The 223776-nt window shown below is 60.1% G+C and carries 224 protein-coding genes, 5 tRNA genes, 3 pseudogenes and 1 riboswitch (2 of these 233 cut by a window edge); of the genes and pseudogenes, 106 read left to right on the forward strand and 126 right to left on the reverse strand.

Annotation, left to right across the window (positions count from 1 at the left end):
- Positions 1-1478 carry the 5' portion of a terminase ATPase subunit family protein gene (locus J2Y83_RS21275; RefSeq protein WP_253398018.1) on the reverse strand. It extends 280 nt beyond the left edge of the window, so only the first 1478 of its 1758 coding nucleotides appear in the window; the start codon lies at positions 1476-1478; the stop codon falls past the left edge of the window.
- A gap of 155 nt (positions 1479-1633) precedes the next feature.
- Between J2Y83_RS21275 and J2Y83_RS21280 the strand changes: the two genes are divergently transcribed.
- From J2Y83_RS21280 to J2Y83_RS21335, 12 genes and pseudogenes are all read left to right on the forward strand, one after another.
- The gene (locus J2Y83_RS21280; protein ID WP_253398020.1) at positions 1634-2464 is read left to right on the forward strand and encodes a GPO family capsid scaffolding protein; all 831 of its coding nucleotides are present in this window, start codon (positions 1634-1636) and stop codon (positions 2462-2464) included.
- 40 nt (positions 2465-2504) lie between these two features.
- Positions 2505-3512: a phage major capsid protein, P2 family gene (locus J2Y83_RS21285; RefSeq protein ID WP_253398022.1), complete on the forward strand. Its 1008-nt coding sequence runs from the start codon at positions 2505-2507 to the stop codon at positions 3510-3512.
- Positions 3513-3515: 3 nt separating this feature from the next.
- A complete protein-coding gene (locus tag J2Y83_RS21290; protein ID WP_253398031.1) occupies positions 3516-4217 on the forward strand; it encodes a terminase endonuclease subunit in 702 nt (233 codons plus the stop codon).
- 102 nt (positions 4218-4319) lie between these two features.
- On the forward strand, positions 4320-4781 hold the full coding sequence (locus J2Y83_RS21295; RefSeq protein ID WP_253398033.1) for a head completion/stabilization protein: 462 nt from the start codon (positions 4320-4322) through the stop codon (positions 4779-4781).
- Entirely contained in the window at positions 4781-4993 is a 213-nt protein-coding gene (locus J2Y83_RS21300; protein ID WP_253398035.1) for a tail protein X, read from the forward strand. The genes J2Y83_RS21295 and J2Y83_RS21300 overlap by 1 nt, the downstream gene beginning before the upstream one ends.
- 45 nt (positions 4994-5038) lie before the next feature.
- Complete coding sequence (locus J2Y83_RS21305) at positions 5039-5362, forward strand: phage holin, lambda family (protein ID WP_174630454.1); 324 nt, start codon at positions 5039-5041, stop codon at positions 5360-5362.
- Positions 5359-6201 carry an N-acetylmuramidase domain-containing protein gene (locus J2Y83_RS21310; RefSeq protein ID WP_253398037.1) on the forward strand — a complete coding sequence of 281 codons (843 nt, stop codon included), beginning with the start codon at positions 5359-5361 and terminating at the stop codon, positions 6199-6201. Before J2Y83_RS21305 ends, J2Y83_RS21310 begins: the two co-directional genes overlap by 4 nt.
- Positions 6198-6401, forward strand: a complete 204-nt coding sequence (locus J2Y83_RS21315) for a hypothetical protein (protein WP_079443110.1) — start codon at positions 6198-6200, stop codon at positions 6399-6401. The genes J2Y83_RS21310 and J2Y83_RS21315 overlap by 4 nt, the downstream gene beginning before the upstream one ends.
- Positions 6398-6763 (forward strand): annotated as a pseudogene (locus J2Y83_RS21320) (Rz-like lysis system protein LysB); the annotation flags it as partial. The gene J2Y83_RS21315 and the pseudogene J2Y83_RS21320, both read left to right, overlap by 4 nt.
- Positions 6684-6941: an Rz1-like lysis system protein LysC gene (lysC, locus tag J2Y83_RS21325; protein WP_253398039.1), complete on the forward strand. Its 258-nt coding sequence runs from the start codon at positions 6684-6686 to the stop codon at positions 6939-6941. The pseudogene J2Y83_RS21320 and the gene lysC, both read left to right, overlap by 80 nt.
- On the forward strand, positions 6938-7420 hold the full coding sequence (locus J2Y83_RS21330; RefSeq protein ID WP_253398041.1) for a phage tail protein: 483 nt from the start codon (positions 6938-6940) through the stop codon (positions 7418-7420). The genes lysC and J2Y83_RS21330 overlap by 4 nt, the downstream gene beginning before the upstream one ends.
- Positions 7410-7868: a phage virion morphogenesis protein gene (locus J2Y83_RS21335; protein ID WP_253398043.1), complete on the forward strand. Its 459-nt coding sequence runs from the start codon at positions 7410-7412 to the stop codon at positions 7866-7868. The genes J2Y83_RS21330 and J2Y83_RS21335 overlap by 11 nt, the downstream gene beginning before the upstream one ends.
- Here J2Y83_RS21335 and J2Y83_RS21340 read toward each other — a convergent pair.
- The gene (locus J2Y83_RS21340) at positions 7861-8802 is read right to left on the reverse strand and encodes an FRG domain-containing protein (protein WP_253398045.1); all 942 of its coding nucleotides are present in this window, start codon (positions 8800-8802) and stop codon (positions 7861-7863) included. The genes J2Y83_RS21335 and J2Y83_RS21340 overlap by 8 nt on opposite strands.
- Before the next feature lie 96 nt (positions 8803-8898).
- Between J2Y83_RS21340 and J2Y83_RS21345 the strand changes: the two genes are divergently transcribed.
- From J2Y83_RS21345 to J2Y83_RS21410, 14 genes are all read left to right on the forward strand, one after another.
- Positions 8899-9471: a phage baseplate assembly protein V gene (locus J2Y83_RS21345; RefSeq protein ID WP_253398047.1), complete on the forward strand. Its 573-nt coding sequence runs from the start codon at positions 8899-8901 to the stop codon at positions 9469-9471.
- A complete protein-coding gene (locus J2Y83_RS21350; protein ID WP_253398048.1) occupies positions 9468-9812 on the forward strand; it encodes a GPW/gp25 family protein in 345 nt (114 codons plus the stop codon). The genes J2Y83_RS21345 and J2Y83_RS21350 overlap by 4 nt, the downstream gene beginning before the upstream one ends.
- Complete coding sequence (locus J2Y83_RS21355; protein WP_253398050.1) at positions 9809-10720, forward strand: baseplate J/gp47 family protein; 912 nt, start codon at positions 9809-9811, stop codon at positions 10718-10720. The genes J2Y83_RS21350 and J2Y83_RS21355 overlap by 4 nt, the downstream gene beginning before the upstream one ends.
- Positions 10720-11337, forward strand: a complete 618-nt coding sequence (locus tag J2Y83_RS21360; RefSeq protein ID WP_253398052.1) for a phage tail protein I — start codon at positions 10720-10722, stop codon at positions 11335-11337. Before J2Y83_RS21355 ends, J2Y83_RS21360 begins: the two co-directional genes overlap by 1 nt.
- The gene (locus tag J2Y83_RS21365; protein ID WP_253398054.1) at positions 11334-13397 is read left to right on the forward strand and encodes a phage tail protein; all 2064 of its coding nucleotides are present in this window, start codon (positions 11334-11336) and stop codon (positions 13395-13397) included. The genes J2Y83_RS21360 and J2Y83_RS21365 overlap by 4 nt, the downstream gene beginning before the upstream one ends.
- Positions 13394-13759 (forward strand): tail fiber assembly protein, encoded by a 366-nt coding sequence (locus tag J2Y83_RS21370; RefSeq protein WP_253398056.1) that lies wholly within the window; start codon positions 13394-13396, stop codon positions 13757-13759. The genes J2Y83_RS21365 and J2Y83_RS21370 overlap by 4 nt, the downstream gene beginning before the upstream one ends.
- A 107-nt stretch (positions 13760-13866) precedes the next feature.
- The gene (locus J2Y83_RS21375) at positions 13867-15042 is read left to right on the forward strand and encodes a phage tail sheath protein (protein ID WP_253398058.1); all 1176 of its coding nucleotides are present in this window, start codon (positions 13867-13869) and stop codon (positions 15040-15042) included.
- Between the two features lie 57 nt (positions 15043-15099).
- Positions 15100-15615 carry a phage major tail tube protein gene (locus J2Y83_RS21380; protein ID WP_253398059.1) on the forward strand — a complete coding sequence of 172 codons (516 nt, stop codon included), beginning with the start codon at positions 15100-15102 and terminating at the stop codon, positions 15613-15615.
- 50 nt (positions 15616-15665) lie between these two features.
- Entirely contained in the window at positions 15666-16001 is a 336-nt protein-coding gene (locus J2Y83_RS21385) for a phage tail assembly protein (RefSeq protein WP_253398061.1), read from the forward strand.
- A gap of 8 nt (positions 16002-16009) precedes the next feature.
- Complete coding sequence (locus J2Y83_RS21390) at positions 16010-16129, forward strand: GpE family phage tail protein (protein WP_253398063.1); 120 nt, start codon at positions 16010-16012, stop codon at positions 16127-16129.
- Complete coding sequence (locus J2Y83_RS21395) at positions 16119-18794, forward strand: phage tail tape measure protein (RefSeq protein WP_253398065.1); 2676 nt, start codon at positions 16119-16121, stop codon at positions 18792-18794. The genes J2Y83_RS21390 and J2Y83_RS21395 overlap by 11 nt, the downstream gene beginning before the upstream one ends.
- Before the next feature lie 5 nt (positions 18795-18799).
- Positions 18800-19240 carry a phage tail protein gene (locus tag J2Y83_RS21400; RefSeq protein ID WP_253398067.1) on the forward strand — a complete coding sequence of 147 codons (441 nt, stop codon included), beginning with the start codon at positions 18800-18802 and terminating at the stop codon, positions 19238-19240.
- On the forward strand, positions 19237-20496 hold the full coding sequence (locus J2Y83_RS21405) for a phage late control D family protein (RefSeq protein ID WP_253398069.1): 1260 nt from the start codon (positions 19237-19239) through the stop codon (positions 20494-20496). Before J2Y83_RS21400 ends, J2Y83_RS21405 begins: the two co-directional genes overlap by 4 nt.
- A gap of 48 nt (positions 20497-20544) precedes the next feature.
- Positions 20545-21912, forward strand: coding sequence for a hypothetical protein (locus J2Y83_RS21410; protein ID WP_253398071.1), 1368 nt, complete (start codon positions 20545-20547; stop codon positions 21910-21912).
- A gap of 333 nt (positions 21913-22245) precedes the next feature.
- Here the strand turns inward: J2Y83_RS21410 and J2Y83_RS21415 are convergent, their stop codons facing one another.
- Together J2Y83_RS21415 and J2Y83_RS21420 are read right to left on the reverse strand one after the other, a co-directional pair.
- The gene (locus tag J2Y83_RS21415) at positions 22246-22581 is read right to left on the reverse strand and encodes a DUF2511 domain-containing protein (protein ID WP_253398073.1); all 336 of its coding nucleotides are present in this window, start codon (positions 22579-22581) and stop codon (positions 22246-22248) included.
- 21 nt (positions 22582-22602) lie between these two features.
- Positions 22603-23013: an XRE family transcriptional regulator gene (locus tag J2Y83_RS21420; protein WP_253398075.1), complete on the reverse strand. Its 411-nt coding sequence runs from the start codon at positions 23011-23013 to the stop codon at positions 22603-22605.
- Between the two features lie 21 nt (positions 23014-23034).
- Here J2Y83_RS21420 and J2Y83_RS21425 point away from each other — a divergent pair, with 21 nt between their 5' ends.
- The 15 genes from J2Y83_RS21425 to J2Y83_RS21495 all read left to right on the forward strand — a co-directional run bounded on the left by J2Y83_RS21425 (position 23035) and on the right by J2Y83_RS21495 (position 34469).
- Entirely contained in the window at positions 23035-23235 is a 201-nt protein-coding gene (locus J2Y83_RS21425; RefSeq protein WP_127881846.1) for a DNA-binding protein, read from the forward strand.
- 29 nt (positions 23236-23264) lie between these two features.
- A complete protein-coding gene (locus tag J2Y83_RS21430; protein WP_079443091.1) occupies positions 23265-23738 on the forward strand; it encodes a YmfL family putative regulatory protein in 474 nt (157 codons plus the stop codon).
- Positions 23735-24022 carry an ogr/Delta-like zinc finger family protein gene (locus J2Y83_RS21435; protein ID WP_126589585.1) on the forward strand — a complete coding sequence of 96 codons (288 nt, stop codon included), beginning with the start codon at positions 23735-23737 and terminating at the stop codon, positions 24020-24022. Before J2Y83_RS21430 ends, J2Y83_RS21435 begins: the two co-directional genes overlap by 4 nt.
- Positions 24022-24393 (forward strand): hypothetical protein, encoded by a 372-nt coding sequence (locus tag J2Y83_RS21440; protein ID WP_253398077.1) that lies wholly within the window; start codon positions 24022-24024, stop codon positions 24391-24393. Before J2Y83_RS21435 ends, J2Y83_RS21440 begins: the two co-directional genes overlap by 1 nt.
- Positions 24394-24468: 75 nt before the next feature.
- Positions 24469-24702 carry a hypothetical protein gene (locus J2Y83_RS21445; RefSeq protein ID WP_149412925.1) on the forward strand — a complete coding sequence of 78 codons (234 nt, stop codon included), beginning with the start codon at positions 24469-24471 and terminating at the stop codon, positions 24700-24702.
- A 12-nt stretch (positions 24703-24714) separates the two neighbouring features.
- A complete protein-coding gene (locus J2Y83_RS21450; protein WP_253400427.1) occupies positions 24715-27432 on the forward strand; it encodes a toprim domain-containing protein in 2718 nt (905 codons plus the stop codon).
- A gap of 25 nt (positions 27433-27457) precedes the next feature.
- Positions 27458-28285 (forward strand): hypothetical protein, encoded by an 828-nt coding sequence (locus J2Y83_RS21455; protein ID WP_253398079.1) that lies wholly within the window; start codon positions 27458-27460, stop codon positions 28283-28285.
- A 49-nt stretch (positions 28286-28334) separates the two neighbouring features.
- The gene (locus J2Y83_RS21460) at positions 28335-28646 is read left to right on the forward strand and encodes a hypothetical protein (RefSeq protein WP_253398081.1); all 312 of its coding nucleotides are present in this window, start codon (positions 28335-28337) and stop codon (positions 28644-28646) included.
- A 58-nt stretch (positions 28647-28704) separates the two neighbouring features.
- The gene (locus tag J2Y83_RS21465) at positions 28705-28971 is read left to right on the forward strand and encodes a hypothetical protein (protein WP_253398083.1); all 267 of its coding nucleotides are present in this window, start codon (positions 28705-28707) and stop codon (positions 28969-28971) included.
- Positions 28968-30962, forward strand: a complete 1995-nt coding sequence (locus tag J2Y83_RS21470) for a DNA cytosine methyltransferase (RefSeq protein ID WP_253398085.1) — start codon at positions 28968-28970, stop codon at positions 30960-30962. The genes J2Y83_RS21465 and J2Y83_RS21470 overlap by 4 nt, the downstream gene beginning before the upstream one ends.
- On the forward strand, positions 30955-31581 hold the full coding sequence (locus tag J2Y83_RS21475; RefSeq protein WP_253398087.1) for a hypothetical protein: 627 nt from the start codon (positions 30955-30957) through the stop codon (positions 31579-31581). The genes J2Y83_RS21470 and J2Y83_RS21475 overlap by 8 nt, the downstream gene beginning before the upstream one ends.
- On the forward strand, positions 31578-31829 hold the full coding sequence (locus tag J2Y83_RS21480; RefSeq protein WP_253398089.1) for a hypothetical protein: 252 nt from the start codon (positions 31578-31580) through the stop codon (positions 31827-31829). The genes J2Y83_RS21475 and J2Y83_RS21480 overlap by 4 nt, the downstream gene beginning before the upstream one ends.
- Positions 31830-31844: 15 nt before the next feature.
- Positions 31845-32975, forward strand: a complete 1131-nt coding sequence (locus J2Y83_RS21485) for a DNA-methyltransferase (protein ID WP_253400428.1) — start codon at positions 31845-31847, stop codon at positions 32973-32975.
- Positions 32972-33181 carry a hypothetical protein gene (locus J2Y83_RS21490; RefSeq protein ID WP_253398091.1) on the forward strand — a complete coding sequence of 70 codons (210 nt, stop codon included), beginning with the start codon at positions 32972-32974 and terminating at the stop codon, positions 33179-33181. Before J2Y83_RS21485 ends, J2Y83_RS21490 begins: the two co-directional genes overlap by 4 nt.
- A gap of 94 nt (positions 33182-33275) precedes the next feature.
- Positions 33276-34469: an Arm DNA-binding domain-containing protein gene (locus J2Y83_RS21495; RefSeq protein ID WP_253398093.1), complete on the forward strand. Its 1194-nt coding sequence runs from the start codon at positions 33276-33278 to the stop codon at positions 34467-34469.
- A 132-nt stretch (positions 34470-34601) separates the two neighbouring features.
- Here the strand turns inward: J2Y83_RS21495 and J2Y83_RS21500 are convergent.
- Positions 34602-34691: transfer RNA gene (locus tag J2Y83_RS21500), tRNA-Ser, on the reverse strand.
- A gap of 129 nt (positions 34692-34820) precedes the next feature.
- On the opposite strand from J2Y83_RS21500, the gene J2Y83_RS21505 reads away from it, so the two are divergent.
- The 4 genes from J2Y83_RS21505 (at position 34821) to J2Y83_RS21520 (ending at position 37676) form a co-directional block, all read left to right on the forward strand.
- A complete protein-coding gene (locus J2Y83_RS21505) occupies positions 34821-34964 on the forward strand; it encodes a hypothetical protein (RefSeq protein WP_247405376.1) in 144 nt (47 codons plus the stop codon).
- Between the two features lie 46 nt (positions 34965-35010).
- Entirely contained in the window at positions 35011-35703 is a 693-nt protein-coding gene (locus J2Y83_RS21510; protein ID WP_247405379.1) for a crotonase/enoyl-CoA hydratase family protein, read from the forward strand.
- 212 nt (positions 35704-35915) lie between these two features.
- Positions 35916-36662: a lysophospholipid acyltransferase family protein gene (locus tag J2Y83_RS21515; RefSeq protein WP_247405382.1), complete on the forward strand. Its 747-nt coding sequence runs from the start codon at positions 35916-35918 to the stop codon at positions 36660-36662.
- A 42-nt stretch (positions 36663-36704) separates the two neighbouring features.
- On the forward strand, positions 36705-37676 hold the full coding sequence (locus J2Y83_RS21520; RefSeq protein WP_253398095.1) for a magnesium and cobalt transport protein CorA: 972 nt from the start codon (positions 36705-36707) through the stop codon (positions 37674-37676).
- Here the strand turns inward: J2Y83_RS21520 and J2Y83_RS21525 are convergent.
- The 3 genes from J2Y83_RS21525 to J2Y83_RS21535 form a co-directional block, all read right to left on the reverse strand.
- Positions 37673-38398: an amidotransferase gene (locus J2Y83_RS21525; RefSeq protein WP_253398097.1), complete on the reverse strand. Its 726-nt coding sequence runs from the start codon at positions 38396-38398 to the stop codon at positions 37673-37675. The two genes, J2Y83_RS21520 and J2Y83_RS21525, sit on opposite strands and share 4 nt — an antisense overlap.
- Before the next feature lie 118 nt (positions 38399-38516).
- A complete protein-coding gene (locus tag J2Y83_RS21530) occupies positions 38517-40664 on the reverse strand; it encodes a 3-hydroxyacyl-CoA dehydrogenase NAD-binding domain-containing protein (RefSeq protein WP_253398099.1) in 2148 nt (715 codons plus the stop codon).
- Between the two features lie 15 nt (positions 40665-40679).
- Positions 40680-41885 (reverse strand): acetyl-CoA C-acetyltransferase, encoded by a 1206-nt coding sequence (locus J2Y83_RS21535; RefSeq protein ID WP_253398101.1) that lies wholly within the window; start codon positions 41883-41885, stop codon positions 40680-40682.
- 640 nt (positions 41886-42525) lie between these two features.
- Between J2Y83_RS21535 and J2Y83_RS21540 the strand changes: the two genes are divergently transcribed.
- Positions 42526-43332 (forward strand): c-type cytochrome, encoded by an 807-nt coding sequence (locus J2Y83_RS21540; RefSeq protein WP_253398103.1) that lies wholly within the window; start codon positions 42526-42528, stop codon positions 43330-43332.
- Between the two features lies 1 nt (position 43333).
- On the opposite strand, the gene J2Y83_RS21545 is transcribed toward J2Y83_RS21540, so the two are convergent.
- The 14 genes from J2Y83_RS21545 to J2Y83_RS21610 all read right to left on the reverse strand — a co-directional run bounded on the left by J2Y83_RS21545 (position 43334) and on the right by J2Y83_RS21610 (position 54896).
- Complete coding sequence (locus J2Y83_RS21545) at positions 43334-44137, reverse strand: transglutaminase family protein (RefSeq protein ID WP_253398105.1); 804 nt, start codon at positions 44135-44137, stop codon at positions 43334-43336.
- Entirely contained in the window at positions 44134-45084 is a 951-nt protein-coding gene (locus J2Y83_RS21550; protein ID WP_026140215.1) for an alpha-E domain-containing protein, read from the reverse strand. Before J2Y83_RS21550 ends, J2Y83_RS21545 begins: the two co-directional genes overlap by 4 nt.
- Before the next feature lie 4 nt (positions 45085-45088).
- Complete coding sequence (locus tag J2Y83_RS21555; RefSeq protein ID WP_253398107.1) at positions 45089-46498, reverse strand: circularly permuted type 2 ATP-grasp protein; 1410 nt, start codon at positions 46496-46498, stop codon at positions 45089-45091.
- 448 nt (positions 46499-46946) lie between these two features.
- Complete coding sequence (locus tag J2Y83_RS21560) at positions 46947-47288, reverse strand: ribonuclease E inhibitor RraB (protein ID WP_003193463.1); 342 nt, start codon at positions 47286-47288, stop codon at positions 46947-46949.
- A gap of 212 nt (positions 47289-47500) precedes the next feature.
- A complete protein-coding gene (locus tag J2Y83_RS21565; RefSeq protein ID WP_253398109.1) occupies positions 47501-47737 on the reverse strand; it encodes a hypothetical protein in 237 nt (78 codons plus the stop codon).
- A gap of 103 nt (positions 47738-47840) precedes the next feature.
- The gene (locus tag J2Y83_RS21570; protein ID WP_253398111.1) at positions 47841-48446 is read right to left on the reverse strand and encodes an START domain-containing protein; all 606 of its coding nucleotides are present in this window, start codon (positions 48444-48446) and stop codon (positions 47841-47843) included.
- 40 nt (positions 48447-48486) lie between these two features.
- Positions 48487-48741: a YkgJ family cysteine cluster protein gene (locus J2Y83_RS21575; RefSeq protein WP_247402639.1), complete on the reverse strand. Its 255-nt coding sequence runs from the start codon at positions 48739-48741 to the stop codon at positions 48487-48489.
- Between the two features lie 162 nt (positions 48742-48903).
- On the reverse strand, positions 48904-49395 hold the full coding sequence (locus J2Y83_RS21580; RefSeq protein ID WP_253398113.1) for a translation initiation factor 2: 492 nt from the start codon (positions 49393-49395) through the stop codon (positions 48904-48906).
- A gap of 104 nt (positions 49396-49499) precedes the next feature.
- The gene (locus tag J2Y83_RS21585) at positions 49500-50939 is read right to left on the reverse strand and encodes a PLP-dependent aminotransferase family protein (protein WP_005790467.1); all 1440 of its coding nucleotides are present in this window, start codon (positions 50937-50939) and stop codon (positions 49500-49502) included.
- Positions 50940-51143: 204 nt separating this feature from the next.
- The gene (locus tag J2Y83_RS21590) at positions 51144-51959 is read right to left on the reverse strand and encodes an OmpA family protein (protein ID WP_253398115.1); all 816 of its coding nucleotides are present in this window, start codon (positions 51957-51959) and stop codon (positions 51144-51146) included.
- On the reverse strand, positions 51956-52318 hold the full coding sequence (locus J2Y83_RS21595) for a DUF4398 domain-containing protein (protein ID WP_253398117.1): 363 nt from the start codon (positions 52316-52318) through the stop codon (positions 51956-51958). The genes J2Y83_RS21590 and J2Y83_RS21595 overlap by 4 nt, the downstream gene beginning before the upstream one ends.
- A 9-nt stretch (positions 52319-52327) precedes the next feature.
- Positions 52328-53146, reverse strand: a complete 819-nt coding sequence (locus tag J2Y83_RS21600) for a substrate-binding periplasmic protein (protein ID WP_253398119.1) — start codon at positions 53144-53146, stop codon at positions 52328-52330.
- A 68-nt stretch (positions 53147-53214) separates the two neighbouring features.
- Positions 53215-54144, reverse strand: coding sequence for an electron transfer flavoprotein subunit alpha/FixB family protein (locus tag J2Y83_RS21605; RefSeq protein WP_253398121.1), 930 nt, complete (start codon positions 54142-54144; stop codon positions 53215-53217).
- A 2-nt stretch (positions 54145-54146) separates the two neighbouring features.
- Positions 54147-54896 carry an electron transfer flavoprotein subunit beta/FixA family protein gene (locus tag J2Y83_RS21610; protein WP_253398123.1) on the reverse strand — a complete coding sequence of 250 codons (750 nt, stop codon included), beginning with the start codon at positions 54894-54896 and terminating at the stop codon, positions 54147-54149.
- Between the two features lie 531 nt (positions 54897-55427).
- Here J2Y83_RS21610 and J2Y83_RS21615 point away from each other — a divergent pair.
- Positions 55428-57092 (forward strand): electron transfer flavoprotein-ubiquinone oxidoreductase, encoded by a 1665-nt coding sequence (locus tag J2Y83_RS21615; protein ID WP_253398125.1) that lies wholly within the window; start codon positions 55428-55430, stop codon positions 57090-57092.
- A gap of 176 nt (positions 57093-57268) precedes the next feature.
- Here J2Y83_RS21615 and J2Y83_RS21620 read toward each other — a convergent pair whose 3' ends face one another.
- Positions 57269-58162 (reverse strand): AraC family transcriptional regulator, encoded by an 894-nt coding sequence (locus J2Y83_RS21620; RefSeq protein WP_247406485.1) that lies wholly within the window; start codon positions 58160-58162, stop codon positions 57269-57271.
- Positions 58163-58343: 181 nt separating this feature from the next.
- Between J2Y83_RS21620 and J2Y83_RS21625 the strand changes: the two genes are divergently transcribed.
- Positions 58344-59396, forward strand: a complete 1053-nt coding sequence (locus J2Y83_RS21625) for an NAD(P)-dependent alcohol dehydrogenase (RefSeq protein ID WP_253398127.1) — start codon at positions 58344-58346, stop codon at positions 59394-59396.
- Here the strand turns inward: J2Y83_RS21625 and J2Y83_RS21630 are convergent, their stop codons facing one another.
- The 6 genes from J2Y83_RS21630 to J2Y83_RS21655 form a co-directional block, all read right to left on the reverse strand.
- Positions 59397-60200 carry an IclR family transcriptional regulator gene (locus tag J2Y83_RS21630; protein WP_253398130.1) on the reverse strand — a complete coding sequence of 268 codons (804 nt, stop codon included), beginning with the start codon at positions 60198-60200 and terminating at the stop codon, positions 59397-59399.
- 188 nt (positions 60201-60388) lie between these two features.
- Complete coding sequence (gene araH / locus J2Y83_RS21635) at positions 60389-61354, reverse strand: L-arabinose ABC transporter permease AraH (RefSeq protein WP_247408657.1); 966 nt, start codon at positions 61352-61354, stop codon at positions 60389-60391.
- 19 nt (positions 61355-61373) lie between these two features.
- Complete coding sequence (araG, locus tag J2Y83_RS21640; protein ID WP_253400429.1) at positions 61374-62873, reverse strand: L-arabinose ABC transporter ATP-binding protein AraG; 1500 nt, start codon at positions 62871-62873, stop codon at positions 61374-61376.
- A complete protein-coding gene (locus J2Y83_RS21645) occupies positions 62870-63856 on the reverse strand; it encodes a substrate-binding domain-containing protein (protein ID WP_253398132.1) in 987 nt (328 codons plus the stop codon). Before J2Y83_RS21645 ends, araG begins: the two co-directional genes overlap by 4 nt.
- Positions 63857-63894: 38 nt before the next feature.
- Complete coding sequence (locus J2Y83_RS21650) at positions 63895-64716, reverse strand: SDR family oxidoreductase (RefSeq protein ID WP_253398134.1); 822 nt, start codon at positions 64714-64716, stop codon at positions 63895-63897.
- Positions 64717-64869: 153 nt separating this feature from the next.
- Positions 64870-65349, reverse strand: coding sequence for a GNAT family N-acetyltransferase (locus J2Y83_RS21655; protein ID WP_253398135.1), 480 nt, complete (start codon positions 65347-65349; stop codon positions 64870-64872).
- A 199-nt stretch (positions 65350-65548) separates the two neighbouring features.
- Between J2Y83_RS21655 and J2Y83_RS21660 the strand changes: the two genes are divergently transcribed.
- Positions 65549-65893 carry a hypothetical protein gene (locus J2Y83_RS21660; protein ID WP_253398137.1) on the forward strand — a complete coding sequence of 115 codons (345 nt, stop codon included), beginning with the start codon at positions 65549-65551 and terminating at the stop codon, positions 65891-65893.
- Positions 65894-65910: 17 nt separating this feature from the next.
- Here the strand turns inward: J2Y83_RS21660 and J2Y83_RS21665 are convergent, their stop codons facing one another.
- The 20 genes from J2Y83_RS21665 to J2Y83_RS21760 form a co-directional block, all read right to left on the reverse strand.
- On the reverse strand, positions 65911-66828 hold the full coding sequence (locus tag J2Y83_RS21665) for a PfkB family carbohydrate kinase (protein ID WP_253398139.1): 918 nt from the start codon (positions 66826-66828) through the stop codon (positions 65911-65913).
- The gene (locus J2Y83_RS21670; RefSeq protein ID WP_253398141.1) at positions 66821-68287 is read right to left on the reverse strand and encodes a purine-cytosine permease family protein; all 1467 of its coding nucleotides are present in this window, start codon (positions 68285-68287) and stop codon (positions 66821-66823) included. The genes J2Y83_RS21665 and J2Y83_RS21670 overlap by 8 nt, the downstream gene beginning before the upstream one ends.
- A 68-nt stretch (positions 68288-68355) precedes the next feature.
- Positions 68356-69387 carry an ADP-ribosylglycohydrolase family protein gene (locus tag J2Y83_RS21675; protein ID WP_253398143.1) on the reverse strand — a complete coding sequence of 344 codons (1032 nt, stop codon included), beginning with the start codon at positions 69385-69387 and terminating at the stop codon, positions 68356-68358.
- A complete protein-coding gene (locus J2Y83_RS21680; RefSeq protein WP_253398145.1) occupies positions 69384-70097 on the reverse strand; it encodes a GntR family transcriptional regulator in 714 nt (237 codons plus the stop codon). The genes J2Y83_RS21675 and J2Y83_RS21680 overlap by 4 nt, the downstream gene beginning before the upstream one ends.
- A 70-nt stretch (positions 70098-70167) precedes the next feature.
- Positions 70168-70728 carry a DUF1285 domain-containing protein gene (locus tag J2Y83_RS21685; protein ID WP_253398147.1) on the reverse strand — a complete coding sequence of 187 codons (561 nt, stop codon included), beginning with the start codon at positions 70726-70728 and terminating at the stop codon, positions 70168-70170.
- Positions 70729-70744: 16 nt separating this feature from the next.
- Positions 70745-71350 (reverse strand): DUF4823 domain-containing protein, encoded by a 606-nt coding sequence (locus J2Y83_RS21690; RefSeq protein WP_253398148.1) that lies wholly within the window; start codon positions 71348-71350, stop codon positions 70745-70747.
- 183 nt (positions 71351-71533) lie between these two features.
- Complete coding sequence (locus tag J2Y83_RS21695; RefSeq protein WP_046382373.1) at positions 71534-72502, reverse strand: GTP 3',8-cyclase MoaA; 969 nt, start codon at positions 72500-72502, stop codon at positions 71534-71536.
- A 114-nt stretch (positions 72503-72616) separates the two neighbouring features.
- On the reverse strand, positions 72617-73285 hold the full coding sequence (locus J2Y83_RS21700; RefSeq protein ID WP_046382372.1) for a TetR/AcrR family transcriptional regulator: 669 nt from the start codon (positions 73283-73285) through the stop codon (positions 72617-72619).
- Positions 73286-73731: 446 nt separating this feature from the next.
- Complete coding sequence (locus J2Y83_RS21705; protein WP_247405608.1) at positions 73732-74517, reverse strand: TatD family hydrolase; 786 nt, start codon at positions 74515-74517, stop codon at positions 73732-73734.
- Positions 74518-74580: 63 nt separating this feature from the next.
- Positions 74581-75570: a DNA polymerase III subunit delta' gene (locus J2Y83_RS21710; RefSeq protein WP_253398150.1), complete on the reverse strand. Its 990-nt coding sequence runs from the start codon at positions 75568-75570 to the stop codon at positions 74581-74583.
- On the reverse strand, positions 75563-76195 hold the full coding sequence (gene tmk, locus J2Y83_RS21715; protein ID WP_253398153.1) for a dTMP kinase: 633 nt from the start codon (positions 76193-76195) through the stop codon (positions 75563-75565). Before tmk ends, J2Y83_RS21710 begins: the two co-directional genes overlap by 8 nt.
- Before the next feature lie 19 nt (positions 76196-76214).
- Positions 76215-77354, reverse strand: coding sequence for an endolytic transglycosylase MltG (gene mltG / locus J2Y83_RS21720; protein WP_253398155.1), 1140 nt, complete (start codon positions 77352-77354; stop codon positions 76215-76217).
- A gap of 1 nt (position 77355) precedes the next feature.
- Positions 77356-78171 (reverse strand): aminodeoxychorismate lyase, encoded by an 816-nt coding sequence (gene pabC, locus J2Y83_RS21725; protein WP_253398157.1) that lies wholly within the window; start codon positions 78169-78171, stop codon positions 77356-77358.
- Entirely contained in the window at positions 78171-79415 is a 1245-nt protein-coding gene (gene fabF, locus J2Y83_RS21730) for a beta-ketoacyl-ACP synthase II (protein ID WP_253398159.1), read from the reverse strand. Before fabF ends, pabC begins: the two co-directional genes overlap by 1 nt.
- A 125-nt stretch (positions 79416-79540) precedes the next feature.
- Positions 79541-79777 (reverse strand): acyl carrier protein, encoded by a 237-nt coding sequence (acpP, locus tag J2Y83_RS21735; protein ID WP_003442511.1) that lies wholly within the window; start codon positions 79775-79777, stop codon positions 79541-79543.
- A gap of 192 nt (positions 79778-79969) precedes the next feature.
- Complete coding sequence (fabG, locus tag J2Y83_RS21740) at positions 79970-80713, reverse strand: 3-oxoacyl-ACP reductase FabG (RefSeq protein WP_253398161.1); 744 nt, start codon at positions 80711-80713, stop codon at positions 79970-79972.
- Between the two features lie 24 nt (positions 80714-80737).
- Positions 80738-81676 carry an ACP S-malonyltransferase gene (gene fabD / locus J2Y83_RS21745; protein WP_253398163.1) on the reverse strand — a complete coding sequence of 313 codons (939 nt, stop codon included), beginning with the start codon at positions 81674-81676 and terminating at the stop codon, positions 80738-80740.
- Between the two features lie 126 nt (positions 81677-81802).
- Positions 81803-82813, reverse strand: a complete 1011-nt coding sequence (plsX, locus tag J2Y83_RS21750; RefSeq protein WP_253398165.1) for a phosphate acyltransferase PlsX — start codon at positions 82811-82813, stop codon at positions 81803-81805.
- Positions 82814-82817: 4 nt separating this feature from the next.
- Complete coding sequence (rpmF, locus tag J2Y83_RS21755; RefSeq protein WP_008152339.1) at positions 82818-83000, reverse strand: 50S ribosomal protein L32; 183 nt, start codon at positions 82998-83000, stop codon at positions 82818-82820.
- Between the two features lie 13 nt (positions 83001-83013).
- Positions 83014-83544 carry a YceD family protein gene (locus tag J2Y83_RS21760; RefSeq protein ID WP_247405338.1) on the reverse strand — a complete coding sequence of 177 codons (531 nt, stop codon included), beginning with the start codon at positions 83542-83544 and terminating at the stop codon, positions 83014-83016.
- 105 nt (positions 83545-83649) lie between these two features.
- On the opposite strand from J2Y83_RS21760, the gene J2Y83_RS21765 reads away from it, so the two are divergent.
- Positions 83650-84228 carry a Maf family protein gene (locus J2Y83_RS21765; RefSeq protein WP_253398167.1) on the forward strand — a complete coding sequence of 193 codons (579 nt, stop codon included), beginning with the start codon at positions 83650-83652 and terminating at the stop codon, positions 84226-84228.
- 133 nt (positions 84229-84361) lie between these two features.
- Here J2Y83_RS21765 and J2Y83_RS21770 read toward each other — a convergent pair whose 3' ends face one another.
- From J2Y83_RS21770 to rluC, 3 genes are read right to left on the reverse strand one after another with little or no spacing between them, the layout of a single operon-like run.
- A complete protein-coding gene (locus J2Y83_RS21770) occupies positions 84362-85345 on the reverse strand; it encodes a S49 family peptidase (RefSeq protein ID WP_247405331.1) in 984 nt (327 codons plus the stop codon).
- A 19-nt stretch (positions 85346-85364) separates the two neighbouring features.
- A complete protein-coding gene (locus tag J2Y83_RS21775) occupies positions 85365-86027 on the reverse strand; it encodes an HAD-IA family hydrolase (protein WP_247405328.1) in 663 nt (220 codons plus the stop codon).
- A complete protein-coding gene (gene rluC, locus J2Y83_RS21780; protein ID WP_247405324.1) occupies positions 86014-86973 on the reverse strand; it encodes a 23S rRNA pseudouridine(955/2504/2580) synthase RluC in 960 nt (319 codons plus the stop codon). Before rluC ends, J2Y83_RS21775 begins: the two co-directional genes overlap by 14 nt.
- Positions 86974-87741: 768 nt before the next feature.
- Here rluC and rne point away from each other — a divergent pair.
- Entirely contained in the window at positions 87742-90948 is a 3207-nt protein-coding gene (gene rne / locus J2Y83_RS21785; protein ID WP_253398169.1) for a ribonuclease E, read from the forward strand.
- 99 nt (positions 90949-91047) lie between these two features.
- Here the strand turns inward: rne and J2Y83_RS21790 are convergent, their stop codons facing one another.
- The 5 genes from J2Y83_RS21790 to J2Y83_RS21810 all read right to left on the reverse strand — a co-directional run bounded on the left by J2Y83_RS21790 (position 91048) and on the right by J2Y83_RS21810 (position 96989).
- A complete protein-coding gene (locus J2Y83_RS21790) occupies positions 91048-91632 on the reverse strand; it encodes a nucleotidyltransferase family protein (protein ID WP_253398170.1) in 585 nt (194 codons plus the stop codon).
- Complete coding sequence (locus J2Y83_RS21795) at positions 91629-92615, reverse strand: XdhC family protein (protein ID WP_253398173.1); 987 nt, start codon at positions 92613-92615, stop codon at positions 91629-91631. The genes J2Y83_RS21790 and J2Y83_RS21795 overlap by 4 nt, the downstream gene beginning before the upstream one ends.
- Positions 92615-94936, reverse strand: coding sequence for a xanthine dehydrogenase family protein molybdopterin-binding subunit (locus tag J2Y83_RS21800; protein ID WP_253398175.1), 2322 nt, complete (start codon positions 94934-94936; stop codon positions 92615-92617). Before J2Y83_RS21800 ends, J2Y83_RS21795 begins: the two co-directional genes overlap by 1 nt.
- Positions 94933-95403, reverse strand: coding sequence for a (2Fe-2S)-binding protein (locus J2Y83_RS21805; protein ID WP_247395888.1), 471 nt, complete (start codon positions 95401-95403; stop codon positions 94933-94935). The genes J2Y83_RS21800 and J2Y83_RS21805 overlap by 4 nt, the downstream gene beginning before the upstream one ends.
- 254 nt (positions 95404-95657) lie before the next feature.
- Positions 95658-96989 carry a dicarboxylate/amino acid:cation symporter gene (locus J2Y83_RS21810; RefSeq protein ID WP_253398177.1) on the reverse strand — a complete coding sequence of 444 codons (1332 nt, stop codon included), beginning with the start codon at positions 96987-96989 and terminating at the stop codon, positions 95658-95660.
- A gap of 339 nt (positions 96990-97328) precedes the next feature.
- On the opposite strand from J2Y83_RS21810, the gene J2Y83_RS21815 reads away from it, so the two are divergent.
- On the forward strand, positions 97329-98327 hold the full coding sequence (locus J2Y83_RS21815; protein ID WP_253398179.1) for an AraC family transcriptional regulator: 999 nt from the start codon (positions 97329-97331) through the stop codon (positions 98325-98327).
- Between the two features lie 21 nt (positions 98328-98348).
- Here the strand turns inward: J2Y83_RS21815 and J2Y83_RS21820 are convergent, their stop codons facing one another.
- The 3 genes from J2Y83_RS21820 to J2Y83_RS21830 are packed head-to-tail and all read right to left on the reverse strand — an operon-like array spanning position 98349 to position 100696.
- Entirely contained in the window at positions 98349-99695 is a 1347-nt protein-coding gene (locus J2Y83_RS21820) for an ATP-binding protein (protein WP_247395896.1), read from the reverse strand.
- The gene (locus J2Y83_RS21825; protein ID WP_247395898.1) at positions 99692-100369 is read right to left on the reverse strand and encodes a response regulator; all 678 of its coding nucleotides are present in this window, start codon (positions 100367-100369) and stop codon (positions 99692-99694) included. Before J2Y83_RS21825 ends, J2Y83_RS21820 begins: the two co-directional genes overlap by 4 nt.
- A gap of 18 nt (positions 100370-100387) precedes the next feature.
- Positions 100388-100696: a hypothetical protein gene (locus J2Y83_RS21830; RefSeq protein ID WP_247395900.1), complete on the reverse strand. Its 309-nt coding sequence runs from the start codon at positions 100694-100696 to the stop codon at positions 100388-100390.
- A 136-nt stretch (positions 100697-100832) separates the two neighbouring features.
- Here J2Y83_RS21830 and J2Y83_RS21835 point away from each other — a divergent pair, with 136 nt between their 5' ends.
- Positions 100833-101549, forward strand: a complete 717-nt coding sequence (locus J2Y83_RS21835; RefSeq protein WP_253398190.1) for a 4'-phosphopantetheinyl transferase family protein — start codon at positions 100833-100835, stop codon at positions 101547-101549.
- 96 nt (positions 101550-101645) lie between these two features.
- Here the strand turns inward: J2Y83_RS21835 and J2Y83_RS21840 are convergent, their stop codons facing one another.
- Both J2Y83_RS21840 and J2Y83_RS21845 read right to left on the reverse strand, forming a co-directional pair.
- Positions 101646-103256, reverse strand: a complete 1611-nt coding sequence (locus tag J2Y83_RS21840) for an ATP-binding protein (protein WP_253398192.1) — start codon at positions 103254-103256, stop codon at positions 101646-101648.
- Positions 103253-103978 (reverse strand): response regulator, encoded by a 726-nt coding sequence (locus tag J2Y83_RS21845; RefSeq protein ID WP_253398194.1) that lies wholly within the window; start codon positions 103976-103978, stop codon positions 103253-103255. The genes J2Y83_RS21840 and J2Y83_RS21845 overlap by 4 nt, the downstream gene beginning before the upstream one ends.
- Before the next feature lie 785 nt (positions 103979-104763).
- Between J2Y83_RS21845 and J2Y83_RS21850 the strand changes: the two genes are divergently transcribed.
- Positions 104764-107658: a ribonucleoside-diphosphate reductase subunit alpha gene (locus J2Y83_RS21850; RefSeq protein WP_253398206.1), complete on the forward strand. Its 2895-nt coding sequence runs from the start codon at positions 104764-104766 to the stop codon at positions 107656-107658.
- A 101-nt stretch (positions 107659-107759) separates the two neighbouring features.
- Here the strand turns inward: J2Y83_RS21850 and J2Y83_RS29635 are convergent, their stop codons facing one another.
- The 7 genes from J2Y83_RS29635 to J2Y83_RS21885 form a co-directional block, all read right to left on the reverse strand.
- Complete coding sequence (locus tag J2Y83_RS29635; RefSeq protein WP_301295036.1) at positions 107760-108866, reverse strand: hypothetical protein; 1107 nt, start codon at positions 108864-108866, stop codon at positions 107760-107762.
- Positions 108867-109054: 188 nt separating this feature from the next.
- On the reverse strand, positions 109055-110371 hold the full coding sequence (flgE, locus tag J2Y83_RS21860; protein WP_253398208.1) for a flagellar hook protein FlgE: 1317 nt from the start codon (positions 110369-110371) through the stop codon (positions 109055-109057).
- Positions 110372-110402: 31 nt separating this feature from the next.
- Positions 110403-111128 (reverse strand): flagellar hook assembly protein FlgD, encoded by a 726-nt coding sequence (gene flgD / locus J2Y83_RS21865; RefSeq protein WP_253398210.1) that lies wholly within the window; start codon positions 111126-111128, stop codon positions 110403-110405.
- Positions 111129-111144: 16 nt separating this feature from the next.
- Complete coding sequence (gene flgC / locus J2Y83_RS21870) at positions 111145-111588, reverse strand: flagellar basal body rod protein FlgC (protein WP_046382341.1); 444 nt, start codon at positions 111586-111588, stop codon at positions 111145-111147.
- 3 nt (positions 111589-111591) lie between these two features.
- Positions 111592-111999, reverse strand: coding sequence for a flagellar basal body rod protein FlgB (flgB, locus tag J2Y83_RS21875; RefSeq protein ID WP_003175633.1), 408 nt, complete (start codon positions 111997-111999; stop codon positions 111592-111594).
- A gap of 307 nt (positions 112000-112306) precedes the next feature.
- Positions 112307-113134: a CheR family methyltransferase gene (cheR, locus tag J2Y83_RS21880; protein ID WP_247395915.1), complete on the reverse strand. Its 828-nt coding sequence runs from the start codon at positions 113132-113134 to the stop codon at positions 112307-112309.
- 42 nt (positions 113135-113176) lie between these two features.
- On the reverse strand, positions 113177-114109 hold the full coding sequence (locus tag J2Y83_RS21885) for a chemotaxis protein CheV (protein WP_026140310.1): 933 nt from the start codon (positions 114107-114109) through the stop codon (positions 113177-113179).
- 81 nt (positions 114110-114190) lie between these two features.
- Between J2Y83_RS21885 and flgA the strand changes: the two genes are divergently transcribed.
- The 4 genes from flgA (at position 114191) to J2Y83_RS21905 (ending at position 116786) form a co-directional block, all read left to right on the forward strand.
- Complete coding sequence (gene flgA / locus J2Y83_RS21890; RefSeq protein WP_253398212.1) at positions 114191-114955, forward strand: flagellar basal body P-ring formation chaperone FlgA; 765 nt, start codon at positions 114191-114193, stop codon at positions 114953-114955.
- Positions 114956-115097: 142 nt separating this feature from the next.
- The gene (gene flgM / locus J2Y83_RS21895) at positions 115098-115421 is read left to right on the forward strand and encodes a flagellar biosynthesis anti-sigma factor FlgM (RefSeq protein WP_253398222.1); all 324 of its coding nucleotides are present in this window, start codon (positions 115098-115100) and stop codon (positions 115419-115421) included.
- A 48-nt stretch (positions 115422-115469) separates the two neighbouring features.
- Entirely contained in the window at positions 115470-115940 is a 471-nt protein-coding gene (locus J2Y83_RS21900) for a flagella synthesis protein FlgN (RefSeq protein WP_253398224.1), read from the forward strand.
- A 96-nt stretch (positions 115941-116036) separates the two neighbouring features.
- Positions 116037-116786 (forward strand): flagellar brake protein, encoded by a 750-nt coding sequence (locus J2Y83_RS21905; protein ID WP_253398226.1) that lies wholly within the window; start codon positions 116037-116039, stop codon positions 116784-116786.
- Positions 116787-116844: 58 nt separating this feature from the next.
- Here the strand turns inward: J2Y83_RS21905 and J2Y83_RS21910 are convergent, their stop codons facing one another.
- Entirely contained in the window at positions 116845-118224 is a 1380-nt protein-coding gene (locus J2Y83_RS21910; protein ID WP_253398228.1) for an MFS transporter, read from the reverse strand.
- 862 nt (positions 118225-119086) lie between these two features.
- Between J2Y83_RS21910 and J2Y83_RS21915 the strand changes: the two genes are divergently transcribed.
- Both J2Y83_RS21915 and J2Y83_RS21920 read left to right on the forward strand, forming a co-directional pair.
- The gene (locus J2Y83_RS21915) at positions 119087-121483 is read left to right on the forward strand and encodes a membrane-bound PQQ-dependent dehydrogenase, glucose/quinate/shikimate family (RefSeq protein WP_253398229.1); all 2397 of its coding nucleotides are present in this window, start codon (positions 119087-119089) and stop codon (positions 121481-121483) included.
- 139 nt (positions 121484-121622) lie between these two features.
- Entirely contained in the window at positions 121623-122909 is a 1287-nt protein-coding gene (locus tag J2Y83_RS21920) for a carbohydrate porin (RefSeq protein ID WP_253398232.1), read from the forward strand.
- 63 nt (positions 122910-122972) lie between these two features.
- On the opposite strand, the gene J2Y83_RS21925 is transcribed toward J2Y83_RS21920, so the two are convergent.
- Both J2Y83_RS21925 and J2Y83_RS21930 read right to left on the reverse strand, forming a co-directional pair.
- Positions 122973-123845 (reverse strand): NotI family restriction endonuclease, encoded by an 873-nt coding sequence (locus J2Y83_RS21925; RefSeq protein ID WP_253398234.1) that lies wholly within the window; start codon positions 123843-123845, stop codon positions 122973-122975.
- On the reverse strand, positions 123842-124972 hold the full coding sequence (locus tag J2Y83_RS21930) for a DNA-methyltransferase (protein ID WP_126587260.1): 1131 nt from the start codon (positions 124970-124972) through the stop codon (positions 123842-123844). Before J2Y83_RS21930 ends, J2Y83_RS21925 begins: the two co-directional genes overlap by 4 nt.
- Positions 124973-125317: 345 nt before the next feature.
- On the opposite strand from J2Y83_RS21930, the gene J2Y83_RS21935 reads away from it, so the two are divergent.
- From J2Y83_RS21935 to J2Y83_RS21955, 5 genes are all read left to right on the forward strand, one after another.
- Positions 125318-125632 (forward strand): ArsR/SmtB family transcription factor, encoded by a 315-nt coding sequence (locus tag J2Y83_RS21935; protein ID WP_247395934.1) that lies wholly within the window; start codon positions 125318-125320, stop codon positions 125630-125632.
- Positions 125629-126069 carry a YeeE/YedE family protein gene (locus tag J2Y83_RS21940; protein ID WP_253398236.1) on the forward strand — a complete coding sequence of 147 codons (441 nt, stop codon included), beginning with the start codon at positions 125629-125631 and terminating at the stop codon, positions 126067-126069. The genes J2Y83_RS21935 and J2Y83_RS21940 overlap by 4 nt, the downstream gene beginning before the upstream one ends.
- Complete coding sequence (locus J2Y83_RS21945) at positions 126066-126485, forward strand: DUF6691 family protein (protein ID WP_253398238.1); 420 nt, start codon at positions 126066-126068, stop codon at positions 126483-126485. Before J2Y83_RS21940 ends, J2Y83_RS21945 begins: the two co-directional genes overlap by 4 nt.
- 13 nt (positions 126486-126498) lie before the next feature.
- Positions 126499-126687, forward strand: coding sequence for a YgaP family membrane protein (locus J2Y83_RS21950; RefSeq protein ID WP_247395937.1), 189 nt, complete (start codon positions 126499-126501; stop codon positions 126685-126687).
- A gap of 194 nt (positions 126688-126881) precedes the next feature.
- Positions 126882-127247, forward strand: coding sequence for a YidH family protein (locus J2Y83_RS21955; protein ID WP_253398240.1), 366 nt, complete (start codon positions 126882-126884; stop codon positions 127245-127247).
- A gap of 254 nt (positions 127248-127501) precedes the next feature.
- Here the strand turns inward: J2Y83_RS21955 and J2Y83_RS21960 are convergent.
- Positions 127502-127578 (reverse strand) — tRNA-Arg (locus J2Y83_RS21960).
- Positions 127579-127902: 324 nt separating this feature from the next.
- Between J2Y83_RS21960 and J2Y83_RS21965 the strand changes: the two genes are divergently transcribed.
- The 3 genes from J2Y83_RS21965 (at position 127903) to J2Y83_RS21975 (ending at position 129037) form a co-directional block, all read left to right on the forward strand.
- Positions 127903-128130 carry a hypothetical protein gene (locus J2Y83_RS21965; protein WP_253398248.1) on the forward strand — a complete coding sequence of 76 codons (228 nt, stop codon included), beginning with the start codon at positions 127903-127905 and terminating at the stop codon, positions 128128-128130.
- Positions 128131-128141: 11 nt separating this feature from the next.
- Positions 128142-128321, forward strand: a complete 180-nt coding sequence (locus J2Y83_RS21970) for a PA3371 family protein (protein WP_253398250.1) — start codon at positions 128142-128144, stop codon at positions 128319-128321.
- A gap of 389 nt (positions 128322-128710) precedes the next feature.
- On the forward strand, positions 128711-129037 hold the full coding sequence (locus tag J2Y83_RS21975; protein WP_003193592.1) for an Arc family DNA-binding protein: 327 nt from the start codon (positions 128711-128713) through the stop codon (positions 129035-129037).
- A gap of 102 nt (positions 129038-129139) precedes the next feature.
- Here the strand turns inward: J2Y83_RS21975 and mgtE are convergent, their stop codons facing one another.
- The 8 genes from mgtE to ltaE all read right to left on the reverse strand — a co-directional run bounded on the left by mgtE (position 129140) and on the right by ltaE (position 136879).
- Entirely contained in the window at positions 129140-130582 is a 1443-nt protein-coding gene (gene mgtE / locus J2Y83_RS21980) for a magnesium transporter (protein ID WP_253398259.1), read from the reverse strand.
- A 338-nt stretch (positions 130583-130920) separates the two neighbouring features.
- A tRNA-Arg gene (locus tag J2Y83_RS21985) sits at positions 130921-130997 on the reverse strand.
- 72 nt (positions 130998-131069) lie between these two features.
- A tRNA-Arg gene (locus J2Y83_RS21990) sits at positions 131070-131146 on the reverse strand.
- A gap of 110 nt (positions 131147-131256) precedes the next feature.
- A tRNA-Ser gene (locus J2Y83_RS21995) sits at positions 131257-131347 on the reverse strand.
- A gap of 62 nt (positions 131348-131409) precedes the next feature.
- Positions 131410-131598: a carbon storage regulator CsrA gene (gene csrA, locus J2Y83_RS22000; protein ID WP_003175645.1), complete on the reverse strand. Its 189-nt coding sequence runs from the start codon at positions 131596-131598 to the stop codon at positions 131410-131412.
- 172 nt (positions 131599-131770) lie between these two features.
- On the reverse strand, positions 131771-133012 hold the full coding sequence (locus J2Y83_RS22005) for an aspartate kinase (RefSeq protein WP_253398261.1): 1242 nt from the start codon (positions 133010-133012) through the stop codon (positions 131771-131773).
- A gap of 97 nt (positions 133013-133109) precedes the next feature.
- On the reverse strand, positions 133110-135728 hold the full coding sequence (gene alaS, locus J2Y83_RS22010; RefSeq protein ID WP_253398263.1) for an alanine--tRNA ligase: 2619 nt from the start codon (positions 135726-135728) through the stop codon (positions 133110-133112).
- Between the two features lie 146 nt (positions 135729-135874).
- Positions 135875-136879: a low-specificity L-threonine aldolase gene (ltaE, locus tag J2Y83_RS22015; protein WP_253398265.1), complete on the reverse strand. Its 1005-nt coding sequence runs from the start codon at positions 136877-136879 to the stop codon at positions 135875-135877.
- A 192-nt stretch (positions 136880-137071) separates the two neighbouring features.
- Positions 137072-137241: riboswitch (FMN riboswitch) on the forward strand.
- A gap of 113 nt (positions 137242-137354) precedes the next feature.
- Between ltaE and J2Y83_RS22020 the strand changes: the two genes are divergently transcribed.
- Positions 137355-137864, forward strand: a complete 510-nt coding sequence (locus J2Y83_RS22020; protein WP_017849205.1) for a 6,7-dimethyl-8-ribityllumazine synthase — start codon at positions 137355-137357, stop codon at positions 137862-137864.
- A gap of 132 nt (positions 137865-137996) precedes the next feature.
- Here the strand turns inward: J2Y83_RS22020 and astE are convergent, their stop codons facing one another.
- The 7 genes from astE to J2Y83_RS22055 form a co-directional block, all read right to left on the reverse strand.
- The gene (astE, locus tag J2Y83_RS22025) at positions 137997-139001 is read right to left on the reverse strand and encodes a succinylglutamate desuccinylase (protein ID WP_253398266.1); all 1005 of its coding nucleotides are present in this window, start codon (positions 138999-139001) and stop codon (positions 137997-137999) included.
- An 11-nt stretch (positions 139002-139012) separates the two neighbouring features.
- Positions 139013-139303 (reverse strand): topoisomerase II, encoded by a 291-nt coding sequence (locus J2Y83_RS22030; protein WP_253398268.1) that lies wholly within the window; start codon positions 139301-139303, stop codon positions 139013-139015.
- 23 nt (positions 139304-139326) lie between these two features.
- Complete coding sequence (gene astB / locus J2Y83_RS22035) at positions 139327-140673, reverse strand: N-succinylarginine dihydrolase (RefSeq protein ID WP_253398270.1); 1347 nt, start codon at positions 140671-140673, stop codon at positions 139327-139329.
- 150 nt (positions 140674-140823) lie between these two features.
- The gene (astD, locus tag J2Y83_RS22040) at positions 140824-142293 is read right to left on the reverse strand and encodes a succinylglutamate-semialdehyde dehydrogenase (RefSeq protein WP_253400430.1); all 1470 of its coding nucleotides are present in this window, start codon (positions 142291-142293) and stop codon (positions 140824-140826) included.
- Entirely contained in the window at positions 142290-143315 is a 1026-nt protein-coding gene (gene astA / locus J2Y83_RS22045) for an arginine N-succinyltransferase (RefSeq protein WP_247407690.1), read from the reverse strand. The genes astD and astA overlap by 4 nt, the downstream gene beginning before the upstream one ends.
- 50 nt (positions 143316-143365) lie before the next feature.
- On the reverse strand, positions 143366-144385 hold the full coding sequence (gene aruF, locus J2Y83_RS22050; RefSeq protein ID WP_253398272.1) for an arginine/ornithine succinyltransferase subunit alpha: 1020 nt from the start codon (positions 144383-144385) through the stop codon (positions 143366-143368).
- A gap of 204 nt (positions 144386-144589) precedes the next feature.
- Positions 144590-145810, reverse strand: a complete 1221-nt coding sequence (locus J2Y83_RS22055) for an aspartate aminotransferase family protein (RefSeq protein ID WP_253398274.1) — start codon at positions 145808-145810, stop codon at positions 144590-144592.
- 309 nt (positions 145811-146119) lie between these two features.
- On the opposite strand from J2Y83_RS22055, the gene J2Y83_RS22060 reads away from it, so the two are divergent.
- Positions 146120-152041 (forward strand): dermonecrotic toxin domain-containing protein, encoded by a 5922-nt coding sequence (locus J2Y83_RS22060; RefSeq protein ID WP_253398276.1) that lies wholly within the window; start codon positions 146120-146122, stop codon positions 152039-152041.
- Positions 152042-152056: 15 nt separating this feature from the next.
- Here J2Y83_RS22060 and argR read toward each other — a convergent pair whose 3' ends face one another.
- The 7 genes from argR to acs all read right to left on the reverse strand — a co-directional run bounded on the left by argR (position 152057) and on the right by acs (position 159950).
- A complete protein-coding gene (gene argR / locus J2Y83_RS22065) occupies positions 152057-153037 on the reverse strand; it encodes a transcriptional regulator ArgR (protein WP_253398278.1) in 981 nt (326 codons plus the stop codon).
- A 221-nt stretch (positions 153038-153258) separates the two neighbouring features.
- Complete coding sequence (locus J2Y83_RS22070; RefSeq protein WP_247402131.1) at positions 153259-154023, reverse strand: ABC transporter ATP-binding protein; 765 nt, start codon at positions 154021-154023, stop codon at positions 153259-153261.
- 27 nt (positions 154024-154050) lie between these two features.
- Positions 154051-155163 (reverse strand): succinylglutamate desuccinylase/aspartoacylase family protein, encoded by a 1113-nt coding sequence (locus tag J2Y83_RS22075; RefSeq protein ID WP_253398280.1) that lies wholly within the window; start codon positions 155161-155163, stop codon positions 154051-154053.
- A 1-nt stretch (position 155164) separates the two neighbouring features.
- The gene (locus tag J2Y83_RS22080; protein ID WP_247402126.1) at positions 155165-155863 is read right to left on the reverse strand and encodes an ABC transporter permease; all 699 of its coding nucleotides are present in this window, start codon (positions 155861-155863) and stop codon (positions 155165-155167) included.
- Positions 155860-156549 (reverse strand): ABC transporter permease, encoded by a 690-nt coding sequence (locus tag J2Y83_RS22085; protein ID WP_010566615.1) that lies wholly within the window; start codon positions 156547-156549, stop codon positions 155860-155862. The genes J2Y83_RS22080 and J2Y83_RS22085 overlap by 4 nt, the downstream gene beginning before the upstream one ends.
- Before the next feature lie 91 nt (positions 156550-156640).
- On the reverse strand, positions 156641-157426 hold the full coding sequence (locus tag J2Y83_RS22090) for an ABC transporter substrate-binding protein (RefSeq protein WP_247402124.1): 786 nt from the start codon (positions 157424-157426) through the stop codon (positions 156641-156643).
- Between the two features lie 568 nt (positions 157427-157994).
- Positions 157995-159950 carry an acetate--CoA ligase gene (gene acs / locus J2Y83_RS22095; protein ID WP_253398282.1) on the reverse strand — a complete coding sequence of 652 codons (1956 nt, stop codon included), beginning with the start codon at positions 159948-159950 and terminating at the stop codon, positions 157995-157997.
- Between the two features lie 394 nt (positions 159951-160344).
- Between acs and J2Y83_RS22100 the strand changes: the two genes are divergently transcribed.
- The 9 genes and pseudogenes from J2Y83_RS22100 (at position 160345) to J2Y83_RS22140 (ending at position 169902) form a co-directional block, all read left to right on the forward strand.
- Positions 160345-160614, forward strand: a complete 270-nt coding sequence (locus J2Y83_RS22100) for a DUF2790 domain-containing protein (RefSeq protein WP_247402121.1) — start codon at positions 160345-160347, stop codon at positions 160612-160614.
- Between the two features lie 522 nt (positions 160615-161136).
- Complete coding sequence (locus tag J2Y83_RS22105) at positions 161137-162387, forward strand: ribonucleotide-diphosphate reductase subunit beta (protein ID WP_253398284.1); 1251 nt, start codon at positions 161137-161139, stop codon at positions 162385-162387.
- Positions 162388-162615: 228 nt separating this feature from the next.
- Positions 162616-163143, forward strand: a pseudogene (locus tag J2Y83_RS22110) (transposase); the annotation flags it as partial.
- Between the two features lie 579 nt (positions 163144-163722).
- Complete coding sequence (locus J2Y83_RS22115) at positions 163723-165105, forward strand: saccharopine dehydrogenase C-terminal domain-containing protein (RefSeq protein ID WP_253398286.1); 1383 nt, start codon at positions 163723-163725, stop codon at positions 165103-165105.
- A 17-nt stretch (positions 165106-165122) separates the two neighbouring features.
- Positions 165123-165854, forward strand: coding sequence for a hypothetical protein (locus J2Y83_RS22120; protein ID WP_253398288.1), 732 nt, complete (start codon positions 165123-165125; stop codon positions 165852-165854).
- Positions 165851-166762, forward strand: a complete 912-nt coding sequence (locus J2Y83_RS22125) for an EamA family transporter (RefSeq protein ID WP_253398290.1) — start codon at positions 165851-165853, stop codon at positions 166760-166762. The genes J2Y83_RS22120 and J2Y83_RS22125 overlap by 4 nt, the downstream gene beginning before the upstream one ends.
- Before the next feature lie 926 nt (positions 166763-167688).
- Complete coding sequence (locus J2Y83_RS22130) at positions 167689-168333, forward strand: HAD-IB family hydrolase (protein WP_253400431.1); 645 nt, start codon at positions 167689-167691, stop codon at positions 168331-168333.
- An 83-nt stretch (positions 168334-168416) separates the two neighbouring features.
- Positions 168417-169370, forward strand: a complete 954-nt coding sequence (locus J2Y83_RS22135; protein ID WP_253398292.1) for a hypothetical protein — start codon at positions 168417-168419, stop codon at positions 169368-169370.
- A 157-nt stretch (positions 169371-169527) separates the two neighbouring features.
- On the forward strand, positions 169528-169902 hold the full coding sequence (locus J2Y83_RS22140; protein WP_253398294.1) for a helix-turn-helix transcriptional regulator: 375 nt from the start codon (positions 169528-169530) through the stop codon (positions 169900-169902).
- Between the two features lie 64 nt (positions 169903-169966).
- Here J2Y83_RS22140 and J2Y83_RS22145 read toward each other — a convergent pair whose 3' ends face one another.
- From J2Y83_RS22145 to J2Y83_RS22155, 3 genes are all read right to left on the reverse strand, one after another.
- Positions 169967-171472, reverse strand: a complete 1506-nt coding sequence (locus J2Y83_RS22145; RefSeq protein ID WP_253398296.1) for an amidase family protein — start codon at positions 171470-171472, stop codon at positions 169967-169969.
- A gap of 139 nt (positions 171473-171611) precedes the next feature.
- Positions 171612-172151 carry a hypothetical protein gene (locus tag J2Y83_RS22150; protein ID WP_253398298.1) on the reverse strand — a complete coding sequence of 180 codons (540 nt, stop codon included), beginning with the start codon at positions 172149-172151 and terminating at the stop codon, positions 171612-171614.
- A 312-nt stretch (positions 172152-172463) separates the two neighbouring features.
- Positions 172464-173522, reverse strand: a complete 1059-nt coding sequence (locus J2Y83_RS22155) for an MBL fold metallo-hydrolase (RefSeq protein WP_253398300.1) — start codon at positions 173520-173522, stop codon at positions 172464-172466.
- A gap of 124 nt (positions 173523-173646) precedes the next feature.
- Between J2Y83_RS22155 and J2Y83_RS22160 the strand changes: the two genes are divergently transcribed.
- From J2Y83_RS22160 to J2Y83_RS22170, 3 genes are all read left to right on the forward strand, one after another.
- The gene (locus J2Y83_RS22160; RefSeq protein ID WP_253398303.1) at positions 173647-174273 is read left to right on the forward strand and encodes a TetR/AcrR family transcriptional regulator; all 627 of its coding nucleotides are present in this window, start codon (positions 173647-173649) and stop codon (positions 174271-174273) included.
- A 191-nt stretch (positions 174274-174464) separates the two neighbouring features.
- Complete coding sequence (locus J2Y83_RS22165; RefSeq protein ID WP_253398305.1) at positions 174465-175523, forward strand: diguanylate cyclase; 1059 nt, start codon at positions 174465-174467, stop codon at positions 175521-175523.
- Between the two features lie 116 nt (positions 175524-175639).
- Complete coding sequence (locus J2Y83_RS22170) at positions 175640-176164, forward strand: DUF1003 domain-containing protein (RefSeq protein ID WP_253398308.1); 525 nt, start codon at positions 175640-175642, stop codon at positions 176162-176164.
- 28 nt (positions 176165-176192) lie between these two features.
- Here J2Y83_RS22170 and J2Y83_RS22175 read toward each other — a convergent pair whose 3' ends face one another.
- Positions 176193-177074 (reverse strand): LysR family transcriptional regulator, encoded by an 882-nt coding sequence (locus tag J2Y83_RS22175; RefSeq protein WP_253398310.1) that lies wholly within the window; start codon positions 177072-177074, stop codon positions 176193-176195.
- Between the two features lie 80 nt (positions 177075-177154).
- Between J2Y83_RS22175 and J2Y83_RS22180 the strand changes: the two genes are divergently transcribed.
- Both J2Y83_RS22180 and J2Y83_RS22185 read left to right on the forward strand, forming a co-directional pair.
- Entirely contained in the window at positions 177155-177862 is a 708-nt protein-coding gene (locus tag J2Y83_RS22180; RefSeq protein ID WP_253398312.1) for a CTP synthase C-terminal region-related (seleno)protein, read from the forward strand.
- The gene (locus J2Y83_RS22185) at positions 177859-178179 is read left to right on the forward strand and encodes an antibiotic biosynthesis monooxygenase family protein (protein WP_253398314.1); all 321 of its coding nucleotides are present in this window, start codon (positions 177859-177861) and stop codon (positions 178177-178179) included. Before J2Y83_RS22180 ends, J2Y83_RS22185 begins: the two co-directional genes overlap by 4 nt.
- A 58-nt stretch (positions 178180-178237) precedes the next feature.
- Here J2Y83_RS22185 and J2Y83_RS22190 read toward each other — a convergent pair whose 3' ends face one another.
- Complete coding sequence (locus tag J2Y83_RS22190; protein WP_247407529.1) at positions 178238-178561, reverse strand: DUF2025 family protein; 324 nt, start codon at positions 178559-178561, stop codon at positions 178238-178240.
- A 232-nt stretch (positions 178562-178793) separates the two neighbouring features.
- Here J2Y83_RS22190 and J2Y83_RS22195 point away from each other — a divergent pair, with 232 nt between their 5' ends.
- Together J2Y83_RS22195 and J2Y83_RS22200 are read left to right on the forward strand one after the other, a co-directional pair.
- Entirely contained in the window at positions 178794-179945 is a 1152-nt protein-coding gene (locus tag J2Y83_RS22195; RefSeq protein ID WP_253398316.1) for a glycerophosphodiester phosphodiesterase family protein, read from the forward strand.
- Between the two features lie 87 nt (positions 179946-180032).
- Complete coding sequence (locus J2Y83_RS22200) at positions 180033-180341, forward strand: PepSY domain-containing protein (protein ID WP_253398317.1); 309 nt, start codon at positions 180033-180035, stop codon at positions 180339-180341.
- Between the two features lie 57 nt (positions 180342-180398).
- Here J2Y83_RS22200 and J2Y83_RS29915 read toward each other — a convergent pair whose 3' ends face one another.
- Together J2Y83_RS29915 and J2Y83_RS29920 are read right to left on the reverse strand one after the other, a co-directional pair.
- On the reverse strand, positions 180399-181166 hold the full coding sequence (locus J2Y83_RS29915; RefSeq protein WP_425262648.1) for a methyl-accepting chemotaxis protein: 768 nt from the start codon (positions 181164-181166) through the stop codon (positions 180399-180401).
- Positions 181167-181331: 165 nt separating this feature from the next.
- Positions 181332-182027, reverse strand: a pseudogene (locus J2Y83_RS29920) (methyl-accepting chemotaxis protein); the annotation flags it as partial.
- 259 nt (positions 182028-182286) lie between these two features.
- On the opposite strand from J2Y83_RS29920, the gene J2Y83_RS22210 reads away from it, so the two are divergent.
- Positions 182287-183309 (forward strand): transporter, encoded by a 1023-nt coding sequence (locus tag J2Y83_RS22210; protein WP_253398321.1) that lies wholly within the window; start codon positions 182287-182289, stop codon positions 183307-183309.
- A 171-nt stretch (positions 183310-183480) separates the two neighbouring features.
- On the forward strand, positions 183481-185097 hold the full coding sequence (locus J2Y83_RS22215) for an inorganic phosphate transporter (protein ID WP_253398324.1): 1617 nt from the start codon (positions 183481-183483) through the stop codon (positions 185095-185097).
- A 62-nt stretch (positions 185098-185159) separates the two neighbouring features.
- Here J2Y83_RS22215 and J2Y83_RS22220 read toward each other — a convergent pair whose 3' ends face one another.
- Genes J2Y83_RS22220 through J2Y83_RS22230 form a run of 3 tightly spaced genes read right to left on the reverse strand, consistent with a single transcriptional unit; the run spans position 185160 to position 187824 of the window.
- Positions 185160-186134 (reverse strand): biotin-dependent carboxyltransferase family protein, encoded by a 975-nt coding sequence (locus tag J2Y83_RS22220; RefSeq protein ID WP_253398326.1) that lies wholly within the window; start codon positions 186132-186134, stop codon positions 185160-185162.
- Entirely contained in the window at positions 186131-187009 is an 879-nt protein-coding gene (locus J2Y83_RS22225; protein ID WP_253398328.1) for a 5-oxoprolinase subunit B family protein, read from the reverse strand. Before J2Y83_RS22225 ends, J2Y83_RS22220 begins: the two co-directional genes overlap by 4 nt.
- A 56-nt stretch (positions 187010-187065) precedes the next feature.
- Complete coding sequence (locus tag J2Y83_RS22230; RefSeq protein WP_253398330.1) at positions 187066-187824, reverse strand: 5-oxoprolinase subunit PxpA; 759 nt, start codon at positions 187822-187824, stop codon at positions 187066-187068.
- A 104-nt stretch (positions 187825-187928) separates the two neighbouring features.
- On the opposite strand from J2Y83_RS22230, the gene J2Y83_RS22235 reads away from it, so the two are divergent.
- On the forward strand, positions 187929-188846 hold the full coding sequence (locus tag J2Y83_RS22235) for a LysR family transcriptional regulator (RefSeq protein ID WP_253398332.1): 918 nt from the start codon (positions 187929-187931) through the stop codon (positions 188844-188846).
- On the opposite strand, the gene J2Y83_RS22240 is transcribed toward J2Y83_RS22235, so the two are convergent.
- The gene (locus tag J2Y83_RS22240) at positions 188843-189739 is read right to left on the reverse strand and encodes a LysR family transcriptional regulator (protein WP_253398334.1); all 897 of its coding nucleotides are present in this window, start codon (positions 189737-189739) and stop codon (positions 188843-188845) included. The genes J2Y83_RS22235 and J2Y83_RS22240 overlap by 4 nt on opposite strands.
- A gap of 105 nt (positions 189740-189844) precedes the next feature.
- Between J2Y83_RS22240 and J2Y83_RS22245 the strand changes: the two genes are divergently transcribed.
- A complete protein-coding gene (locus J2Y83_RS22245; RefSeq protein WP_253398336.1) occupies positions 189845-190603 on the forward strand; it encodes an SDR family NAD(P)-dependent oxidoreductase in 759 nt (252 codons plus the stop codon).
- Here J2Y83_RS22245 and J2Y83_RS22250 read toward each other — a convergent pair.
- Positions 190502-191014, reverse strand: a complete 513-nt coding sequence (locus tag J2Y83_RS22250; RefSeq protein ID WP_253398338.1) for a multidrug/biocide efflux PACE transporter — start codon at positions 191012-191014, stop codon at positions 190502-190504. The two genes, J2Y83_RS22245 and J2Y83_RS22250, sit on opposite strands and share 102 nt — an antisense overlap.
- An 88-nt stretch (positions 191015-191102) precedes the next feature.
- Here J2Y83_RS22250 and J2Y83_RS22255 point away from each other — a divergent pair, with 88 nt between their 5' ends.
- From J2Y83_RS22255 to J2Y83_RS22270, 4 genes are all read left to right on the forward strand, one after another.
- Entirely contained in the window at positions 191103-191957 is an 855-nt protein-coding gene (locus J2Y83_RS22255) for a LysR family transcriptional regulator (protein WP_253398340.1), read from the forward strand.
- A 201-nt stretch (positions 191958-192158) separates the two neighbouring features.
- Entirely contained in the window at positions 192159-192668 is a 510-nt protein-coding gene (locus J2Y83_RS22260) for a GNAT family N-acetyltransferase (protein WP_253398343.1), read from the forward strand.
- A gap of 48 nt (positions 192669-192716) precedes the next feature.
- Complete coding sequence (locus J2Y83_RS22265) at positions 192717-192971, forward strand: helix-turn-helix domain-containing protein (RefSeq protein WP_253398345.1); 255 nt, start codon at positions 192717-192719, stop codon at positions 192969-192971.
- Complete coding sequence (locus J2Y83_RS22270; protein ID WP_253398347.1) at positions 192964-194172, forward strand: type II toxin-antitoxin system HipA family toxin; 1209 nt, start codon at positions 192964-192966, stop codon at positions 194170-194172. Before J2Y83_RS22265 ends, J2Y83_RS22270 begins: the two co-directional genes overlap by 8 nt.
- Before the next feature lie 83 nt (positions 194173-194255).
- Here the strand turns inward: J2Y83_RS22270 and J2Y83_RS22275 are convergent, their stop codons facing one another.
- Positions 194256-194735, reverse strand: coding sequence for a GyrI-like domain-containing protein (locus J2Y83_RS22275; protein ID WP_253398348.1), 480 nt, complete (start codon positions 194733-194735; stop codon positions 194256-194258).
- A gap of 195 nt (positions 194736-194930) precedes the next feature.
- On the opposite strand from J2Y83_RS22275, the gene alaC reads away from it, so the two are divergent.
- Positions 194931-196148, forward strand: a complete 1218-nt coding sequence (gene alaC / locus J2Y83_RS22280; protein ID WP_253398350.1) for an alanine transaminase — start codon at positions 194931-194933, stop codon at positions 196146-196148.
- A 79-nt stretch (positions 196149-196227) separates the two neighbouring features.
- Here the strand turns inward: alaC and J2Y83_RS22285 are convergent, their stop codons facing one another.
- Together J2Y83_RS22285 and J2Y83_RS22290 are read right to left on the reverse strand one after the other, a co-directional pair.
- Positions 196228-197580 carry a GntP family permease gene (locus J2Y83_RS22285; protein WP_253398352.1) on the reverse strand — a complete coding sequence of 451 codons (1353 nt, stop codon included), beginning with the start codon at positions 197578-197580 and terminating at the stop codon, positions 196228-196230.
- An 84-nt stretch (positions 197581-197664) separates the two neighbouring features.
- Entirely contained in the window at positions 197665-198198 is a 534-nt protein-coding gene (locus tag J2Y83_RS22290; RefSeq protein WP_253398354.1) for a gluconokinase, read from the reverse strand.
- 213 nt (positions 198199-198411) lie between these two features.
- Here J2Y83_RS22290 and J2Y83_RS22295 point away from each other — a divergent pair, with 213 nt between their 5' ends.
- The 5 genes from J2Y83_RS22295 (at position 198412) to J2Y83_RS22315 (ending at position 202295) form a co-directional block, all read left to right on the forward strand.
- On the forward strand, positions 198412-199443 hold the full coding sequence (locus tag J2Y83_RS22295; RefSeq protein ID WP_253400432.1) for a LacI family DNA-binding transcriptional regulator: 1032 nt from the start codon (positions 198412-198414) through the stop codon (positions 199441-199443).
- A 135-nt stretch (positions 199444-199578) separates the two neighbouring features.
- Positions 199579-200211, forward strand: coding sequence for a glutathione S-transferase family protein (locus J2Y83_RS22300; RefSeq protein ID WP_253398356.1), 633 nt, complete (start codon positions 199579-199581; stop codon positions 200209-200211).
- 188 nt (positions 200212-200399) lie between these two features.
- On the forward strand, positions 200400-200828 hold the full coding sequence (locus tag J2Y83_RS22305) for a hypothetical protein (RefSeq protein WP_253398358.1): 429 nt from the start codon (positions 200400-200402) through the stop codon (positions 200826-200828).
- Between the two features lie 223 nt (positions 200829-201051).
- Complete coding sequence (locus tag J2Y83_RS22310) at positions 201052-201555, forward strand: hypothetical protein (protein ID WP_253398360.1); 504 nt, start codon at positions 201052-201054, stop codon at positions 201553-201555.
- A 323-nt stretch (positions 201556-201878) separates the two neighbouring features.
- Complete coding sequence (locus J2Y83_RS22315) at positions 201879-202295, forward strand: GNAT family N-acetyltransferase (RefSeq protein WP_253398362.1); 417 nt, start codon at positions 201879-201881, stop codon at positions 202293-202295.
- A 34-nt stretch (positions 202296-202329) separates the two neighbouring features.
- On the opposite strand, the gene def is transcribed toward J2Y83_RS22315, so the two are convergent.
- From def to J2Y83_RS22330, 3 genes are all read right to left on the reverse strand, one after another.
- Positions 202330-202869, reverse strand: a complete 540-nt coding sequence (gene def, locus J2Y83_RS22320) for a peptide deformylase (RefSeq protein ID WP_253398364.1) — start codon at positions 202867-202869, stop codon at positions 202330-202332.
- A 3-nt stretch (positions 202870-202872) separates the two neighbouring features.
- Positions 202873-203823: a YihY/virulence factor BrkB family protein gene (locus J2Y83_RS22325; RefSeq protein WP_253398366.1), complete on the reverse strand. Its 951-nt coding sequence runs from the start codon at positions 203821-203823 to the stop codon at positions 202873-202875.
- Between the two features lie 181 nt (positions 203824-204004).
- A complete protein-coding gene (locus J2Y83_RS22330) occupies positions 204005-204190 on the reverse strand; it encodes a CsbD family protein (protein WP_253398368.1) in 186 nt (61 codons plus the stop codon).
- A 198-nt stretch (positions 204191-204388) separates the two neighbouring features.
- On the opposite strand from J2Y83_RS22330, the gene J2Y83_RS22335 reads away from it, so the two are divergent.
- Positions 204389-204766 carry a hypothetical protein gene (locus J2Y83_RS22335; RefSeq protein ID WP_247398473.1) on the forward strand — a complete coding sequence of 126 codons (378 nt, stop codon included), beginning with the start codon at positions 204389-204391 and terminating at the stop codon, positions 204764-204766.
- Positions 204767-204820: 54 nt separating this feature from the next.
- On the opposite strand, the gene fadD1 is transcribed toward J2Y83_RS22335, so the two are convergent.
- Complete coding sequence (gene fadD1, locus J2Y83_RS22340) at positions 204821-206512, reverse strand: long-chain-fatty-acid--CoA ligase FadD1 (RefSeq protein ID WP_253398370.1); 1692 nt, start codon at positions 206510-206512, stop codon at positions 204821-204823.
- 384 nt (positions 206513-206896) lie between these two features.
- A complete protein-coding gene (fadD2, locus tag J2Y83_RS22345) occupies positions 206897-208585 on the reverse strand; it encodes a long-chain-fatty-acid--CoA ligase FadD2 (RefSeq protein ID WP_247398466.1) in 1689 nt (562 codons plus the stop codon).
- A 210-nt stretch (positions 208586-208795) separates the two neighbouring features.
- Between fadD2 and J2Y83_RS22350 the strand changes: the two genes are divergently transcribed.
- Together J2Y83_RS22350 and J2Y83_RS22355 are read left to right on the forward strand one after the other, a co-directional pair.
- Complete coding sequence (locus J2Y83_RS22350; RefSeq protein ID WP_253398372.1) at positions 208796-209740, forward strand: alpha/beta hydrolase; 945 nt, start codon at positions 208796-208798, stop codon at positions 209738-209740.
- 57 nt (positions 209741-209797) lie between these two features.
- A complete protein-coding gene (locus J2Y83_RS22355) occupies positions 209798-210268 on the forward strand; it encodes a MaoC family dehydratase (RefSeq protein ID WP_247407665.1) in 471 nt (156 codons plus the stop codon).
- A 54-nt stretch (positions 210269-210322) separates the two neighbouring features.
- Here the strand turns inward: J2Y83_RS22355 and J2Y83_RS22360 are convergent, their stop codons facing one another.
- Positions 210323-210790 carry a ferritin-like domain-containing protein gene (locus tag J2Y83_RS22360; protein ID WP_253398374.1) on the reverse strand — a complete coding sequence of 156 codons (468 nt, stop codon included), beginning with the start codon at positions 210788-210790 and terminating at the stop codon, positions 210323-210325.
- 207 nt (positions 210791-210997) lie between these two features.
- Here J2Y83_RS22360 and J2Y83_RS22365 point away from each other — a divergent pair, with 207 nt between their 5' ends.
- Together J2Y83_RS22365 and J2Y83_RS22370 are read left to right on the forward strand one after the other, a co-directional pair.
- A complete protein-coding gene (locus J2Y83_RS22365) occupies positions 210998-211234 on the forward strand; it encodes a DUF3820 family protein (RefSeq protein ID WP_003213031.1) in 237 nt (78 codons plus the stop codon).
- A gap of 11 nt (positions 211235-211245) precedes the next feature.
- On the forward strand, positions 211246-212421 hold the full coding sequence (locus J2Y83_RS22370; protein WP_253398376.1) for an aminotransferase class V-fold PLP-dependent enzyme: 1176 nt from the start codon (positions 211246-211248) through the stop codon (positions 212419-212421).
- A gap of 456 nt (positions 212422-212877) precedes the next feature.
- On the opposite strand, the gene J2Y83_RS22375 is transcribed toward J2Y83_RS22370, so the two are convergent.
- The 3 genes from J2Y83_RS22375 to zwf are packed head-to-tail and all read right to left on the reverse strand — an operon-like array spanning position 212878 to position 215727.
- Positions 212878-213543, reverse strand: coding sequence for a bifunctional 4-hydroxy-2-oxoglutarate aldolase/2-dehydro-3-deoxy-phosphogluconate aldolase (locus J2Y83_RS22375; RefSeq protein WP_253398378.1), 666 nt, complete (start codon positions 213541-213543; stop codon positions 212878-212880).
- A 17-nt stretch (positions 213544-213560) separates the two neighbouring features.
- Positions 213561-214274, reverse strand: coding sequence for a 6-phosphogluconolactonase (gene pgl / locus J2Y83_RS22380; protein WP_253398380.1), 714 nt, complete (start codon positions 214272-214274; stop codon positions 213561-213563).
- Entirely contained in the window at positions 214261-215727 is a 1467-nt protein-coding gene (zwf, locus tag J2Y83_RS22385) for a glucose-6-phosphate dehydrogenase (RefSeq protein WP_253398382.1), read from the reverse strand. Before zwf ends, pgl begins: the two co-directional genes overlap by 14 nt.
- 219 nt (positions 215728-215946) lie before the next feature.
- Here zwf and J2Y83_RS22390 point away from each other — a divergent pair, with 219 nt between their 5' ends.
- Positions 215947-216807 carry a MurR/RpiR family transcriptional regulator gene (locus tag J2Y83_RS22390; RefSeq protein WP_253400433.1) on the forward strand — a complete coding sequence of 287 codons (861 nt, stop codon included), beginning with the start codon at positions 215947-215949 and terminating at the stop codon, positions 216805-216807.
- Between the two features lie 132 nt (positions 216808-216939).
- Here J2Y83_RS22390 and J2Y83_RS22395 read toward each other — a convergent pair whose 3' ends face one another.
- The 7 genes from J2Y83_RS22395 to J2Y83_RS22425 all read right to left on the reverse strand — a co-directional run.
- On the reverse strand, positions 216940-217785 hold the full coding sequence (locus J2Y83_RS22395; RefSeq protein WP_253398384.1) for a D-hexose-6-phosphate mutarotase: 846 nt from the start codon (positions 217783-217785) through the stop codon (positions 216940-216942).
- 103 nt (positions 217786-217888) lie between these two features.
- Positions 217889-219235, reverse strand: coding sequence for a carbohydrate porin (locus J2Y83_RS22400; RefSeq protein WP_253398386.1), 1347 nt, complete (start codon positions 219233-219235; stop codon positions 217889-217891).
- 84 nt (positions 219236-219319) lie between these two features.
- Positions 219320-220480 carry an ABC transporter ATP-binding protein gene (locus J2Y83_RS22405; RefSeq protein ID WP_253398387.1) on the reverse strand — a complete coding sequence of 387 codons (1161 nt, stop codon included), beginning with the start codon at positions 220478-220480 and terminating at the stop codon, positions 219320-219322.
- Between the two features lie 2 nt (positions 220481-220482).
- Positions 220483-221328, reverse strand: coding sequence for a carbohydrate ABC transporter permease (locus tag J2Y83_RS22410; protein ID WP_017847184.1), 846 nt, complete (start codon positions 221326-221328; stop codon positions 220483-220485).
- On the reverse strand, positions 221321-222229 hold the full coding sequence (locus tag J2Y83_RS22415) for a carbohydrate ABC transporter permease (RefSeq protein WP_003175732.1): 909 nt from the start codon (positions 222227-222229) through the stop codon (positions 221321-221323). Before J2Y83_RS22415 ends, J2Y83_RS22410 begins: the two co-directional genes overlap by 8 nt.
- A 77-nt stretch (positions 222230-222306) precedes the next feature.
- Positions 222307-223593: an ABC transporter substrate-binding protein gene (locus J2Y83_RS22420; protein WP_253398389.1), complete on the reverse strand. Its 1287-nt coding sequence runs from the start codon at positions 223591-223593 to the stop codon at positions 222307-222309.
- A gap of 104 nt (positions 223594-223697) precedes the next feature.
- Positions 223698-223776, reverse strand: partial view of a D-mannose isomerase gene (locus J2Y83_RS22425; RefSeq protein ID WP_253398391.1) — the 3' end only. It continues 1181 nt past the right edge of the window; only the last 79 of its 1260 coding nucleotides appear in the window; the start codon falls outside the window, past its right edge — the gene reads right to left on this strand; the stop codon is at positions 223698-223700.

Consider the following 223776-nt stretch of genomic DNA (forward strand, 5'->3'; position numbering starts at 1 on the left):
AACGTGGTGACATTGGGGAAGAATTGGCGCACCAGCTGCGCCACGCCGCTGCCCAGGCCGGTGACATCGATCCCGATGTACGTCACCCAGTAGCGGTCGCAGACGGCTTTGATCACGCTGGCCTGGGCCGCGAAATCCATGCCACGGAACTGGTGACGCTCCAGCACCCGGAACTTGCCCCCAGGTACCAAAGGCGGTGCGACCACCACCAGACCCGAGCAATCGCCGGTTTCCGCCGGGTCATACCCCACCCACACCTGGCGGTCGCCGAACGGTCGCATCGCAAACGGCTTGTAGTCCTCTGCCCACTCGACCCAGCTGTCGACCATGCAGGGCTGCAACACCGTCAGCGGGAAAATGCTAGCGCCGTCGTCGACGAATTCGCACATGAGCAGGTTGGCGAACGCTTCCGGGCTGTACTCCCGCCGCAGTTCTTCAATGTCGAACAGGTCGCAACCGCCCTGCTCCGCGTCGAGGATGGTGACGATCTGTCGCCACAACCGGTCTTCGCAGAACCTACCCTGCTGGAGCGCCCCGTGGGATACATCGACTTTGGTGTGTTGCGCCGCCGGTTTGCCCTTGTTGAAGCGCTCGCCCGTCCAGAAGGTGTAGGCCTCATGGGCCATGGTCGACGGCGTCGAGAAGTAGGTTTTGCGCCACTTCTTGTGCATCGCCATACCCGACGCAACCTTGTTCAACTCCTCAAACTTGAACGTCCAGAAGAATTCGTCGAAGTAGAAATTGCCGTGGTAGCCCTGGGCGGTGCGCGCGTTGGTGCCGAGGAAAAACAGCTCCGCTCCATTGGGCAGAACGATAGGATCACCTGTCAGCTCGACACCGATAACCTCGCGGGCAAACGCCTGGATGTACCCACGGAACAGGTAGGCCTGGTTCTTCGATGCCGACAGGAAGATCTGATTGCGCCCGGTCTCCAGCGCATCAATGAACGCCTCGCGGGCAAAGTAGTAAGTGGCACCGATCTGACGGCTTTTGAGGATGACGCGGGTTCGCTGATTGCCGGCCCGGTACCAATCTTTTTGGTAGTCGAAGCACCCATCGATAAACGCCTCACGCAGCAGCTCGATCTGGTCTTCGCTGATGTCGTTTTTCGGCGTCTTTTTCTTCGGCCCCTCGTTGCGCTTGGCGAGGTTGGGGTTGAGTTCGGTTTCGGTGCCGCCACCCTGAAAGCGCTGAATGCGGGCCTGGCGCTCCAGCTGTCGGTGCAGCAGGTCAATCTCTTTAAAATCGCCGCCGCTCTTCCCTTCCTTGAGGATCAGTTGCACCAGCCGCGCTTCCAGCGCCCCGCCGATTCGCTCGATATTATCCGCCCGGTCCCACTCGTCACGGGCCTTCCAGCTGTGTAACGTTTTTTCCTTTTCGCCCGTAGCCTCGGCAATCTCACAGATGCGCCAACCCATCCAATACAGAAACTTGGATTGGCGTCGGGGATCGATTGGGAGCAGTTCAGTCGTAGTCATGGCCGCGATGCTGCCGCCCGCGCTTGCGAGTCAGTAGCGCCGCCCCTTGTAGTTCCGCTCTCTACAATCCCGCCCCGTTGCCGCAACTCGCGCGCGTCACGACCATGCCCCTCATTGCAACGCACTTAGCGCCCAACGCATTGAGGATTCCCGGCATGAAGAAATTTCGCAGCAATTGGTTCCGCGTCGCCGTCGAGGGCGCTACCTCCGACAAGCGGACCATCAAACGCAGCTGGCTGGAACAGGCTGCGAAGAACTTCAACCCGTCCACCTATGGCGCCCGTATCTGGCTGGAGCATTTCCGCAGCCTGCTGCCCGACAGCCCGTTCAAAGCCTATGGCGACGTGCTCGCGGTCAAGACCGAAGAAGTGGAAATCAACGGTGCGAAAAAGCTGGCCCTGTTCGTCCAGGTCGAACCGACGCCCGATCTGATCGCCATGAACAAGGCCAAGCAGAAGATTTATACCTCGATAGAAATCGACGACAGCTTCTCGGACACCGGCGAGGCCTACATCGTCGGCCTGGCGGTGACCGACTCCCCGGCCAGCCTGGGCACCGACGTACTGTCTTTCTCTGCGCAGAAGCCCGAATCCAGCCCATTCAAAGACCGCCATTATTCCGCGACGTCGATGTTCACCGAGGCGGTGGAAACCGAGCTGCAGTTTGAGGAAATCGAGGACAAGCCCAGCCTCGGCGCCCAGCTTTTCAGCAAGGTGCAGGCGCTCTTGGGCGGCAAACAAGCGAAGGACGATGCCGAATTCGCTCAGATGGGCCAGGCCGTGGAAGCGATTGCCGACCACGTCAAAGACCTGCCCGACCAACTGGCCGCTGAGAAGAAATTCTCCGGCGAGCTGAATACCAAGGTTGAGCAGCTCAGCAAAGACTTGGTCGATCTGAAAACCACCCTCGGCAAGACCCAAGACCACTCCCAAACCCAGCGCCCACCGGTAACCGGCGGCGGCAAACAAGCCCTGGCTGAGTTCTGACCTGCGGCCTTCACCGCCCAGCCCACTATCGGAGATACCCATGCGTAACGACACTCGAAAACTCTACACCGGCTACCTCAGCCAGGTCGCACAACTCAACGGTGTGGAATCGACCACCGCCACGTTCAGCGTTGACCCAACTATCCAGCAGCGCTTGGAAACCAAGATCCAGGAGTCGAGCGAGTTCCTGACCAAAATTAACGTCATCGGCGTCGACGAGCAGGAAGGCGAAAAAGTCGGCTTGGGCGTGGGCGGCACCGTTGCCAGCCGCACCAACACCAACGTAAAAAAACGCGAGCCGCGCAGCATCGGTACCCTGTCGAGCGACAAGTACAAGGCCGAGCAAACCGACTTCGACACCTTCGTCAGCTACAAACAGCTCGACGCCTGGGCCAAGTTCCCGGACTTCCAAACCCGACTGTCTGGTGCCATTGCGCAACGTCAGGCGCTCGACCGTATCCAGATCGGTTTCTACGGCACCTCGGCGGCCGAGCAAACCGACCGCACGGCGCACCCGTTGTTGGAAGACGTCAACATCGGCTGGCTCCAGCAGTACCGCACCCATGCCCCCGACCGTGTACTGAAGGAAGGCGCTACCCCCGGTAAGATCACCATTGGTAAAACCGGCGACTTCAAAAACATCGACGCCCTGGTCTACGACGCCATCCAGTTGCTGGACCCTTGGTATCGCCGCAACCCCGGTCTGGTTGTGCTGACCGGCCGCGAGCTGGTCCACGACAAGTTCTTGGCCCTGGTCAACAAGGACCAGGACGCGACCAACACCCTGGCAAGCGACCTGATCATCTCGCAACGTCGCGTCGGTGGCCTGCCGCTGTATGAGGTGCCGTACATCCCTGAAGGCACGATCCTCATCACCACTTTCGCCAACCTGTCGGTGTACTGGCAGATCGGCGCCCGTCGCCGTTACCTCAAGGAAGAGCCGGAGTGGAACCGTGTCTCCAACTTCGAATCGTCGAACGAGGCCTATGTGGTTGAGGAATACGGCCTGGGTTGCCTGCTGGAAAACATCACTCCGGTTGAGGGTTAACCCATGGCACTCAGCATCGCCCAAGCCCACCAACGCCGCGCTCGCGCGGCAATGGAAGCGGCCAAAACGGCGCCGCAGCAGTCTATGGCCGGTGCCACCGCCTACGAGCATCAGTTGAATCAGTTGCTGCAGGACCGGCTGCGCTTGAAAGCCATCCAGTCCAACGAAGGCAAGGCCGCGCTCAAGCTGCAACTGCTCCCCGAGTACATCCCGTATGTCGAGGGTGTGCTCGAAGCCGGCAACGGTGCCCAAGACGACGTCATGACCACCGTCATGGTCTGGCGCATTGACGTCGAGGACTACAGCGGCGCCTTGGATATTGCGGACTACGTGCTCAAGCACAAGCTGATCATGCCTGACCGTTTTGAGCGCACCACCGGTTGCCTAGTGGCGGAGGAAATTGCCACCGCCGCGCTGAAAGCCCAGAAGGCCAACGGCAGTTTCGACTTGAGCATCTTGCACCGCACCGTCGAACTGACCGAAGCAGAAGACATGCCCGATCAGGCCCGCGCCAAGCTGTTCCTGGCAACGGGCCGCGCGACCTTGCATGGCATCACCGCCGAAGAGCCAGGCCAGCCCGGGCAGATTCAAGCCGGTATCGATCTGCTCAAACGCGCCATCGAGCTGCACGACGGCTGCGGCGGCAAGAAGGATTTGGACGGCGCCGAACGCCTCCTGAAAAAACAGGCTGCCCCCAGCAGCTAACCGAGCGTCCCCACGCACCCCGCCGGCTCGGGGCGGATCGGCCAGGCCGCTCCTCCTGAACGTGAAGCCCCGACCACCGGCGACCTATTTTCGAGTGCAGTCATGAGTGCATTTGTAGCCAGCGGCACCGTCGACAGCGGCCATATCAACACCGACCCGTTCTGGCCGTCGATTGATCTGGACGGCTTGCGCGCCACCCTGCGCATCGACGGCAGCGTCACCCCAGCCCGCCTGGAAACCGCCGTAATCGCCGCCGCAATCAACCTGAACAACGAACTGAGCGAATGGCGAGTAGCCCAACAGACCGCTGGCTACGCCACCCTGGCGGAGGTGCCGGGTGATCGCATCAAGGACGTGTCGGTAAAGGTCCACCTCTATCGCCGCGCGATCGAGGCCGGAACCGGCGCCGAAGTCTGTGAGCGTTACCGCGACTACAGCGCGACCAATACCGGCATCGACAAAGCGGAAGCCCTCACCCCGAACATCGACGACTACCGCCGCGACCTGCGCTGGGCTGTGCGCGACTTCCTCGGCCGCACCCGCACCACCGTGGAGCTGATCTGATGCCCGTCGCCGTCCGCGCCAATCAAAGCGACACCGTCGACGCACTCTGCTGGCGGCACTACGGCCGCACCGCAGGCGTCACCGAGGCCGTGCTTGAAGCCAACCCCGGCCTGGCAGACCACGGCCCCATCTTGCCGCAAGGCCTTGTCGTCAACATGCCCGAAGCCCAAACCAGCGCGCCCCAGCGGCAGATGGTGAACCTATGGGACTGACACCGCAGCACCAAGCCCTTGAACCCACCAACCCTGGACAACGGAATGAAGCGCATGCCTGAACGTCCCGACACATGGGCCTGGCTCGCCGCCTGGCTCGAACAGAACTGGCCGACTCTTTACGCCGGAGTCCTCGCCTTGATCATCGCTGCCCTGCGGATCATGTACGGCGGCGGCACCCTCCGGCGCATGCTGATCGAGGCCCCGCTGTGCGGCACGCTGGCCTTGGCCGCGAGCCACGGCCTGGCGCTGCTCGGCATCCCGACATCCACAGCGCCGTTCTTCGGCGGTGTAATCGGTCTGCTCGGCGTCGAAGGTACCCGAGCGGCAGCCAAGAGGTTTTTCAACCGTAAGGTGGAGCAGCTATGACCACTCTTCGCCACGGCGACCGCTCGCAAGCGGTACTGATCCTGCAAAAGAACCTCAACCGGCACGGCGCCAACCTCGTGCCGGACGGTGATTACGGCGACACCACTGAAGCCGCCGTCCGCGCCTATCAGGTCAAAGTCGGCCTGGTAGCCGATGGCATCGCCGGGACCAAGACCCAGACCAGCCTGGCCGGTGGCGACTGCGCCGCTCTGTTGCGCAACCACGATCTGGTGGCCGCTGCCGAACGCCTCGGCGTACCGCTTGCGGCCATCTACGCGGTCAACGAAGTGGAATCCAAAGGCAAGGGCTTTCTCGACAACGGCAAGCCGGTGATCCTGTTCGAACGGCACATCATGTACCGCCAGCTCGCCACGGCTCGAAACGCAGGCGATGACCCGGCCGAACTCAAGCGTCATGCCGACCAACTCGCCACCGCCAACCCTGCCTTGGTCAACCCAAAACCCGGCGGATACATCGGCGGTACCGCCGAACACCAGCGCCTGGCAATGGCCCGCTTGATTGACGACACCGCCGCGCTGGAGTCGGCTTCCTGGGGCGCGTTCCAGATCATGGGCTTCCACTGGAAGCGCCTCGGCTATGCCAGTGTGCAGGCGTTCGTGGCAGCGATGAGTGCCGGCGAATCGCAGCAGTTCGACGCCTTCACTCGTTTTATCGAGACCGACACAGCGCTACACAAGGCCCTGAAAGCCCGCAAATGGGCCGAATTCGCCAAGCTCTACAACGGTCCGAACTATCTGCGGAATCTCTACGACACCAAGCTCCAGCGCGCCTACGAGCGGCACGCCGGCTGCGATTGCGGACAAGGGGTGGCGGCATGATCGACTTCGAAGCGTTGCAAAAACTACGGGTGCAGGACGGTGACCTGCTGGTGGTGCCGGAGTCGACCGAACAGGACGACATGCAGCTGTTGGCCGAGGCCATCCAGTTGATGAATGGCGCAAGGGCAGTGATCGTGCGCGGCCCCATCAAGCAGCTCGACTCCGCGGCCATGAACAAACTCGGCTGGTACCGCGCATGAGCACTCTGCGCCAGGCGCTGTATGGCATCGCCCTGCTCGTCGCCCTGGCGCTGCTGATCTGGGGCCAGCAACAGCGCATCGATGTCGCCGAAAGCCAAACCGAGCTGGCAAACGCTACGGCCAAGACCGCCCGCGAAGACGCCGACCGCAACCTGGCAACCGCCAACACCCTCACCGACACCCTAAAACAGGAACGGGCGAACCAATCTGCCCTACATACCCAGCAGGACCTGTTGCGCCAGGGCCTGGCAAAACGCGAGCGAACGATAGAGGAGCTGAAACGTGAAAACACCGAACTACGCGACTGGGCTGCTCAGCCTTTGCCTGACGCTGCTCGCCGGCTGCGCGAACGCCCCGCCGTCACCGGGGCCGCAGCTTATCGTGACTGGCTGTCCGGCCGTGGTGCCGTGCCACCTACCGGCGACCAGCCCCCTCAACAACGGTGACCTACTGACCGACGAAGACCGCGCCGAAGCCGCCTGGGCCGACTGCGCGGCGCAGGTCGACATGGTCTACAAACACCAGCAGGCCAACCCATGAACAAGCCGGAAAGCCTGCGTGCCCACCTTTTAGCTACCGTTGCCGAGTTCAAGCACAACCCCGACCGCCTGCTGATCTTCATCGACAACGGCAAGGTCCGTTGCACCGCTGCCCACACCCTATCGTTTGAATACAGCTTTGACCTGCAGATCATCCTCACCGAGTTCGCCGGCCACCCCGACAGCGTGATCTTGCCGATCCTAGGCTGGCTCAGCGTCAACCAATCCGAGCTGCTGGAGAGCCTCGACAAGGTCAAGAACGGCATCCAGTTCGAAGCCGACATCCTCGACAAGAACAAAGTGGACCTCAGCCTAACCCTGCCGCTGACAGAGCGAGTGGTGGTCGGAAAAGATGACCAGGGCAACACCACCGTGAAGCACCCGAACGAACCACAGTACGTGGCGGGCTACCTCGACCCGAACTGGAAGCCCGGGGCCCAGGGCAATACCAGTGAATGGATAGTGCCTGATGGCAAATAACCTAGAAGCGCTGGAGACGTGGGCGGCGGTGCTACTGGATCGGCTTAAGCCAGGGGAGCGCGGCAAACTTGCCCGGAGCATTGGGCAGGAGCTGCGCCGCAGTCAGCAGAAGCGCGTGATTGCGCAGGAAAACCCGGACGGGAGCAAGTACGCGCCTCGTAAACACAGGGCCCTGCGAGGGAAACAGGGGCGGGTTAAGCGGAAGCTGGCGATGTTTAAGAAGCTGCGGACCGCGTCGTACATGAAGGTCCGTAGTGATAGCAATGCGGTTACGGTGGGGTTCACCGGGCGTATTGCCCGGATTGCAAGGGTTCACCAGTATGGTTTGAAAGATCGTGCAGAGCGCGGTACACCCGATATTCGTTATGAGCAGCGCGAGGTTCTGGGCTTTGCTCCGGCTGATATCGATTTAATACGCGATAGTCTGTTGAGGCATCTAACTATCTGACTGGCTTGAGAAAAGGCCGCTCTCTCATTTCCATTGCAACGCCCTCATATCCGGGAAAGAGCTTGGCAGGTCCGTAACCAAGCCCTCTTAATAACCGTGCCAGTTCGGCCGACTCAGACCCAGGCAAAACCATCTTTTTAAAAACTGTAGACTCTTCATGAATTTCTAATTTAGATAAGTACTTCTTCAATTGAAAATCCAGCGGACACCGATCAACAGTGGGTAGCGGCTCCGTTTTACCGGCGGCTATTTTGAAAAAACCAGGGACGCTATGCGCCCAATGCGTGAACAGTCCACTTTGAGCTGCAAGATTAGGATTACCACTGTAGTGCGGCGTGACCAGTCGTAATGGAAAATCACTTAATAAAGAATCAAGTCGTCCTACAAAACTAATATTTAGTGCCCAAATGCAAATATCCTGATCAACCTTTGCAGGAGGTTTTGACGAAAAAAACGCAGCAACAAAAGGGTCATAGGACCAATCTAGCAACCGAGTGGCGATTCCGTAATGCTGAGCTAAAGCAGCAACTTCGAGCATATCCTCTGGCAGCCACTTGTCTCCATCAACCCACTCAGACATTGAGCGAAAATCAACAGCTTGGTGCAACATCCTGCGCAACCGGTCTGATGTGGGCACATGTAGCCCCCTGGCATCCGCCAACTTATAAAAATCTCTTATCAACTGATACTCAACAAACGCCAAAGAAAAATCGTTATCTACTGTTGAGCCGGCGACTGTCGCATACGCCCTAGAACACTCCCAAATTTTTTCTTTTGATTCAATTCGAATGGATGTAGGGCATAGCAAATACTTTGAGTTTGAATGCCCCCGATATATATATTCGTCAATTTCAAATTCTGAACCCCAAGGTGTAAGCGCATCCAAAAACTCAGATGCCTTAGCGAATCTTTTTTCAGCAATATAGTCCGCCATGTAAAATCACCTCCTTTCTCGTCAATACTTGTAAAAGGTTTCCATACAAACGTCTGTCTCTTACGAGCGCGCACGAAACTCTACACCATCGACGTCATGAACGACTTCGCCGCCCTCTCCCGCATGCTCGAAAACCTCATCCGCTTCGGCGTCATCGCCGCCGTGCAGATGGAGCCCCCGCGCGTGCAGGTAAAAACCGGAACACTGACCACCGCCTGGCTGCCATGGCTGGCCCTGCGCGCCGGGTCTGACCGTGAGTGGGATCCTCCCACCAAAGGCGAACAGGTCATCCTATTCAGCCCATCAGGTCAGCTCGCCAACGGCGTTGTCATCACCGGTTTGCCCAGCGATCACATCCCGCCCAACGGCAAACGCGCCGGCCTGCACCGTCGCACCTACGCCGACGGCGCGGTGGTCGAATACGACAGCGTCGCCCATCACCTGAACGCCACCCTGCCGGACATCGGCACCACCAGCCTCGTGAGCAAGGGCGGGATCAACATCATCGGCCCGATCAATCACCAGGGCGATTACAACCAAACCGGCAACCAGAACGTGGTCGGCCTCGTGACCGTCTCCGAAGACGTGATCGCGGCCAACATCAGCCTGGTCAAGCACCTGCATGGCGGCGTGCTGGTGGGCGGTGCGAAGACGGGGAAACCAGAATGAACCGAGACACCGGCGCAGCCATCGGCACCCTGGACCATATCAGCCAGTGCATCACCGACATCCTCACCACCCGCATCGGCACCCGAGTGATGCGCCGCGAATACGGAAGCCTGCTGCCCGAGCTGGTGGACCATCCGTTCAACGATGCCACGCGCCTGCGTGTGTACGCGGGCACGGTCATGGCGCTGATGCGCTGGGAAACCCGTATCAGCCTAAGCCGCGTGCAGTTCGTCGGCGCAAACCTGCAAGGTCAGTCGGTGCTGGAACTGGAAGGCACCATCGTCGACACCAATGAAGCGCTGAGCCTGAGTCTTCCGCTGCAACTGGGGGGCAGCGTATGAATTCCTTTGCCGCGATTGACCTCAGTCAGCTCCCCGCCCCGCAGATCGTCGAGCAGATCGACTTCGAACTGATCCTGGCGGAGCGCAAGGCCTACATGATCAGCCTCTGGCCGATCGAGGAACAGGCCGAGATTGCCGCCCGCCTCGACATGGATTCGGAGCCCCTGGCCAAGCTGCTGCAGGAGAACGCCTACCGCGAGACCATATGGCGTCAGCGGGTTAATGAAGCCTCCATGGCGAACCTGCTGGCCTTTGCCAAAGGCCCCGATCTGGATCAACTGGCGGGTAACTTCAACGTCCCGCGCCTGGTGGTTCAGGAAGCCAAGCCCATGGCGGTCCCTCCAGTTGCGCGGATCATGGAAGGCGACGACAGTTTGCGCGAACGGGCGCAAATGGCCTGGGAGGGGCTGAGCACCGCCGGTCCGCGCCAGAGCTACATTTTTCATGCTCGTGGGGCCGATGGCCGCGTTGCTGACGCGACAGCTGAAAGCCCATCACCCGCCGTGGCAGTGGTCACCGTGCAGGCGCTGCTCGGCGACGGCACCGCGTCGGCCGATCTGGTCGCCGTCGTCAAAAAGTACCTGAACGACGATGACCGCCGGCCCGTGGCCGACCGCCTGACCGTGAAGCCCGCCGAAATCATCCGCTACCAAGTCAAAGCGAAGTTGTACCTGCTGACCAGTGGCCCAGAGTCGGAGCCGATCCTTGCTGCGGCTGAGCAGAGCTTTTGGGCTTACGTCAACCAACGTCGGCGCCTGGCTATGGAGGTGTCGGAATCAGCCCTGCACGCCGCGCTGTTCGTCGAAGGTGTACGCAAGGTTGTGCTGGAAGACTGGGTCGATATCGTCGCCACCAAAGAACAAGCGCCCTACTGCACCGGCCTCACCATCATGCGAGGTGCCGAGTAATGGGCGCCCAACAGCTGCTACCGAACAACGCCACAACGCTTGAGCGCCAGGCGGCGCAGGCGCTCGTGGAGATTCAGCGCGTGCCGATCCCCCTCCGGCAATTGTGCAACCCGAACACCTGCCCGGTGGCAGTGCTGCCCTACCTGGCCTGGGCCTTCTCCGTCGACCGGTGGGACAGCAACTGGACCGAAGCCACGAAGCGGGCGGCCATCCGTTCATCCCGCTACATCCACGCACACAAAGGCACCATCGGTGCCCTGCGCCGCGTGGTCGAGCCGTTGGGCTACCTGATTGAGGTAATGGAGTGGTGGCAGACCGTGCCGGAAGGCGTGCCCGGCACCTTTGCCTTGAAGGTCGGCGTGCTGGACACCGGCATCACCGAAGAAATGTACCAAGAGCTGACTTGGCTGATCGATGACGCCAAGCCCCTCACCCGCCCACTGACAGGCCTGGCGATCAGTCTGGAAAGCACCGGCACCGTGTTTATCGGAGCCTGCGTGTACGAAGGCGACGAACTCAGCGTTTACCCACCGACTCAACGCGACATCGATGTCAGCGGCGCAGTTCGCATCGGTGGCCGCGAACATCATATCGACACGATGGACATCTACTCATGACCGACCAAAACAGCCAGTTCTTCGCGATTCTAACCGCCGTGGGCGAAGCCAAACAGGCGAACGCTGCGGCGCTCGGTACGGCCTGGACCTTCGCCCAGATGGCCGTGGGGGATGCCAACGGCACGGACCCAATCCCCAGTCGCACGCAAACCAAGCTGATCAACGAGCGCCGCCGCGCGCCGCTGAATCAGGTGAAAGTGGACCCGGCCAACGCCAGCGTGATCATCGCAGAGCAGATTATCCCGGAGAGCATCGGCGGCTGGTGGGTGCGTGAACTTGCGCTGTACGACGCAGATGGCGACATGGTCGCCGTTGCCAACTGCGCGCCGACCTTCAAGCCGCTGCTCGCCCAGGGGTCAGGCCGCACGCAGGTGATTCGGATCAACTTGATCGTCAGCAGCACGGCCAATATTGAGTTGAAGATTGACCCGTCCGTGGTGCTGGCGACCCGCAAGTACGTCGATGACTCCATTGAGGTTGTTCTGCCGGGGAATAAAGTACCTGGCACCTATCGAAAGGTGACAATCAACAAATATGGCATCGTCGTATCGGGCGAGAACCCGACGACGATGGCTGGATACGGCATCACCGATGCGCTTCGAGTGGGCGCGGTAAGTCGTCAGTTGCCCGCGCTCTCTGCACCGCAACCGGGTGGAACCGATGGTTCTGGCGGCGGTGGTGCGCTGCTGATCCGCGAAGCGCAGGAAGTCGAGGCCACCAAGAATGACTTGTCCTATGCACCGCGCATTGTCTTCACCTGGAAAGGTTTCTTTGCCAGGGATATCGCGATGTCAACGATCGGCGACTTGCTCTGGGGCGGATCGAAGGTATGGACGGGGGCAAACCTTAATCCTGATTTGAAGGCCGATAAGGCGACAACACTCGGCGGTTATGGCATCGGCGACGCGTTCACCAAAACCCAGACAACTGCAGCGATTCAAACGGCTATCGCTACGTTGGTTGGCGCTGCGCCGGGTGCCTTGGACCAGCTGGACGAGCTGGCACGCGCGATGGGCAATGATCCGAACTTTGCCACCACCATGATCAACGCATTGGCGCAGAAGGCTGACAAAGCTACAACGTTGGGTGGTTACGGGATTGTTGTTCCGACTCAGTTGCAGGCCGAGGCAGGGACAGACAATTCTCTGCCGATGACGCCTTTGCGTGTGCTTCAGGCGTTCAACAAGCTTCTAGTGCAGGCCACAGAAGCGACACTAGGCGCTGCGAAGGTCGCCAACCAGGCACAAGCCAATGCCGGGCTCGACGACGCCGCGATGATGACGCCGCTAAAAGCCGCCAAGGCCGCCCCCTCGGTTCGTGGCGCAAGCGGAAACTTGAGGGTGTCTACAACGGGTTCAAACGCCGTAGTCTCAATCACCGCAGATCAGTTGGTTCTACAAGGACCGTCAGGCGCAGCATCGACCATAAAGTTGGTCAACCTTGCTGCATCTACAGCCATAGCGGGCGCTGGCGGGCTGGACGCTGGCGTCATTGCTGCGAATACCTGGTACAGCGTTTGGGTGATCTACAACCCGGCCAATGGTGATCTGGCGGCACTCCTATCGACCGGTGCAACACCCCCGACGCAGCCCTGGGCAGGTGACATTCGCTACGCCCGCGTGGGCTGGATCCTGACTGACGCAACGGCCAATAAGTTTCCCCTGGCCATGATTCAGTTTGGAAATCGGGCGCAGTGGAGGCTCGGCACCAACATTCCGTTTACACGCGGGATGGCTTCAGGGGTTCAGGGTGCAGCGAACCACCCTCCCACTTTTGTGACGGTCAACGTGGACCCTTTCATACCGCCAACCGCGCGGGCCATTGCTTGCACGGTGCATATTCAGACAGGGCCAGCGGGTGTTATTGCGGCGCCCAGCAATGCCTATGGGGGCTATGACTCGGCGACCAACTTGGCGCCGCTGTGCGTCACAACACCAGGCAGCACGCCGCTGAATATGAACAGCAGTGCTCTGATCCTGCTGGAGTCGAGGAATATCTATTACGCAAGCGGCAGCTCTTCTGGGCAGCTTGTCGCAACGGGCTGGGAGGACAATCTATGAATGGTTTTGCGGTGCGTAACGATGGAACACCGGGCTGGCGGGCAGTCGCCGGCGATGATGAGCTGAATCCAAACGAGTTTTTCTCTGAGGTAGAGCCCGCGCCCATTGTGCCGCTGCCACCCAGCGAAGAGGACCTCAGTGTCCAAGCCAAAGAAACCCGCGACAAGCTGCTAGCGGTAGCGGCAAACCGTATGGGGCCGCTACAGGACGCGGTTGATACGAATACAGCTACGGCTGAAGAACGTCAAAACCTCGTAGCGTGGAAGCAATACCGGATTGCATTGAACCGAATCGAGCAGCAAGGTGGGTTCCCTCAGTCCATCGTCTGGCCCGTCTCACCCGAAGAAAACGCCACCCTCTGACAACTGGCGCCTGTACCCCAACGCTTTACAACTCGCCGCGCTCGCCCAACCGGCGCGCGCGCGTCAGCCTGTCCACTGTCATTCCATCACAGCGCAGGCAACCACCCATGGCCGGTTCAGACTATCTCCACGGCGTGCGGGTCATCGAACTCAACGACGGCACCCGCCCCATTCGTACCATCCCCACCGCAGTCATCGGCCTGGTTTGCACGGCTGAAGATGCGGACCCGCTCGTATTCCCACTGGACACCCCGGTATTGCTGACCAGCGTGCAAAGCGCTATCGCCAAAGCCGGTGTCAAAGGCACCCTGGCCAGCAGCCTGCAAGCCATCGCGGACCAGACCAAGCCCTACACCATCGTCGTGCGGGTCAAGGAAGGCGCAGACGAAGCCGCTACCACCAGCGCCCTGATCGGCACCACCACCGCCGACGGCAAATACACCGGCATGAAAGCCCTGCTGGCCGCCAAGGCCCGGGTGGGCATGACGCCGCGCATCATCGGTGTGCCTGGTTACGACAGCCAGCCGGTAGCCACCGCCCTCGTTTCGATTCTTCAGGACCTGCGAGCCTTCGGTTATGTGAGCGCCTGGAACTGCAAAACCAAGGAAGAGGTGGTCGCCTACCGCGAAAACTTCGGTGCCCGTGAACTGATGTTGATCTGGCCGGACTTCCTGAACTGGGACACCGTCACCAGCAAGACCGTTACCGCCTATGCCACGGCTCGCGCCCTCGGCCTGCGGGCGAAGATCGACCAGGAAACCGGCTGGCACAAAACCCTCTCCAACGTCGCCGTCAACGGCGTGACCGGTATCAGCGCCGACGTGTTCTGGGATCTGCAAAACCCGGCCACCGACGCCAACTACCTCAACAGCAACGAGGTCACCACCCTGATCAACGAGGGCGGCTTCCGCTTCTGGGGTAGCCGCACCTGCAGCGACGATCCGTTGTTTGCCTTCGAAAACTACACCCGCACCGCGCAGATCCTTGCCGACACGATGGCCGAAGCGCAGATGTGGGCCATGGACAAGCCCATGCACGCATCGCTGGTGCGAGACATCATCGGAGGCATCAACGCCAAGTTCCGCGAGTTGGTTGCGCAGGGCTATCTGATCGGCGGGAGCTGCTGGTACCCGGAAGACATCAACGACAAGGACACCCTCAAGGCCGGCAAGCTGACTATCGACTACGACTACACGCCTGTGCCGCCACTGGAAAACCTCACCCTACGCCAGCGCATCACCGACAGCTACCTGATGCAGTTCGCAACCGCTGTAAACGCTTAAACCGGGCCTCCCCGCAAGGGGAGTTAACCCCGTGCCATAACCCCGGAGAACACCGCCATGGCCCTGCCACACAAACTGAAAAACATGATGCTGTTCAACGACGGCGGCAGCTACAGAGGCAAAGCCAAGACCGTCACCCTGCCCGCCCTGGGCCGCAAGATGGAAGCCTATCGTGCCGCCGGTATGAATGGACCGGTCAAGGCCGATCTGGGCTTCTCCGACGATGGCATCCAACTGGAGTGGAAGCTCGGCGGTCTCGACCTGATCGTGCTTAAGCAGTTCGGTGCGGTAAATGCTTCGGGGGTAGCGCTACGTTTCGCAGGGGCTTACGAACAGGACGACACCGGGGAAGTCAGTGCGGTGGAAGTCACCGTGCGCGGCCGTCACGAAACCATCGAAATGGGTGACGCCACCCCTGGTGAGGACACCGAGCATTCCATCACCACCACCTGCAGCTACTACAAGCTGACCGTCGACAACGAAGACATCATCGAAATCGACTTGCTCAACTTCATCGAGAAGGTCGACGGCGTCGACATGCTGGAGAAACAGCGCTCCGCAATCGGCCTTTGATCCTTATCCTCGATCGCTAAACGTACCCTCACATCAACAGGAGCTTTTCCATGAAAAACGCAGATACCGAACAACCCGAAGTTAAACCCCTGGCCGACGACAACACCGTCATCCTCGACACGCCGATCCGCCGTGGCACCAGCACCATCAACAGCATCACCCTGCGCAAACCCAACGCGGGCGAGCTGCGCGGTGTGAGCCTGGCCGAACTGCTGCAAATCGACGTCAACAGCCTGGTGAAGGTTGTGCCGCGCATCAGTAACCCGACACTCACTGCCGTCGAAGTCACGTCGATGGACCCTGCCGATCTGTTCGCACTCGGCACCAAGGTGTGCGGTTTTTTGCTACAGAAATCGATGAAGACGGACGCATCCCTCGTTGCGTAGACGACGCCATGGCCGACCTGGCCGTGGTTTTTCACTGGACACCGGCTGATATGGATCAGTTGGGCCTGCAAGAGCTGATGGAATGGCGCGAGCGCGCCCGGGTGCGGAGTTCGACCGATGGCAAATGATCTGCGACTACAGGTGCTGCTCAGTACCATCGACAAGGCCACCCGCCCGCTGAAGCACATCAGCGAAGGGGGCATTGAGACCGCGCGCGCCCTCAAGGCCGCTCGCGACCGCCTGAAAGAACTCACCAGCCAACAGAAAGACGTCAGCGCCTGGCGGGCTCAGCGCGCCGCTGCGGAGCAAACGGGCGCCTCGCTTACCGCCGCACGGGACCGAGTCAAATCCCTGAGTCAGGAACTCGCTGCCACAGATGCACCGACCAGGGCAATGACCCGGAGCTTCCAGTCGGCGGTGCGCGAGGCAACACGGCTCAAGCAGCAGCACCAGCAACAGAGCGTGCAGTTGCAGGGGCTACGTTCGAAGCTCTACGACGCTGGCATCAGCACCAAAAACCTTGGCTCCCACGAACGCCAGCTGCGCGAGCAGATCAACGCCACTAATTCCAGCATCAGTACGCAATCAAAGCGCATGGCCGAGCTGAGTGCCCAGCATAAGCGGGCGGCGGCGGCACGTAGCCAGATGGAGAAATCCCAGCGCGCCGCCAGCAATCTGGCAGTGAACGGTGCTGCTGGCTTGGGCGTGGGCTATGCAGCGAGCCGTCCCATTGCCGCTGCAGTGAAGGCCTTTGCGCCCAACGAGGATTCCGCCACACAGCTCAAGGTGTCGATGATGGACGACACCGGCAAGGTCTCGGAGGACTTCCAGAAGATCACCGATCTGGCCACCAAGCTGGGCGACCGCTTGCCAGGCACCACGGCTGACTTCCAGAACATGATGACCATGCTTCGGCGCCAGGGCCTGAGCGCGCAAAGCATCCTCGGCGGCACGGGCGAGGCAGCCGCGTACCTGGGCGTTCAGCTAAAGATGGAGGCCACTGAGGCAGCGGAATTTGCCGCCAAGATGCAGGACGCCACGCGCACCACTGAAAAAGACATGATGGGCCTGATGGACACCATCCAGCGCGGGTTCTATGCCGGTGTTGACCCAGGCAACATGCTCCAGGGCTTCAGCAAAATCGCCCCGGTGATGGACGTCATCAAGAAGTCAGGGATCGATGCAGCCAAGGAACTCGCGCCGCTGTTGATCATGATGGACCAGGCCGGCATGGAGGGCGGTTCCGCCGGCAACGCCTTCCGCAAAATCTTCCAGGCCGGGCTGGACGGGGACCACGTCAATAGCGCCAACAAGATCGCGGCCGGTGGCAATACTGGCGTGTCCTTCAAGTTTACCGACGACAAGGGAAACTTTGCCGGCCTGGAGAACCTGTATGCCCAGGTTGAAAAGCTCAAGGCCTTCAACGACGTCGACCGCAACGCCATCATCAAGAAGCTGTTCGGGGATGACGCTGAAACCCTGACCACGTTGAACACAATGATGAACAAGGGGCTGGCCGGATACCAAGAGGTCCAACAGAAGCTGAAAACTCAGGCCGACCTGCGTACCCGAGTCAACGAACAGCTCAACACCCTGACCAACATCATGGAAGCCGCTGAAGGCAGCTTCACCAACGCCATGGCAGAGTTCGGCGCGGCCGTTGCGCCGGAGCTAAAGGACCTGATCAAAACCCTGGGCGAGATCGCAAACAGCATCGGAGCCTGGGCCCGGGAGAATCCGAAATTGGCCGGCGGCCTGGTCAAGGTCGTGGCCGCGATCGCTGCGCTAGCATTCGTGTTCGGCGGCCTGGCGTTGACCATGGCGAGCATGCTGGGACCGTTCGCCGTGCTGCGCTACGGCATGACCATGTTCGGTCTCCAGGGTGGCGGCATCACCAAAATGCTCGGCCGGTTGCTCCCCACGCTGACCGGTCTGGCTCGCAACGTGTTCCCGATGTTTGCGCAGGGCGTTCGTATGCTCGCCATGACAATGGGCGGCGCCCTGGTCACCGCCCTGCGCACGGTAGGCATCGCGCTGTGGGGCCTGGCAGCAAACCCGATTGTCCTGGTCATTGCCGCCGTCGTTGCGGCGCTGGCTGGCGGCGCCTACCTGATCTACAAAAACTGGGACGCGGTGAAGAACTACTTCGCCAACGCCTGGACAGAAATCAAGGCAGGCTTCGACGGAGGAATCGGCGGCATCATCACCACCTTGGTCAACTTCAGCCCTCTCGGCCTGCTCTACCAGGCCTTTTCCGGTGTGCTGAGTTACCTGGGCATCGAACTCCCCAGCCGCTTTACCGAGTTCGGCAGCATGATCGTGAATGGTCTGGTCAATGGGCTGACAGCCGGTCTCGGCGCCGTCAAAGACACCATCAGCTCGATCGGCGACGCCAGCATCGGTTGGTTCAAGGAAAAGCTCGGCATCCACAGCCCGTCACGGGTGTTCGCGGAGCTGGGCGGGTTCACCATGGCGGGCCTCACCCAAGGCCTGGAAGGTGGACAGAAAGGCCCTCTGAACGCGCTGACCAGCATGAGCAAACAGCTGACCGCCGCCGGCACCTTGGCCCTGGGCGCCACCGCCATGCCGGCGTTTGCCGTGGATAACACGCCCCCCATCAGCAGTGCGCCCGCCGCAGCCGTTTATGACAGCCACGACACCTACGAATTCTCCATCACCGCCGGGCCTGGCACAGACCTGCAAAGCCTGGAAAAGACCGTGCGCGCCATGCTGACCCGCATCGAAAACGAAAAGAAAGCGCGTCAGCGCAGCAAACTTTCTGACCTGGAATAACCACCATGATGATGGCCCTCGGCATGTTCGTGTTCAGCCTCAGAACCGCCGCCTACCAGGAGCTGCAACGCCAAACCGATTGGCGTCACGCCAGCAACAACCGCATCGGCGCCGCTCCCGCGCGGCAATTCGTCGGCCGTGGCGAAGACGCTATCACCCTCCCCGGCATCATCCTGCCGGAGCTGGCCGGCAGCGCTCTCAGCCTCGACGCCCTGCGCCTGATGGCAAACACCGGCAAGGCCTGGCCCATGGTCGAAGGCAGTGGCCGGATCTACGGCCTGTGGGTGATCGAAAGCATGAGCGAGACCAAGACCATCTTTTTCAGCGACGGCACCCCACGGCGCATCGAGTTCACCCTGAGCCTGAAGCGCACCGACGACGACCGCATCGACCTGCTCGGTGCGGCTACCAGCACTGGCGTCAACATCCTGCGAGGCCTGCTGTGATCGAATCGGTCATCTCCAAAGTCACCGGCTACGTGCGCAGCACCGTCGAGCAGTATGTCCGTGACGCGGCCTATCCCGTGCCGGCCTTCAGGCTCACCGTCGACGGCCTGGACATCGCGCAACTGGTCAGCCCGCGCCTGATGAGCCTGGAGCTGACCGACAACCGCGGCGTCGAGGCGGATCAACTCAGCATCACCCTCAGCGACCACGACGGCCTACTCGCTATCCCGCCCAAGGGCGCGGTGTTGCGCTTGTGGCTGGGTTGGAGCGACACCGGCCTGGTAGACAAAGGCACCTATACCGTCGACGAAACCGAACACAGCGGCGCGCCGGATGTGCTGAGCATCCGCGCTCGATCGGCAGACCTGCGCAAGGGCCTAAAAACCAAACGCGAGCGAAGCTGGAGCAACACTACCCTCGGCAAAGTCCTGGGCGATATCGCCATCGGCAATGGCCTCACCGCCACCATTGCCGGCGCACTCGACGGTTTGCCCATCCTGCAGCTCGACCAGGCCAACGAATCCGACGCCAACCTGATCAGCCGCCTGGGCGAAGAATTCGATGCGGTGGCCAGCGTCAAAGCCGGTTGTCTGCTGTGCCTACCGGCCGGCGGAGGCAAAACCGCCAGCGGCCTGGATCTGCCACACATCACCCTCACCCGCGCCGATGGTGACCAGCACCGATACCTGCAGGCCGACCGCGACAGCTACGACGGCGTGCGTGCGTACTACTACGACGTGAACAGCGCCAAGAAACAGGAGGCCATAGCCGGCGGCGGCGACAATCTCAAAGACCTGCGCCATACCTACAGCGACCAGCAGTCAGCCCTGCGCGCTGCCCGGTCTGAGTTCCGACGGCTGCAGCGCGGCAGTGCCACGCTCAGTTACAACCTGGCCATGGGCCGGCCTGATCTGATACCCGAGCTGACGTACACGCTCCAGGGCGTGAAAGCGGAAATCGACGAGATCATCTGGTACGGCGGCAACGTGCAGCACAGTCTAAGTGCGGACGGCGGGTACACGGTCAGCCTGGAGTTGGAGAGCAAGCTGCCGGAGGACAATGTTGAAGACCTGGCAGAAGAGAACAAAGGGGATTACACGGGGATCATCGCGTACTACCGCGACAAAAAAACCGGAAAGGAAAAGACGATTACGGCGGGGGATCAGACGAAGCCGAGGAGGTTACGGTGGCTGTATGCAAGTGAGAAAACTGCAAAAAGGGCCGTGGAGAGAGAGTGGAACAGGATGAAAATATAGCAAGAAGCCATTACTCTGCTAGGGTCTGCTAAATCAAACGGAGCGTGTATGACAGACCAAACACTAGAAGAACTGGAGTCAAAACTAACCGAGTACGAGATGAAGCTTCCCGAACTCAACTCAGTGAATAACGCTCTTTGGAAATCTACCAGTCAATGTCAAACGCTATTAAAAGAGTCTGGTGCTACCACAAAACCCGTAAAAATCACCAGTATTGCAAAGCGTTTTACGCCTGATCGTCCTTTTTTCATAGATTCCATTGACTTCCACGGCGAAAACGCCGCCAAAATGCTGACAAGCTTAACGGTTATAATTAAGCCTCTTGGCAAAGCTCAATATAACTTGCAGTTAAGTATCACAGGGCAAGGTACTAAGTTTTGTTATGGCTTCATCCGTTGCTTTTGCGAATGGTTTGAAATTTACAGTGACTCACTACTAAACAAACCCAAACTTACAAAAATAAATATATTCGGCGTAGATATAGCGCAGCTAATTGAGCACTCGGACGACATAGCCGAAACAATTCGTTCCAAAAGAGACATCGCAAAGTTTAAAGCAGACACGATACAACAACATACCGAACTAACAGAACAGATACACGCATTAAAACTAGAAAAAACCGAGGCAGAATCAGCATACGTTGACATCGCCAATGCTCTAGAACAGGAGAACGCAGCATTAATCGAAGTTTCTGCGGCAGTTTCTGCGGAATCGCTTAAACTCACCGAATTGAAAAAAGAAGCATCCGAAACATCAACTGTGCTTACCCAAACCAAAAATAACATCACACAGTTGAATGAGACAGTTGTCACAAACAACAAAGCCATATCCAAGCTAAATTCCGAATTAAAGAAATTAGCATCCGATAAAAGTCTGATATCTGACGAATATGGCCCTTACGTGAAGGAGGGACGTTCACAAGCGATGATCTACGTGTTTGTCGTAATATTCCCATTGTTGGCTATAATATTTTCCGTGTACGAACTTTACGCAGGTGCCTCAAAGATCTTAACAACAGATTACAAGACAGCAACAGATATTTTAGCTTCATTCACTCTTCGCATACCTTTCGCAGCTGTGTTCGGACTTGCAATTTATTATAGCTGGAAACTCACCTCATCAATAATTCTAAAAATCTTCACCATTCACAGTGATCGATTGACACTTGCAAAACTCTTAGTCCTAGCAAGAGAGGCGGTTCATTCGTCAGCCAGAAATTTAGATTTGTCAAACGAGACCATACTCCAAGAACAGCTAAGACTAAAGATAGAAGTACTTAAAAGCCATCTTTCCAAAGACCTTGGAACCAACTTCGATTACAATCCAGTACAGACAAAAAAACAACAAAAACCAACAGAAGCAGTAAATGACAAAAACATAAATACGAAAGAAAAAACAGAAGAAGAATCAACATAACAAAATAAAGCACAATCCATTTTAATTATGAAAGCCCCTCAAACATCGAGGGGCTATTTATATCAATTCTGAATTTTTGAAAGCACCTCCGCGCAACGAAGAACCCTATCTTGATTCTCAGACTTCAGAAGTCTGAAAAGCAATAACAAAATTTGCTCTCTCGAAGTTAGTACTACATCTTCGCGCGCCAGTTCCGAGTTACCTTCACTCGACTTATCAAGCATGCCGCCATTGCTCCTATCGTCCGTAATATGCATGTCCTCATGCACATATAGACCTTACGGACGGACTGGAAAACGCAACCTTCGACCAAAGGCACTAGCGTGGGTGGATCTATCCAGCGTAGGAAGGGCAGAGTTTCATGGCGCGCACGGTGATCTCGCTGTAATCCATTGTGATGCCAGGCATGCTTGCATTTGGCTTGGTAATCGACTGCCCATCGAGCCAGCCATTCTTTGATGCTCTGGACCGTGCGCTGCCATTCAGCGCGTAGAGTTTCCCGTCTTCTGTTCTCACCAGAGCGGAAGGTGGTCCGTCCTGACAAAGCAGGTCGACCTTTTCGACAGTGAAAGGCCATTTCGCACCGTACTCGGCTTGAGTAATTGTCACGGCCTTTTCGCCACCGCATCCAGCCAGAACCAGCAAGACTGGAATCATCAAACAACGCATCGTTTCCTCCTTGGAATTGATTCATTTCGCTTCGGGTTTAGATACCTGTGCCATCGCGAACGCCAAGTGCGCGAGAGTCGCGCGGTCGGCATCGGACATTTCCCGCATATGCTCCAACACCGTCAGTTCTGTGTCGCTCATGTTGCTGGGGGCTGTGTCGACACGGGAGCCAGTCAGCACGTAATGCACGTCAACCCCAAGCGCATGAAGCCCTGAGAGATAACGCAAATCGGGGGAACTGGACTCAAGCTCATAAGCCTTTTGAGTCCCACGGCTTACACCTGCGGAGGCGCCAAAGTCGGTCTGGTTTTTGCCCAGCCGCTCGCGTTCTTCCCGCAGGCGTTCACCTACCCCTAAAGAAATGAGCATTTTTTTGATCAAAATTATTTGACTTGAGCAGAAATCTGACCAAGAATCCTTTTCGTCGAACACGATTAAACACGGACGAACACTATGCATGCCCTACAGACCCCCGAGCAAGCCCGCGCGGTTCTTGATCGCGAGGGTAAAAGCATTGCCGAATTTAGCCGTCAACATGGCTTGAACAAAAATCTGGTCAGCGACCTGCTAAACGGCCGTAAAAAAGGCCGTCGTGGGGAAGCACATCGAGCGGCGGTATTGCTCGGGATCAAAGACGGCCAGGTCACAAACTAGGGCCTCTGGCTCCAAGGGGAAACCAGAAGATGAAACGCCCAGTTCTAGCGACCAAGCGGCAAGTAATGAGCGCTGTGATCAACGACTACAAAGGTGGTCGTGAATGCGCAGCAGCTCGCCTCGGTTACGAACTCAAGAAGTTCGATAACCACATCTACGAAAACGCCGGTAGCCGGCCTCTGACGGACGAGCAAATTCACTGCCTGGAACAGGATGCGGGAACTACGCACCTGCCGGAGTACATCGCGGCGCTGTATGGCGGCATGTTCGTTCCCCTGGCCAAGCCAGAGAAGCTGGACAACGTCGACCTCTACAGCCGCTCCGTCAATGCGGCTGCCAAGCGGGGCGTCGTCGACCAGATCATCGCCAAGGCGCTGGACGATGGAGTGATTGAGCCAGATGAAGCCGAGGCAATCATCGCAGCCCATAACCGCTATATGTCTGCCCGCCACTCAGAAGTACTTGCCACGATCCAGCTGCACAGCAAGGGGACCGTACAGTGAGCACCTACAAACTTGTCTGCCCCCATTGCCACGGCCGCATGCGTATCCGTACCAGCGAAGGCCAGCACATTTTTTTGCGCATCGCCTACATGCAATGCACCAACGAAGCATGCGGCTGGTCGGTGCGTTCTGAATTTCAAATGACCCACGAACTGAGCCCCAGCGGCATGCCCAACCCAGCTGTAAAGCTGCCGATTGCGGACGTGGTCATTCGTCGCCAGGCAATGAAAACAGCCAACGATCAACCCGATCTGTTGGACCAGTTGGAAATGGAGCGTGCGTGATGAACCTTGATCAACAGACTCATGACTACCGCAGCAGCATGCAACACGCTGCTTTCGCTTACCTGCAACGCCATGAGGCAGAACACCTGGTGGATTCCGATCTGTTGTTTGATCGCTGTATTCGCCACCTGACACTTGCATTGGAAGTGCCCGTATTCATGGCACCAAAACTTGTCCACAACGCCTGGACTGAATTGCAGGTGATCAAGAAGCGCCGTTGGATCGGCATCGACTGGGCCAGTGGGGCTGACAGCACCCGTGTCCACCTGGTGGACGTTCTTGCGGATCAACGCTTCCCGGTTCCAGCTCGCTTTCTGCCACAGAAACTGCTCGACCAGCGCAGCACCGTACACAAGCCACACCCTCAGTAACGCTCCCTTTTAAACCCCGCCCTGCCCCATCCCCAATGGGTTTGGGTGAGCTTTGCCCGCAATCCGAGGTGGACCATGGAAATCGACATCGCCATCACCGCAAAACTGCCCCGCGACCAGGCCGAGGCACTGCTCCAGGACCTGCGCGCGCAGTACGCGTTGCTGTTCAACGAGCATTGGTATGACGACCGTTTTCGCATGATCCCCGAGGGTTTGCGGCACGGCTCGTTGCTGGTGGCCTTCCCCGCATTGGCCGCGCGAAAAAGCCTGATTGGCGCCCTTAAACACAGTCTCGACGAAGCGAAGTAAGCCACGATGGAAATGAAAGAAAGGCTGCGCGCCGACGTCATTCAACGCATTGAGCGGGATTACCAGCTCAAGCACATGCGCGGCACCGACTATATGCGTAAGGGTGTTTGCCCTGCCTGCGGCCAGAAGACCCTCTACACCTTCTACAACTCGCCCTGGACGCTGATCTGCGGACGGCCGGAAAAGTGCGACCACCGCGTCCACGTTAAGGACGTTTACGACGACCTGTTCAACGACTGGAGCAAGACCGCCCCGTCGACACCGGACAATCCCCTCGCCACGGCCCGCGCCTACCTTGAGTTTGCGCGGGGCTTCAAATTTGAGCTGATCGCCGGTTGGTTCACCCAGGACAACTACTGGGATGGCCGGCAGAACATCGGCAGTGCCACGGTGCGTTTTGCCCTGGAGAAAGGTGGGTACTGGGAACGCCTGATCGATCGGCCAGAACGCTTCGGCAAGATGAAAGCCCGCTTCCGCCCTACCGGCGAAGGCTTGACCGGTTACAAGGGCGTCTGGTGGTGCCCACCGAGCGTGGACCTGTTGGAAGTCGACGAACTCTGGATAACAGAGGGCATCTTCGACGCCATCGCACTGCTGCATAACGACGTGTCGGCCGTGTCGATGATGTCTAGTGCCCCCTGCCCGACTGACTCACTCAAGGCCCTGGCCAAACTGCGCCACGACGCCGACAAGCGCTTGCCCGTGTTGGTGTGGGCACTCGATAACGAGCCCGTCGCCAAGGCCAACATGCGCCGCTGGGCGAAGGAGGCACGCGACCTGGGCTTCACCTGCAAGGCCGCTGTGATCCCGCAGCCAACTGGCAAAAAGGTTGATTGGAACGACCTGCACCTGCGCTGGAAACCGATCGAGGGTGACGCCAACCGCGCCGAGCGCATCGAGCAGGATCTCGACGAGGCCCGCCATCACGGCGACTTGCTGCTCGCTGATTCGGCAGAGGAAAAGGGCTTCCTGATCTACCTGCGCGACGAGCGCAAGGAATTCAACTTCACGTTCCGCAAGCGCCTGTACTGGTTTCGGCTGGACCTTGATAAGTACGACCGCGCCATGAGCGATCTGGAGAACTCAAAACGGCACGATGACCAACTGCTTAACGACGACGAGCGTCGTTACAAAGCGTTGCGCCAGGCCGGCTCAGTGACCTGCATCGCCAACTGCAATTTCCAGGCGCTGTACTACATGCGCAACGACCTGACCGACGAGGCCTGGTACTACTTCCGGATCGAGCGCCCGCAGGGGCCTGCCATCAAAAGCACGTTTACGGCCAAGCAGCTGACGTCGGCGCCTGAGTTCGCTAACCGCCTGCTCAACGTCTCCAACGGCGCGATGTTTGAGGGCAGCGCCCAGCAACTGAAACGGATCTTGGCGCCCCAGCTGGACTGCCTGAAAGCCGTCAACACCATCGAATGGATCGGTTACAGCCGCGATCACGGGGCTTATGTCTTCAACGACCTGGCCTTTTTCGGCGGCGCGGCCCAGGCACGCAACAAGGAAGACTTCTTTGACCTGGGCAAGCTGAGCATCAAGTCGCAGAGCCAGTCGCCGGTACTGCACATCAACACCGACCTCAATGCCTACAACGAAGGTTGGTTCGACATCTACTGGCGCTGCTTTGGCGTCCAGGGCCTAGTGGTGTTGGCCTGGTGGCTGGGTGCGTTGCACGCAGAGCAAATCCGCCAGATCCACAAGTCACTAATGTTCCTGGAGCTGGTGGGTGAGGCCGGCTCGGGCAAGACCACCTTGGTGGAGCTGCTGTGGAAGTCGGTCGGACGTACCGATTACGAAGGTTTCGACCCGTCGAAAGCGACCGCTGCAAGCCGTGCGCGCAACTTTTCGCAGGTCAGCAATTTGCCGGTGGTGCTGATCGAATCTGAGCGTGAACAAAAGGAAGGCCAGCCGGTTAAACACTTCGACTGGGATGAACTTAAAACCGCCTACAACGGCCGCAGCGTTCGCTCCACCGGGGTGAAAAACAACGGCAACGACACCCATGAACCACCGTTCCGCGCCGCGTTACTGATCGCGCAAAACAACCCGGTGAACGCCTCGGAACCGATCCTGCAGCGTATCTGTCACGTCCATCTGACACGCGAGCACCACACACCGGAGACCAAGCAGTACGCCGAGCAGTTGGAGCGCATGCCGATGGACAGCATCAGCGGCTTCCTGGTCAAGGCGCTGCAACGCGAAGCCGAAACCATGCGCCTGATGGAGGAAAACACCTCCGGCTACGAACAGGAGCTGCTGGCCCAGCCAGGCGTTCGCACCGTGCGTATCGCCAAGAACCACGCCCAATTGCGCAGCCTGGTGGATGCACTGGCCGGGGTCGTGCCGCTCGGCGAGCGCCGCAAGGCCCTCGCGCACGCCGAAATCAGCCGCATGGCCCTGGAGCGGCAGCAGGCAATCAACGCCGACCACCCAACCGTGCGCGAGTTTTGGGACCTGTACGAATTCCTCAATGGCATGGACGAGAAAGCCGCGCTGAACCATGCGCGTCGCGATGGACTGATCGCCGTGAACCTCAACGAGTTTGTGGAAATGGCCGCCAACAAACGGCAGCAGGTGCCGCCGCTGAGCGACCTGAAACGCCTGCTCAAGACCAGCAAGTCACCCAAATTTCTGGAGTCGAACAAGCCCGTCAACTCGGCGCGCCAGGTCGACGCTTTCGACAAACCTAAAACCATTCGCTGCTGGGTATTCCAGGGCGTGTAACCACCGCAACAACAGGAGCTGCACTATGCAAAACGAACTCAAATCAGCGATTCAATTTGATGACTTTTACACCGTATTTGGCACGAAAGGGGTTGTCGCAATGGCCTGGTGGCTCGGCGCACTGCACGCCGACCGAATCCGCACGGAACATCACAGCTTCCCGTTCCTGCACATCGAAGGCGAAGCAGGCGCCGGCAAAACCTTCTTGACGGGCTATTTGTGGAAACTCGTTGGCGAAGAATCCCCTAGAGTTCACACACCGGAATACTCCACCCAGGCAGGACGTTCGCGCTGGCTTGCCGCCGCAGGAACAATAGGAAAGACAGTCGTGGTTCTGGAGTCGGTGCCTACCGAAAATCCTGCCTTTGACTGGGAGGAACTCCGCGACCTCTACAGCGGCGGAGTCATTCGCCGTGCCCAAACGCAAGGGACAGAAGACGCTTACTTCCATGGCGCGCTAACAATCGTCAGCAGTCAGCCCATCCAGTGCAGTGAAGCCCTCGAAAGTCGCATTGCCCATATGCACCTCGGCATTACTCACACAACAGAAAGCCTGAAAAGTGCCTCTGCCCTGAATCAACTTACCGCCCAACAAGCGGGGGCTTTCGGCCACGCAGTAGCTCAACGTGAAGACCAGCTTGTCAGTACCTTCAACAAGCTCGCGCCTGCCTATACGGCCTCGTTACTCGATGAACATGGCCATCAACTCAGTGTGCGTGCAGCCAAAAACGGTGGGCAGTTGATGGCTCTTGTGGACGCTCTCAGCTTGCTGCTCAACCTCACCAGTGAACAACGCCTCAATTCATTGAGCGCGGTTCGACATGTCGTCGAAACCGACTTCGTTCAATTCTGAATTCCCCGGTTTTGGCGCTGCAACGCCTGCCACCCAAAGGAGAAGCACCATGCACGTACAAGTCATCACCGGTGACGGCCAGAACGGGGAAACAATCCGGCTCAGGCTTCTGAAAAGCCTTAAGGACTGGATTGGCGAGACCGGGAAGATCGTTCACGCGGAAGCCTACGACCCAGCCGGGCTGGTCGCGATCCTGGAGGTTCAAGCGGTTAACAACGAAGAGATCCTGGCGCTGGAGTGCAGCCGGGACCAGATCCAGGCAGTTCTGGAATGGCAGTCAGCGACTGATGAGGTTGTTGAGTTCGAAAATCTGCTGCTGCACCTGGTGCGGAAGCAAAAACCAACCGGCGAAAGCCAGTAAGAAGGTGGTGCCGAAGGGCTGCAACCCCTCGGCACCGACCACCAAAAGGAGAAGCACCATGCAAGTGAATCAACCCAAAGGCGGCACCGCAGAGGCTACCACAACCCCGCTGGCAATCGGCGACACGGTCAGCTACGTCGCAATGACCGGCGGTGGCCGGGAATATCGGCTCAGCGCCCGTACAGGCGTAATCGTAGGGATTGATGGCAACGTTGCCACCTTGCGCGCCGCCAACGGTCGCACCGTTACGCAGCCGCTCGACAAGCTGACACCAGTTGGCCAGCCCAATGCGCTGACGCGCATGCTGATGGAGGCCCGCTCATGATCAAGCGCACCCTCACCCACTTCCACCTCTGCTGTGGCCTTGGCAGCGGCGCCGCTGGCTTCAGCGACTCCAAACCAGTCCTGGGCCCCGTGCAAGCTGAATGGCGCTGCCTGGGCGGCGTCGACGTCGACCCGGCCGGCTTACGCGACTTTCAGATGATGACCGGTGTGCCTGGCACGCTGATGGACCTGTTCACCCGCGAGCAATACACAGCGTTCCACGGCCAGCAGCCGCCCGCCGGCTGGAAGGAAGCCACCGCCGAGGATTTGCGCCGCGCTGCCGGCAACGAAGATCCGGATGCAGTGTTCATCAGCAGTCCCTGCAAGGGCGCCTCGGGCCTTTTGTCCGAGACTATGAGCCAGACGCCCAAGTACCGGGCGCTCAACGAGCTGACGTTGCGCTGTGTGTGGTTGATGCTTGAGGCCTGGAAGCACAACCCGGTGTCATTGATCGTGTTCGAAAACGTCCCGCGCTTAGCTACCCGCGGTCGGTACCTGCTGGACCAGATCACCAAGCTGTTCAGGCACTACAACTATGCAGTGGCGGAGACCACCCACGACTGCGGCGAAATCGGTAACCTGGCCCAAAGTCGGAAGCGCTTCCTGATGGTGGCCAGGCATATCGAGAAGGTGCCGGCGTTCCTGTACGAACCGGAAAAACGCAGCCTGCGCGCAGTCGGTGACGTGCTGAGCCGTATGCCGCTGGCCGGCGATATCGATCAGGCGGGACCGATGCACCGGGTGCCGGCGTTGCAGTGGAAAACGTGGGTACGCCTGGCCCTGGTGGAGGCCGGGAAAGATTGGCGCAGCCTGAGTCGGTTTGCGATCGAGGACGGTCACCTACGTGACTTTGTGATCGTGCCGGAATACCGCGCCGGTTATCTCGGTGTTCATGACTGGCAGGACACCGCCGGCACCGTCGCCGGCCGGTCGAGCCCGACCAACGGCAAATTCTCGGTGGCCGACCCTCGGCCTACGAGCAAATTCGAATACACCCAATACGGTGTGCTGCCCTATGACCGCCACTGCGGCGTCGTCACCGGCCAACGCAGCCCAGGGCAAGGGACGTTCAGCGTTGCAGACCCGCGTACAAGCGGCGAGCGCCACAACAACGTATTCCGCGTGGTGCGCAACAACCAAGCCGCTGGCACTATCACCGCAGGGCACGGCCCAAGCTCCGGTGGGCAGGTAGTGGCCGACCCTCGACAACCGTCCAAGGGCTTCGGCAAGTACCTGGTCACCGACTACAGCAAACCCGCTGGCACCGTGATCGCCGGCAGCACAACCGGGCAAGGCGCTTTCGCCGTGGCAGATCCCGCCTACAAAAACTGGCACCCGAACGCCAGCACTCAAAAGCTGCGGATCACCCCCTGGTGCGAAAGCGCCAAGACCGTGACCGGCTCGCAACAGGTCGCCAGCGGTGCTTTATCGATTGCAGACCCGCGTCCGGGCATGTCACGCAGCAAGGGCGATGCTTACCTGACTGGCGGGCATTACGGTGTGGTCGACTACAACGCCCCGGCCGGCGCCGTTTCTGCCAGTGCCTGCCACGACAATGGCCGGTGGTCGGTAGCCGATCAGCGCATGCCGGCGCCCAACGACCGGCTGACCTGCATGATCACCAGCCTCGACGGCACCTGGCACCGCCCGTTCACCACCCTAGAGCTGGCCGCGCTGCAATCGCTGTTTGATCCAGAGGACTACTGGTCAGCAGATCCGCAGACCGCCCGCGAGATCGAACGAATGCAGCGCGTTCGCAAGATCGAACAGGCCGGAGTCTTCATGCTGGACGGCATCAACGACGGCAACCACCGGGAGCGGATCGGCAACGCGGTACCGCGAGCGGCTGCAAGGGCAATGGCTGATGTGTTCGGCATGACGCTGCTGCTTTCCGAGGCTGGGGAGACCTTCATGCTCAGCAACGTGTCGATTTGGGTGAAGCCGGTAGCGATTGCGCTGAGCGTAGCGCAGCAGGAGGTTAATCATGTCTGACCTCTTCTTCTTGCAGGACAGCCGCAGCAACGTCGGCAGCCGGGCCATGTTCTGGCGTGAGGGGGGCGGCTACACCTCGAACCTGAACGAGGCTGAGCAGTTCAAACGCGAGTCCGCAGTCAAGCAGTACGAATGCCGCGAAACCGACCTGCCCTGGCCAGTGGAGTACGTCCGCACCCTGGCAGAGGTCGGCGTTGACTGCCAGTACCTCACCAAGTCAGAGGCCGAGGCCTACCGCAACGAAGACGGCCGCGTATATGTGGCCTACACACGCGAGTGGGACGGCAATGATCTGGTGTGGCGCGGCGGCAAAGGCCCAACCGGCAACCTCAATGACGCCATCCACCCGGCGGCGGCAGATGCCGCTTGGTACCTGGACCAAGGCTTCGAGCTTTGGCCATGCGGATACATCGTCGAGCTTTCACGTCCGGTGGTCCGGGCCGCGCTGCTCGACCACAAGCAGGCACTGCGCTCAGTCGCCCTCAAGCTGCCCAAGATCAAACGCCCGCGCAACCGCATCTTCAGCGACCGGCTCAACTGCGAAGGCTGCGGGCGTTTTCTCAGCGAGCGTCAGCGCTTCGACGACTGCCCGAACTGCGGCGCGGGGAATGCACCATGACCGTATTCCTTTTGCTTTACCTGTGCGCGGATGCAACCCGGACGGATTGCCAGGTGGTGATGGCGGATAGTTGGAAAGGCACTCACTCCTATGAGCAATGCTCCGCCGCCGTACCAGGCCTGACCGAGGCCCTGACTGCGCCCAACCGGAAGCGGCATCGATTCGTTTGCGAGATCCAGGACGACGTAGCGAAACCTGCAGAACATAAGGCAGAGCCCGAGTTCATTCACCAATCGTTTCGGATGTAAAAAGGGGTGAGCATGTTGGATCAACCACATCAAATTCTCGTGGGTGACTGCATCGAAATGATGCGGGCGCTCCCGAGCGGTTCCGTCAGCACCTGCGTAACCAGTCCACCCTACTTCGGACTGCGTGACTATGGGGTGGATGGTCAGATCGGGATGGAGAAAACGCCGGCGGAGTTCATTGCACGCTTGGTTGAGGTGTTCCGGGAAGTGCGTCGTGTACTCCGCGACGACGGCACGGCCTGGGTGAACATGGGTGACAGCTATGCATCAATCGCCGGAGGCTATGCCCCGGACGGTTCAGCAGGCAAGCACGATATCGTTTCCAAATCCACCAGAGGTGCAGTACGGCGAGGGCATCGGCGTCAGCCGCACAAAGGTTTCAAACAAAAAGACTTGATGGGTATGCCATGGCGCTTGGCCTTCGCTCTGCAGGACGACGGCTGGTATCTGCGTCAGGACATTATCTGGCACAAGCCTAACCCAATGCCGGAATCCACCCGTGACCGTTGCACAAAATCGCACGAATACCTGTTCCTGCTGAGCAAGTCACCTCGATATTACTACGACCAGGATGCGATCAAGGAGCCTGTGGCGCTCAGTTCGATCACGCGATTGGCGCAGGATCTCGAGCAACAGCACGGGAGTGATCGCGTGCCCGGAAAAGCAAATGGGCCAATGAAAGCTGTGCGTAGCAAGCGGGACAGCTTCAAACGCGATGATTCAAAGCGAGAACAAACTATCCCTGGGCAGTCGCTAGGAACGCACCGGCCAGGCCGAGAGGAAAGTGACTGGCCTTTGGATACTCGAAACAAGCGTAGCGTGTGGACCGTTCCAACGAAAGGATTCAAGGGGGCCCACTTCGCGACCTTCCCGCCCGACTTGATCCGTCCATGCATTCTTGCCGGAGCGCCACGCGGTGGCGTAGTCCTAGATCCATTCGGTGGAGCTGGCACAACTGCGGTGGTCGCTATGGAGGAGGGGCGCAGATCGATCTTGTGCGAACTGAACCCTGAATATGCCGAGATGGCTGAACTCCGCATAGCGTCGGCGAAGCTTGATGGGGCAGCCCAAATGGACGTATTCCTTGACGCCCAGGCGGTTAAGTCATGCCCTCCGCTTTCCTGCATTCCGGAGGTTCAACTATGAACAACGGTAAATCCTTCCCCTGGAACCTGGACCTCACGGGAGTCTGTGACCAATGCAACAGATCCCGTGCCCACGGCAACCACCAGAAATGCAGCAAGGCACGCCAGGCAGCCAACGCCAAGCGTCGGGCCGAGGAGGCCCAAGCAGGGGCCACACCGGCACCTAGAAAAAGTGCCGGCCTGTTCTGGTTACTTCGCCAGCAGTGATCGGCAACACTAAAACCGCAATACATCAGGCCCGGCGACGGGCCTTTTTTCATTCTGTTGGAAGAATCTTTCGATACATCGCGTGGGGACGCATATGGCAGATGGCGTAGAGGCCCGTGGCAATTCGGTACGGGTCTATTTTCGTTTCAATGGCGAGCTGTGCCGGGAGCTGGTGCCCGGCGGCAACACACCGGCCAACCGGGAGCATGCCAAGCGCCTGGTGACGGTGATCGAATACGAGATACAGGCCGGCACCTTCGATTACCGCCGGCATTTTCCCGAGTCGACCAAACTGGCAGAGAACAGCTTCGGCCATTACCTGGACCTTTGGCTGACCATCAAAAGCAACAGCGTGGCCGCGACATCTTTCCGAGGGTACAAAAACAAGGCTGAAGTCCATGTGCGGCCGCGCTGGGGTGACGTTCAGATCGATCAGATTGACCACTTGGACCTGCAGGAATGGATTCAAGGGCCGCTGTCGAAACGGCTTAAGAACAAGACCATCCGCGACATCATCAGCAATGTGCGCCAGGTATTCAGGCTCTACCGCACCCGGAAGAAGGTCGCGCACGACCCAACCGAGGGGTTATTCGTGCGCCTGCCCGATCCAGAGGCGCCGGACCCGTTCACCAGGGCGGAAATCAAGCAGATCCTCGACACACACACCAGCCGCACCCAGGAGCTGCTGATGGTGCAGTTCATGATTTGGGCGGGGCCACGGGTGTCGGAGACCATCGCGCTGGCCTGGGAGGACGTCGATCTGAAGCAGGGGACGGTGACTTTTCGCCGATCCAAGGTGCGCGGGGCCTACCGAGTGACCAAAACCCGACGCTCGACGCGTAAGGTGCGCCTGCTGGAGCCCGCGTGGGATGCCCTGCGCAAGCTGGACGCGATCAACCAGCTCAAAACCGTAGACACGGTCGATGTCGTCGAGCGGGACAACAAGACCGTCCGCAAACACAAGCTGCACTTCGTATTCCTGAACACCAAGAGCGGCCTGCCACACGTCAGCGACTTTGTCGTGAGGGACAGGTTCTTCAAAGCGCACTTGAAAGCGGCCGGCGTTCGCTACCGTGGGCCAGGCCAATGCCGCCACACCTACGCCAGCCAGTTGCTGACCACAGGCGTGGCGTCGGTCGACTGGATCGCGGAGCAGATGGGCCATACCAGCGCGAACATGATCCGACAGCACTACGGCATGTGGATCAACGAGGACGGCCCGGACGTCATCGGCATGCTGCAGCACGCCCTAGGCATTCATCCACCAAGTGGTGACGAAGCTCCGTAAACCGGGGTTCGAACGCGGGCAGTCCAGCAGCCCGTGTTCCCATGGATGTTCCCATATGGGCCTTTTTTACCCCCTGAAAACACAAAACCCCTGAAAACTTTAACGTTTTCAGGGGTTTAGTCGTTTCAAATTTGGCGGTGAAGGAGAGATTCGAACTCTCGATACAATTTCTTGTATACACACTTTCCAGGCGTGCTCCTTAAGCCACTCGGACACTTCACCGTATCTCGTCAAACCAGTTCAGTCTGTCGAGGCGCGCTAATGTAGTCGAAAGCCTTTCTGATGGCAAAGGTTTTTTTCAGAATTTTCATGCGGTTAGACCGGTATTCCGTGACGGGCCATGTGAGGGCGATGATTCTGCCATTCTCAGGCATCGACGACACGCGTCTGGAACGGTTGCTGCGCCCTGCCCAGGCGGTTTACCGCCGGGTATCGAGGGAAAGCCTGACCGGCCAGTCAGTCACGGCGCTTTACCAGGGCGGGCGTGGTGGGTAACGTCTGCGCATGCACCTCTATAACAAGTCCTACAAGGAACCGCGTCATGAGTGAGTTGATCTCCTACCACCTGGAAGACGGTATCGCGACCCTGACCTTGAGCAACGGCAAGGTAAATGCCATTTCTCCGGCGGTGGTCAGTGCGTTTAATGAAGCGCTGGATCAGGCCGAGAAGGATCGGGCGGTGGTGATCATCACCGGGACGCCGGGGATTCTGTCGGGTGGCTATGATTTGAAAGTGATGACCGCCGGGCCTAAAGAGGCCATCGGCCTGGTGACGTCGGGCTCGACGCTGGCGCGGCGCCTGTTGGCGCATCCGTTCCCGGTGATCGTCGCGTGCCCAGGGCATGCGGTGGCCAAGGGCGCTTTCCTGCTGTTGTCGGCGGATTATCGGATCGGGGTCGAGGGCCCGTTCAGCATTGGCCTGAATGAAGTGGCAATCGGCATGACCATGCACCACGCCGGTATCGAATTGGCGCGGGATCGTCTGCGCAAGTCGGCGTTTCACCGCTCGGTGATCAATGCCGAGATGTTCGACCCGCAAGGCGCCTTGCAAGCCGGCTTCCTCGATAAGGTGGTGGCGCCGGACGCATTGCACACGGCAGCGCTGGAGGCGGCTCGGCAGTTGAAGAAGCTCAATATGAATGCCCACAAGCAGACCAAACTGAAAGTGCGCAAGGCACTGTTGGAAGCCCTGGATGAGGCAATCATCCAGGACCAGGGCCATATCCTTAGCTAAGCCCCCACACCTGTTGTGTCAGAGCCCGACCTTGAGTCGGGCTTTTTCTTACAAGCAAATCCGAATCCTCCTTAGCCGCTCTAGTCAGCCCCTGCTGGCAATTGTTGAAACATGCACTTAAACATCGCCTATCTCCTACCTCTACCGGGCAATTGCCGAATACAGTGCACATCCGTACACTGCGCCACCTTTTCTCTCGATGGGCCACGTCGATGCTGTTTATGTTGCGTATGTTATTGATGGGCCTGCACTTTATCCTCGCCGGCGGCTTGGGCGTGCTGCTGGGGATCTGTCGGCCGTTCAACCCGGACAACAGCCGTCTGTGCGCGCGTCTGTATGCGTTGCCGGCGATGCGAATACTGGGGCTGCGCGTGAAGGCCGATGTCGATTCGCTGCGCAACAAGCCCGGCAGTTGCCTGATCATCGCCAACCACCAGTCCAACTATGACCTGTTTGTGCTGGGCACCGTGGTGCCGCACCGCACCGTGTGTATCGCCAAGAAAAGCCTGAAATGGGTGCCGTTGTTCGGCCAGTTGTTCTGGCTGGCTGGCAACGTGCTGATCGACCGCGGCAATGCGCACAAGGCTCGCCGCGCAATGCTCACCACCACCCGGACGTTGCAGCATAAGGACACGTCGATCTGGGTCTTCCCGGAAGGCACGCGCAACCTGGGCAAGGGCCTGCTGCCGTTCAAGAAAGGCGCGTTCCACATGGCGATTGCCGCCGGCGTGCCCATCGTGCAGGTGTGTGTAAGCAATTACGTCACGCATATGCGGCTCAATCGCTGGAACAGTGGTGATGTGCTCATACGCTCACTGCCGCCGATTCCTACCACCGGCCTGACGGTGGATGACATCCCGGCGTTGATGCAAGCCTGCTACGCGCAGATGGATGAATGCATCAAGACGATGGACCACCAATTGCAAAGTGCCGTAACAATAGAACTCGCTTCCAGCTAAGCTGCCCAACATCTGTCCCCCTGATAAGAAGTGATCGGCACCATGGGTAGAGTTGTTGCGGCCGCTGTTTATAGCGCCGGAAAGAAAGTTACCGATATAACCCTCGACGAAGGCGCGGCCTGGGCCGCCAAACCCGGGCATTTTGTCTGGATAGGCCTGGAAGAGCCCGACGCCCAAGAACTGGCCAACCTGCAACGCCAGTTCAACCTGCATGAACTGGCCATCGAAGACGCCCTGGAAAAACACAGCCGCCCCAAGCTGGAAACCTTCGGCGACGCGCTGTTTATCGTCACTTATTCACCGGTGCGCGAAAACGGCAAGCTGGTGTTTATCGAGACCCATATCTTTGCCGGCAACGGCTACATCATCACGGCGCGCAACGGGCACTCTGCGTCCTACGGCTTTGTGCGCCAGCGCTGTGAGGCGCGACCATTGTTACTGGAGCATGGGGAAGATTTCGTACTCTATGCGCTGCTGGATTTCGTCACCGGAAATTATCAGCCGGTGAGCGAGGCGATCCACGCCGAGATCGATGAGCTGGAGCGCAACGTGCTGTGCAGCTCACTCAATGAACACGATGTCCAGAACCTCCACGGCCTGCGCCGTGACGTGCTGCGCCTGCGCCGCTATGTGGCCCCGATGGTGGAGATCAGCGAGGAGCTGCAGAAGCTGAGTTTTCCGTTTATCGACAAGAACATGCGCCCGTATTTTCGTGATGTACAAATCCACGTCACACGGCAGATGGAAGACCTGGCCACCCTGCGCGACATCGCCAGCCAGACCATCGAGATCGGTGTGTTGCTGGAGGCCTCGCGCCAGAGCGTGGTGCAGCGCAAGTTCGCCGCGTGGGCGGCGATCCTGGCGTTCCCCACGGCGGTGGCAGGGATTTACGGGATGAACTTCCAGAATATGCCCGAGTTGCAGTGGCATTACGGCTATTTTGCCGTGCTGGGGTTCATCGCCGTAGGGTGCAGCGGGTTGTGGGCCAGCTTCAAGCGTTCGGGCTGGCTTTAAACCTTGGCTTCAGGCTTGTGCGCGACGAAGCGCATCATCCACTCCGCCACGGTCACACCGTGGTGGTCGCGCGCCAGGCTGGCGACGCCATTCTTGTAGACCTTCTCGCCCAAGGTTGTCTGAAGAATCTCCAACAACTCGCGGGAATAGTCGTGGATGAACTCCGGGTGCCCCTGGAAGCACAGCACCTGGTCGCCGATGTGGTACGCCGCAAACGGGCAAAATTCGCTGGAAGCGATGACCGTGGCATTGTCCGGCAAGGTGGTCACCTGGTCCTGGTGGCTGATCAACAACGTCAGCTCCGGCACCTCAGGGCTCATCCACGGCGCCTTGGCATCGACTTTATAGTCGTGGATGCCCATCCCCCAGCCCTGGCCGGCGCGCTCGGTCTTGCCGCCTAGCAGCAGCGCCAGCAATTGGTGGCCGAAACAGATGCCCAACAACTTGTCGCCGCGCTCATAGCGGTCGAGCAGGTAGGTTTTGAGCGTCTGAATCCAAGGGTCGGTGCCAAACGAGTCGGCCTTGCTGCCGGTTACCAGGTACGCGTCAAACACCTCATCATCCGAGGGGTATTCACCCTGCACCACGTTGTACACGACAAACTCGGCGGGGATCGGCTGCTTGGAGAACAGGCGCTTGAACATCTGCCCGTAACCTTGGTACTGATCAATCAAGCCTGGACGCAGGATATCGGTTTCCAGGATGCAGACGCGTAGCGACATAAAAAATACCTGACACGGCGATGGGAATATTGAACACCCACAGAGCCTGCCTTGAAATACCCCCGCAACGCAAGCCCGCGCACAGTGGATCGCTATCGTTCAGTGGGCAGCGTAGTGGTCAGACAAATACTTCACCCTGTGCGGCTTTTCGCAGCAACAACGCCGGCGGCGCGAAGCGTTCGCCATACTGCTCGGCCAGGTAGCGCGCGCGCGCAATAAAGTCATTCAAGCCGTACTGGTTGATAAATTGCAGCGCGCCACCCGTCCACGCAGCAAAGCCGATGCCGAAGATCGAGCCGACGTTGGCATCCGCCGTGGACATCAACACGCCCTCCTCCACGCAGCGCACGGTTTCGATGGCCTGGATAAACAACAAACGGTCGCGCACATCCTGAGCTGAAATGCGTTGGTCAGGGCGCTCGAATCGGCTTTTCAGTTCCGGCCACAAATACTTCTGTCCGCCTGCGGGGTACTCATAGAAGCCGCCCCCCGCCGCCTTGCCCGTGCGTTTGTACTCGTTGACCAATAGATCAATCACCTGCGTCGCCGGATGGATTGGCAGCACTTTACCTTCGGCCTGCAGATCCTTAGCCGTCTGCTGTCGGATATGGCTCATCAGGCTGAGGGACACTTCGTCGGACACCGCCAGCGGCCCCACCGGCATACCGGCCTTGCGCGCCTCGGTCTCGATCATCGGTGCAGCCACGCCTTCGCCGAGCATGGCGATGCCTTCGTTAGTGAATGTGCCGAACACCCGCGAGGTGAAGAAGCCGCGACTGTCGTTGACCACAATCGGGGTTTTGTTGATTTGCAGGACGAAGTCGAAACCACGCGCCAGGGTTTCGTCCGAGGTCTGCGTGCCCTTGATGATTTCCACCAGCGGCATCTTGTCCACCGGGCTGAAGAAGTGCAGGCCGATAAACCTGGCTTGATCCGCCACCGCCGTGGCCAGGCCGCTGATGGGCAAGGTGGAGGTGTTGGAAGCGATCACCGCCTCGGAGCCGACCACGTTTTGCGCGGCGGCAGAGACCCTGGCCTTGAGCTCACGGTCTTCGAACACGGCTTCGATGATCAGGTCGCAGCCGGCCAGGTCGGCGTCAGACTGCGTAGGATAAATACGCGCCAAGGTGGCTTCGCGCTGCTCGGCGGTCAATTGCCCACGGCTGACCTTCTTGTCCAGCAGCGTGGCCGAGTGCGCCTTGCCTTTCTCGGCGGACGCGAGGTCGATGTCCTTGAGCACCACCTCAACACCTGCGCAGGCGCTGACGTAGGCAATCCCCGCGCCCATCATCCCGGCACCAAGCACGCCGACTTTACGCGTGACGTAAGGCGCAAAGCCCTGGGGGCGCGAACGCCCGGCGTTGATGTCATTGAGCTGGAACCAGAAGGTGCCGATCATGTTTTTCGCCACCTGCCCGGTGACCAATTCGGTGAAGTAGCGGGTTTCGATCAGGTGTGCGGTGTCGAAATCCACCTGGGCGCCTTCCACCGCGGCGCAGAGAATTTTCTCCGGCGCCGGGAAGCAGCCATTGGTTTTGCTGCGCAGGATCGATGGCGCGATGGCGAGCATCTGCGCGACTTTCGGGCTAGACGGCGTGCCTCCGGGGATCTGGTAGGCCTTGTTGTCCCAAGGTTGCGCAGCCTCAGGGTGGGCGAGAATCCAGGCGCGGGCCTTGGCCAGCAGTTCGTCGCGATCCGCCGCCAGCGCGTCGATCAAGCCTGCTTGCAGGGCCTGCTGCGGTCGGATTTTTTTACCCTCCAGCAAATAGGGCAGGGCTTTTTCCAAACCCAGCAGGCGCACCATCCGCACCACGCCACCGCCGCCCGGCAACAGGCCCAGGGTGACTTCCGGCAGACCGAGCTGTACCGACTGGTCGTCCAGCGCGACCCGGTAATGACACGCCAGGCAAATCTCCCAGCCGCCGCCGAGGGCTGCGCCATTGATTGCGGCAACCACCGGCTTGCCAAGGGTTTCCAGGCTGCGCAGTTGCGCCTTCAATACCCGCACACTGTCGGAGAATTCCTTGGCGTGAGCCTTGTCGACCTTGATCAATTCATTGAGGTCGCCGCCGGCAAAGAACGTCTTCTTCGCCGAGGTGATGACCACGCCGGCGATCTCGTCCTTTTCCGCTTGCAGACGCGTCACGGTGGCCGCCATGGCCTCGCGGTACACGGCGTTCATGGTGTTGGCGCTCTGGCCAGGCATGTCGAGGGTCAGTACCACGATCTGGTCCTGGCCCTTTTCGTAACGAATGGCTTCGGTCATGACAATTCCTTGGGCTCAGAGGCGTTCGATAATGGTAGCGATGCCCATGCCACCGCCGACACACAGGGTGGCCAGGCCGTAGCGTTGTTGGCGCACTTCCAGTTCGTCGAGCAAGGTGCCGAGGATCGCGCAACCCGTGGCGCCCAGCGGGTGGCCCATGGCGATCGAGCCGCCGTTGACGTTGACCCGGGCGGCGTCGATGCGCATATCCTTGATGAACTTGAGTACCACCGAGGCGAAGGCCTCGTTGACCTCGAACAGGTCGATGTCTTCGACGCGCAGCCCAGCCTTGGCCAACGCCTTGCGTGTGGCCGGTGCGGGGCCGGTGAGCATGATCGTAGGGTCGGTGCTGGTGACCGCCGTGGCGACAATCCGCGCCCGCGGCTGCAGGCCCAACTCGCGGCCCTTGGCTTCCGAGCCGATCAACATCAACGCGGCACCGTCGACAATACCGGAGCTGTTGCCGGGGGTGTGGACATGGTCGATCCGCTCGACATGGCTGTAGACCCGCAGTGCGGTGGCGTCAAAGCCCATCTGCCCGATCATCTCGAAGCTGGGCTTGAGCTTGCCCAGGCCTTCGAGCGTGGAGTCGGCACGGATAAATTCATCGTGGTCCAACAGCACAATGCCGTTCTGGTCCTGCACCGCGATCAGCGACTTATTGAAGGAACCGTCTGAGCGCGCCCTGGCTGCTTTCTGCTGGGAATGCAGGGCGAAGGCGTCGACGTGCTGGCGACTGAAGCCTTCCAAGGTCGCGATCAAATCCGCGCCAATGCCTTGGGGCGTGAAGTGACTGTGCAGATTGGTTTGTGGGTCGAGCACCCAGGCGCCGCCATCGCTGCCCATGGGTACGCGGGACATCGACTCGACGCCACCGACCACCACCAGGTCCTCGAAGCCGGAACGCACTTTCATCGCCCCCAAGTTCACCGCCTCAAGGCCCGAGGCGCAGAAGCGGTTGACCTGGAGACCGGCGACGCTGACGTCCCAGTCCGCCACCAGCGCGGCGGTCTTGGCGATGTCGGCGCCCTGGTCCCCCACGGGGGTGACGCAGCCGAGGACGATGTCATCCACCTGGCGGGTGTCGAGGTCGCTGCGCCGGGCCAGCGCAGTCAGCAAACCCGCCACCAGGTTTACCGGCTTGACGCTGTACAAGGCACCGTCGGCCTTGCCTTTGCCCCGGGGCGTGCGTATCGCATCAAAGATCAAAGCTTGGGTCATGACGTCCTCGAACCGCTGTGCAGGTGTGCCCTTACCTTAGGCCCGATTGACACGGTTTCAATGACGGATGCGCTCATTGCTTTTGACCCCCTCGCTCGGACGAACGGTAGCGGGTGAGTGCAATCCTTTGATTAATCGTTTTAGCGGTCTAGCCAAGGCATTGGCGCCAAGATGGCGATAGGCCTCATACCTATTTAACTAAAATATACGACTGGGTGATACGAAATGGATCTAAGCCAGGCAGAACGAGGGCTCTAAGGTTCACTCAGTAGGAAGTTGCTGCCGGGTTTTGCTGGAGCAACCGTAAGAAAAGTGACACGTCACGTTGCGATACTGAAATAAACCGGCACGCATTTGACGCTCAGGAATAACAACAAAAGGCAGTCAGCCATGTTCAAACATTCGAAAGTACGTCAGGCGGGACTTATTCTGTTCGCCACCACACTGATTCTGATCCTGCCCAACCTGACCAAGGTGCTTGGCTGACGAATCACACACCTCATTCTGTGCATCAGGCTTTCCGTTTTTGGCAGCGCCTGCCGGGACATTGCGAATAGCGGTCCTGTTGCAGGGGCTGCCGTTTTGCCTGGGAAATTTCCGGTATCTTAGGCGCCATTCCCTCTCGCACCGGGCCTCCCTCTTGAAATCGATCCTCGCCCTCCTCGCCGTGTTCCTCGCCCTGCCCGCTGCCGCCGCGCAGTTGACCATTGAGTTGGACCACGCCAGCAAGACCTGGCAGACCGCCGACCTGCTCAAGCACCCCGATGCACAGACGGTGCATATCGTTAATGACGTTTCCTACAAGCGCAACATGACGTATCGCGCAGTCCCGCTGGCGGCACTCTTACCGGGTCTGCAGGCGAAAAACCATCTGCAGGCCGTTGCTCTCGATGGGTTCGCCGCCGAACTGAGCGCCGCGCCTTTGCTGGAAACCCACGGCGCCCGCGCCTGGCTGGCGGTGGAAGACCCCACCCAGCCGTGGCCCGCGCTGGCCGAGGGCAAACCGAGTGCCGGGCCGTTCTACCTGGTGTGGACGAACCCTCAGGCCGGGCACATCAGCCCCGAGCAATGGCCGTTCCAGATCGCCGGGATCAAGCAGTTGCAGACGGTCGCCGAGCGCTTTCCGGCGTTGTTGCCCGACCCGAAGCTGAGTGCGGATGATCCGGTCAACCGAGGCTTTGCGCTGTTCCAGAAAAACTGCATGGCCTGTCACCGCCTCAATGGAGCTGGTGATGCACAGGTGGGGCCGGACCTGAACATTCCCTACAACCCCACCGAATATTTCAGCGGCGATTTCCTCAAGCGCTATATCCGCGACCCGCAAAGCCTGCGCCGCTGGCCCCAGGCGAAAATGCCGGCTTTCGCCGCCGGTGTGTTGCCCGACAGCGAGCTAACGTTGTTGGTGGGGTATTTGAAGCATATGGCCGGACGTAAGCAGCAGCCCTGAGTTATTGCTGCTGCACCAAAACCAGCGGCGTCGGCGCCACAAACACCTTGGCATGCATCTGCTCATGCCCGCCGCCGCGACGCATGCCGCGCACCGGGCAAGCGTCCAGATAATCCAGGCCCACGGCCAGTTTCAGGTGCCGCTCCGGCCGCGCCAGTTGGTTGGTCACGTCAAAGCTGTACCAGGCGTCGTCCAGCCAGGCTTCGGCCCAGGCGTGACTGGCCAGGTGCGTGCTGTCCTCGGTGTACAAATACCCCGACACATACCGCGCCGGAATCCCCAGGCTGCGCGCACAGGCCAGAAACGCGTGGGTGTGGTCCTGGCAGACACCCGCACGCCCCGCGAAGGCCTCGGCGGCGCTGGTGTCGACCTCGGTGGCGCCGGGTGTGTAGACCATCGAGTGGTTGAGCGCATGCATCAGATCGATCAGGGCGCTGCGGTCGCGGCGCTGATGGCAATGCTGCTCGGCAAAGCGACGCAAGGCTTCGTCAGGCTCGGTCAGGCGCGTGCTGCGCAAGAACGGGAAGGCTGACTGGCTCTCGTGCTCAGCCTCGCGCAACTCGTCGATATCCACCTGGCCACGGGCGCCAATGATGATGGCGTCGTGGGGCTCGTCCAAGGTCAATACATGCAGGATATTGCCGAACGGGTCGACCTGGGCGCGCACCGGACGCGGCAGGTCCAGTTGCCAACTGATTACGTGCTGGCGCTCGCTATCGTGGGGCGTAAGACGCAGGTACTGGATGCTTGCGCGCACCTGATCGTCGTAGTGGTAGGTGGTTTCGTGGCTGATGGAGAGTCTCATGCCGCCTCCAGGTAGGAACTGTAGATGGCGTCGCCCAACTGGCGGACCAAGGGAATAAAGTCGGTCAGCCAGGCGTGCAGGCCTTCCTCGAGGATTTCGTCGATCGCGGTAAAGCGCAGGCGTGCGTCCATTTCGGCGGCCAGGCGCTGGGCCGGGCGGCCGTTGAGGCCGGGCAGGCTGGCGAGGATCTGGTCGATCTCTTCGCTGCAGGCCCGCAACGAGCGCGGTACATCGGCACGCAACAGCAACAGCTCCGCCACTTGCCGGGCGCCGGGGGCGTCGCGGTAGATTTCAGTGTAGGCCTCGAACGACGACAACGCGCGCAACAAGGCACTCCACTGGTAGTACGCGTGGGCCGTGCCATCGCTGACCGCTTCGGCCTGGTCGCCGGCCATTTCATAGCGCGCATCCAGCAGGCGCAGGGTGTTGTCGGCGCGCTCGATGAACGTGCCCAGGCGGATAAAGCGGAAGGCATCGTTGCGCATGATGGTGCCGTAGGTCGCCCCACGAAACAGGTGCGAACGCTCCTTGACCCACTCACAGAACCGGCTCATGCCGTAGCGGCTCAAGCCCTGCTGGGCGATATCGCGGATATCCAGCCAGGTGGCGTTGATGTTTTCCCACATGTCGGCGGTGATTCGCCCACGCACGGCATGGGCACTCGCCCGCGCAGCGCCGAGGCAACTGTAGATGCTCGCCGGGTTGGCCGCGTCCAGCGCGAAAAAGTGCAGCAGGCGCTCGGCGTGCAGCTCACCGTGTCGCGCGTGATAGTCGTCCAGCGTGCCGGTGATCAGCAACGGCATGGCCAGTTCATGCAGGCCGTCGCCGCGCCCGTCCTGGGGCATCAGCGACAGCGAATAGCTGACGTCGAGCATGCGCGCGAGGTTTTCCGCACGTTCCAGGTAGCGCGACATCCAGTACAAATCCGAGGCAGTTCTACTCAACATGGCATCAGTCCTCAACCACCCAAGTGTCTTTGGTGCCGCCGCCCTGGGACGAGTTGACCACCAGCGAGCCTTCGCGCAAGGCCACGCGGGTCAGGCCGCCGGGCACCACACGGGTTTCCTTGCCGGACAACACGAACGGGCGCAGGTCGATATGGCGCGGGGCGATACCGTTTTCGACAAAGGTCGGGCAGGTGGATAAACACAGGGTCGGCTGTGCGATATAGGCGTGGGGCTTGGCCTTGATACGGGCGCGGAAGGCTTCGATTTCCGCCGCGCTGGAGGCCGGACCGACGAGCATGCCGTAGCCGCCGGAGCCTTGGGTTTCCTTGACCACCAGGTGCGGCAGGTTAGCCAGTACGTGGGACAGTTCGTCGGGCTTACGGCATTGGAAGGTCGGAACGTTCTTCAGAATCGGTTCTTCATCCAGGTAAAAACGGATCATCTCGGTGACAAAGGGATACACCGACTTGTCATCCGCCACCCCGGTGCCGATCGCGTTGGCCAACACCACGTTGCCCGAACGATAGGCGGCAAGCAGGCCGGGGACGCCGAGCATGGAGTCCGGGTTGAAGGCCAGCGGGTCGAGAAATGCATCGTCGAGGCGCCGATAGATCACATCCACGGCCTTGGGACCGTCGGTGGTGCGCATGAATACGCGGTCATCGCGCACGAACAGGTCGGCGCCCTCCACCAGTTCCACGCCCATTTCCCGGGCGAGGAAGGCATGCTCAAAGAACGCACTGTTGAAACGCCCGGGAGTCAGCACCACCACACTCGGGTTATCCAGGGGGCTCGAGCTTTTCAGGGTGTCGAGCAGCAAATTGGGGTAGTGGTCGATCGGCGCGATACGCTGGGCCGCGAACAGCTCGGGGAACAGGCGCATCATCATCTTGCGGTCTTCGAGCATGTAGCTGACGCCGCTCGGGGTCCGCAGGTTGTCCTCCAGCACGTAGTAGGTGCCGTCGCCATCGCGAACGAGATCGACGCCGGAGACGTGGGAATACAGATCGCGGTGCAGATTCAAGCCCTGCATGGCCAACTGATATTGCTCGTTGGCCAGCACCTGTTCGGCGGGGATGATCCCAGCCTTGATGATGCGTTGTTCATGGTAGAGGTCGGCGAGAAACATGTTCAGCGCCTTGACCCGCTGAATGCAGCCACGTTCGACAATCCGCCATTCACTCGCCGGAATGCTGCGCGGGATGGTGTCGAAGGGAATCAAGCGCTCGGTGCCCTGTTCATCCCCGTAAAGGGTGAAGGTGATCCCGGCGCGGTGAAACAGCAAATCGGCTTCGCGCCGGCGCTGGGCCAGCAATTCAGCAGGGGTTTCAGCCAACCAGCGGGCGAACTCGCGGTAATGGGGGCGAACCTGCCCTGCCCCATCGTACATTTCGTCGTAATAAGTGCGGATCATGCCGTACTCCTTGTCACCCGGACGCGAGAATCATCGCAAGGCCCGTGCCAGCGGCATAAACACTTAAAAATCAGTGAGTTAAATAATAACGGACAGCTAAGCGCACCATCCTGGTGCGCAGAATGCCCAGCGTCCGGCCGCACGCTTCATCACAATGCGGGCTTTGACTATCAACAGCATAGCCAGAGTTGATTTCACTGCCCGGCCACCGTTGCGGATAATCGCCACCATCTGCTGAACAGGACCCGTCCTACAGCCCAATCCATCGCGCAATCGGTACCGTGTGCCCTCGTGTACCGACCGACTCCTCCGGTCTTCCCTTTCGGCCACCCTGCTCGGGTGGCTTTTTTTTGCCTGAAAATACAGCGCAAGTTTCGCCCGCTTTCAGACGCCACAAACAAAATCGGCCGACCCAAAGGTCAGCCGATACGCTGTGTTTCTCATACTGCTACATGGGTAACCCACGCACCTCCTGCTTGACGCCCCATCCTTCGATGATCCCGCCCAGCGGCTCGACCACCGCTTCAAAGTCTTGCTCGAAGTCTCCTATGCCGTCGTAGGTTGCAAACATGATCTTGCTCAGTTCCAAGTACCAGGCGCCATCGTCGCGCGCGCTGACCTGGGCATTCAGGGATTCGCCACGAAATCGACCCGCAGCCCTGCGCGCCCGTTCCTCGTCCGGGAAAATGGCGTAGAACTCGATGGGGTGGAACCGTGAAAAATCGAAGCCGCCCTCTTTCATGCGGCGCAGAACGTTGGTGCTGATGTCTTCTTGATAGGCTGTGCTCATGAAACGTCCTCCTCAAACCGATGGATAGACTTTCCGTGCTTCCCTAGCCGGCGCCGTACTGGCGCGGGGGCTACGACAATGACATCACCGCTGGAAAACAAGCATGTAGCTGACAAGACCAGACCTTAGCGATTCATTCGCTGATCTCACTTGCAGAGTAGCGCGAAGCTATCACCTCCACCAGAGGCGCTTGAATGGCAGACAGGGAATGTTCAGGCGGCGGGAGAGATGTCGAGGATCTGGATACTGTTCTGGTCTTTGAGAATCTTGACCGTCGGCTCGGGTTTGCGGCCGTCCAGATCATTGAGGTCCAGTTCGGCGGCCACCGGCACCAGCTTGTTGCGAATCATGTGTGCCGCATCCTCGAGGCTCGGCTTGCGCTCGCAGGCGAATCGCTCCACGGACTGCACGCCGTGATCATCAACGAAGGTAATCTGCCAATTTTGCATCGGTGCCTCCTCGATAAAGCCCGCGTGTGGGCTTACCTCTATCTGGACCTTGAGGGCTCGCTAAACGTTCCACTCAAGGTCGCAGGCACCGGATCAACCGCGCTTACTTCTCAGCGCGTTCCTTCAGGGCTTTCAAGGTGTTGAACGGGGCGTCCACCACAAACTTGTTGGCCAACCACGAGGGCACGCTGCCGCCTGGCTCGGTGTGTACCTGGTAGGTCACTTCGGTTTCATTGGCACCTTTAGGCACCAGTTTCCAGTAGCCTTCGACCTGGGCAACGCGCACGTAGCCCTTCACTTCCGGCTGATAGGTCGGCACTTCCAGCAGGGTGCGGGTCACGCTGCCATCGGCGGCCTTGGCCGTGGTGATTTCCAGGATCGAATCGCGGTCGGTCACCGGGAACGGTGCCTTGAATTGGGTGTAGGTCCAGCTCTTGACGCCCTCCTGCTTGAGCAGTTTTTGCGACTTGCAGTCATGAATCCAGGCGCAGGCACCGACCGCATCTTCCTGCAAGGCCTCGATCTTGGCCACGGGTGCCTTGATCACTGTCACACCGCGATACGCCTTGTACTTGGAACCGGCGACTTCGCTCAGCGACACCTTGATCCCGTCTTCATCCTTGGCGACTTGCCAATCCTCAGCCTGAGCAGTGGCAGCAAACAACACCGTAAAACCGCACAACACAGCCATTCGTTTCAGCGAACCCATTGTTGTATTCCTTATTGTTGAAGTTCCGATAGTAAAGCCATCAAGCCGCCGTCATCTGCTCCCACCAGCCGATCAACCTGATCGCATCGGCCTGGTCGGTGCCGCAGACCTCGATATCCGCCTTGAAATCACTGCACACCGCCGGCCGTTCCGGTTGCCCGAACAACTGGCATAAGTGTTCGACCGACAGGTGCAGACAGCGTTCGCCCGCGGGTTTGCCCTGGGGCATTCCCGGCAGCGGTGAACTGATGGAGGGGGCGATGCAGCAAGCGCCACAGCCTTCACGGCATTTCATGACCAGCAGGTCCTCGACGGCTCAATAGGGATGGCCGGGCTAGAGTACGCCCTTAAACAGCCGTTTTAAAATGGTCTAACAGGGGTTTTTCGCAGAAAACAAAAGTGACTGACCAGTCTGCGACAGATGGTCGAGTGTCGACGTCACCTGCGTAGGAAAAGTTTATTGCTTGAATTCGAAATCCAGCGCCGCGCCTTCCACGTCTCGCCGTTCTTCGTTGCGCAGTTGCAGCCTCATCTCATTGCTGAGCAGGCGGCCGTTGATCTGGAATGCACTGTTGTCAGACGGCTTCTCGCCAAACATTGGCGGCAACAACGGTACGTTTTTGGGCGCGGGCATGCTGCCGATGGGCTGCAAGTGCCTGACCATGTCGGAGGGCAGGGACAAATCCAACTGTGCCGGTGGCAATTGGGTCTGGGCCACTTCGTGGGCGGACTTGGACTTGCTCGCAATCGGCGCGCGTTTTTTTACCGGCGTGTTTTTTTTGTTCGTGGCCGAGACTTTTTTGGCCGGGGTCGGTTTTTTTGCGGGCGTTTTCTGCTCGGTGCTCGCGGCCGGGGCGGGGTTGACCACAGGCGTTGCCGCCAGCGTGGCGCCGACATTACTCAGGCTGAACAGGCTAATCACTAAAACAGCGCGAAAAATAGAAGTCATATTGCCAACAGCATTAACGGCAGAGGGCCATATGCTCGCTTGTTGAGGGCAGCATGACAAGCGCGGTGATCAGCCAGCTATCAGAGTTGTCTGATTGGCGAACCTCAAAAACCGGCGGCGGTTTCCTGGCATAACTGACTGGCGAGCATCCCCAAGGTCATCAGCGCCCGCTCTGCCTCGCGGTTCCACGGCGTGCCGCAGTTAAGACGAATACAGTGGTTGAACTGTTCCGTATTACTGAAGATCAACCCCGGTGCGATGCTGATGCCCTGTTGCAATGCACGCACATGCAGTTCCTGGGTATTGACCCGCCCCGGCAAACTGACCCACAGGATAAAACCGCCGGTCGGACGGGTCATCTGGGTGCCTTCGGGGAAATACTGCTGAACCGCCAGTTGGAAAGCACTGAGGTTCTTGCGATATTCCTGGCGGATGTAACGCAGGTGCCGATCGTAACCGCCGTTCTCCAGGTACGCGGCGACGCCCATCTGGGTGACGCTGCACGCCGAATGGGTGCTGAACATCTGCAAGCGCTGGATTTCCTGCTGATACTTACCGGCGATCATCCAGCCAATGCGCACGCCGGGTGACAAGGTTTTGGAAAAGCTCGAGCAATAAATCACGCGATCAAGGCGATCGTAGGCTTTCAGGGCTTTGGTGCGACCCAGCTCGAACATCAGTTCGCCGTAGATATCGTCTTCGACGATCTGGATATCGAAATCCGACGCCAGGCGCAGCAATTGTTTCTGCCGTTCCTCGGGCATGGTGCCGCCCAACGGGTTGCTCAGGCGCGTGGTCAACACCAGGGCCTTGATCGACCACTGATTGGCGGCCAATTGCAGGGCTTCAAGGCTCATACCGGTGGCGGGGTCACTGGGGATCTCTATGACCTTGAGGCCCAGCAGGTCCGCCAACTGCAGCAAGCCGTAATAGGTGGGTGACTCGGCGGCGATCAGGTCGCCCGGCCGCGTCAGCACCCGCAGCGACATCTGTAACGCATCGACACAGCCGTGGGTGATCACCACTTCGGAAGGGTCCACCACCACACCGGCATCGCGCATGCGGATCGCCACTTGGCGGCGCAACGGCTCGAAGCCGGGGCTGAACATGTAGCTGAATGCCCGTGGGCTCTGGAAGCGCGTGACCTTGGCCAACTGCTGGTGCAGTGCGCGTACCGGCAAGTAATCCACACTCGGCACGGCCGCGCCCAGCGGGAAGACGCCTTCGCGCCGCGACTCCACCAACACTTGCTGAATGATGCTGCTGCGGGTCACCAACCCCGGGCGCTCGACCCGGGCGATATCCGGCGTCGGTGCTGTCAGCGCCGGTGTCTGGTGTACGTAATACCCGGACTGCGGCCGCGCACGAATCAAGCCCTGATCTTCCAGATTGGCGTAGGCCTGTAACACCGTGGCATGGCTGACGTTGAGCTGGGAGCTCATCTTGCGCACCGAGGGCACGCGTTCGCCCGGTTGATAGACACCGCGCCGGATATCCTCAGCCAGTTGCTGGGCGATACGTTGATAAAGCAACAGATTGGTCATGACGCAGCACTCGATTTCACGGGTATTTTATTTTTGTGTGAAACATACCGGCACAGTTTAGAAGTGTACGGGGACAGTTGCCACAATAGTCGAGCGCGGGCGGCAGTGATAGAAAAAACTGTAAGGGTGGCCTGAGGAGTTTCGGGTACACCCGAAAAAAATGTGGGAGCAAGCCTCCTCCCACATTTTGCTTGCGCCAGGCGCCTAGCGGGCGGCCCCGAGCTGGCCTTTTGCGTCAGAGAACACGATCTCTACCCGCCGGTTCTGCGCGCGGCCGCGCTCGGAGGCGTTGACCTCCACCGGGTACTGGTCGCCATAGCCTTCGACCTGGATGCGTTTTTCGTCGATCCCCAGGTCCACCAGCACATCGGCCACCGATTGCGCGCGGTCGCGGGACAGTTGGAGGTTTTCCTGCTCGCCGCCGGTGCTGTCGGTGTAACCCTCGATACGCACGATGCGTTTGGGGTTCAGTTGCAGAAACTGGACGATTTTCAGCACGGTGCGGTTGGCCGAGTTTTTCAATTCGGCTTCGCCGGTGTCGAACAACACGTCGCCCAGGGTCATCACCAAGCCGCGATCGGTCTGGGTGGTGGCCAGGCTGGCGATCTGTTCTTCGAGCCATTTGCCTTGCTGCTGCACGCTGATCAGCTTGCTTTCACGCAGGGCCAGTTGCAGTCGCTGGCGCTCGAGTTCGAGTTTGGCGCCGTGTTCCTGGTTGAGTGCCTGCTCGGTGTGTTCGCGGGCGATCGCGCTGTAGCGCTGGCTGAGGTAAGCGTAATGCACCACGTCGGCGCCGCTGCCCCAGTAGCTGGACAAGCGATCGGCACGGGCCAGGGACTCTCCGGCGCGGATCACGTCCTTGGGCGCGAAGCGCAGCACATTGGCGTCTTCCTTGACCTTCTGGAAGTCGCTGCCCGCCTGTTGCAGGGCCTGCTCGCCATTCGGGTGGCTGGCGCAACCGCCCAGGGCCGCGCTGCCCAGCAGCACGATACAACTCAAACCACGGATCATCGGGCTCATTGGGCTTCTCCCAACTGCAATTGCTTACGCAGGCGGGTGATACGGGTATTGAGCACGTTCAGTTGTTCCTGGCTCTTGCGGGTCAACACTTGGGCTTCGGCGAGACGTGCATCCAGTTCGGCCTGTTCGGCCTGCATGCGCGCGTCCTTGTAGGACCGGTCGGCCATGTCGGCCTGGGCCTGGGTGAGTTTGCCTTCGGCCAGTTTCAGCTCAGGCGATTCATCGGGGTTGGCACCCACGGCATTGGCTTGTTCCAAGGCTTGCTGGGTGAGGCGTATTTGTTCATTCGGCGCAGGATCGGCTGCACATCCCGCCAGAGCAACGACGGCGAGTGCCGCTAAAAGAGGTCGAAAAGTCACTGAAAATCCCTACTTTGTTGGGGTGCCGACGGGTTGTTGCAATTGCGCTTTCCAGCGCTCCAGATTGCGCTGCAGCGCAGCTTGCGCCACACCAGACCCGGACAATTCTGTCATCTTTTTCGCCAGCTGTCCGCGCAGCCATGGATCATTGCACGCGGAGTTGTGGGAAATCGCCAGGTACAGGCCAGGCTGATCGACGGGTACGTCGTGGGCAATCAGGTCATTGCTCATGCCGAGGGTCTCGGCCATGGCCATGCCGGAGTAACGCCCGGCGAGTACGTAGTCCACTTCCCCGAGCAGCAGTTTCTGGAACGCCGGAGTCAAGGCAGGCAGGCGTTGCAGGGTCAATTGCTGGGCGGCGAAGGTTTCAAAGTCGTGGCTCAACCGCGCCCGTTCGGACACCGCGCCCTTGTGGCCGTGCAGGTCGGTGGCCGTGGTATAGGCCAGCGCCGAATCCTTGCGGGTCCAGACCAGATAATCGGTCTGCACCAGCGCCGGATGGATGTAGTCGAGAGTTTCCAGCTCGCCGAGATTCAACGGCGCATCGGCGAGCAGATCCATGCGCCCGCTGCGCACTTCATCCAAGGCCTGGGAGCGCGTGCCGCCGTAGAGCAGGTCGATTTTCAGCCCAAGGTCCTGGGCCACTTGCTGCAGCATGTCGGCGGTGGCGCCGATCAGGTGCGTGGGGTCCTGGGGGTCGCGCCAGAGCAAAGGCGGCGCATCCGGGCTGCCGGTCACCACCAGGCGCTCGCATTTGCCAGCGGCCAGCGACAAGGTCGGCAGCAACAATGTGAAACCCAGCAGTACGGCCCAGGGGCGCAATTCCATGGCGAGGTGCTCCGATAAATAAAAAGCCCGGTCACAAGACCGGGCTCTTTATAAGTGAAGCGACTGGATTAGACCAGCTTCTCCAACTCAGGTACGGCTTCGAACAAGTCCGCCACCAGGCCGTAATCAGCCACCTGGAAGATCGGTGCTTCTTCGTCCTTGTTGATCGCCACGATCACCTTGGAGTCTTTCATGCCGGCCAAATGCTGGATCGCGCCGGAGATACCGACCGCGATGTACAGCTGTGGCGCAACGATCTTGCCGGTCTGGCCGACCTGCATGTCGTTGGGCACGAAACCGGCGTCGACGGCCGCGCGGGAAGCGCCGACCGCAGCGCCCAGCTTGTCGGCCAGGGCGTACAGGTGCTTGAAGTTGTCACCGTTCTGCATGCCACGCCCGCCCGAAACGACGATCTTGGCAGCGGTCAGCTCAGGACGATCCGACTTGGCCAGCTCTTCGCCAACAAAGCTGGAAAGACCAGCGTCGTGGGCAGCGGAGACGGCTTCAACGGCAGCCGAACCACCTTCGGCGGCAACCGGGTCGAAACCGGTGGCACGCACGGTGATGACCTTGACCGCAGCGCTCGATTGCACGGTGGCAATGGCGTTACCGGCGTAGATCGGGCGCTTGAAGGTGTCAGCGCTTTCGACCGAGATGATCTCGGAGATCTGGTCAACGTCCAGTTGCGCGGCAACGCGCGGCAGGATGTTTTTGCCGTTGGAGGTAGCGGCGGCCAGGATGTGGCTGTAGCCAGCACCCAGCTCTGCTACCAGCGGCGCGACGTTTTCCGGCAGTTGGTGAGCGTAAGCGGCGTTGTCGGCCAGCAGTACTTTGCTCACGCCGGCGATTTTCGCAGCGGCTTCAGCCACGGCGCCAGCGCCCTGACCGGCAACCAGCACGTGGATGTCGCCACCGATTTTCGCAGCGGCAGCCACGGTGTTCAGGGTGGCCGGAGCCAGTACCTTGTTGTCGTGTTCTGCGATTACCAAGATAGTCATGATTAGATTACCTTCGCTTCGTTTTTCAGTTTCTCGACCAGTTCAGCCACCGACTTGACCTTGATGCCCGCGCTGCGTGCAGCCGGCGCTTCGACTTTGACGGTCTTGTTGGTAGAGGCGGTGGAAACGCCCAAAGCGTCCGGAGTCAGCACTTCGAGAGGCTTCTTCTTGGCTTTCATGATGTTTGGCAGAGACGCGTAGCGCGGCTCGTTCAAACGCAGGTCGGTGGTGATGATGGCCGGCAGTTTCAGCGAAACTGTTTGCGCGCCGCCGTCGATTTCGCGGGTCACGGCAACGCTGTCGCCGCTCACTTCGACTTTCGAGGCGAAGGTGCCCTGGCCGTAACCGGTCAGCGCAGCCAGCATCTGGCCAGTCTGGTTGTTGTCGCTGTCGATGGCCTGTTTGCCGAGGATCACCAGCGATGGCTGTTCCTTGTCGACAACGGCTTTGAGCAACTTGGCAACGGCCAGGGAGGTCAGCTCTTCAGCCGACTCAACCAGGATGGCGCGATCAGCGCCCAGTGCCAGGGCGGTACGCAACTGCTCTTGAGCAGTGGTCGGGCCGATGGAAACCACGACGATTTCAGTCACCACGCCTTTCTCTTTCAGGCGTACAGCTTCTTCCACGGCGATTTCGCAGAAAGGGTTCATCGACATCTTGACGTTAGCGAGGTCGACGCCGGAATTGTCCGCCTTGACGCGAACTTTCACGTTGTAATCGACAACGCGTTTGACAGCTACAAGAACCTTCATGGATTCCTCGTTACTCTCCGGTGAAAAGAAAGTCGCCTAGGCGAACCTGGCGGTTGATGCTCATCGGCACACAAGGGCACCTTCAAAACCTTCGGCTAGTGACGCAACGATGGAGAGTGATGACCGTTCGTCAGTGGTGACTGGGAGGTCATTCATGATCGCGACGTGTAAACTGCGCGCCAGCATTGGGCACGCGTCACCCTTTTATCGCCTTCGCCTGTCTTTAAAGGTGCTCTTGAAACCTACAGTCAGCCTACGGCGAGCGCAAAACCGACCGTATCTTGACCGGAACGCCTATTCTGGTCAATACGGCAAAATGGCCAGTCATAAGCCCCGTTGCTTTGATTTACCTAGCTTCCAAGCAATTCAAACAAACGTTTGTATTGGACGCTGAGAGTGGTGTAGATATAATGCGCCACCTAGAGAGAAAGGTGGTCATCCGCCTGCCCAGTGAACGCAGCGATGACGCTTACGACACCCAACCTCCACCCATTAGAAAAAAAGCCTGTGAGCCTGAGTAGGAGATAGCCTGTGGAACGCGAATACATGGAATTCGACGTGGTCATCGTCGGCGCTGGCCCGGCGGGCCTGTCTGCCGCCTGCCGACTGAAGCAGAAGGCCGCCGAAGCCGGTAAGGAAATCAGCGTCTGCGTGGTCGAGAAAGGCTCCGAGGTCGGCGCACATATCCTTTCCGGTGCCGTGTTCGAACCACGCGCCCTGAACGAACTGTTCCCGGACTGGAAAGAACTCGGCGCTCCGCTCAACACCCCGGTGGTGCGCGATGACATCTATGTGCTGCGCAGCGCCGACACCTCGACCAAGGTGCCTGACTTCTTTGTGCCCAAGACCATGCACAACGAAGGCAACTACATTATCTCCCTGGGCAACCTGTGCCGCTGGCTGGCTCAGCAGGCCGAGAACCTCGGCGTGGAAGTCTACCCAGGCTTCGCCGCGCAGGAAGCGCTGTTCGACGAAAACGGCGTGGTGCGCGGGATCATCACCGGCGACCTCGGCGTCGACCGCGAAGGCAAGCCGAAGGAAGGCGTCTACACCCCCGGCATGGAACTGCGCGGCAAGTACACGCTGTTCGCCGAAGGCTGCCGTGGCCATATCGGCAAGCAACTGATCCAGCGCTTCAAGCTGGACAGCGACGCCGACGCCCAGCACTACGGCATCGGCCTGAAGGAAATCTGGGAAATCGACCCGGCCAAGCATCAACCCGGCCTGGTGGTCCACACCGCCGGTTGGCCGCTGGACATCATGAGCAACGAGAACACCGGTGGCTCGTTCCTCTATCACCTGGAAAACAACCAAGTGGTGGTCGGCCTGATCGTCGACCTGTCCTACAGCAACACTTTCCTGTCGCCGTTCGATGAGTTCCAGCGCCTCAAGCATCACCCGGTGCTGGCGCAGTACCTGGAAGGCGGCAAGCGCATCAGCTACGGCGCCCGCGCGCTGGCCAAGGGCGGCATCAACTCGTTGCCGAAGATGGTGTTCAAGGGCGGCGCATTGATCGGCTGTGACCTGGGCACCATGAACGTGGCCAAGATCAAGGGCAGCCACACCGCGATGAAGTCCGGCATGCTCGCCGCCGACGCCGTGGCCGAGCGCCTGTTGGCCGACGCCGAAGGCGGCGACGAGCTGACCAACTACGTCGACGCGTTCAAAGCCAGCTGGCTCTACGAAGAACTGTTCGCCACGCGTAACTTCGGCCCGGCGATGCACAAGTTCGGCCCGATCATCGGTGCCGGCTTCAACTGGTTCGACCAGAACATCCTCGGCGGCAAGATGCCGTTGACCCTGCACGACACCAAGCCGGACTATGCCTGCCTCAAGCTGGCCAAGGACTGCCAGAAGATCGACTACCCCAAACCCGACGGCAAGCTGAGCTTCGACAAACTGAGCTCGGTGTTCATCTCCGGCACCAACCACGAAGAAGAACAGCCGTGCCACTTGAAACTCAAAGACCCGAGCATCCCGATCGGCACCAACCTGCCGCTCTACGATGAACCGGCGCAGCGCTACTGCCCGGCCGGTGTATATGAAGTGGTGACCCAGGAAGACGGCGAGAAGCGCTTCCAGATCAACGCCCAGAACTGCGTACACTGCAAGACCTGTGACATCAAGGACCCTTCGCAGAACATCACCTGGGTGACGCCGGAAGGCGCGGGCGGGCCGACTTACCCGAATATGTAAGTCAGCCGCTTAAAGAAAGGCTCCCGGATGGGGGCCTTTTTTGTGGCTGGCATCAACTCAATGTGGGAGGGGGCTTGCCCCCGATAGCGGTGGAACAGTCAGCACATCGATGGCTGACCCACCGTCATCGGGGGCAAGCCCCCTCCCACATTTGGATTGTGTTTTGCCTGAAATACCTATGCGGCGCGCTCTTCGCCGGGATTGCGCTCAAAGTAGCGCTTATATTCGCGACTGAACTGCGACGTACTCTGATACCCCACGCTATGCGCCGCCTGCGCCACGCCCATGCCTTCCACCAGCAACAACTGCTGCGCCTTGAGCAACCGCAAACGCTTCAGATACTGCACCGGCGACAACAAGGTGCAGCGCTTGAAGTGTTCATGAAAGGTCGACGCACTCATGTGCGCATAACCTGCCAACGTCTCGATATTCAGCGGGTCGGCGTAATGGGCGTGCAGGTGATTCAACGAGGTGGCGATTCGTGAAAACTGCCCCTGCTGTTCCACCAACGCACGCAACACATCCGCCTGGGGCCCACGCAACGCGGTGAACAACAATTCACGCACCCGCGCCGGGCCCATGATCCGGCTTTCCAGCGGATCGTGCAGGCATTGCAACAGCCGCTCGACGCAACCGCGCATGGCGTCATCCAGCACCACCGAACTCATCGACTCCAAGGTCTGCGCGGTCGGCGGCGGCCCGGCCTGCATGCCCATGGCCATCACCAATTCGCCCAGCACCACCCGATCAATCCCCACCGTTACCCCCAACAGCGGTGCGCCGGGCGCCCGGGCGAACGTCTCGCATTCGAATGGCACCGGCATCGCCTGGATCAGGTAGTGCCCCGCGCCATACTCCAGGGTACGCGGGCCCAGGTACGCGACTTTGCTGCCTTGGGCGACGAACATCAGGCTCGGCTCATAGATCTGCGGCCCGCGCGCGACGTCGCAACTGGCGCGCAACACTTGCACACCCGGCAGGTGGGTCGGGGAGAAACCGTCGCGGGGCGTCAGCCTCTCGATCAAGGAAACCAGGGTGGCGTTGGCGTCGAGATGGCGGGTCAACAACATGGCAAAAAACTTCGCTAATAAGGGATGCGAGCATCATCGCAGGTCGAGCGCCCCGTGCATCCAAACCAGAGGCACTCCCGGACGAATAGGCATGAGACTCGGAGCAATCGCCATGGTCGCCTGCGGGGTCGGCGCGGAAAATGGCCCACCTCACTTGTCACTGCTTTTGCGAGGTTTGCCCATGTACACTGCTATCGGTTATGCCGCCCAGTCGGCCACCACTCCCCTCGCCCCCATGTCGTTTCAACGCCGCAGCCCGCGCGCCGATGACGTGGCGATCGAAATTCTGTACTGCGGCGTGTGCCATTCCGACATCCACCAGGCCCGCAACGAATGGGGCATCGCCGTGTACCCGCTGATGCCGGGCCATGAGATTGTCGGCAAAGTCAGCGCCGTCGGCGCCAACGTCACCGCGCATAAAGTCGGCGACCTGGTCGGCGTCGGCTGCATGGTCGACTCGTGCCGCCACTGCGCCGCCTGCCAATCGAACCTTGAGCAATACTGCCTCGAAGGCCCGACCATGACCTATGCCACTCCGGACCGTGTCGATGGCAGCAACACCATGGGCGGCTACTCCGACAGCATCGTGGTCAGCGAGCATTTTGTGCTGAAGATCCCGGCCAAGCTCGACCTGGCCAGCGCCGCACCGATCCTCTGCGCAGGCGTCACCACCTACTCGCCGCTCAAGCACCACGGTGTGAAGGCCGGCGATAAAGTCGGGATTCTCGGCATGGGCGGCCTGGGCCATATGGGCATCAAGTTCGCCAAGGCCATGGGCGCCGAAGTCACGCTGTTCACCCGTTCTGCGAGCAAGGCCGAGGAAGGCCGGCGCCAGGGCGCGGACCATGTGATCGTGTCCACCGACGCCGCGCAAATGAAAGCCGCCGCCGGGCACTTCGACTTCCTGCTGGACACCATCCCGGTGCAGCACGACCTGAACCCCTACCTCGATGTGCTGCGCTTTGACGGCGTGCATATCTTGGTCGGCCTGATCGAGCCGGTGGACCCGCCCGTCAACGCCGCCAAGTTGGTGCTGGGGCGTAAAATGCTCGCCGGTTCGCTGATCGGCGGCATCGCAGAAACCCAGGAAGTCCTGGATTTCTGCGCCGAGCATGGCATCAGTTGCGACATCGAAATGCTCGACATCCGCCAGATCAACGAGGCGTTCTCGCGCATGATCGCCGGCGATGTGAAGTACCGCTTTGTCATCGACATGGCGACCTTGAAGGCCTGATCAGGCCTTCGCGCCCAACTGCGCAGATAGCCGCGCCGCGACCTGTTTGATCACGGGAATCAGCTCGGCCATTTTCTCCAGCGGCATGTAGGGCACGGTACTGGCGATGCTGATGCCGGCGACGATTCGCCGGCTGGCATCGCGCACCGGTGCCGCCACGCAGCGGATCGACGGTTCGTTGTCTTCCAGGTCGAACGCATACCCGCCCAGCACATACTCATGCATGCGCTGCTCGAATTGCGCCCAGGATTGCTCCGGGTGTTGCGGCCACTGCAGGTTTTTCCCTGCCGTCGGCTGGCTGACTTCGTACAGGCGCTGCCACTCATCGACGCTGTCATCCAACAGCAACGCCTTGCCGATGCCGGTCCGCGCCAGCGGCATGCGATGGCCGACCCGCGAGCGCATTTCCGGACCGTTGCGACCGGGATTTTTGTGCAGGTAGAGCACGTCGTCGTCTTCACGAATCGCCAGGTGGATGGTGTCGCCAGTCAGCGCCGACAACTCGTCCAGATACGGCACCGCCAGGGTCACCAACGGCAACTCTTCGCGCGCCTGAAACCCCAGCTCGATCAGCTTCGGCCCCAACAGGTAGCCGACTTGCGGCACCACGCGCAGGTAGCGCTCCTCCACCAGGCAACTGGCCAGGCGGTGCGTGGTGCTGCGGGTGGTGCCGATGCGCCGGGCGATCTCTTTCAGATCCCGCGCACCGGCCGCCACCGCCTGCACCACGCCCAAGCCACGCAGCAAGGTCTGGGTGCCGGTGGGGGCGGCGTCTTTGACGGGGGTGTGGGCGGTTTCCTGCATATCGGGCCTATGTGGTGGTACGAAAACGAGCGGCATTATGGCAAATACCGAACCTCAGTACAGTGGCGATCCCAATGTGGGAGGGGGCTTGCCCCCGATGGCGGTCTATCAGTAACAGATGTGCAGACTGGCACGCCGCCATCGGGGGCAAGCCCCCTCCCACACTTAGATCTTCACATGGCATGAATTCAGCGTTGCTTCATGCGGTCGATGATGACCGCCAGCAACAGGATCGAGCCGCGGATCACGTACTGATAGAACGTGTCGATATTCTTCAGGTTCATCGCATTCTCGATGATCGCCAGAATCAGCACCCCGGCGATCACATGACGGATCATGCCGATGCCGCCACTCAACGACACCCCGCCCAACACGCAGGCGGAAATCACCGTCAGCTCAAAGCCCTGGCCGATCATCGGCTGGCCGGAGGTCATGCGTGACGCGAGGATCACCCCGGCCAATGCGCCGATCAACCCGTGTACGGCAAAGATGATGATCTTGGTGCGGTCGACATTCACCCCGGCGAGCAATGCCGCTTCCTGGTTGCCGCCGATGGCCATGGTGTTGCGCCCGTAGGTGGTGTAATTGAGCAGCCAGCCGAAGAACACAAAGCACAGCACGGTAATGATGATCGGCACCGGCACGCCCAGCAGTTGGCCGTTGCCGAGCACGAAGAAGCGCTCGTCCATCACGCCGACCGCCTTGCCGTTGGAGAAGATGTAGGCCAGGCCGCGCACGATCTGCATGGTCGCCAAGGTGGCGATCAACGCATTGATGCGCAGCTTGGCGATGACGATGCCGTTGATCAGCCCCACCACCAGGCCCATGGCCAAGGCTGCCGACACGCCGAGCAGCACACTGTCGGTGTCACGAATCACGATCCCGGCCACCACGCCGGCGCAGGCGATCACCGAGCCCACCGACAAGTCGAAGTGCCCCGACGCCAGGCAGAACAGCATGGTGCAGGCGGCAATGCCCACCGTGGAAATCGCCAGGCCCAGCCCGCGCATGTTCAGCGGCGAGAGAAAGTTATCGATAAACAGTGCGCTGAGCACAAAGATGCCCAACGCGGCGAGCAGCATCACCCAGTCATCGAGAAACTTGCGCTGGTTGAAACCCGGCCAGAAGCCTTTTGCAGTTTTTACCTGAGACATACCTGTGCCCTCGAATTCTTCAAGCCCGCATCCGCGGGAGCGCCAGTTGCAGCAGCCGTGCTTCATCCGCTTGTTCGCGGCTCAATTCACCGGTCAGGGCGCCTTCGCACAGCACCAGAATACGGTCAGAAATCCCCATCACCTCCATCAGGTCGCTGGACACCACAATCACCGCAATACCGCTGGCCGCGAGGTCATGGATGATCTGGTAGATCTCCGACTTGGCGCCGATGTCGATGCCCCGCGTCGGCTCGTCCAGCAGCAGCACCTTCATCGGCATCGACAGCCAGCGGCCGAGAATGGCCTTCTGCTGATTGCCGCCGGACAGGTACATGATCTTTTGCTCGGCGTTTGGGGTCTTGACCTTCATCGCGCTGATTTGCCGGCCGGCGTTGCCCTGCTCCCAGCCCTCGCGCAGCAGCCAGCCGAACCGGGAATGGGCGCCGCGCGCGCTGATGTTGATGTTCTCGGCCACGCTGGACAGCGGGATGATGCCCTCCTTCTTGCGGTCCTCCGGGCACAGCAGCACGCCGGCGGCGATGGCGTCGCGGGGTGAACGCAGGTTCAGACTTTCGCCGCACAGTTCCAACTGCCCCGCCGTGGCGCGCTGCAAGCCGCTGAGCAGGCGAAACAGCTCGGTACGCCCGGCGCCGACCAAGCCGAACAGGCCGAGGATCTCGCCCTTGCGCACGTCAAAACTGATCGGCTCGCGCAGGCCGGGGCCGAGCAAACCGTCGACCTTGAGCGCCACCTCGCCGTGCTCGCGCGGCCGATAGTCGTAAATGTCCTGGATGTCGCGACCGACCATGCAGGTGACCAACTGGTCGTGGCTCAGCGCGCTCATGTCGTCGAAGGTGCGCACGTAGCGGCCGTCCTTGAACACCGTCACCGCGTCGCAGATGCGGAACACTTCTTCCATGCGGTGGGACACGTACAGCACCACTTTGCCCTCGTCGCGCAGGCGCGTGATGATCGCCATCAGCCGGTCGATCTCGCGGGCCGACAGGCTGCTGGTCGGTTCATCGAAAGCAATCACATGCGCGCCACGCGACAGCGCCTTGGCGATTTCCACCAGTTGGCGCTGGCCCAGGGACAGGCGGCCGAGCTTCTCCTGCGGGTCGATTTCATCGGCCAGACCCTTGAGGCAGGCCAGCGCCTGCTCGCGCAGCCGCCGGCGGTTGACCACGCCGAAGCGCGCCGGCAAATGCCCGAGGAACAGGTTCTCGGCGACGCTCATTTCCGGCACCAGATGCAACTCCTGGTGGATCACCGCGACGCCGCTGGCGATGCTGTCGGCCGCGCATTTGAAGGCCATGGTCTGCGCGCCGATCTGCACGTTGCCGCTGCTCGGGATGTAGGCGCCGCCGAGGATTTTCAGCAGCGTCGACTTGCCCGCGCCGTTCTCGCCCATCAGCGCGTGGACCTGCCCCGGGTGGGCAGTGAAACTGATGCTGTCGAGCGCCTTGACCCCGGGGAAGGTTTTGCCGATGCCGTCAAAGCGCAGTGCCGCTGCGGTCATTTCCACAGCCCGATCTTGGTCAGTTCTTCCTGGAAGTTGGCGCGGGTAATCAGCGTCACTTCGTCCATCGCCGTGTACTTCGGCGGTTCCTTATCGGTGGTGACCCACTCGTACATCATCAGCGCAGTGTTGTAGCCCTCGATGTGCGGGCTGGGCAGCATCGAACCGAAGAAGCCGCTGTTGGCCTTCTTCAACTCACCGATGGCGTCGGTGCCGTTGATACCGATGCCGATCACGTTGGCGGCTTTGAAGCCGGCGCTTTCGGTAGCGCGCACGCCGCCGAGCACGGTGTTGTCGTTCATGCCGCCGATGATCAGGTTCTTCGCGCCGCTGGGCAGCTTGACCAGGGCCGAGTTAGTGGCGTCCATGCTGCCGGGCACGTCGAGGGTCTTGAGCGCGGCGGTGAGGATGTGGTCCTTGGGAATGCCCGCTTCTTCGAGGGATTTGATCGAGCCGTCGGTGCGCTTTTTACCGGTGTCGAGTTCGTTGAAAGTGGTGATCACCGCGTAGGTGTCCTTCCAGTCCCAACCGCGTTTTTTCGCCTCGGCGGCCATCGCCGCGCCTTGCTTCTGGCCGACTTCAAAAGCGGCCATGCCCAGGTACGGCACGTCCTCCATGAAGTTGCCCTTGGCGTCGACGAAACGATCATCCACGGCGATCACTTTCAAGCCGTTGGCTTTGGCCTTGGCGACAATCGCCGGGCCGAGGGACACGTCCGGCGGGCAGATCACAAAACCCTTGGCGCCGTTGGCGGCCAGGCTGTCGATGGCCGAGAGGGTTTTCTCGCCGTCGGGCACGGCGATCTTGATCACGCTGAAACCATGTTCCTTGCCGGCTTTTTCGGCGAAGGCCCATTCGGTCTGGAACCAGGGTTCTTCGGCTTGTTTGACCAAAAAGCCGATTTTTACCTCTTCGGCAACGGCCAGACTGCTGAGGCCGCTTAACGCAATGGCGGCGGTGAGTACGCGTAGGGCTTTTTTCATGAACGACACCTCTTGTTGTTATTGGAGAGTGACAAGTTCTAGTCGTGGTACATCACCGACCGCCCGCCATCGATCATCAGGCAGGTGGCGTTGATAAAGGGCGCCTCATCGGTGGCCAGAAACAGCGCGGTCATCGCCACCTCCACAGGTTGGCCGATGCGCTTGGGCGGGTGCAGGTCGAACGCGCGCTGGCGCTCGGCGTGGGGGTCGGGGAAACCGTTCCAGTAGTCGACGTTGAGCTGGGTTTCGATATAGCCCGGCGCGATGGCGTTCACACGGATGCCCTTGGGCGCGTATTCGATGCCGAGGGCGCGGGTCAGGCCGAGCAGGCCATGTTTGGCGACGGGGTAGGGAAAACAGCCGGGAATGATGTGGCTGGAATGGGTCGAGGCGATGTTGATGATGTTGCCGATGCCCTGCTCGATCATGTGCGGCAACACTGTGCGGCAGCCGTACCAGGCACCGTCGAGGTCGATGGCGAAGCAGCGCCGCCAGTCCTCGTCGGTCATCTGCAACGGGTCGCGGAACACATTGACCCCGGCGCAGTTGACCAGCACATCGACGCGGCCGAAGCGCTCGATGGCCAGATTGACCAGCGCCTGCCATTGCGCCTGGGACGTGATGTCGACCGGCTGCGCGACGATCTCGGCGCCGCGTTCGCGCCAGTGGGCGGCGACTTGCTCGACCTTTTCGGCCTGGATATCCGCGATCACCAACCGCGCCTGCTGGGCCTGGAAGCAGGCAACGATTGCCTCGCCAATGCCTTGGGCGGCGCCGGTGATGATCACCACCTTGTGCTTCAGCCGCTCGCCATAGGTCGGTTCGGGCACAGCGGGGAGTGACAGAGGGTGTGCCTGCATCGCTTCACCTGTTTTATTTTTGGTAGTGAGTGCTGATGCAGCCGACTATAAACCCAGACCTTTAAATATCTCAATATATAAATTTACATCCCACATAGTGAGAATACATATAAAAAAACCGGCGTCGGACGCCGGTTCTCACGGGGCTCTTCATCAGCCCTGGGCGAAATCCCGCAGCGCATCGCCTTCCATGCGGTAGCGCACCCACTCTTCCTGGGGCTGGGCGCCGATGGATTTGTAGAAGGCAATCGCCGGCTCGTTCCAATCCAGCACGCTCCACTCGAAACGCCCGCAGCCGTTGTCGCAGGCGATCTTCGCCAGGTGGCGCAGCAACTTCTTGCCGGCGCCGCCGCCGCGTTGCTCGGGGTTGATGTAGAGGTCTTCGAGGTACAGGCAGTTGCTGCCCAGCCACGTGGAATAGCTGAAAAAGAACACCGCGAACCCGATCGGCAATCCGTCGCGCAGGCAAATCAGCCCATGGGCAGTCGCGCCCTCGCTGAACAGGCTGCGCTCGATGTCCACCACACTGGCGATCACTTCATGACGAGCCCTCTCAAACTCGGCAAGCTCGGTAATGAAAGTCAGGATCTGCGCAGCATCGCTGGGCACGGCGGGGCGAATCTCGATGGTCATGGGCGCGCCTTGGGTAAATTCAAAGGCCACATACTAAGACGGTTTGATGACAGATTGCAGTGCAATTTCGGGGTAGCCAGGGGTGGCCACACAAAATCTTACAGGTGTCCTGAGACCGCTCGTCGGCATCGAGGCACGAACAGCAAATGAGGGCTGACCAATAAAGGGTAAGGACATTAATCCTAATGGAGACACCCTCATGAAGCATTCCAAGTGTGCCGCCCTCGCCTTCACCGCGCTGTTGTCCGCAGCCTCGCTGAGCGCCTTCGCCGCGTCCTCGTCCACCGGCAAGACCGATCCGGTCGACACTCCGCCGAGCCCGGCGACCCAGGAATCCCAGGACTCGATGGGCACCGGCCTCGACACCAATGGTGGCGCGATCATCGACAACGGCGCCGACCCGCGCACCCAAGGCAACGACACCCAGCGCCAGGTGCCAGCGGCCGTCGGCAACGGCAAAATGGGCCCAGGTGTCAATCAGCCCAATATCAACAAGGGCGACGACTCGAATATCCCTGGCGCACCGAAACAGCCTGCGCCTTGATGCATCGAATAGGGGGGTTAGTCGGCCAATAGCGCATCGACTTCGGCGGTGCCGGGAGACGTCGCCGGCCCCCAGCGCGTCACCGCCAAAGCCGCCGCTGCATTGGCACGGCGGGCCGCGTCGAGAGCTTTCAAACCGTTGGCCAAACCGGCGATAAACACGCCCGCGTGCGCATCTCCCGCGCCATTGCTGTCGACCGCCTGCACCTTGAAGCCGGGCACATGCTCGAGCGCATTCGCCCGCCCGACCCAGCAACCCTTCGGTCCATCGCGCACCACCCGTAGCGTTTCGGCGGGCAGGTGCTGGTTGAGCGCCAGCAGCGCCTTGGCAATATCCGCCGCGCCAGTGAACGCCACGGCTTCCGGGCCGTTGCTGGTCCAGATGTCGATACGCGGCAGCAGCGCGCGCATCAACGCCGAATCCGGCGCCTTGACCAGCGGGCCAGGGTCGAAGACCACCGTAATCGCCCGTGGCAGCGCCAGTAGCCAGTCGATCAGCGGCTGGGCCTTGCCGTTGAGGAGCAGGCTGTAGCCACTCACGTACACGTAGTCATCGGCACGCGGCACGACGTTGGCCAAGTCCTCGGCGCTCAGCTCACCCTCGGCGCCCATATGGGAGATGAAGGTGCGCTCGGTGCTGGCTTCGGTCAGCGCCACGCACAGGCCGGTGTCCTTGCCGCCGCTGGCAGGCAGCGCCATTTCGATGCCCTCGGCGTGCATCGCTGCGCGGGCCAGGTCGCCGAAACGCCCAGTGCCATGGCGCCCCAGGTAGACCGCCGGCAGCCCGTTGCGCCGCGCCGCCGCCATCACATTAAAGCCGCCGCCGGCTTCGAAACTGGCCGATTGCGCCAACACATCGCCGCCGCTCGCCGGCAATTGATCGAGGGCCATGACCAGGTCGACGATGACCTGGCCGGTGTGCAACAACCTAGGCATTGGCACGCTCGACTAACGCCGGACGACGGTCAGCGGCGCCGCCCAATGCCGCATACATCCCGCCGGCTACCAGGAAAGTCACGATCCAGCCCAGGCCGTTGTGGCCCAGCCAGGAGTCGGACAACGGCCCGGCGAACCAGATGTTGTCGGCGGTGGTGCCGATGGTGGTGAAACTGAACCCGAGCCCGATCGCCACGGCCCAGGCACCCAACGCACGCCATTCCACGCCGCCGCGATACCAATAGGCGCTGCTTGGGCTGACGTCCAGCAGGTCCTTGGGACTGTAGTAATGACGGTGAATCAGGTCGACCACGAAGATCCCCACCCACGCGGTAATCGGCACCGCCAGTAGCGAGATGAAGGTGATGAACGGGCCGTAGAAACTGTCGGCGATCAGCATGAAGTAGATGGAGCCGGCGAAGATCGCCACGATATCGACGATCACCGCGTACACGCGCTTGACCTTCAAGCCGAGGGTCAGGGTGGTGAGACCGGCCGAATACACCGACAGGTTATTGGACAGCAACAGCCCGCCAAACGCCGTGATCAGGTACGGCACAGCCATCCAGGTGGGCAGCATGTCGCGGATCGCGACGATCGGGTCAGTCGCCGACGCCAGGTCGTTATTGCCCACCGACAGCAGGCCACCGAGGGTGATCAGCAGCACCAACGGAATGCCCGCGCCGAACGCGGCGGATGCCACCAGGCGCACGGCCGTGACGCTGCGGTGCTGGTAGCGCGACATGTCGGCGCCGGCGTTGGCCCAGCCGATACCCGTGCCGGCGGCCATGGTGCCGATGCCGATGAGCATCGCGCTCATGGGCGCCGGGGTGGCGTTGAACACTGCGCTCCAGTCGATAGTGGCGCAGAGGAAGCCGCCGACCAGAATATTCAAGGCGCCGAACACGTAGGTCGCCCACTTCTGAATCGCCAGCAAGGTGGCGTGGCCCAGGCCGGAAACGGCCAGGGTCAGCAGCACGAAAATGGCGATGAACAGCAGGGTCAGCAGCGGCGCACTTTTCGCCGCGACCGGGGTTTGGAACAGGATCGTACACAGCGACAGCAGCACGAAGGCGGCGGTGGTGGTGTTGACGGTTTCCCAACCCAGGCGCGACATCAACGACACCAGCGTCGGCCCGATATTGCCGCGCACGCCGAAAATGGCGCGGGACAGCGTCAGGCTCGGCGCGCGCCCACGACGCCCGGCGATCGAGATGACACCCACCACCGCGAAAGAGCCAGCGGCGCCAAGGATGGCGACGATGACCGCCTGCCAGATGGCCAGGCCGCGAAACGCAACCAGGGTGGCGCCCAGCGGCAGCCCCAGGATGCTGATGTTGGCCGCGAACCACACCCAGAACAGTTGCAGTGGATGGCCGTTGCACTCGCCTTCGGGGACCGGTTCGATGCCGCGTGTTTCCAAGCGCCCGGCGCTTTGGCCGGAAGTGGGCGTACTCATGTGCGGGTGCTCCTGGTGCCGGTATTGTTAGGGTTGTGGCAAATTCGCAAATCGCAATCTTGACGCGGTCAATGTGCGAGCGGGCTGGCCTGTGGCACCTGGCGCAAGGTGAGCAACCCGTCAACCAACGGCTGCAACGCCAACCCGTTGACCTGCTTGACCTGTTCGATCATCGCCGCAGGCCAGCACGGCATCCCCAGGCACGCCCCCAGCATCGCGCCGAGGATCGCGGCGATGGTGTCGGTGTCGCCGCCCAGGCTGGCGGCCAGGCACAAGGCGTCGAAGGCATTCATCGCGCCCACCGCCACTTGCTGCGCGAGGGCGAAGGACACCACCACCGATTCCTGGGAAGCGACGGAGGTGCCGATCAACTCATAGAGCAGGTCGGCGAACAGCGCCTTGTCGCCAGGCGCGACGCTCAAGGTCCGTGCCCAACTGATGCGTGTGGAAATACGGCCGCCGGCCACCCAGTGTCCGTGGCGTTCGGCCTGCTGGGCGATCTGGGTGCCGACGTTCAGCGCCTCACCCAGGTCCGCCCCGTTGATCCCGGCCGAAACCACTGCCGCCACCGCCGCAGCGCTCGAGATACCCAGGCTGGTGTTGTGGGTGACCTGGCACGCCTGGATCACGGCCCGGATGAAAGAAGCAGGCTCGCGAACATCGGCGGCAATCCCCACCGGCGTGATGCGCATCGCTGCGCCGTTGGTGGTGCCGTAGCGCCCGGACTCTTCAGGCGTATGCCCGGAGAGGATCATATCGATGGCACGCTTGGTCGACGGGCCCAGCAGGTCCTGGGAGCCCTTGGCGCGCATCCGCGCTTCCCAGTCGATCAGGCGCCGCGCGAGTACGCTCGGTTCTATCGTGCCCTGGCCTTCCACCAGCAACTCGCCGACGAGGATCGCTTGCTCGGTGTCATCGGTGATGGAGCCGGCGGGCATGTTCGGTGCGATGGGTTGGTCGGCGTCGGCATCTTCCAAGCCAGTGATGGCACCGAAGCGCGCCCTGATCTGTTCGCGGCTCAGGGACTGGGTGGGCATGCCCAGGGCATCGCCCAACGCCAGGCCGTAGAAGGCGCCGAGGGCGCGACTGTGCGCGGTCATTTCGCCGCGCCAAACTGCAGATGCAGACGAAAATGCACAGGGTCGAGCAGACTTTCGACGTACTCCATGAAGCGTTCGCGCCGGTCGTAGGTAGTGCGCGACGCCTTGAGAAACACCGTGCCCGCCGGGCGGCCGAGCAGCTCGGCGTCGTCATCGGTCAGGGGCTCGGCGCCGATCCATTGATCACCTTCGGCGCCGACGTAACCGTAGGCGGCCAGGGTGATGGTCAGGGAGTTGTCGATCAGCCCGACCCGGGGCAGGCCTTCCAGGCCACCCGAGGCCGGCATCAGCGAGCGCTCCAGGGACACGGCGCGGCCATCGGCGGCGCGTCGAAGGCGGTCAAGGGCAATAAATTGGTCGCTGCCGAAACGGCTGAACAGGTCCGGACGGGTCACGGCTTCGAAGCGCAGGACATCGGTGCTCACCAGGGCGCCGGTGTCCGCCAGGGCCTGGGCCCAGCCACTGCGTTGGTCGAGCACCATACCGTCAAAGGTGACGATGGAGCCGACACCGCTCTGGGTGGCGATGTAGTGGCGGCGCTTGAGCTCGGCCAGGGCTTCGCGCAGTGTGCCGCGACTGACCGCAAACTCTTCGGCCAGTTGATACTCACCCGGCAGCAGGAAACCGTCGGCCATCACCCCACCTTCGATACGGCGGATGAGTTCGTCGACGACGCGTTTTTTCTTATCAAATCGGACATGTCTAATCATGTACAAATTGATAACCGAAAGCCGCCGGTTGCAGCAAGCGAATTATTTCAGGGGGAGAAAAAAACCGCCCTCAGGGCTCCAGGCCAATCGGGAAAAACACACCGCCGCTCCACACGCCGAGCCAGTTCTGACCGTTGATCGAGCGGCTCACCGCCAGCTCGACCAATTGGTAGAACACGTTGCGATGCACCAGGGCTTCGAGGTTGGTGCGCACCCGCAGATAGGGCGAAGGCTCCTCGGTGTCGGGGTCGATCACCACCCGCAGCGGGTGTTCGAGGCCAGCCTCAACCTGCTCGTCGACTTGCGTGGTGAAGCGCAACAGCTGGCTTTCGCCCTGCCCTTCGACTTCCAGGGCGATCGCGACAAACGGCGCATCCTCGACGGTGATGCCGACCTTTTCCACCGGGGTGACCAGAAAGTACTCATCGCCATCGCGGCGGATGATGTTGGAGAACAGCTTGACCATCGGCTTGCGCCCGATCGGCGTGCCCTGATAATACCAAGTGCCGTCGCGGGCGATACGCATGTCGATGTGGCCGCAGAAGTCCGGGTTCCACAAATGCACCGGCGCCGGCCCCTTGCCCTTGGGCAGTTGGGCCAATAGATCATTGGCCTTGGCGGAATCGGTCATGGGGTTCTCCTCTGGCTTACTGATCGCTCATGCCCAGCAGGCCTCGGGCGTACTGCGCCAGAGGGCGGGCGATCAGATCTTGGGGCGTATTGTCGTGGAACGTCAGTAAACCGCCACGACTGCGAATCCGTGCAGTATCAATCAAATACTGGGTGCTGGTCTCGATCAACATGATCTGGATAACGCCGCTGTCCAGGCCGACACGGTCGAGGGCCTGCTGATCGGTCCACTCATCGGCGTTGCCGATGCGGTCATCCGCCTTGGCGAAGCGGCAGTACAGCAAGTAGTGAGCGCCGGCCGCACGGGCTTCGGCCATGGCTTGTTCGAGGCCTTCGGGCTGACGGGCGCGGCGCACCATGGGGAAGTATTCGACGAAGCCGTTGAAGGCTTCTTCGGCGACCACGTTCGGTCGCGGATACGCGCTGCCCGGCGGCACGAAGGCGCCCTGGGCGATGAAGATGAAGGAGTCCGGCTGCACGCGAATCGAGGCGGTGCGCCGGGTGTCGCTGTGGTCCAGCAACCCGGCATCGCTCATCTGATAACGGGTGCCTTCGGCCATATCGCTGACGGTCATGCAACCACTCAGCGCCAACGACGCCAGCAACAAAACCAGACTACGCATCCTAATCCTCCAGAAGCCGGTGACGGAAAACCGGCGAATGGGCATGAGATGCAGAATCCGCGCCATTTGGGGAGGGGGCTTGCTCCCGATTGCGGCGAGTCGGTCAGATTATCTGGGACTGACACATTGCAATCGGGGGCAAGCCCCCTCCCACACTGGATTGTGCGTCATCCAGGGGCAGGGTTAGCCGCCGATGATCTTCATGATGGTCGCACCGCCGGAGAACGCCACTTCCTGTTTGTCACCCAGAGCCTTCATCAACAAGCCCTGCAAGGCCGGCAGCGCCTGGTGGCGCGGTTTATCCAGCAGGTCGCCGACATAGTGACGATTGCTCGACGACAGGCAGCCATGCAGCCAACCGGTGGACGACAGCCGCAACCGTGAACAGGTGCGGCAGAACGGCACGCTTTCGTTGGCGATCACCCCAAAGAAACCCTTGCCCGGCACTTCGTAGCGCACCGCCGTGGCGTCCACGGGAGCGTTGGCTTGCAGGTATTCGTGGTGTTCGCCGATCAGGCTCAGCAGTTGCTGAAGGCTGACGAATTGCTGCAGGAACGCATTGGAGTCCTTGGCCAGGTGGCCCATGCGCATCAGTTCGATAAAGCGCAGCTCGTAGCCCCGCTCCAGACAATAGTCGAGCAGCGGCATCACCTGGTCGAGGTTCTGACCGCGCAGCGGCACCATATTGACCTTGATCTTGATCCCGGCCGCACGCGCCTGGTCCATGCCATCGAGCACCGTGGCCAGGTCGCCGCCACGGGCGATGCTGCGGAAGGCCTCGGCGTTCAGCGTGTCGAGGGACACGTTGATGCGCCGAATGCCGGCGTCCACCAGCAGCGGCAGTTTGCGCGCCAGCAGTTGGCCGTTGGTGGTCAGGCTGATCTCACTGAGGCCCATCCCGCCCACGGCGCCCATGAAGGCTTCCAGCTTGGGGCTGACCAACGGTTCGCCGCCGGTGATGCGCAGGCGTTCGATACCGGCGGCTTCGATCAGGTAAGCCACGCCACGGGCCATGGCCTCGGCCGAGAGTTCGTCCTGGGCAGCCACCAACCGCTTGCCGTTAGGCACGCAGTAGGTACACGCGTAATTGCAGGCTGAGGTCAGGCTGATCCGCAAATTGCGAAAACGCCTGCCTTGACGATCAACGATCATGGATCACTCCGGCAGAGGACAATTCAGACGCAGCAAAAGCTGACTCATAAATCAGCTTTTAGCAATAGCCTTACCTGAGTATATTCCTGGGTTACTGCACCTGGCAGCAAATCATTACGCGGCAGGTGTGCCAGCAGGTGCAGCGTCAACGGGTGGCAGCTCGCTGCTGTGCTTGCGCTTGTTGCCCATGCGCACGCCGATGTCCATCAGGAACTGGAAGAAGCCTTCCTGATCTTCCAATACATTGCTCCAGAACGGCGAGTGGTACAGCGCCACGGCGCCATGCACCAACGCCCAGGCGGCGCAGTAGTGGAAATACGGCGGCACGTCTTCCAGCTTGCCTTCGCTGATGCGGCCCTTGATCAGCAGGGTCAGGCGCTCGAAGTTCGAGGCGCGGATCTTGTGCAACTCCTCGACCATTTCCGGCACCTGATGGCCCTTGACCACCTTCTCTTCCAGGCGGTCGAACAGGCGGTAGCGCTGCGGGTCACGCATGCGGAACTCGAAGTAAGCCCGCGACAGAGCTTCCTTGTCCTTGTCCACATCGGCCGAATGCAGCAGCTCGTTCAGGTCGCGCTCGTAGTCGAGCATCAGGCGCAGGTAGATCTCGGCCTTGGACTTGAAGTGCTTGTAGATGGTGCCTTTGCCGATACCTACGGCATCCGCAATCATCTCGACGGTAACGCTGTCTTCACCTTGTTCGAGGAACAACTTGAGGGCGGTATCGAGAATTTCCTGCTCGCGGCGGCGAAACTCACGGACCTTACGGGGTTCTTTTTGCATGAGGAAAAGGTCTGCAGAGGTCGGTATAGGGAGGGTTGCGCAGGGCCAAGGATACGTGGCGGTACGATTTACCCGGTGCGAGGGATTATCCCGACTGAACGATCGTTGGGCAACGCCTATGTGAACCCGTTATACACATTACTTTCAGCGCGCCAACGAATTCATGGCGATCAGTCAGAAATAATACATAACGTCTACGCCTGTACATCCGCGCAATGAGAACTCAAGCGAAGCGCGCGTATTCCAAATCTGTTTAAAAAACGACCAGACGCGACTGGACTGAATCGGATACTGATCAATACTTCAACTGTCGGCGCGACATCTCCCCCAAGTGAAGCGTCGATCTGGGTACCGACGGACTGTGTGCCCTTGTTTTACTCCTAATGGTCTTAACCCGGATTCCCCCCCCCAGAACCCGGGTTTTTTTTGCCTGCGTTTTGGCCGCGTTAAACGGCGACGTGAGCCAGCGGGAACAGGCGCTTGAAGTTCTCGGTGGTCTGCTCGGCAAAGCGCTCGTAGGATTCACCGCGCAGCATCGCCAGATAATCCGCCACATCGCGCACATACTCCGGCAGGTTCGGCTTGCCGCGATGGGGAATCGGCGCCAGGTACGGCGAGTCGGTTTCCACCAGCAGCCGGTCGGCCGGCACTTGTCGCGCCACGTCACGCAGGGCGTCGGCATTGCGGAAGGTGACGATGCCCGACAGGGAAATGTAGAACCCCAAGTCGAGGGCCGCCTTGGCCATGTCCCAGTCTTCGGTGAAGCAATGCAGCACACCGGCCTGGGGCAATGCGGCTTCGCGCAGCAGGCTCAGGGTGTCGGCGCGGGCGCCGCGGGTGTGGACGATGACCGGTTTGCCGGTCTGCTCGGCGGCTTGCAGGTGCAGGCGGAACGACGCCTGCTGCAATTGCGCGGCTTCGGGCTCGTAGTGATAGTCCAGGCCGGTTTCACCAATCGCCACCACCCGTGGGTGGTTGAGTTCGCCGAGCAACCAGTCGAGGGCCGGGGCTTCGCCGGGCTTGAGGTCCAGCGGGTGGATACCCACCGAGCAATCCACGTCCGCATAGCGATCCGCGAGGGCTTTGACGTCGGCCGCATTGTCGGCGCTGACGCCGATACACAGGAAGTGCCCGACCCCACGCTGGCGGGCCGCTTCCAGGGCGGCGTCGAGGGAACCGCCGTGTTGGGCGAGGTCGAGGCGATCAAGGTGGCAATGGGAATCTACGAGCATAGGAAATGACAACTTCAATCACGGGAAGGGTCTGGCCGACGATACACCCGTCGGCCACGGAAATTAACGCCGGCCGAGCAAACCGACCCACTGCACCAGCAGCGCTTCGAGCAACAGCACGCGGTTGAGGTTGGCCTTGCCGAGCACCTTCTGGCGCTGGGCGAGAATCCAGTCCTGGATATTCAGCACCTTGTCCTGCGCGCTTTTCTGCGCGAGGTATTGCACGACCTTGCGCATGTCCGGCAGGCCCAGGCCATTTTCATCCTGGGTCAACTGGTAGCGCAGGATCAAGCTCGACCAGTCGCAGAACCAGTCGAACAGCAGCAGTAAGGGGATGTCCTTCCAGGCGGCTTCGGCCAACTGGCTGGCAGACAGCTCTTGCTTGAGCAGCTTTTTCACCCCGTCCACCACCAGCGCACGTTGCTCGCGCACGCCCTGGGCTTGCAGCTTCACGGCGGCCAGGGGTGAGCCCGCGGCCAGGGTCAGCAACTCGACGCGCTCGGCTGCGGAGCAGTCCGGCAGCGCTTGCTCCAGCCACTGCAGGCTCATCGCTTCGCTGGGCAACGGGCACGCCTGCTGCACGCAACGGCTGCGAATGGTCGGCAACAAGCGGCTGGACTGGTGGCTGACCAGCAACAGCACGGTATCGCCGGAAGGCTCTTCGAGGCTTTTGAGCAAGGCGTTGGCGGCGTTGATGTTCATCGCCTCCACGGGTTCGATCAGTATGACCTTGCGCCCGCCCATCTGCGCGGTCTGCACCACGAAGCTGACGAGATCACGCACCTGGTCGACCTTGATCGCCTTGTCCGCTTCCTCGGGTTCCAGCAGGTAGTTGTCCGGGTGGCTCCCGGCCTTGAGCAGCAGGCAGGATTTGCACGCGCCGCAGGCTTCCAGGTTGACCGGGCGTTGGCACAGCAGGCTGGCCATCAGGCGTTCGGCGAGTGCGCGTTTACCGATACCCGCCGGGCCGTGCAACAAGTAGGCGTGGGCGTGCTGGGCACGGCCGGCCAGTTGCTGCCAGAGACTGTCCTGCCAGGGGTAGGCTTCAGCCACGGGCACGCTCCAGCAATGTGGGTAGCAGCGCATCGATGGCGTGCTGCACCTGGGCCAGCGGCTGGGCCGCGTCCAGCAGGTAGTAACGCGCCGGCTCGGCCTTCGCCCGGGCGAGAAACGCGCTGCGCACGGCGTTGAAAAACGCCTGGCCTTCCAGTTCGAAGCGGTCCAGGCGGCCACGCGCACTGGCGCGGGCCAGGCCGACTTCCACCGGCAGGTCGAACACCAGGGTCAGGTCGGGGCGCAAATCGCCCTGGACGAAGGTTTCCAGGGTGGCAATGCGCGCCTGGGACAGGCCGCGGCCGCCGCCTTGGTAGGCATAGGTGGAATCGGTGAAACGATCACAAATCACCACGGCACCACGGGCCAGGGCCGGACGAATCACTTCGGCCAGATGCTGGGCGCGGGCGGCGAACACCAGCAGCAGCTCGGCGTCCGGATTCATCTGTTCTTCACCCGGGGCCAGCAGCACTTCACGAATGCGCTCGGCCAACGGCGTACCGCCGGGCTCGCGGGTCAGCACCACCTCAATACCCTCGGTGCGCAAACGCTCGGCCAGGTAATCGCGGTTGGTACTTTTGCCGGCGCCTTCCGGGCCTTCCAGGGTAATAAACAAGCCAGTCACAGGCAGTCCTTAGTCAGAGTCATTGCGGGCTTTGCGGTGCGGCGGCGTCCGGCGCAGGCTCGGCGGGGGCGGCGGGTTCGGCAGGTGCGTCGTTCGCCGGCGTGGCGTCTTCCAACGGTTTCACCTGCGGCGCCGGGCTGGAACGGTAATCGGCGCGACGCTTGAGCTGGAACTCACGCACGGCGGCATTATGCGCATCCAGGTCATCCGAGAAAATATGGCTGCCATCGCCCCGTGCAACGAAATACAGGCTGCTGCCCGGCACCGGGTTCAGCGCCGCATGAATCGCCTCGCGGCCGACCATCGCGATGGGTGTCGGCGGGAGCCCGGCAACCATGTAGGTGTTGTAGGGGTTGGCTTCCTTGAGATGGGCGCGCGTCAGCTTGCCGTTGTAGCGCTCGCCCAGGCCGTAGATCACCGTCGGATCGGTCTGCAGCAGCATGCCGATCTTCATGCGTCGCACGAATACCCCGGCGATCTGCCCCCGTTCCTCCGGCACACCGGTCTCTTTCTCCACCAGGGAGGCCATGATCAGGGCTTGGTACGGGTCGGTGTACGGCGCGTCGGCGGCGCGTTTGCTCCACTCCTGGGCGAGTACGTCGTCCAGGCGGTTGTAGGCTTTCTTGAGGAACTCGACATCGGTCATGCCGCGCACAAAGCGATAGGTATCGGGGAAGAACCGGCCCTCGGGGAAAACCCCTGGGTGGCCGAGTTTGTCCATCACTTCGCTGTCACTCAGGCCGGCAAGGCTTTGCACGATCTTTTCATGCTTGGCCAGCGCCGCGCGCACCTGGCGGAAATTCCAGCCTTCCACCAGGGTCAGGCTGTATTGCACCACTTCGCCACGCTGCCACAAGCCGATCAAGCCTTGGGCGGTGAGGCCGGGGGTGAGGCGGTATTCGCCGCTGTGCAACGGCTGGCCTTCGAGGTTGAAGCGCCAGTACAGACGCAACCAGAAGGCGCCGTCGAGCACACCGTCGGCTTCCAGGCGATTGAAGGTGCCGGTCGGCGTGGCGCCGGCCGGGACGTCGAGCAGTTGCTCCTCGGTCAGGTGCAAGGGCTGCTTCAGGGCTGAGTCAAGCTTCCAGGCCGAAACCCCCAATAGCAACGCCGCCGCGAACAGACCGATCAGCAGCAGTAACAACAGTTTTCGTATCAACTCAAATATCCAATAGCGCGCGAACAATGCCCTGCAGTTTACGGGTGAGCGGCCCAACCGGCCAGCTCATCGCAGCGCAGCCGCACACCGGCCAAATGCCATAAACGCTGTTGCAGACAAAAACCTCGTCGGCCGACTGCAACTGCTCAAGGCTGATATCGGCCACGACTACCGGGGTGCCGAGCGCCTGCGCCTGGGCCAGGATCTCGGCACGCATGACCCCGGCCACGCCGCAACGATTCAGATCGGCGGTCAGCAACACGCCGTTGCGCACCAGGAACAGGTTGCTGAACACGCCTTCGATGACGCGCCCGGACATATCCAGCATCAAACCTTCGGCATGCTCGGCATCTTGCCACTCGGCGCGCGCGATCACTTGTTCGAGGCGATTGAGATGTTTGAGACCGGCCAGCAGCGGCTGCTCGGACAAACGGGTGGCGCACGGAAACAGGCGGATACCGTCGGTGCCATGGGCCAGGGGATAAGCAGCAGGCGGACTGCCCTGCAGGATACGGCGCACCGGGGCGCCGGGGTTGATGCCATAACCACGCAGGCTATTGCCACGGGTGAGGATCAACTTGAGTACGCCGTCGCCGAGGGCGGTGGCGTAAGCGAGCACTTCGCTGCGGACCAATGCGTGGTCCGCAACCAATGCCAACCGCCTGCAACCTTCAGCCAGGCGTTGCAGGTGGCGGTCGAGCAACACGGGTTGCCCGGCCTTGACGGCGATGGTTTCGAACAGGCCATCGCCATACGCCAGGCCGCGATCTTTCAGGGGCACGCTGTCCGCTGGCTGACCGTCGACCCAGCTGAGCATTACTCGGCGAACCGGCGGAACACCAGGGAACCGTTGGTACCACCGAAACCGAACGAGTTGGACAACACCACGTCGATCGGCATTTTCTGCGCTTCGTGAGGCACGAAGTTCAAGTCGCAGCCTTCATCCGGCTCATCGAGGTTGATGGTCGGCGGAGCGACCTGATCCTTGATGGCCAGTATGCTGAAGATCGCTTCGACCGCGCCCGCCGCACCCAACAGGTGGCCGGTCATGGACTTGGTGGAGCTGACCGCCAGCTTGTAGGCGTGCTCGCCGAATACCGACTTGACCGCTTCGGCTTCCGCCAGGTCGCCGGTCGCCGTCGAAGTACCGTGGGCGTTGATGTACTGCACCCGGTCCGGACTGATCTTCGCATCGCGCAGGGCGTTGGTAATGCAACGTGCGGCGCCGGCACCGTCGGACGGTGGCGAAGTCATGTGGTAGGCGTCGCCACTCATGCCAAAACCGATCAGCTCGGCGTAGATCGTCGCACCACGTGCCTTGGCGTGTTCCAGCTCTTCCAGCACCAGGGCGCCGGCGCCGTCGGCCAGGACGAAACCGTCACGACCTTTGTCCCACGGACGGCTGGCGCGAGCGGGCTCGTCGTTGCGGGTCGACAGCGCACGTGACGCGCCGAAACCGCCCATGCCCAGGCCACAGGCCGCCATTTCGGCGCCACCGGCGATCATCACGTCCGCTTCGTCATAGGCAATGTTGCGCGCGGCCATGCCGATGCAATGAGTACCTGTGGTGCAAGCGGTGGCAATCGCGTAGTTAGGTCCCTGTGCGCCAAGATGGATGGACAGGAAACCGGAAATCATATTGATGATCGAACCCGGCACGAAGAACGGTGAAATTCGACGGGGACCGGACTCGTGCAACGTGCGGCTGGTCTCTTCGATATTGGTCAAACCACCAATACCCGACCCCATGGCCACGCCGATGCGCTCACGGTTGGCGTCGGTGACTTCCAGGCCAGCGTCACGCACTGCCTGAAAACCGGCTGCCAGGCCGTATTGAATGAACAGGTCGAGTTTGCGGGACTCTTTGATCGAGAGGTATTCCTCGACATTGAACCCCTTTACCGAGCCGCCAAAACGGGTGGAATAGGCAGAAAGGTCCGTGTGTTCGATCAGACCGATACCACTGCGGCCAGCCAGAATGCCCTGCCAACTGCTCGACACATCTGTGCCCAGTGGCGACAACATACCCATACCGGTGACTACGACGCGTCTACGCGACACAGCACTCTCCTTTTTCTAATGACGACACTTTGCTTCAGAATCACTTTTCATCAGAGCTAAAGAAAAAACCGCACGCCTTTACAGCAGTGCGGTTTTCCCTGACAGCAAGCGACGACTACAAACTATTACGCCTGGTGGTTAGTAACGTAGTCGATTGCAGCTTGAACAGTAGTGATTTTTTCAGCTTCTTCGTCCGGGATTTCGGTCTCGAATTCCTCTTCCAGAGCCATCACCAGCTCAACGGTGTCAAGGGAGTCGGCACCCAGGTCTTCAACGAAGGAAGCAGTGTTGACCACTTCTTCTTCTTTAACGCCCAGTTGCTCGGCAACGATTTTCTTGACGCGCTCTTCGATGGTGCTCATACCTTGTTTTCACTCCTAATGGACAAATTCAGGCAGCTGGCCAGTGGGTAAGTGTATAGAAAGCCATTTCAGCTTTTCAACTGAAAGGTTCACCCAGTACCCGGTCGGCCACCCGCCTATAAATTAAGTTGCAGCTTTATAACGGATTTTAGACAGCTCGTATGACATTTTTTTGAAGCGATCCGTCACAATTTAACTCATGTACATCCCGCCGTTAACCGGGATTGTAGCCCCAGTCACGTATGCCGCACCGTCGGATGCCAGGAAAGTGACCACATTCGCGATCTCTTGAGCCTGGCCCAGACGGCCCAGCGGAATCTGCGTCAGCAAGGCTTCACGCTGTGCTTCCGGCAGTTCGCGGGTCATATCGGTGTCGATGAACCCTGGGGCCACCGAGTTGACCGTAATCGACCGCGAGCCGACTTCACGCGCTAATGCGCGGCTGAAACCTTCCAGACCGGCCTTCGCCGCGGCGTAGTTTACTTGGCCTGCGTTGCCCATGGCACCCACTACGGAGCCAATATTGATAATTCGGCCCCAACGCGCCTTGGTCATGCCGCGCAAAACGCCCTTGGACAGGCGAAACAGACTGTTCAGGTTGGTGTCGACCACGTCATGCCACTCGTCGTCTTTCATCCGCATCATCAGGTTATCGCGGGTGATACCGGCGTTATTCACCAGAATCGCCGGCGCGCCGAACTGTGCGGTGATCTCGGCCAGTACGGCAGCCACGGACTCATCACTGGTCACATTCAGCTCAAGGCCGGTGCCTTGCACGCCGTTTTCCTTCAGGGTCGCGGCGATACGCTCGGCGCCCGAGGCGGAAGTGGCAGTGCCGATCACGGTGGCGCCCTGACGGCCCAGCTCCAGGGCAATCGCCTGGCCAATGCCACGACTTGCGCCGGTAACCAGTGCAACTTTACCTTGCAGACTCATGCAGGCTTCTCCTAAGTTTGGGGATCAGGCCAGTGCCGCGCGAGCGGCAGCGAAGGCATCCGGGGTATTGAGGTTGGCGGTCGACACGCCTTCAGCGCAGCGCTTGTTCAGGCCGGCCAGGACTTTGCCCGGGCCGCACTCGACCAGCTCGGTGGCGCCGTTGGCGGCCAGGGTCTGTACCGATTCAACCCAGCGCACCGGCTTGTAGAGCTGCTCCAGCAGGTCGCGCTTGAGGGTGTCGAGATCCGCTGCAACTGCCGCGCTGACGTTCTGCACCAGCGGGATCTGCGGCGCCTGCCAGTTGATGGCCGCGATGGACTCGGCAAAACGCTCGGCCGCCGGGCGCATCAGTTCGCAGTGCGACGGCACGCTCACCGGCAACGGCAAGGCACGCTTGGCGCCACGGGCCTTGCAGCCTTCGATGGCGCGCTCAACAGCGGCCTTGGCACCGGCAATCACCACCTGGCCTGGCGAGTTGAAGTTCACCGCGCTGACCACTTCGCCCTGGGCCGCTTCGGCACAGGCCTCGATCACCACGGCATCATCCAGGCCGAGAATAGCGGCCATACCGCCCTGCCCGGCCGGAACCGCTTCCTGCATCAACTGGCCACGACGCTCGACCAGCTTGACCGCTTCAGCGAGGGTCAGGCTACCGGCGGCGACCAGGGCGCTGTATTCGCCCAGGCTGTGACCGGCCACGAAGGCCGGACGCGCACCACCTTCCGCCAGCCACAAGCGCCACAGGGCAATCGAAGCGGTGAGGATGGCCGGCTGGGTTTTATCGGTTTGATTGAGTTGCTCTTCCGGCCCCTGCTGGGTCAGTGCCCACAGGTCGTAACCCAGGGCATCGGAAGCTTCCTTGAAGGTTTCCAGGATCAGCGGATAGTGCGCGCCCAGCTCGGCCAACATGCCGAGGGACTGCGAACCCTGCCCTGGAAAGACGAATGCGAGGGATGTAGACATGTAACAAGCCCCTAATGATCTGGTCGTCGGATATTGGCGCTCCTACGATGGGAGCGCACGAAACTGACAGATTGGATGGTCAATTGAACCGGCCGGTCACATTTAAGCATTTCCGGGCCGATTCGCCTAAGGCAACAAGTCCTCCAGGCGGCCGTGCAAGCGTTGCGGCAGGTTTTCCTGGATCTCGATCAAGGCCCGGGCAATCGCGCTCTGAAAGCCTTCCACGCCCGCTGAACCATGGCTTTTCACCACGATGCCCTGCAAGCCGAGAAAGCTCGCGCCATTATGCCGCGCCGGTGCCAGGTCCGCCTGCAGGCGGCGCATCAGCGGCAGCGCCAGCGCGCCGACCACACGTGTGGCCAGGTTGCGCTTGAACAAAGTCTCAATCCGCGAGGCAATCATGGTTGCCAGGCCTTCGCTGGATTTAAGCAGGATATTGCCGACAAATCCGTCACACACCACCACATCCGCCTCGCCGCGATACAAACCGTCACCCTCGACAAAGCCGACGTAGTTCAAACCCCGCGCACCTTGCAGCAAAGCGGCGGCGAGCTTGACCTGCTGGTTGCCCTTGATGTCTTCGGTGCCGATATTCAGCAAGGCCACCCGCGGACGGGCCACACCCAGCGCTTCGGCAGCCACCGAACCCATCACCGCGAACTGGAACAGATGCTCGGCGCTGCAATCGACATTCGCGCCCAGGTCCAGCAACTGGCAATAGCCTGCCTGCGTCGGTATCGCTGCGACCATCGCCGGCCGGTCGATCCCCGGCAAGGTCTTGAGCACATGCCGTGACAACGCCATCAGCGCGCCCGTATTGCCGGCGCTGACACAGGCTTGCACCTTGCCATCACGCAACAGCTCAAGGGCGATCCGCATTGAAGAATCAGGCTTGCCACGCAAGGCGGCCGACGGTTTTTCATCCATGCCGATGGCTTCGCTGGCTGGCGTAATCGTCAGGCGCGCGCAATCCACCGCCGGATGGCTGGCAATCAGTTCTTCAAGAAGGGAAGGTTGACCGACGAGGGTCAGGTGTAGCGAGGGCGTGGCAGACAGGCTGGCAATGCAGGCCTGAACAATGCTGCGGGGACCGAAGTCCCCGCCCATTGCGTCAATCGCGATGACTTGAGCAGACAAGTGATTACTCGTCAGCGCCTTTGTCGATCACTTTACGGCCACGGTATACGCCTTCTGGCGATACGTGGTGACGCAGGTGAATTTCACCGGTGGTTTTTTCTACAGACAGAGTGCTCGCCGTCAGGGCGTCGTGCGAACGACGCATGTCACGGGCAGAGCGGGATTTTTTGTTCTGCTGAACAGCCATAATTGATTAACTCCTAAACGTTTGGGTCACGCTTTAACTGCGCCAATACACTGAACGGGTTGGACCGCGTTACCTCGTCCTCGCTCGGTTCGGACTCGTCATCGAGGCCCGCCGGCTGCTGGCATTCTTCCGGATGATGAGCAGGCACAATGGGCAAGGCGAGCAAAAGCTCCTCCTCGATCAGTGCATGCAGATCCAAAGGATCTTCGCCCAGTTCCAGCACGTCATAACCTTTCGGCAACGACTGGGTATTCGCACCCTCCTTTACCACAGCGTAACTGCATTCGCTGTGGATCGGCAGGGTGACCAGCTCAAGACAACGCTGGCAAACCATTTTGACCTCGGTGTCGATAAAGCTGTGAATAACCACAGATTTACGTTCATCTCGTTCAAAAACGAATTTAGCCTGCACCGTACCGACAGTGTCGGAAAGCGGGTCGCAGAGTCTCTTCAAATCGGCCAGCAGCAATTCACCTTGAAGGGAAGTGCCACGATCAGCCAATTTGCGCGGGTCAACGTGAGGTGGAATCGGGTCATTCAACATAGGCGCAGCATTATAGGGATGCCCCCAGCCATGTCAAAGGAAATTCAGCCCTGGGCGTCAGCCGGTCGCCCCGCTAGAATCCCCAGCCGCCCCGAGGAGACGCCCATGCTGCCTTTATTACTCGCATCCAGTTCGATTTATCGCCGGGAATTGCTGGGCCGCCTGCACTTGCCGTTCATCTGCAGCTCGCCAGCCATCGACGAAAGCCACCGCGCAAATGAGTCAGCCGTCGAACTGGTCAAGCGCCTGGCCGAAGAGAAAGCCCGCGCCCTCGCCGCCAGCTATCCAGGGCACCTGATCATCGGCTCTGACCAGGTGGCCGCACTGGAAGGCCGAATCATCGGCAAACCCCACACCTTCGAGAACGCCCGCGAGCAACTGCTGGCAGCCAGCGGCAAGCGTGTCAGCTTCCTCACCGGGCTGGCGCTGCTGAACAGCGAGACCGGGCACTGCCAGGTGGACTGCGTACCGTTTACCGTCCACATGCGCAGGCTGGACGTGGAGCAGGTCGAACGCTACCTGCGGATCGAGCAGCCGTATGACTGCGCGGGCAGCTTCAAGGCCGAAGGGCTGGGTGTGAGCCTGTTTCAAAGCACCGAAGGCCCGGACGCGACCAGCCTGGTGGGCTTGCCGCTGATCCGCCTGGTGGACATGCTGCAGGCCGAAGGCGTGCAAATCCCTTAAATACAGCGCAAAACCAAATGTGGGAGGGGGCTTGCCCCCGATTGCGGCGGGTCAGCTACAGATAAGCTGACTGATCCACTGCTATCGGGGGGGCAAGCCCCCTCCCATATTTATCTACACAGACCTTGAGATTTCAGCGCAGGGCCGGACCCTGGAAGCCCATGTACAGGGCCAACTTCTCAGCCACGCTGGCGCCGAGCTTCTTGGAGAAACGGTCAAACGGCGATTCCTCAACGGTGAAGTCCACCAGCTCTTTCTCACCAATCACGTCCCGCGCCACCGAACTGGCACTGCCCAGGCCATCGATCAAGCCGAGCGGCAAGGCCTGCTCCCCAGACCAAACCAGCCCAGAGAACAGCTCTGGATGATCTTTATCCTTCAGACGATCCCCACGCCCCTGCTTGACGCTGGCGATGAACTGGCGATGAGTGGTGTCGAGCACACCCTGCCAGAACTGGGTTTCATCGGCCTTTTGCGGCTGGAACGGGTCGAGAAACGACTTATGCTCGCCCGAGGTGTAGGTGCGACGCTCCACACCCAGCTTCTCCATCGTGCCGACAAAGCCGTAACCGGCCGCCGTCACACCGATGGAACCGACCAGGCTGGCCTTGTCGGCGTAGATCTGGTCAGCAGCACTGGCAATGTAATACGCACCCGAGGCGCCCAGGTCGGAGATCACCGCGTACAGCTTGGTCTGCGGGTGCAATGCGCGCAGGCGGCGAATCTCGTCATACACGTAGCCCGACTGCACCGGGCTGCCGCCTGGGCTGTTGATGCGCAGGATCACGCCCTTGACCTTGGAGTCTTCAAACGCGGCGCGCAGACTGCTGACGATGTTGTCGGCACTGGCGGATTCCTTATCGGCGATCACCCCGCGCACTTCGATCAGGGCGGTGTAGTTGGGGCCACGGGTCGCGGTTTTTTCCATGTCCATCAGCGGGCTGAACAGCGCCAGCATGCCAAGCAGGTAAACAAAGGTCAGCAGCTTGAAGAAAATCCCCCAGCGCCGCGAACGACGCTGCTCCTGCACGCTGGCCAGGAGGGTCTTCTCCAGCAGCTTCCAACTCTTGTCATCGCCGCTGTCAGCCTTTTCGGGCGCTTTCCACTCATCACTCATGATCTACCCCAGCAAAGACTCAGTGGGCCCGGCCAAGCCAGGCCTGCAATTCAGAAAAATGATCGATCGTCAGCCTGGGCTCGTATTGCTGCAACGCCTCGGCAGCCTGGGCGCCATAGCTGACCGCCACGCTGTCCATGCCAGCGTTGCGAGCCATCATCAGGTCGAAGGAAGCATCGCCCACCATCAGCGCCTGGCGTGGCGACACGCCACAATGGGCGAGTATCTGCTCGAGCATCAGCGGATGGGGCTTGCTGGCGGTTTCATCCGCTGCGCGGGTGATGTCGAAGTAGTCTTCCCAGCCGTGAGCCTTGAGCACCCGATCCAGACCGCGACGGGCCTTGCCGGTGGCGACCGCCAGGTGATAACCCTCGGCACGGAATGTTTCCAGGGACTGCACCACACCGTCAAACAGCGGTGAAGGCTCAGCCTCCAGGGCGATGTAGTGATCGGCGTAATGCTCGCGGAACGCGACCAATTCATCGTCAGCGATTTCCGGGTACAAGGTGCGAATCGCCTCGGGCAACCCCAGGCCGATAATGCCCTTGACTGCCAGGTCGCTGCAGAGCTCATAGCCCGAACGGGTCGAAGCCATGTGCATCGCCTCGACAATCCGGCCAATGGAATCACACAGCGTGCCGTCCCAATCGAAAATCAGCAGCTTGTAGTCAAGGTGCGACACTCAAGCGCTCCACGGTCTTGGCCCACATTTCATCGACCGGCGCCTGCAATTTCAATTCGCCACCATCGGGCAGCGGTACGGTGAGCATGTAGGCGTGCAGGAACAGGCGCTTGCCGCCCAGGTCGCGAATCTCCTTGGAGAACGCCTCGTCGCCGTACTTGGTGTCGCCGGCAATGCAGTGGCCCGCATGCAGGGTGTGGACGCGAATCTGGTGAGTGCGCCCGGTGACCGGCTTGGCCTCGACCAAGGTGGCGAAGTCGCCGAAGCGGCGCAGCACCTTGAACAGGGTCAGGGCTTCTTTGCCTTCTTCGTCCACTTCGACCATGCGTTCGCCGGAGCGCAGATTGCTCTTCTGCAACGGCGCGCGGACGCTCTTGATCGAACTGGCCCAGTTGCCGCGCACCAGCGCCATGTAGCGTTTGTCCACGCCATCGCCGCGCAGGGCGGTGTGCAGGTGGCGCAACATGCTGCGCTTCTTGGCGATCATGAGCAGGCCGGAGGTGTCGCGGTCGAGGCGGTGAACCAGCTCCAGCTCCTTGGCATCCGGACGCAACTGACGAAAGGCTTCGATCACGCCGAAACTCAGGCCGCTGCCGCCGTGAACCGCAATGCCGCAGGGCTTGTTGATCACGATCAGCTTGCTGTCTTCGTAGACAATCGACGCTTCAAGGCGCTGCAACAGGCCCTGGGCCAGCGGCACAGGTTCGTCGCGCTCAGGCACGCGCACCGGCGGCACCCGGACGATATCGCCCGCCTGCAGCTTGTACTCGGGCTTGATGCGACCCTTGTTCACGCGCACTTCGCCTTTACGCAAAATGCGGTAGATCAAGGTCTTGGGCACGCCTTTGAGCCTGGCCAGGAGAAAATTGTCGATGCGTTGGCCGGCATATTCCGGCGAGACCTCGAGCAGCTGGACGCTGGGGGTCTGGGGGGCGGTAGTCGTCATGTCGGCGATGATAACAATTTTTTATGGAATTGAAGCACTTAATCATTACTGCTATAGTCGCGAACGCCGCCAAAAGCGGCCTGGACAGAGGACTTGCGGCAAACTGCCGGCCCTGACCATCGCAATTCATCAGGACGCGAGGCCGTCCTACGGGGCTTTCGTCACCGTGGAAAGCTCGAGATTGTAACAAGCGCAGGTGACATGAGGCCTGAAGCGAGCGCAGAAAGCAGAGTGAATACTCGCATTTTGCGCCGATATTTACGGCCAGTTCACAAAGTGCAGTCAGTCTTGGGACACACCATGGCGAATGCTTCGGAAACAAAGCCTGTTAAGAGCTGAGTGAGAGCGCAGTCGCCCACACTTGGTCTTGTTTAGCCATGAGCGTGTACTCCCCATTGGAGCACACGGTAAATGCCAACCCGCTGCGGATTCTGCGCGCGGCAGCACCCGAATTATCAGGGATACGTGTAGGGTGGAGATGCACAACCGTCGGACCGTGTAGCATTAGGCTTATATATAGACGCTTCATCTCGTCCACAGTCGCCGGTTGATTCCTCCTCCTGACCTTAGCTTTTGTTGAAGTGGTGCTTTTGTCACCACCGCTAACAAGCAGGACGCGTCCGTCGCGATACCAGCCCAATTTGCCGGTTATTGCTGGACACTGGAGTGGCCAACCACTCTTGACGCACCTGACACCGACCGTGAGAAGTCGTGTGTGCCGAACGCCGTTTCCGGCAGCCCGGAAACCGACGGTACAACATGAAAAGAATGCTGATTAACGCAACTCAACCCGAAGAGTTGCGTGTTGCGCTGGTAGATGGCCAACGCCTCTACGACCTGGACATCGAATCCGGTGCACGCGAGCAGAAGAAGGCCAACATCTATAAAGGCCGTATTACTCGCATCGAACCAAGCCTTGAGGCTGCCTTTGTCGATTTCGGCTCCGAGCGCCATGGCTTCCTGCCCCTCAAAGAAATCTCCCGCGAATACTTCAAGAAAGCCCCCGAAGGCCGCGTGAACATCAAGGACGTCCTGAGCGAAGGCCAGGAAGTCATCGTTCAGGTAGAAAAAGAAGAACGTGGCAACAAGGGCGCCGCCCTGACCACCTTCATCAGCCTGGCCGGTCGTTACCTGGTGCTGATGCCGAACAACCCACGTGCCGGCGGCATTTCCCGTCGCATCGAAGGTGAAGAGCGCAACGAACTGCGTGAAGCGCTGAACGGCCTGGTCGCTCCAGCCGACATGGGCCTGATCGTGCGCACTGCCGGCCTGGGCCGCAGCAGCGAAGAAATGCAGTGGGACCTCGACTACCTGCTGCAACTGTGGACCGCTATCAAAGAAGCGTCCCTGGATCGTTCCGCGCCGTTCCTGATCTACCAGGAAAGCAACGTGATCATCCGCGCCATCCGCGATTACCTGCGCCAGGACATCGGCGAAGTGCTGATCGACAGCGTCGAAGCCCAGGACGAAGCCCTGACCTTCATCCGCCAGGTGATGCCGCAGTACGCCAGCAAGATCAAGCTGTACGAAGACAGCGTTCCGCTGTTCAACCGTTTCCAGATCGAAAGCCAGATCGAGACCGCCTTCCAGCGCGTGGTCGAACTGCCTTCCGGCGGCTCCATCGTGATCGACCCGACCGAAGCCCTGGTGTCCATCGACATCAACTCGGCGCGTGCCACGAAAGGTAGCGACATCGAAGAAACCGCCCTGCAGACCAACCTGGAAGCGGCTGAAGAAATCGCCCGCCAGTTGCGCCTGCGTGATATCGGCGGCCTGATCGTGATCGACTTCATCGACATGACCCCCGCCAAGAACCAGCGCGCCGTGGAAGAAAAAGTCCGCGAATGCCTGGAAGCCGACCGTGCCCGTGTGCAAGTCGGCCGCATCTCGCGCTTCGGCCTGCTGGAAATGTCCCGTCAGCGCCTGCGTCCGTCCCTGGGCGAAAGCAGCGGCATTGTTTGCCCACGTTGCAACGGCACCGGCATCATCCGTGACGTTGAATCGCTGTCCCTGGCGATCCTGCGCCTGATCGAAGAAGAAGCCCTGAAAGACCGCACCGCCGAAGTCCGCGCGCAAGTGCCGATCCCGGTTGCCGCGTTCCTGCTCAACGAAAAACGCAACTCGATCACCAAGATCGAACTGCGCACCCGTGCCCGTATCGTCATCCTGCCGAACGATCACCTGGAAACGCCGCACTTCGAAGTGCAGCGCCTGCGTGATGACAGCCCGGAAGCCCACAGCGGCCAGTCCAGCTACGAAATCGCCGCTGCCGCTGCCGAAGTGGAAGAAGTCCAGCCAGCCGCCGCGACCCGCACCCTGGTTCGCCAGGAAGCCGCCGTGAAGACCGCTCCGGCGCGTGCCAACGCACCGGTTCCGGTTGAAGTCGCGGCCCCGGTTGCCGCCCCGGCCGCGCTGCCTGAGCCAAGCCTGTTCAAGGGCCTGGTGAAGTCGCTGGTCAGCCTGTTCGCCAGCAAGGAAGAGCCTGCGGCACCGGTTGTGGTTGAAAAACCTGCCACCGAGCGCCCGGCGCGTAACGAAGAGCGTCGCAACGGTCGCCAGCAGAGCCGTAACCGCAACGGTCGCCGTGACGAAGAGCGCAAGCCGCGCGAAGAACGTGCCCCGCGTGAAGAGCGCGCACCCCGTGAAGAGCGTGCGCCTCGCGAAGCCCGCGAAGAGACCCCGGCCGTAGTAGCCCGTGAAGAACGCGCACCGCGTGAAGAGCGCGCACCGCGCCCACCACGTGCACCGCGTGAAGATCGCAAGCCACGTGGCGAGCGCGAAGAGCGTGTGCGTGAACTGCGCGAGCCGCTGGACGCCGCGCCTGCCGTTGCCGCTGCTACTGCTGCTGCCACCCCAGAAGAACGCCCGGCTCGCCCGCCGCGTGAAGAGCGTGCGCCACGTGAAGAGCGTCAACCACGCGCACCGCGTGAAGAACGTCAACCACGCACCGAGCCGGCGGCTAGCGCCAGCGAAGAAGACGAAGAAGTGCTGACCGGCGAAGAGCAACTGCTCGAAGACGGCCAGGACAACGCCGAAGGCGATCGTCCACGCCGCCGCTCCCGTGGCCAGCGTCGTCGCAGCAACCGTCGTGAGCGTCAACGTGATGCCAACGGCAACGTGATCGAAGGTTCGGAAGAAGCCGGCGAGAACGCAGAAGCCGCCAACAGCGAACCGACTGGCGCCGAACTGGCTGCCGGCCTGGCTGTTACGGCTGCCGTTGCCAGCTCGGTCATCAGCGCACCTGCCGAAGCCCAGGCTCACGAGCAGGCTGAACGCGCCACTGCCGCCGTCGAAGAAACCGTTGCGGTAGAGGCACCAGTCGCCGAGACCCCAGTGGTTGAAGCACCGGTCGTAGAAGCAACTACCCCGATCGAAGCCCCCGTGGTTGCGGAAGTGGAAGTTGCGCCGGTTCGCGAAGCCCAACCAGAAGCCGAAGTAGTTGCTGCGGAGCCTGCCCCGGTGGTTGAGCCACAACCAGTGGTTGAAGCCGTTGTAGAAGCACCGGTTGTCGAAGAAGCCGCCCCAGCCGTGCGTGAAGTTCGCGAAGAACAGACCGCCTTCCAGTGGACAGCCGAACCTGCCACCCCGGTTGAAGCGCCCGCCCCCGCCCCTGTGGTAGAAGCAGCGCCAACCCCGGTAGCCGAAGTGGTTGAAGCCGCTCCGGTAGCGGTTGCCGAGCCTGCGCCAGTGGTTGAAGCACCCGTCGCTGCCGAAGCCGCCGCACCGGTGGTTGAAGCCGCACCGGCCATTGCCCTGACCGAAAACGGCCGTGCGCCGAACGACCCACGTGAAGTGCGCCGTCGTCGCAAGGAAGCCGAAGCTGCCGCCGCTGCTGCCGCTGCCGCACCGGCTGTCGCCGAAGTGGTCGAGCACACTGCCCCAATCGTCGACGAGACCCCGAGTTCCGTTGAAGAAGTGGCAGAGCATCACCCAAAGGCCCTGGAAGAAGAGCACGAGCCTAAACCTCTCGTCTGATTCCATCCGCCACTAAAAAGCCCCGCCTGATCACTCAGGCGGGGCTTTTTTATGCCAACAAAGATTCAATGTGGGAGGGGGCAAGCCCCCTCCCACATTTCAGAGCGGTTTGAAATCCAACAGATGCGGCAGATCCACATCCCAGAGTACGCCAGGATCGCTTACCTGGATCTCACGCACTTCCCCCTGGGCAAATAGTGGCTTGGCCCCGCGATCACCCGTCAACGCCATCAACGCCGGCCCGAACGCTCGTCCAAACGCAACCGGATGCCCATACTGGCCGGCATGCACCGGCACGCTGATACCGTCTATGCGCTCCAACACCCGTTCAATGCTGGACGGCAGAATGAACGGCATATCACCCAGCACCACCAGCCAGCCATCGCTGGAACCACTGGCCGCGACCGCCGCGGCAATGCTGTCGCCCATTCCGGCCGAGCACAGCTGCACTACCTCGCAACCATGGGCCTGCGCCAGACGAATAACTTCAAGCCGATCGGGCGAGGTCACCACCACGCGCTTTACAGCGCACGCCGGCAAATTCACCAACACCTGCTCGATCACCGGCCGCACCACAGCGTCACGGCCCACGCAATCAGCCAGCAACTTATCCTGATCAGCCCCGGCTGCAGCGCGAAAACGACTGCCCTGCCCCGCCGCCAGCACAATCACAGTGACGCTCATTCAACCTGCACCGGCATCGGCTTTTTCTGCAGCGGTGCCACGCCGTTCTTGATCGCGACAATTTCCGCCAGCAACGACAGGGCAATCTCCGCGGGTGTATGGCTGCCGATATGCAAACCGATCGGCCCATGCAGCCGCGCAATCGCCTGCGCAGACAACCCCAGCGCCGCCAGGTTTTCCCGGCGTTTACGGGTGTTGACCCGCGAACCCAGCGCGCCGATATAGAACGCGCTGGAGTTCAATGCCGTCAGCAACGCCATATCGTCCAGGCGCGGATCGTGGGTCAGGCAGACGATAGCCGTGCGTTCGTCGGTCTGGATGTTCAGCACCGCGTCATCAGGCATGCCGGGCACAAAGCGGCCGTGCTGTTCTTCCCAGCCATACACGAACTCGTCACGCGGGTCGCAGATCAGCACTTCGAAATCCAGCAACCGCGCCATTTGCGCCACATAGCGTGACAGCTGCCCGGCGCCGATCAACAGCAGGCGCCAGCGCGGGCCATAGATGGCGCGCAAGCGCTCGCCGTCGAAGGCCACCACGTCGGTCTTGCTCGCAGCGCTCAGGCGCACATTGCCGGTGGCCAGGTCCAACTCGCGAGCGACGATTTCATGGGCTTCACAGCGCGCCAGCAACTCGGCCACCCATTCCCACTCCATCACGCGCTCTTCGGTCAGGCGCAGGGTGCCACCGCACGGCAATCCAAAACGCGCCGCTTCATCGCGCGTCACGCCGTAGGTCACCAACTGCACCGCTGGCCCGTCATCCGCCAACCGACCATCCTGCAAACGCGCAATCAAGTCATCTTCAATGCAGCCGCCGGACACCGAGCCAATCACCACCCCGTCACCGCGCAAGGCGAGCATGGCCCCAGGCGGACGCGGCGCGCTGCCCCAGGTCTGGACCACGCTGTACAACACCACCCGCTGCCCCGCGCGGCGCCATTCGAGCACGCTGCGCAGGACATTCAGATCCACACTGTCCATCAGGCCTTCGTCTCCTGCCAACCCTGCAGTTGGTAGCGCACGGGCAGGCTACGAATGCGCTTGCCGGTGGCGGCAAAAATCGCATTACACAACGCCGGCGCAATCGGCGGCACGCCGGGCTCACCGACACCCCCCAACGGCACCTCGCCCTGTGGCGTGACCAGGTGTACCGCAACGACCTTGGGCGCCAGGGACATGCGCGCCACTTCATACATATGGAAGTTATCCTGCTGGACCTTGCCGTCCTTGAAGCTGATCTCGCCCAATACCGCGTTGCCCAGGCCCATCACGCAGGCGCCTTCGAATTGCGAGCGAATGCGTTCCGGGTTGATCTGCGGGCCGCAGTCCACGGCGATATCCGCCTTGTGTACGATCAGCGTGCCGTCGCCTTTGACTTCGACCTCGATCACCGCCGCCACATAGGTGACGAAACTGTAATGCACCGCCAGCCCCAGGCCTCGGCCCTTGGGCAGCGCGCGCCCCCAGCCGGCGGCCTTGGCGGCGGTTTCCAGCACCCCGCGCAGGCGGGCGGTATCGATCGGGTAGCGCTCCGGGGATTCGCCGTAGTTCCACTCATCGCTCAGGGTTTTCGGATCGATCTGACGATCCGGTCCGAGTAGCTTGAGTTGGTACTGCAACGGGTCCTGACCGGCCTTGTGCGCCAGTTCATCGACAAAGCTCTGAATCGCAAAGCCGTGGGGGATGTTCGACACCGAGCGATACCAGCCAACCCGGGTGTGAGCTGCAGCTTCGGGGTTTTCCAGGCGCACATTGGGAATCGCGTAGGCCATGTTGGTAAAGCCCATGCCCAGCTCGAACGCCGCCTCATGGTTCATGCCCGGCGCAAACAGTGCAGTGATGCTCGGCGCGACGGTGCGGTGCAGCCAGGCAGAAGGCAGGCCGTCCTTGTTCAGGCCAGCCTTGAGGTACTCGGCGGAGACCGTGTGGAAGTAGGAGTTGTGGATATCATCTTCGCGGGTCCACTGCACGCGCACGGCCTTGCCAGGGAACTCCTTGGCGAGGATGGCCGCCTCGACCACGAAGTCCGGCTTGGACTTGCGACCGAAGCCGCCGCCCAGCAGCGTGACATTGATGGTCACGTTATCGAAAGGCAGGCCCAGGCGCTCGGCAACGCGCTCGCGGGTCACCTGCGGCGCCTGGCTTGGCGCCCAGGCGTCGCACTGGCCCTTGTCGAAACGGGCGATGGCAACCATCGGTTCCATCGGCGACTGGGCCAGATGCGGCAGGTAATAAGCGGCTTCGAGGGTGCTGTCGGCATCGCTCATGGCCTGGTCGAGGGTGCCGGTGTTGCGCACCACTTTGCCCGGTTGCTGCGCGGCCGCTTCCAGATCCTTGCGGTAATCGATGGAGTTGTAGCCGGCGTTGACGCCGTCATCCCAGACAATGCTCAGCGCTTCACGGCCCTTGATCGCCGCCCAGGTGTTGCTCGCCACCACGGCCACGCCGCCCAGCGGCTGGAACTCCGAAGGCAGAGGGCGGCTTTCGATTTCGAGGACCTTGATCACCCCCGGCACCTTCAACGCCGCACTGGCATCGAAGGATTTGACCTTACCGCCATAGACCTGCGGCCGTGCAATGGTGGCATAGAGCATGCCGTCGAAATGCACGTCCGCGCCGTAGACTGCGCGACCGTTGACGATATCGGCACCATCGATGGCCTTGACGCCCTCTTTGCCGATGTAGCGGAATTCCGACGGCTGCTTGAGGCGCAGCGTGTCCCGCGCCAGCACCGCCAATGCACCGGCAGCGGCGGCCAATTCGCCATAGCCCAGGGCGCGACCGCTGGGCTGGTGGATGACCTTATGCAACTGCGCACGGCACTCGCCCAACGGGACTTTCCACTGGTCGGCAGCCGCCTGTTCCAGCATCGCACGCACACTCGCGCCGCAACGCCGCATCGGTTCGAACCAGTGGCGCATGCTGCGCGAGCCATCGGTGTCCTGGTTGCCGTAACGCACTTCGTCGCCCGGCGCCTGCTGGACCCGCACATGGGCCCAATCGGCGTCCAACTCATCGGCGACCACCAGGCTCAGGCTGGTACGCACGCCCTGGCCCATTTCCGAACGGTTGCAGATCACCGTCACGGTACCGTCGGTGGCGATGCTGACGTAGACCTTGGGGTCATCGATCAGCCCATGGGGCATGGCATCGCCGCCATATTTCTTGACGGCATCAGCGGCAAACGCCTCGGGCAAGCCCCAACTGGCGGCGATCACCAGCGCGCCGGTGGCGCCGACGCCCTGCAGGAAACCGCGGCGGCTGAGGTTATTGAGGACGAAATCAGCGGGTAAGAGGCTCATGCCTTGGCCCCCTGCAGATGCGTCGAAGCCTGGCGGATCGCGGTCTTGATGCGGTTGTAGGTGCCGCACCGACAGATATTGCCGACCATCGCCTCTTCGATCTGCTCGTCGCTGGGGTTGGGGTTGGTTTTCAGCAGCGCGGTGGCCGACATGATTTGCCCGCCCTGGCAGTAGCCGCACTGGGCCACGGCGCTGTCCAGCCAGGCTTGCTGCACGACCTGGCCGATCGGGTCGGTGTGCAGGTTGTCGATGGTGCTGACGGCCTGGCCCTTGACCGCGCCGATCGGGGTGATGCAACTGCGCGCTGGCGCGCCGTCGATATGAATGGTGCATGCGCCGCACAGGCCCATGCCGCAGCCGAATTTGGTGCCGTTGTAGCCCGCCACATCGCGGATCGCCCACAACAGTGGCATCTCCTCGGTGACGTCCAGTTGATGGTCTTGGCCGTTGAGTTTCAGGGTAATCATTGGGCACGCCCGCCTATTTTCTGCTTTTAGGGGCGAGCCATCTGTCGCGAAAGGTATCGCTGGTTCGGGTGCGCGCAGATTGGCTCAGGCTGAGGAGGCTCTCTTGTGAAGACGAATCTTCACCGGGCCTTTGATGGAGCATGGGCTTAATGTAAACCAAAAATCCGTAAAGTGGCCGAGCAGAAACGCAAACGCCCCGAACCAGTCGGGGCGTTTGCAGATTGCGGTGGGCGTCAGTTCACCCCATCAGCGTCTTACTTGATCACCGGCGCAGGGCCTTCGGCCACGCCCAGGTCATCTTCTTCACGGGTGTCGGAGATACCACGACCACCGGAAGCCAGCTCGACTTGCAGCGTGTCTTCGTCCAGTTCGTTGACCCACTTGGCTACCACCAGGGTCGCCACGGCGTTACCGACCAGGTTGGTCAGCGCACGGGCTTCGGACATGAAGCGGTCGATACCCAGGATCAGCGCCAGGCCGGCAACCGGCAGGTGGCCTACGGCCGACAGGGTCGCGGCGAGGACGATGAAACCACTGCCGGTCACGCCTGCAGCGCCTTTGGAGGACAGCAGCAGCACCAGCAACAACGTGATCTGGTGGGTGATGTCCATGTGCGTGTCAGTCGCCTGGGCGATGAACACGGCAGCCATGGTCAGGTAGATCGACGTACCGTCGAGGTTGAACGAGTAGCCGGTCGGGATCACCAGGCCAACCACGGATTTCTTCGCGCCCAGACGCTCCATCTTGATCAGCATGCGTGGCAGTGCCGATTCAGACGAGGACGTACCCAGAACGATCAGCAGCTCTTCACGGATGTAGCGGATCAGTTTCAGCACGCTGAAACCGTGCGCGCGGCAGATGGCGCCGAGCACCACGACTACGAACAGGACGCAGGTGATGTAGAAGCAGATCATCAACTGGCCCAGTTGCACCAGCGAGCCGACACCGTAGGCACCGATGGTGAACGCCATGGCGCCGAGGGCACCGATTGGCGCGAGCTTCATGATCATGTTGATGATGTTGAACATCACGTGGGCGAAGCGATCGATGAAGTCCAGCACCGGCTTGCCGTAGGCACCCAGGCGATGCAGGGCGAAACCGAAGATCACCGAGAACATCAGCACTTGCAGGATGTCACCGTTAGCGAATGCGCCGACGATGGTGTTCGGGATCACGTTGAGCAGGAAGCCAACGATGCTCTGGTCCGCACCGGCCGTCACGTAGGCCGCGACTTTCGAAGCGTCCAGGGTTGCCACGTCGATGTGCATGCCGGCGCCCGGCTGCACAACGTTCACCACGAACAGGCCGATCAGCAGGGCGATGGAGGACACGACTTCGAAGTACAGCAGCGCGTAGCCGCCGGTTTTGCCGACCGATTTCATGCTCTGCATGCCGGCGATGCCGCTGACAACGGTGCAGAAGATGATCGGGGCGATGACCATTTTGATCAGTTTGATAAACCCGTCACCCAGCGGCTTGAGGGCCACGCCGGTCTGCGGGTAAAAGTGACCGAGCAAAATACCGATAACGATGGCAACGATCACCTGGAAATACAGGGATTTGTACAGTGGCTGACGAGTCGTCATTGTAAAGTTCCTCAATCGTCCCGTGTGGCAAATATCCGCCATTGCCCACGGCACTTGAATTGCGAACCCTCCTGCACTGGAGGGATTTGTTGTTTGCGAGACCTGTAGGACCAAGCCTGCGCTGTAGTACTTATCGCAAACGCCGTGCCACTTTTCTGAAACGGTCTGAAGCCCCTTAGACATAAGGGTTGGAGGGATTAAGCCGTGCCTCACTGCGGCCCGTCAGGCGGCGGATTTCCGCCAACTCATCGAATCTCGTCCTACAATTTGGCGGATATCCGCCTTGTCGCAGTACCGGGCGATGGCTACCATCCGCCCTTCCATGGACGAGGCCCTTGCATGCGTGAACGTACCATCGCCAGTCACTACGCCCGAGCGGCCCTCGGCGGTGCGCGCCGGGCAGGCTACGACTACTCGGGTCTGTTGCAGCAGGTGGGCATCACCCCGGAACTGTTGACCGAACCCCGCGCCCGCATCGCGCCGGAACAATTTACCCGGCTGTTGCAAATGCTCTGGCTCGCGCTGGACGACGAGTACCTGGGCTTTGCCGAAGGGCCGAGCAAGCGCGGCACGTTCGCCATGATGTGCCACGCGCTGATCCATTGCCGCACCCTGGAGAAGGCTCTGGAACGCGGCTTATTGTTTTATAGCCTATTCCCACAAGGTCCGCGTTGGCATCTGACACGGGAAGGCGAAATGGCCCGCTTGAGCCTGGACGACTCACAGCTAGGCGACCCAGATCATTTTCTCAGTGAATGCCTGTTGGTGATCTGGCATCGCCTCGGCAGTTGGTTGATCGGCCAGCGCATCCGTCTGCACCAGGCCACGTTCAGCTACCCGATGCCGGCCCACGCCAGCGAATACGACCTGTTGTTTCCCTGCCCACAGGTGTTTGGCGCACCGAACAGCAGCCTGGTGTTTCCTGCCCGTTACTTGAGCCTGCCGCTGCTGCAGGACGAGCGCACCCTCAAGCATTTCCTGCAGCGCTCCCCCGCCGACTTGCTGTCGCGGCCCGATGAGGGCGACAGTTTGAGCAGCCAGATCCGCCGCCTGCTCAGCCGTGACCGCACGCCCTGGCCGGACCTGGACGCCGTTGCCCAACACCTGCACATCAGCCCGCAGACCCTGCGCCGGCATCTGCGTGAAGAAGGCAGCAGTTTTCAAGCGCTCAAGGATGAGTTGCGGCGGGACATCGCCATCTACCATCTGGGACGCGCGAACTTGTCATTGCAGGAAATTGCCGAGCAGCTCGGGTTTTCCGAGCCATCGGCGTTTCATCGGGCGTTCAAGAAGTGGACGGGGTTGACGCCGGGGGCCTACCGCGCGCAGGAAACCTGATGAGTCACATCAGCCGTAGGGTCACAGGGCCGGAAAGTGAATCTTGAACGCCGCGCCCCCCAACGGTGAGTCCCCCAGGGTCAGGCGTGCGCCGTAGCTTTCAATGATGTCCTTGACCACCGCCAGGCCGATCCCCTGCCCCGGGTGCTGGCGATCCAGCCGCTCGCCCCGTTGCAGAATCCGCGCGCGCTGGTCGGGCGGCACACCGGGGCCGTCATCTTCGATGCACAGCTCAATGCCTTCCAGGCTTTCCACCAGCCTGATGCGCACTTCGCTCAGGCACAGGCGGTAGGCGTTTTCCAGCAGGTTGCCGAGCAGTTCCAGCAAGGCGCCTTTTTCGATGGGCACATCGCACTCGTCCGGCAACTCGAAGGACACCTTCACGCGCTTGTCGCGGTAGACCTTGTCCAGCGTGTCACACAGGCTTTGCAGCACCGGCTGCAGGCGCACCTGATGGCGTACCAAACCGCTTTTACGCAGGCTGGCGCGCTGCAATTGATAGCTGATCTGCTGGCTCATGCGTTCGATCTGCGATTGCAGCACCCAGGCCTGGTCGCGGTCTTCGGGGCGTTGGGCCATGTCTTCGCTCACGCCTTGCAACACCGCCAGCGGGGTTTTCAGGCTGTGGGCCAAGTCGTCGAGGGAATCGCGGTAGCGGGTACGCTGCTCGCGTTCACTGTGCAACAAACGGTTGAGGGACCCGGTGAGGCGCAGCAGTTCGCGGGGGTGTTCTTCGCTGAGGCTTTCGCGGGTGCCGCCTTCGATCTGGTCCAGCTCCTGGCTCAGGCGCCGCAACGCTTGCAGGCCCCAGGTCAGGCCCAGCCAGAGCAAGGTCAGCAACACCAGCAACGCCGCGCCGAAGCCCAGGTAGAGGTTTTCGCGCAGGCCTTCGAGGGTCAGTTGGTATTCGCGCACCGGTTGCAGCGCGACGATGCTGAACGCCGCACTCTTACCGCCGAGCAGCTTGACCTCAACGTCATACACGAAGAATTCCTGGCCATTGCCCTCACGAATCCGCGCAAATTCATTCCCGCGCCCGTCATAGCGCGGCTTGTAGTTGATGTTTTCTTCCCGGGTCGCCCGCGAACGCCATACCAGGTGGCCTTCGCGGTCGTAGATATAGCCGAGCAGGCGGCTATCGGCGAGGTTGAAGCGTTCGTCCGGCAACTGCGCCGGCATCTGCAGGCGGTTGTTTTCGACCCGCGCCGCCGAAATCAAGGTCGTTACGTCCGACGCCAGGCGCTGCTCGATCGAGTCCTGCAAGGCCAGGCTGAACGCCCCCTGCATGGCCGGCAACAAACCCAGCATAAACAGCACGGCCAGGGTGGTGGCCGCCAGCATCAAGCGCACACGTAACGAGCGAATCAACGGCAGCGCTCATTGAACAGATAGCCCAGGCCGCGCACGGTGTCGATCGGCTTGAACCCGGCCGGGCCTTCCAGTTTACGGCGCAGGCGGCCGACCAGCACTTCGATGACATTCGGGTCGCGCTCGTCGTCATCGGGGTAGAGCTGCTCCATCAAGCGGTCCTTGGGCACCACCTGCTGATGGTGACGCATCAGGTACTCGAGAATCCGGTACTCGTAGGCAGTCAGCGCCAGTGGCTGCTCATCCAACGAGGCTTGCTTGCGATTGAGGTCCAGCAGCAAGGGGCCAGCGACGATGGTCGACTGGGTAAAGCCACTGGAACGGCGCAGCAACGCATTCATCCGCGCCTCCAGCTCTTCGAACTGGAACGGCTTGACCACGTAGTCGTCGGCGCCGGCGGCCAGGCCTTCGACCTTGTCCTGCCAGTTGCCGCGAGCGGTGAGGACAAGGATCGGGAAGGTCTTGTCCTGGGCGCGCAGTTGGCGGATCAGGTCAAGGCCACCCATGCCGGGCAGGCCGAGGTCGATGATCGCCAGGTCATGATTGAATTGGCCGGTCTGGTACAAGGCCTCCTCCGCGTTGGCCACGGCTTCGACCACATGCCCGCTGTCGGTCAGGCGGGTATACAGGTGATGACGCAACAGCGCCTCATCTTCCACCACCAGCAATTTCATAAGGCTCTCCAAGGCAAATCAACTGTCCGACAGAGGGATATCATAGCGGCCCTGCAGGTCTTGCGGGCGCAGTTTAATGCCATTGTAGTGGCCACTCAGGTGTTCATAACCGGCACGGTAAGCCGCCTGCGGACTGCTCAAACCCAGCGCCTGGCCCCACGGCGCGACTTGGCTGTGCGCCTCATCGAAGCTCACACGCTGCATCAGTGTGCTGGACTTCTTGGTTTTCTCGCGACCGAATCCCGCAAAGGCGCTATCGCTGGCCTGCACCCCGGCGGTGGCACTGAGCATGGTCAACGCCAACATCAGCTTCTTGATCGCAGTCATGGTACTTACCTCTAGGCGTTTAGGCTGTAGACCCAGACTACGCAAGTGCCCCTGAACTCCCCCTGAACAGGCTCTGAATCTGGCCTGAACCGCTGCGGGCTATCCACTGGCGCGTCAACTCGGCAAAATACCGCCCATGACGCCCCTACCCGCTTGCTGCACCCCGCTCGACGCCCATTGGCCGCTGCCCGATCCCTTGCCGGGCACGGTGCTGCTCAGTACGCGCTTTGATCCGGCCCTATTGATCGCCGATGATTTCCAACGCAGCGCCGTGCCGCCGCCGGCGAGCATCCAGCGCTCGGTGGCCAAGCGCCAGGCGGAGTTTCTCGCCGGCCGGTTATGCGCCCGCGCCGCCTTGCAACAGCTCGATAACCTGGACTGCGTGCCGGCAATCGGCGAAGACCGTGCGCCGGTGTGGCCGCAGCACATCAGCGGCTCTATCACCCACAGCAGCGGGCACGCGGCGGCGATTGTCGGTCACAAGGCGCAATGGCGTGGGCTGGGGATGGACCTGGAAAATGTCCTGAGCCTGGAGCGCGCCGAACGCCTGGCCGGGGAAATCCTCACCGCCGCAGAGTTGCAGCGCATGGCCATGTTGCCGCGTGAGCAACATGCGCTGCTGGTGACACTGACGTTTTCGGCCAAGGAGAGTTTGTTCAAGGCGCTCTACCCGATCGTGCAGAAGCGCTTTTACTTTGAGCATGCCGAGGTGCTGGAATGGTCAGAGAACGGGCAGGTGCGGTTGCGGCTGCTGACGGATTTGTCCGAAGAGTGGTGCTATGGCAAGGAGTTGGTTGGGCAATTTGCGGTGGATGGGGAGCAGTTGTTGAGCCTTGTAGCAATTAGCGTCTGATCCATCGCTATCGGGGGCAAGCCCCCTCCCACACTTGGAATGCATTCAAATGTGGGAGGGGCGGTGCGACGGTTCGACTTGCCCCCGATAGCGGTATCAGGATTTATCCTGGTCCCGTGGCCAACTCAGGCTGAAGCACGCCCCTCCCAGGTTGTTGCTCTTGCTGATCAACGCCCGCCCGCCATGCCAATAAATAATCCGCCGCACAATCGACAAGCCCAGGCCATGCCCGCCCGAGGCGCGGGTGCGGCTGTCGTCCAGGCGCAGGAAGGGCGTGAAGATGCGCTCCCAGGCGCTTTCCGGTACGCCGGGGCCATCGTCTTCCACATCGATGCGGCAGCGCAGTTGGCCGACCTGGTAGCTGATCAGTACCTGGCCCTGGGCATGGCGCATGGCGTTGCTCACCAGATTTTGCAAGGCGCGGTGCAGGTAGCGCGGCTCGGCATCGACCCAGGCATCGTCCCAATGCGCCGATGACAGGCAAATACCACGGGCCACGTTGATCTGCGGACGCAGTGGCGATAATTCGCCGATCACCTGATCGAGCAACGCATTGAGGTCGACCCGCTGGAAATTCAGCTCCGGCGCGCCCTGCTCCAGGCGCGCGTAGGTGAGCATTTCGTCGACCAGGCCGTCGAGGTCCTGGATATCGCTGTCCATGCCTTCGAGGTATTTGCGCCGGGCCTGCGGGGTGGCGGCGTCGCCGATCATCTCCAGGCCGAAACGCAGGCGTGCCACCGGGGTGCGCAGTTCGTGGGACACGGCACGCACCAGTTCGCGCTGGATCGCCAGCAACTGCTGCAGGTGCTCGGCCATGCCATTGAACGCGGCGGCCAGGCGCCCCACCGAGTCGGCCCCGCGCGCCGGCACGCGCACTTCCAGGTTGCCTTTGGCAATACGCGTGGCGGCCGCTTCCAGGCCTTTGAGGCGGCGCTCAAGCTGACGCACCAATAGATAGACGATCAGGCCAATCAGGGTCAGGCCGATCAACGCAATCAGGATCAACCATTGCGCCGGGTACGGGTTCATTTGATACAACGGGCCGATTTCAAGCACCCAGGGCGTGCCGACCATACCGGCAAACACCCGAATCGAATCGCCCCCCTTGCCCAGCGCCATCACCGTATCGCCCTCCGACACGCGGCGGCGCTGGTCGTCATCCATATCGGCCTGGTCGAGGGCCATCAAGTGCATCTCGAAGCCAAAACCCTTGGCTTCTTTTATCGCGGCCAGTCGTTGCGGCTGCTCGGCCACCGGGAAACGCACCAGTTCGTCGGCCAACAGGTAGATCGTCGCGCGCGCCAATTGCTCGCTGATCTGCTGCACTTCACCTTCCAGCACCAATTGATCCGCCTCGCTGACCAACCGCAGCACCCGCGCAGCATGCGGCCCGGTCTGCTGCACCAGCACCTGGCCGCGCTGCAGGCGGGTGCGCTGGCCGAGGTCCAATTGGGCATCGGTGTACGTGCGCAGCGTCAGGGGAATGCCCAACAGGCGTTCCCACACCGCCAGTGCGCGCCGGCGCTCAATCGCGCTCATGGGTTGCAGGTTATCGCCCATCAAGGCAAACGTGCCGTGGGCCAGGCGCTCACGGTACTGCCCGCTGCGCACGTCATTGAGCAAGTGCAACGCCAGCACGCCCAACAGCGCCACCAGGATCAGCGCCGCACACATGCCGCCGTAGATGCGCAGGAAGATCGAGTTCACAGCGGCATGTCGGCGGCGGCTTCGGGGACGAACAAATAGCCTTTGCTGCGCACGGTCTTGATCAGGCGCGGGTGGATCGGGTCGTCGCCGATCTTCGGACGGATACGCGAGATGCGCACGTCAATCGAGCGGTCCTGGCCGTCGTAGCCGATGCCGCGCAGGGCGATGAAGATTTCTTCGCGCGACAGGATGCGCCCGGCATTCGCCACCAGCAGCCACAGCAGGTCGAACTCGGCGCTGGTCAGTTCGATGCCCTCGCCCTGCAGCCAGGCTTCGCGCAGGGCGTTATCCACCAGCAGCGGGCCGAATTGCAGGCGGCGCTGGTTTTGCGCGACGGCCGGTTCCGCCGGCTCGCTGCGGCGCAACAGCGCCTGGATACGCGCCAGCAACAGGCGCGGGCGCACGGGTTTGCACACGTAGTCGTCGGCGCCCATGTCCAGGCCCAGTACCTGGTCCATGTCGTCGGTACGCGCGGTGAGCATGAGGATCACCCCGTCGTAGCGCTCGCGCACCTTGCGGCAGATGCTCAGGCCGTCTTCGCCGGGCAGCATCAGGTCGAGAATCACCAGGTCCGGCTGTTCGGCGATGATCCGCGCCGCAGCCTGGGCGCCATCGCCTTCCACCGACACGCGCAGGCCGTTGCTCTCCAGGTAATCACGGGTCAACTCGGCCAATCGCTCGTCATCCTCGACGATCAGGATTTGCCAGGCTTCATGCTCCACAGGTAATCCTCGTTGTTATTAGGGGATTGGTTGGTCTGCTCGATCAAATGTGGGAGGGGACTTGCGCCCTCCCACCTGTTGATCTTCGCCAGCCACACCTTATTTGTAATGTTGTGAGGGCATAACAATGATCGATTGTAGCCATGCCCCAACCCTCGAACACAAGCCAGGAAATGCATTCGGTGATGCGGTTTTTTTGTGATAGGGTTCGCGCCCTCAAAAATCCAAAGAGCCGTTTTTTTCTTGGAATATTCAGTGACAAACGGCGCGGTCCAGCAGTACTGCGGCCTACACGGGCATTCTACGTTTCATACACATTTTACTCACAGCGTTATCCACAGGCCCTGGATTGCTAAGCCTCCAAAAACGCATTATCTTGTACCTCGGCGCCAAAAAAACCCTACATGTAGGGTTTTGAACTAAAAGACCAAACACAAATCAGACAAGGAACTCAAGCCCTTTCTTGCTCCTGTTTGGTCCAACTCCAGCATTTTTTGAAAGCCCAAACCGCTCATGTGGATGGCAACCGTTTTAGCGCTCCAACAGCGCAAAACGGTACGGGTGTTGCAGTGCTTGAACCGGGCAACTGTCACCCACCAGGAATACGGCGAGGCGCTTTTGAGCGCCAAACCGAAGACTTCGGCATGGAAGCGGCGCGATAAGCCCCCCTTCCTCCTGTCCCGAAGTTGTTATGCCAGGCCAAGGCCTGCTGTAAGTGCTTCAGGACGGAACGGTGGGCACCGAGATGGTGCCCAAATAAATATAGAATGTGGAGACAACACCCCATGCAAACCGACACAACTCGCGAGAACCCGCAGGGCTCCGTGCCGCAGGCCGCTGATTCGAATATGGATCTGTCCGCCACTGCACCTGGCCAATTGCGCGTGATCAAGCGTAACGGCACTGTCGTTCCTTACACCGATGACAAAATCACCGTCGCCATCACCAAAGCGTTTCTTGCAGTTGAAGGCGGCACCGCTGCCGCCTCGTCGCGCATCCATGACACCGTTGCCCGCCTGACCGAACAAGTCACCGCGACCTTCAAGCGTCGCATGCCTTCGGGCGGCACCATCCACATCGAAGAAATCCAGGACCAGGTCGAACTGGCCCTGATGCGTGCCGGCGAGCAGAAAGTCGCCCGCGACTACGTGATCTACCGTGATTCGCGCGCCAAGGAACGTGCCGTTCGCGCCCCGGCCGACGAAGCCGCCGTACAAGCACACCCATCGATCCGCATCACCCTGGCCGACGGCACATTCGCGCCGCTGGACCTGGGCCGCCTGAACACCATCATCACCGAGGCCTGCGAAGGCCTGGAAGAAGTCGACGGTGACCTGATCCAGCGCGAAACCCTGAAGAACCTGTACGACGGCGTGGCCCTGACCGACGTCAACACCGCCCTGGTGATGACCGCCCGTACCCTGGTTGAACGCGAGCCGAACTACTCGTTCGTGACCGCGCGCCTGCTGATGGACACCCTGCGCGCCGAAGGCCTGGGCTTCCTCGGCGTAGCCCCCAGCGCCACCCACCACGAGATGGCCGACCTGTACGCCAAGGCCTTGCCGGCGTACATCACCAAGGGTATCGAATACGAATTGCTGAACCCGGTCCTGGCCACCTTCGACCTGGAAAAACTCGGCAAGGCGATCAACCACGAGCGCGACCAGCAGTTCACTTACCTGGGCCTGCAAACCCTGTACGACCGTTACTTCATCCACAAGGACGGTATCCGCTTCGAACTGCCGCAAGTGTTCTTCATGCGCGTGGCCATGGGCCTGGCGATTGAAGAGAAGCACAAAGAAGACCGCGCCATCGAGTTCTACAACCTGCTGTCGTCCTTCGACTACATGTCGTCGACGCCGACCCTGTTCAACGCCGGCACCCTGCGTCCACAGCTGTCGAGCTGCTACCTGACCACCGTGCCGGATGACCTGTCGGGCATCTACCACGCGATCCACGACAACGCCATGCTGTCCAAATTCGCCGGCGGCCTGGGTAACGACTGGACCCCGGTGCGCGCATTGGGTTCGTACATCAAGGGCACCAACGGCAAGTCCCAGGGCGTTGTACCGTTCCTGAAAGTCGTCAACGACACCGCCGTAGCGGTCAACCAGGGTGGCAAGCGCAAAGGCGCTGTCTGTGCCTACCTGGAAACCTGGCACATGGACATTGAAGAGTTCATCGAGCTGCGCAAGAACACCGGTGATGACCGTCGTCGTACCCACGACATGAACACCGCCAACTGGATCCCTGACCTGTTCATGAAGCGTGTCTTCGACGACGGCAAGTGGACCCTGTTCTCGCCATCCGAAGTACCGGACCTGCATGACCTGACCGGCAAGGCCTTCGAAGAGCGTTACGAGTACTACGAAGCCCTCACCGAGTACCCAGGCAAGGTCAAGCTGTTCAAGACCATCCAGGCCAAAGACCTGTGGCGCAAAATGCTGTCCATGCTCTTCGAAACCGGCCACCCATGGCTGACCTTCAAAGACCCGTGCAACCTGCGCAGCCCGCAGCAGCACGTGGGCGTGGTCCACAGCTCGAACCTGTGCACCGAGATCACCTTGAACACCAACAAGGATGAGATCGCCGTTTGCAACCTGGGCTCGATCAACCTGCCGAACCACATCGTCAACGGCAAGCTGGACACCGTGAAGCTTGCACGCACCGTGAACACCGCCGTTCGCATGCTCGATAACGTTATCGACATCAACTACTACTCGGTGCCACAGGCGCAGAACTCCAACTTCAAGCACCGTCCAGTCGGCCTGGGGATCATGGGCTTCCAGGACGCTTTGTACCTGCAGCACATTCCTTACGGTTCGGATGCAGCGGTCGAGTTCGCCGACAAGTCCATGGAAGCGGTCAGCTACTACGCGATCCAGGCTTCCTGCGACCTGGCCGACGAGCGCGGTGCCTACGAGACGTTCCAGGGTTCGTTGTGGTCCAAAGGCATCCTGCCGCTGGATTCGCAACAGATCCTGATCGCGCAACGTGGCCAGAAATACATCGACGTTGACCTGAACGAATCCCTGGACTGGGCGCCGGTACGTGCCCGTGTACAGAAAGGTATTCGTAACTCCAACATCATGGCCATCGCACCGACCGCAACCATCGCCAACATCACCGGCGTATCGCAGTCGATCGAACCGACCTACCAGAACCTGTATGTGAAATCGAACCTGTCGGGCGAATTCACCGTGATCAACCCATACCTGGTTCGCGACCTGAAAGCCCGCGACCTGTGGGACTCGGTCATGATCAACGACCTGAAGTACTACGACGGTTCGGTGCAGCAGATCGAACGCATCCCGCAAGAACTCAAAGAGCTCTACGCGACCGCCTTCGAAGTGGACACCAAGTGGATCGTTGACGCCGCCAGCCGTCGTCAGAAGTGGATCGACCAGGCGCAGTCGCTGAACCTGTACATCGCCGGCGCTTCGGGCAAGAAGCTGGACGTGACCTACCGCATGGCTTGGTACCGTGGCTTGAAAACCACTTACTACCTCCGTGCCCTGGCCGCGACCAGCACCGAGAAGTCGACCATCAACACCGGCAAGCTGAACGCGGTTTCCAGCGGCAACCACGGTGATGACTCGGTGCTCGCCGCACCTGCCGGCCCGGCGCCAGTGCCGAAAGCCTGTGCGATCGACGAGCCGGATTGCGAAGCGTGCCAATAAGCTGAGCACGTTCCGGGCTTGATGGCCCGGGATTGGAAAACCCCGATAATCCCTTGCTGCAGTTGGGTTTATCGGGTTTTTTTTGCCTGGGCAAAGGCTCGTCAGTCGCCGAACAATATGGTCGCAATCCCCGACCGGGGCACCCCGCCCCGCTTGCCCCACAGTTCAATCCGACCATCGATCACCGCCATCGAATGACCACCATACTCCACCGTCCCCACCTTGCTGCTTCGCAAGTCGGCATCCGTGGCCGGCCGGTAATTTTTGCGCAAGCCCAGACGGTCCAAGCCTTCCCGAGCGTTCTCGCCATCATTGAGGGTACGTATGCCATCCAGAAAGCTGCGCCCGGCAGTGCCGTCGTTGTTTTCCAATTGCGCCCGTTTTGCGCTGACGGCAAACATGAAATTGGCGTTGGTCATCATTTTCGGGTCATCGCCCTGGAAACGTGCATGGGTGGCAGCCAGCCGCACTTCATCCTTGGTCAGGTCAACCTTGACACCATCGCGCATGGTCACAGAGTAGCCATTACCCGTCTCCTTGACCTCTTTGAAGACGTCGGTGGGCTTCTCGCCAAATTGCATCATGGCGGCTTTAATCGCCGAAACCGTCACGCAATTGCCGTCCGGCCCCTGTCTGAAGCCGCTCCAGATATTCTCCGGTTTTTTCCCCGGCTCGCTGTCATCGGGCTTGTAGTCGAAATGCTTCGCGCCTTCGGTAATCGGCTTGTCGCTCATGGACTCGCTGGGGCCGAAACCACCGCCACCGCCACCGCCGCCGCCGCCACCACCGCCTCCACCTCCACCTCCGCCACCACCGCCCGGGGAAGGGGATGGAGACGGTGCGGGTGACGGCGGCGCATCCGGAGACGAACCATCCGGAAATTCTTCCGGGAAGGTTTTCTTCATGAACGCCTGAAAGTCGTCGGACGCGTCTTTCTTCACGTCCTCGAGAATCTCCTTGAACTTCTCTTCGCCGAGCTCCTTTCGCATTTCATTCAGCTTGTTCCGCAGCTCCTGGGCCGTCTGGCTCTTCCCGGTTTTTTCGGCGTCTTCAAGCTCTTTGATCAGCTTTGTGACGCTGTCCTTGACGGCGCCCGTGTCTTGCTTGGTGCCATCAGACTGGCTGGTGGCCTTCAGGTGCTGCCCTGCCCCCCCACTTTCGTAACGCACACCCCCGACCCCTTGGCCAGATACCGATGAACTCCACATATCGCCTCTCCCCAACAATGAGAGAACCCAATGCCTCTCGGCTGGATAGGTGGAAAGACAGGTGTGGCGCGTTCCAACAAAGGCGTGTCATCTCGTAACCGCATCGGTAGTGGGAAAAGGTCTTAATGCCAAATGAAACGCAAAAAAAAGCCCCTCAATCGAGGGGCTTCTTGTGCAGCGCTAACGCATCAGGTCATCTGGATGATGGTCTGCATGATGGTGCTCTGGGTGGAGATGGTCTTGGCGTTCGCCTGGTAGTTGCTCTGGGCCTTGATCAGGTCTACCAGCTCGCTGGTCAGGTTGACGTTGGAGTTCTCCAGGGAGTTGGCCACGATCGAACCGAGGGTACCGGATTGAGGGGCGTCGTATCCCGGTTGGCCCGAGGCGAAGGTTTCTCTCCAAGTGGTGCCGCCAGATGGCTGCAGGCCTTGTTCGTTGTTGAAGCTGGCCAGGGAGATCTGGCCAATGGCCTTGCTCTGCTGATTACTGAAGGTGGCGAACAGTACGCCGCTGCCGTCGATTTTCAGCCCGGTGATCTGGCCGGTAGCATAACCATCGGTGACCGGTGGGTTGCGGTAGCTGGCCGAATTGTACTGGGTGATATCCGCCATGTTGATCGCAATACCGCCCGCATTGGCCGCGGCGCCGTTAGCAGTCCATACACCGTTGGTCACGGTGCCCGGTTTCCAGTTGGAAATGGTCAGGGTGGTGTTGGAGACCGCGCTAGGCGGGGTAACCACACCAGTGAGCTTACCCCCGGTGTCGAACGTCAGGGTCGATGCGACAGGTGCCACCGCGCCTGCGCCACTGATCGGGGTACCATCAGGGTTACGCCCGTCGATCAAGGTGTAGGACTTCCATTGGTTGGAGTCCGTCTTCACCAGGTACTGCACCATCGGGTGAGCGTTGCCTTGGGTGTCGTACAAGGTGGTGCTGTACTGGGTGGTGAAGGTCTTGGTGTCGGTTGGGTTGAATGGCTTGGCCACCTGGTCGATCACCGGCTCCGAGGAGTTCAGGTTACTGCTGGAATCGACGGTGCTGGAGGCTTTTGGCGGCAGGTTCGACAAGTTGAGTTGCAGGTCGACCAAGCCACCCTTGACGATCTTGCCGTTGTCATCCGCCGCGTAGCCCTGCAGGCGCGAAGTACCGGTGTTGTTGGTGATATAGCCGTCTTTGTCCGAACGGAAGGCACCACTACGGGTGTATTCCAGCGAACCGTCGCTGCCCTTCTGTACGAAGAAACCACCGCCCTGGATTGCCATGTCCAGGATGCCGCCACTGTTGTTGACATCACCCTGGGTGAATTGCTGGGACACGGCCGCCAGGTTCACACCGTTACCGATGCTGTTCTGGCCGGTGCCCAGTTTGGACGCCGCGTAGATATCCGAGAATTCCGCACGGGACGATTTGAAGCCAGTGGTCGCGACGTTGGCGATGTTGTTGCCGGTCACGTCCAGTTGTTTGTTGGCCGCATAGAGGCCGCTAAGGCCGATGTTAAAAGACATGTTTCTCTCCCTCTGCCGTATTTAGCCGGCTCTATGTACCGATAGTCTGAATTTGCGACAGCTTGACGCTGCCCATGCCGCCTGCAAGGTTGAGCAGCATTTCGCCGCCGGTCTGGCTCAGGGTCACGCTGTTTACCGTGGCTGGCAGCGAAGTCGCCAGTGCCACCGAGTCGCCCGCGTCATTCTTGGTGGTGGCCGTAAAGGTGTAAGTCCCGGGGGCGGCGACCTCACCAGCGGTGTTCTTGCCATCCCAGATGAAGTCGGAACTCCCTGCGCTCTGAGCACCCATCTCAAGGGTGCGCACCACGACGCCGTCTTTGTCGGTGATCTTGATCGAGACGTTACCCGTTGCCGCCGTCACCGCGACCGAGCCGGTCATGCTCTTGCTGGTATCCACCAGCGCCTTGTCGGTCTGGGTAATAATCGAGCGACCGACCAGCGACGAAGCCTGCAGCGCTTGCGACGAGCTGTAGTTGCTGGAGATGTTGTTTACCGAATCATTCAGATTGTTGATGCCTTCCAGGCTGCTGAACTGCGCCAACTGAGACACGAACGCACCGTTGTCCTGGGGCGACAGCGGGTCCTGGTTTTTCAGCTGGGTCACCAACAGTTGCAAGAACGCATCCTTGCCCATCGACTGGTTGCCCGTTACCGCCTTGGTCGCGGCGCTGATGCTGCTGTTGTCCGTCGCAGTCTTGACCTTGCTGTTGAACAGGTCCTGGACTGCCGTGTTGTTCGTCGTATCAACAATGGCCATTGTTTGGCGCCCCTTATCACTGACCCAGGGTCAGGACCTTCTGCATCATGGTTTTGGCGGTGTTCATCATTTCCGCGTTGGTCTGGAACGAGCGACTGGCAGAGATCATGTCAGCCATTTCCTCGACCACGTTGACGTTCGGGTAGTACACGTAGCCTTTTTCGTTCGCCGCGGGGTGATTAGGCTCATAGCGCGCTTCCAGATTGCTCTGGTCTTCAACCACGCCGAGTACCTGCACGCCTTGCCCGGCAGCGTCCTGATTCTGGAACAGCGAATCGCCGCCGCTGCTCTGGCCGCCCTGAAACATGGTGGCGAACACCGGGTGACGGGCGCGGTAGGTCTGGTCAATGCTCGAAGACACGGTCTCGGCGTTGGCGATGTTACTGGCGACGGTGTTCAAACGCGTGGTCTGCGCGCTCATGCCACTGCCGGCAATATTGAAAACACTGGCTAGGGACATGGCTTACTCTCCACGCAGGGCTGACATCAGCCCTTTGAATTTGCTGTTAAGCAGGGTGAAGCTGGCCTGAAAGTTCACCGAGTTCTCGGCGTAGGCCGATTGCTCCAACTGCGCGTCGACGGTGTTCTGGTCGATCGATGGCTGCATCGGGGTGCGATACAGCAGCGACTCGTCACCACTGCTCAGGCCTTGCGCTTCGATATGACGGCTGTTGGTCATATTCAAGGCGAAGGTGCCGTTCTTGGTCTTGTCCTGCTGTGCGGCGAGCACGGCGGAGAAGTCCAGGTCCCGAGCCTTGTAGTTCGGGGTGTCGGCGTTGGCAATGTTGTTGGCCAGGACTTCGGCACGCTGGGCGCGAAAGCCCAGGGCTTGTTCGTGGATACCGAGCGCTTTATCGAAGCTGATGCTCATGGCGGAAACCTTTAGGCTGACCTGCTGTTCGTTAACAGGGTTATAGCAAGGTGCATGCCAATCTGGTGGAACCCCATATATCAAGGGTTTGCGGGGAGATTGCCGGCGGCAATGCCAGAAAAGCGGCAAGCGGTTTCCGCGTGGCGCCAGTAAAGCGGCAATCGCGGTTGCCGCTATTGGGAAGTTTGCCGCGCAAACAAATGTGGGAGGGGGCTTGCCCCCGATAGCGGTGGTTCAGTCATAGATACTGAGACTGACACACCGCTATCGGGGGCAAGCCCCCTCCCACACTTTGACTGCGTGCGACTTACTTGGCCTGGTAAATGATCCCTGGACTGCACTGCACCATCTGGAAATGATCCGGCAGGCCGTTCAGCGCCTCGGATGCACCGAGGAACAGATAACCACCGCGCTTGAGCGTGCCGTGGATGCGCAGCAGGATGTCTTTCTTCACTTCGGCCGAGAAGTAGATCAGCACGTTGCGGCAGAACACCATGTCGAACTTGCCCAGGCTGGCGTAGCTGTCGAGCAGGTTGAACGAGCGAAACTCCACCCGACTCTTGATCGGCGCCTTGACCGCCCAACGCCCCGCGCCTTTCGGATCGAAGTAACGCTGCAGGCGTTCCGGGGACAAACCGCGGCCCAGCGCCAGGCTGTCGTACTCGCCGGTCTTGCAGTTGGTGAGCATGGTGCCGGACAAATCGGTGGCGACAATTTGCGCACCGGCCTTCAACTGGCCCATGTTGGTCCGCTCGAACTCGTCGATGGCCATCGAAATCGAGTACGGTTCCTGCCCCGAGGAACAGGCTGCCGACCAGATCCGCAAACGCTGACCCGGGCTGGCCTTGATCGCCTCGGGCAACACTTTGCTCTTGAGTACCTCAAAGGGATAGGTGTCGCGAAACCACAGGGTTTCGTTGGTGGTCATGGCATCGACCACCATTTCCTTGAGCCCACTGCGCGGCTGGCTCTGAATCCGTTGGACCAACTCACCGAGGGACTTGATGCCCTGCTGTTCCATCAGTTTGTTGAGACGGCTGGATACCAGGTACTGCTTGTTTTCACCGAGCAATATGCCACAGGCTTTTTCCAGGAAGACCCGGAACTGTTCGAAATCCAAATTACCCGTAGACAATGATACCGCCTCTTAAATCGTGTGACCGCCAGGGAAATCCCCCTAGCCGTGATCTGCTGCCTTGATCCGGTCGACTACCCGGGATGCCAGGTCATCAGGGCGGAATTTAGCCAGGAAGTCGTCAGCACCGACCTTCTTGACCATCGCCTGATTGAATACGCCCGACAACGAAGTATGCAGGATGATATGCAATTTTTGCATGCGTGGATCGTTACGTATCTCAGCCGTAAGGGTGTAACCGTCCATTTCCGGCATCTCGATGTCGGAAATCATCATCAAAAACTCTTCTTCCGGCTTCTTGCCTTCATCCACCAGCTTGCGCAGGTAATCCAGCGCCTGGCGGCCATCATTGAGCGCCACCACCTCAACGCCGATGGTTTGCAGGCAACGGGTTACCTGTTTACGCGCCACCGAGGAGTCGTCCACCGTCAGCACCCGCAGCGAGACCGCCTTGTGCGCCGTTTCGGCGTCGACGACGCCGACCGAGATCGCTTCGGAAGTCGGTGCGACTTCGGCGAGGATTTTCTCCACGTCGATGATTTCCACCAACTGGTTGTCCACCCGCGTCACTGCCGTGAGGTAGTGATCGCGACCGGTGCCCTTGGGCGGTGGATGGATCTCTTCCCAGTTCATGTTGACGATACGTTCCACCGAGCGCACCAGGAAACCCTGGGTCTTGGTGTTGTATTCGGTAATGATCACAAACGGGTTCTCGCGGTCTTGCAGGCCGGCCGAACTCGTGGCCAATGCCAGGTCGAGAATCGGGATGGTCGCACCACGGATGTTGGCTACGCCACACACCACCGGGCTCGACTTGGGCATGATCGTCAGCTTGGGACACTGCAGCACTTCCCGCACCTTGAACACGTTGATGCCATATAGCTGCTTGCCGTCCAGGCGAAAAAGCAACAGTTCGAGGCGATTCTGCCCTACCAGCTGTGTGCGCTGGTTTACTGAATCCATTACACCTGCCATGCCCAGACTCCTACGCTAAAACCTTTGGGGGTACGACGCGCACCCAACACTAAACGGCACGAGCTTTGCTTTTTATTGGCTATGGATATGAAAACGACAGTTTCCCGACGCACCAGCCGCCCACGGTACCGCAGATTACTCTGCGCCTGGATGGCGTTGTTTGCCGTGGGCGCAAGCGCCACTGCCCGCGCCGACAACGTCACCTTGCCTGATCTACTTATCGGCGTCACCCAAGGCTTTCTTGAGTTCACTGTAGAAGATTATCTGGCAACCACTCAGACACCAGGACGTTATGAAATCCAGGTCAACCAACTGGACCCACGCCTGCGCATGCCGATGTGCGACAAGGAATTGACAGCCACCCTGGAAAGCCCGGCCCAACCCATTGGCCGCGTGACGGTCAAGGTCCGCTGTGAAGGTGCCTCGCCCTGGACCGTGTTCGTGCCCGCCCAGGTCAAACTGTTTCGCGATGTGGTCGTGGTGTCGCGGCCGCTCAAACGCAGCGGAATCATCGGTTATGAGGATGTCAGTTTGCGTGAGCGGGACATCAGCCTGATCAATCAGGGTTACCTGACGTCAGTGGACCAGGCTGTCGGGCAACGATTAACCCGACCAATGGTCACCGATCAGGTCATCACCCTGGTCCATCTTGAACAGGCCGAGGTCATTCGCAAGGGCGACCAGGTCGTCATTTCCGCGAGCAGCGGCGGGCTGAACGTGAAGATGCCGGGCGAAGCGCTGTCCAACGGCGGTATGAGCGAACAGATCCGGGTCAAGAACCTCAATTCCAACCGCGTCATCAAGGCACGGGTCACAGCGCCCGGCCAAGTCGAGGTGGCTTTATAGATCACTGGAATAGGACGCCAGCTTTTCCTACACTGTACGCCTGACGTTCGTGCATGCAGGTTTATTGTCAATCGCGCCTAAAGTTTGTCCGGGTATGGCCGAAACCATGGCAAGCGTCCAAATACCCAGAGGTTTTTTTATCATGGTCATCGATTTCAGCCGTTTGAATAACGCCCCGGCTTTGCCAGGCACTACGCGCACCAGCGGCACCAAGGACAGCGTAGAAGCCAAGGCCCAACCTCTGCCCGCCAAGGCAGAACAGGCCAGCGCCAGCCAAAGCGGGGAATCCGTACACCTGAGCAATGAGGCTCAACAGTTGCAGAAGGTCACTGACTCGCTGCGCGATCAACCCGTCGTCAATCAAGCCCGCGTGGCCGAATTGAAACAGGCGATCGCCGATGGCAGCTACAAAGTCGACAGCAACCGTGTAGCCAGCAAGCTGCTTAACTTCGAAGCCGAGCGCTAGGCAAAGGCCTGCGCCAGGCTTTTGGACGCTTAAAACCCAAGGCCAGCCATGCACCACGACGAAAATCTGCTTCAACTGATCATTGATGATCTGGCGCCGACGCAACAATTGCTCGAGCTGCTCAAAGAAGAATCCCTGGCCCTCTACGGCCGGGATATGCCGCTGCTGGAAGAAATCCTGGCGCGCAAACAGTCGCTGATTGTCCTGCTGGAACAGCATGGCAAGAAGCGCAGCCAGATTCTCGTCAGCCTCGGCCTGCCGGCTGATCACGACGGCCTTGCACAGTTGGCCAGTCACTCCTCGGTCGGCGATCAGTTGCTGGCCCAGAGCAAAGAACTCAATCAATTACTCACCCAGTGTCAGGAAGCCAACCTGCTCAACGGTCAGTCGATCCAGCTTCAGCAAGCCACGACCGCCAATCAGTTGCGCATACTCCATGGCGGTGAGCCTCCGGCCCTGTATAACGCCCAAGGCTCTACCTCACGCCTGGTCAAGCCAAGCACCCGCAGCCAAGCCTGACGCCGGTTTAAAGCGCGCCCTATCCAAGGCGCGCGACATACTGGCAAAATGACGGTTATTGCGTGTAGTCGTATTTTGTCTGGAGATGGAAGAACCGTGTTCAACGCCCTTAATGCGGAAGATGCTCCGCAGCCACCCAAGGTGCTCACCACGCCTCTGGAAATCGCCGGCACCTTGCGGATGCTGCAAGAAAGCCATGACCCGCTGATCATCACCTTCCATGAACGCAGCCAGCGCTTTCAAAGCTACCTGGTCGACGTCGACCGGGACAGCAAGACCCTGGCCCTGGACGAAATGATTCCCCGCGATGGCGAACGCCACCTTGAGAATGGCGAACCCTTCCGCATCGAAGGCTTTCACGACGGTGTACGCATCGCCTGGGAAAGCAACGGCACCCTGAACATCAGCGAAAAAGGCGGCCACCGTATCTACACCGGCAGCATGCCGGGCGAGGTGGTCTACCATCAGCGCCGCAATGCGTTCCGTGCCGCGCTGAAGCTGGCACAACTGGTGAACATCGAGCTGGGCGGCGAGAAACTCAAGGCCGCCCCCACCGGCAAACTGCTGGACATCTCCGCCACCGGCTGCAAATTGCGCTTTGAAGGCGATATTTCCGAGCGACTGCAACTGGGCGAGGTCTACGACCGCTTCATCGCCGCCCTGCCCTTCGGCAGCATGACCACCTCGGTCGAACTGCGTTACCTGCACTTCGAAGAGAAGATCAACACCACCTTCGCCGGCGTGCGCTTCCACAACATGAGCGGCCTGGTGCAGCGCCAGGTCGAGCGTTTCGTGTACCAATTGCAACGCGAAGCACGGCGCTTCGACAAAGACGACGATTTTTAAGCACTAAGATGGCGACAAAAAACGGGCAGACCCTTTGGGGATCTGCCCGTTTTTGCATTCAGGGGCGCGCCCTGCTCAGGTCATGGGGGTGCTCATCCGGGCCCAGTGGTTCCGGCGGCCCTTCGAAAGGCGGCTCATCGGGCGGTGGCTCGGAGTCGGTTTCAGGTTCCGCAACAGCCGTCTGCATCTGTTCCTGCACCATCTGCTCATCGACCCGCGGATCAAGTGCAGCCACCAGCGGCGAGCTGGACATGCTGTCAGGCATCGCCACGTGCTGCAGCGGTGCGTCATCGACCTGATGCAGGTTGGTCACCGCTTTAGGACGGATACGCCACACCAGGATCAGCGCGCACAGGCTGAAAAACGCGTACAGCATCTGGCTACCAAACAGCTTCATCACCACACCGGCCAGCAACGGCCCGATACTGGCACCAACGCCGTAGGTCACCAACAACATGGCCGTCAGCGATACCCGCCGATCACCTTCAACGTGGTCATTGGAAAACGCCACGGCCAGCGGGTACAGGCAGAACTGCACCAGCGAACACAGAAACCCGGCCACGAACAGCACTTCCAACGGCACCTTGCTCAGGATGGCCAACGGCAATGCCGCCACCGCCAGGCACAGGGCGAAGCAGCGAATCAACAGCGCACGATCGTAACGATCCGACAGCCAGCCCAACGGCCACTGCACCACCAACCCGGCAAAAATGCAGCTACCCATGAAGAGACCGACCTGCTCGGTGGTCAGCCCCTGCTGGGACGCATAGAGCGGCGCCAGACCGTAGAACGAGCCGACGATCAACCCCGCCCCCAGCACCGTACTCAACGACTGCGGCACCCGCTGGATAAAGAAGCGCGGCTCCATCGGCGCCGGACGCAGGGGCGCCGGGTGAATGCGTCGGGTCATGGCCACCGGCACCAGGCACAGGGCGAAGCACAGCGCCACCAGCATCAGCAACTCGAGGCCGAGCTGGGGATGCATCACCAGGATCAACTGCCCCAGCACCAGGCCAAGGTAGGACGCGATCATATAGCCGCTGAACACCACGCCACGCTGCCGGGCATCCGCCTGCTCGTTAAGCCAGCTTTCGATGACCATGTACTGGCACATCATCCCCAGGCCCACGATGATCCGCAGCACGATCCAGGCCGGCAGCCAATCGATCAGGCCATGGCCCAACACCGCCGCGCCGACGATCCCGGCACAGGTGGCATACGCCCGAATATGCCCGACCCGGGCGATCAGGCGGTGGCCGATCTTGCCGCCCAGCACCAGGCCGGAATAGTTGGCCGCCATCAGCGCACCGACCCACAGGCTGTCGACGTTGTCAGCCGCCAGGCGCAAGGCCAGGTAAGTACTGAGCAGGCCGGAGCCGATCAGCATCATCAAGGAGGCGAAATAAAGGGCTCGAAAAGATTTCCAGATCTGGCGCATCGGCGTTCCGAGCGGCTCCTTGCAGTGAGGGTCAGGGCTACCGGCATGATAGTCCCGGGGGGCGGGTCCGGACAGGCACCAGGCGCTGTTTCCGGGGATTATTTTGTTTTAAAACGATTGACTACAGCTCAGACGCTACCGGGTAACGTACAAGGTACAAGGTTGCGCAAAATACACGTCGCACCTCCTGTGAACCTCGCTAACGCGCAAGGTTCGACCGGATTTTGAAAAGACCGAGCACGCCCCCCAAAAGCCTCCCCCTGCACAGGATTGCCCGGACACCGGCATCGACAATCCGTATCACCGCGCATTGTTACTGTTTCATCAACAATGTTTTCCAGTCTTATGGATTTATCCAAAAAACCAGCGCTATAAACTGGTCTGCGCGTTAATCCACCGCGATTGACCTGCGAATCAGTCGGAGCAAAGCATGTAACCCGATCAAGGCCGACAGAGCCTTCGGGCCTACTCATTACCGACTGAACACATGGATAGTCATTAAGCAGGCGTAATACTGCCGCCCACGTTTTCTTTACCCCTCCTGCCGAAACTCAATCAGCCCCCGGTTAAGCATCAAGTTCGTTATTGAACGGTGCTTTTAGCGTGAAGGGGTTGGGGTGAAAGAGTGCCGGCATTCGGGCCAAGATACGGGGATGGCAAGTTATTACGCTGATTCCATTGCTCACTTGCCGTCAGCAAGACAGCGCAGCGGGATCATGGACCAACCACACCTGGCCAACTAAAGGCCGGACTCAACATTCGGCCAAGTTGCTCGTACACAGTGGGCGCAGCTACGTTTTTCCCCAACTGAGCATATACAAATATGACAGACGATCATCGATCTCACTCTGGAAGATCCTCAATGAGTACTATTGCAAGGGGACTGTTCTCCCTGCTTGTTTTTGCCGTGGCACTGGCGTTGATTTATGGCGGGTTCAAACTGGTAGCACTCGACGGATCGAGTTACTACCTGCTGGCCGGCTTCGCCTATCTGCTGTTGGCAGCACTGTTTGTCTTGCGTAAACCTATCAGCATTGCCCTCTCCGTCGTCATCTTCCTCGCCACGTGTGTGTGGGCGTTCTACGAAGTGGGCCAGTTCAGCTACTGGCAACTGCTGCCACGCCTGGTGGTGCCGGCGATCATCCTGACCCTCAGCCTGTGGGTCGGTGCTGCGTTCCCGGAAACGTCCTTGACCACCCGGCGCACCGCCAACCGATTCGGCTTTGCCGTGTTCCTGGCCCTGATCGCCACCTTTATTGCGGCGTTCTACCCGCACGGCGGGATCTCGAACCCTGTCGCCGCGACTGACTCGCCCAAGGCCACGGAGCCCGCCAGCGGGCCTGCAAACTGGGAGTTCTTCGGGCGCAATGCGTCAGGGACGCGGTTTGCGCCTTACACGCAAATCACGCCGGAAAACGTCAAGGACCTGCAAGTAGCCTGGACCTACCAGACCGGACGCAGGACCACCGGCGCCGGCGCTGGCGTTGACGAAAACACCCCGTTGCAGATCGGCAACGTGCTGTATTCGTGCACCCCGGAAAACCTGATCACCGCGCTGGATGGCGATACAGGCAAGCCGATCTGGAAGTTCGATCCTCACGCCAAAAGCGAAGAGCATGTGACGTGCCGTGGCGTGGGCTATTACGACATTGATAAAGACGACAGCCTGAGCGCAGCGGTCAAAGCCTCGTATAACGATCAGCAGCAATGCCGCCAGCGTATTCTGGTGTCGTCGGTAGATGCCCGTCTGTTTGCACTTGACGCGCATACCGGCGCCCTTTGCCAGAGTTTTGGTGACAACGGTTACGTCGATCTCAAGAAAGGCATGGGCCCGACAGAGAACAGTAAGCGCTATCACCCGACCTCACTGCCAGTGGTCATGGGCCACCTCACGGTGGTGGGCGGCTGGGTACGCGACATTGTGGCTGGCGAACCTTCCGGCGCTGTCCGCGCCTTCGACGTGCTGACCGGTGCGCTGGTGTGGGCATGGGACGTCGGCGCGCCCGAGGGCACGGACTCAACCAAGGCCGATCACCAGTTCACGCTGGAAACACCTAACGTATGGACGATCCCGACCTACGACAAAGAGCTGAACCTGGTCTACTTGCCGACCGGCAACGGCCCGCCCGACTATTGGGGCGGTGATCGCAACGCCGTCAAAGAAAAATTTGGCTCGGCCGTCGTGGCCGTCGATGCATCGACTGGTAAAGCCAAATGGGTCTACCAACTCATTCACCACGATGTATGGGATTACGATCTGCCATCGCAGCCGGTTCTCTATGACATCAAGAATGCCCAGGGCGTGAAAACCCCGGTCTTGATCCAGACCACCAAGACCGGCCAAATCTTTGTGCTGGATCGTCGCACTGGCCAGCCGGTGACAGAAGTACAGGAACGTCCGGTTCCAACCTCTCCGGCAGCAGAAGGCGAACACCTGTCGCCGACACAACCGTACTCGGCCGGCATGCCGGTGATCGGGGCCGACCCCCTGACTGAAAAGTCGATGTGGGGGGTGTCGACATTCGACCAACTGTATTGCCGGATCATGTTCAAAGATTCGGTCTACATGGGGCCGTTCACGCCGCCAAGCGAAAAGCCGTACATCGAATGGCCTGGCTTGCTGGGCGGGATGAACTGGGGTGGCATCTCCATCGATGAGAACACCGGCACGATGTTCGTCAACGACATGCGCATGCCGCTGCGCATGACATTGGTGACCAAGGAAGAAACCAAGAAATTCAAGGTCTCGACCGACGAAGTGCCAGGTTTCATGGGCACCATTCGCCCGCAAGTCGCCGGTATCTATGGTGGCGTGAGAATCGACATTCTCCAGTCGCCACTGGGCGTGCCGTGCAACTCCCCGCCCTTCGGCAGCATGAGTGCGATTGATCTGAATACGCAGAAACTGGTCTGGCAGGTTCCCATGGGCACCGTCCAGGATACCGGCCCGCTGGGGATCAAGACCCACCTGCAGATTCCGCTGGGCATGCCGACGCTTGGCGGTCCGACGTCGACAGCCTCTGGCCTGGTGTTCTTTGCAGGCACCCAGGACTACTACCTGCGCGCACTCGACTCGGCCACCGGTAAAGAAGTCTGGAAAGCCCGTTTGCCGGTTGGTGCGGTTGCGGCCCCGCTGATCTATCAGTCACCCACCACCGGGAAGCAGTACGTGGTCATCTCCGCAGGCGGCATGAGCCATTCGCCTGACGTCGGTGATTACATCATTGCTTATGCATTGCCGGACAACATCAAGCCGTAATGCGTTAGTTGCCACTGCATGAAAATAACCCCCGTTTACGGGGGTTATTTTTCCAAATCAAAAAAGAACAGCGCAACCGATAAACAACGCGCAGCGTTGAGCTATTCCCCCACTTTCTCTGTAACGGAGCACATCCAAAATGTTTTTTTGTTTCCGCGCCATGCTGACCAGCAGCCTGTGCAGCGGTTTGTCGCTATGCCTCTTCGCCCCGTCCCCGGCATTGGCCGACGATCTGATGAACCGCTCCACACTCACTGGCGACTGGGACGGTGAACGCCAAAAGTTGGCCGACGAGGGCATCAAACTGACCGGCGACTACAGTTCCGAAACGATTTCCAACCTGCATGGCGGGATCAAGCGCGGCACCCGCTATTCGCAACAAATACGCATCGGTGCCCAGTTTGATCTGAGCAAGTTGCTCGACAGCCCCGATGCGGGACGCGTGCAACTGCTCGTTAACGACCGTCGCGGCCACAGCGCCACGGAAGATTTGCTTGGAAACCGCCTGTCGTCCCAGGAAAACTACGGCGGCGAATACACCCGGCTGACCGAGTTCAGCTATCAACGCAACCTGTTTTCGCCGGCCCTGTCCACCAAAGTCGGTTTCATGGTGATGGGCACCGATTTTGGTGGCATGCCCATCTTGACCAACTTTGTGAGCGCCGGCTTTTGTGCGCATCCGCTGACCATGTCGAGCGGCAGTGGCTGGGGCAACTACCCGACGGCGCACTGGGGTGGCGAGTTGCGTTACGACGTCAACCCGTCGCTGACGCTGCAAACCGCCGTGTTCCAGGTCAACCCGGAATACAACACGCGCTCTTCCAAAGCGTTCTCCATGCCCAGCAACGGCACCACGGGGGCGATTTTGCCGCTGGAGGCGATCTTCAATAACGACGCCTTCCTGAACGGCCAATACAAAGTCGGTTGGTACTACGACACCTCCAACGCCCCCGAGATCGGCAGTACGCAAAAGAGCAGCAACCGTACCGGCGCCTATGTGTTGATGGACCAAGCCATCTGGCGCAATGAGCAAGACCCGCAAAGCGTGCTGCGCCTCTTCGGCCAGGCAGCCAGCAGCAACGCAGCGACCTCGCCGATGCGCCGCTGGTACTCGGTGGGCCTGGTCAAACAAAAGCCTTTTGCGAGCCGCCCGAACGACTCCATCTCTTTTGGCTATGGGCGCGCCGTGCTCAACTCGCGCACACGGGATGTGCAAGAAGCCAAGGCGACCAACCTCGAAGACGCCGAGATGATCGCCAACCTCGACAACGGCGAGCAAATGCTTGAGCTCAACTACGGCGCACAGGTCACACCGTGGCTGCTGCTGCGCCCCGACCTGCAGTACTACATCGAGCCCGGCGCGTTTTCCGGCAAAAAACGCGACAATGCGTTGGCGGCGGGGTTACAGGTTAAAGCGACGTTTTAAAAGCGTCGTCTGCACAGGGGGCATCCACTCGGTGCCCTCTTGCAATCGCGCACGCAGGCGGTATCACACCAAACTGTCGGGCGTCCCCACTGCCTGGAACAACGTGCGGTCGGATAGCTTGGTCTGCAGCCCAATCAATATTTGCTCAAGTTCTACCCGGGCCTCTGCCTGGAGCCCCAGGCACATACCGATTCCGTCCGCATCCGTACTGAGTCGGGATGACATCGAGATCTTATAGTCGCCAGCACCTGCATTATCCATTTTATAGGCATGAAGATGCATTGAGTCGCCAATCAATGCCGGTGTTTCAAGATGGTCGAATTTAAATTCCTTGGTCATGTAGCTCAACAGCTTGTCCTGGACCACCAACACCAGCTTCTTGTTGAGGTGTTCAAATGTCTGCACTTTGTGGTGCATTTGAACCAAGATGGTTTTTGCGGTCATTTTCCAGTTCATGCCGAAGGTTTTATTGGACGCTTCAGCACTGTCCGACCTGGAAATCCCTAGCGTTTCCAGCATTCTCTGGCGTTCTGGCCAGACCGTTCCGGTCGTATCGAGGGTCTGCAGCTCGATGCCAACGAAGTCCTTCACCTTTCCATCTTTTACCGACACCAAGAAATAATCGACACTTCCCCCCGGGATCGACACTTCGGGGATGATGTGAAGCTCGTTCCCCGGTTCATGGGTCGTCAATAGATGAAAACAGTCGGTAAAAATCTGCCGGCGCTCGATTAGCCGGACAGGACAGATGATTACCGGTTCCTGCACTTTTCCGTACAGCACGCTGCACGTACCGATAGAAATGTCGGGGTTGGACTTCCTGACTTTGTAGCAACGCTTGTTGGTATAGGCGCAGCGTTGAGCGCCAATCACGCCTTGCCAGTCGACGGAGCGATTATGCGTACCCTTCCCGAACAACTCTATTATTTTGCTCATAACAGCGTATTGCACCTGTCTTTGGTCATCTCAAGATACTGCTCGGAGATATCTATCCCGATCGACTTCAAGCCTAAGCGTTGCGCCGCGACCATCGTTGTTCCCGTACCGCAGAAAGGGTCGATTGCAATACCGCCTGGTGGGCAGGTCGCCAATAAAGGTATACGGCACAGGTCGACCGGATAGGGCGCAAAGTGGGTTTCCCGGCCCTGCGAATCTTCCGGGAGAATGTCCCAGACGTCAGACGGTTTACTCCCCTTCGGATGGTATTTAAGAAAGTAATAACCTTTATCCCTGAGTTCCTTCGCTCGTCCCGATACTTTTTCACTGTCGGAGTGCGTCGCTCTTTGCTGGCCACGAATGATCATCCGGAAGTCTGACACTTTACCGCAAGACAAATCTGCGAGGATGCCGGCCAGGGCGGCATGTGCGGATAATTTTTCTGCGTCGCTCAACGAGGTCGACAACTCGATCTGACGCTTGTAACGCACGCCCGAAACGCCCGTGGCGGAAACTATCGAGCCATTCACCACTTTGGATTCTCTGGGCTTGGACCGGACGGCATCAGCATTGTAATAATAGTTTTTTGACTGCTTCACAAAGTGAAACAAGTTCTCATGAACATTGCCAAGCCGGTCTTTGGTGTTGTCCATGCCGCCTTTCAGTTTGTTCCATATGATGCTGTTTCGAAGTATCCAGCCTTGATTGTCGGTAAGCTCGAAAACCACTCGCCAAGGAATCCCGAGCAGCCCCTTACCGCTATAAGAATCACCGAGATTGAGCCAGAACGACCCCGTCGACTTCAGCACGCGCTTGAGTTCCAGAAACACAGCGCAAAGATCTGCTACGAAATCCCGATAGTCTTTTTCCAGGCCTATCCCGCCGTTTTGATATTCCCGCTTCCCCCAGTACGGCGGCGACGTCATTGCAAAATCAACCGACTCGTCCGGCAGCGACTTCAATACGTCGAGGCAATCCCCGTTCAGAAGAAGGGGGCGTGTAGAAGATGACTGGCCGTACTTCAGAAGTGCAGAAGAAAAATCATTCTGGACGATGGTCGAAGGTTCAAACGCGTCTTTCTCCTGCGCAGAAAATAGTGCGGGGTCGTTAAGTTCTGTGTAGGTCATGAGGTGTCCAAACGGGAACGGCGGTAATGGCTACAGGATGGCCTTCTAACGCTGTCCTGATCAGACCCGGATGGTACAGAGCCTGAGGAAAGCCGGGCAAGCCAAACCGTACTGAAGGGACAGGCGTTGAGCCACGGGGTGTCGACTCCCAGGGCTCGGTCAATTCGGTCGCCTTGCGATGGCGCAGAGCGACCTCATCGGATCAGCAAAGCTGCACCACTCACTTTCGCTTCGCCTTTAGCCCCCGACCTCTCCTGCCAGCGACGAACGCAGATCGGTGCTGACACACACTTATTGTTTTTATATACTATTATTTAACAAACTGAACAGTTAGTGATCAATCGTATGCCCGAATCAGATCTCCAGCGGCTTCACGCCAACGCCGATGCCGCCAGCAAGTTCCTTAAGGCTCTGGCCAATCCGGATCGCTTGATCCTGCTCTGCCAGCTATCCCAAGGCGAGCGCAATGTCGGCGATCTGGAGTCGCTGCTCGGGATACAACAACCGACGCTGTCTCAACAGCTGGCTGTGCTGCGCCGCGAAGGACTGGTGGATACCCGTCGAGACGGAAAGCAGGTGTTCTATCGCATCAGCAGTCCTGCGGCATTGGCAGTCATCCAAACCTTGTATCAACAATTTTGCGCTGGAGAAGCCTCATGAATATCGACTGGCTCAACTTCACTCCCTGGTCATCCCTTGCAGGCGGCGCATTGATTGGCTTGGCGGCCAGTCTTTTCGTCGTCGCCAACGGGCGTATCGCCGGCATCAGCGGTCTGATCGGCAGTCTTTTACAGCGGGGAAGCGAGGGAGCTGGGGAGAAGGCGCTTTTTCTCCTGGGCCTGCTCATCGCGCCGCTTCTATGGGGCTTGTTCGCCGCGCTGCCGCAGATTGAATTCCAAAGTGGCGGGTTTGGACTGATCGTCGCCGGTGTATTGGTGGGTATTGGCACACGCTACGGTTCAGGTTGCACCAGTGGCCATGGCGTGTGCGGCATATCGCGCCTTTCGCCGCGATCGATGGTCGCCACCGCCTGTTTCATGTTCAGCGGTTTCATTACCGTATTTGTCCTGCGTCATCTGCTGGGAGGCTGGATATGAACAAACTGACGGCATTCATTGCTGGCCTGCTGTTCGGCTTGGGGCTGCTGCTGGCAGGCATGGCCAACCCGAGCAAAGTCCTGGCGTTCCTGGATTTAGCCGGTGCTTGGGACCCTTCCCTTGCGCTGGTCATGGTCGGGGCCATTGGCATAGCCATTGGCCCGCTGACCTGGGCGCGCCAACAATCCCGCTCGCTGCTGGGAACGCCAATGCAGTTGCCGACCAAGCGTGAATTGGACCCGCGTTTGATCGGCGGCAGCCTGCTATTCGGCATCGGCTGGGGGATAGCAGGCATCTGTCCTGGCCCTGCGGTGGCAATTCTGCTGACAGGACGCTGGCAAGCAATCGTGTTCATGTTGGCCATGCTGGCCGGCATGTTGTTGTTTACTGCGCTGGAGACCCGGCGCAACCACTGATCGGGAGATCGTCATGAAAGCGAACCTTGGAACCATTGACCGTAGCCTGCGCATTGTCGCCGGCCTGGTTCTCATTGGCCTCAGTCTGATGGGCGTGATCGGCTGGTGGGGTTGGATCGGCTTAGTGCCACTGGCTACTGGTCTTTTCCGTTTTTGCCCTGTGTACAGGTTGCTGGGCATCAAAACCTGTAACCGTTGCTGAGCAAAAACCCATAGCGTTCACGTGCATGAGGCCATTGGCGCAGCCGATTTCGTGGCTATGCGCCAAGCACGGGACGCTGCGTTGGGCATGTGCGCGTTGACGCCAACAGCTGGATCTATAAACGTACACACCGAGTATTTTTGTTTAAATCTGCGTGGTGTCGTTTCAAAAGCTGTTTGAACAAGGAAATTTCAATGTCCGACCTGAACGATCCGCGCGTGTTCTTTGCCGCCGAGCGCACATTGCTGGCATGGAACCGAACCAGTCTTTCGCTGATGGCATTTGGCTTTGTGATTGAACGATCCGGGCTACTGCTGCAGATGCTGAAACCGGACGTTCCGGGTTCTCCCGGAAAACACTTTTCGTTCTGGATCGGGCTGGCTTTTCTGATGCTGGGCTCATCGGTTGCCTGCTGGTCATCCTGGCAATACAAAAAGGTGGTCAAGACCCTCAGGCCCGTTGAGATCCCCCTCGGCTACAGCGTTAATACCGGCCCTGGCATTAATGTCATTACTGCAATCCTGGGCGTTTTGCTCATGGTCTATTTGTTCATGATGTGAGCAAGACTGGCCTGCGTGACCTCACTCGACGTCCCCAATGGGCGGTAGACGGGTGCCGTCGAGCATCTCCCGGCGAGTGAACGAGTGTGATCCTGGCTCACCTTTAGACCCTGATTATGTGAGTCGCCCTTCAAAAACAAAAAAGCCCCGCCAGAGCAACGCCCGGCTGGGCTTTTTGTTGGCCTATTGCTGTCACCCTACTGTCATGGGAAAAATGAGCTGGCAGTGGATCGGCGCGAGAGACCTTATTTGTATGGTGTCCCAGGGCCGGTTCGAACGGCCAACCTTCCCCTTAGGAGGGGGATGCTCTATCCAATTGAGCTACTGGGACAAATGACAGCCATCGGGCCAACGGCGCTGCGACGGACGGCGTGCATGTTAACGGCCAAGGTGGGTTTTGTCATGTCGTCCGTAGGCTTTTTGAGTGTAAGCCAATGCTTGCGCCACTGATCCCGGTTTCGCCCCGCAAATCCGGGCACCTGAGGCTATCGTGCAAAATGCATTACACCAAAATGCCAGCATTGCAAATTGCAACCCGAGCGCTGTTTAGATTAAACTCAAACCATTGATTTTATTGAAATAAAACATTGGCACGGCATCTGCAACACTTCTCCCACACATCCATTCGGCTGAACCCGCTGCGGAGAAGATGACGATGAACAGCACCCTTCTGTTAGCCCTCAATACCGTAGCCCTGGCCGCACTGGTGATGTTTCATTTTCAGTCGAGCGTCAGCGATGACGTCGCGCAGATCCGCCAGCCCGTGCCGCATCATCTGCAACAACGCCCGCAATTGGCGGTGATGACGGCCAACCCGCAATCACCTGTGCGCCTTACCCAAAGCACGCAGACCGCGCCCGCCACTGAACACTGGGTTTTCTGAGGAAGCCTTCCATGTCCAAAATCGCCTGGCTGTTTTTGTGCCTGACCGTCGTAACTGCCGTACTGGGTATGTCAACCTCGTCCCAGGACGCTCACGCCACCACCCTCATCGCCAGCGCCGTGTTCGGCAGCCTCCTGTTGTTGACGCTGATCGTCGGCCGCCGAATCAAATTCGACCCCGTGCTGCGCTGATTCTCCGCGGCCCCTGCACCGACCTTATGTCGCCTCGCGCTAGTAAATCGGCAAATTGCCACTAGTCTTAAAAACAAGGGCAAAAGGCCATATTGCGATACGATATGCGACTCCAACCCTTTAGCAGCAACGGCTTGCGGGATGATGGACTGTGGCGATCGCCCGCAAAAAAGTTTTCCAACCAGCCCGCAAAAATGCAAATCAGTACTGGCATAAAGCCTTTAGGCAGTTCAATATTTGTCACAGAATTGACGCCAAGGAACCGGCAAAATTGAGGCATGATGCGGCCTCTTTGCAATTCAGGTTGAACTTTGGTCGTGAGCCTTGTCTTAACACTCATCTTGCGGCCAATTCCAATAACCGCTCCCCTGAACTAACCGGTTAAATATATGCGCCCATTGAAACAGGCAATTTATTCCAGCCGCACGGCTGACAAGTTCGTCGTACGTCTGCCAGACGGAATGCGGGAACGCATTGCCGAGGTGGCTCGCAATCATCACCGCAGCATGAACTCCGAAATCATCGCGCGCCTTGAGCAGAGCCTCATTCAGGAAGGCGCGTTGGGTGAAGAGTTAAGCATGCGCCTGGACAGCCCTGAGCTGTCACTGCACGAACGCGAACTGCTGCAGCGTTTTCGTCAGCTCTCCCACCGCCAGCAAAATGCCCTCGTTTCGCTTATTGCACATGACGTTGAGGCGGCCGCAGAAGCCAATTGATCTGCCCCTGAAAGCCGAAGCCAGCCACGTGCTGGCTTTTTTTTGCGCGTAATTCGGGAAGGCAATACTGGGCGGGGGCTGGGTTGCCCCCGCCGCGAGGGGTCAGAGCAGGAAGATCGTCGCCAGGCCAAGGAAGATGAAGAAGCCGCCACTGTCGGTCATGGCGGTAATCATCACACTGGCACCCATGGCCGGGTCGCGCCCAAGGCGCGCCAGGGTCATGGGGATCAGCACCCCCATCAGGGCCGCCAACAGCAGGTTAAGCGTCATGGCGGCGGTCATGACCACCCCTAGCGACCAGCTGCCATACAGCAAGTAGGCCACGATCCCGATCACGCCGCCCCACACCACACCATTGATCAGCCCCACCGCCAATTCCTTGCGCATCAGGCGCGAGGTGTTGCCGGTATTGACTTGGTCGAGCGCCATGGCGCGCACGATCATGGTAATGGTCTGGTTGCCGGAGTTACCGCCGATCCCGGCGACAATGGGCATCAACGCCGCCAGCGCCACCAGCTTCTCGATCGAGCCTTCAAACAGCCCGATCACCCGCGAAGCGATAAACGCGGTGATCAGGTTTACGGCCAACCACGCCCAGCGGTTACGCAGGGAGCGCCAGACCGACGCAAAAATATCTTCCTCTTCACGCAGACCCGCCATGTTGAGGACTTCGGTTTCACTTTCTTCACGGATCAGGTCGACCATTTCATCGATGGTCAGACGACCGATCAGCTTGCCGTTCTTGTCGACCACCGGGGCCGAGATCAAGTCGTAACGCTCGAATGCCTGGGCGGCATCGTAGGCGTCTTCATCCGGATGGAAACTCACCGGATCGTTGGCCATCACGTCCACAACCTTCTTCTCGGGGTCGTTGACCAGCAGGCGCGTGATCGGCAACACGCCCTTGAGAATACCTTCGTAGTCGACCACGAACAATTTGTCGGTATGCCCTGGCAGCTCTTTCAGGCGACGCAGGTAACGCAGTACCACTTCCAGGCTGACGTCTTCGCGGATGGTGACCATCTCGAAGTCCATCAGCGCGCCGACCTGGTCCTCGTCATAGGACAGCGCGGAGCGCACACGCTCACGCTGCTGGCCATCGAGGGTTTCCATCAGCTCATGGACAACATCACGGGGCAGCTCGGGGGCCAGGTCAGCCAGTTCGTCGGCATCCATCTCCCGGGCCGCGGCCAGGAGCTCGTGATCATCCATGTCGGCGATCAGGGTTTCACGGACGGAGTCGGATACTTCGAGCAGGATGTCGCCGTCGCGGTCGGCCTTGACCAACTGCCAGAGGGTCAGTCGATCATCCAGCGGCAAGGCCTCAAGGATATAAGCGACGTCGGCGGAGTGCAGGTCATCGAGCTTGCGTTGCAACTCGACGAGGTTTTGCCGATGAACCAGGTTTTCGACGCGGTCGTGGTTCGGACCTTCCTGGCGGTGCGTGAGGTCTTCGACCAAGCGCTGGCGCTGCAACAGCTCGATAACTTGAGCCAGACGATCCTGCAGGCTTTCTTGTGTTTTCTTTACTTCTACTTCGGTCATAGGCGAACTCCACTCCCAGCAGCGGGGCACGCCGGAAGGATCAATCAGTCAATTCATGATTGGTAAAACGGGGTACTGAGTAACTACTGGGTAAGTCCATGGAGGTATTCCACAAGCCCCGGCGGGGCTGACGGGCGCAATGATACACCGCCCGCCGCTTTTAACGTCAAAAAACTGGTAAGAACAAGCGCTTGCGAGCCAAAGCTGAGGACTGGCCGCATCTATGAACTGCGACGCCGCCGCGCGAAAGGAAAACACATGAGGTGGGAGAAAAAGGCTAAATCCTACAAAACCCCCAGACGGCAAAAAGCCCGCACTCGGCGGGCTTTTTGTTTGTATGGTGCACTCGACAGGATTCGAACCTGTGACCGCTCGGTTCGTAGCCGAGTACTCTATCCAGCTGAGCTACGAGTGCAGATTGTGTTTTTAGACCAGATCACAACTGGTTGTAACAAAATCACCTGCATTACTGCAACTGACTCTTAAATGGTGCACTCGACAGGATTCGAACCTGTGACCGCTCGGTTCGTAGCCGAGTACTCTATCCAGCTGAGCTACGAGTGCATTTGTTGCAATGCGCATTATAGGCCGTTCAATCTCTATGTAAAGCGATTTTTTCGAGTAATTTCAACAACTTACCGATAAATCCAGATTGCAACGTACTAAGCAAATAATGGCGGAGAACGGGGGATTCGAACCCCCGACACCCTTTTGAGGTGTACTCCCTTAGCAGGGGAGCGCCTTCGGCCACTCGGCCAGCTCTCCGCAACACGGGGCGTATATTAACCACGTTCTTCCCCGTTTGCAAACATAAAAAACGATAAAAATTAAAGGCTTGGTTCTTCGTCCTTCTCTTTCTTGATCCGCAGATAGATTTCCTCGCGATGGACCGCTACCTCTTTCGGAGCGTTAACCCCAATACGCACTTGATTGCCTTTGACGCCGAGCACGGTCACGGTGATTTCGCCATCACCAATAATCAGGCTTTCTGCGCAACGACGGGTCAGAATCAACATACCTTTCACCTCACGCACTTCAGTTCAGGAACAACAGTCTGCAAAAAAAGGCCTTCGACCTACGGCTCAACGGCCATAGCCCTACCGGCTAAGTATTGTCGAGCCCGTGCAAAACACACGCGCCCTACAAAAAAATGAAAGGCGCGGTAAACCGCGCCTTCCTGGCATTGCGTCACTCGCCCTGTCGGGCCGGAGCGTCCAGCTCAAAAGCGGTATGCAGCGCGCGTACAGCCAGTTCCAGGTACTTCTCTTCGATCACCACCGAGACTTTGATTTCCGACGTGGAGATCATCTGGATGTTGATGCTTTCCTTGGCCAGGGCCTCGAACATGCGGCTGGCAACGCCAGCATGGGAACGCATGCCCACGCCCACGATCGACACCTTGGCAATCTTGGTATCGCCGACCACTTCACGCGCGCCAATCCCGCTCGCGGTGTTCTGCAGGATACGCTCGGCCGCTTCGTACTCATTGCGATGAACGGTGAAGGTGAAATCGGTGGTGTTATCGTGCGAAACGTTCTGCACGATCATGTCGACTTCAATGTTCGCGCCGCTGATCGGGCCGAGGATCTTGAACGCAACGCCCGGGGTGTCTGGCACGCCACGGATCGTCAGCTTGGCTTCATCGCGGTTGAAAGCGATGCCGGAAATGATCGGCTGTTCCATGGATTCCTCTTCATCAATAGTAATGAGGGTGCCCGGACCCTCCTTGAAGCTGTGCAATACGCGCAGCGGAACGTTGTACTTGCCGGCGAATTCCACCGCACGGATCTGCAACACCTTGGAACCGAGGCTGGCCATTTCCAGCATCTCTTCGAAGGTAATCTTGTCCAGGCGCTGGGCCACGGACACCACGCGCGGATCAGTGGTGTAGACGCCGTCCACATCGGTATAGATCTGGCATTCGTCAGCCTTGAGCGCGGCCGCCAGGGCCACACCGGTGGTATCCGAACCGCCACGCCCGAGGGTGGTGATATTGCCGTGCTCGTCAACGCCCTGGAAACCGGCGACAACTACCACACGACCAGCCTTCAGATCAGCGCGAATCTTCTGATCATCGATCTGCAGGATACGCGCCTTGGTGTGTGCGCTGTCGGTGAGGATACGCACCTGACTGCCAGTGTAGGACACCGCCGGCACACCGCGCTTGTTCAGCGCCATGGCCAGCAGGCCAATGGTCACCTGCTCACCGGTGGACACGATCACATCCAGCTCACGCGCCAGCGGTTGTTGATCGCCGCTGATGGCCTTGGCCAGTTCGATCAGGCGATTGGTCTCGCCGCTCATGGCCGACAGCACCACCACCAGGTCATCGCCGGCGTCGCGGAATTTCTTAACCTTGTCGGCGACCTGCTCGATTCTTTCGACAGAGCCGACCGAGGTGCCTCCAAATTTCTGTACGATCAAAGCCATTTCTAAGCCGCCTCAGCCCGTAAAGGGGCGCCCAATAAACCAATCTTCCAGCAACCGAGCGAGCCCGTGACTAGACCACGGGCTCATTCACAGCGCCTTAAATGCCTGCCTCGACAAACGGCACGGTCAAGGCCAGGGCCGCGTCCAGGGCACCGGCATCAACACCACCGCCTTGTGCCATGTCCGGACGACCACCGCCCTTCCCGCCCACTGCCGCAGCGGCTTGCTTCATCAAATCACCGGCCTTGAGTTGGCCAGTCAGGTCTTTGGTTACACCGGCAACCAGAACGACCTTATCCTCATGGACACTGCCGAGCAGGATCACTGCGCGGCCGAGCTTGTTCTTCAACTGATCGACCAAGGCCAACAACGCCTTGCCGTCCTGGCCGTCCAGACGCACCGCCAGGACTTTCACGCCCTTGACGTCCTGCGCAGAAGCCGACAGGTCGTCGCCTGCCGCGCTGGCCGCCTTGGCTTGCAACTGTTCCAGCTGTTTCTCCAGCGCACGGTTGCGCTCCAGCACGGCGGACAGTTTGTCGATCAGATTGTCACGGCTACCCTTGACCAGGCTGGCCGCTTCCTTGAGTTGTTCTTCGCCCGCATTGAGGTAGGCCAGGGCCGCAGCGCCGGTCACCGCCTCAATACGACGCACACCGGACGCCACACCGCCTTCGCTGATGATTTTCAGCAGGCCGATGTCGCCGGTACGATTGGCGTGGATACCGCCGCACAGCTCCACCGAGAAGTTGCCGCCCATGCTCAGGACGCGCACGTTGTCGCCGTACTTCTCGCCGAACAGCGCCATGGCGCCTTTGGCCTTGGCGGTCTCGATGTCGGTTTCCTCGGTTTCCACCGCGGTGTTCTTACGCACTTGGGCGTTGACGATGTCTTCCAGGGCCTTGATCTGCGCAGGCTTGATCGCTTCAAAGTGGCTGAAGTCGAAACGCAGGCGCTGGCTGTCAACCAACGACCCCTTCTGCTGGACGTGCTCGCCCAACACCTGGCGCAGTGCCGCGTGCAGCAAGTGGGTGGCCGAGTGGTTCAGCGCAGTGGCGTGGCGCACGTCGGCGTCCACCTGGGCGTCCACCGGCGAACCGACGGTCAGGCTGCCCGACGCCAGCACGCCGTGGTGCAGGAACGCACCGCCGGTCTTGGTGGTATCGCGCACATCAAAACGACCGGAAGAGGCCTTGAGGAAACCGCAGTCGCCAATCTGCCCACCGGATTCGGCGTAGAACGGCGTCTGGTCCAGGACCACCACGCCGTCATCGCCTTCACTCAGGACGTCGACCGACTGGCCGTCTTTATACAGGGCGATCACTTTGGCCGAACCGTGGGTGGCCTTGTAGCCAGTGAACTCGGTGGCCACGTCAACCTTGACCAGGCTGTTGTAGTCCATGCCGAAGGAGCTGGCGGAACGTGCGCGTACACGCTGGGCTTCCATCTCGCGCTCGAAACCTTCCTCGTCGAGGGTCAGGTTGCGCTCACGGGCGATGTCACCGGTCAGGTCCATCGGGAAACCGTAGGTATCGTAGAGTTTGAACACCACGTCGCCCGGCACCACGCTGCCCTGCAGGCCGGCGAGGTCTTGCTCGAGGATCTTCAGGCCCTGTTCCAGGGTCTTGGCGAACTGCTCTTCTTCAGCCTTGAGCACGCGCTCGATGTGCGCCTGGTTCTGGGTGAGTTCCGGGAAGGCTGCGCCCATCTCGGCGACCAGCGCCGCGACGATCTGGTAGAAGAAGCTGCCGTTGGCGCCCAGCTTGTTACCGTGACGGCAGGCGCGACGGATGATACGACGCAGCACGTAGCCACGGCCTTCATTCGACGGCAGCACGCCGTCGGCAATCAGGAAACCGCAGGAACGGATGTGGTCAGCCACCACTTTGAGCGATGCCTGGTCTTCATTGGCGCAACCGATGGCCTTGGCCGCAGCGGCCAGCAGGCTCTGGAACAGGTCGATCTCGTAGTTGGAGTGAACGTGCTGCATCACCGCACTGATCCGCTCCAGGCCCATGCCGGTATCCACCGACGGTGCCGGCAGCGGATGCAGCACGCCATCGGCGGTGCGGTTGAACTGCATGAACACGTTGTTCCAGATCTCGATGTAACGGTCGCCGTCTTCTTCCGGCGAACCCGGTGGGCCGCCCCAGATATCGGCGCCGTGATCGTAGAAAATCTCGGTGCAAGGGCCGCACGGGCCGGTATCGCCCATGGTCCAGAAGTTGTCGGAGGCGTAAGGCGCGCCCTTGTTGTCGCCGATACGCACCATGCGCTCAGGCGGCACGCCGACTTGCTGGGTCCAGATGTCGTAGGCTTCGTCATCGCTGGCGTAGACGGTGACCCAGAGCTTTTCCTTCGGCAGTTTCAGCACGCCAGTGAGGAAGGTCCAGGCGAAGTTGATCGCATCTTGCTTGAAATAGTCGCCAAAGCTGAAGTTGCCGAGCATTTCGAAAAACGTGTGGTGGCGGGCGGTGTAGCCGACGTTTTCCAGGTCGTTGTGCTTGCCACCGGCGCGCACGCATTTCTGGCTGCTGACCGCGCGGGTGTAGGCACGCTTTTCCTGGCCCAGGAAGCAGTCCTTGAACTGGTTCATCCCCGCGTTAGTGAACAGCAGGGTAGGGTCATTGCCTGGGATCAAGGAGCTGGAGGCGACACGGGTGTGACCTTGCTCTTCGAAGAAGCGAAGGAAGGCTTCACGGATTTCTGCGCTTTTCATTAGGTTCTTCCACGGAGTCTGAGGCCAAAGGCCAGTGCGCAACATCATCAGACGGAGCGACGGCAAAGGGCCGCATTATATCGGCCCTTTGCCGGTGGTACAGCGTGTTTATGTGATAGAAACAGTCAATTAGACAGTCTGCACGGTCATTTCCGAGAAAACTCGACGAATGCCTGCACCACTTGCTCAATCTGCGCCCGGCTCACGTCCAGGTGCGTGACCATGCGCAGACGCGGCGCGGCGCTCAACTTGATGCCGCGCTCGGCGGCAAATGCCTTCAAGGCCTGCGCCCGGTCGCCGAGCTGCACATAGACCATATTGGTCTGCACCGGCTCCACCGTATAACCGGCCTGACGCAGTTCATCCCCCAGCCATTGGGCGTTGGCGTGGTCGTCGGCCAGGCGCTGCACCTGATGATCCAGGGCATACAGCCCCGCCGCCGCCAGGGAACCGGCCTGGCGCATGCCGCCGCCGACCATCTTGCGCAGGCGCCGCGCCTTGGCGATCAACGCCGTGGAACCGCACAACACCGAGCCAATTGGCGCGCCCAGGCCCTTGGACAGGCACACCGACACCGAATCGAAATGCCGGGCAATCTCCCGCGCATCCACGTCGAGCTTGACCGCCGCGTTGTAGAGCCGCGCGCCGTCCAGATGCAGGGCCAGGCCATGTTCACGGGTGAACGCACGCGCCCTGGCCAGGTATTCCAGCGGCAACACCTTGCCCTGCATGGTGTTCTCCAACGCCAGCAGGCGGGTGCGGGCGAAGTGGAAATCATCGGGTTTGATCGCTTCGAGCACCTGATCCAGGTCCAGGGAACCGTCCGCCTGCACCTCCAACGGTTGCGGCTGGATCGAACCCAGCACGGCCGCGCCACCGCCTTCGTACTTATAAGTGTGGGCCTGCTGACCGACGATGTATTCCTCGCCACGCTCACAGTGGGCCATCAACGCCAGCAGGTTGCTCATGGTGCCGGTGGGCACGAACAACGCCGCGGCGAACCCCAGGCGCTTGGCCAGTTCGGCCTCCAGGCGGTTGACGCTGGGGTCTTCGCCATACACGTCATCGCCGCTGACGGCGCTGGCCATCGCATCACGCATGCCGGGGGTGGGTTGGGTCACGGTGTCACTGCGCAGGTCTATCACGGTCATTAAACTGGCCTCTGACGGGTTGGGCGTTTTTTTTTGTACTGACGATTACTGCGGGTAAAGCCACGGAATATCAAGCCCTATGCTGCGTCAATCGAATATCAATCAAACAAACCGATATAGGCTATCGATACGGCAATCGTGCAGTTTCTGAAAAACCATGTTAAAAACTCTGCGCCGCCAGGGTTCTGGCGGCAACGTTCTCAGGGCGGGGTGCAATTCCCCACCGGCGGTAATTGCGCGCAATGTGCATAGCCCGCGAGCGCTTGGCGCCTCGAACTGCTCCGGCAGGACGGCGACAAGGTCAGCAGACCCGGTGTGATCCCGGGGCCGACGGTCATAGTCCGGATGAAGAGAGAACGGGATTGGCGCCAAAGGGCCGCGCGCTGAGTTCATGCTTGCATGACCCAGCTGTTCGTACCCTTAAATCCCATTCGATCCATAACGCCCTGTTTTTTTCTTAAACAGGAGTCAGAACATGCAACCCACCGCAATCGATAGCAAAAGCAAAAACCACCACGGCGAGCGCGTCGCGTTTATCCAGGCCTGCTGGCACAAGGATATTGTCGACCAATCGCGCAAAGGCTTCCTCAGCGAAATGATCGCCCTGGGTTACCAGGAATCGGACATCGATTTCTTCGAAGTCGGTGGCGCCTTTGAAATGCCCCTGCACGCCAAGCTGCTGGCCAAGACCGGCCGTTACGCCGGCATCGTTGCCGCGGCCCTGGTGGTGGACGGCGGCATCTACCGTCACGAGTTCGTGGCCCAATCGGTGGTCAGCGGCCTGATGCAGGTGCAGCTGGAAACCGAAGTGCCGGTGTTCTCGGTGTCCCTGACCCCGCACCACTTCCACGCGGGCAGCGAGCACCATGCGTTTTTCCATGATCATTTCGTACACAAAGGCCAGGAAGCGGCACGCACCTGCGCCGACACCTTGCACAAGGTGCGGGCGATCCGCCGCAGCGAGCCGCGTGCGGTAGCAGTTTAAGCAACACCGCAAAACAAAATGTGGGAGGGGGCTTGCCCCCGATGGCGGTGTCTCAGCTACAGATGAGCTGACTGACACTCTGCTATCGGGGGCAAGCCCCCTCCCACATTTGGATCCGGTTAAGGCTGAGATCTACGCCAACCCGGCGTCCGTGGTCGGCACGATCAATATCCCTGCGCGCAAGCCATTCTTCACCTTCGGGTTCGGGAAGATGATGCGCGCGCCCTCCTCCTCGATCACCCAGCGGGTCTTGGCGACGTCCTCGGCGAGCAAGTAACCCTGGGCCAACGGCGAAAAGTTTTCCACGTCCGCCGGCAGGTGCAACAGGAATGCATCGCTGTGCTTGATGACTTCGCGGGACACGGCAAACAGCTGCAGGCCATCCAGGCTGCCGGTGTCCGGCTCGGTGCCTTCGATGATCTGCGTCAGCCGGGTTTCCAGGCGCGACACGTCCACGCCCTGGTTCTGCCCGAATGGCCGTGCCTTGCCCAATTCCAGGGTGAAGGCCTCGGCGTCCAGTTGCTCATAAGTAAAGGCGGAGAAGGTGATCGAGGTTTTGTTCTGCAGCAGCACCGCCTGCATACCGGCGGCGCGCAAGCGCGCCAGTTCGTGGCGTGAATGCTGACGCCCGTCCTTCCACGGGTAGAGCGCAAACTGCTCGACCTTCGAGCCGCGAATGGCGGTGTGCAGGTCGTAATGCAGGCGCGCACGGCCAGGCAGGCTGAAGAAGCTGCGAGCCAATTGTTCCAGCTCGGCGGCGCGCATGGCTTCAGGGCCGATGTTTTTTTCGTGACGGCCGTTGAACAGCCGGTTGACGTCCAGTTCGAGGAAACGCTCGCCGCGACGCATGGCCTCGGGGTTGCCGAACAGGAACAGAATACGGGTGCGGGGTTTGATCTCCCCACGGGCGATGCCATGCAACAGGCGGTCGAGCAGTTCGATCGGCGCGGTTTCGTTGCCATGGATGCCGGACGACAGCAGCACGTCGCTGCCGTTGTCCCGCGCTTGCGGCGGGCGCACTTCGAGCGCGCCTTCGCTGAGCCAGCGCATCTGCACGCCGTCGACAGTCAGTTGAATTTTTTGCGCCGGTTCACGACCGGCGAGCGTCAGTTCAAGGAGTTTGCCGAGGGCGAGCATAAGCAGCTTCCTTAGTGGTTGCAGCCTGGGCCGTGGACGTGATCGTCGTCATCACCCTCAACGTCGGCCGGTTCCATTTCCAGTTGCAGGCTCATCAGGTTGGTGGCCAGTGGGCGCATCAGCAGGTTGGCGTACTCGGCGTCGCCTTCTTCCACATCCACACCGATCAGCAGTTGGCCCCGGCCGTCGTGCTGAATCCAGACTTCCTTGCCCTGCCAGATCACGGCAACGCGGGTGCAGGAGGTTTCCAGTTGGGTGCCGTCGGTGTCTTCAAGGATCAGTTGCAGGGTATCGGTGCTCATAAATAGCTCTCAGCCGTGTGGCGTTAATTGATCTGGAAAGGATATACCGCGCCCAGTTTAAGGATTTGCGTCAGTTCATCCAATGCCGTCCGGCATTCAAGCAGCAATTGCGGGTCAGCCAGGTCGCTTTCGCGCAGGCTGTCGCGGTAGTGCTTGTCGACCCACTGGGTCAGCGTTTCATACAGCGGCGCGGTCATGATAACCCCTGGGTTCACCGCCGCCAGCTCGGTTTCGTTCAACGCCACGCGCAAACGCAGGCACGCCGGGCCGCCGCCGTTCTGCATGCTTTGCTTGAGGTCGAAGACCTTGACCTCGCGGATCAAACCACCAGCAGCGGTGAGGCCCTGCAGATACAGCCAGACGCGCGTGTTGGCGCGGCACTCTTCCGGCACGATCAGCAGCATCGAGCCGTCGGCGCGGGTCAGCAATTGGCTGTTGAACAGGTAGGAACGCACGGCGTCTTCGACGCTGACCTGGGCACGCGGCACACACACCGACTGGAAGTTACCGCCCAGCTTGCCCAACTTGGCCTGCAGCTCGCCAAGCATCTGCTCGGTGTTGAGGAACGCGTCCTCGTGATAGAACAGCACTTCGCCATTGCCCACCGCGATCACGTCGTTATGGAACACGCCGGCATCGATCACCGCCGGGTTCTGCTGGGCGAAGACCACGCCGTCATCATTCAGGCCGTGCAGGCGGGCGACGGCTTGGGACGCTTCGAGGGTCTGGCGCGCCGGGTACTTCTGCGGCGCCGGGTAACGGGTGTCGAACGCGCTGCGGCCGAACACGAAAAACTCGACGCCCGCCTCGCCATAGTCACGGCAGAAACGTGTGTGGTTGGCCGCGCCTTCGTCGCCGAACTGCGCCACCGCCGGCAACGCGGCGTGGTGGGCGAAGTGTTTCGCATCGGCAAACATCGCCCCCAGCACACGGCTGGTGGTCGGGTGTTCGATGCTGCGGTGGTATTTGCAGTTGAGGTTGGCGGCGGTGAAATGCACGCGGCCATCTGCCGTGTCGGCGCTCGGGCTGACGGTGGCGGCGTTGGCCACCCACATGCTCGACGCGGAGCAACTGGCGACCAGCAGCGGCATGGCCTGCTTGGCCGCTTGCTGGATGACCTGGGCATCGCTGCCGCTGAAGCCGAGGTTGCGCAAGGTGGCTACGTCCGGACGTTCTTGCGGTGCGAGCACGCCTTGCACAAAGCCCATGTCCATCAGCGCTTTCATTTTTTGCAAGCCCTGCAACGCCGCTTCCTTCGGGTTGGACGCCTGCTGGCTGTTGCTCTGGGACGCGACGTTGCCGTAGGACAAACCGCCGTAGTTATGGGTCGGCCCCACTAGACCGTCAAAATTGACTTCATAGGATTTCATCGGCGAGGCTCCACGAACATCTGTTTTTATAGGCAATCTTCAACACACCCCGGGTCAAATGTGGGAGGGGGCTTGCCCCCGATAGCAGTCTGCCAGTTGATGAATCAGGCGACTGATCCACCGCTATCGGGGGCAAGCCCCCTCCCACATTTAGATCAGTGTAATGCCGGGGGTGAGTGTGGCTGGAACCACGAGGCTCGGGGTCTCCAGCGACGCCACCGGGTACGCACAATAATCCGCCGCGTAATAGGCGCTGGCGCGATGGTTGCCCGATGCCCCGACACCGCCGAACGGCGCGGTACTGGCGGCGCCGGTCAATTGCTTGTTCCAGTTGACGATCCCAGCGCGGCTTTCCAGCCAGAACTGCTGGTAACGCGCTTCGGAATCCGACAACAAACCGGCGGCCAGGCCGTACTGGGTGTTGTTGGCTTCGGCAATCGCCGCTGCGAAATCAGCGTAGCGGATCACCTGCAACAGCGGGCCGAACAGCTCTTCGTCGGCACGTTCGCTCACCTCGGTGACGTCAATGATGCCCGGCGTCAGCAACGCAGCCTGATCCTGCGGTTGGGTCATTTCCAGCAGCGCCACGGCGCCGTTGGCCAACAGCCATTCCTGGGCGTCCATCAAGGCTTTCGCCGCCGCCAGGGAAATCACCGAACCCATGAACGGCGCCGGTTGTTGGTCGAACGCACCGACGGCAATCGTCGCGCTGACCGCCACCAGCCGCGCCAGCAACGCATCGCCCCAGGCGCCTTCGGGCACCAGCAAGCGACGGGCACAGGTGCAGCGCTGGCCGGCCGAGATAAACGCCGATTGAATGATGGTGTACACCGCCGCATCCACGTCGGCCACTTCATCCACCACCAGCGGGTTGTTGCCGCCCATTTCCAGGGCGAGGATCTTGTCCGGGCGCCCGGAGAACTGCTGGTGCAGGTGGTTGCCAGTGCGGCTGGAGCCGGTGAAGAACAACCCGTCGATACCCGGGTTGGCCGCCAGGGCGATCCCGGTTTCCCGCGCACCTTGCAGCAGGTTCAACACGCCCGCCGGCAGGCCCGCTTCGATCCAGCATTGCACGGTCAACTCGGCGACTTTCGGGGTCAGCTCGCTTGGCTTGAACAACACGGTATTGCCCGCCAGCAACGCCGGGACGATATGGCCGTTAGGCAGGTGGCCGGGAAAGTTGTAAGGGCCAAACACCGCCACCACGCCGTGGGGCTTGTGACGCAACACAGCGGTGGCGTCGCCCAGCGGGCCGCTCTTCTCGCCGGTACGCTCGCGGTAGCTTTGCACCGAGATCGCGATCTTGTTGGCCATGCTGGTGACTTCGGTGGCCGATTCCCACAGTGGCTTGCCGGTTTCTTCACCGATGCAACGGGCGATTTCATCGGCGCGGTTTTTCAAGGCAGTGGCGAAGGCTTCGAGCACGGCGATGCGCTCTTCCAGCGAACACCGGGCCCACGCCGGAAACGCCTGGCGCGCGGCCTGCACGGCGGATTCGACCTGCTCGGCGCTGGCGCCATTACCGGCCCACAGCACGTGCTGGGTCACCGGGTTGCGCGACTCGAACAGTTCACCCTGGCCAGCCAGCCAGCTACCTGCGATATACAGCGAATTCATTATTTCGACTCCCGAGCAGCAGACAACGGTACGGCACGCACTTGATCGCCCACCACCAGTTGCAGGCGTTTGGCGGTCAATGGATCGACCACCAGCGTGCCTGCCGCCAGGCGAGCCGGTGCGGCGGTGATGCGGCACTCTTCGCGCTTGCGGTTATGGATCAGGAACGGCGTGGCGTCGTCCCCCGGCGTGCCGATGGCCAACACCAGCGACTGGCTGTCGCGCACCGCACGAATCTTGCTGGTCTCACATTCCACCGCCGGGCCGGCGTCGAAAATGTCGACATAGCCCTGGTAGCTGAACCCTTCGCTCTTGAGCATGCTCAACGCCGGCTCGGTGTCCGGATGGACCTTGCCGATCACGTTGCGCGCATCCTCGGACAGGAAGCAGCTGTACAGCGGAAATTTCGGCATCAGCTCGGCGATAAAGGCTTTGTTGCCCACGCCGGTGAGGTAGTCGGCCTGGCTGAATTCCATCTTGAAGAAGTGTCGGCCCAGGCTTTCCCAGAACGGCGAACGCCCGGCTTCGTTGGACACACCGCGCATCTCGGCGATGATCTTGTTGCCGAACAACTGCGGAAACTCCGCGATAAACAGCAAGCGCGCCTTGGCCAGCATGCGGCCGTTGAGGCCGTTGCGGTAATCGGCGTGCAGGAACAACGAGCACAGTTCGGAGTTGCCGGTGAGGTCGTTGGCCAGGAACAGCGTCGGGATCTCGCGGTAGATATTCAGCTCCTGGGAGGCGCTGACAGTCAGGCCGACCCGGAAGTTGTACCAGGGCTCGCGCAGACCGACGGCACCAGCGATGGCGGAAATGCCCACCACTTGGCCTTCGTCGTTTTCCAGCACGAACAGGTAGTCGGCATCCCCGCGCCCGGCTTCGCCGCGGAAGGTTTTTTCCGCCCAGCCAACCCGGTGGGCCAGGCGTTCTTCGTTGGCTGGCAAGGTGGTCAGGCCGGTGCCGGTGCTGCGCGCCAGATCAATCAGGGCCGGTAAATCGCTGCTGCGTACGGGACGAACGATCATGCTATCTCCTCAGACGGGCCGCCCGTTCAGGCCACCCGCAAAACTCTGCTTTAAACCGCAACCAAACGCACGCTGGCGCCTTCACCGACGCCCAGGGCTTCGGCCGCTTCCAGGTCCAGGATCACCGGTTTACCGGGCGCGTAGTCCAGCTCCAGCATCACCGCGCGGTAATCCTGCAACTGCGCGTTACTCACCAGGTACTGGCGACCGACACCCTTGACCCGCTCGCCGATCTTCACTGGCACCACACGGCTTTGGGCGATCGAACGAATGCCCGAAATACGCGCGTGCAGCGTCGGGCCGCCGTCGAAGATGTCGATGTAGTGATCGGTCTCGAAGCCTTCGCGCATGAGGATGTCGAAGGTGATCTGCGCACGCGGATGCACCTGGCCCATCGCTTCCTGGGCTTCATCCGGCAGCAGTGGCACATAGATCGGGTAGTGCGGCATCAGCTCGGCGAGGAACGTCCGGCTTTTCAGCCCGCACAGGCGCTCGGCGGCGGCGTAGTTGAGGTCGAAAAAGTTGCGCCCGATGGCGTCCCAGAACGGCGAATCACCGTGCTCGTCGCTGTAGCCGACAATCTCGGTCACCACCGAGTCGGCAAAGCGCTCGGGGTGGCTGGCGACGAACAACAGGCGGCCACGGGAGTTGAGTTCCGACCACGGCGAACCGACCAGCTCCGGCACCACGTAGAAGCTGGTGAGCAGGCTGTTGCCGGTGAGGTCGTGGCACTGGGAAAGCACGTGGATCTTGTTGTGGATCTTCAACTCGCGGGAGGCGTGGACGAAGGTCTCGTTACGGAAGCTGTAGAACGGTTCCGAGTAGCCGGCCGAGGCGACGATAGCCGAGCAGCCTGCGAGCTTGCCGGTCTCGGTGTCTTCGAGCACGAAGAAATAGCTTTCTTCACCGTTGAAACTGACCTCGGCGGCGAAGGACGCTTCGCTCGCGGCGATCTTGTCGCTCAGGCGTTCCACATCATCCGGCAAGGAGGTGACACCAATCGGGCTGTCCGCAGCCAGACGCTGTACCTCGCCCAGATCAGCCATTTGCGCGGGGCGCATCACCAGCATGGTGTCACTCCTTAACTCGAAAAACTCATAGGAAAAAGTACCGGACGGGTCAGGAACAACACATATCCAATGTGGGAGGGGCGGTGCGACGATTCGACTTGCCCCCGATAGCAGTCTGTCAGTTGATACATCTGGTGACTGATACACCGCTATCGGGGGCAAGCCCCCTCCCACATTTGACCCAGTCCGGCAGATAAATGTGTATCAGGCTTGGGTCAGTGTTTTAACAGCACGCTCAAAACGGTCCAGACCTTCATTGATGTCCGCATCCTCCACCACCAGGCTCGGCGCGAAACGCACCACGTCGGGGCCGGCTTGCAGGATCATCAGGTTTTCTTTCTCGGCCGCGTTGAACACGTCCTTGGCCTTGCCTTTCCAGGCGTCGCTCAACACGCAACCGAGCAGCAGGCCCAGGCCACGCACTTCGCTGAAGATCCCGTATTGTTTGCCGATCTGTTCCAGGCGGGCCTTGAACAGGTCATGCTTGGCGTTGACGCCGGCCAGCACTTCAGGCGTGTTGATCACGTCGAACACCGCCCCCGCCACCGCGCACGCCAGCGGGTTGCCGCCGTAGGTGGTGCCGTGGGTGCCGACCACCAGGTGCTTGGCCAGCGCCTCCGTGGTGAGCATGGCGGCAATCGGGAAACCGCCGCCCAGGCTCTTGGCGCTGGTGAGGATGTCCGGCACCACACCGTAGTGCTGGTAGGCGAACAGGTGGCCGCTGCGGCCCATGCCGGTCTGCACTTCGTCGAACACCAGCAGCGCGTCGTGGGCGTCGCACAGTTCGCGGGCGCCTTGCAGGTAGGCCAACTCGGCCGGCAGTACGCCGCCCTCGCCCTGGATCGGTTCCAGCACCACGGCGCAGGTCTTGTCCGACACGGCGGCTTTCAGCGCGGCCAGGTCGTTGAACGGCACGTGGGTGATGCCGGTGATCTTGGGCCCGAAACCGTCGGAGTACTTCGACTGGCCACCGACGTTGACGGTGAACAGGGTGCGGCCGTGGAAGCTGTTCAGTGCCGCGATGATCTCGTATTTCTCGCTGCCGAAGCGGTCGAACGCCACGCGACGGGCCAGCTTGAACGCGGCCTCGTTGGCTTCGGCGCCGGAGTTGCAGAAGAACACACGCTCGGCAAAGGTGGCGTCGATCAGCTTGTGGGCCAGGCGCAGGGCCGGCTCATTGGTGAAGACGTTGGAAACGTGCCACAGCTTGTTGGCCTGTTCGGTCAAGGCACCGACCAGTACCGGGTGGGCATGGCCCAACACGTTGACCGCGATGCCGCCGGCAAAGTCGATCAGCTCGCGACCCGCCTGGTCCCACACGCGCGAACCTGCGCCGCGCACGGGGATGAATGCGGCAGGTGCGTAGTTGGGCACCATGACCTGGTCGAAATCGGCACGTTGCACCGGGGCTTGCTCAACGGACATCGGAGTCTCCTGAAGAGGAACGCCTGCCTGGAACTGGCGGGCGATGCAGGGATTGTAAGGACAGTTTTCAGTGCGGCCTTGCCGCCAAGCGACAACTTCTTATAGCGCCAACCCGCGATTTTGGCGGGTTTACGCCAATGCGACAAATAGCATCGCAATGGCGCAGTTTAAACGCTCGCGGGTCACAGCGGCAGGTGGTCAAGCAGGATAGCCATAACTTGGTTGGCGGCCTGCTATCTATCTACCCCCCGTCGGCCGCCCGATGTTGTTTTGCTGATACGCCTGTTCATCATGCAAAGGCGTTTCCCTGTGACTCAACCCACCCCGCCCATCCAACTCGCAGACCTGTCGACCTACCGCGACCTGCACATGGATATCCTCGAACAAGCCGTACCCGCCTGGCTGCCCACCACCTCCGCCGCCAAGCGCGCCGCACTGAGCAACGTGCAGCCAGCCATCCCGGCCTGGTACAAAAGCGCCTCCGCCCAGGACCACGACACCCTGAAAAACCAGGTCAATAGCGCCTGGCTCGCACAAAACCAGGTCGACCAGGCGATGGCCAACCTGAAATCGCCGCAAGACTTCGGCGCGCCGCTGCTGCAACAGCGGCTCAAGCAACGGTTCGGTATCGAGTTGGATGTCAGGACCACCTATCTGCGGCTCTATATTGCGCAGACCATCCCGTGGTTTCCCGTGCGCACTGGGGCCGCAAGGACGTGGACCGTCTCACTGCTCGAGGCGGCCCTGCACAACTTCGAAGCCAACGAACACTATGAAGCGCACTCCGGCTTCATCACCCCACCCACGAGCAGCGGGCAATTCGAGCCCCTGCGGGCCGTCGACGCGCAGATCAGCATCGCGCAGTTCACCGCGCTGTGCCGCGAACTGGACATCGGCGGCCAATACCAGCGCTACCTTGAGCAGTACTTCGACTTCAACAACCCGGTGGCCGCCGCGCGCCTGCAAGGCAAGCTCAAGCACAGCCAGGCGGCGGACTTGAGCGTCGCGCTACAAATGGCCCGGATGAAAAAGGACCTGCGCGACGATCAGTCCTTCACGCTGCTGCAACGCCTGCTCAACACCGACGACAGCCGCAGCACCTGCTACCCGCTGCTGTGTTATGACCTGACGATCATGTCGAGCACCCTCACCGGCATCGTGCTGTTCGCCGAGAACATCGGCAGCCGCCACCCGGTCGGCGTCATCGCCTACATCCCGGACGACCCCTACGCCCCGCTCAAACAGTACCCCACGCTCGTCGCCTTCATGACCGCCCTCGGGAACAACCTGCGCAGCGCCGAGTACCAGCAGTTCTTCAGCCGCTTCGTCAATCACGCAGAGCGCGGCCCGTTCTTCGCCGACCTCAATCGCAGGCTGTCCAACGTCCGCTGGCACCCGCATACACGCGGCGATCCCTTGCCGTCCTGGCGCGAAACACCGATCGACCAACCGCACCTGGCGTTCCAAGCGACCGCCATCAGCGGCGACCTGTTCAGCCACCTGTTCCAGCGCAAACTCAGCAAGGTATTCAACGATGCCCGCAGCCTCGCCGTGTCCACCGCCAGCGCCGATCAGAAAGCGCGCTGGGAACGCTGGGACATCGTGCGCAAGATCGCCTCGACGCTGCTGCAGATCGCCGCGTTCGTGGCCGCGCCCTTCGTGCCCCCGGTCGGCCTGTTGATGCTCGGCTACAGTGCCTACCAGATGCTCGATGATGCCTTCGAGTGGATCGTCGACTGGGCCGTGGGCGACGTGAGCGAAGCCTTCAAGCACCTATTGTCATTCGTGGAGCAAGGCTTGCAATTGGGCCTGTTCATCGCCGGAGCGCCCCTGGCCAGCGGCGCGCTGCGCGCATTGCTGCCCGCCGAAACACTGCGTTTTTTCGAAAGGCTCAAGCCGGTGACGCTGCCCGATGGCAAGGCGCGCCTGTGGAAGCCCGACCTGACGCCCTACGCCCACGACCTGCAACTGGCGCCGCATGCCTACCCAAACGCAGAGGGCCTGTACGCCCACAATGGCACGCAGATCCTCAAGCTCGCGGACCAACCGTTCGTGGTCCAGACCGATCCCGTCACGCAACAGCCCTACCTGCAGCATCCCACGCGCACCAACGCCTACCGCCCGCCCCTGAGGAGCAACGGCAAGGGCGCCTGGCTGACCGAACTGGACAACCCGCTGAGCTGGGACAGCCTCACCCTGATGAAACGCCAAGGCCCTCACACCCAAGGCCTCAGTAACGATCAGTTGACGACAGCGCAGCGCATCAGCGCCACCGACGACGGCGCGCTACGCAGCCTGTACCTCAACCGCCACACACCGCCGCCGCTGCTGACCGATACGCTGCAACGGTTCAAGATCGACCAGGCCCTGCAAGACTTCGTCGAGCAAATGAACAGCGACGACCCGGCGATCTACGCACGGGCCGATGGGCAGACCCAACTGCACCTGCTCGCCAACCTGGGCCTGTGGCCAAAAACCAAGACGTTGCGCTTTTTGGATGCTCAGGGCCGAACCCTGTGGGAGCTGCCCGGCGAACCCAACGCCAGCGTGGTGCAACTGCACGACGCCCAACTCAGCAACGGCGACTTGCTGAAAACCCTGCTGGAAAGCCTCGACGAGGCGCAACGCAAGACCTTGCTCGGGGAAGCCTTCGGCGACCCGCTCACCTCCCTGCACAATCAGGCGCTCAAACTCAGGAAAAAGCTGGCGGGCCTGGCCCAGGCACATCGGCGCGAACTGTTCGATGCGCGCTATCAAAGGCTCGACAGCCCCACCAACCCTCGGCAGCGGGTCCTGCGCGAGCACACGCCCGGCCTGCCGCTCAGCGCCGCCGATGCCGTGCTGGAACACGCCAACAGCCTGGAACTGCAGGAAGTCGACCAAGGCAAAGTCCCGCCGCGCCTGCACCAGCTGGCTCAAACCCTGCGCGACGAAGCACAGATCACCCAGGCCTACGAAGGGCTGTACCTGAACTCGACGGACACGCTGGGCACCCATCGACTGGCCTTGCATTCCCTGGAGCGCCTGCCGGGGTGGGCCAGGAAAAAGCTACGCATTGAAATCAGAGACGCTAGCGATAACCTGATCGATGCCGTTGGCAAACCGAAGGCGCGCATCAAACGCGTGCTGGTGCGCTCCGCCGAAGGCCGTTACACGCCGCAAGACCGCCAGGGCCCGCTGTCGGCGGAAACCGACCTGTACAGCGCCATCCTGCAGGCGCTGCCCGACACCGAGCGCGATGCCCTGGGCCTGCGCATCGGCCAAGGTCCCGCCCTGCGCCAAGCGCTGCGCAGCCATGCGTTGGAACGCCAAGCCTCGCGCCCGCTGATCAGCGCCCACGCGATCCGCCCGCCCACCGACACACGCACGCACCTGCGCCTGCTCGGCCTGGACAACTATGCAGCGGCACCCGCAGCGCCGGCGGCCGAGCCGGATTTGCATGGGTTGGCCCGCGAGCTGTTTCCGGCGCACACCGACGAACAGATCGGTGAACTGCTGCAAGACCTCGGCAGCCGTCCGGGCGGGGCCTTGCCGATCCTCACCGCGCTGCGCCAGGAGTACCTGCAGCTCGGCCAGGACCTGGCCGCCTGGGAGGCCGCCACGCCAGGGCGCTACCCGCACAGCGAGGTGAATATGAGCCGCCAGGAGTATGTCGATGTGCGGCAAAATCGCCACCTCTTCTCGCGTGAACTCCTACGCTGCTGGCGCCGCGAAACCGAGGCAGACCGCCACTTCGACCCACCCGCCCGCAATGGTCAGAAACTCCGGCTGCCCTTCCCGCTCCATGGTGAGTTGCCGGCACTGCGCGCCAACTTCGAACACATCTCCTTCCTGGAACTGCTCGGCGACCAGCGCGCATTGAATGTCGACGCGTTCCTGGGCAACTTTCCCCGGCTGCGTTACCTGAGCATCAGCTATGCCCAACTCGGCCATCTGCCGCCGGCCGTGAGCAGCCTGCCTCATCTCAACGCCTTGATTCTCAGCGACTGCGGCATCCGCCTGACGCCCGAGGACCTGAATGCCCTGACGACCATGAACCGGCTGCACACCCTGGACCTGTTCAACAACCCGCTGGGGTTCACGCCCAGTGTTGCCAACATGCCACAGCTGCAATACCTGGACCTCTCCCATACCGGCATTTCGACGCTGCCGGACGGCCTGCTCAGCCGCGCGGCGCTGGAGCTGGCGGTGCTGTCCAACAACCGCATCACCGAGCTGCCTGCGGCGCTGTTCGAGCTGCCTGCAGACACCGGCAACCCTCTCGACCTGTCCAGCAACCCTTTGTCGCGAGCGAGCCTGGAGCAGGTCAAAGCCTACTACCAGCGCACGGGTCGCTATTGGGAAGTCGACGCGTCAGACGTCGATACCCAGCGCGTCATAGCGCTGTTCCCGGACTTCAGCGTGAACGAAGTCAACCGCTTCATCTTCGGCCTGCCGGGCAACCTGGAAATGGGCCAGATCGAATTGGCCCGCCTGGAAGCGGACTACGCACAACTGTCCGCCGGACTCGACAGCTGGACGCGCCAGGCCGCGGCGCCCGAGGAGCAAGCGCGGCGCCAAGCATTCAGCCACTCGCTGCAGGCCTGCTGGCGCCGGGAAAGCCCGTTGGATGAGCGCCACCCCCAGGTCATTCCCACGTACACCCTGGAAAACCCGTTACCGTTCACGGGAGAATTCCCCGCGCTCAACAGCGTCTTCAGCCATGTTTCTTCATTGCGTCTGCTCGGCGCAGGGGAACCGTTCCCGTTGCAGTCGTCACTGTTTTTCCGCGGGTTCCCGACACTGAGCCAACTGTCCATCGAACAGTATGGGCTGGGCGATATCCCCGCTGCGGTATTCGACCTGCCGCAACTGTTGACCCTGCGCCTGCCCCACTGCCGAGTCACGCTGTCAGCCGAGAGCGCCGCGTCCCTGGCGATGCTGGACCACCTGGAGCAATTGGACCTGAGCCACAACCCACTGGGGCGGCTGCCGGACTTCGCTTCACTGCCCAGGCTGACCAACATCAACCTGCAAGCCACCAGCCTGACAACCATCCCCGACCGCCTGTTGACCGCCGTCGAGCGCCAGCACGTCAACCTGAGCAACAACCTGATCAGCGAGATTCCCGCCAGTGCGTTCCGTTTACCCAACACCGTCACCGGCGCCTTCGACCTCTCGCGCAACCCGCTTTCGAGGGCGGCGCTGACGCAGATAAAACACTACAGCCAGCACATCGGCGGGCATTTCCAGGCCGACGCGCCGGCCGCCCTGCGAGATCGGATCAAAGCGCTGTACCCCACGTTCACCGACGGCGAAGCCAACCGCTTTTTCTTCGAATTGCCCGGCGACCTGGACGCGGCCGAGCCGGCCCTCAAAGGCCTGGAGGACGAATACACAACACTGTGCGAAGACCTGCGACTGTGGATGCTGGACGTGCCGACCCGCCACCCGATCCTCGATGCGCCGCTGGACGAACAAACGCGCGCGCAGGATCAGCTCAACCGCCTGGCGTTCAAAACCTTCCTGGAAGACGCCTGGCGCCGCGAAAGCGAACTGGACGACGACCACGACAGCCTCGAACCCACCCATAAGCTGGCGTATGAAACCAACATCCTGGGCAACCTGCCGGAACTGCGCGCGCGGTTTGACCACGTGTCGTCCCTGGAAATCGAGGGTGAAGGCAGCATCACCGGGGTCGACGGGTTCCTGCGGTGCTTCCCGAAACTGCGTAGCCTGACGCTTTCCAAATTCAGCCTGGGCACGCTGCCGACCTCACTGTTCAGGCTGTCCGAGTTGACCACCCTGAGCCTGACCGAGGCTGCCGTGCGCTTGACGCCGCAGAGTGTCAGTGCGTTGGCCGAGATGAAGAGCCTGGTGTATCTGGATTTGAGCGAAAACCCGCTGGACCTGCCACCGGACGTCAGTCGCCTGAGCGACCTGGAATCGCTGTACCTGCCCGACACCAACCTGCGCGAAATGCCTCACGGCGTGTTTGCCTTGCCTGAACTGCGCACCCTGGACATGAGCGACAACCTGATCGAGGAACTGCCCGCCGACTTTCTGGAAATGGCCGCGCCCCTCGATGACATATCGGACTTCAGCGGCAACCCCTGGTCGGCGCCAAGCCTCAACTACCTGCGCCAGCACTACCTGCAAACCGGCAATGACCTGGCGGTCGATGAGGCGCGCCTGGATTCAACCGGCACTGTGCTGGTCAGGCCCGACTCGACCGAGCCGATGGAGGAATAACGCGCCAGCCGCCAATCAGCCGCGCTCGGACGGCACCGACGACAGCTCGAACGGGCTGCTGCTGCGCCGCTGGTTGCGGTCTTCGCGAGGGGTGGCGCCAAAGAAATTGCGGTAGGCGCTGGAGAAATGCGGCCCCGAGGAGAAGCCGCAGGACAGGCCGATCTGGATGATCGATTTGCTGGTTTGCATCAGCATCTGGCGGGCCTTGTTCAGGCGCAGTTCCAGGTAATACTGGCTGGGAACGCGATTGAGGTACTGCTTGAAGATGCGCTCCAGTTGTCGTCGCGACACGCAGACGTGCTGGGCGATTTCGTCAGTGGTCAGCGGCTCTTCGATGTTGGCTTCCATCAACAGAACGGCCTGGGTCAGCTTCGGATGGCTGGACCCCAGGCGGTTTTGCAGGGGGATGCGCTGGCGCTCGCCGCCTTCGCGGATGCGTTCCACCACCAGTTCTTCGGACACCGCACCGGCCAGCTCGGCCCCGTGATCACGGGCCAGCACCGCCAGCAACAGGTCGAGTACCGACATGCCGCCACACGCGGTCAGGCGATCGCGGTCCCAGTCAAACAAATGGCTGGTGGCGATAACCTTGGGGAAACGCTCGGCAAAATCGTCCTGCCAGCGCCAATGGACGGCGGCGCGGTAGCCGTCGAGCAAACCGAGCTGGGCCAGCGGGTAGACACCGGCCGACAAACCGCCGACCACGCAACCGGCGCGCACCAGTTGCTTGAGCGCGGCGCTGAGCGGGGAAGCGATCACGGTGGGCGGTTCGTCGGCCACCAGGAACAGCTTCTGGAAACCTTCCAGCTTGCCGGCCCATGGCCCGCCCGGCAGTTGCCAGGCGCCTTCGGTCTGCGGCTCGGCCTGCAGAAACGACAGTTCGTAGACCACCTCCGGATGCACCCGCTGAGCAACGCGCAAGGCCTCCTCAGCCAGCGCAAGCGTCAGGGCTTTTGTGCTGGGCCAAATCAGGAAACCAATTCGATGGGCAGTCATGGAGGGCTATCCGAAGCAAAAACAGTGAAAGAAGCCGTGGGCCAATGCTAGCCCGTAAATGAACACAAATCTCAAAAACGATGAACATCCAATGTGGGAGGGGCGGTGCGACGATTCGACTTGCTCCCGATTGCGCTGTATCAGAATCAGATGTGCTGACTGACACTCAGCTATCGGGGGCAAGCCCCCTCCCACATAAAAGCAGCGCTCACAAGGAGTGGCTACTTCAAGCTGCCGGAAAGGAACTGCTGAAGGCGCTCGGACTGGGGATTGACCAGTACTTCGCGCGGGTTACCGCGCTCTTCGACGATGCCTTTGTGCAGGAACACCAGTTGGTTGGACACTTCACGGGCAAAGCCCATTTCGTGGGTCACCACCACCATGGTGCGGCCTTCCTGCGCCAGGTCCTGCATGACCTTGAGCACTTCGCCGACCAACTCCGGGTCCAGCGCCGAAGTGGGTTCGTCGAACAGCATCACCTCCGGCTCCATCGCCAGTGCTCGGGCAATCGCCACGCGCTGTTGCTCGCCACCGGACATATGGCCCGGGAACGCGTCCTTACGATGGCCCACGCCGACTTTGGCCAGGTAGTGCTCGGCCTTTTCCCGTGCGTCTTTTTTCGACATGCCGAGTACATGCACCGGGGCTTCCATCACGTTTTCCAGTGCGGTCATGTGCGACCACAGGTTGAAATGCTGGAACACCATGGACAGGCGCGAACGCATGCGTTGCAGCTGTTTCGGGTCGGCGGCCCGCAGGGCGCCGTCCTTGTTGGCCACCAGTTTGAGCTCTTCGTTATTGAGCAGGATCTTGCCGGCGTGGGGTTGCTCCAGCAGGTTGATGCAGCGCAAAAAGGTACTTTTGCCCGAACCACTGGAACCGATGATGCTGATCACATCACCGGCCGAGGCGGCCAGGGACACGCCTTTGAGCACTTCATGACTGCCATAGCGTTTATGCAGGTCTTGGACTTCAAGTTTGTACATGCGGTCGGTTCTCACAAAAACAGGTGGTCAGTCGTTGAGCAAGCGCCCGTGACGCAGCGCTTCGCGCCCCGCCACCTTGGCCAGCCAGAAACCCGCTTGGGCATAACGTAGCCGTTCAACGGCAAACAACACCCCCGAAGTGCCGGCGCAGATGATGCTCACGCGGTCTTCCAGAGGGTCAATCACTTCAAAAATCGGTTCGCCGGCGTCCACCCAGTCACCGGCTTTACGCAGGTAACTGATCACACCGGCATGGGGCGCAAACAGCAATTCGGTGCCTTCGAAGGGCACCCCTTCGCAGGGTTCGTACTGTGGCGCCGGCCACTCACCGTGAATCAGGCCCTGTTCGGCGAGGAACGCGAGGATGCCTTCGGCGTGGAAGATCGCTTCATCGCGGCCGGTATCGGCTTGGCCGCCCAGTTCCAGGGTGGTCGCCAGGCATGCCAGCGGAATCTGCGCCTCGGGGAACGCCCGCGACACACGCAGCCAGGGCAGCGAGCAGGCTTCATCGAATGAGCTGCCGCCGGAGTCTTCCGCCAGCAGGCCGACTTTCACATTCAAATGCGCCGACAGCGAACGCCACTGCGGCCAATGCTGGGGCAGCGCGTACATGTGCAGCGCGGCTTCGGCGTCGCAGTGCAGGTCGAGGACGATGTCTGCGCTGCAGGCGTGGCTCAGCAGCACGCGCTGCATGCCTTGCAACTGGCTGGCCGGCGCGGGCAACGCGTCGAGCGTATCGCGCATCGCCTGGCGGATCACGCGCACGTTGGCGTGGGGATCATCGCCGAGCTTGCCGTGCAGTTGCGCGATCAGCGGCTCGCTCAACTCGACGAAATCGCGGTTGAAATTCTTGCCGCTGCCAACCTCGAAACGCCCTTGATGGCTGCCTTGCAGCAGTTGGCCGAGGCCCATCGGGTTGGCCACCGGCACCAGCTCGATCACGCCGTTGAGCGCGCCTTGCTGTTCCAATTCGGCCAGGCGCTTTTTCAGCTCCCACGCGGCACGCATCCCCGGCAGCTCATCGGCGTGGAGGCTGGCCTGGATGTAGGCCTTGCGCTCGCCGCTGCCGAAACGGAACACGCTCAGTTGGCGCTCGCAGCCCAGGTGACCCCAGGGCAACAGGTGATCGATACGTTCCATATCAGTGCTTCCGTGGAGCCAGGTAGCTCAGCCAGCGGCGCTCGGCCAACTTGAACAGGCGCACCAGGATAAAGGTCAGGCACAGGTAGAACGCGCCGGCGGTGATATAGGCTTCGAACGGCAAATAGTACTGGGCGTTCACCGTGCGCGCGGCGCCGGTGATGTCGATCAGGGTGACGATGGATGCAAGGCTGGTGGTCTGCAGCATCATGATCACTTCGTTGCTGTACTGCGGCAGCGCACGGCGCAAGGCCGACGGCAGCAGGATGCGGCGGTACAGCTTGTAGCGCGACATGCCCATGGCCTTGGCCGCTTCGATCTCGCCATGGGGGGTGGCCTTGAGGCTCCCGGCAATGATCTCGGCGGTGTAGGCGCTGGTGTTGATCGCAAAGGCCAGGCACGCGCAGAACGTGGCGCTGGACAACAGCGGCCACAGGAAGCTCTCGCGCACCGCCTGGAACTGGGCCAGGCCGTAGTAGATCAGGAACAGCTGCACCAGCATCGGCGTGCCGCGGATCACATAGGTGTAGAGCCAGGCGATACCGTTGACGACCGGCTGCTTGGACACACGCATCAAGCCCAGCGGCAAGGCGGCGAGCAAGCCGAAAAACAGCGACATGGCCAGCAATTTCAGGGTGGTCAGCAAGCCGCCAAGGTACAGCGGCATGGCCTCCCAGATGACGTTGTAGTCGAAGATCATAGATCAGCCGCCCTTACGCCTACCGAGTAGCGCTTCTCAAGATGACGCAAGGCCAGCAACGACACGCTGGTAATCACCAGGTACATCGCCGCCACTGCGAGGAAGAAGGTAAAAGGCTCGCGGGTGGCATCTGCCGCCTGCTTGGCCTTGAACATCATGTCTTGCAGGCCCACCACCGAAATCAGCGCGGTGGCCTTGGTCAGTACCAGCCAGTTGTTGGTGAAACCGGGGATCGCCAGCCGAATCATCTGCGGCACCATCACCCGGAAAAACACCTGAAAAGGGCTCATGCCATACGCCAGGCCGGCTTCAGCCTGACCCTTGGGGATGGCCATGAAGGCGCCACGGAAGGTTTCCGAGAGGTAGGCACCAAAGATGAAACCCAGGGTGCCGATACCGGCGGCCAAGGGGTTCAAGTCGATATAGTCGTCATAGCCAAGCATCGGCGCGACGCGGTTGAGCAGGTCCTGACCACCGTAGAAAATCAGCAGGATCAGCACCAGGTCGGGAATCCCACGGATCACCGTGGAGTACAAGTCACCCAGCCAGGCCAACCAGCGCACCGGCGACAGGCGTAACGCGACCCCGATCAGACCCAGAACAATGGCCAAGGCCATGGACGACAAGGCGAGCTGAAGCGTCAACCATGCGCCATCGAGGATGACGGCCCCGTAGCCTTTCAACATGATTCAGGTCCTCGAAAAGGGGGATGAAAAAATGGCGCAAACCTCAGGAATTCTGTTGCTTGCGCCATTCTGGACAGACCGCTGCGACGATTTACTTGGCGTCTGGGCCGTAAATATCGAAGTTGAAGTACTTGTCCTGGATTGCCTTGTACTTGCCGTTGGCACGGATCGCAGTGATCGCAGCGTTGATGCGGTCCAGGTTTTCCTTGTCGCCTTTACGTACCGCGATACCGATGCCATCGCCGAAGTATTTGCTATCGGTAAAGGCTGGGCCGGTGAACGCGTAGCCTTTACCGGCAGGCGTATCGAGGAAACCTTCCTGCAACAGGGTGGCGTCAGCCACGGTGCCGTCGAGGCGACCGGCTTCCACGTCCAGGTAGATTTCGTTCTGCGAGCTGTAAGGAACCACCGTGGCACCTTTAGGCGCCAGTACTTCCTTGGCAAAACGGTCGTGGATCGAACCGCGCTGCACGCCGATCTTCTTGCCTTTCAACTCATCCAGGCTGTCGCTGACAGTCGTGCCTTCCTTCAACACCAGGCGCGCCGGGGTCAGGTAGTAGCGGTTGGTGAAGTCCACAGACTTCTTGCGGTCGTCAGTGATGGACATGGACGACAGGATCGCGTCGATCTTGCGCACTTTCAGCGCGGGGATCAGGCCGTCGAACTCTTGCTCGACCCAGGTACACTTGACCTTCATCTCTTCGCACAGAGCGTTGCCGATGTCGTAGTCAAAACCGACGATACTGCCATCCGGCGCCTTCGAGGCAAACGGAGGGTAAGCCGCTTCGATACCAATTTTCAGAGGCTTGCCTTCAGCGAAAGCCTGCATGGACAGCACGGACAGCGCCAGGGCGCCCAACAGCACGAGTTTCTTCATCTTGGGACTCCATCGGTATAGGGCAAAACAGCAGTATGAGCCATGGCCCACGATGCGACTGAGTGAAACCGAATAGCGGTGCTGCGTCCTACGCCGATTCAACAGCGGCGACGACGAGCGAGTGATGGGCATTCTAACGACAGGCCGGAAGCCGATATTTCCTCAATGCGACAACAATTTACAGAAGCACTGAGAAAGCAGTTCCAGCACATTGACAGCCCCTGTTTTTTATGCAGAGACAAAAGATATTAAACCTGTTGATACTGCAAATAGCGGGCCTATTATTCGCAAACCCTTCTAGCACGGCAAGTCTGGCGTTTAATCTAATATCCCGGGGCGTCTAAAACACGGCTTTTCGGGGCAAGCCCGTAGCACTTTGCCTCATGTTAGGGCGAAGGGTTACACATTTGCGCCTATCGGTAACATTCAGAAACGTCCTCTGCGATAAACCGATATTTATTGGACTGCGGGTTGTGTAGACCCATGTGGGATCTTCAGTGGTTTTGAGAGACCACAAAAAAGCCCCACCCGGCTCACGCCGAATGGGGCTCTGTCCCACCAACCCGCCTTATGCGGCGTTCATGGTCTTGTGCGTTTCAATCAAATGCGCCACCACACTCGGGTCGGCCAGGGTGGAGATATCGCCCAAGCCATCGTACTCAGCCGTGGCAATCTTGCGCAGAATCCGCCGCATGATTTTCCCCGACCGCGTCTTCGGCAAGCCCGGCGCCCACTGGATCACATCCGGCGAGGCAATCGGTCCGATTTCCTTACGCACCCAGTTCTTCAGCTCCAGGCGCAGCGCTTCGGTCGGCTCTTCGCCGTTTTTCAGGGTGACATAGACATAGATGCCCTGGCCCTTGATGTCGTGCGGCACACCCACCACCGCCGCTTCCGCGACTTTAGGGTGGGCGACCATGGCACTTTCGATCTCGGCGGTGCCCATACGGTGGCCGGACACGTTCAACACGTCATCCACACGACCAGTGATCCACCAGTAGCCATCTTCATCGCGACGGGCGCCGTCACCGGTGAAGTACATGCCACGGAAGGTCTTGAAGTAGGTATCGACGAAACGGTCATGGTCGCCGTACAGGGTACGGGCCTGGCCTGGCCACGAATCGAGAATCACCAGGTTGCCTTCGGCAGCGCCTTCGATGATGTTGCCCAGGTTGTCCACCAACGCTGGCACCACGCCGAAGAACGGCCGTGCCGCCGAACCCGGCTTGAGCGCATGAGCACCCGGCAGCGGGCTCATCAGGGTGGCACCGGTCTCGGTCTGCCACCAGGTATCGACGATCGGGCAACGGGATTGGCCGACGTTCTTGTAGTACCAGTCCCACGCTTCCGGGTTGATCGGCTCACCCACCGAACCCAGTAGGCGCAAGCTGCTGCCATCAACCCCTTCGCAGGCGGCGGTGCCGGAAGCCATCATCGCGCGGATCGCCGTCGGCGCGGTGTAGAGAACATTGACCTTGTGCTTGTCGACGATCTTGCCCACCCGAGTGATGTCCGGGTAGTTAGGCACGCCTTCGAACATCAGCGTGGTCGCGCCATTGGCCAGTGGCCCGTAGACGATATAGGTGTGGCCGGTGATCCAGCCGACGTCAGCGGTACACCAGAAGATTTCGCCCGGACGGTAGTCGAATACGCGCTCATGGGTCAGGGCCGCGTACAGCAAGTAGCCGCCAGTGGTGTGCTGCACGCCTTTAGGCTTGCCGGTGGAGCCGGAGGTATAAAGGATGAACAGCGCTTCTTCGGCGCCCATCTCTTTCGGCGCGCACACGGTGCCCGCCACTTTCATCAGGTCTTCGTACCAGATGTCGCGATGCTGGTTCCACTTGATGCTGCCACTGGTGCGCTTGCACACGATGACTTTCTGGACGCTGTTGGTTTCCGGGTTGGTCAGAGCGTCGTCGACGTTGGCCTTCAACGGAATCTTCTTACCGGCGCGCACACCTTCGTCGGCGGTGATCACCACTTTCGACTTACAGTCGATGATGCGACCGGCCAAGGCCTCCGGCGAGAAACCGCCAAACACCACCGAGTGGATCGCACCGATGCGGGCACAGGCCAGCATGGCGACCGCAGCTTCGGGGATCATCGGCATATAAATAGTCACCACGTCGCCGCGGTGTATGTCCTGGCCACGCAGGGCGTTGGCGAGTTTGCAGACTTGTTCGTGCAACTCGCGATAGGTGATGGTGCGGCTTTCGGCAGGGTCATCGCCCTCCCAGATGATCGCCGCCTGGTCGCCGCGCTCGGCGAGGTGACGGTCCAGGCAGTTGTAGGAAACGTTCAGGGTGCCATCGGCAAACCACTTGATGTCGACATGGTGATCGTCGAAAGATGTCTGCTTTACCGTGGTGAAAGGTTTGATCCAGTCCAGACGCTTGGCTTGCTCACGCCAGAAACCATCGGGATTGACCACCGACTGCTGGTACATGGCCTTGTAGGTCGCCTCGTCAGTCAGCGTATTGGCTACTGTTTCGGGGCGAACGGGGTACAGGGAAGCCGCACTCATCTTTCTTACCTCGGTGATATAGTTGTTTTTGTATGACCCCAGTTGTAGCCGGGGTGAGCCTATAGAACCATTCGACGATGGTAGTAACAAGACCCTACAAATTGCCCTGATATCCCTTTTACCCCTCTGGCCCGCAGCCTGCAACGCCTGGCGGGCACGTAAAAAACCTTCAGCGAGGGATTGTTACAAAAACCACCAATAGTGTTTATCAAAAGCACGGGTATATGAATATAACCCGCAGGCCTAAAATCGATTTCGCCAACAAGGCAACCTGATTAACACCGTAACAGCCCCCACGAAGGCACGTTAATCCGAACTAAACAACCCTAAGTTACACACGTGGCCTCCAAAAGGCCCCGTGGCCCCTTTCGCCCTGAAGAAGGTAAATAGAGAAATGAAAGCTTTATTAGTTATGGCCCTCAGCAGCTTGTGCGCCACCGCCGCTCTGGCCGAGGAAGCCCCGACTGACGTAGCCGGCCAGAAAGCCCCGATTGTTGAGGACTATACCTACAGCACTCACTTGGACATCGCCAAAGTAGTGTCCATGAGCAGCATTCCAGATGTATGTGAAGTAGTCCCGGCAAAAATGGAATATGAAGATTCCAAAGGTCAGCGCCACATTCTTAACTATCACGTGATGGGTAACGGTTGCTCTAACGGGTAACAACTTCGTTAGCTCACACTGACGGTGATCTTATTTGCCGCAAGAAATTGCTCTTGCGGCCAAGAACCGGCCTCACACCCACCTCACCTTCCCTCCTCTCAAAACCCCCTCGTTTGCCCCTCGCTATAAATAGCCCACCGTCCGTCAAAAAAATCCTCCTGCACCAAACCCCTGTAAACCCTCACGCTGGCTCAAATACCAGGCTTTTTGTCTACGGTCCAAGCGCATGCGCAGCAACACAAAGCCGATTTTTTCCCTATAATGCGCGGGTAAATCGGGCCTGCAATATCCCTTTACATGGGGATGAAGAGCCAGACCTGAGGCCTCCGCAGGAGCATGCATCTATCGCTCCGCCCCTCAGCCTCACGCAGAGCACCCGTTACCCCATTGCGTTTAATGCCTGCGCTAGCTGTTGCAACAAACGATTCCTTAAGATCCACCGCGGCCCGAGGGCCGTGTGAACCCCCAACCATCCGGTTTCACACGGGCACCTTTGAGCCCTCACGCAGGAGACGACACGTCATGCTGAGCTGGGACGAATTCGACAAAGAAGAAGACGGCGAAGTAGCCACCAAAGGCGCCAACGCCGGCCACGCCACCGAAGCCAACATGGACCGCCTCGACGGTGCCGGCGCCGCCGCTGCCATCGAAGCCCGCGCCGTCACCGCCAACGACTCCGCCGCGATCATCCGCGCCAAGGCCGCTCTCGACAAACTCGACATCGCCGAAGGCCTCGCCGAACTCGAAGGCGCCTCCGCCCGTGTCGCCGTTGACGAAAAGCGCATGATCAACTGCCGCGCCGACCTCAACCAACTTGTGCCCTTCAAGTACGACTGGGCCTGGCAGAAATACCTCGACGGCTGCGCCAACCACTGGATGCCGCAAGAGGTCAACATGACCGCCGACATCGCCCTGTGGAAAGACCCCGATGGCCTGACCGACGACGAGCGCCGCATCGTCATGCGCAACCTCGGCTTCTTCTCCACCGCCGACTCGCTGGTCGCCAACAACCTGGTCCTGGCCGTGTACCGCCTGATCACCAACCCGGAGTGCCGCCAGTACATCCTGCGCCAGGCCTTCGAAGAAGCGATCCACACCCACGCCTACCAGTACTGCATCGAATCGCTGGCGATGGATGAAGGCGAGATCTTCAACATGTACCACGAGATCCCATCGGTCGCGAAAAAAGCCGCCTGGGGCCTCAAATACACGCGCTCGATCTCCGATCCGAAATTCGAAACCGGCACCGTCGATACCGACAAAGAACTGCTGCGCAACCTGGTCGCCTACTACTGCGTACTGGAAGGCATCTTCTTCTATTGCGGCTTCACCCAGATCCTGTCCATGGGCCGCCGCAACAAAATGACCGGCGTGGCCGAGCAGTTCCAGTACATCCTGCGCGATGAGTCGATGCACCTGAACTTCGGGATCGACGTGATCAACCAGATCAAAATCGAAAACCCACACCTGTGGGACGCCGAGATGAAGGAAGAAGCGACCCAGATGATCCTGCAAGGGACGCAACTGGAGATCGAATACGCACGCGACACCATGCCACGCGGTGTACTCGGCATGAATGCGGCGATGATGGAGGACTACCTCAAGTTCATCGCTAACCGTCGTCTGTCGCAGATTGGCTTGAAGGAAGAGTATCCAGGGACGACCAACCCGTTCCCGTGGATGAGCGAGATTATGGATTTGAAGAAAGAGAAGAATTTCTTCGAGACTCGTGTGATCGAGTATCAGACTGGCGGTGCGTTGAGCTGGGATTGATTCCTGAGCCCCACTTGTCGCGATGACTTGACACTTTAACTTCCGATTTGGCAAAGCCTGATTTTTTCAGGCTTTCGGATTGCAATAGGGGTCTAATAGAAATAGCCGCAACGCAACGCCGACTCCGGATTAAGTTGCATCAACTATCTGCAGGCCTCTGGTCGGAATGGTAACACCAGCATATTGACACGAAGTCAGAGCGAGCCAGGTGGAGTGTTTGCATTTAAGCAAAACTACAGCGACATCGAGGCCAGTCGTTCACTTGACGTCGGTGAGTCGGCCCTGCGCCGTTGGGTTGACCAGGTTCAGACAGAACGCCAAGGTGTCACCCCGCCAAGCAAAGCGCTGCCCCCGGAACAGCAAAAAATTCAGGCACTTGAGGCCCGGATCGCCCGCCTTGAACGGGAAAATCGATATTAAAAAGCTACCGCGCTCTTGATGTCAGAAGATCACGAGCTTTGATTGAACGCCGAACGCCTGATGTTGAACGGCTTCGATTGCGCAGCCGGGTGAGCGAGTTTTTTCACAAAGTCGCTGCGCTGCCGGCAGCCGTAGCATTCTCTCGTAGATGCGTGACAATGGTAAGCAACACAGTCGATTCAAAGTGCGCAACTTAATGCGTGAGCTTGATCTCGTCAGAAAACAGCCAGGTTCTCATGCCTGTAAACGAGCGGCGGTTGAACAGTTGGATATCCCGAACTCTTGAATCGGGAGTTCGATGTCCCGACACCCAATCAGGTATGGTGCGGCGACATCAATTCAACGGTGGACTGGCGCCAGCTCGAGCAGAAGCGCTTTCCGAGTCGTTCCGGCTGACGGTTGATCTAGCCAGCTACCCGAACGGTCAGATTGGGCGCTCGTGGGATATAGAGGGCATGCCTCTCAAATACCCTTATCAGCAAAGTAGGTTCTGCGTAATGTTCCGTCGCAGCGAGCTATAACCGCCTGATCCATCGGGATTTTTTCTTACATATGTTTGGGTAACCAGGCGTTATCGCCGCTGTCGTAATTTCGGTGTTGACTCACGAAAAAAATTTGGTTAGAAATATTTTGTCGACACAAGGATTTCAGCGCTGCCGCAATTCGAAGCACGTGATGCATGTGTTGAGAAGACTTAGTTTAGTCATAATTAAAAAGCATAAGGAAATGCCATGATTAGCTCTCTCTTGCGTCTCCCCCCTACACATCGCTTAATTACAGGTACACCTGTAGGTAAGTGTTTTCCGCGCTTGCCCCACTAAGCTCTCCGCAAAAATACACTTAGCAACCAGCTTTTAGCCTGGATGCCGAGATATATTCCTGCCCGCTCGTATACACTATCAAGGAAGAAAGTTTATGAACGTTGTGTTGATTGGCTACGGAACCATTGCGTCTGCGCTTATGCCGAACTTGCTCAGCGAGTTCGAGGGAGAGATTAAATGCCTTAAGGTAATAGATCCATATGGGGTCAAGAAGCTCAGCGCAGATTTCGATTGTCCTGTGGTGTGGGTGACGACGAGTGTCACTAAGGAAAACCTTGACTATTTGCTGAGCGAACTCGATTCCGACTCTTTTTTAATAAACTTGTCTGTTGATGTCTCAAGTGTCGATCTGGTTTCATTTTGCCAGAAGAAAGGGGCAAGATATATTGATACATGCATTGAGCCATGGGCCGGCCATTATGTAAATGCAGATGCAGAGCCTGCAGATCGCACCAACTACGCCCTCAGGGAAGCGATGCTGGCATTGAAGGCTGAATGCCAAAATGGCCCTACCGCTATCGTAGCGCACGGCGCGAATCCGGGTCTGGTGTCCCATTTCGCAAAGCAGGCTCTTCTGAACATTCGTGATGATATTTACGGGATAAGCCAGCCTATCCCGCAAACTCGCCAGCAGTGGGCGAAGCTGTCTGCAGATCTGGGTGTGAAAACAATTCATATTGCGGAGCATGATACCCAGGTTGCAAAACTGCCTAAGCGGCCTGGCGAGTTTGTTAATACTTGGTCGATTGATGGATTTATTGGCGAAGGTTGCCAGCCTGCTGAGTTAGGCTGGGGGACTCATGAACTTCGTTTGCCGCCAGAGGGGCAGCGGCATACGACAGGCCGCAATAGCGCGATCTACTTGAATCGTCCGGGAGCCTCGGTCAGATTGAAAACGTGGACTCCTGCTTTTGGCCCTTGCTTAGGTTTTTTGATCACACACAATGAAGCAGTTTCTCTTTCGGACTATCTAACCTGCTTTGAAGGTGAACAGGTCACTTATCGGCCTACGGTCAACTACGCTTACCATCCTTGCAGTGACGCTATACTTTCCATCCACGAACTAAGTGGCTGTTCATGGCATTCACAGCCACACAAGAGAATTTTGCAGGGACGAAATATCACCTCGGGAGGGGATTATCTTGGCGTGCTTCTGATGGGGCATGAGAAAAATGCATATTGGTTCGGTTCTTATCTAGAGAACTCGGCTGCTCAAAAGCTCAACCCTGAAAGTTCCGCTACCTCCTTGCAAGTCGTGGCCGGCGTGATTTCAGGTATGAAATGGGCAATTGCCAATCCTTGTTGCGGGATCGTTGAGGCAGAAGAAATGGATTTTAGGTTCGTTCTCGACAATGCAAGGCCCTACCTAGGTGAAATGCTGGGGGAGTACACCGATTGGAGTCCAGTAGAAGAAGATAAAGGTCTATTTTCCATCGCCTCATCAGATAAGTGGCAGTTTGAGAATTTCATGGAATAATTGCAGGGAGCGCAATCGTGAGCTATTTGAAATCGTCTATCGGTTTAAAAAGTTATGACTGGTCTTCAGTTGATTTACTCAAACATTTGACCCCTGAAAGCATCACCGGCTCCAGGGAGGTCATTAAATCACGACAAGAACACTTCTGGCATGACATGAGTTCTGAGTTCGACTCTAAGCACTTCTTAATATACCTTATGAATCGAAGTGATTTGGACTTAAGCGATGAGTTTTTGGAGTTCGTATGTCTCTGGCATCTGGATGAACAGAATCACTACAGAGGCCTTCGAAAGATTAATAGTGTTTTGTATGGATTCAGAGAAGAAGATATCGATAAAGAGATTAAGTCCAGGCAGCCAGAGTTTGAATTGATTTCATCGTTCATGGTTGATGAGTTCACCATATTGGTATCCATTGCATTTGATGAGGTTACCAGCACTCGGGCGTATAAACAGGACTTTAAACTTTTTGATAGTCTTGGGCCTGATTGTCTGTCCGTATGGATTCGTAATGCTGCTAAAGATGAAGCGGCGCACTACGGAAATGCAATGAAACTTTTGAAGAAAAACCACTCATCCCGATTTGAAGAGCTTCCAGAACTTCTTGACAAAATAGTCAGCTTCGAAACTTCTGATGGCTTCGGGTATAACAATACGTTTATTTTTGATCACGATACTGATGATTTCTCGAATGAGCTATTGATCGATAGCAAAAACACGATTCTTGAGGTTCTCGGGAGAGAGCAATGACCTGGTTATATTTTGCCCTTTTGGCGCCGCTGTTTTGGAGCCTTTCAAATATTGTTGATAAGTTCGCCATCAATAATATTACCTCCAATTGCATTTCGTTCATTTTCTTGCTGAGCATCGGTAATATTTTTTTTGCGGCGGCCATTTATGCCTATTTTCAGCCTGCTGATCTAGACTTATATATGGTTGCAATAAATATCTGCTCTGGCCTCGCAATATTTTTGCAATACTTTGCTTACAGCTACTCCTTGGAGGATATGGATGTATCGGTTGTGATTCCGATCCACCAATCTGAACCAATATTTGTATTGGCAGCATCAGTGTTGATTTTTCATGCTATCCCGACATCTTGGCAAGTGACTGGCTTTGCTTTGATAGTCGTTGGCATTCTAATACTCTGCATGTCTAGGCGAACGATTAGAGGGCTGGGCCATCCCAGACACGTAGTGGTCTTGTTGATTTCTGCTTTTTTTGGGGCCGTTTCAACCGTGATTTCAGACGAGATATTGCAAGTCAAAAGCTTGGACTCGGTACTGATTTTTAACTTTGCCGGCTATGCCCTTGGTGGGATGTTTCTTTTATTGGTACCAACGTGGAGAAAGCTCATTATTGATGATCTGAAAGTCTTGAATTATAAGCAATTTGGCATTTTTGGGGTGACGAACATCTTTGATGTTGGGGGCTATGTGTTCTTCATGGCCGCTCTGGCTGCGGGAGGAGGTGCAGCCTTGGTTTCGGTAGTCGTCAGTATCCACCCGCTATTCGTTTTGGCTTTTGGGTTCCTGGCAACGAAGCTGTTTCCAAAATTTATCGCCGAGGATATTGCACCGGGAGGCGTAGTAAGAAAATTTTTCTCGATCATCGTGATCGTGGTCGGAGTAGCAGTGATATCACTCCAGGACATGTAAGGCCGCCCCCCCCCAAAAGCATCACTTGTCAAACAAACCATTGGCCCAGCGAACCTGTTGGGCCAATGGCTTTTTAGCTATATGGTTAGTGTCCCCCCGCTGCCACTTACCTCTGTCTGTCCGACGCTTACGCGGGCATGCAGGCGAGATACCGGTTCCGCTGTGGGGTTAGCCACGGCGACTGGTGTGTATATCCGCAAGGGTTCCTGGTGCCCGCACAGTGCGGTTGCTGCTAGAGTTATCGTTTGGCGGATGGGCTGGAGTGTAAGCGGTCGGGCATCCAGTCTTGCTTAATGATCAGCGTTTGTCTGGAAGCAAGAAGTCTACCTCGTAGATACCCCGCGCCGCACGGATGAATAGGCGGACATCATCGCCCTTAAAAAGCCCTGAGCAGCTCAGGGCTTTTTTATATTTGAATAAAGTATGCTTTAAATCCCTGTCGACGGTTCGTCCGGTGATACCCAGACGAACCGTTCAAAACCACCCTCTCAACTCCTTTTCCACAGGAAAAGCACGTGCATGGATAAATGCAGAAAATGGCGATATCGCTGATAAAAGGATAATCCGCTATCAAATCCGGTCTGAACCCCAGTATCGGAAATTCGCGCAGTTTAACGATCCGCCCGCATCAGCAGCCTTTGTACCCGGCCCCATTCGTGTGTAACTGCGAACGTAATCAATCGTCCGAACTGTCTGCGTTCACTCAAGAATTGGCTCGCTGGAGTCTCAGAAATCCCAATCCAGGCTCTGGAGTAGTAAACTCCTACGGCCATGAAAGGGTGAAATTCCCTCACGCAGAAATACAGAGCGCAGGCCCTGACCCGCCGTGATCGGACAGAACCATTAACCTGAACCCGACAGGCAGGCGCCAGTCAGAACGCTATGAACCCGCTCCACCTGATCAAGGACCACCCGTGACCCCAGACATGCTCGAAGCCGGCCCCGTGGATGCCAAAGTACTTTCCGTCTTTGATTTCGACGGCACCCTGACCCATCACGACAGTTTCGTGCCGTTCCTCAAGTTTGCCTTTGGCCCCGGCGAGTTCTATGGCCGGATGGTCAAGCTGGCACTGCCAGGGCTGCGGTTTCTGGTGCGGCAGATCAGCCGCGACGAGTTGAAGGCGCAGTTGATCCGCACCTTTATGACCGGGGTGGAGAAGGCGTGGGTGCAGCAAAAGGCCGAGGAGTACTGCCAGCGCAATTGGGCGCGGTTGATGCGGCCGGCGGGGGTGTTGTCGGTGGAGCAGGAGCTGGGCTCGGGGGCGGTGGTGACGTTGTGTTCGGCGTCGCCGGCGTTGGTGTTGCAACCGTTTGCCGATCGGCTCGGGATCAAGTTGATCGGGACCGAGCTTGAGGTGCTCGACGGGGTATTGACCGGCAGGCTCACCGGGAACAACTGCCGGTGCGAGAACAAGGTGCTGCGGCTTGAAGCGGTGTATGGCGACCTGGGGGAGTATCGGCTCAGGGCCTGGGGCGATACGCGCGGGGATCGGGAGTTGCTGGCGGCGGCGCAGGATGCGCATTTTCGGCATTTTCATGGGAAGAAGCAGCAGGCCAGGTTGCAGCGCTGATGCGGGCGGCGGGTTGCGGTTTCCTAGCGACATCTGCGTAATATCCGGCTATCAATAGCCAAACCTCTCACGGACCCGAGCCCATGAAATTCGACACGGCCTACAGCCTGAGTCTCGACGACAAGCTGTCGATCTACGACGTGCGAGAGTTGAATTTCGACGAAACCGACGCCTACGACTCCGACACGGACCGTTTCCTCTGCCCCAACGATGAATGCCGCGCGGCCTTCGAAGCAGGCAATGTGCTGAGCACGTTCAACGCGAAAAATGTCAATTACCGGCGCACCCCGCATTTCAAAAACACCCCAGGCACCCGGCACATCGAGGGTTGCCGTTACGCCAGCAGCCACAAGCCTGCCACAGGCGACAGTGAGGACGAGCGCGAGGAACACTTCCCATCGGAATTTGTCCTGAGCCGACGCACCTACCCGCGCAAAACCCCGCTGGCGGGCACTGAAGGGCAAGCGCCACAAGACCCGGCGAATTCCCCTTCAACCCGCACTAGCGTGTCTGTCGGTTCCAACGACACTACCCCGGATAAAACCAGCGTGTTCGCCCACCCGGTGGAATGCTATGTGTCGAACCTCGACGACAAAGACAAGCTCAAGGCGATGCCCTTGAAGATCGGCGAGCATACCGCGACGTACTGGACGTTTTTCAAGAAGATCGAGTACCTGCAGGACAATCAGGGCCTGATCTACTGGGGCCGGATCAAAGCGATCAAGGACTACACCAGCAGCTTTCGCATCGACTTCGAAAAGAAGGTATGGCTCGACAAGAAGCCCTACTCGGTCAACGTCTACCTGAGCAAAAAACTCATCGAGAGTTACCGCAAGCGCACAGCGTTCCTCGAGCAGATCAAGGCTGCAGCCAGCAGCGAACGGCCGTTATATTGCTTCTTTTACGGGGTGACGCCGGCACTTAGACAGGTGCCCAGCAAGAAAAACCCCGAGCAGACGTTCGGGGTGTTCAGTGCGGATATCGAGAATCTGGATCATTTGATTATTCGCGAAGTGCCGGCGGCGCAGGCGAGTTAGCCGAGACCGTACTCGACCTCGAACACGAATACCATCGTGCAAGCCTCAAAATAGAACGGTGTCGGCGCTGGAGAAAATTCCAGTTGATGAGCGGTCAAAACAACTGTACAAAAACACAGTATAGTTTGCCCTCCCCGTCGAACCCTGGAGACACCCCATGTCCTCTCTGGCAATGAGCTCTTTCGTAGAACAGCAGATCGTCCTGCATCAATTCACCGCCAAGCACAGCGTGCAGGCCCGCGTCATGCTCGGCTGGAGCCGCGAAGAGTTGTCGCGCCAGGCCGGGGTGACGGTGGATGCGATTCAACGGTTTGAAACCCAGGGCGCCGTGGAAGACGACGTGCGCCTGACCCTGGCGTTCCGCCTGGAGGCCGAAGGGTTGGTGTTTTTCCCAGGGTTTGCGCCTGGCTGGGGGATGCGTGCGCGCAAGTTGAATGCCCCCTGCGCGGAACCTGCTGCACAAAACATCCTGTCTCGATTGATGGGTTCAACAGCGGCGTCAGTTGATTCACCCACCCCGCAGGCGCAGTAACGCGATGGCACTGAGTGTGAACCCCGGCATTGGCTACGCCAGGGTGTGAACATTGCCTGACGGCTTAAAGGCTGGGCTTGGCGACCTTCTTTGCTGCCTGCTCATAGCCATGGCCCACTGCAAGCAGTGTGGGTTCAGACCCACGGGCGCCGAAGAAGTATGCACTGGTCGGCACACCGTCCTCATTCTTCCCGGACGGCACGCTGATCCCTGGGTAGCCGGCCACCGCAACCGCAAAGTAGCTGTTCGTATCAAAGTCCGACACCATGGCGTCGAGGTTTTCCCGCTCGATCAGTTCATCCACCGTGCCACGAAAGTCCTCGATCATTGCGTCCCATAGCGGCTGGCGCTCGTCGGCGGTGAGGGTGGACGCGTCGATCTCCTTGAGTGTCGGTTGGTGATCGGTGTCGGTGCCATCGCGTTTTTCGTTGAACGCGATCAACTCGGACACCGACTTGACCGGCAAGCCCTCGCGCTTGGCCAGGTAGTCGTTCAACTCGTCCTTCACGTCGGCGTACAAGAGTTCGCCATAGCGTGAAGCGTCGGCCAAGCGCATATCGACCGGCACCAGCACCGCGCCTTGCGCACGAAGCACTTCAAGGGTTTGGCGAAATTGCGGGCTGTTGTCCACCGGCAGGCTTTCGCCATTCGCGGAAAAAGTCACGGGATAACCGATACGCTTGTCCTGCAGGGCACCGGGCTTGAGCAACGCGGTGTAATCAATCCCGTGGGGGGCGTCCACACTCGCGGGATCAAGAGGGTCGCGGCCCGACATCGCGTTAAGCATCAACGCAGCATCGAACACCGAGCGCGTCATCGGACCTGGCGTGTCCTGTCGATGGCTGGCTGGAATGATGCCGCTGCGGCTCAGCAAACCCACGCCAGGCTTGAAACCAACCACCCCGTTGAACGCCGCCGGCACGATGATCGAGCCATTGGTCTCGGTGCCCACCGCCAAGGGCGCGAAGCCTGCGGCGACCGCGGCGGCCGACCCAGAACTTGAACCGCCCACCTCTGCGCCCGCTTGATGCGGGTTACGCGTCTGCCCGCCCCGCGCACTCGAACCATCGGGACCACCGCGAAAGCCCGCCAGTTCAGTCAAGTTGGTTTTACCCAGGATCACGGCACCCTGCTCGCGCAGACGCTCGACGATGAAGGCATCCTTGGGCGCCGCACTGCCCACCAAGCCAAAGGCGCCGGCACTGGTTTGCTGGGTATCCCCCGTCTCGATAGTGTCCTTGAGTAACACCGGAATGCCATGCAGCGGGCCACGCACCTTGCCATTGGCGCGCTCCAGATCGAGCTCGCGGGCAATCTGCAAGGCCTCGGGGTTCAGTTCAATGATCGAGCTTAATTGCGGGTCCAGCTTACGAATGCGCTCTTGCAGGTAACTGACCAGATCGACCGAAGTGAATCCACCCGGCCGGGCCATTTGCTCGCCGAGTTCGCGAACACTGGCGTATTCCGTTCCCGGGGGAACCGGCGCTGAAGCCCCCGGTGAAGGCTGCACAGGCAGCAACCGCTGCACCTGGTTGACAAACACCCCCACGCCATAACCAATACCCAACATGAAGCACCTCCCGGAGGGGTAAGAAATGATGAAGGACCAACCTTGATCCGTACACCAGTCTAAAAACCCCGCTCCACCGAAGCTGCGCGACGCAGGTCTTTCAACCTGTGGGATTGTTCAACGCCGTTGGTAGCTTTGCCTACCCCATAGCCAGGCCACGGGCGTTGCGATAGCCCTGCACCAGCACCCTCAGCGAGTCTTTCGACCACTGCGCGCCATAAAACCACAGCGTCGCCCCGTCCCCCAGCGGCTCCCCCAGGCTCGGGTAGCCGCTCCAGCACGCGGCATGGAACGCGGCGCTATGGCTCTCGGACACCAGCGCATCCAGCCGATATTCGCTCACACGCTCATCGATTTCATTGCGCGAATGCAGGGTGAAGCACAGGGTGTCATCAGCTCGCTCCGCCGGCACCGCCACCAGTTGGGCACCGGCCTGACGCAGGAAGCCCAACGCTTCCAGGAAGGATGCGCTGTGTTCAATCGGCTCCTGATCATTGCCCCGCACAAGGCGGTCGGCGAACCCCACGCGAGTGCCCGCCAACGTGTAGGGGACGGCGCAATTGCTGGAGTGTTGCACCAAGGCAGCTTCCACCTTGCCCGATTCAGTGGGCTCGACACCACTCAAGGCGATCAATGACAGCGCGGGGTCGCGCATGGGTTTCAGAGGCAGGGCCGGCACGTTATAGCCAGGGATTACAACGCCAGCACCAAGATGTGCATCGGGGACGTAGCCGATACCCAGTGCCGTCGTGGTCCCCGTTTCGATGTGAGCGTTGGAGGGCGCCTGCGCCAAACAAACCGGTTCCGCAGAGGGGGGTAAAAACGCTTCCCGCCGACAAGACATAGGCGATAGCAAAGACTTCCCACATTTATTGTCCATCAGAGCCGACTCCCGGAAATTGACGTTCCCAAGATCATCGCACTCTCATCTGGCGTTTGTCGTAGACCTGCAACACCTTGAAAATTCCTTTTTTTCCGATCTCCCCGAGCGTCAGTTCACAAGCGCGTCTTCGCCGCCCAGAACCTCCACCTCCAACCACCACGCAAAGCCTCGCGCGGGCTGGCTCAAACTGAACGCCTGCCCCATGGCCGGCGTGGCAATCGACACGTTGCGCTCCCACGCCAACGCCATGATGCGGTCGAACGGCTCGTGCCAGGCGTGGAAGGCCAGGTCGAAGGTGCCATTGTGAATCGGCAACAGCCAGCGGCCCTTGAGGTCGATGTGCGCCTGTAAGGTTTGCTCCGGTTGCATGTGTACATGAGGCCAGTCGACGTTGTAAGCACCTGTTTCCATCAGGGTCAGATCAAACGGCCCGTACTGTTCGCCGATGCGTTTGAAACCGTCGAAATAGCCGGTGTCGCCGCTGAAAAACACGCGACGCGCGCCGTCGATCATCACCCAGGAACACCACAGCGTCTGGTTGCTGTCGAACAAGCCGCGCCCGGAAAAATGCTGTGCAGGGGTGGCGACAAAATGAATGCCATCGACTTCGCTGCCCTGCCACCAATCCAGTTGCCGCACCTGGCTGGCATCCACGCCCCACTTCACCAGGATGTCGCCCACACCCAGCGGCGCGAGGAAGTAACGGGTCTTGTCGGCCAGTTGGATGACGGCCTTGCGGTCGAGGTGGTCGTAATGGTTGTGGGAAAGAATCACCGCCTCCAAGGGCGGCAGGTCTTCGAGGCTGATCGGCGGTGCATGGAATCGCTTGGGGCCGGCCCAACTGAACGGCGAAGCGCGTTCGGCGAAGACCGGGTCGGTCAGCCAGAATTTACCGCGCATTTTCAGCAGCACGGTGGAATGCCCCAGGCGGAACACACTATGGTCGGGGGCGGCCGACAGCTGTTCGCGGGTCAGCGAATGTACCGGAATCTCCCCGACCGGCCGCGTGCTGCGCGGCTTGTGAAACAGCATCTTCCAGAAAATACGCAAGGTTTTGCCGAAGCCGGCACGCTGTACGGGAGCATGGTTACTGAAGGTGCCTTGCTCCTGTTCGGCAGGCTTGCGCACCACAGGCGAGGGATCGAGACGGGTTGAAATCGTGGCCATTACCAGGTAACTCCTACGGACCGCTCATGAAATTACACTACACAGTGTAGTTTCAAGATTGCAACAAAACCCGGAGCAAGTAAACTACCGAGTGTAATTTTCCTCTTAGAGTCGATCCCTGTCCATGTCTGTCCCTCAACGCCTCACCGACCGCAAGCGCGAAGCCATCCTGGCCGCCGCTATCGCCGAGTTTCGGGTCAACGGGTTCGAGGTCACCAGCATGGACAAGATCGCCGCCACCGCCGGCGTTTCCAAGCGCACGGTGTACAACCACTTCCCCAGCAAAGAAGAGTTGTTCGCCGAAATTCTCAACCAACTCTGGGCCAGCAGCGTCGCGCAACTCGACGTGAACTACGCCAGCGATCGCCCGCTGCGTGAACAACTGCGCGGCTTGCTGCAAGCCAAGATGAAGATGATGTCGGACGCTAACTTCCTCGACCTGGCCCGGGTCGCCATCGCCGCCACCATTCACTCGCCAGAACGCGCCCAGGACATGGTCAACCGCTTGAGCATGCGCGAAGAAGGTTTCACTCAATGGGTGCGCGCCGCCCAGGAAGACGGCCGGCTCACATGTACCGACCCGGCCTTCGCCGCGCACCAGATTCAAAGCCTGCTCAAGGCGTTCGCCTTCTGGCCGCAGATCACCCTCGGCCAACCCACCCTCGACGCCGCCGACCAAGCCCGCGTGATCGAGTCGGCAATCGATATGTTCCTGGCCGGCTACGAAGCAGGCGCTCGCCGCTCGCAGTAAACAACCGTTGCATATGCGACATCCCTGGTCGTTTTTGGCCTATTTGCCCTCTGTTTTGCGCGAATGGCCTGGAAGGCCACTGATTATTCCTACGCAAATAACTGACAATATTCACAAGTATTATCCGATCAACGGTTCTCCCTGCACGCGCGCGCGGCCGAATCTGCGAAAAAAAGCTGACCCGGAAATCTATGGAAAACAGACGAGGCAAAGGGCTTTCATTTGCCAGGCGTATTTACAAGCCAAGGATCATCGGCCTGGGTATCGGCTGCATCAGTGTCTTCGGCGGCTTGTACCCGCTCGCGATGCCGGGCTGGGTGTGGGCGTTCCTGCTGTTCAATGGGCTCGCGTGGGCACATGTGGCGTACCAGCTGTCAATCCGCTCCCCCTTCCCCTACCAGGCCGAACAGCGCAACATTTTGTATGACTCGTTGTGCGGCGGTTTCTGGGCCGCCGCCGCTCAGTTCACGCCGCTGACGACCGTGACCATCCTTTCGATGATGACCATGAACAACTTCGCCGCTGGCGGCAGTCGCCTGTTCCTGCGCGGTTTGCTCGCGCAGGGCGCAGGGATCGGGGTGGCATGGGCGCTGTTCGGCATGCGCTTCAACCCCGACGTCAGCCCGCTCCAGGTCTACACCTGCCTGCCGATGTTGACGTTGTACCCCATGGCCATCGGCAGGGTCTGCTACGAGTTGGCGATCAAACTGTCGGAACATAAACGCGCCCTCAGCGCCCTGAGCCGCACCGACAGCCTCACCGGCCTGCTCAACCACGGTTCGTGGAAAGATCTGCTGCACCTCAAGTTCCACAAGTGCCAGCAGCAACAAAGCCACGCCACCATCGCGCTGATTGATATCGATCACTTCAAACAGATCAACGACACTCACGGCCATATCGTCGGCGACGCCGTGCTGCGGCAACTGAGCGTGGAGATACGGCGCAACCTGCGGAAAAACGATTTGGCCGGCCGTTACGGAGGCGACGAGTTCTGTGTGATTCTTCCGCAAATGCCCTTGGAAGAAGCCGCACGGGTCATGGAGCGCATACGCGAAACCTTCAGCAATTACCGTAACCCGCAAATCCCCGAGCTGCGCGTGAGCCTGAGCATTGGCCTGGCCGATTTCCAACTCATCTTCACCGATGCCGCCACCTGGCTGAATGCGGCGGATCGCGCGCTGTACGCGGCCAAAGACACCGGGCGTAACCGGGTCAATGCCAGCAACTACGCGATCGCCCATTCCGCCTGAGGTTTTCACACGACTCCTCGTAGGCAACCATGTCGTCCCCGGGTTATTCATGCGTAAGACAGATCGCCAAGGCTATAGTGGACACCTGTCTTAAACACTGATGACCCGAGTTTTCCATGACCCCAACACCCGACAAACCCAAAGCCGCCCCCGTCGATTATCTGCGCTTCCATCGACGCCACGCCCACCTGGCGCCGACCTTTGGCACCGACACCTTCGCCCTCAAGGCCGAGGCTTTCGCACGCTTCTTCGGCACACCGACTTTCCTCGGCGCACAAACCTTGATCGTGGCCGTGTGGATTGTGCTCAACGTCACCGGCATCACGCACTTCGACGTCTACCCGTTCATCCTGCTCAATCTGGCCTTCAGCCTGCAAGCGGCCTACGCGGCGCCGCTGATCCTGCTGGCCCAGACACGCCAGGCCGCTCGCGACAAAGCCCAGTCCGACGCCGACGCGCAGCACCGTGAAGCGCTGGCCGTCGCCAATGCCGAGCGCCAGGCCGAGACGCAGAACACCAGCAAACAGCTGTTGGAACTGCTGGAGCTGAACACCCGGCTGACAGAAATGACCAAGCAACTGACCGAGCGTATCGAGACCCTGACGTGTGAGATGCATGAGCAGTTTGTGCGAAAACCATAAGTCCCCCAGACATTCGGCCGGCGGGGTGTCAGGGGCTCAATCGCACATGCCGCCCCAGTTGATCAAACAGCGTCACCACCGAGCGCAATGCCCGGCAATCGGGGCGCGTCAGCAGCCATAGCGCCGTGTCATGCCCCGCCAACGCGGGGCCCAACGGTTGCAGGCGTTCATCCAACAGAAAGTCCGGCAGCGCCGCCACGCCCAGCCCCGCCCGCACCAGTTCGGTGACCGACAACATGCTGTTGCAGCGATAGCTGGGACGCACGCCCGGCAACTGCGCACGGCGCCAGGCGACGGTGGGGTGATCGGGCAGGAAGTCATCCGGCGCGATCCAGGCCAACTCCGCCAGCTCGCGTCCTGCGTGCTGACGCGCAAAATCTGTGCTGGCGCACACCTGATACTGCACGGTGCCGAGGCAACGCCCTACCAGATGCTCCGGTGGTGTCCGGGTCAGGCGCAGGGCGATGTCGGCATCGCGGCGGCTGAGGTTGGCGAAATCATTCGAGGTGCTCAGCTCCAGGGTCAGCGCCGGGTAATCCGGCATGAACTGCGCCAGCGCCGGCAGCAACAAGCCTTGCAGCACCGAGTCGGTGCAGGTCAGGCGCACCGTGCCGCTGATCACTTCACCGCCCTGTTCCACGCCGATGCGCGCGGCCTCCAGGGCTTGTTCGGCGCGTTCGGCCTGCTGCGCCAGGTGGCTGGCCAGGCTGGTCGGCAGGTAGCCGGCGCGGCTTTTTTCAAACAACGTCTGGCCCAGCGCAGCCTCCAGCTGCCGCACGGCGCGGAACACCGTCGACACATCCACCCGCAACAACGCCGCCGCCCGCGCCAGGCTGCCACCGCGCACCAGGGCGAGGATCAGCGACAAGTCGGGGTAATCGATCTGATAGTGCGTTACTGCATTGAACATGTGGGTAAACGCCAATATTGATTGCGTGAACGCCAATCTATAGTGCGCACCAGGACACGACAAGCCAGGGGAAGCCTCAAATGAAAGCCAGCACGCTGCACCTCGCCCTGATCGGCGATTACAACCCCGATGTGATTGCGCACCAAGCCATTCCCGTGGCGCTGCAACAGGCCGCCGACGCCTTGGGCCTGACGGTTCACCTTCAATGGCTGGAGACCGACACCCTCAGCGCCACCTCCGAACTACAAGGTTTCGATGGTTTTTGGTGCGTGCCCGCCAGCCCGTACCGCGACACCGATGGCGCACTGCACGCGATCCGTTTTGCCCGCGAACAGCGGCGCCCTTTCCTCGGTACCTGCGGCGGCTTTCAACACGCGGTGCTGGAATATGCCCGCAATGTGTTGGGCTGGGCCGATGCCGAACACGGCGAGTTGGTCCCGAATGCCCAACGTGCAGTGATCGCGCCACTGAGTTGCGCTCTGGTGGAGGCCAGCGACACCGTGCGCCTGGCCGCCTACACCCGTATCGCCGACGCCTACGGCACACTCGATATTCATGAAGGCTATCGCTGCCGCTACGGCATCAACCCCGACTTCGCCAGCGCGCTGCTGGAAGGCGCTCTGATCCCCAGCGGCCACGACTCGGCCGGCGACCTGCGCGCCGTGGAGCTGCTGGACCATCCGTTCTTCGTCGCCACCCTGTTCCAGCCCGAACGCGCTGCGCTCCAGGGCGTCACGCCGCCGCTGGCGATTGCCCTGCTCAAGGCCTGCCAGGAGACCTCGGTATGATTGCCCACACCCCCGCCCCGCCTTACTACGCGGTGATTTTCAGCTCACTGCGCACCGCCGGTGACCACGGTTACGGCGAGGCGGCCACACGCATGCTGGAACTGGCGCGTGAGCAACCGGGCTTCCTCGGGGTTGAATCGGCGCGGGAGGATGGCGTGGGGATCACCGTATCGTACTGGCGCAGCGAGGCCGACATCCTCGCCTGGAAACAGCAGGCCGAGCATCGGGCGGTACGCGAGCAGGGGCGTTCCACCTGGTACTCGGCGTTTCACACACGCGTGTGCAAGGTGGAGCGCGCCTACGCGTTCCCGCATTGAGAGGCGACCGCAAGCCCTCGCACAGGTGATCCTCAGCGACGAGACACAGGCTGTCGGGCTAGCTGACGAGGCTGCGCAACGCACTGATCTGCGGGATCTCCACCCGCCGCATGTACACACGCAGCGGCTCGGTGATGTTGATGCGGTCGTCGATGTTCTGATCGAGCAGCAATTGCAGGCGCTCACGGGACAACGTCATGGCGTGCTCGGGGGCCGGTAGCCAGACAAATTCGGCAGTGGGGATGATGCCGTCATCGGCCACGTCCATGCCGAAGGAGTCTTCGCTGAAACGCACGATGTACTGGCCGGTCTTGCGGTTGAGGCCGACAAAACCATGAAGCTGGTCGGCGGCCTGGCAGATAAGCTCGGAGGTGATGCGCATGGTAAACCTCACTGAAAAGTCCCACAGGGACTGGAAAGATGGTTTACACGCGTGGCGGAAAGTACTGCCCTCTTACGGGGCGGTTTGCGGCAAGAGTACTGCAAAGTCGCGCAAAAAAACCCAGAAAATTGGCGCGTGCGCACGTTAATGTCGGTTTGGTGATAGCGCCTTGCGTTATCAATTGTTAAAAAGGAGGCCTTCTCAAAGCTCTCTCCACGAAAGGACTCCGCATATGCCTGTCACGTTTACCAACGGCCCGGTGCCCGCCACTATAGGGAGCGCCTTGCTGCTCGCCCTGATGCTCGGCCTTGGCCAGGCGCAGGCTGCCGACCCGATCAGCCCGGCTGAATTGGCAACTAACGAAGGCATTCCCTACCCTGCCGTGATCGCCCACCGTGGTGCGTCCTACGACGCCCCTGAGTCCACCGCTGCCGCCTACAAGGTCGCACGCGACCTGGGCGCCGACTACCTGGAGTTGGACCTGCAGCGCAGCAAGGACGGCGTACTGTTCGCCCTGCACGACAACAACCTGCAACGCACCACCGACGTGGCCACCAAGTTCCCCGAGCGCAAAGACGCCCCGGCCAACGAGTTCACCTGGAAAGAACTGCAAACCCTCGACGCCGGCAGTTGGTTCAACGCCGCCTACCCGGACCGCGCACGCCCCGGCTTCGTCGGCCTGAAGATCCTCAGCCTGGACGACATCATCAAGATCGCCGAAGGCAACCCGCAGCACAAACCGGGCTTGTACATCGAAACCAAAGAGCCCAAGCAATTCCCGGGCATCGAAGCCGACCTGAAAAACAAGCTGCTGGATAAAGGCTGGTTGAGCTCCGCCGGCTCCAAACTGGGCAAGAGCAACACCGGTGTCGGCCAGGGCAAGGGCCGCGTGGTGCTGCAAACCTTCGAAACGGCCAGCCTGAAAGAGCTGCAGAAAGAGATGCCGAACACCCCGAAGATCCTGCTACTGTGGGTAGGTGAAGGCAGCATCGAGCCGAAATCCAAGCAAACCTTCGCCGAATCCGGCGAACCGACCAAGGCGGCTTACTACGCCAAGCAAGAACCGAAAGACGCCGCCGAGTTCGAAAAATGGCTCGACGAAGCCAAGAGCCTCGGCGCCATCGGCACCGGCCCGTCGGCGGAGCTGACCGCCCACGGCGACCAGAGCTACGCCGACCTGGTGAAGCCTGAAATGAACACGCTGACCCACGACAAGGGCCTGCTGGTGCACGTCTACACCGTGGATGAACCCGTGGACTTCGAGAAAGTGATGAAAAACGGCGTCGACGGCATCTTCACCAACCGCGCCGCCGAACTGCTGAAGTTCTACAAGCGCTGGCCGTCGTCCAGCGTGCAGGATTTGCTGAACGACCATAAGTACTGAATAAGTCAGTGTGCCATTAAGGATGAATTAAGTTGCGCTGGTTAATCTGGCGCCACTTAAACAGCTCACCAAAAAAGGATACACACCATGAAAACCTTGACCGCTCTGTTCGCAGCGACTGCCCTGACCCTGACCGCCGGCCTGGCCCAGGCCGATGTCCGCCCGGATCAAATCGAAGGTCTGCTCAAATCCGGTGCCGTAATGCCTTTCGAGAAACTCAACGCCGCCGCCGTGGCCAAACATGCAGGCGCCAAGATTACCGACACCGAGCTGGACCACAACAACAGCGGCGTGCTGGTCTACGAAGTTGAACTGACCGACACCGCCGGCAAGCGCTTTGAAGTGAAACTCGACGCCAAGACCGGCACCGTACTGGAAGACAAGCAAGACACCTGAGTAAAAACCTAAAAAACGCGCCACCTTCGGGTGGCGCGTTTTTTTATGGCCGCCTGATCAAGCGCCCAGTCGCGCCGTCACCTCGTTCAACTCGCCGGACAAACCACGCAGATTCTGGCTCGCCGCTTCGGTGCGCTTCACGTTGTCGAGGTTGGCGGTGGCCACGGTGGTGATCTGGGTGATATTGCGCGAAATATCCTCGGCCACCGACGTCTGCTCCTCGGCCGCCGTGGCGATCTGGCGGTTCATGTCGCGAATCGCTTCAATAGCCTGGGTGATGTGAGCGAGCATCGCGCCGGCCTGGGTGACTTTTTCCACGCTGTCATCGCTGCACGACTGGCCCGTGACAATCGCCTCGGCCGCATCGACCGCGCCGGTTTGCACGGCCTGGATAATCTGGTTGATCTCGATGATCGACGCCGCCGTGCGTTGCGCCAGGCTGCGCACTTCATCGGCCACCACCGCGAACCCACGCCCCGCCTCGCCTGCCCGTGCCGCCTCGATCGCGGCGTTGAGCGCCAGCAGGTTGGTCTGCTCGGCGATCCCGCGAATCACTTCCAGCACTTTACCGATGCGCACACTGTCGGTTTCCAGACGGCGGATGATGGTGCCGGTGTTGAGGATCTCAGTGCGCATCTGGCCGATGGTGGCGATAGTGACTTTCATCACTTCGCCGCCCTCGCGGGCCGAGTGGTCCGCATCATCGGCCGCACGTGAGGCACTGGCGGCGTGACGCGCCACTTCCTGGGCGGTGGCCGACATTTCGGTCATGGCCGTGGCCACCTGGTCGGTGCGGCTGAATTGATCATGGGTACCGGTCGCCATCTGCCCGGCGATCGAATTCAACTCACTGCTGGCGCCGACCAAGTCAGTAGCACTGCGCTGCAGGCGGCTGAAGGTTTCGGCCAAAAAGTCGCGCAAGGTGTTCGCCGCCTCCGCTAACTGCCCCAGTTCGTCCTGGCGACGACTGGCGACACGCTCGGCAAAACGACCGTGGCTCAGTTGGCTCACATAGCCGATCAAACCTCGGATCGGCAAGATCAGGTTGCGGTTGATCAACCACAGGCTGAACAAGCCAATCAACACGCCGGACAGCAACATAATCGTCAGGCCCACCATCACCGTGCGCTCGACATGGGCGCTGATGGTCTGGGATTGTTGGGTGCTTTGGGCGCGCAAGTCGCTGACCAGGGCGCTCATCTGTTCACTGGCGGCGCGGTCCACGCCCTTGACCGCGGTGTCGCCGACGCTCGGGTCAGCGCCGGCGGCCACGTAGGCATCGCGACCCTTCTGGTAGGAAACGCCAAGCTGCTGGTGTTCTTGACGCAGGTTCTGGATCCGCTGGTTCAGCGCCGGGTCACCGGCAGTCTGGGTGACCAACCGCGCGAGAATGCCTTGTACATCGCGTTGCCGGTCCTGGAACTGGCCCCAGTATTTCTCCAGGTCCTGAGGCTGTTTGCCGCGTAACAGCACGTTTTTCCACTCCTGCACCTGCACCTTGAATTGCAGGTTGGCCTCATCGATCAACTGTGAAGTGAGCAACGGCCCTTCGAGCAAACTGCGGTAACTCTGCACCCCGTTGGAGAGGAAGTTGAAACAGGCCAGGGCGATCAATAACATCGCCAGCAGGCTGCCACCGAGTAGCGACAAAATCTGTGCCCGCAGGGATGTTCGCAAAAAAGTCATCGGAAAAAGCCTCGAAACAAGGAAAAATGCAAATACGTCATGACTTCCCTGTCATCAAAGGCGCCGCCATCCGCAGCGGTTCTTGTGCTCTGAATCGGCCGTTCTAGACGCTTCTTGAGCCCACTTCGACAAGCGGTCAATAAAGTGTCACCAAAGCGAAACAAGTCGAAAACCGTCACAAAACTGTCAAACTTCCTTGCAATGATTCGCCCACGCGAACCTGTGAAACGTCCTACAGGTCCTTTCTCTGTGAGACGCCATGAACCACAGCATCGACCACAGCCACCAGGATTCCGATCTGTTTGGCTTGCTTTACGGTTTCCGTTTTCGCCCTGGTGAGAAAGGTGAGCAAATTGACTCAGCCACCGCCCTCCAGGCCTTGCAGCAACCGCAAGACCCGGAAGAGTTTCTATGGCTGCACCTGAACCTGGCCCACGCCGGATGCGAGCGCTGGATGCAGGCGCACCTGGCCTTGCCTGAAGAGTTTTTCGAAGCCCTGCATGAGGGCTCGCGCTCCACCCGTATCGAACACGTCGACTCGGCCTTGCTGGCGGTGGTCAACGACGTGGTGTTCAACTTCAGCAGCATGGTCTCGTCGGATATTTCCACGTTGTGGGTCTGCGCCCGCAGTCGCTTGCTGATCAGCGCGCGCCTGCAACCGCTGCACTCGGTGGATAAGTTGCGCTCATCGGTAAAAGCCGGTGAACGCTTTCGCTCGCCGCTGGAGTTGCTGGTGCACCTGCTGCGCGACCAGGGCGAGGTGCTGACGCAGATCGTGCGCAAGACCAGCATCAGCGTCGACCATATCGAAGATCAATTACTCTCCTCGCGCTTGTCCACCAACCGCGCCGAGCTGGGCGCCATGCGCCGGGTGCTGGTGCGCCTGCAACGCCTGCTGGCGCTGGAGCCGGGCTCGCTGCTGCGCCTGCTCAACCGCCCGCCGCAGTGGTTGCAAAAGGAAGACGTCAAGGAATTGCGCAAATCCACCGAGGAATTTGCACTGATCATCAACGACCTGACGGCCCTGGGCGAACGCATCAAGTTGTTGCAAGAAGAAATCGCCGCCAACCTCAACGAACAAAGCAACCGCACACTGTTTACGCTGACGGTGGTGACGGTGCTGGCATTGCCGATCAATATCATCGCCGGTTTTTTCGGCATGAACGTGGGCGGGGTGCCGCTTTCCCAAGATCCGGAAGGCTTCTGGATTCTGGTGGCGCTGGTCGCGACCTTCACCTTGATTGCCGGGCGCTGGGCCTTCAGAAAGCGCACAGACTACTGAAGCTGAAATGCGCTGAACACCTGTGTGCGAGCTTGCTCGCCCGCACATTGACGTGTGGTGTTTATCGACCAGCGGCCAATCCAATCAGCTAAACACTGACCTATCGCAGCATCTCCGTCACATTCTGCAATGATCATGGGCGACATCCTCCCCGATACTGGATGCTGCGGCATGGCCACCCCTTCCCTGACTGCTTCAACGCATACGTCATCCGTTGATACCCAACCCAGGCTGGACAAAAAACCCGGACTGGTAACGGTGATCATCTTCTTCGCCGTGCTCGCCATGGGCCTGTTGTTCACCGCCTACAGCCTGATGCATGACATGCGCGAATTGGGCACGGTGGTCACCACCTGGACGCCGTTCCTGCTGCTGGGCGTGGCACTGCTGATTGCCCTGGGTTTCGAATTCGTCAACGGCTTCCACGACACTGCCAACGCCGTGGCGACGGTGATCTACACCAACTCGCTGCCGCCGCAATTCGCGGTGCTGTGGTCGGGTTTTTTCAACTTCCTCGGGGTACTGCTCTCCAGCGGCGCAGTGGCGTTCGGCATCATTGCCCTGCTGCCGGTCGAGCTGATTTTGCAGGTGGGTTCCTCGGCCGGTTTCGCGATGATCTTCGCCCTGCTGATCGCGGCGATCCTGTGGAACCTCGGCACCTGGTGGCTCGGCCTGCCGGCCTCGTCCTCCCACACCCTGATCGGTTCGATCATCGGCGTCGGCGTGGCCAATGCCCTGATGCACGGGCGTGATGGCACCAGCGGCGTGGACTGGAGCCAGGCGATCAAGATCGGTTATGCCCTGCTGCTCTCGCCGCTGATCGGCTTCGCGTTTGCCGCGTTGCTGGTGCTGGCCTTGCGCGCGTTCGTGAAAAACCGCGCGCTGTACAAGGCGCCGAAAGGCGACACCCCGCCGCCGTGGTGGATTCGCGGCATGCTGATCGTCACCTGCACCGGCGTGTCGTTCGCCCACGGCTCCAACGACGGGCAAAAAGGTATGGGCCTGATCATGCTGATCCTGGTCGGCACCCTGCCAATGGCGTATGCGCTGAACCGCGCCATGCCCGCCGAACAATCGCTGCAGTTTGCCGCGGTGGCCGAAGTGACCCAGGTCGCACTGATGAAAAGCGCGCCGCAAGCGCTGCCGGGCGACCCGCGCCCCACCCTCTCGACCTACGTGCGCACCAAGGACGCCACGCCCGAGTTGATCCCGGCCCTCGCCGCCCTCGCCGGCCAGATCGGTGACGAAGTCAAAGGCTATGGTTCTTTGGCCAAAGTCCCCGCCGAGGCCGTCCGCAACGTGCGTAACGACATGTACCTGACCAGCGAAACCATCCGCTTGATGGACAAGGCCAAGGTCGGCAATTTCGACGCCGACACCCAAGGCAAGCTGCAATTGTTCAAGCAGCAGATCGACAACTCCACGCGTTTTATTCCGCTGTGGGTGAAGATCGCCGTGGCCATCGCACTGGGGCTCGGGACCATGGTCGGCTGGAAGCGCATCGTGGTGACCGTGGGCGAGAAGATCGGCAAGACACACCTGACGTATGCCCAAGGCGCCTCGGCCGAGACGGTGGCGATGCTGACCATTGGCGCTGCGGATATGTTCGGCTTGCCGGTGTCGACCACCCATGTGTTGTCGTCCGGCGTGGCGGGGACCATGGTGGCGAACGGTGCGGGTTTGCAGATGAAGACTATCCGCAATTTGCTGATGGCCTGGGTGTTGACGTTGCCGGCGGCGATTCTGCTGTCGGGTAGCCTGTACTGGCTGTTCACCCAGATCTTCTGACACGCCACAGAATCAAATGTGGGAGGGAGCTTGCCCCCTCCCACATTTTGTTTGGTGGTGTTTCAGGTACTGAAGAGTCCGGCCATTGCCTTCAAGCGCTTCTTGTACACCCGCCGCGCCTCCAACGCCTGCTCCAGGCTGACCGCGACAAACCCCGCCCGCTGGTTCGGCTGCATCTGCCCGATCAAGTCCAGGTCCGCACTGATCACCGTGCCGATCATCGCGTAGCCACCGCCCGACACCGCGTCCCGATGCAGCACAATCGGCTCCAGCCCGGCCGGCACCTGGATCGAGCCGATCGGGTAGCAACTGTCGACGATGTTCGACGGATCGGACCCCGCACCAAATGGCTGCTCCCGTGGCTGAAAGCTCAATGCACTGCCGCCCTTGAAGCGATAGCCGATACGGTCCGCCTCGGAACCCACCGTCCACGGCTCGGCAAAAAAGCTGCTTTTGGCCGCCGCCGTCAGGCGTTCGTAATACAGGCCGGGCACCACGCGCAAGGTCACATCGCCGCCAACTGAACGGCGCAAGGCCATCGGTAAACTGTTGCCCGCCCGCCCCTGCCCAGTGGGCTCGCCGATAGGCAGCTCATCCCCCGCCTGCAAGCGCCGCCCGTGAAAACCGCCGAGTGCGCCGAGGGTGTAGGTCGAGCGACTGCCGAGCACCAACGGCACGTCGATGCCGCCGGCGACCGCCAGATAAGCGCGCGCACCAGCCTTGGGAAATTCAAAGCGCAACACCTGCCCGGCGCGCACGTGGAACGCGGTGTCCTGGTGGACCACTTCACCGTCCAGGTGCGGCGACATCAAGGCGCCGCTGAGTGCGACCAAGGCGTCCGCTTGAAATTCCAGCTCGGGGCCGATCAGCGTGCATTCCAGGCCGGCCGCGCCCGGCGGGTTGCCCACCAAATGGTTGGCCGCGCTCAGCGCGTACTGGTCCAACGCGCCCGATGGCGGAATGCCCAAGTGGTAGTAGCCTTCGCGGCCAAGATCCTGCACGGAGGTGGCGAGGCCGGGTTTGAGCACCTTGATCATGCCAGCGCCTCCTGCAGGGTTTTCGGGTAGCCGATGGGGTCGGCGAGAAACGCATCCAGGGAAAATTCCAGCGGGCGGATGCGCAGGTCGAAACATCCTGCGTCGACCTCGGCGACGGCCAGGTCGTAGGCCGCACGGTCAATCGGTTTGAACTGCACAATGTCGCCCGGCCGGAAGAACACCATGTGGTCCTTGAGGTAGGCCAACTGCTGCGCCGGGTCGTAGATCGGGGCCGGGGTGACGCCGAACATCTGGTAGCCACCGGCGCCGCGCACCGAGTAGATACAACCAAAGCAGCCGCCATGGCCGAGGGTCAGTTTCGGCGTGTCGGTGCGCGGGCGCAGGTACTTGGGCACCTGCAACTGCCGTTCGCGCTCGACCATCTGGAACATGAACGGCAAGCCCGCGACAAAGCCGACCATCGACACAAACCACGGTGCGCCACTGTGGGCCGCGATGAAGGCGTCGACATCGGCCAGGCCGTTGATCCGCGCTGCGTATTCCAGGTCGGTGCCGCTGGGGTCTTGATGGCGGTCGCGAAAGCGCATCAGGGTCTCGTGGGTCCAGGGGTCGTTGTAGAGCACCGGGATTTCGATGATGCGCGTGTGCAAGGTGCGTTCGGCCACGGCCTGGGCTTCGGCGCTTTGCACCGCGTCGAGCAGCACATGGGGCGCAATGCGGTCCGGGTCGAAGCGGATCTGGAAGGAGGCGTTGGCCAGGCACACATCCAGCACACCGTCCAACGCCAGGCGTTCCACGGCGCGGGTCACCGCCATGCCTTTGAAAAAGGCCTGCAGGGACATGCTGTCGCTGACCTCGGCGAACAGGTGTTCATCGGCGCCGAAGCTATAGCGGATGGGGGACGTTTCAGCCATGTCTGTTCCTCTTGGAATCGTTATAGAAAGGCAGGCAAAAAAGTGTCGGTTCGATCTTATTTGGGTGTTCTGACCACAATGCCCGCTTGGTCCAGGGCTTCACGGGTCGCTTCGACCAATTCCAGGGCGCCGGGGGTGTCGCTGTGCAGGCAGATGGAATCGAATTCGATAAACAGGTCTTCGCCTTCTACGGTGCGTACAAGACCCGTCTGACAAGCCCGTAGGACCCGCGCCGCGACGGTGGCAGGGTCCAGCGCGCGCACTGTGCGGGTGAACACGATGGAGCCGCTCAGGTCGTACTCGCGGTCGGCGTAAAACTCGCGCACCACCGGCTGCCCCAGTTCCTTGGCAATGCGCCAGATCACCGAGTTGGGCATGCAGTACAGCAACAGCGTCGGCTCGATGACTTGCAGGTTTTGCACCAACAGCCGCGCGGCGTCTTCATCGCGGGCCAGGTGCATGTAGAGCGCGCCGTGGGGCTTGATGTGTTGCAGGGGCACGCCCTGGGCGCGGGCGATTTCGCGCAGGGCGCCGAGCTGGTAGAGCATGTCGTCCACCAGTTCCTGGGCCGGCGCGTGAATATGGCGGCGACCGAAGCCCACCAGGTCACGAAAGCCCGGATGAGCGCCGATGGCGACCCCCAGTTGCTTGGCGCGTGCGACGGTGCGGCGCATGGTGCCGGGATCGCCGGCGTGGAAGCCGGTGGCGATATTGGCCGAGCTGATATAGGCCATCAGCTCCGAATCGACGCCATCGCCGATGGTCCAGGGGCCGAATCCTTCGCCCATGTCTGAATTGAAATCCACTGCCCGCATGAAAAGGCGCTCCGCCAAAGGTGATGCTGAAAAGTAGGCTGCGGCTTGACCCCTTGGGAAGATCTATTATCAGATGACCTATCTTCTGAAAAACAGATATCGCCATGTCGCTGACCTTGCGCCAAATCCGCTACTTCGTCGCCACCGCCGAGATCGGCCAGATTTCCCAGGCAGCGATTCACCTGAACATCTCCCAGTCGGCCGTGACCACAGCGATCAAAGAACTGGAGGCGATGCTCGGCGTGCAGTTGTTCGTGCGCACCGCGCAGGGCATGAACCTGACCGACGCCGGGCGGCACTTTCTCAACCGCGCCTATGTGATCGTGCGCAGTGTCGACGACGCGCTGAACAGCCCGCTGCCTGACTACCGCGCCAGCGGCGTGCTGCGGGTCGCCGCCAGCTACACGGTGCTCGGTTACTTCCTGCCGCACCACCTGCAGCGCATGGAACACTGGCACCCGGATGTGACCATCGAGGTGTTCGAGCAGGAGCGCCAGGCCATCGAACACGGCCTGCTCGACGGCCAGTTCGACATGGCCGTGGTGCTCACCGCCAACCTCACTCACCCGGACATCGTCTCGGAAATTCTCTTCAACTCCGAACGCCGCCTGTGGCTGCCCAGCCATCACCCGTTGTGTGAACGCGGCGCCGTCAGCCTGGCGGATGTGGCCCGCGAGCCCTACATCCTGCTGACCGTCGATGAGGCCGAACACAGTGCCATGCGCTACTGGGAACAGGCCGGGCAAACGCCCCAGGTGCGGCTGCGCACCAGTTCGGTGGAAGCGGTGCGCAGCATGGTCGCCAATGGCAGCGGCGTGGCGATCCTGTCGGACCTGGTGCATCGGCCCTGGTCCCTGGAAGGCAAGCGCATCGAAACCCTGACCGTGACCGACCCGGTGACGCCCATGAGCGTCGGCCTGGCCTGGCACCGCGAGCGCGCATTCACCCCGGCGATGCAGGCGTTCCGGGACTACTTCCACGACGCCTTCCTGGCCCCGCAGCAGTTGTCGGCACGGCGTTAGAGCTGGGCTTGCAGCGTCGCGGCCAACCAGTCCATGAACACCCGCACCCGCAGCGGTAAATGGCGCTGCCCGGCGTAGAGCAGGGACACGTCCAACGGCGGCGCCGGGTATTCCGGCAGGACCGCCACCAGTTCGCCACTAGCCAACTGATCGCCAATGCCCAGCGCCGGCACCTGGATGATCCCGAAGCCGCCCAGGCAAGCCGACTTGTAGGCATCGGTGCTGTTGACCGTGACCCGCCCGGCCATGGGCAGGCGCTGCACCTTGTTGCCCTGCAGGTATTCGAACCCCGCCGAGCGCGAACCCAGCGGGCGCACGTAATGCACCAAATGGTGATCGGCCAGGTCTGCCAGGGTCTGCGGCACGCCATAGCGCTGCAGGTAGCCGGCGCTCACGCAGTTGATCATCGGCATGCTGCACAACAACCGCGCGACCACCGACTGGTCTGGCTGCGCACCGACGCGCAGCACGCAATCGAACCCCTCGGCCAGCAGGTCGACCTGACGGTCGGTGGTGCTGATTTCCAGCTCGATCAACGGGTGCGCGTCCATGAAGTGCGGCAGGCGCGGCAGGATCAAATCCCGCGCCATCATGGTCGGCAGGTCCACCCGAATGCGCCCGGTCAGTTGTGTTTCGTCCTGACGAAACAAGCCTTCCAGTTCCTCCATATGCGCGAGCAAGTCCTTGCTACGCTCATACAGCACGCGACCGTCCTGGGTCGCCTGCACCTTGCGCGTGGTGCGCTGCAACAGGCGCGCGCCGAGCAGTTCTTCCAGCGCCTGCACATGCTCGGACACGGTGGAACGCGGCAGGCCCAGGCTCTCGCCGGCGCGGGTAAAACTCGACAATTCGGTGACGCGCACGAAGGTGCGCAGCAACTCCAGTTTGTTCATGGGATTGTTCGCCTTATCCGGCCAGTGATTTCGCTTTACCGCTGTTTATCACGTTACAGGCGGACAAATACACTCATTCCCTCGATCACCTCAGAGGACTGCACCATGACCCGTAAAATCGCACTGATCACCGGCGCCAGCCGCGGCCTGGGTAGAAGCGCCGCGTTGCGTCTGGCCGCCCAAGGCGTGGATATCATCGGCACTTACCACAGCCAGGCGGATGAGGCCCAGGCGGTGGTCGCGCAGATCGAACAATGGGGCGGCCGCGCCGCCATGCTGCAACTGGATGTGAGCCAGAGCGCGAGCTTCGACGCGTTCGTCGAGGAAGTGGCCGGCGTGCTCAAGCGTGTTTTCGCACGGGATGACTTCGACTTTCTGATCAACAACGCCGGCATCGGCATCCACGCCAGCTTTGCCGAAACCAGCGAAGCGCAGTTCGACCAACTGGTCGCGATTCAATTCAAAGGCCCGTTTTTCCTGACCCAGAAACTGCTGCCGCTGATCCGTGACGGTGGCCGCATCCTCAATATTTCCAGCGGCCTCGCCCGTTTCAGCCTGCCCGGCTATGCCGCGTATGCGGCGATGAAAGGCGCCATGGAAGTGCTGACCCGCTACCAGGCCAAAGAGCTCGGCGCGCGCGGTATCAGCGTGAATATCCTCGCGCCGGGCGCCATCGAAACCGACTTCGGCGGCGGTGCCGTGCGCGACAACGCCAACCTCAACGCGATGGTCGCCAATAACACCGCCCTGGGCCGCGCCGGGTTACCGGATGATATCGGCGGGGCCATTGCCAGCCTGCTGGCGGACGGTAGCCACTGGATCACCGGCCAGCGGATCGAGGCGTCGGGCGGCATGTTTCTGTAAGAGCTTTTCGCGCATCACGTCGTAGCCCCAGTGGTACACGTAGGTGTACGGCAGAAAAAACAGCAACACGCCGATATCGAGGATAAACGCCTGCAGCAGGCTGATGTTCAGCCACGCGGCAATCAACGGCACGCACACCAGGACCAGCCCGCCTTCAAACAGTAAGGCGTGCAGCACCCGGGTCCAGCCGTTGTTGGCCAGTTGCAGGCGTGCCTTGAGGCGGTCGAACAGGCCGTTGAAAATCACGTTCCAGGTCAGCGCCATCAGGCTGATCGCCAGGGTGACCATGCCCATTTCCAGGGCGGGCTTGTCCATGATCCACGCCAGCAACGGCGTGCAGATCAACAACGCCAGGGCCTCGAAACCGATGGCCTGGCACACGCGTTCAGTAATCGACTTGGTAGGGTTCATGACCCGGCTCCGTGAGTGACTGTGGTTGCCATCATTGCGCTTTGTATCGATACTTCATAATCAATAACCATCGATCAAGGCGATAGTCATGGCCTCCCATGAAGTGCTCCAGGCCTTTGTTCAGGCCGCGACCCAAGGCTCGTTTTCGGCGGCGGCGCGCAAGTTGGGCAAGAGCCAATCCACCGTCAGCGCGGCGGTGGCGAGCCTGGAGATTGACCTCGATGTGCTGCTGTTCGACCGCAGCAGCCGCAAGCCAACGCTGACCGCCGCCGGCCATGTGCTGCTGCAACGCGCCGAGCAGGTGCTGGAGGCGAGCAGTCGGCTGGAATTGGCGGCGAGCCAGCTATCCCAGGGGTTGGAGCCGAAGCTGAGTATCGCCATGTCCGATACTTACCAGTCCGACCGATTCGAGATCGCCCTCAGTGCCTTTGAACAGCGCTACCCGGACCTGGAACTGGAATGTTTGATCGCCGAATGCGATGACTTGATCGCCCTGGTGCAAAGCGGCCGGGCGCAGATCGCGTTTATCGAGAAGCAGGAAACCTATCCGCCGGACCTGACCTGTTCACCGGTTGAAGAACGCACGGAAATCGCGCTGTTCGTCTCGCCCAAACACCCGTTGGCGCAGCAGGACAACATCAGCGTCCAGGCCTTGCAACAACACCGGGAACTGCGCCTGGCGAGCATCATCAACCCCAACGAAACCCGGGCAGCCGGACGGGTGTGGTCGGCGCCCAGTTATCTGATGCTGATGGAGATGGCGCAGTTGGGGTTTGGCTGGGCGCCGATTCCGCGCTGGCTGGTGGAGCGTTTTGGCGGTGGCCAGTTGGTCGAACTCAAGGCGCGCAGTTGGCCGCGCTCGGTGGCGGTGGATGCGCTGTGGTCGCGGCAGCATCCGCCGGGGCCGGCGGGGAGTTGGTTGTTGGGCAAGATGCTCGACTGAGCCCGTCCAGGCCATGCCGATCAAACGGTGGGAGGGCTGTGGATAATTGCGGCGCGTCGGTGCCAGCAGGTGCCATTCGCGGATCACCACTCCCGCACGTTCCGCCGCCAGTGACTGCGGCAAACACCCCACTGAAAACCCATTTCGCACGGTGCAAACCCGATAGACTGCGCCCTTCTTTGCAGCCGTTCGGACACTCCGATGCAAACCCGCCTTGTCGCCTACGAGGCGCTGAATGCTGTGCAAATGCAGCAAGTCGGCGCCATCGAAGTTCACCCTGAGCAGTTGCCGTTTTGCGGCGACATGTATTGCGCACTCAACACCCTGCTGGTCAACCCAAGCCCCGGCATCAAGGGCTTCGTGCTGCTGGCCGACGATATTCCCGTGGCCTTCCTTCTGCTCAAGCGCCCGCCGTGCCTGCCCCATTGGGCCGATGCACACAGCGCCACGTTGCACGCGTTACAGGTGGACCGAACCCAGCAGGGCCGGGGATTTGGCAAAGCCTGCTTGCAGGCGCTACCCGAGGCCGCGCTTCAGGCCTGGCCGCAGATCAAGGCGCTGGAGTTGTCGGTGGACACCCACAACGTCGCGGCGATGGGCTTGTACCTCGGGCTTGGCTGGGTGGATCGCGGGGAGGCGTATAAGGCGCGGGTTGGGTATGAGCGCAGGTTGAGTTGGGGGTTTGGTCGGGATGGTCTTGACACACCTTAAATGTAACGTATACATAACCTATCAAATCTAAAGTAATGAATACGCTACATGGACATTTCAGTTATCACCCAACGACTCGGCAAACAAATCCGCTCCATGCGCCTCAATCGTGGCTATAAACAGGTGGACCTGGCAAAGCTGTCGGGAATTACCCGGCAAAAACTGATTGAAATCGAAAAAGGCAGCCTCTCGGTTTCCATCAATGCCTATGCCCGTGTGATTGCGGCGTTGGGCAGCGAGATCAAATTAGTGCCCGTGACCATGCCGACCTTGGAGGAACTGGAGGACTTGTTCAATGAATAGCCCCACTCTGCGCGTTCATACCCCTCAAGGCGAGAGTGGAAGCGTGCGGGTAAGCGCCGACGACTATCTGTTCCGATACAGCGACAAAGCAAAGGCACAAAGCGCAATAAGCCTCTCGATGCCCGTTCGCGTGGATGAGTATCGTCGTAGAGACTTGCACCCCATCTTCCAGATGAATCTGCCGGAAGGTTACGTGCTTGAGCAGTTGCGCAATCGTCTCGCCAAGACGGTGAAAGTCGACCCAATGTTGCTGCTTGCGTTGTCAGGTAGCAGCGCACCCATTGGCCGGGTTTTCGTCTGCTCGGATCAAGTGAGCGAGTTGATCCAACGTAACAGCCCTCCTTCGAGTGGCGAGAACCTCGACGAGATTCTCGCCTGGGACGGCACGGAAGATCTGTTCGCTGACCTGGTGGATCGCTACATCTTGCGAGCAGGCATTTCTGGCGTACAACCCAAAGTACTGGTGCCCGAAAAACGTCAAACGCCCGAGCAGAGAGTCACCTCGAAAACCAATGACCTGATTATCAAGAGCGGGCGCGACGAGTTTCCGGGGTTGGCCATCAATGAGTACCTGTGCATGTCCATCGCCAGGGATGCAGGCATACCCACACCACCGTTTTACCTGTCGCAGAACCAGAAACTCTTCATCATGCGACGCTTTGATCGGGACGAGCAGCTCAACCCACTGGGCTTCGAAGATATGACCACGCTGATGGGCCTGTCTGCCGAGCAAAAATACACCAAGAGCTACGGCGCTATGGCCAAGGCTGTGCGTGTCTTCTGTTCACCTGCCCATCAACGCAGCTCGCTCGACCAATTATTCGACAGCGTGGCGCTCAGTTGCATAGTGGGCAACGGTGATGCGCATCTGAAGAATTTCGGCGTGCTCTACAACGACCCGGTCAACGCCGATACACGGCTAGCACCGGCTTACGACATTGTGAATACCACGGCGTACATTCCCGACGACACGCTCGCATTGGACATGGTCGGCAACAAGTCCTTTTTCGCTTCACGTCTGGGCATCCTCGAGTTTGCAAGAACCTGCGAAGTCGAAAAGCCTGAAGAACGTATTCAAGCACTGCTGCAAACCCTTGAGATCGTGCTTAAGCGTGAAGACGATTACTGCCGATTAGCACCTGATGTTGCGAAAGCCATACGGCAATCCTCTCAGGGCTACCAACTGAGTTTTGGCGGTTGAACACAACCTTCGTCATTCGCGATTGCAGCCCCTCGCAGGAGCGAGCGACGCCAGGTTCTTGCTCGCGCCTAAAGTGGGAGCCCCTATTCAGGCGCTACCGGCAACCAGACCTCTACAGTGCCGAGGCCTTTACTTACATCAAAATCCGCGCTGTACCGCTCAAAATCCGGGCCGGCGATTGTGTAGCCGGAGTGCGGCAACCATTCGAACATGATCCGCTCGTAGGTCTGCGGTAACGCCTGTACCGGGCCGTAGTGCGGGAATACGGCGTAGCGATGCGCCGGGATTTCGATGGACTTAAAATTACTCGGCGCATCGCCCTTGGCCGGTACTTCAACCCCGGCGAGGTAGTCGAACTCATCGTGTTTCGGGTTATGGCAAACCCCGTAGGTAAAACCGCCTACACGCTTTTTGATGTATTTGACGCTCTCGTCAAACACCCCCCACAACTTGGGAATATCCCCCACGGTGGCCTTTGAATAGCGCCCCTGCACCCCAGCGATCACCAGGGCCTTGCCCTCTTCCATGCGCGGCTCTAACGGTTGTTGTGTCTGCTGATCCATCTGAACAGTCTCCTTCTTATGAGGGAACAAACCCGTATCGAGTATAGGGGTATATCCAGACTGCACTCCATGTAGAATTTTTTCCTACGTATCTGGACAACTGGCCATCATCGACCGTATTGTCTGCCCGCAGGCCACCGCAGTGGCCGACGTCGCTCGGACGGTTCCGGGCGCTTACGTACTCTCGAGGCAACAATGGCCGACCAAGGTTCGCCGCGCCGCTTTGCGCGCATAGATCGACTCCCCCCCTACGTTTTCAATATCACTGCCGAGCTGAAGATGGCTGCGCGTCGGCGCGGCGAAGACATCATCGACTTGAGCATGGGTAACCCTGACGGCCCGACTCCACCGCACATCGTGGAGAAAATGGTCACCGTCGCCCAGCGTGAAGACACCCACGGTTACTCCACCTCCAAGGGCATTCCGCGCCTGCGCCGGGCGATTTCGCGCTGGTACAAAGACCGTTATGAAGTGGATATCGACCCCGAGTCGGAAGCCATCGTCACCATCGGTTCCAAGGAAGGCCTGGCGCACTTGATGCTGGCCACCCTGGACCAGGGCGACACCGTGCTGGTGCCCAACCCGAGCTACCCGATTCATATCTACGGTGCCGTGATTGCCGGCGCCCAGGTGCGTTCGGTGCCGTTGATTCCGGGCGTGGACTTTTTCGCCGAGCTGGAACGGGCGATTCGCGGTTCGATCCCCAAGCCGAAGATGATGATCCTGGGGTTCCCGTCCAACCCGACCGCGCAGTGCGTGGAGCTGGATTTCTTCGAGCGGGTGATCGCCCTGGCCAAGCAGTACGACGTGCTGGTGGTGCATGACCTGGCCTACGCCGACATCGTCTACGACGGCTGGAAAGCCCCGTCGATCATGCAGGTGCCGGGCGCCAAGGACATTGCGGTGGAGTTCTTCACCCTGTCCAAAAGCTACAACATGGCTGGCTGGCGCATTGGTTTCATGGTGGGCAATGCGGAACTGGTCAACGCCCTGGCGCGGATCAAGAGTTACCACGACTACGGCACCTTCACCCCGCTGCAAGTGGCGGCGATTGCCGCACTGGAAGGCGACCAACAGTGCGTGAAAGACATCGCCGAGCAGTACCGCCAGCGCCGCAATGTGCTGGTCAAGGGCCTGCATGAACTGGGCTGGATGGTGGAGAATCCCAAGGCGTCGATGTACGTCTGGGCGAAGATTCCCGAGGCGTATGCCGCCATGGGTTCGCTGGAATTTGCCAAGAAGCTGCTGCTCGAAGCCAAGGTCTGCGTATCGCCAGGGGTTGGCTTTGGTGAATATGGCGACGACCATGTGCGCTTTGCACTGATCGAGAACCAGGACCGGATTCGCCAGGCGGTGCGCGGGATTCGCGGGATGTTCCGGGCGGATGGGCTCTTACCAAAAACCGGCGTCTAACTCGGTCAAACATGTGGGAGGGGGCTTGCCCCCTCCCACATTTGCATTGGGTTTACACCCTTGCCTTATGGTGTGTCTGTCACACCACCAACGACAGCAACATGATGAAAATCAGCGCCACCACCGACAGAATGGTCTCCATCGCCGTCCAGGTCTTGAACGTCTCGGCCACAGTCATGTTGAAGTACTGCTTCACCAGCCAGAACCCCGCATCGTTGACGTGAGACAAAATCAACGACCCCGCCCCCGTCGCCAACACCAGTAGCTCGCGGTTAACCCCCGGAATCATCCCCACCACCGGCACCACGATGCCTGCGCCAGTGATGGTCGCGACCGTCGCCGAACCGGTGGCAATACGAATCACCGCCGCCACCAGCCACGCCAGCAGGATCGGGTTGATCTGCGCGTTCACCGCCATATGGCCGATCACGTCGCCCACGCCGCTGGTCACCAGCATCTGTTTGAAACCACCACCGGCACCAATGATCAGGATGATCGCGGCAGTTGGCGCCAGGCTGGCGTCGAGCAGCTTGAGGATTTGCTTGGAGTGGATGCCCTGGCGATGGCCAAAGGTGTACAGCGACAGCAACAACGCGAGCAGCAGGGCGCTGATCGGGTGACCGATCATGTCCATCCAGTTGCGCACCACATGACCGTCGGCCAAGGCGATGTCGGCGAAGGTTTTGAGCAGCATCAGGAACACCGGCAGCAGCACGGTGATCAGGGTGATGCTGAAGCTCGGCAGCGTCTTGTGCTCCGACTCGCGGGCGAGTTGGTCAACCAGTTCCTGGGACGGATTGCCCGGGATGTACTTGGCGATGAACGTACCGAAGATCGGGCCGGCGATGATGGCGGTCGGCAGCGCGACGATCAGGCCGTACAGAATGGTCTTGCCGATGTCCGCGCCAAACACGCCGATGGCCAGCAGCGGCCCCGGGTGCGGTGGCACCAGGCCGTGGACCGCCGACAGGCCGGCAAGCAACGGGATGCCGATCTTGATCAGCGACACGCCAGTGCGGCGCGCGACGATAAACACCAGCGGGATCAGCAACACAAAGCCGATCTCGAAGAACAGCGGAATGCCTACCAGGAACGCGGCGAACATCATTGCCCACTGGACCTTTTCCTTGCCGAAGGCGCGGATCAGGGTCTGGGCGATCTGATCGGCACCGCCGGATTCGGCCATCATCTTGCCGAGCATCGTACCCAGCGCGAGGATGATGCCGACAAAGCCGAGCACCCCGCCGAAGCCGTCCTGGAAGGCCTTGATGATCTTGTCCACCGGCATGCCCGAGGTCAGGCCGAGGAAGCCTGCGGCGATGATCAACGCGATAAACGGGTGAACCTTGAACTTGGTGATCAAAAAGATCAGACCAATGATAGTGACCACTGCATCAAGCAGCAGGTAGGACTCGTGGGACATGCCAAACATGGGGGGTCTCTCCTGTTTGTTGTTGTTATTAAAGCCAGTGTTGAATTTGTCGCCAGGGATAGCGCTATCTTATCCGGCAAAAAATTAACGAGTAGGTTCAAAACCGTGTTTGAGCCACCAGGCATGGGTTTGCTCGGCCAACGCCTTGACGCTGTCTTCGCTGGCATTGAGGGCCAGGGTCAGCGGCTCGCCGACGGGCGATTCAAGGGTGGCGAACTGGCTGTCGATCAGGCTGGCCGGCATGAAATGGCCGGGGCGATGGGACACACGGTCGGCGGCGACTTCGCGGCTCAGCTCCAGAAATACAAAGCCCAGGCCCGGCGCAGCTTCGCGCAGGTGGTCGCGGTATTTCTTTTTCAGCGCGGAACAGGTGAGCACCGGGTGTTCACCGGCCTTGAGCGAACGGCGCAATTCATCGCACAGGATGTCGAGCCAGCCGGCGCGGTCGTTGTCGTCGAGGGGGTGGCCGGCGCTCATTTTTTCGATGTTCGCGGCGGGGTGAAAGCTGTCGCCTTCAATGGCCGTGGCACCGTTCAGGCGGCAGAGGGCCTCGCTGACGCTGGTCTTGCCACAGCCGGCAACACCCATGATAACCAGGGCGGTAACAGGTTGACTCATGAAACACCTCAGGACGCAGATAGCGCTACCTTTGCACGCTGTAAGGCTAGTGCAAAAACAGGCTTTTCCCGCGCCGTCTTGTCTTTTTTTATGGAGTGACGCGTGCATCTGCTCCAAGCGTTTGAACCGGATCAGGCAACCCAGCACTCAAGCATTTGCAGCCGTTTGGAGACAGCGCTACCTTAGTGCCTCGATTTTTGTTTGGCAAGCCGCCTGATGACCTCCAAGAACGATAAAAATACGCGCACCACGGGTCGTCCGACCCTCAATGAAGTCGCCCGCCTGGCCGGCGTCAGCCCGATTACCGCCTCCCGCGCCTTGCGTGGCATCAGCACCGTGGCCACCGAACTGGTGGAAAAAGTGCAACGGGCCGCCGCCGAGCTGAACTACGTGGTCAACCCCGCCGCCCGCGCCCTGGCCTCGGCCCAGAGCCATTCGGTGGTGGTGCTGGTGCCGTCGCTGTCCAACCTGCTGTTTATCGAAACCCTCGAAGCCATCCATCAGGTGCTGCGGCCCAAGGGCTTTGAAGTACTGATCGGCAACTCCCACTATTCGCGCGACGAAGAAGAGACCCTGCTGCGCAACTACATGGCCTATCAGCCACGGGGTTTGCTGCTGACCGGGTTCGATCGGACCGAAAGCGCGCGACGAATGGTCGAGGCCAGTAATGTGCCGTGCGTGTACATGATGGATCTGGACCCCAACGCGGGCGTGAACTGTGTGGGCTTTTCGCAGTTGGCGGCGGGTGAGACAGCGGCAGCGCATTTGATCTCGCGGGGGCGCAAGCGCCTGGCGTATATCGGCGCGCAACTGGACCAACGCACCTTGCTGCGCGGCGAAGGCTTCCGGCGTGCGCTGCAACAGGCCGGCCTGTACGACCCGGCGTTGGAACTGTTGACGCCACGCCCCTCCTCCGTGGGCCTGGGCGGCGAACTGTTCCTGCAGTTGCTGGCGGCGCATCCGGATGTGGATGCGATCTTCTTCGGCAACGACGACCTGGCCCAGGGTGCGCTGCTCGAAGCCCTGCGTCACGGCATCAACGTACCGGCGCGCGTGGCCGTGCTGGGTTTCAACGACCTGCCAGCGTCCTCGTTCATGGTGCCGCGCCTGAGTAGCATCAGCACGCCACGCGAAGCCATTGGTCGGCGCGCGGCGGAGCATTTGCTGACGATCATGGCGGGTAACAAGATCGCCAAGCCGGTGGTGGATATGGGATTTGAGTTGCAGGTGCGGGAAAGTACGTAGGACGCTTGTAGGACGCGACTGGCATTGCGCAAAGCGCCTTGCCTGCTCCCACCGTTTGACCGTGCGCGCTTAACATCCTCGCCGTCATCCCCCTCCCCTGCTAGATTGACTGTTCTCCACTGCCAGGGAAGCACCATGGGACACTCACTGAAAATCTTGGGGCGCGCCTCTTCCATCAACGTGCGCAAAGTGCTCTGGACCTGCCAGGAACTGGGCATCGACTACGTGCGCGAAGACTGGGGCATCGGCTTCAAGCCGACCCAATCCGCCGAATTCCTTGCCCTGAACCCCAACGCCCAAGTGCCGGTGCTGATCGACGACCATGGCGTGTTGTGGGAATCCAACACCATTTGTCGTTACCTCGTCAGCCTCTACCAACGCCACGACCTGCTGCCTCTCGACCCCGCACCCCGCGCCCGGGTCGAACAGTGGATGGACTGGCAAGCCACCGAGCTCAACCCTTCCTGGGGCTATGCCTTCCAGGCCCTGGTGCGCAACAGCCCCGACCATCAGGACCCGCAACGCATCAAAGCCGGCGTACAAGCCTGGAACGACAAGATGGGCCTGCTGGAACAACAGTTGGCAAAGACCGGCGCCTACGTGGCCGGCGACGAATTCACCCTGGCCGATATCCTCATCGGCCTCTCGGTTCATCGCTGGCAGATGACCCCCATGGAACGCCCGCTCTACCCGGCGGTTGCGGCGTATTACCAGCGCCTCGGCCAGCATGCCGGCTTTAAGACCTTCGCCCTCGACGGTCACGACTAAGCCCAAGGACTCAACGTACTGCGCCGCACCGGGACCTGCGACAGCAAAACGCTCGCTTCGTACCGCCCATCGGATACTGCGGCCTACCTGTCAACATTGACAGTAGACGCTACCCGTTACCGACGTTTGACTGACAGCGAAGTGATTGGGCGCTCCCAATTCCTATAACCTCTCAGAGGCATCCGCTCATGGATAACGATCGGTCACGGGCCCTGAAATCGCAGCCTGCAGATGGCTTGGTAACAGCGAACATCAACGATCCCATTGGAAACTTCACATCCGAAGACATCCAATTTCACAGGTTTCCTGAAGCTATTTTTATCGACGCCAAGAGTAATCAAGGCCAGCGGCTGATGAGCTTTCAATTGGCTAACGATATCCAGCCTGGCACATATGATGTTGCCCAAGAAAAAGGCAAGGTTCAGGTCTATTACTACCATGCGCTTGGACCGACCCCATGGACTTACCAGCCCAGCAGCGGGGAATTGCACCTCACGGTGATCGATCCAGAACATCGGCACGTCACTGCGACATTCTCGTTCACCTCTCTACGGGTGCCCGAGGGGGAAGAACCGCTGGAGGTCACCCAAGGCGAGTTGAATCTTACGGGCGCTTAAACCCATCATCGACTGAACCCTTGTGCGATTAGTCAGCGAATGTCCAGGAGTGCCATACGCCACCGGGCGTTGGAAAACATCGCCCATTGACGGCAACGCTTGGCCGTCGACGGGACAATCCTTGCCGCGATGGCCACGTCAGCTCCAGTAAAACCAGGGGGTTGGCACCCGGCATGCTATTTGCTCCAGCTGAGGCACCGAACATTTACACAGGTGACCGATCATGCTGGTTAACAACAACACTCAGGCCTTGTCGACCGTCCAACAGCTCAAGCGCCCCGACATGGACCCCGCCAACGCCGCCGCCAGCACGCTGTACAGCGGCGCCTTGCAAACGGCGCAGCAAAGCGTGACCGTACCGGTTGTGCCGAAAGATCTGGACAAAGCCTCCAGCCGCATCGACGAAGCCTTCGCCAAGACCCGTGTGCAGTTGCAGACCTCAAAGGCGACCACCACGGATGTGCCCGCCGCCGACTCTACCACCAGTTCCGCCCGCGCAGACTTCACCGATTACATGAGCAAAACCCCGGCCGAACGCATTCGCGAACAGTTGCTCAAGGAGCAGGGGTTGACCGAGGCAGAAGTGCAGGCAATGCCGCAGGAAAAACAGGATGCAATCGCCAAGCAAGTGGCTGATCGCGTGAAGCAGCAGCAAGAGCAACAGGTAGCGGCGAAGACGACAGAACCGCAGGCGCAGGCGGTGAAAGAGACCCTGGCCGCGATCTAAGCGATACGGACTTGACGCGAGTTGGCTATCGACAGCTCAGAGCAGGTATGTCCTGCTCTGTGCGGTGAGGCGGGAACAGCTTACAGAGCGTAGGTTTTTAACTCAGTGACCGAACAGCCCTGTCTCGGATTTTTTGGTTTTCTTGTCCGCGCGTTTTTCATCGGCGGTCTTTGCCGGTTTCTTCTTCGCGGCTTTCTTTGAATCCATACCTTTGGCCATGATGCATGCTCCACTTACAGGGGATGTAACATTGGGTATACCACCTATTGCCACACATTAGGCGCTTATAATCCCCGGCCCTTGATAACGCCTGCCTGAACACCATGCCCGAATTGCACATCGAACCGCTGGCAGAGCCCCTGTGGCCGCTGCTGAACAAGTTTTACCGCCACCACGATTCGCCGATGAAGGCACTCAAGGGCGGATGTCTGTGGGTGGCGCGGGACCGCGAGATCGTTGCCGGTTTATGCCTGACGCCGGTGGTGGGCGGGCAATGGCTGACCGGGGTGTTTGTCGACCCGGCCTATCGTGGTCAGGGGCTGGCGGCGCGCTTGATTCGTCGAGCGGTGGCCGATGGGGTGGGTACGGTCTGGCTGATGTGTCATCCGGACCTGGAAGGTTGGTATCAACGCATGGGTTTCACCCAGGATACCGTGCTGCCCCAGTCCCTCAGCGAACGGTTGGTGCGCTACAAGCGCAACAAGCCGATGATCGCGATGGGCTTGGAACGAGCCGTATAACCTCCCCTGGTTGGCGTTGTGTTGTGTCGGGAGGCTAGTCGTCGGCCGTCGGGTCCATGTCGGGGAACATCACCTCAATAAACCCGAACTTGCTGAAATCGGTAATCCGCGACGGGTACAAGCGGCCGATCAGGTGATCGCACTCGTGCTGCACCACCCGCGCATGGAAACCATCGGCAATGCGGATGATCGGCTCGCCCTTGGGGTCGAAGCCTTCGTAGCGGATCTGCTGGTAACGGTCCACCGCGCCGCGCAGGCCGGGCACGGACAGGCAGCCTTCGTAACCCTCTTCCATGAGCGGACTGAGCGGTGTGATCAGCGGGTTGATCAGGATCGTCTGTGCCACAGCCGGGGCATCCGGGTAGCGTTCGCTGCTCTCGAAACCAAATATCACCAGTTGCAGGTCAACGCCGATCTGCGGTGCGGCCAGGCCGACACCGCCGACGTGCTCCATGGTCTGGAACATGTCATCGATCAGTTGCCACAGCTCAGGGCTGTCGAACATTTCCGGCGGGACCGGCGGGGCGATACGCAGTAGGCGCTCGTCGCCCATTTTCAGGATTTCACGGATCATCGATCAGACTTCGTCGGGAGTGGGCTTGGAATGGTCCCGGCCAAGGCCGGAGACGTGCTTTTTTTCACCTGCGTGGGTGTTTTCATCGAAGGTCTTTTCCCCTGGATCCTTGCCTTCGGCCGACATGTGCTCGATCACGGCATTCATCTCCGCCCCCAGCAACAGCACGGCGGCGGAAATATAGAAGTACAGGAGCAAAACAATGATCGCGCCGATGCTGCCATACATGGCGTTGTAGTCGGCGAAGGTTTTGACGTAGTAGCCAAAGCCCAGGGACGCAACGATCCACACCACCACCGCCAGCACCGAGCCTGGAGTGATGAAGCGGAATTTCTGCTGCACGTCGGGCATCACGTAATACATGAGAGCCACAGCGAACATCAGCAGGATCACAATCAGCGGCCAACGCAGGATGGTCCACAGCGTGACCACGAATTCCTGCATGCCGATCTGCCCTGCCAGCCATTCCATGACCTGCGGGCCGAGCACCATCAGCGCGGCGGCGGCGAGCAACATGCCGGCGATGCCGACGGTGTAGAAAACCGACAGTGGGAAACGCTTCCAGATCGGTCGCCCTTCGACCACGTCGTAGGCGGCGTTCATCGCGCTCATCATCAGGCGCACACCGGCCGACGCGGTCCACAGGGCAATCACGATACCCACCGAGAGCAGGCCGCCCTTGGACTGCTGCAACTGGTCGATCACCGGGTTGACCTGCTCCAGGGCCTGGGGCGGCAACACCAGCTCCGACTGCAGGCGCAGCCAGGTGAAGAAGTCCGGTAAATGCAGGAAACCGATCAACGCAATGAGGAACAGCAGGAACGGAAACAAGGAAAACAGCATCTGGTAGGCCAGCGCCGAGGCGTAGGTGGACATCTCGTCGTTGACGAACTCCGTGACCGTGCGCACCAGCACTTTGTGCAGCTTGAGACCATCGAGTACCGGAAAAATCATAGCGTCTCCTTTCGCCGCAAAAAGATCAGGTTCATGGGCGACTCAGGGGCCGTTTTCTACATCAAGGTAGCCTATTTGGCGACCTTGAAACAATTTCGAAAGATTAACCGCATCAGGTGACACAAAAACGGCCATCCGTGGATGGCCGTCGGGCTGGATGAACTCAGCCAGCGATCGAGGATCACTTGATCGCTTTCTTCACCGCATCCTTGGCATCGCCTACGGCTTTCTGCACTTCGCCTTTCTTTTCCTGGACCACACCTTCAGCGCGCAACTTGTCGTTGCCGGTCACTTTGCCAATACCTTGCTTGATGTTGCCGACAGCTTCGTTCGCGACGCCTTTTACCTTATCCGATGTACTGCTCATGGTATTTCTCCTGGAACAATCGAGGGGTTTTGGTCATTACGTAGAGATTGACCCGAGGCTGTTCGGCAGAGTTTCAATTATTTTGTGCGCGCATTTCACCGCCGGCAGCAGGTTTGGCTTTATGTTTTGCGGCCAACCCACGAGAATGCGCGGCACATTCAGGCTACAACGCTGAATAACAGATCCCGTAGGAAGGTTATGAAACTCAATAAAGCACAGGCCATCGCCCGCAGAAACCAGGAACTGGGCGGTGCCGTACTCGGCGTCAACAACTGCCACTTCACCGACCTGGACCGCAAACGCAACATCTGGTGGTTCGACCTGCCGGTGGCACGGATCGCGGTGGGCCAGTACGAGTGGATTCACTTGTTGCTGCACAACGCCGAGACTGACCAGTTGCTGCACCTGAAGGTGCCGACGGTGTTCCTGCGTGAAAAGCTCGAAGGCCTGGTGGTGCGCAATGCCGGCAAGCGCAAGCCGGAAATCACGCTGGAACTGAGCGCGGACAAGGACTCGTTCTTGAAGGACGTGCGCCCAGCCGGTGCGGGCGTGAGCTTCGCGCAGCTTGCCCTCTAAGCACTGTATTTCAAATGTGGGAGGGGGCTTGCCCCCTCCCACATTTGGGCCGGGTTACTTTTTCAGGCCCAGCTTCTTCAGCTCTTCATCGCGCAACTCTCGACGCAGGATCTTACCCACGTTGGTGATCGGCAAGACATCACGGAATTCAACGGCCTTGGGCACCTTGTAGCCGGTGACGTTAGCGCGCATATGCTCCATCACCTGGTCCTTGGTCAGGGTGGCACCTGGCTTGACCACGATGAAGATCTTGATGTGCTCCCCGGACTTCTCGTCCGGCACACCGATGGCAGCGCATTGCAGCACGCCCGGCAGCGTCGCCAGCACATCTTCCAGTTCGTTGGGGTAGACGTTGAAACCGGAGACCAGAATCATGTCTTTCTTGCGGTCGACAATGCGCATGTAGCCATCCGGCTGGATGATCGCAATGTCACCGGTCTTCAACCAACCTTCGCTGTCGAGGATCTCGGCAGTGGCATCTTCGCGCTGCCAATAGCCCTTCATGACCTGCGGGCCTTTGACGCACAGCTCGCCGACCTCGCCCAGGCCCAGCTCGGCGCCGTCGTCGGTGATGACTTTGCACAAGGTCGACGGCACCGGAATGCCGATGGTGCCGATCTGGATCTTCTGGATCGGGTTGACCGTCGCCACCGGGCTGGTCTCAGTCATGCCGTAGCCTTCGCAGATGTCGCAGCCGGTCACGGCTTTCCAGCGCTCGGCCGCCGCCAGTTGCAGGGCCATGCCGCCCGACAGGGTGACTTTCAACCCAGAAAAGTCCAGCTTGCGGAAGCCTTCGTTGTTGCACAGCGCGACGAACAGCGTGTTCAGGCCGACAAAACCGCTGAACTTCCACTTCGACAGTTCCTTGACCATCGCCGGCAGGTCACGCGGGTTGCTGATCAGGATGTTGTGGTTGCCGATCAGCATCATCGCCATGCAATGGAAGGTGAACGCATAGATGTGGTACAGCGGCAGCGGGGTGATCAGGATCTCGCAGCCTTCGTTGAGGTTGGAGCCCATCAGCGCCTTGCACTGCAGCATGTTGGCCACCAGGTTACGGTGGGTCAGCATCGCCCCCTTGGCCACGCCGGTGGTGCCGCCGGTGTATTGCAGCACCGCCACGTCGCTGCTGGCCGGGCTGACGTCATTGACCGGTTGGCCGTGCCCCTTGGCCAGCACGTCGTTGAACTTGATCGACTTGGGCAAGTGATAGGCCGGGACCATTTTCTTCACGTACTTGATGACGCTGTTGATCAGCAGGCGCTTGAGCGGCGGCAGCAGGTCGGCGACTTCGGTGACGATCACGTGTTTGACGGCGGTCTTGGGCACGACTTTTTCAGCCAGGTGCGCCATGTTGGCCAGGCAGACCAGAGCCTTGGCCCCGGAGTCATTGAATTGGTGTTCCATTTCCCGCGCGGTGTACAGCGGGTTGGTGTTGACCACGATCAGGCCGGCACGGATGGCGCCGAACACAGCGACCGGGTATTGCAGGACGTTGGGCAGTTGCACGGCGATTCGATCGCCGGGCTTCAAATCGGTATGCTGTTGCAGGTACGCAGCGAAAGCGCCGGACAATTCGTACAACTCACCGTAGGTGATTGTCTTGCCCAGGTTGCTGAAAGCCGGTTTGTTGGCGAAGCGCTGGCAGGACTGTTTCAGTACCGCCTGAATATTTGGATACTCGTCTGGATTGATGTCTGCAGCAATCCCGGCGGGGTACTTATCCTTCCAAAAGTCTACGTTCATGGAAGCCCACTCCTCAGCGACGCGAATTCATCATCGCATTTGATGCGATTATTATTGGTGTGTGTTTTTTAGGTGAGTCTGGCGCGTTTAAGCAGGCCGAGAGGTCACAAAGCGCGCCGAGAGTAGCAGCTTTGCCAAGGGCCGACTAGAGCCAAAAGAGGCCCCTACAGTCATAAACATGACTCATGAATAACTAATAGTCATTTTTAGAGCAAAAATTCTATACGCTTGAAAATGGCTCTAGAACAGGGCTTAACGAGATAAACGCAGACAAATGTGGGAGGGGGCTTGCTCCCGATGGCGGTAAATCAGCCAACACATTTGGTGACTGATTCACTGCCATCGGGAGCAAGCCCCCTCCCACATTGTTGACTGCCTTTCAAATCAGGCGATGTCGCGCAACTCGCGCCGCAGGATCTTGCCCACCGGCGTCATCGGCAACGACTCACGCAACACGATGTGCTTGGGCACTTTGTACCCCGTGAAGTTGGTCTTGCAGTAGCTCTTCAACTCCTCAAGGCTCACGCCTTCGGCACGCGCCACCACAAACAGCTTCACCGCCTCCCCCGTGCGCTCATCCGGTACGCCGATCACTGCGCAGTTGGCCACCGCAGGGTGAGCCATCACCACGTCTTCAATCTCGTTGGGGTACACATTGAAACCCGAGACGATGATCAGGTCCTTCTTGCGATCCACGATGCGTATAAATCCATCCTCGTCGATCACGGCAATATCGCCAGTCTTGAGCCACCCCTCGGCGTCCAGCGCCTCGGCGGTGGCGGCCGGTTGCTGCCAGTAGCCCTTCATCACCTGCGGGCCCTTGATGCACAGCTCGCCGCGCTCGCCCAGGGGCAACTCGACGCCGTCGTCATCGATCACCTTCATCGCCGTACCCGGCACAGGGATGCCCACGGTGCCCAGGCGTGACTTGTTGCCATACGGGTTGGTGCTGGCCACCGGCGACGTTTCCGTCAGGCCATACCCTTCGCCAATCGCACAGCCGGTGAGCTGCTCCCAACGTTCGGCGGTGGCCTTGATCAGCGCCGTGCCACCGGAGTTGGTGAGTTTGAGATGGGAGAAGTCCAGGCTCTTGAAGTCGGGATGGTCCATCAACGCCACAAACAACGTGTTGAGCCCGAGCAAGCCGGTGAAGCGCCAGTTTTTCAGTTCCTTGATAAAGCCCGCGATATCCCGCGGGTTGGTGATCAACACGTTGTGGTTGCCGGAGACCATCATGCACATGCAATTCGCGGTGAATGCATAGATGTGGTAAAGCGGCAGCGGCGCGATCATCACTTCCTGGCCTTCCTTGATCAGCGGGTGGCCATCCTCGCCGGTCTGCGACATGCAGGCGCGCACCTGCTGCATGTTCGCCACCAGATTGCCGTGAGTGAGCATCGCGCCTTTGGCCAAGCCGGTGGTGCCGCCGGTGTATTGCAGCACAGCGATGTCATCGAGAGTCACCGGATGGCGCGTCACGCCCTGCCCTGCGCCCATGCGCAAGGCGCGCTTGAACGACACCGCACGCGGCAAGTGATAGGCCGGGACCATCTTCTTCACTTTGTCGACAAGAGTGTTGACCAGCCAGCCCTTGGCTGCGGGCATGAAGTCGCCCATCTTCGCTTCGATCAGGTAGTCGATCTCGGTGTCGGTGCAGACTTCCTGCACCCGTGAACCGAACAGGTTGAGGTAGACCAGGGCACGAATGCCGGCGTCCTTGAACTGGTGTCGCATCTCCCGCGGGGTGTACAGCGGGTTGGTGTTGACCACGATCAGCCCCGCGCGCAGCGCACCGAACACGGCAATCGGGTAATGCAGCACGTTGGGCATCTGTACCGCGATGCGATCGCCCGGCTTGAGGTCGGTGTGCTGCTGCAGGTAACCGGCGAACGCCGCACTCTGGCGCTCAAGCTCGGCGTAGGTCAGGGTGACGCCCATGCTGCTGAACGCCGGACGGTCGGCAAAGGCCTTGCAGGAACGCTCGAAGACTTCGATCACTGACGTGTAGGCGCTCAGATCGATCTCGTTGGGAACGCCCGCCGCGCGTTTGTCATTCCAGAAATCAGGTTGCATTATTCTTGTCCTCTTACCTGAATGTGCCCAGCCGCTTTTCTGCTGCTATAAAAAGCGGAGCTTCGGGGACGTTAGCAGCTATGGCCAAACAGGCAAATACAGGAAAGAGCGTCATTAATTGCGTGAATCTTCCTACAAGGGTCTGTACTGATCAGACGGCTGTCCGAGGATGAGCTATACACTGCAACGACCCTGAGTAAAGGAAGCGCCATGAACCACACCACTTTCTGGCTGACCGCGAATGACCACAGCCGCCTGTACGTCAATCAATGGCTGCCGGAAGCGCCGCCGAAGGCGTTGATCATGGTGTCTCATGGCATGGCCGAGCACGGCGGACGCTATGTGCGCCTGGCCGAAGCGTTGTGCGGGACGGGCTACGGTGTGTTTGCCCTGGACCAGCGTGGTCATGGCCGCACCGCCGACGAGGGCACCCTGGGCCTGTTCGCCGAGCAGGACGGTTGGAACAAGGTGGTGGGCGACCTGGCCAGCCTCAACCAGCACATCGGCCAGCAGTTGCCGGGAGTGCCGATCATTTTGCTGGGCCACAGCATGGGCAGCTATATCGCCCAGGCCTACCTGCTGCACCACAGTGCCAGCCTGCATGGGGCGGTTCTCAGCGGTTCGAATTTCCAGCCGGTGGCGCTGTACCGCGCCGCGCGGCTGATCGCCCGTGCCGAACGCCTGCGCCAGGGCTTGCGCGGCCGCAGTGCGCTGATTGAGTGCCTGTCGTTCGGCTCGTTCAACCAAGCGTTCAAGCCCAACCGCACGGCTTTCGACTGGCTCAGCCGTGACCCGGATGAAGTCGACCGCTACCTCCACGATCCGCTCTGCGGGTTCCGCTGCACCAACCAACTGTGGTTCGACCTGCTGGGCGGCTTGCAGCAAATCAGCAAAGCGTCCAATCTCGCGCAGATCGATCCGGGCTTGCCCATTCTGGTGATCGGCGGCGAATGTGATCCGGTGAGTGAAGGCAAGCGTCTCAAAAGCCTGGCCCATGCCCTGCGTGAGGCCGGCTGCCAGAACCTGCAACTGAATATCTACCCGCAGGCGCGTCACGAAGTGTTCAACGAAACCAACCGCGACGAAGTCACCGCGGATGTGCTGACGTGGCTCGACCAGGCCCTGACCTTGCGCAGGCCGGCTCGCTGCGAATAATTTTTCGTTTAAAATCAGCCAATTAAATTATCGATTAGCCACAGGATGCACCTTTAGATGACCCAGGTAACCAACACCCCTTACGAAGCCCTCGAAGTCGGCCAGACCGCCAGCTACAGCAAGACCGTCGAAGAGCGCGATATCCAGTTGTTCGCCGCCATGTCCGGCGACCACAACCCCCTGCACCTGGATGCCGAATTTGCCAAGGCGACCATGTTCAAGGAGCGAATTGCCCACGGCATGTTCAGCGGCGCCCTGATCAGTGCGGCCGTTGCCTGTGAGCTGCCTGGGCCGGGCACGATCTATATCGGCCAGCAGATGAGCTTCCAGAAGCCGGTGAAAATCGGCGACACCCTGACCGTGCGTCTGGAAATCCTCGAGAAGCTGCCGAAGTTCCGCGTGCGTATCGCCACCCGCGTGTTCAACCAGCGCGATGAACTGGTGGTGGATGGCGAGGCGGAGATCCTCGCGCCACGCAAGCAACTGGTCGTGACGTTGACCGAACTGCCGGCCATCACCATCGGCTGATCAGCCCCCATAAAAAATCCCCGCATCGGCGGGGATTTTTTATTCAGCGACGACTCACGACTGAGCGCGAGCCTGGTTACGCAGGGCTTTCACTTGATCGTGATTGCGTTGCACGCCGTGGTACTGACGCTCAACCAGGTCACGAATACCCAGCAGGTTGTGCTTGTCGATCTTCTCGATCGCTTCTTTGTAAGCTTTGAGTGCGTGGTCTTCACCGCGCTCGGCTTCGTTCAATACAGCCTCTTCGTCTTTGCCAGTCACCATCGACTTCACATCGACCCAGCCACGGTGCAGGGCGCCGGCAACGCTGCCGGAATTTTCCGGGTCGCCGCCCAGGGCACGCACGGCGGTTTTCAGCTCGGCCGCAGCGGTGGTGCAGTCTGCGGAGCGCTTGGCAAACAGCGCTTTGAGTTCTGGATGCTTGATGTCGTCAGCGCACGCTTTAAAACCTTTTTGACCGTCGATGCTGGTTTCGATCAGGTCGTTCAGTACCGAGATGGACTCTTTATTGATATCAGTCATTTTTCAGTTCCTTATGCCGGTTGAGAAAGGTTGTCTGAATGGTTGCAGCGCCCGTGCCAGGTTTTAAAAAACGACTTTCTCTTTTAATTTCAACATCTTAAAAATATATGAAGGTTCTGTATGTGCGTTATTTGCATGATCTGTCATTTGGTCTTCATGCAGAATGCCTGTATTTTCGAAGACCTCGATGCAAACGCCTGAGCCGTCATGAATCCCGAAAAACTCGAACTGCTGATTACCCGCGAAATGCCCTTCGGCAAATACAAGGGACGGATCATCGCCGACCTGCCTGGCCCCTACCTGAACTGGTTCGCCCGTGAAGGTTTCCCCCACGGCGAGCTGGGCGGGTTGCTGGCATTGATGCAGGAAATTGACCACAACGGCCTGTCCGAACTGCTGGAACCGCTGCGCGCCAAGCACGGCAAACCCGCGCCTCGCCATTAGGAACCCACGCCATGCCATGGAATGCAGCCAACGAACCCCACTGGCAGGCCATCGCCGAGCACTATGAGCTGGAGCCGGGCCCGATCAACCTGGAAAATGGCTACTTCGGGCGCATGAGCCGCGCGGTACAGGCGCAGTACCTTGAGCACGTCGCGTTTATCAACCGCAGTAACGCGGTGCATGTGCGTCAGCGTTTCGAGCAAGGCGAAAACGTCGAGATCCGCCGCCAACTGGCCGAGCTGATCGACGCCGACCCCGAGTCGGTCGCCTTCACCCGCAACGCCACCGAAGCCTTGCAGTCGCTGATCCGCAACTACAACCGCCTGCAGCCTGGCGACCAAGTGCTGATCAGCGACCTGGAGTACGACACGGTCAAGGGCGCCATGCGCTGGTTGGCCAACTACAGGGGAGTGGAAGTGATCGAAATCTCCCACACCCACCCGGCCAGTTTCGACAGTTTGCTGCAAAGCTATCGCGATGCCTTCACCCAATACCCCCGCCTGAAACTGATGGCGTTGACCTACGTGACCCACCGCACCGGCCTGGTCATGCCGGTCGAGGCCATTGCCAAAACGGCGCGCGAACACGCTGTCGATGTGATCCTCGACGGCGCCCACGCCCTCGGCCAGATCGAGTTCAACCTCGCCGAGCTGGGTATCGCCTTCGCCGGCTTCAACCTGCACAAATGGATCGGCGCGCCGCTGACTCTAGGCTTTCTTTACATAGCCACCGAACGCCTGGCAGACATCGACCCGGACATGGGTGAGTTCCACTACCCCGCCACCGACGTGCGCGCCCGCACGCCGTACAGCACGCCGAACTTCCCGGCGCTGATGACCTTGCCGCGGGTATTTGAAGAACACCGCGCATTGGGCGGCGCGGCGGCCAAAGGCGCACGCGTGAATTACCTGCGGGATCTGTGGGTGCGCCAGGTGCGGCCATTACCGGGAATTGAAGTGCTGACCTCGGATGACCCGCGATTGTATTGCGGGATCACGGCGTTCACGTTCATCGGGCGCGATCAGCAAGTGATGGCAGACCGCCTGCTCAGGGACTACAACCTGTTCACCACCACTCGAGTGGGCGCGTCGTTTGGCACCTGTATCCGGGTGACGCCGGGCTTGGTGACGTCCGCGGCGGACATCGATTTACTGGTCAGCGCCATCACCGCACTGAGCGCGGACTAAAAATGTGGGAGGGGGCTTGCCCCCGATAGCAGAGTGACAGTCAGCGAAAATATTGGCTGATAGACCGCTATCGGGGGCAAGCCCCCTCCCACATTTGGATGTGTGTTGGGTTCAAGGTTTTGCGCAGGCAAAAAAAGCGCCACGCCGGCCAAGCGCACCGTAAAGTATCCGGATGACGCTGGGGTGGGTGACATCAACCGCAGACATCCACGCACAGATCAAAGCCATCACCGCACTGAGCGCGGACTAAAAATGTGGGAGGGGGCTTGCCCCCGATAGCAGAGTGTCAGTCAGCGAAAATATTGGCTGATAGACCGCTATCGGGGGCAAGCCCCCTGCCACATTTGGATGTGTGTTGGGTTCAAGGTTTTGCGCAGGCAAAAAAAAGCGGCACACCGACCAAGTGCACCGCAAAAAATGCCGTTAAGCACAGCAACAACGATTCGATAAATCAGCTCAGTCCAGCAGTGCCAGCGCCTCAGCGGTGACTTCCTGGATACGTGCCCAGTCGCCGTTCTTGACCCACTCGGGGTCGAGCATCCAGCTACCGCCCACGCACATCACGTTTTTCAACGCCATGTAGCTCTTGATATTGGCCGGGCTAACGCCGCCGGTCGGGCAGAACTTCACTTCGCCAAACGGGCCGCCCAGGGCTTTGATGGCTGCGACGCCACCGCTGACTTCTGCCGGGAACAGCTTGAAGCGGCGATAACCCAGGCCATAGCCTTCCATGATCCCGGAGGCGTTGCTGATACCCGGCAGCAGCGGGATCGGGCTGTGTACCGAGGCTTCAAGCAGGTCGCGGGTAATGCCGGGGGTGACGATAAATTGCGAGCCGGCAACGGTGGCCGCTTCGAGCATATGGCGATCGAGCACGGTGCCGGCGCCGGTACACAACTCCGGACGCTGCTCGCGCAGGACCTGAATGGCCTTGAGGCCAAACTCGGAACGCAGGGTCACTTCCAATGCGGTCAAACCACCGGCTGCCAGGGCGTCGGCCAGCGGTAGGATGTCCTGTTCGCGGGCGATGGTGATCACTGGCAGTATCCGCGCCTTGGCGCAGAGACTGTCGATCAGGGCAACTTTATCCGCCATGGACACGGTCGATTGAGGGCTTTTCATCGCGGCTGATCCTTGGCTCATGGGCACCAGTAAATCTCTAAAGTAGGTTGCAAAAACGCGCGAATCGGCATGGCAGCAACGTCGTCACTGGCCAGCGCGGCGCTCAAGGTGGTCAATTTCGAACTGCCGGAGATCGACAGTACGGTGTAGTTCGCCGTGGCCAGCAGCGCGCGACTCATGGTCAGGCGCTGGCGCGGCACGGTCGGCGCCAGCATCGGCCAGCAACGGCGGGTACCGTCGGCCTGCAGGGCCTCGCTCAGGTTCGGGCTGTTGGGAAACAGCGACGCGGTGTGGCCGTCGTCGCCCATGCCCAGCACCAGCACATCAATGGCCGGCAGTTCGGCCAGCAGGCGATCGGCCTGCTCGGCGGCGTCTTCAAGATTGGCCGCGGCGGCGTACAGGCTGAGGAATTTGGCCTTGGCTGCCGGACCTTGCAACAGGTATTTCTTCAACAGGCCGGCATTGCTGTCGGCGTGTTCCACCGGCACCCAACGCTCGTCGGCCAGGCTGATGGTGACCTTGGACCAGTCCAGGCCCTGCTTGGCCAGGTTCTGGAAAAACGCCACGGGGCTGCGGCCACCGGACACCACCAGGGTCGCTTCGCCACGAGCACTGATGGCCGCGCGCAGTTGCTCGGCCACGTCATTGGCCAGGCCATCCGCCAGCAACGCGGGCGAACGGTACTCATGGGCAGTGACGCCCTGAGGCAGTTTCAATTCAGATATCGCCATACCACGACCTCCCATCCCGCGTGATCAGTGCAATGGAGCTCATCGGCCCCCAGGAACCCGCCGCATACGGCTTGGGCGCATCACCGGATTTTTTCCATCCGGCGATCAACTGGTCACACCACTTCCACGCGGCTTCGATTTCATCTTTGCGAACAAACAGGTTCTGATTGCCGCGCATCACTTCCAGCAACAACCGCTCGTAGGCATCGGGAATCCGCGCGCTGCGATAGGTGTCGGAAAAATTCAGTTGCAGTGGCCCGCTGCGCAGTTGCATGCCCTTGTCCAGGCCCTGCTCCTTGGTCATCACGCGCAAGGAAATACCTTCGTCCGGTTGCAGGCGGATGATCAGTTTGTTGCTGATCTGCAGGCGCTGCTCGGGGGCGAAGATATAGTGGGACGGTTCCTTGAAGTGGATGACGATCTGCGACAACTTTTGCGGCATGCGCTTGCCGGTGCGCAGGTAGAACGGCACGCCGGCCCAGCGCCAGTTGCGGATATCGGCACGCAGGGCGACGAAGGTTTCGGTATCGCTCTGGGTGTTGGAATTCTCTTCTTCCAGGTAACCCGGCACCGGCTTGCCGGCGCTGTAGCCGGCGATGTACTGGCCGCGTACCACTTGGGTGGTCAGGCCATCCGGGCTGATCGGCGCCAGGGCCTTGAGCACCTTGACCTTCTCGTCACGGATGCTGTCGGCGGACAGGTCGGCCGGCGGGTCCATGGCGATCAGGCAAAGCAGTTGCAGCAGGTGATTCTGGATCATGTCCCGCAGTTGCCCGGCCTTGTCGAAGTAACCCCAGCGGCCTTCGATGCCGACCTGCTCGGCCACGGTGATTTCCACGTGGGAAATGTAGTTCTGGTTCCACTGGGTCTCGAACAGGCTGTTGGCGAAACGCAGGGCGATCAGGTTCTGGACGGTTTCTTTGCCCAGGTAATGGTCGATGCGGTACGTGCGGTTTTCCGGAAAAAACTGCGCGACGGCGTCGTTGACCTTGCGCGAAGATTCCAGGTCCGAGCCGATGGGTTTTTCCAGCACCACGCGGGTATTGTTCGCCAGGCCGACCTTGGACAGGTTTTCGCAGATTGCCCCGTACACCGCCGCAGGCGTGGCGAAGTAGGCGATCAGGCGTTGCGCGGTGCCGGCTTTTTCAGCCAGGACCACGTAGTCATCCGCATTCATGAAATCGACGTGAACATACGTCAGGCGCGCCAGGAAACGCTGGGCGATAGCCTCGTCCAGTTCCTTGCCAACGTAGTTGCGCAATTCCGTTTCAATATGCGCCAGGTGCTGTTGCTCGGAACCGGCTTCGCGGGCCAGGGCCAGGATGCGCGTGTCGTCGTGCAAGAGCCCGGCACCATCGAGTTGATAGAGGGCGGGAAATAACTTGCGCAGCGCCAGATCACCCAACGCGCCAAACAGGGCAAAGGTGCAGGGTTCTACGGTTATCGAAGGCATGATGTTTGTTCTTTTATCAAGTTAAGCTACAAATACCTTTTTTCAAGGCATCACTCAAGGAAAAATGTAGTAATAACCACAACATTTTCCCGAAATACGCATTCCGAGTGGTGGTGTTCAGCTACCCTCAGTAGGATAGGCCACCGCAAAGAGCCACTCGTCGATTGATGACCGCCCTTTATTTGCATCGTCGCCCCAAGGAAAGACTGTATGGACCGCGTGCGAAATCTTCTGGAACAGATCCGGAACCGCCTCGAAGAATTGAACAAGGCTGAGAAAAAAGTCGCCGAGGTCATCCTGCTCAACCCGCAGCAGGCGACCCGCTTCTCGATCGCAGCCCTCGCCCAAGCCGCCTCGGTCAGTGAACCGACGGTCAACCGCTTCTGCCGTTCGTTTGGTGTCAGCGGTTACCCTGAACTCAAATTGCAGCTGGCGCAAAGCCTGGCCAGCGGTGCGGCGTATGTCAGTCGCGCAGTGGAGGCCGATGATAACCCCGAGGCCTACACCCAGAAGATCTTCGGCAGCGCCATTGCCTCTCTGGACAGCGCCTGCCAGGCCCTCGACCCGAACCTGATCAGCAAGGCCGTGGACCTGTTGATCCAGGCGCGCCAGATCCACTTCTTCGGCCTCGGCGCGTCGGCACCGGTGGCCATGGATGCGCTGCACAAGTTTTTCCGCTTCAACCTGTCGGTGACCGCCCATGCCGATGTGCTGATGCAACGCATGATTGCTTCGGTGGCGCACACCGGCGAGCTGTTCGTGATCATCTCCTACACCGGGCGTACCCGCGAGCTGGTGGAAGTGGCGCGTATCGCCCGGGAAAACGGCGCATCGGTGCTGGGTGTGACCGCCGAGAACTCGCCGCTGGCCAAGGTCAGCACCGTGAGCCTGAACATTCCGCTGCCGGAAGACACCGACATCTATATGCCGATGACCTCGCGGATCATCCAACTGACGGTGCTGGATGTACTGGCAACCGGCATGACCTTGCGCCGTGGCGTGGACTTCCAGCCGCATCTGCGCAAGATCAAAGAGAGCTTGAATGACAGCCGGTATCCGGTTGGAGATGAGTTCAACTGAGGCAGACAATGCCTCCAGCAGTCCCGGCCTTTTCGCGAGCAAGCCCGCTCCCACATTTTGACGAGTCCTACCTTGGAATGCGGTTCAAATGTGGGAGCAGGCTTGCTCGCGAAGACGCTATCAGCAACAGCGCTAAACCCCAGCCCTGGCCTGCAAACTCAAATGCGCCCGCTCTCCCGGCGCCAGGCTGGCCCCGGCCATTGCCGACTCCACGCACACAAACCCCGAGGCCTCATTAAAACTGACGCCCAACAGCGGCCGACTGCCCGGGTGCCACACCACGGTGTCGGCGCTGTCGCCGGTGTCGATGCACAATTCGCGCTGCCAGGCGTGGTCCTTGATCTGTAACTCGCCCTCATGCTGGAACACCCGCTGGCACCCGCCCTCCACGCGCAGTTCGCCTTCCTGCTGGCAAGCCTGGCGATTGAGCTGGTCATACCCTTGCAGCCCGTCGAGCCCAGACAGCGCTATCTCACCGACATTGCCAATACGCCAGTAAGCGTGCAAAGCATGGCTCAGTTGGCACGGCAGCTCATCCTGATGCTCGGTACTCAAGCGCAGTTCCAGGGTTTCGCCCAGGTGCGCGTGCAAGTCCACCTGCCAGTCGCACAACTGCAACTGCCAGTGCAGGCGCACGCCGTCGTCGTCGGTGCTGCTGTCGAGCAGTTTCCAGTCGATCAGCCGCGCCCAACCATGGGACGGCCACGCATTTTCGCTGGGATGCCGGCCATACCACGGCCAGCACACCGGCACGCCGCCACGAATAGCGCCGACTTGCGGCCACTTGGCCGCGCACCACAACCAGGGTTTCTGCCCACGGGGCTGAAAATGCAGCAATTGCGCGCCCTGCCGGCTGAATACCGCCTGGCACAGCGGATGGTCGATCACCAACACGTCACGCACCTGGAAGCGCTCCCAGGCGAATACCGGACGCTCGCGCAGGGATTTGAAAAAGCGTTGCAGTGGATGCTCATGCATGTGCCACGGTCCTGAATATCTTCACAGTGCAACCCAAAAAAAAGCGGATAGCCATGGCTATCCGCAAAATGCGCACAGAGAGGAAGAGCTTATCGCAACCGCGTTAGAACACCGACTGAATTTTCAGACCGGCCACCAAGGCGTTGTCGACTTTATCCACGCCGCCCGGATGAGTGACGTATTGCAGGTTGGGACGCACGGTCAGCCAGTTGGTGACGTGGAAGCCGTAGTTGATTTCGTAGTTGTATTCGGTGCTGCGCAGTGGCGCGTAACCGGCTTGGCTGTAATCGGTGAAACCGCCAGCCTCGTTCGCCAACTCAGCGTTTTTGCGCACGTCATCGTTAACGTGCAGACGAGCGGCACCGATCCCCACATCGTCTTTTGGACGCGCGTCGAAAGGCCCTTTGTACACCAACATAATCGACTGGTAGTTATCGACGGTGTTGGTGTCCTTGTCGTGGAACGTGGCGTTGGCCGCGATGTTCAGGCCGCGGGAAGCGTCGCCGTTATGGGTAGTGAGTTGCTGCTGCGCAACGAACCAGTAGCCTTTTTTGCTGCTGTGGGTGCGGTAGGCTTTGCCAGTGGTGGCCGCATCGTTACCGTCGACGTCTTCACGTACATCGGCAGCATCGGCGGCGCTTTTGTAGTAACCCACACGGTATTCGCCCGGCAGGTTATTGACCTTCGGCGACCAGACCAATTCCACCGGGATCACGGTGCCCTTGGTGCCACTGCCGCTGAGTTTGAAGCCGTTACCGTGCTCCAACTGCGACGGGTTCTGATTGTATGCACCGATCTGCGCATACAGCTCAGGCGTGATGTTGTACTTCACGCGGATAGCAGCCTGGGCGACCGGCCAGTTGTACCAGGTGTTCACATAGTTACCGACCTGGGAGCCGCAGAACGACAGGTTCTGGAAGTCGCACGGGAAGGTGTTGAAGTCTTCGCCTTCACCGAAGTAACCGAGCTTCACGTCCAGCTTGTTGTCGAACATCTGGTGCTGAATCCAGAACTGGGTCAGACGCACCATGTGGCCGCGACCGTACACTTCTTGAGATGAGCTCAAGGTGCCGGCACGCGGATCACCGACACGGTCGTTGGAGATGTTCTGGCCATTACGGTTGGTCAACTGGATCTTCGCCTGGGTGTTATCCCAGCCCCACAGCTTTTGCAGGTCCAGTGCCACGCCCAGACCGAACTGGTCAGCGTAACGCCCTGTTTTGTCGTTGTTGTAGCCGCCGTGCGCGTTGTAGCCGGCTTCCCCAACGTAGTCGGCCTTGATGTCGATACCTTGCTCGATCAGCTTGGTCCGCTCGCCGCCCCAATCGCCGGTCATCCACTTGGAGTCGGCGCTGAACGCATCGGCCGCCATCGCATTGGCGGACAAGACCAGGGCTGCCGCTGCTGACAATTGGCAGATCAACCGAGTGTTGTTGTGTTGCTTTTTCATCCCTACATCCTCGTCTTTATTGTTATTAAACTGTTTTTATCTAACGCGGTTCATTTTTTCTTTCAAAAACAACAACTTATCTTTTTATCGACCCTTGAACTGGGCCACGTTGTCGGCACGATCCTGGGCGGGCAAAGACGCGGCAGTGCCCAGGCGCTCGCCGGTATTGGCGTCGAACAGCAGCACTTTGGCCGGATCGAATTGCAGGGTCAGGGTCTCGCCCACCTGCGGTGCCACATCGGGCGCCAGACGGCAGCAGACCTTGGTGTCATTGAGCTGCACGAACACCAGGGTGTCCGGACCGGTCGGCTCGGTGACCTGGACTTCGGCACGAATGCTCGACGAACCGTTGCCCTCACCCGCCGCCAGCACGATTTGCTCCGGGCGCAGGCCGAGGATCACGTCACGGTCTTCAAGGCCAGCAGTGCTCATGCTCAGCGGCAGCTCGCAACGCGCCTGGCCGCTGTCGAGTAGGGCCACCAGGCGGCCATCCTTGCGTTGCAGGCGCAGGGGGATGAAGTTCATCGGCGGCGAACCGATAAAGCTCGCCACGAACAGGTTGGCCGGGTCGTTGTAGATCTCTTTCGGTGTGCCGAACTGTTGGATGATGCCGTCCTTCATCACCGCCACTTTGTCACCCAGGGTCATCGCTTCGATCTGGTCGTGGGTGACGTAGACGGTGGTGGTTTTCAGACGCTGGTGCATCAGTTTCATTTCGGTACGCATCTCGACGCGCAGCTTGGCGTCGAGGTTGGACAGCGGTTCGTCGAACAGATAGATCTTCGGCCGACGCGCCAGGGCGCGGCCCATGGCCACCCGCTGTTGCTGACCGCCGGAGAGTTGGCCCGGCTTACGGTTGAGCAAGTGTTCGATCTGCAACAGCTTGGCCACCCGAGCCACTTCGGCGTCGATATCGGCCTGCGGCATCTTGCGAATCTTCAGGCCGAACTCGATGTTTTCACGCACGCTCATGGTCGGGTACAGCGCGTAGGACTGGAACACCATGGCGATGTCGCGATCCTTGGGGCTCATGCCGCTGACGTCCTGGTCGCCGATCATGATCGCGCCGCCGGTGATGGTCTCAAGGCCCGCGATGCAGTTCATCAGCGTGGACTTGCCGCACCCCGACGGGCCGACCAGGATCAGGAACTCGCCTTCCTTGATCGACAGTTCGATGTTCTTCAAGGTGTCGGGCAGGCCGGCGCCATAGGTCTTGTTTACATTGCGAAGTTCAAGCGTAGCCATGATTACCCCTTGACCGCGCCGGCCGTGAGGCCGCGCACGAAATACTTGCCTGCGATCACATAGACCAGCAGGGTCGGCAGCCCGGCGATCATCGCCGCCGCCATATCCACGTTATATTCCTTGGCCCCGGTGCTGGTGTTGACCAGATTGTTCAGCGCCACCGTGATGGGCTGCGAGTCGCCGCTGGAGAACACCACGCCGAACAGGAAGTCGTTCCAGATCTGGGTGAACTGCCAGATCAGGCAGACCATGATGATCGGGGTCGACATCGGCAGGATGATCAGACGGAAGATGGTGAAAAAACCTGCACCGTCCAGGCGCGCCGCTTTGATCAGCGCATCCGGAATGCTCACGTAGTAGTTACGGAAAAACAGCGTAGTGAACGCCAGGCCGTAAACCACATGGATAAACACCAGGCCGGTGGTGGTGCTCGCCAGGCCCATCTTGCCGAGGGTGAACGACGCGGGCAGCAGCACGGTCTGGAACGGCAGGAAGCAGCCGAACAGCAACAGGCCGAAGAACAACTGCGAACCACGGAAGCGCCAGAACGACAGCACATAACCGTTCAACGCGCCGATGGCGGTGGAAATCAGCACGGCCGGCACGGTGATCTTGATCGAGTTCCAGAAGTAGCCATCCACCGTGGCCCAGGCCTTGACCCAGCCGATGCCGGTGACCACGGTCGGCCAGCTCAACAGGTTGCCGGTGCTGATGTCTTCCGGGGTCTTGAAGCTGGTGAGCAACATCACCACCAGCGGCACCAGGTACAGCAGCACCGCGAAGATCAGCACCGCGTAGATTGCGATGCGGCTCAGGCTGATGGCAGGTTTTGCGGCAAGACTAGTCATTACGCTTGGTCCTCAGCTCGGAGTACAGGTACGGCACGATGATCGCGAGGATCGCACCGAGCATCAGGATTGCACTGGCCGAGCCCATGCCCATCTGGCCACGGCTGAAAGTGAACGAGTACATGAACATCGCCGGCAGGTCGGACGAGTAGCCCGGGCCGCCAGCGGTCATCGCCGCCACCAGGTCGAAGCTCTTGATCGCGATGTGCGCCAGGATCATCACCGCACTGAAGAACACCGGACGCAGGCTCGGCAGCACCACGCTCCAGTAGATGCGCGGCAGGCTCGCGCCGTCGATCTGCGCGGCACGAATGATCGATTGATCCACACCCCGCAGGCCGGCCAGGAACATCGCCATGATGAAGCCGGAGGCTTGCCACACGGCAGCGATCACCAGGCAATAGACCACGCGGTCCGGGTCGATCAGCCAGTCGAGACGGAAGCCTTCCCAGCCCCAGTCCCGCAGAAGTTTGTCCAGGCCCATGCCCGGGTTGAGCAGCCATTTCCAGGCCGTACCGGTGACGATCATCGAGAGCGCCATCGGGTACAGGTAAATGGTGCGGATAAAGCCTTCGCGGCGGATTTTCTGGTCGAGGAAAATCGCCAGCGTCACGCCGATCACCAAGGTGATACCGATGAACATCCCGCCGAACAGCGCCAGGTTCTTGCTCGCGACCCACCAGCGATCGTTGTCGAACAACCGCTCGTACTGCGCAAGGCCCGCCCATTTATAGCTGGGCAGGAACGTGGACGTGGTGAACGACAACACGAACGTCCACAGGATGTAGCCGTAGAAGCCCACCAACACGATGAACATGCTCGGCGCCAGCACCAGTTTGGGTAGCCAGCGCTGCAGTGCATCGAACGGCGAGGCTTTGCTGAACACAGCAACAGAACTCATGGGGAAATCCAATACAAGGGAAAAGGACTACAGGAACATGCCGGGCGGGGGCCAGGGCTCCCCCACCCGGTCAACCGTTACTTGGCAGACTTGATCGCAGCGCCAAGTTTCTTGGCGGTATCGGCCGGGTCGGCTTTCGGGTCGTTGATGTAGTTGGTCACGACATCAAAGAACGCGCCTTGCACGGCCAGCGTGGTGGCCATGTTGTGCGCCATGCTTGGCTGCAGGCCGCCGGACTTGGCGTCAGCCAGGAAGTCTTTGGCCGCGGTCTGGGCGCAGGAGTCGAAACCGTAGGATTCCATTTTGTTCAGCATGTCGTTACGCACAGGGATCGAACCCTTGTTGATGCTGAACACTTTCTGGAAGTTTTCACCCAGCACGACTTTGGCGATGTCCTGCTGACCGGCTGCAGTGCCTTTGTCTTTCTGTTTGAACACCGCCAGGGAGTCGATGTTGTAGGTGAACGCTTTTTCAGTGCCCGGGAAGGCTACGCACTCGTAGTCTTTGCCGGCGACTTTCTTCGCGGCGGTCCACTCGGACTTGGCCCAGTCACCCATGATCTGCATGCCAGCCTTGCCGTTGATGACTTTGCCGGCTTCGAGGTTCCAGTCCTGGCCTTTGCCGTCGACGTCCATGTAGGTCGCGACTTTCTTCAGCTCGGTCAGCGCCTTGACCATTTGCGGGCCAGTCAGCGCGCCGTTGTCCAGGTCAACCAGGGCTTTCTTGTAGCCATCGGCGCCCATCACCGACAGAACGACCGCTTCGAACACGGTGCTGTCCTGCCACGGCTGGCCACCGTGGGCGAGCGCAATGAAGCCGGCGGCCTTGAGTTTGTCGCCGGCGGCGTAGAATTCTTCGAGGGTGGTCGGGTTCTTGGTGATACCGGCTTTCTTGAAGACTTCCGGGTTGATCCACAGCCAGTTCACGCGGTGGATGTTGACCGGTACGGCGACGTAGTCACCTTCGTACTTCACGGTGTCGGAGACTTTCTTGTCGAGCAGGGAGTCCCATTTTTCTGCTTTGGCCACGTCTTTGAGGACGTCGGTGTCGAGCAAGCCGGTGGAGGCCCATTCCTGAATGTCCGGGCCTTTGATCTGGGCTACGCCGGGTGGGTTGCCGGCGACCGCGCGGCTTTTCAGCACGGTCATGGCCGTGGCGCCACCGCCACCTGCGACAGCACCGTCTTTCCAGGTGAAGCCGTCTTTTTCAACTTGGGCCTTCAGGACATCTACAGCCGCTTTTTCACCGCCCGAGGTCCACCAATGCACAACTTCAACCGTGCCTTTCGAGTCGGCGGCAAATGCACTGAGGGGAAACAACGAGGCAATGGAAATAGCGACGGCGAGGCGATTAATCGCGTTCATCTGAGTACCTTTTCTTGTTGTTATGCATGCAAGTCTAGAGCTTGCGCTGCACGGAGTTTAAACAGGGATTTTTCAAGCGCAGGTAACAAAGGGATGCACAAATGTCACAGCCCGGTGACATAGCACCCGCGACCCAATGCACTGGCCATGCTGGGCGCCAAGGGTAGCGTCGGCAGCAAGACC

Origin of the sequence: Pseudomonas marginalis (assembly GCF_024169655.1) — a bacterium.
GTDB classification, from domain to species: domain Bacteria; phylum Pseudomonadota; class Gammaproteobacteria; order Pseudomonadales; family Pseudomonadaceae; genus Aquipseudomonas; species Aquipseudomonas paraveronii.

Excerpts from the sequence above, each read along its gene's own strand:
- J2Y83_RS22175 (WP_253398310.1), bottom strand. The coding sequence starts at position 177,074 with ATGTTCAATGCAGTAACGCACTATCAGATCGATTACCCCGACTTGTCG.
- J2Y83_RS21805 (WP_247395888.1), bottom strand. The coding sequence starts at position 95,403 with ATGATTACCCTGAAACTCAACGGCCAAGACCATCAACTGGACGTCACC.
- J2Y83_RS21600 (WP_253398119.1), bottom strand. The coding sequence starts at position 53,146 with ATGGAATTGCGCCCCTGGGCCGTACTGCTGGGTTTCACATTGTTGCTG.
- J2Y83_RS22225 (WP_253398328.1), bottom strand. The coding sequence starts at position 187,009 with ATGGCTGAAACGTCCCCCATCCGCTATAGCTTCGGCGCCGATGAACAC.
- J2Y83_RS22075 (WP_253398280.1), bottom strand. The coding sequence starts at position 155,163 with ATGGAACGTATCGATCACCTGTTGCCCTGGGGTCACCTGGGCTGCGAG.
- flgA (WP_253398212.1), top strand. The coding sequence starts at position 114,191 with ATGGATATGAAAACGACAGTTTCCCGACGCACCAGCCGCCCACGGTAC.
- J2Y83_RS21565 (WP_253398109.1), bottom strand. The coding sequence starts at position 47,737 with ATGCAAAATTGGCAGATTACCTTCGTTGATGATCACGGCGTGCAGTCC.
- J2Y83_RS21310 (WP_253398037.1), top strand. The coding sequence starts at position 5,359 with ATGACCACTCTTCGCCACGGCGACCGCTCGCAAGCGGTACTGATCCTG.
- astE (WP_253398266.1), bottom strand. The coding sequence starts at position 139,001 with ATGCTCGCCCTCGGCAAACTCCTTGAACTGACGCTCGCCGGTCGTGAA.
- J2Y83_RS21965 (WP_253398248.1), top strand. The coding sequence starts at position 127,903 with ATGAACAGCACCCTTCTGTTAGCCCTCAATACCGTAGCCCTGGCCGCA.
- J2Y83_RS22400 (WP_253398386.1), bottom strand. The coding sequence starts at position 219,235 with ATGAAAAAGCAACACAACAACACTCGGTTGATCTGCCAATTGTCAGCA.
- J2Y83_RS22170 (WP_253398308.1), top strand. The coding sequence starts at position 175,640 with ATGACCCCAACACCCGACAAACCCAAAGCCGCCCCCGTCGATTATCTG.
- J2Y83_RS22335 (WP_247398473.1), top strand. The coding sequence starts at position 204,389 with ATGAAACTCAATAAAGCACAGGCCATCGCCCGCAGAAACCAGGAACTG.
- J2Y83_RS22290 (WP_253398354.1), bottom strand. The coding sequence starts at position 198,198 with ATGAGTCAACCTGTTACCGCCCTGGTTATCATGGGTGTTGCCGGCTGT.
- J2Y83_RS21850 (WP_253398206.1), top strand. The coding sequence starts at position 104,764 with ATGCAAACCGACACAACTCGCGAGAACCCGCAGGGCTCCGTGCCGCAG.
- J2Y83_RS22105 (WP_253398284.1), top strand. The coding sequence starts at position 161,137 with ATGCTGAGCTGGGACGAATTCGACAAAGAAGAAGACGGCGAAGTAGCC.
- rne (WP_253398169.1), top strand. The coding sequence starts at position 87,742 with ATGCTGATTAACGCAACTCAACCCGAAGAGTTGCGTGTTGCGCTGGTA.
- pabC (WP_253398157.1), bottom strand. The coding sequence starts at position 78,171 with ATGCTCAGCTGGGTCGACGGTCAGCCAGCGGACAGCGTGCCCCTGAAA.
- J2Y83_RS22370 (WP_253398376.1), top strand. The coding sequence starts at position 211,246 with ATGCCATGGAATGCAGCCAACGAACCCCACTGGCAGGCCATCGCCGAG.
- J2Y83_RS21545 (WP_253398105.1), bottom strand. The coding sequence starts at position 44,137 with ATGAGACTCTCCATCAGCCACGAAACCACCTACCACTACGACGATCAG.
- J2Y83_RS21975 (WP_003193592.1), top strand. The coding sequence starts at position 128,711 with ATGCGCCCATTGAAACAGGCAATTTATTCCAGCCGCACGGCTGACAAG.
- J2Y83_RS22140 (WP_253398294.1), top strand. The coding sequence starts at position 169,528 with ATGTCCTCTCTGGCAATGAGCTCTTTCGTAGAACAGCAGATCGTCCTG.
- J2Y83_RS21475 (WP_253398087.1), top strand. The coding sequence starts at position 30,955 with ATGTCTGACCTCTTCTTCTTGCAGGACAGCCGCAGCAACGTCGGCAGC.
- aruF (WP_253398272.1), bottom strand. The coding sequence starts at position 144,385 with ATGCTGGTGATGCGCCCCGCGCAAATGGCTGATCTGGGCGAGGTACAG.
- J2Y83_RS21515 (WP_247405382.1), top strand. The coding sequence starts at position 35,916 with ATGCTGTTTATGTTGCGTATGTTATTGATGGGCCTGCACTTTATCCTC.
- J2Y83_RS21355 (WP_253398050.1), top strand. The coding sequence starts at position 9,809 with ATGAATTCCTTTGCCGCGATTGACCTCAGTCAGCTCCCCGCCCCGCAG.
- J2Y83_RS21560 (WP_003193463.1), bottom strand. The coding sequence starts at position 47,288 with ATGAGCACAGCCTATCAAGAAGACATCAGCACCAACGTTCTGCGCCGC.
- J2Y83_RS21510 (WP_247405379.1), top strand. The coding sequence starts at position 35,011 with ATGAGTGAGTTGATCTCCTACCACCTGGAAGACGGTATCGCGACCCTG.
- J2Y83_RS22235 (WP_253398332.1), top strand. The coding sequence starts at position 187,929 with ATGTCGCTGACCTTGCGCCAAATCCGCTACTTCGTCGCCACCGCCGAG.
- J2Y83_RS22160 (WP_253398303.1), top strand. The coding sequence starts at position 173,647 with ATGTCTGTCCCTCAACGCCTCACCGACCGCAAGCGCGAAGCCATCCTG.
- rpmF (WP_008152339.1), bottom strand. The coding sequence starts at position 83,000 with ATGGCTGTTCAGCAGAACAAAAAATCCCGCTCTGCCCGTGACATGCGT.
- J2Y83_RS22125 (WP_253398290.1), top strand. The coding sequence starts at position 165,851 with ATGACCTGGTTATATTTTGCCCTTTTGGCGCCGCTGTTTTGGAGCCTT.
- J2Y83_RS22305 (WP_253398358.1), top strand. The coding sequence starts at position 200,400 with ATGGATAACGATCGGTCACGGGCCCTGAAATCGCAGCCTGCAGATGGC.
- J2Y83_RS21955 (WP_253398240.1), top strand. The coding sequence starts at position 126,882 with ATGTCCGACCTGAACGATCCGCGCGTGTTCTTTGCCGCCGAGCGCACA.
- alaC (WP_253398350.1), top strand. The coding sequence starts at position 194,931 with ATGGCCGACCAAGGTTCGCCGCGCCGCTTTGCGCGCATAGATCGACTC.
- J2Y83_RS22220 (WP_253398326.1), bottom strand. The coding sequence starts at position 186,134 with ATGATCAAGGTGCTCAAACCCGGCCTCGCCACCTCCGTGCAGGATCTT.
- J2Y83_RS21555 (WP_253398107.1), bottom strand. The coding sequence starts at position 46,498 with ATGATCCGCACTTATTACGACGAAATGTACGATGGGGCAGGGCAGGTT.
- J2Y83_RS21760 (WP_247405338.1), bottom strand. The coding sequence starts at position 83,544 with ATGTTGAATGACCCGATTCCACCTCACGTTGACCCGCGCAAATTGGCT.
- J2Y83_RS21470 (WP_253398085.1), top strand. The coding sequence starts at position 28,968 with ATGATCAAGCGCACCCTCACCCACTTCCACCTCTGCTGTGGCCTTGGC.
- mgtE (WP_253398259.1), bottom strand. The coding sequence starts at position 130,582 with ATGACCGAAGTAGAAGTAAAGAAAACACAAGAAAGCCTGCAGGATCGT.
- J2Y83_RS22395 (WP_253398384.1), bottom strand. The coding sequence starts at position 217,785 with ATGCATGAGCATCCACTGCAACGCTTTTTCAAATCCCTGCGCGAGCGT.
- J2Y83_RS21910 (WP_253398228.1), bottom strand. The coding sequence starts at position 118,224 with ATGCGCCAGATCTGGAAATCTTTTCGAGCCCTTTATTTCGCCTCCTTG.
- J2Y83_RS21650 (WP_253398134.1), bottom strand. The coding sequence starts at position 64,716 with ATGCAGGCACACCCTCTGTCACTCCCCGCTGTGCCCGAACCGACCTAT.
- J2Y83_RS22255 (WP_253398340.1), top strand. The coding sequence starts at position 191,103 with ATGGCCTCCCATGAAGTGCTCCAGGCCTTTGTTCAGGCCGCGACCCAA.
- J2Y83_RS21675 (WP_253398143.1), bottom strand. The coding sequence starts at position 69,387 with ATGACCGCGCACAGTCGCGCCCTCGGCGCCTTCTACGGCCTGGCGTTG.
- J2Y83_RS21345 (WP_253398047.1), top strand. The coding sequence starts at position 8,899 with ATGAACGACTTCGCCGCCCTCTCCCGCATGCTCGAAAACCTCATCCGC.
- J2Y83_RS21690 (WP_253398148.1), bottom strand. The coding sequence starts at position 71,350 with ATGCGTAGTCTGGTTTTGTTGCTGGCGTCGTTGGCGCTGAGTGGTTGC.
- J2Y83_RS22315 (WP_253398362.1), top strand. The coding sequence starts at position 201,879 with ATGCCCGAATTGCACATCGAACCGCTGGCAGAGCCCCTGTGGCCGCTG.
- J2Y83_RS21935 (WP_247395934.1), top strand. The coding sequence starts at position 125,318 with ATGCCCGAATCAGATCTCCAGCGGCTTCACGCCAACGCCGATGCCGCC.
- J2Y83_RS21605 (WP_253398121.1), bottom strand. The coding sequence starts at position 54,144 with ATGACTATCTTGGTAATCGCAGAACACGACAACAAGGTACTGGCTCCG.
- J2Y83_RS22100 (WP_247402121.1), top strand. The coding sequence starts at position 160,345 with ATGAAAGCTTTATTAGTTATGGCCCTCAGCAGCTTGTGCGCCACCGCC.
- J2Y83_RS21445 (WP_149412925.1), top strand. The coding sequence starts at position 24,469 with ATGGAAATCGACATCGCCATCACCGCAAAACTGCCCCGCGACCAGGCC.
- J2Y83_RS21830 (WP_247395900.1), bottom strand. The coding sequence starts at position 100,696 with ATGACTGCGATCAAGAAGCTGATGTTGGCGTTGACCATGCTCAGTGCC.
- zwf (WP_253398382.1), bottom strand. The coding sequence starts at position 215,727 with ATGCCTTCGATAACCGTAGAACCCTGCACCTTTGCCCTGTTTGGCGCG.
- J2Y83_RS21645 (WP_253398132.1), bottom strand. The coding sequence starts at position 63,856 with ATGAAAAAAGCCCTACGCGTACTCACCGCCGCCATTGCGTTAAGCGGC.
- J2Y83_RS21285 (WP_253398022.1), top strand. The coding sequence starts at position 2,505 with ATGCGTAACGACACTCGAAAACTCTACACCGGCTACCTCAGCCAGGTC.
- J2Y83_RS21280 (WP_253398020.1), top strand. The coding sequence starts at position 1,634 with ATGAAGAAATTTCGCAGCAATTGGTTCCGCGTCGCCGTCGAGGGCGCT.
- J2Y83_RS21655 (WP_253398135.1), bottom strand. The coding sequence starts at position 65,349 with ATGACCATCGAGATTCGCCCCGCCGTGCCCAGCGATGCTGCGCAGATC.
- J2Y83_RS21530 (WP_253398099.1), bottom strand. The coding sequence starts at position 40,664 with ATGACCGAAGCCATTCGTTACGAAAAGGGCCAGGACCAGATCGTGGTA.
- J2Y83_RS22260 (WP_253398343.1), top strand. The coding sequence starts at position 192,159 with ATGCAAACCCGCCTTGTCGCCTACGAGGCGCTGAATGCTGTGCAAATG.
- J2Y83_RS22090 (WP_247402124.1), bottom strand. The coding sequence starts at position 157,426 with ATGAAGAAACTCGTGCTGTTGGGCGCCCTGGCGCTGTCCGTGCTGTCC.
- J2Y83_RS22405 (WP_253398387.1), bottom strand. The coding sequence starts at position 220,480 with ATGGCTACGCTTGAACTTCGCAATGTAAACAAGACCTATGGCGCCGGC.
- J2Y83_RS21610 (WP_253398123.1), bottom strand. The coding sequence starts at position 54,896 with ATGAAGGTTCTTGTAGCTGTCAAACGCGTTGTCGATTACAACGTGAAA.
- J2Y83_RS22270 (WP_253398347.1), top strand. The coding sequence starts at position 192,964 with ATGAATAGCCCCACTCTGCGCGTTCATACCCCTCAAGGCGAGAGTGGA.
- J2Y83_RS21795 (WP_253398173.1), bottom strand. The coding sequence starts at position 92,615 with ATGGACAGTGTGGATCTGAATGTCCTGCGCAGCGTGCTCGAATGGCGC.
- J2Y83_RS21400 (WP_253398067.1), top strand. The coding sequence starts at position 18,800 with ATGATGATGGCCCTCGGCATGTTCGTGTTCAGCCTCAGAACCGCCGCC.
- J2Y83_RS21415 (WP_253398073.1), bottom strand. The coding sequence starts at position 22,581 with ATGCGTTGTTTGATGATTCCAGTCTTGCTGGTTCTGGCTGGATGCGGT.
- J2Y83_RS29915 (WP_425262648.1), bottom strand. The coding sequence starts at position 181,166 with ATGGCGACCGGTACCCATGATCAATTCAGCCGCACCGACCAGGTGGCC.
- J2Y83_RS21920 (WP_253398232.1), top strand. The coding sequence starts at position 121,623 with ATGTTTTTTTGTTTCCGCGCCATGCTGACCAGCAGCCTGTGCAGCGGT.
- J2Y83_RS29635 (WP_301295036.1), bottom strand. The coding sequence starts at position 108,866 with ATGTGGAGTTCATCGGTATCTGGCCAAGGGGTCGGGGGTGTGCGTTAC.
- J2Y83_RS21425 (WP_127881846.1), top strand. The coding sequence starts at position 23,035 with ATGCATGCCCTACAGACCCCCGAGCAAGCCCGCGCGGTTCTTGATCGC.
- flgD (WP_253398210.1), bottom strand. The coding sequence starts at position 111,128 with ATGGCCATTGTTGATACGACGAACAACACGGCAGTCCAGGACCTGTTC.
- def (WP_253398364.1), bottom strand. The coding sequence starts at position 202,869 with ATGATCCGTGAAATCCTGAAAATGGGCGACGAGCGCCTACTGCGTATC.
- J2Y83_RS21550 (WP_026140215.1), bottom strand. The coding sequence starts at position 45,084 with ATGTTGAGTAGAACTGCCTCGGATTTGTACTGGATGTCGCGCTACCTG.
- J2Y83_RS22365 (WP_003213031.1), top strand. The coding sequence starts at position 210,998 with ATGAATCCCGAAAAACTCGAACTGCTGATTACCCGCGAAATGCCCTTC.
- flgB (WP_003175633.1), bottom strand. The coding sequence starts at position 111,999 with ATGAGCATCAGCTTCGATAAAGCGCTCGGTATCCACGAACAAGCCCTG.
- J2Y83_RS22185 (WP_253398314.1), top strand. The coding sequence starts at position 177,859 with ATGATTGCCCACACCCCCGCCCCGCCTTACTACGCGGTGATTTTCAGC.
- flgM (WP_253398222.1), top strand. The coding sequence starts at position 115,098 with ATGGTCATCGATTTCAGCCGTTTGAATAACGCCCCGGCTTTGCCAGGC.
- J2Y83_RS22310 (WP_253398360.1), top strand. The coding sequence starts at position 201,052 with ATGCTGGTTAACAACAACACTCAGGCCTTGTCGACCGTCCAACAGCTC.
- J2Y83_RS22360 (WP_253398374.1), bottom strand. The coding sequence starts at position 210,790 with ATGACTGATATCAATAAAGAGTCCATCTCGGTACTGAACGACCTGATC.
- ltaE (WP_253398265.1), bottom strand. The coding sequence starts at position 136,879 with ATGACCGTGATAGACCTGCGCAGTGACACCGTGACCCAACCCACCCCC.
- J2Y83_RS22210 (WP_253398321.1), top strand. The coding sequence starts at position 182,287 with ATGAACCACAGCATCGACCACAGCCACCAGGATTCCGATCTGTTTGGC.
- J2Y83_RS22375 (WP_253398378.1), bottom strand. The coding sequence starts at position 213,543 with ATGAAAAGCCCTCAATCGACCGTGTCCATGGCGGATAAAGTTGCCCTG.
- J2Y83_RS21940 (WP_253398236.1), top strand. The coding sequence starts at position 125,629 with ATGAATATCGACTGGCTCAACTTCACTCCCTGGTCATCCCTTGCAGGC.
- fabG (WP_253398161.1), bottom strand. The coding sequence starts at position 80,713 with ATGAGTCTGCAAGGTAAAGTTGCACTGGTTACCGGCGCAAGTCGTGGC.
- fadD1 (WP_253398370.1), bottom strand. The coding sequence starts at position 206,512 with ATGAACGTAGACTTTTGGAAGGATAAGTACCCCGCCGGGATTGCTGCA.
- rluC (WP_247405324.1), bottom strand. The coding sequence starts at position 86,973 with ATGACGACTACCGCCCCCCAGACCCCCAGCGTCCAGCTGCTCGAGGTC.
- J2Y83_RS21350 (WP_253398048.1), top strand. The coding sequence starts at position 9,468 with ATGAACCGAGACACCGGCGCAGCCATCGGCACCCTGGACCATATCAGC.
- J2Y83_RS21970 (WP_253398250.1), top strand. The coding sequence starts at position 128,142 with ATGTCCAAAATCGCCTGGCTGTTTTTGTGCCTGACCGTCGTAACTGCC.
- J2Y83_RS21570 (WP_253398111.1), bottom strand. The coding sequence starts at position 48,446 with ATGGGTTCGCTGAAACGAATGGCTGTGTTGTGCGGTTTTACGGTGTTG.
- J2Y83_RS21800 (WP_253398175.1), bottom strand. The coding sequence starts at position 94,936 with ATGAGCCTCTTACCCGCTGATTTCGTCCTCAATAACCTCAGCCGCCGC.
- J2Y83_RS22240 (WP_253398334.1), bottom strand. The coding sequence starts at position 189,739 with ATGAACAAACTGGAGTTGCTGCGCACCTTCGTGCGCGTCACCGAATTG.
- J2Y83_RS21575 (WP_247402639.1), bottom strand. The coding sequence starts at position 48,741 with ATGAAATGCCGTGAAGGCTGTGGCGCTTGCTGCATCGCCCCCTCCATC.
- J2Y83_RS22180 (WP_253398312.1), top strand. The coding sequence starts at position 177,155 with ATGAAAGCCAGCACGCTGCACCTCGCCCTGATCGGCGATTACAACCCC.
- J2Y83_RS21490 (WP_253398091.1), top strand. The coding sequence starts at position 32,972 with ATGAACAACGGTAAATCCTTCCCCTGGAACCTGGACCTCACGGGAGTC.
- J2Y83_RS22355 (WP_247407665.1), top strand. The coding sequence starts at position 209,798 with ATGACCCAGGTAACCAACACCCCTTACGAAGCCCTCGAAGTCGGCCAG.
- J2Y83_RS21315 (WP_079443110.1), top strand. The coding sequence starts at position 6,198 with ATGATCGACTTCGAAGCGTTGCAAAAACTACGGGTGCAGGACGGTGAC.
- J2Y83_RS21705 (WP_247405608.1), bottom strand. The coding sequence starts at position 74,517 with ATGCTCGTAGATTCCCATTGCCACCTTGATCGCCTCGACCTCGCCCAA.
- J2Y83_RS21900 (WP_253398224.1), top strand. The coding sequence starts at position 115,470 with ATGCACCACGACGAAAATCTGCTTCAACTGATCATTGATGATCTGGCG.
- J2Y83_RS21660 (WP_253398137.1), top strand. The coding sequence starts at position 65,549 with ATGAAGCATTCCAAGTGTGCCGCCCTCGCCTTCACCGCGCTGTTGTCC.
- J2Y83_RS21305 (WP_174630454.1), top strand. The coding sequence starts at position 5,039 with ATGAAGCGCATGCCTGAACGTCCCGACACATGGGCCTGGCTCGCCGCC.
- J2Y83_RS22330 (WP_253398368.1), bottom strand. The coding sequence starts at position 204,190 with ATGAGCAGTACATCGGATAAGGTAAAAGGCGTCGCGAACGAAGCTGTC.
- J2Y83_RS22420 (WP_253398389.1), bottom strand. The coding sequence starts at position 223,593 with ATGAACGCGATTAATCGCCTCGCCGTCGCTATTTCCATTGCCTCGTTG.
- J2Y83_RS21465 (WP_253398083.1), top strand. The coding sequence starts at position 28,705 with ATGCAAGTGAATCAACCCAAAGGCGGCACCGCAGAGGCTACCACAACC.
- J2Y83_RS21825 (WP_247395898.1), bottom strand. The coding sequence starts at position 100,369 with ATGAAATTGCTGGTGGTGGAAGATGAGGCGCTGTTGCGTCATCACCTG.
- J2Y83_RS22200 (WP_253398317.1), top strand. The coding sequence starts at position 180,033 with ATGAAAACCTTGACCGCTCTGTTCGCAGCGACTGCCCTGACCCTGACC.
- flgC (WP_046382341.1), bottom strand. The coding sequence starts at position 111,588 with ATGTCCCTAGCCAGTGTTTTCAATATTGCCGGCAGTGGCATGAGCGCG.
- J2Y83_RS21385 (WP_253398061.1), top strand. The coding sequence starts at position 15,666 with ATGAAAAACGCAGATACCGAACAACCCGAAGTTAAACCCCTGGCCGAC.
- J2Y83_RS21625 (WP_253398127.1), top strand. The coding sequence starts at position 58,344 with ATGTACACTGCTATCGGTTATGCCGCCCAGTCGGCCACCACTCCCCTC.
- alaS (WP_253398263.1), bottom strand. The coding sequence starts at position 135,728 with ATGAAAAGCGCAGAAATCCGTGAAGCCTTCCTTCGCTTCTTCGAAGAG.
- J2Y83_RS21440 (WP_253398077.1), top strand. The coding sequence starts at position 24,022 with ATGAACCTTGATCAACAGACTCATGACTACCGCAGCAGCATGCAACAC.
- J2Y83_RS21930 (WP_126587260.1), bottom strand. The coding sequence starts at position 124,972 with ATGACCTACACAGAACTTAACGACCCCGCACTATTTTCTGCGCAGGAG.
- J2Y83_RS21495 (WP_253398093.1), top strand. The coding sequence starts at position 33,276 with ATGGCAGATGGCGTAGAGGCCCGTGGCAATTCGGTACGGGTCTATTTT.
- J2Y83_RS21365 (WP_253398054.1), top strand. The coding sequence starts at position 11,334 with ATGACCGACCAAAACAGCCAGTTCTTCGCGATTCTAACCGCCGTGGGC.
- J2Y83_RS21585 (WP_005790467.1), bottom strand. The coding sequence starts at position 50,939 with ATGACCAATCTGTTGCTTTATCAACGTATCGCCCAGCAACTGGCTGAG.
- J2Y83_RS22020 (WP_017849205.1), top strand. The coding sequence starts at position 137,355 with ATGCAACCCACCGCAATCGATAGCAAAAGCAAAAACCACCACGGCGAG.
- J2Y83_RS22135 (WP_253398292.1), top strand. The coding sequence starts at position 168,417 with ATGAAATTCGACACGGCCTACAGCCTGAGTCTCGACGACAAGCTGTCG.
- J2Y83_RS21390 (WP_253398063.1), top strand. The coding sequence starts at position 16,010 with ATGGCCGACCTGGCCGTGGTTTTTCACTGGACACCGGCTGATATGGAT.
- J2Y83_RS22325 (WP_253398366.1), bottom strand. The coding sequence starts at position 203,823 with ATGATTTTTCCGGTACTCGATGGTCTCAAGCTGCACAAAGTGCTGGTG.
- J2Y83_RS22230 (WP_253398330.1), bottom strand. The coding sequence starts at position 187,824 with ATGCGGGCAGTGGATTTCAATTCAGACATGGGCGAAGGATTCGGCCCC.
- J2Y83_RS21295 (WP_253398033.1), top strand. The coding sequence starts at position 4,320 with ATGAGTGCATTTGTAGCCAGCGGCACCGTCGACAGCGGCCATATCAAC.
- J2Y83_RS21505 (WP_247405376.1), top strand. The coding sequence starts at position 34,821 with ATGATTCTGCCATTCTCAGGCATCGACGACACGCGTCTGGAACGGTTG.
- J2Y83_RS21815 (WP_253398179.1), top strand. The coding sequence starts at position 97,329 with ATGCGTGAACGTACCATCGCCAGTCACTACGCCCGAGCGGCCCTCGGC.
- araH (WP_247408657.1), bottom strand. The coding sequence starts at position 61,354 with ATGTCTCAGGTAAAAACTGCAAAAGGCTTCTGGCCGGGTTTCAACCAG.
- J2Y83_RS22215 (WP_253398324.1), top strand. The coding sequence starts at position 183,481 with ATGGCCACCCCTTCCCTGACTGCTTCAACGCATACGTCATCCGTTGAT.
- J2Y83_RS21945 (WP_253398238.1), top strand. The coding sequence starts at position 126,066 with ATGAACAAACTGACGGCATTCATTGCTGGCCTGCTGTTCGGCTTGGGG.
- J2Y83_RS22300 (WP_253398356.1), top strand. The coding sequence starts at position 199,579 with ATGGGACACTCACTGAAAATCTTGGGGCGCGCCTCTTCCATCAACGTG.
- J2Y83_RS21695 (WP_046382373.1), bottom strand. The coding sequence starts at position 72,502 with ATGATCGTTGATCGTCAAGGCAGGCGTTTTCGCAATTTGCGGATCAGC.
- argR (WP_253398278.1), bottom strand. The coding sequence starts at position 153,037 with ATGACTGCCCATCGAATTGGTTTCCTGATTTGGCCCAGCACAAAAGCC.
- fadD2 (WP_247398466.1), bottom strand. The coding sequence starts at position 208,585 with ATGCAACCTGATTTCTGGAATGACAAACGCGCGGCGGGCGTTCCCAAC.
- J2Y83_RS21525 (WP_253398097.1), bottom strand. The coding sequence starts at position 38,398 with ATGTCGCTACGCGTCTGCATCCTGGAAACCGATATCCTGCGTCCAGGC.
- J2Y83_RS21835 (WP_253398190.1), top strand. The coding sequence starts at position 100,833 with ATGACGCCCCTACCCGCTTGCTGCACCCCGCTCGACGCCCATTGGCCG.
- J2Y83_RS21360 (WP_253398052.1), top strand. The coding sequence starts at position 10,720 with ATGGGCGCCCAACAGCTGCTACCGAACAACGCCACAACGCTTGAGCGC.
- J2Y83_RS21665 (WP_253398139.1), bottom strand. The coding sequence starts at position 66,828 with ATGCCTAGGTTGTTGCACACCGGCCAGGTCATCGTCGACCTGGTCATG.
- J2Y83_RS22190 (WP_247407529.1), bottom strand. The coding sequence starts at position 178,561 with ATGCGCATCACCTCCGAGCTTATCTGCCAGGCCGCCGACCAGCTTCAT.
- J2Y83_RS21375 (WP_253398058.1), top strand. The coding sequence starts at position 13,867 with ATGGCCGGTTCAGACTATCTCCACGGCGTGCGGGTCATCGAACTCAAC.
- araG (WP_253400429.1), bottom strand. The coding sequence starts at position 62,873 with ATGACCGCAGCGGCACTGCGCTTTGACGGCATCGGCAAAACCTTCCCC.
- J2Y83_RS21915 (WP_253398229.1), top strand. The coding sequence starts at position 119,087 with ATGAGTACTATTGCAAGGGGACTGTTCTCCCTGCTTGTTTTTGCCGTG.
- pgl (WP_253398380.1), bottom strand. The coding sequence starts at position 214,274 with ATGGCGATATCTGAATTGAAACTGCCTCAGGGCGTCACTGCCCATGAG.
- J2Y83_RS21395 (WP_253398065.1), top strand. The coding sequence starts at position 16,119 with ATGGCAAATGATCTGCGACTACAGGTGCTGCTCAGTACCATCGACAAG.
- J2Y83_RS22055 (WP_253398274.1), bottom strand. The coding sequence starts at position 145,810 with ATGTCCGTTGAGCAAGCCCCGGTGCAACGTGCCGATTTCGACCAGGTC.
- flgE (WP_253398208.1), bottom strand. The coding sequence starts at position 110,371 with ATGTCTTTTAACATCGGCCTTAGCGGCCTCTATGCGGCCAACAAACAA.
- J2Y83_RS22005 (WP_253398261.1), bottom strand. The coding sequence starts at position 133,012 with ATGGCTTTGATCGTACAGAAATTTGGAGGCACCTCGGTCGGCTCTGTC.
- J2Y83_RS22165 (WP_253398305.1), top strand. The coding sequence starts at position 174,465 with ATGGAAAACAGACGAGGCAAAGGGCTTTCATTTGCCAGGCGTATTTAC.
- J2Y83_RS22275 (WP_253398348.1), bottom strand. The coding sequence starts at position 194,735 with ATGGATCAGCAGACACAACAACCGTTAGAGCCGCGCATGGAAGAGGGC.
- J2Y83_RS22285 (WP_253398352.1), bottom strand. The coding sequence starts at position 197,580 with ATGTTTGGCATGTCCCACGAGTCCTACCTGCTGCTTGATGCAGTGGTC.
- J2Y83_RS21450 (WP_253400427.1), top strand. The coding sequence starts at position 24,715 with ATGAAAGAAAGGCTGCGCGCCGACGTCATTCAACGCATTGAGCGGGAT.
- J2Y83_RS21680 (WP_253398145.1), bottom strand. The coding sequence starts at position 70,097 with ATGATTAGACATGTCCGATTTGATAAGAAAAAACGCGTCGTCGACGAA.
- J2Y83_RS21670 (WP_253398141.1), bottom strand. The coding sequence starts at position 68,287 with ATGAGTACGCCCACTTCCGGCCAAAGCGCCGGGCGCTTGGAAACACGC.
- J2Y83_RS22085 (WP_010566615.1), bottom strand. The coding sequence starts at position 156,549 with ATGTTGAAAGGCTACGGGGCCGTCATCCTCGATGGCGCATGGTTGACG.
- J2Y83_RS21430 (WP_079443091.1), top strand. The coding sequence starts at position 23,265 with ATGAAACGCCCAGTTCTAGCGACCAAGCGGCAAGTAATGAGCGCTGTG.
- astB (WP_253398270.1), bottom strand. The coding sequence starts at position 140,673 with ATGAAATCCTATGAAGTCAATTTTGACGGTCTAGTGGGGCCGACCCAT.
- J2Y83_RS22130 (WP_253400431.1), top strand. The coding sequence starts at position 167,689 with ATGCTCGAAGCCGGCCCCGTGGATGCCAAAGTACTTTCCGTCTTTGAT.
- J2Y83_RS21810 (WP_253398177.1), bottom strand. The coding sequence starts at position 96,989 with ATGACGACTCGTCAGCCACTGTACAAATCCCTGTATTTCCAGGTGATC.
- J2Y83_RS21460 (WP_253398081.1), top strand. The coding sequence starts at position 28,335 with ATGCACGTACAAGTCATCACCGGTGACGGCCAGAACGGGGAAACAATC.
- J2Y83_RS22265 (WP_253398345.1), top strand. The coding sequence starts at position 192,717 with ATGGACATTTCAGTTATCACCCAACGACTCGGCAAACAAATCCGCTCC.
- J2Y83_RS21290 (WP_253398031.1), top strand. The coding sequence starts at position 3,516 with ATGGCACTCAGCATCGCCCAAGCCCACCAACGCCGCGCTCGCGCGGCA.
- J2Y83_RS22155 (WP_253398300.1), bottom strand. The coding sequence starts at position 173,522 with ATGGCCACGATTTCAACCCGTCTCGATCCCTCGCCTGTGGTGCGCAAG.
- J2Y83_RS21580 (WP_253398113.1), bottom strand. The coding sequence starts at position 49,395 with ATGACTTCTATTTTTCGCGCTGTTTTAGTGATTAGCCTGTTCAGCCTG.
- J2Y83_RS21925 (WP_253398234.1), bottom strand. The coding sequence starts at position 123,845 with ATGAGCAAAATAATAGAGTTGTTCGGGAAGGGTACGCATAATCGCTCC.
- csrA (WP_003175645.1), bottom strand. The coding sequence starts at position 131,598 with ATGTTGATTCTGACCCGTCGTTGCGCAGAAAGCCTGATTATTGGTGAT.
- J2Y83_RS21765 (WP_253398167.1), top strand. The coding sequence starts at position 83,650 with ATGCTGCCTTTATTACTCGCATCCAGTTCGATTTATCGCCGGGAATTG.
- J2Y83_RS21630 (WP_253398130.1), bottom strand. The coding sequence starts at position 60,200 with ATGCAGGAAACCGCCCACACCCCCGTCAAAGACGCCGCCCCCACCGGC.
- J2Y83_RS22080 (WP_247402126.1), bottom strand. The coding sequence starts at position 155,863 with ATGATCTTCGACTACAACGTCATCTGGGAGGCCATGCCGCTGTACCTT.
- J2Y83_RS21520 (WP_253398095.1), top strand. The coding sequence starts at position 36,705 with ATGGGTAGAGTTGTTGCGGCCGCTGTTTATAGCGCCGGAAAGAAAGTT.
- J2Y83_RS21335 (WP_253398043.1), top strand. The coding sequence starts at position 7,410 with ATGGCAAATAACCTAGAAGCGCTGGAGACGTGGGCGGCGGTGCTACTG.
- J2Y83_RS21455 (WP_253398079.1), top strand. The coding sequence starts at position 27,458 with ATGCAAAACGAACTCAAATCAGCGATTCAATTTGATGACTTTTACACC.
- J2Y83_RS22030 (WP_253398268.1), bottom strand. The coding sequence starts at position 139,303 with ATGAGCACCGATACCCTGCAACTGATCCTTGAAGACACCGACGGCACC.
- J2Y83_RS22250 (WP_253398338.1), bottom strand. The coding sequence starts at position 191,014 with ATGAACCCTACCAAGTCGATTACTGAACGCGTGTGCCAGGCCATCGGT.
- J2Y83_RS22410 (WP_017847184.1), bottom strand. The coding sequence starts at position 221,328 with ATGACTAGTCTTGCCGCAAAACCTGCCATCAGCCTGAGCCGCATCGCA.
- J2Y83_RS21370 (WP_253398056.1), top strand. The coding sequence starts at position 13,394 with ATGAATGGTTTTGCGGTGCGTAACGATGGAACACCGGGCTGGCGGGCA.
- J2Y83_RS21770 (WP_247405331.1), bottom strand. The coding sequence starts at position 85,345 with ATGAGTGATGAGTGGAAAGCGCCCGAAAAGGCTGACAGCGGCGATGAC.
- J2Y83_RS22070 (WP_247402131.1), bottom strand. The coding sequence starts at position 154,023 with ATGTACAAACTTGAAGTCCAAGACCTGCATAAACGCTATGGCAGTCAT.
- acs (WP_253398282.1), bottom strand. The coding sequence starts at position 159,950 with ATGAGTGCGGCTTCCCTGTACCCCGTTCGCCCCGAAACAGTAGCCAAT.
- J2Y83_RS21380 (WP_253398059.1), top strand. The coding sequence starts at position 15,100 with ATGGCCCTGCCACACAAACTGAAAAACATGATGCTGTTCAACGACGGC.
- J2Y83_RS21790 (WP_253398170.1), bottom strand. The coding sequence starts at position 91,632 with ATGAGCGTCACTGTGATTGTGCTGGCGGCGGGGCAGGGCAGTCGTTTT.
- J2Y83_RS21410 (WP_253398071.1), top strand. The coding sequence starts at position 20,545 with ATGACAGACCAAACACTAGAAGAACTGGAGTCAAAACTAACCGAGTAC.
- J2Y83_RS21340 (WP_253398045.1), bottom strand. The coding sequence starts at position 8,802 with ATGGCGGACTATATTGCTGAAAAAAGATTCGCTAAGGCATCTGAGTTT.
- J2Y83_RS22115 (WP_253398286.1), top strand. The coding sequence starts at position 163,723 with ATGAACGTTGTGTTGATTGGCTACGGAACCATTGCGTCTGCGCTTATG.
- J2Y83_RS21950 (WP_247395937.1), top strand. The coding sequence starts at position 126,499 with ATGAAAGCGAACCTTGGAACCATTGACCGTAGCCTGCGCATTGTCGCC.
- J2Y83_RS21700 (WP_046382372.1), bottom strand. The coding sequence starts at position 73,285 with ATGCAAAAAGAACCCCGTAAGGTCCGTGAGTTTCGCCGCCGCGAGCAG.
- J2Y83_RS21590 (WP_253398115.1), bottom strand. The coding sequence starts at position 51,959 with ATGAGCCCGATGATCCGTGGTTTGAGTTGTATCGTGCTGCTGGGCAGC.
- astA (WP_247407690.1), bottom strand. The coding sequence starts at position 143,315 with ATGATCGTTCGTCCCGTACGCAGCAGCGATTTACCGGCCCTGATTGAT.
- J2Y83_RS22415 (WP_003175732.1), bottom strand. The coding sequence starts at position 222,229 with ATGAGTTCTGTTGCTGTGTTCAGCAAAGCCTCGCCGTTCGATGCACTG.
- fabD (WP_253398163.1), bottom strand. The coding sequence starts at position 81,676 with ATGTCTACATCCCTCGCATTCGTCTTTCCAGGGCAGGGTTCGCAGTCC.
- J2Y83_RS22195 (WP_253398316.1), top strand. The coding sequence starts at position 178,794 with ATGCCTGTCACGTTTACCAACGGCCCGGTGCCCGCCACTATAGGGAGC.
- J2Y83_RS21885 (WP_026140310.1), bottom strand. The coding sequence starts at position 114,109 with ATGGCAGGTGTAATGGATTCAGTAAACCAGCGCACACAGCTGGTAGGG.
- J2Y83_RS22350 (WP_253398372.1), top strand. The coding sequence starts at position 208,796 with ATGAACCACACCACTTTCTGGCTGACCGCGAATGACCACAGCCGCCTG.
- J2Y83_RS22145 (WP_253398296.1), bottom strand. The coding sequence starts at position 171,472 with ATGTTGGGTATTGGTTATGGCGTGGGGGTGTTTGTCAACCAGGTGCAG.
- acpP (WP_003442511.1), bottom strand. The coding sequence starts at position 79,777 with ATGAGCACCATCGAAGAGCGCGTCAAGAAAATCGTTGCCGAGCAACTG.
- J2Y83_RS21685 (WP_253398147.1), bottom strand. The coding sequence starts at position 70,728 with ATGACCGATTCCGCCAAGGCCAATGATCTATTGGCCCAACTGCCCAAG.
- J2Y83_RS21620 (WP_247406485.1), bottom strand. The coding sequence starts at position 58,162 with ATGTTGTTGACCCGCCATCTCGACGCCAACGCCACCCTGGTTTCCTTG.
- J2Y83_RS21300 (WP_253398035.1), top strand. The coding sequence starts at position 4,781 with ATGCCCGTCGCCGTCCGCGCCAATCAAAGCGACACCGTCGACGCACTC.
- J2Y83_RS22245 (WP_253398336.1), top strand. The coding sequence starts at position 189,845 with ATGACCCGTAAAATCGCACTGATCACCGGCGCCAGCCGCGGCCTGGGT.
- J2Y83_RS21480 (WP_253398089.1), top strand. The coding sequence starts at position 31,578 with ATGACCGTATTCCTTTTGCTTTACCTGTGCGCGGATGCAACCCGGACG.
- J2Y83_RS21330 (WP_253398041.1), top strand. The coding sequence starts at position 6,938 with ATGAACAAGCCGGAAAGCCTGCGTGCCCACCTTTTAGCTACCGTTGCC.
- J2Y83_RS21535 (WP_253398101.1), bottom strand. The coding sequence starts at position 41,885 with ATGACCCAAGCTTTGATCTTTGATGCGATACGCACGCCCCGGGGCAAA.